This is a genomic window from Shewanella sp. SM73 (assembly GCF_025653795.1).
GTDB classification, from domain to species: Bacteria; Pseudomonadota; Gammaproteobacteria; order Enterobacterales; family Shewanellaceae; genus Shewanella; species Shewanella oncorhynchi.
The window spans coordinates 1-230,686 of record NZ_JAKKRY010000005.1; the positions used below are offsets into that span (position 1 = coordinate 1).

At 45.3% G+C, this 230,686-nt stretch carries 193 protein-coding genes, 3 tRNA genes, 1 rRNA gene and 1 riboswitch (1 of these 198 cut by a window edge); of the genes, 95 read left to right on the forward strand and 102 right to left on the reverse strand.

Going from position 1 to position 230,686, the window contains the following annotated elements; all coding sequences use genetic code 11:
• Positions 1-202 (reverse strand): 16S ribosomal RNA (locus tag L5M51_RS08750); the annotation flags it as partial.
• A 771-nt stretch (positions 203-973) separates the two neighbouring features.
• The gene (gene pssA, locus L5M51_RS08755) at positions 974-1,825 is read right to left on the reverse strand and encodes a CDP-diacylglycerol--serine O-phosphatidyltransferase (RefSeq protein WP_173496968.1); all 852 of its coding nucleotides are present in this window, start codon (positions 1,823-1,825) and stop codon (positions 974-976) included.
• Between the two features lie 94 nt (positions 1,826-1,919).
• On the opposite strand from pssA, the gene L5M51_RS08760 reads away from it, so the two are divergent.
• Positions 1,920-2,387 carry a DUF4124 domain-containing protein gene (locus L5M51_RS08760; RefSeq protein WP_173496967.1) on the forward strand — a complete coding sequence of 156 codons (468 nt, stop codon included), beginning with the start codon at positions 1,920-1,922 and terminating at the stop codon, positions 2,385-2,387.
• A 278-nt stretch (positions 2,388-2,665) separates the two neighbouring features.
• On the opposite strand, the gene clpB is transcribed toward L5M51_RS08760, so the two are convergent.
• The 3 genes from clpB to rluD form a co-directional block, all read right to left on the reverse strand.
• Positions 2,666-5,239 carry an ATP-dependent chaperone ClpB gene (clpB, locus tag L5M51_RS08765; protein ID WP_173246329.1) on the reverse strand — a complete coding sequence of 858 codons (2,574 nt, stop codon included), beginning with the start codon at positions 5,237-5,239 and terminating at the stop codon, positions 2,666-2,668.
• Between the two features lie 199 nt (positions 5,240-5,438).
• Positions 5,439-6,173: a peptidoglycan editing factor PgeF gene (gene pgeF, locus L5M51_RS08770; protein ID WP_263172374.1), complete on the reverse strand. Its 735-nt coding sequence runs from the start codon at positions 6,171-6,173 to the stop codon at positions 5,439-5,441.
• Positions 6,174-7,148: a 23S rRNA pseudouridine(1911/1915/1917) synthase RluD gene (rluD, locus tag L5M51_RS08775; RefSeq protein ID WP_105249966.1), complete on the reverse strand. Its 975-nt coding sequence runs from the start codon at positions 7,146-7,148 to the stop codon at positions 6,174-6,176.
• Positions 7,149-7,270: 122 nt separating this feature from the next.
• On the opposite strand from rluD, the gene L5M51_RS08780 reads away from it, so the two are divergent.
• The 6 genes from L5M51_RS08780 to hmpA all read left to right on the forward strand — a co-directional run bounded on the left by L5M51_RS08780 (position 7,271) and on the right by hmpA (position 11,868).
• On the forward strand, positions 7,271-8,032 hold the full coding sequence (locus tag L5M51_RS08780; RefSeq protein ID WP_263172375.1) for an outer membrane protein assembly factor BamD: 762 nt from the start codon (positions 7,271-7,273) through the stop codon (positions 8,030-8,032).
• 229 nt (positions 8,033-8,261) lie between these two features.
• Positions 8,262-8,337 (forward strand) — tRNA-Phe (locus L5M51_RS08785).
• 54 nt (positions 8,338-8,391) lie between these two features.
• Positions 8,392-8,478 (forward strand) — tRNA-Leu (locus tag L5M51_RS08790).
• A 68-nt stretch (positions 8,479-8,546) separates the two neighbouring features.
• Positions 8,547-8,633 (forward strand) — tRNA-Leu (locus L5M51_RS08795).
• 165 nt (positions 8,634-8,798) lie between these two features.
• Positions 8,799-10,424, forward strand: a complete 1,626-nt coding sequence (locus L5M51_RS08800; protein ID WP_263172376.1) for a methyl-accepting chemotaxis protein — start codon at positions 8,799-8,801, stop codon at positions 10,422-10,424.
• Between the two features lie 250 nt (positions 10,425-10,674).
• Positions 10,675-11,868, forward strand: coding sequence for an NO-inducible flavohemoprotein (hmpA, locus tag L5M51_RS08805; protein ID WP_263172378.1), 1,194 nt, complete (start codon positions 10,675-10,677; stop codon positions 11,866-11,868).
• Positions 11,869-11,964: 96 nt separating this feature from the next.
• Here hmpA and L5M51_RS08810 read toward each other — a convergent pair whose 3' ends face one another.
• Entirely contained in the window at positions 11,965-12,687 is a 723-nt protein-coding gene (locus L5M51_RS08810) for a pseudouridine synthase (protein WP_263172380.1), read from the reverse strand.
• Between the two features lie 160 nt (positions 12,688-12,847).
• Here L5M51_RS08810 and L5M51_RS08815 point away from each other — a divergent pair, with 160 nt between their 5' ends.
• Complete coding sequence (locus tag L5M51_RS08815; RefSeq protein ID WP_028759267.1) at positions 12,848-13,774, forward strand: TPR end-of-group domain-containing protein; 927 nt, start codon at positions 12,848-12,850, stop codon at positions 13,772-13,774.
• A 106-nt stretch (positions 13,775-13,880) separates the two neighbouring features.
• Here L5M51_RS08815 and L5M51_RS08820 read toward each other — a convergent pair whose 3' ends face one another.
• Positions 13,881-14,516, reverse strand: coding sequence for a helix-turn-helix transcriptional regulator (locus L5M51_RS08820; RefSeq protein WP_198573006.1), 636 nt, complete (start codon positions 14,514-14,516; stop codon positions 13,881-13,883).
• 147 nt (positions 14,517-14,663) lie between these two features.
• Here L5M51_RS08820 and L5M51_RS08825 point away from each other — a divergent pair, with 147 nt between their 5' ends.
• Both L5M51_RS08825 and L5M51_RS08830 read left to right on the forward strand, forming a co-directional pair.
• Entirely contained in the window at positions 14,664-15,278 is a 615-nt protein-coding gene (locus L5M51_RS08825) for an NADPH-dependent FMN reductase (protein ID WP_028759265.1), read from the forward strand.
• Between the two features lie 56 nt (positions 15,279-15,334).
• Positions 15,335-15,751, forward strand: a complete 417-nt coding sequence (locus L5M51_RS08830; RefSeq protein WP_105249974.1) for a VOC family protein — start codon at positions 15,335-15,337, stop codon at positions 15,749-15,751.
• Between the two features lie 99 nt (positions 15,752-15,850).
• Here L5M51_RS08830 and L5M51_RS08835 read toward each other — a convergent pair whose 3' ends face one another.
• Positions 15,851-16,189: a DUF1971 domain-containing protein gene (locus L5M51_RS08835; RefSeq protein WP_028759263.1), complete on the reverse strand. Its 339-nt coding sequence runs from the start codon at positions 16,187-16,189 to the stop codon at positions 15,851-15,853.
• Positions 16,190-16,430: 241 nt separating this feature from the next.
• On the opposite strand from L5M51_RS08835, the gene L5M51_RS08840 reads away from it, so the two are divergent.
• The gene (locus L5M51_RS08840) at positions 16,431-16,901 is read left to right on the forward strand and encodes a YcxB family protein (RefSeq protein ID WP_263172572.1); all 471 of its coding nucleotides are present in this window, start codon (positions 16,431-16,433) and stop codon (positions 16,899-16,901) included.
• A 71-nt stretch (positions 16,902-16,972) separates the two neighbouring features.
• On the opposite strand, the gene L5M51_RS08845 is transcribed toward L5M51_RS08840, so the two are convergent.
• Complete coding sequence (locus L5M51_RS08845; RefSeq protein ID WP_113939919.1) at positions 16,973-17,536, reverse strand: acetate uptake transporter; 564 nt, start codon at positions 17,534-17,536, stop codon at positions 16,973-16,975.
• Between the two features lie 833 nt (positions 17,537-18,369).
• Here L5M51_RS08845 and L5M51_RS08850 point away from each other — a divergent pair.
• The 5 genes from L5M51_RS08850 to L5M51_RS08870 all read left to right on the forward strand — a co-directional run bounded on the left by L5M51_RS08850 (position 18,370) and on the right by L5M51_RS08870 (position 22,241).
• Positions 18,370-18,606: a hypothetical protein gene (locus L5M51_RS08850; RefSeq protein ID WP_028759260.1), complete on the forward strand. Its 237-nt coding sequence runs from the start codon at positions 18,370-18,372 to the stop codon at positions 18,604-18,606.
• 362 nt (positions 18,607-18,968) lie between these two features.
• On the forward strand, positions 18,969-19,832 hold the full coding sequence (locus L5M51_RS08855; RefSeq protein ID WP_317629602.1) for a MipA/OmpV family protein: 864 nt from the start codon (positions 18,969-18,971) through the stop codon (positions 19,830-19,832).
• Between the two features lie 5 nt (positions 19,833-19,837).
• Positions 19,838-20,248 carry a DUF3019 domain-containing protein gene (locus L5M51_RS08860; RefSeq protein WP_028759258.1) on the forward strand — a complete coding sequence of 137 codons (411 nt, stop codon included), beginning with the start codon at positions 19,838-19,840 and terminating at the stop codon, positions 20,246-20,248.
• Positions 20,248-20,961: a response regulator gene (locus L5M51_RS08865; protein WP_006080570.1), complete on the forward strand. Its 714-nt coding sequence runs from the start codon at positions 20,248-20,250 to the stop codon at positions 20,959-20,961. The genes L5M51_RS08860 and L5M51_RS08865 overlap by 1 nt, the downstream gene beginning before the upstream one ends.
• 11 nt (positions 20,962-20,972) lie before the next feature.
• A complete protein-coding gene (locus tag L5M51_RS08870) occupies positions 20,973-22,241 on the forward strand; it encodes an ATP-binding protein (RefSeq protein WP_263172383.1) in 1,269 nt (422 codons plus the stop codon).
• Positions 22,242-22,391: 150 nt separating this feature from the next.
• Here L5M51_RS08870 and L5M51_RS08875 read toward each other — a convergent pair whose 3' ends face one another.
• A complete protein-coding gene (locus tag L5M51_RS08875; RefSeq protein WP_219250279.1) occupies positions 22,392-22,697 on the reverse strand; it encodes a DUF1289 domain-containing protein in 306 nt (101 codons plus the stop codon).
• 177 nt (positions 22,698-22,874) lie between these two features.
• Here L5M51_RS08875 and L5M51_RS08880 point away from each other — a divergent pair, with 177 nt between their 5' ends.
• Positions 22,875-23,411, forward strand: coding sequence for a DUF4136 domain-containing protein (locus tag L5M51_RS08880; RefSeq protein ID WP_219250280.1), 537 nt, complete (start codon positions 22,875-22,877; stop codon positions 23,409-23,411).
• Positions 23,412-23,505: 94 nt separating this feature from the next.
• On the opposite strand, the gene cysM is transcribed toward L5M51_RS08880, so the two are convergent.
• Positions 23,506-24,384 (reverse strand): cysteine synthase CysM, encoded by an 879-nt coding sequence (cysM, locus tag L5M51_RS08885; protein WP_105249981.1) that lies wholly within the window; start codon positions 24,382-24,384, stop codon positions 23,506-23,508.
• Positions 24,385-24,596: 212 nt separating this feature from the next.
• Here cysM and cysP point away from each other — a divergent pair, with 212 nt between their 5' ends.
• The 4 genes from cysP to L5M51_RS08905 all read left to right on the forward strand — a co-directional run bounded on the left by cysP (position 24,597) and on the right by L5M51_RS08905 (position 28,640).
• Positions 24,597-25,604 carry a thiosulfate ABC transporter substrate-binding protein CysP gene (gene cysP, locus L5M51_RS08890; protein ID WP_028759253.1) on the forward strand — a complete coding sequence of 336 codons (1,008 nt, stop codon included), beginning with the start codon at positions 24,597-24,599 and terminating at the stop codon, positions 25,602-25,604.
• A 187-nt stretch (positions 25,605-25,791) separates the two neighbouring features.
• The gene (cysT, locus tag L5M51_RS08895) at positions 25,792-26,637 is read left to right on the forward strand and encodes a sulfate/thiosulfate ABC transporter permease CysT (protein WP_105249982.1); all 846 of its coding nucleotides are present in this window, start codon (positions 25,792-25,794) and stop codon (positions 26,635-26,637) included.
• Positions 26,638-26,646: 9 nt separating this feature from the next.
• A complete protein-coding gene (gene cysW / locus L5M51_RS08900) occupies positions 26,647-27,513 on the forward strand; it encodes a sulfate ABC transporter permease subunit CysW (protein WP_028759251.1) in 867 nt (288 codons plus the stop codon).
• Positions 27,510-28,640: a sulfate/molybdate ABC transporter ATP-binding protein gene (locus tag L5M51_RS08905; RefSeq protein WP_131523841.1), complete on the forward strand. Its 1,131-nt coding sequence runs from the start codon at positions 27,510-27,512 to the stop codon at positions 28,638-28,640. The genes cysW and L5M51_RS08905 overlap by 4 nt, the downstream gene beginning before the upstream one ends.
• A gap of 368 nt (positions 28,641-29,008) precedes the next feature.
• On the opposite strand, the gene L5M51_RS08910 is transcribed toward L5M51_RS08905, so the two are convergent.
• The 4 genes from L5M51_RS08910 to L5M51_RS08925 form a co-directional block, all read right to left on the reverse strand.
• The gene (locus tag L5M51_RS08910) at positions 29,009-29,644 is read right to left on the reverse strand and encodes a DUF2625 domain-containing protein (RefSeq protein ID WP_263172386.1); all 636 of its coding nucleotides are present in this window, start codon (positions 29,642-29,644) and stop codon (positions 29,009-29,011) included.
• 135 nt (positions 29,645-29,779) lie between these two features.
• On the reverse strand, positions 29,780-31,291 hold the full coding sequence (locus L5M51_RS08915) for an AAA family ATPase (protein ID WP_263172388.1): 1,512 nt from the start codon (positions 31,289-31,291) through the stop codon (positions 29,780-29,782).
• Positions 31,292-31,386: 95 nt separating this feature from the next.
• Positions 31,387-32,532, reverse strand: a complete 1,146-nt coding sequence (locus L5M51_RS08920) for an HlyD family secretion protein (RefSeq protein WP_105249984.1) — start codon at positions 32,530-32,532, stop codon at positions 31,387-31,389.
• A gap of 1 nt (position 32,533) precedes the next feature.
• Positions 32,534-32,926: a DUF3302 domain-containing protein gene (locus L5M51_RS08925; RefSeq protein ID WP_028759246.1), complete on the reverse strand. Its 393-nt coding sequence runs from the start codon at positions 32,924-32,926 to the stop codon at positions 32,534-32,536.
• A 280-nt stretch (positions 32,927-33,206) separates the two neighbouring features.
• Here L5M51_RS08925 and purT point away from each other — a divergent pair, with 280 nt between their 5' ends.
• From purT to L5M51_RS08945, 4 genes are all read left to right on the forward strand, one after another.
• On the forward strand, positions 33,207-34,382 hold the full coding sequence (gene purT, locus L5M51_RS08930) for a formate-dependent phosphoribosylglycinamide formyltransferase (RefSeq protein WP_263172391.1): 1,176 nt from the start codon (positions 33,207-33,209) through the stop codon (positions 34,380-34,382).
• A 277-nt stretch (positions 34,383-34,659) separates the two neighbouring features.
• Positions 34,660-36,384, forward strand: a complete 1,725-nt coding sequence (locus L5M51_RS08935; protein ID WP_263172392.1) for an RluA family pseudouridine synthase — start codon at positions 34,660-34,662, stop codon at positions 36,382-36,384.
• 143 nt (positions 36,385-36,527) lie between these two features.
• Positions 36,528-37,994 (forward strand): DUF3142 domain-containing protein, encoded by a 1,467-nt coding sequence (locus L5M51_RS08940; RefSeq protein ID WP_263172393.1) that lies wholly within the window; start codon positions 36,528-36,530, stop codon positions 37,992-37,994.
• Positions 37,984-40,266: a hypothetical protein gene (locus L5M51_RS08945; protein WP_263172394.1), complete on the forward strand. Its 2,283-nt coding sequence runs from the start codon at positions 37,984-37,986 to the stop codon at positions 40,264-40,266. The genes L5M51_RS08940 and L5M51_RS08945 overlap by 11 nt, the downstream gene beginning before the upstream one ends.
• Before the next feature lie 67 nt (positions 40,267-40,333).
• On the opposite strand, the gene L5M51_RS08950 is transcribed toward L5M51_RS08945, so the two are convergent.
• The 5 genes from L5M51_RS08950 to L5M51_RS08970 all read right to left on the reverse strand — a co-directional run bounded on the left by L5M51_RS08950 (position 40,334) and on the right by L5M51_RS08970 (position 44,572).
• Positions 40,334-41,287 (reverse strand): D-2-hydroxyacid dehydrogenase, encoded by a 954-nt coding sequence (locus L5M51_RS08950; protein WP_263172396.1) that lies wholly within the window; start codon positions 41,285-41,287, stop codon positions 40,334-40,336.
• A gap of 35 nt (positions 41,288-41,322) precedes the next feature.
• Entirely contained in the window at positions 41,323-41,955 is a 633-nt protein-coding gene (locus L5M51_RS08955; RefSeq protein WP_263172398.1) for a porin family protein, read from the reverse strand.
• Positions 41,956-41,996: 41 nt separating this feature from the next.
• Positions 41,997-42,785: a co-chaperone DjlA gene (djlA, locus tag L5M51_RS08960; protein ID WP_113939902.1), complete on the reverse strand. Its 789-nt coding sequence runs from the start codon at positions 42,783-42,785 to the stop codon at positions 41,997-41,999.
• 69 nt (positions 42,786-42,854) lie between these two features.
• Complete coding sequence (murU, locus tag L5M51_RS08965) at positions 42,855-43,532, reverse strand: N-acetylmuramate alpha-1-phosphate uridylyltransferase MurU (RefSeq protein WP_263172399.1); 678 nt, start codon at positions 43,530-43,532, stop codon at positions 42,855-42,857.
• Complete coding sequence (locus tag L5M51_RS08970) at positions 43,532-44,572, reverse strand: aminoglycoside phosphotransferase family protein (RefSeq protein WP_263172400.1); 1,041 nt, start codon at positions 44,570-44,572, stop codon at positions 43,532-43,534. Before L5M51_RS08970 ends, murU begins: the two co-directional genes overlap by 1 nt.
• Before the next feature lie 159 nt (positions 44,573-44,731).
• Here L5M51_RS08970 and lptD point away from each other — a divergent pair, with 159 nt between their 5' ends.
• From lptD to L5M51_RS09005, 7 genes are all read left to right on the forward strand, one after another.
• The gene (gene lptD / locus L5M51_RS08975; RefSeq protein WP_263172401.1) at positions 44,732-47,029 is read left to right on the forward strand and encodes an LPS assembly protein LptD; all 2,298 of its coding nucleotides are present in this window, start codon (positions 44,732-44,734) and stop codon (positions 47,027-47,029) included.
• A gap of 242 nt (positions 47,030-47,271) precedes the next feature.
• Entirely contained in the window at positions 47,272-48,576 is a 1,305-nt protein-coding gene (surA, locus tag L5M51_RS08980; RefSeq protein ID WP_105249993.1) for a peptidylprolyl isomerase SurA, read from the forward strand.
• 6 nt (positions 48,577-48,582) lie between these two features.
• Positions 48,583-49,569: a 4-hydroxythreonine-4-phosphate dehydrogenase PdxA gene (pdxA, locus tag L5M51_RS08985; RefSeq protein ID WP_105249994.1), complete on the forward strand. Its 987-nt coding sequence runs from the start codon at positions 48,583-48,585 to the stop codon at positions 49,567-49,569.
• 15 nt (positions 49,570-49,584) lie between these two features.
• Positions 49,585-50,391: a 16S rRNA (adenine(1518)-N(6)/adenine(1519)-N(6))-dimethyltransferase RsmA gene (gene rsmA, locus L5M51_RS08990; protein ID WP_263148338.1), complete on the forward strand. Its 807-nt coding sequence runs from the start codon at positions 49,585-49,587 to the stop codon at positions 50,389-50,391.
• 48 nt (positions 50,392-50,439) lie between these two features.
• A complete protein-coding gene (apaG, locus tag L5M51_RS08995) occupies positions 50,440-50,820 on the forward strand; it encodes a Co2+/Mg2+ efflux protein ApaG (RefSeq protein ID WP_028761528.1) in 381 nt (126 codons plus the stop codon).
• A gap of 21 nt (positions 50,821-50,841) precedes the next feature.
• A complete protein-coding gene (locus L5M51_RS09000; protein WP_113939897.1) occupies positions 50,842-51,666 on the forward strand; it encodes a symmetrical bis(5'-nucleosyl)-tetraphosphatase in 825 nt (274 codons plus the stop codon).
• 97 nt (positions 51,667-51,763) lie between these two features.
• On the forward strand, positions 51,764-53,785 hold the full coding sequence (locus L5M51_RS09005; protein WP_263172403.1) for a methyl-accepting chemotaxis protein: 2,022 nt from the start codon (positions 51,764-51,766) through the stop codon (positions 53,783-53,785).
• A gap of 235 nt (positions 53,786-54,020) precedes the next feature.
• Here the strand turns inward: L5M51_RS09005 and L5M51_RS09010 are convergent, their stop codons facing one another.
• The 7 genes from L5M51_RS09010 to rplU all read right to left on the reverse strand — a co-directional run bounded on the left by L5M51_RS09010 (position 54,021) and on the right by rplU (position 58,387).
• Positions 54,021-54,434 (reverse strand): DUF3718 domain-containing protein, encoded by a 414-nt coding sequence (locus L5M51_RS09010; RefSeq protein WP_105249997.1) that lies wholly within the window; start codon positions 54,432-54,434, stop codon positions 54,021-54,023.
• Positions 54,435-54,653: 219 nt separating this feature from the next.
• Entirely contained in the window at positions 54,654-55,136 is a 483-nt protein-coding gene (folA, locus tag L5M51_RS09015; RefSeq protein WP_028761532.1) for a type 3 dihydrofolate reductase, read from the reverse strand.
• Positions 55,137-55,163: 27 nt separating this feature from the next.
• Positions 55,164-55,637, reverse strand: coding sequence for a threonine/serine exporter family protein (locus tag L5M51_RS09020; RefSeq protein ID WP_028761533.1), 474 nt, complete (start codon positions 55,635-55,637; stop codon positions 55,164-55,166).
• The gene (locus L5M51_RS09025; RefSeq protein ID WP_113939893.1) at positions 55,634-56,395 is read right to left on the reverse strand and encodes a threonine/serine exporter family protein; all 762 of its coding nucleotides are present in this window, start codon (positions 56,393-56,395) and stop codon (positions 55,634-55,636) included. Before L5M51_RS09025 ends, L5M51_RS09020 begins: the two co-directional genes overlap by 4 nt.
• Before the next feature lie 27 nt (positions 56,396-56,422).
• On the reverse strand, positions 56,423-57,592 hold the full coding sequence (gene cgtA, locus L5M51_RS09030) for an Obg family GTPase CgtA (RefSeq protein WP_105250000.1): 1,170 nt from the start codon (positions 57,590-57,592) through the stop codon (positions 56,423-56,425).
• Positions 57,593-57,806: 214 nt separating this feature from the next.
• Positions 57,807-58,061 (reverse strand): 50S ribosomal protein L27, encoded by a 255-nt coding sequence (rpmA, locus tag L5M51_RS09035; protein ID WP_006080527.1) that lies wholly within the window; start codon positions 58,059-58,061, stop codon positions 57,807-57,809.
• 14 nt (positions 58,062-58,075) lie between these two features.
• Positions 58,076-58,387, reverse strand: coding sequence for a 50S ribosomal protein L21 (gene rplU, locus L5M51_RS09040; protein WP_006080526.1), 312 nt, complete (start codon positions 58,385-58,387; stop codon positions 58,076-58,078).
• Positions 58,388-58,659: 272 nt separating this feature from the next.
• Between rplU and ispB the strand changes: the two genes are divergently transcribed.
• Positions 58,660-59,631 carry an octaprenyl diphosphate synthase gene (gene ispB, locus L5M51_RS09045; protein WP_049821790.1) on the forward strand — a complete coding sequence of 324 codons (972 nt, stop codon included), beginning with the start codon at positions 58,660-58,662 and terminating at the stop codon, positions 59,629-59,631.
• 82 nt (positions 59,632-59,713) lie between these two features.
• Here ispB and ung read toward each other — a convergent pair whose 3' ends face one another.
• Positions 59,714-60,379, reverse strand: a complete 666-nt coding sequence (ung, locus tag L5M51_RS09050; RefSeq protein ID WP_181800850.1) for a uracil-DNA glycosylase — start codon at positions 60,377-60,379, stop codon at positions 59,714-59,716.
• Positions 60,380-60,566: 187 nt separating this feature from the next.
• Between ung and L5M51_RS09055 the strand changes: the two genes are divergently transcribed.
• On the forward strand, positions 60,567-61,130 hold the full coding sequence (locus L5M51_RS09055) for a Tfp pilus assembly protein FimT/FimU (protein WP_263172405.1): 564 nt from the start codon (positions 60,567-60,569) through the stop codon (positions 61,128-61,130).
• 74 nt (positions 61,131-61,204) lie between these two features.
• A complete protein-coding gene (locus L5M51_RS09060; RefSeq protein WP_105250001.1) occupies positions 61,205-61,525 on the forward strand; it encodes a DUF3144 domain-containing protein in 321 nt (106 codons plus the stop codon).
• 92 nt (positions 61,526-61,617) lie between these two features.
• On the opposite strand, the gene L5M51_RS09065 is transcribed toward L5M51_RS09060, so the two are convergent.
• The gene (locus tag L5M51_RS09065) at positions 61,618-62,232 is read right to left on the reverse strand and encodes a LysE family translocator (RefSeq protein ID WP_105250002.1); all 615 of its coding nucleotides are present in this window, start codon (positions 62,230-62,232) and stop codon (positions 61,618-61,620) included.
• A gap of 277 nt (positions 62,233-62,509) precedes the next feature.
• Here L5M51_RS09065 and L5M51_RS09070 point away from each other — a divergent pair, with 277 nt between their 5' ends.
• Entirely contained in the window at positions 62,510-63,061 is a 552-nt protein-coding gene (locus L5M51_RS09070) for a thioredoxin family protein (protein ID WP_219255264.1), read from the forward strand.
• Between the two features lie 141 nt (positions 63,062-63,202).
• Here the strand turns inward: L5M51_RS09070 and L5M51_RS09075 are convergent, their stop codons facing one another.
• Positions 63,203-65,779 carry a TonB-dependent receptor plug domain-containing protein gene (locus L5M51_RS09075; RefSeq protein WP_263172574.1) on the reverse strand — a complete coding sequence of 859 codons (2,577 nt, stop codon included), beginning with the start codon at positions 65,777-65,779 and terminating at the stop codon, positions 63,203-63,205.
• A gap of 369 nt (positions 65,780-66,148) precedes the next feature.
• On the opposite strand from L5M51_RS09075, the gene L5M51_RS09080 reads away from it, so the two are divergent.
• From L5M51_RS09080 to L5M51_RS09090, 3 genes are all read left to right on the forward strand, one after another.
• A complete protein-coding gene (locus L5M51_RS09080) occupies positions 66,149-67,609 on the forward strand; it encodes a sigma-54 interaction domain-containing protein (RefSeq protein WP_105250005.1) in 1,461 nt (486 codons plus the stop codon).
• Between the two features lie 172 nt (positions 67,610-67,781).
• Complete coding sequence (gene ccoG, locus L5M51_RS09085; protein WP_263172406.1) at positions 67,782-69,254, forward strand: cytochrome c oxidase accessory protein CcoG; 1,473 nt, start codon at positions 67,782-67,784, stop codon at positions 69,252-69,254.
• Positions 69,255-69,776: 522 nt separating this feature from the next.
• Positions 69,777-71,378, forward strand: coding sequence for an AMP-binding protein (locus L5M51_RS09090; RefSeq protein WP_263172408.1), 1,602 nt, complete (start codon positions 69,777-69,779; stop codon positions 71,376-71,378).
• A gap of 138 nt (positions 71,379-71,516) precedes the next feature.
• On the opposite strand, the gene L5M51_RS09095 is transcribed toward L5M51_RS09090, so the two are convergent.
• The 4 genes from L5M51_RS09095 to L5M51_RS09110 all read right to left on the reverse strand — a co-directional run bounded on the left by L5M51_RS09095 (position 71,517) and on the right by L5M51_RS09110 (position 76,941).
• On the reverse strand, positions 71,517-73,421 hold the full coding sequence (locus tag L5M51_RS09095) for an ABC transporter transmembrane domain-containing protein (protein WP_263172410.1): 1,905 nt from the start codon (positions 73,419-73,421) through the stop codon (positions 71,517-71,519).
• Positions 73,422-73,639: 218 nt separating this feature from the next.
• Positions 73,640-74,197, reverse strand: coding sequence for a heme utilization protein HutZ (hutZ, locus tag L5M51_RS09100; protein ID WP_028761546.1), 558 nt, complete (start codon positions 74,195-74,197; stop codon positions 73,640-73,642).
• 36 nt (positions 74,198-74,233) lie between these two features.
• A complete protein-coding gene (gene hutX, locus L5M51_RS09105) occupies positions 74,234-74,815 on the reverse strand; it encodes a heme utilization cystosolic carrier protein HutX (RefSeq protein ID WP_263172411.1) in 582 nt (193 codons plus the stop codon).
• A gap of 35 nt (positions 74,816-74,850) precedes the next feature.
• Positions 74,851-76,941 (reverse strand): TonB-dependent hemoglobin/transferrin/lactoferrin family receptor, encoded by a 2,091-nt coding sequence (locus L5M51_RS09110; RefSeq protein WP_263172412.1) that lies wholly within the window; start codon positions 76,939-76,941, stop codon positions 74,851-74,853.
• A 348-nt stretch (positions 76,942-77,289) separates the two neighbouring features.
• Here L5M51_RS09110 and L5M51_RS09115 point away from each other — a divergent pair, with 348 nt between their 5' ends.
• From L5M51_RS09115 to L5M51_RS09145, 7 genes are all read left to right on the forward strand, one after another.
• Positions 77,290-78,177 (forward strand): energy transducer TonB, encoded by an 888-nt coding sequence (locus L5M51_RS09115; RefSeq protein WP_263172414.1) that lies wholly within the window; start codon positions 77,290-77,292, stop codon positions 78,175-78,177.
• A 136-nt stretch (positions 78,178-78,313) separates the two neighbouring features.
• On the forward strand, positions 78,314-79,069 hold the full coding sequence (locus L5M51_RS09120) for a MotA/TolQ/ExbB proton channel family protein (protein ID WP_113939886.1): 756 nt from the start codon (positions 78,314-78,316) through the stop codon (positions 79,067-79,069).
• Positions 79,066-79,503: an ExbD/TolR family protein gene (locus L5M51_RS09125; RefSeq protein WP_263172415.1), complete on the forward strand. Its 438-nt coding sequence runs from the start codon at positions 79,066-79,068 to the stop codon at positions 79,501-79,503. The genes L5M51_RS09120 and L5M51_RS09125 overlap by 4 nt, the downstream gene beginning before the upstream one ends.
• A 190-nt stretch (positions 79,504-79,693) precedes the next feature.
• Positions 79,694-80,587, forward strand: a complete 894-nt coding sequence (locus L5M51_RS09130; RefSeq protein WP_411569246.1) for an ABC transporter substrate-binding protein — start codon at positions 79,694-79,696, stop codon at positions 80,585-80,587.
• Between the two features lie 50 nt (positions 80,588-80,637).
• Positions 80,638-81,654 carry a FecCD family ABC transporter permease gene (locus L5M51_RS09135; RefSeq protein ID WP_219235177.1) on the forward strand — a complete coding sequence of 339 codons (1,017 nt, stop codon included), beginning with the start codon at positions 80,638-80,640 and terminating at the stop codon, positions 81,652-81,654.
• Between the two features lie 10 nt (positions 81,655-81,664).
• On the forward strand, positions 81,665-82,504 hold the full coding sequence (locus tag L5M51_RS09140) for a heme ABC transporter ATP-binding protein (protein WP_263164224.1): 840 nt from the start codon (positions 81,665-81,667) through the stop codon (positions 82,502-82,504).
• Between the two features lie 114 nt (positions 82,505-82,618).
• Entirely contained in the window at positions 82,619-82,963 is a 345-nt protein-coding gene (locus tag L5M51_RS09145) for a DUF2956 domain-containing protein (protein WP_263164226.1), read from the forward strand.
• Between the two features lie 46 nt (positions 82,964-83,009).
• On the opposite strand, the gene L5M51_RS09150 is transcribed toward L5M51_RS09145, so the two are convergent.
• Positions 83,010-83,399: a hypothetical protein gene (locus L5M51_RS09150; RefSeq protein ID WP_251071146.1), complete on the reverse strand. Its 390-nt coding sequence runs from the start codon at positions 83,397-83,399 to the stop codon at positions 83,010-83,012.
• Positions 83,400-84,142: 743 nt separating this feature from the next.
• Complete coding sequence (locus L5M51_RS09155; protein ID WP_263141643.1) at positions 84,143-85,681, reverse strand: leucyl aminopeptidase family protein; 1,539 nt, start codon at positions 85,679-85,681, stop codon at positions 84,143-84,145.
• Positions 85,682-85,900: 219 nt separating this feature from the next.
• Here L5M51_RS09155 and L5M51_RS09160 point away from each other — a divergent pair, with 219 nt between their 5' ends.
• The 3 genes from L5M51_RS09160 (at position 85,901) to L5M51_RS09170 (ending at position 89,902) form a co-directional block, all read left to right on the forward strand.
• Positions 85,901-87,361 carry an aminoacyl-histidine dipeptidase gene (locus tag L5M51_RS09160; RefSeq protein WP_131523865.1) on the forward strand — a complete coding sequence of 487 codons (1,461 nt, stop codon included), beginning with the start codon at positions 85,901-85,903 and terminating at the stop codon, positions 87,359-87,361.
• A 244-nt stretch (positions 87,362-87,605) separates the two neighbouring features.
• Positions 87,606-88,160, forward strand: a complete 555-nt coding sequence (locus L5M51_RS09165) for a cache domain-containing protein (RefSeq protein ID WP_028761558.1) — start codon at positions 87,606-87,608, stop codon at positions 88,158-88,160.
• A gap of 95 nt (positions 88,161-88,255) precedes the next feature.
• A complete protein-coding gene (locus L5M51_RS09170) occupies positions 88,256-89,902 on the forward strand; it encodes a methyl-accepting chemotaxis protein (RefSeq protein WP_263172419.1) in 1,647 nt (548 codons plus the stop codon).
• Positions 89,903-90,055: 153 nt separating this feature from the next.
• On the opposite strand, the gene L5M51_RS09175 is transcribed toward L5M51_RS09170, so the two are convergent.
• On the reverse strand, positions 90,056-90,988 hold the full coding sequence (locus tag L5M51_RS09175) for a DMT family transporter (RefSeq protein ID WP_263172420.1): 933 nt from the start codon (positions 90,986-90,988) through the stop codon (positions 90,056-90,058).
• A 92-nt stretch (positions 90,989-91,080) separates the two neighbouring features.
• Between L5M51_RS09175 and L5M51_RS09180 the strand changes: the two genes are divergently transcribed.
• A complete protein-coding gene (locus L5M51_RS09180) occupies positions 91,081-91,980 on the forward strand; it encodes a LysR family transcriptional regulator (RefSeq protein ID WP_263172422.1) in 900 nt (299 codons plus the stop codon).
• Positions 91,981-92,024: 44 nt separating this feature from the next.
• On the opposite strand, the gene dinB is transcribed toward L5M51_RS09180, so the two are convergent.
• From dinB to L5M51_RS09260, 16 genes are all read right to left on the reverse strand, one after another.
• Positions 92,025-93,101, reverse strand: a complete 1,077-nt coding sequence (dinB, locus tag L5M51_RS09185) for a DNA polymerase IV (RefSeq protein WP_263172423.1) — start codon at positions 93,099-93,101, stop codon at positions 92,025-92,027.
• 202 nt (positions 93,102-93,303) lie between these two features.
• Entirely contained in the window at positions 93,304-93,771 is a 468-nt protein-coding gene (bfr, locus tag L5M51_RS09190; protein WP_011918791.1) for a bacterioferritin, read from the reverse strand.
• A 9-nt stretch (positions 93,772-93,780) separates the two neighbouring features.
• Positions 93,781-94,254, reverse strand: coding sequence for a bacterioferritin (gene bfr, locus L5M51_RS09195; RefSeq protein ID WP_006080475.1), 474 nt, complete (start codon positions 94,252-94,254; stop codon positions 93,781-93,783).
• Between the two features lie 253 nt (positions 94,255-94,507).
• Positions 94,508-94,732 (reverse strand): (Na+)-NQR maturation NqrM, encoded by a 225-nt coding sequence (nqrM, locus tag L5M51_RS09200; protein ID WP_105250019.1) that lies wholly within the window; start codon positions 94,730-94,732, stop codon positions 94,508-94,510.
• A gap of 15 nt (positions 94,733-94,747) precedes the next feature.
• Complete coding sequence (locus tag L5M51_RS09205; protein WP_105250020.1) at positions 94,748-95,794, reverse strand: FAD:protein FMN transferase; 1,047 nt, start codon at positions 95,792-95,794, stop codon at positions 94,748-94,750.
• A 98-nt stretch (positions 95,795-95,892) separates the two neighbouring features.
• Positions 95,893-97,149 (reverse strand): NADH:ubiquinone reductase (Na(+)-transporting) subunit F, encoded by a 1,257-nt coding sequence (gene nqrF / locus L5M51_RS09210; protein ID WP_028761565.1) that lies wholly within the window; start codon positions 97,147-97,149, stop codon positions 95,893-95,895.
• Positions 97,150-97,195: 46 nt separating this feature from the next.
• Positions 97,196-97,804 carry an NADH:ubiquinone reductase (Na(+)-transporting) subunit E gene (gene nqrE, locus L5M51_RS09215; RefSeq protein ID WP_006080469.1) on the reverse strand — a complete coding sequence of 203 codons (609 nt, stop codon included), beginning with the start codon at positions 97,802-97,804 and terminating at the stop codon, positions 97,196-97,198.
• A gap of 5 nt (positions 97,805-97,809) precedes the next feature.
• A complete protein-coding gene (locus L5M51_RS09220) occupies positions 97,810-98,442 on the reverse strand; it encodes an NADH:ubiquinone reductase (Na(+)-transporting) subunit D (protein WP_006080467.1) in 633 nt (210 codons plus the stop codon).
• Complete coding sequence (locus tag L5M51_RS09225; protein WP_028761566.1) at positions 98,442-99,230, reverse strand: Na(+)-translocating NADH-quinone reductase subunit C; 789 nt, start codon at positions 99,228-99,230, stop codon at positions 98,442-98,444. Before L5M51_RS09225 ends, L5M51_RS09220 begins: the two co-directional genes overlap by 1 nt.
• The gene (locus L5M51_RS09230; RefSeq protein ID WP_105250021.1) at positions 99,223-100,422 is read right to left on the reverse strand and encodes an NADH:ubiquinone reductase (Na(+)-transporting) subunit B; all 1,200 of its coding nucleotides are present in this window, start codon (positions 100,420-100,422) and stop codon (positions 99,223-99,225) included. The genes L5M51_RS09225 and L5M51_RS09230 overlap by 8 nt, the downstream gene beginning before the upstream one ends.
• Positions 100,422-101,756: a Na(+)-translocating NADH-quinone reductase subunit A gene (locus L5M51_RS09235; RefSeq protein ID WP_028761568.1), complete on the reverse strand. Its 1,335-nt coding sequence runs from the start codon at positions 101,754-101,756 to the stop codon at positions 100,422-100,424. The genes L5M51_RS09230 and L5M51_RS09235 overlap by 1 nt, the downstream gene beginning before the upstream one ends.
• A 401-nt stretch (positions 101,757-102,157) precedes the next feature.
• A complete protein-coding gene (locus L5M51_RS09240; protein ID WP_263172425.1) occupies positions 102,158-104,212 on the reverse strand; it encodes a TonB-dependent receptor domain-containing protein in 2,055 nt (684 codons plus the stop codon).
• A 164-nt stretch (positions 104,213-104,376) separates the two neighbouring features.
• A complete protein-coding gene (gene luxS / locus L5M51_RS09245) occupies positions 104,377-104,886 on the reverse strand; it encodes an S-ribosylhomocysteine lyase (RefSeq protein WP_028761570.1) in 510 nt (169 codons plus the stop codon).
• A 165-nt stretch (positions 104,887-105,051) separates the two neighbouring features.
• Positions 105,052-106,170: a TRAP transporter substrate-binding protein gene (locus L5M51_RS09250; RefSeq protein ID WP_263172426.1), complete on the reverse strand. Its 1,119-nt coding sequence runs from the start codon at positions 106,168-106,170 to the stop codon at positions 105,052-105,054.
• Positions 106,171-106,423: 253 nt separating this feature from the next.
• A complete protein-coding gene (locus tag L5M51_RS09255) occupies positions 106,424-106,744 on the reverse strand; it encodes a BolA family protein (RefSeq protein ID WP_028761572.1) in 321 nt (106 codons plus the stop codon).
• A 152-nt stretch (positions 106,745-106,896) separates the two neighbouring features.
• Positions 106,897-107,511 carry an alpha-ketoglutarate-dependent dioxygenase AlkB family protein gene (locus L5M51_RS09260; RefSeq protein ID WP_263172427.1) on the reverse strand — a complete coding sequence of 205 codons (615 nt, stop codon included), beginning with the start codon at positions 107,509-107,511 and terminating at the stop codon, positions 106,897-106,899.
• 83 nt (positions 107,512-107,594) lie between these two features.
• Here L5M51_RS09260 and L5M51_RS09265 point away from each other — a divergent pair, with 83 nt between their 5' ends.
• Positions 107,595-108,731 (forward strand): methyltransferase, encoded by a 1,137-nt coding sequence (locus L5M51_RS09265; RefSeq protein WP_263172576.1) that lies wholly within the window; start codon positions 107,595-107,597, stop codon positions 108,729-108,731.
• A 195-nt stretch (positions 108,732-108,926) separates the two neighbouring features.
• Positions 108,927-112,085, forward strand: a complete 3,159-nt coding sequence (locus L5M51_RS09270; RefSeq protein ID WP_263172428.1) for a DUF2339 domain-containing protein — start codon at positions 108,927-108,929, stop codon at positions 112,083-112,085.
• A gap of 120 nt (positions 112,086-112,205) precedes the next feature.
• Here L5M51_RS09270 and L5M51_RS09275 read toward each other — a convergent pair whose 3' ends face one another.
• A complete protein-coding gene (locus L5M51_RS09275; RefSeq protein ID WP_263168086.1) occupies positions 112,206-113,504 on the reverse strand; it encodes an O-acetylhomoserine aminocarboxypropyltransferase/cysteine synthase family protein in 1,299 nt (432 codons plus the stop codon).
• Positions 113,505-113,627: 123 nt separating this feature from the next.
• Positions 113,628-115,067 carry a PLP-dependent aminotransferase family protein gene (locus L5M51_RS09280; RefSeq protein ID WP_263172429.1) on the reverse strand — a complete coding sequence of 480 codons (1,440 nt, stop codon included), beginning with the start codon at positions 115,065-115,067 and terminating at the stop codon, positions 113,628-113,630.
• 158 nt (positions 115,068-115,225) lie between these two features.
• On the opposite strand from L5M51_RS09280, the gene L5M51_RS09285 reads away from it, so the two are divergent.
• The 4 genes from L5M51_RS09285 to L5M51_RS09300 all read left to right on the forward strand — a co-directional run bounded on the left by L5M51_RS09285 (position 115,226) and on the right by L5M51_RS09300 (position 118,892).
• Positions 115,226-116,560: a cytochrome ubiquinol oxidase subunit I gene (locus L5M51_RS09285; protein ID WP_263172430.1), complete on the forward strand. Its 1,335-nt coding sequence runs from the start codon at positions 115,226-115,228 to the stop codon at positions 116,558-116,560.
• A gap of 60 nt (positions 116,561-116,620) precedes the next feature.
• Positions 116,621-117,628 carry a cytochrome d ubiquinol oxidase subunit II gene (cydB, locus tag L5M51_RS09290; protein ID WP_263172431.1) on the forward strand — a complete coding sequence of 336 codons (1,008 nt, stop codon included), beginning with the start codon at positions 116,621-116,623 and terminating at the stop codon, positions 117,626-117,628.
• A 101-nt stretch (positions 117,629-117,729) separates the two neighbouring features.
• Positions 117,730-117,864 (forward strand): DUF2474 domain-containing protein, encoded by a 135-nt coding sequence (locus tag L5M51_RS09295; protein WP_105250029.1) that lies wholly within the window; start codon positions 117,730-117,732, stop codon positions 117,862-117,864.
• Positions 117,865-118,487: 623 nt separating this feature from the next.
• Positions 118,488-118,892 (forward strand): GreA/GreB family elongation factor, encoded by a 405-nt coding sequence (locus L5M51_RS09300; RefSeq protein ID WP_028759523.1) that lies wholly within the window; start codon positions 118,488-118,490, stop codon positions 118,890-118,892.
• Positions 118,893-119,665: 773 nt separating this feature from the next.
• Here L5M51_RS09300 and L5M51_RS09305 read toward each other — a convergent pair.
• Entirely contained in the window at positions 119,666-120,442 is a 777-nt protein-coding gene (locus L5M51_RS09305; protein ID WP_113939866.1) for an AraC family transcriptional regulator, read from the reverse strand.
• A 213-nt stretch (positions 120,443-120,655) separates the two neighbouring features.
• Between L5M51_RS09305 and L5M51_RS09310 the strand changes: the two genes are divergently transcribed.
• Together L5M51_RS09310 and L5M51_RS09315 are read left to right on the forward strand one after the other, a co-directional pair.
• Positions 120,656-121,546, forward strand: coding sequence for a DMT family transporter (locus tag L5M51_RS09310; protein ID WP_113939865.1), 891 nt, complete (start codon positions 120,656-120,658; stop codon positions 121,544-121,546).
• Between the two features lie 153 nt (positions 121,547-121,699).
• Positions 121,700-123,331 (forward strand): methyl-accepting chemotaxis protein, encoded by a 1,632-nt coding sequence (locus L5M51_RS09315; RefSeq protein WP_263172434.1) that lies wholly within the window; start codon positions 121,700-121,702, stop codon positions 123,329-123,331.
• Positions 123,332-123,612: 281 nt separating this feature from the next.
• Here L5M51_RS09315 and L5M51_RS09320 read toward each other — a convergent pair whose 3' ends face one another.
• Positions 123,613-124,458 (reverse strand): FAD:protein FMN transferase, encoded by an 846-nt coding sequence (locus L5M51_RS09320; protein ID WP_173496924.1) that lies wholly within the window; start codon positions 124,456-124,458, stop codon positions 123,613-123,615.
• Between the two features lie 723 nt (positions 124,459-125,181).
• Between L5M51_RS09320 and L5M51_RS09325 the strand changes: the two genes are divergently transcribed.
• Positions 125,182-126,513 (forward strand): Na+/H+ antiporter NhaC family protein, encoded by a 1,332-nt coding sequence (locus tag L5M51_RS09325; RefSeq protein ID WP_263141709.1) that lies wholly within the window; start codon positions 125,182-125,184, stop codon positions 126,511-126,513.
• A gap of 888 nt (positions 126,514-127,401) precedes the next feature.
• Positions 127,402-128,112, forward strand: a complete 711-nt coding sequence (locus L5M51_RS09330) for a 23S rRNA pseudouridine(2604) synthase RluF (RefSeq protein WP_263172436.1) — start codon at positions 127,402-127,404, stop codon at positions 128,110-128,112.
• 162 nt (positions 128,113-128,274) lie between these two features.
• Here L5M51_RS09330 and L5M51_RS09335 read toward each other — a convergent pair whose 3' ends face one another.
• Positions 128,275-129,732, reverse strand: a complete 1,458-nt coding sequence (locus L5M51_RS09335; protein WP_263172438.1) for an OmpA family protein — start codon at positions 129,730-129,732, stop codon at positions 128,275-128,277.
• Between the two features lie 429 nt (positions 129,733-130,161).
• On the opposite strand from L5M51_RS09335, the gene L5M51_RS09340 reads away from it, so the two are divergent.
• Complete coding sequence (locus L5M51_RS09340) at positions 130,162-130,524, forward strand: hypothetical protein (protein WP_263172440.1); 363 nt, start codon at positions 130,162-130,164, stop codon at positions 130,522-130,524.
• Between the two features lie 165 nt (positions 130,525-130,689).
• Complete coding sequence (locus L5M51_RS09345; RefSeq protein WP_263172442.1) at positions 130,690-130,917, forward strand: hypothetical protein; 228 nt, start codon at positions 130,690-130,692, stop codon at positions 130,915-130,917.
• A gap of 53 nt (positions 130,918-130,970) precedes the next feature.
• Here the strand turns inward: L5M51_RS09345 and L5M51_RS09350 are convergent, their stop codons facing one another.
• From L5M51_RS09350 to gbpA, 3 genes are all read right to left on the reverse strand, one after another.
• Complete coding sequence (locus tag L5M51_RS09350) at positions 130,971-133,127, reverse strand: S46 family peptidase (protein WP_263172444.1); 2,157 nt, start codon at positions 133,125-133,127, stop codon at positions 130,971-130,973.
• Positions 133,128-133,394: 267 nt separating this feature from the next.
• Complete coding sequence (locus L5M51_RS09355) at positions 133,395-134,570, reverse strand: aromatic amino acid transport family protein (protein WP_173248682.1); 1,176 nt, start codon at positions 134,568-134,570, stop codon at positions 133,395-133,397.
• Between the two features lie 562 nt (positions 134,571-135,132).
• Entirely contained in the window at positions 135,133-136,578 is a 1,446-nt protein-coding gene (gene gbpA / locus L5M51_RS09360) for an N-acetylglucosamine-binding protein GbpA (RefSeq protein ID WP_263172446.1), read from the reverse strand.
• A 123-nt stretch (positions 136,579-136,701) separates the two neighbouring features.
• Positions 136,702-136,801: riboswitch (cyclic di-GMP riboswitch) on the reverse strand.
• Between the two features lie 410 nt (positions 136,802-137,211).
• Here gbpA and L5M51_RS09365 point away from each other — a divergent pair.
• Complete coding sequence (locus L5M51_RS09365) at positions 137,212-137,766, forward strand: TMEM165/GDT1 family protein (RefSeq protein ID WP_263172447.1); 555 nt, start codon at positions 137,212-137,214, stop codon at positions 137,764-137,766.
• A 50-nt stretch (positions 137,767-137,816) separates the two neighbouring features.
• Here L5M51_RS09365 and norR read toward each other — a convergent pair whose 3' ends face one another.
• Positions 137,817-139,424, reverse strand: a complete 1,608-nt coding sequence (gene norR, locus L5M51_RS09370) for a nitric oxide reductase transcriptional regulator NorR (RefSeq protein WP_251068822.1) — start codon at positions 139,422-139,424, stop codon at positions 137,817-137,819.
• A gap of 226 nt (positions 139,425-139,650) precedes the next feature.
• Between norR and norV the strand changes: the two genes are divergently transcribed.
• Both norV and norW read left to right on the forward strand, forming a co-directional pair.
• Positions 139,651-141,180: an anaerobic nitric oxide reductase flavorubredoxin gene (norV, locus tag L5M51_RS09375; protein ID WP_263172449.1), complete on the forward strand. Its 1,530-nt coding sequence runs from the start codon at positions 139,651-139,653 to the stop codon at positions 141,178-141,180.
• Positions 141,173-142,339 carry an NADH:flavorubredoxin reductase NorW gene (gene norW / locus L5M51_RS09380; RefSeq protein WP_263172450.1) on the forward strand — a complete coding sequence of 389 codons (1,167 nt, stop codon included), beginning with the start codon at positions 141,173-141,175 and terminating at the stop codon, positions 142,337-142,339. The genes norV and norW overlap by 8 nt, the downstream gene beginning before the upstream one ends.
• A gap of 115 nt (positions 142,340-142,454) precedes the next feature.
• Here norW and katB read toward each other — a convergent pair whose 3' ends face one another.
• The 6 genes from katB to fkpA all read right to left on the reverse strand — a co-directional run bounded on the left by katB (position 142,455) and on the right by fkpA (position 149,690).
• Positions 142,455-143,930, reverse strand: a complete 1,476-nt coding sequence (katB, locus tag L5M51_RS09385; protein ID WP_263172452.1) for a catalase KatB — start codon at positions 143,928-143,930, stop codon at positions 142,455-142,457.
• Positions 143,931-144,257: 327 nt separating this feature from the next.
• Positions 144,258-144,500, reverse strand: a complete 243-nt coding sequence (locus tag L5M51_RS09390) for a YgjV family protein (protein WP_028761593.1) — start codon at positions 144,498-144,500, stop codon at positions 144,258-144,260.
• An 82-nt stretch (positions 144,501-144,582) separates the two neighbouring features.
• A complete protein-coding gene (locus L5M51_RS09395; RefSeq protein ID WP_028761594.1) occupies positions 144,583-145,020 on the reverse strand; it encodes a PaaI family thioesterase in 438 nt (145 codons plus the stop codon).
• Positions 145,021-145,125: 105 nt separating this feature from the next.
• Positions 145,126-145,581 (reverse strand): hypothetical protein, encoded by a 456-nt coding sequence (locus L5M51_RS09400; protein WP_263172453.1) that lies wholly within the window; start codon positions 145,579-145,581, stop codon positions 145,126-145,128.
• Positions 145,582-145,691: 110 nt separating this feature from the next.
• Positions 145,692-148,304: an extracellular exonuclease ExeM gene (exeM, locus tag L5M51_RS09405; RefSeq protein ID WP_263172455.1), complete on the reverse strand. Its 2,613-nt coding sequence runs from the start codon at positions 148,302-148,304 to the stop codon at positions 145,692-145,694.
• A gap of 618 nt (positions 148,305-148,922) precedes the next feature.
• On the reverse strand, positions 148,923-149,690 hold the full coding sequence (gene fkpA / locus L5M51_RS09410) for an FKBP-type peptidyl-prolyl cis-trans isomerase (RefSeq protein ID WP_131524662.1): 768 nt from the start codon (positions 149,688-149,690) through the stop codon (positions 148,923-148,925).
• A 154-nt stretch (positions 149,691-149,844) separates the two neighbouring features.
• On the opposite strand from fkpA, the gene L5M51_RS09415 reads away from it, so the two are divergent.
• The 7 genes from L5M51_RS09415 to L5M51_RS09445 all read left to right on the forward strand — a co-directional run bounded on the left by L5M51_RS09415 (position 149,845) and on the right by L5M51_RS09445 (position 158,985).
• Entirely contained in the window at positions 149,845-150,795 is a 951-nt protein-coding gene (locus L5M51_RS09415) for a WD40 repeat domain-containing protein (RefSeq protein WP_028761597.1), read from the forward strand.
• A gap of 9 nt (positions 150,796-150,804) precedes the next feature.
• A complete protein-coding gene (locus L5M51_RS09420) occupies positions 150,805-151,017 on the forward strand; it encodes a SlyX family protein (protein WP_006080410.1) in 213 nt (70 codons plus the stop codon).
• 64 nt (positions 151,018-151,081) lie between these two features.
• A complete protein-coding gene (gene def / locus L5M51_RS09425) occupies positions 151,082-151,639 on the forward strand; it encodes a peptide deformylase (protein ID WP_168824914.1) in 558 nt (185 codons plus the stop codon).
• Positions 151,639-153,042, forward strand: coding sequence for a COG3014 family protein (locus tag L5M51_RS09430; protein WP_263172457.1), 1,404 nt, complete (start codon positions 151,639-151,641; stop codon positions 153,040-153,042). Before def ends, L5M51_RS09430 begins: the two co-directional genes overlap by 1 nt.
• 69 nt (positions 153,043-153,111) lie before the next feature.
• The gene (gene lpoB / locus L5M51_RS09435) at positions 153,112-153,705 is read left to right on the forward strand and encodes a penicillin-binding protein activator LpoB (RefSeq protein ID WP_173246506.1); all 594 of its coding nucleotides are present in this window, start codon (positions 153,112-153,114) and stop codon (positions 153,703-153,705) included.
• Between the two features lie 256 nt (positions 153,706-153,961).
• Positions 153,962-156,595, forward strand: a complete 2,634-nt coding sequence (gene pepN, locus L5M51_RS09440; protein WP_263172459.1) for an aminopeptidase N — start codon at positions 153,962-153,964, stop codon at positions 156,593-156,595.
• 497 nt (positions 156,596-157,092) lie between these two features.
• Positions 157,093-158,985, forward strand: a complete 1,893-nt coding sequence (locus L5M51_RS09445) for a methyl-accepting chemotaxis protein (RefSeq protein ID WP_173246509.1) — start codon at positions 157,093-157,095, stop codon at positions 158,983-158,985.
• Between the two features lie 134 nt (positions 158,986-159,119).
• Here the strand turns inward: L5M51_RS09445 and L5M51_RS09450 are convergent, their stop codons facing one another.
• Positions 159,120-160,547, reverse strand: a complete 1,428-nt coding sequence (locus L5M51_RS09450) for a GGDEF domain-containing protein (protein ID WP_263145166.1) — start codon at positions 160,545-160,547, stop codon at positions 159,120-159,122.
• A gap of 291 nt (positions 160,548-160,838) precedes the next feature.
• On the opposite strand from L5M51_RS09450, the gene L5M51_RS09455 reads away from it, so the two are divergent.
• Positions 160,839-161,792 (forward strand): DUF72 domain-containing protein, encoded by a 954-nt coding sequence (locus L5M51_RS09455; protein ID WP_263172462.1) that lies wholly within the window; start codon positions 160,839-160,841, stop codon positions 161,790-161,792.
• Positions 161,793-162,129: 337 nt separating this feature from the next.
• Here L5M51_RS09455 and L5M51_RS09460 read toward each other — a convergent pair whose 3' ends face one another.
• The 3 genes from L5M51_RS09460 to L5M51_RS09470 all read right to left on the reverse strand — a co-directional run bounded on the left by L5M51_RS09460 (position 162,130) and on the right by L5M51_RS09470 (position 165,646).
• Positions 162,130-162,978, reverse strand: a complete 849-nt coding sequence (locus tag L5M51_RS09460; RefSeq protein WP_263172464.1) for an isocitrate lyase/phosphoenolpyruvate mutase family protein — start codon at positions 162,976-162,978, stop codon at positions 162,130-162,132.
• Between the two features lie 134 nt (positions 162,979-163,112).
• Complete coding sequence (locus tag L5M51_RS09465) at positions 163,113-164,582, reverse strand: inorganic phosphate transporter (RefSeq protein WP_105252986.1); 1,470 nt, start codon at positions 164,580-164,582, stop codon at positions 163,113-163,115.
• A gap of 248 nt (positions 164,583-164,830) precedes the next feature.
• The gene (locus L5M51_RS09470; RefSeq protein WP_263172466.1) at positions 164,831-165,646 is read right to left on the reverse strand and encodes an AraC family transcriptional regulator; all 816 of its coding nucleotides are present in this window, start codon (positions 165,644-165,646) and stop codon (positions 164,831-164,833) included.
• A gap of 84 nt (positions 165,647-165,730) precedes the next feature.
• Here L5M51_RS09470 and L5M51_RS09475 point away from each other — a divergent pair, with 84 nt between their 5' ends.
• Complete coding sequence (locus L5M51_RS09475) at positions 165,731-166,447, forward strand: type 1 glutamine amidotransferase (protein ID WP_212601307.1); 717 nt, start codon at positions 165,731-165,733, stop codon at positions 166,445-166,447.
• Positions 166,448-166,524: 77 nt separating this feature from the next.
• On the opposite strand, the gene L5M51_RS09480 is transcribed toward L5M51_RS09475, so the two are convergent.
• The 4 genes from L5M51_RS09480 to L5M51_RS09495 all read right to left on the reverse strand — a co-directional run bounded on the left by L5M51_RS09480 (position 166,525) and on the right by L5M51_RS09495 (position 173,138).
• Positions 166,525-168,213: a glucan biosynthesis protein gene (locus tag L5M51_RS09480; RefSeq protein WP_212601306.1), complete on the reverse strand. Its 1,689-nt coding sequence runs from the start codon at positions 168,211-168,213 to the stop codon at positions 166,525-166,527.
• A gap of 370 nt (positions 168,214-168,583) precedes the next feature.
• Complete coding sequence (locus L5M51_RS09485; RefSeq protein WP_028761608.1) at positions 168,584-169,018, reverse strand: PaaI family thioesterase; 435 nt, start codon at positions 169,016-169,018, stop codon at positions 168,584-168,586.
• A gap of 170 nt (positions 169,019-169,188) precedes the next feature.
• Positions 169,189-171,354 carry a catalase/peroxidase HPI gene (katG, locus tag L5M51_RS09490; RefSeq protein ID WP_263172469.1) on the reverse strand — a complete coding sequence of 722 codons (2,166 nt, stop codon included), beginning with the start codon at positions 171,352-171,354 and terminating at the stop codon, positions 169,189-169,191.
• A gap of 311 nt (positions 171,355-171,665) precedes the next feature.
• Complete coding sequence (locus tag L5M51_RS09495) at positions 171,666-173,138, reverse strand: carbon starvation protein A (protein WP_105250058.1); 1,473 nt, start codon at positions 173,136-173,138, stop codon at positions 171,666-171,668.
• 953 nt (positions 173,139-174,091) lie between these two features.
• Here L5M51_RS09495 and L5M51_RS09500 point away from each other — a divergent pair.
• Complete coding sequence (locus L5M51_RS09500; RefSeq protein ID WP_263172470.1) at positions 174,092-174,532, forward strand: DUF2846 domain-containing protein; 441 nt, start codon at positions 174,092-174,094, stop codon at positions 174,530-174,532.
• A gap of 243 nt (positions 174,533-174,775) precedes the next feature.
• Here the strand turns inward: L5M51_RS09500 and lysS are convergent, their stop codons facing one another.
• Both lysS and prfB read right to left on the reverse strand, forming a co-directional pair.
• Positions 174,776-176,278: a lysine--tRNA ligase gene (gene lysS, locus L5M51_RS09505; protein ID WP_006080389.1), complete on the reverse strand. Its 1,503-nt coding sequence runs from the start codon at positions 176,276-176,278 to the stop codon at positions 174,776-174,778.
• Between the two features lie 28 nt (positions 176,279-176,306).
• A protein-coding gene (prfB, locus tag L5M51_RS09510) for a peptide chain release factor 2 (RefSeq protein WP_168824900.1) occupies positions 176,307-177,405 on the reverse strand; the annotation gives its coding sequence in 2 pieces (ribosomal slippage) (positions 176,307-177,329 and positions 177,331-177,405; 1,098 coding nt in all).
• A gap of 537 nt (positions 177,406-177,942) precedes the next feature.
• Between prfB and fdhF the strand changes: the two genes are divergently transcribed.
• Positions 177,943-182,208: a formate dehydrogenase subunit alpha gene (fdhF, locus tag L5M51_RS09515; protein ID WP_263172472.1), complete on the forward strand. Its 4,266-nt coding sequence runs from the start codon at positions 177,943-177,945 to the stop codon at positions 182,206-182,208.
• A gap of 120 nt (positions 182,209-182,328) precedes the next feature.
• On the opposite strand, the gene L5M51_RS09520 is transcribed toward fdhF, so the two are convergent.
• The 5 genes from L5M51_RS09520 to L5M51_RS09540 all read right to left on the reverse strand — a co-directional run bounded on the left by L5M51_RS09520 (position 182,329) and on the right by L5M51_RS09540 (position 188,600).
• Positions 182,329-183,993, reverse strand: coding sequence for a methyl-accepting chemotaxis protein (locus tag L5M51_RS09520; protein ID WP_263172475.1), 1,665 nt, complete (start codon positions 183,991-183,993; stop codon positions 182,329-182,331).
• A gap of 127 nt (positions 183,994-184,120) precedes the next feature.
• Positions 184,121-185,269, reverse strand: a complete 1,149-nt coding sequence (gene chrA / locus L5M51_RS09525) for a chromate efflux transporter (RefSeq protein WP_263172476.1) — start codon at positions 185,267-185,269, stop codon at positions 184,121-184,123.
• A 200-nt stretch (positions 185,270-185,469) separates the two neighbouring features.
• Positions 185,470-186,642 carry a 23S rRNA (uracil(747)-C(5))-methyltransferase RlmC gene (rlmC, locus tag L5M51_RS09530; RefSeq protein ID WP_263172478.1) on the reverse strand — a complete coding sequence of 391 codons (1,173 nt, stop codon included), beginning with the start codon at positions 186,640-186,642 and terminating at the stop codon, positions 185,470-185,472.
• A gap of 109 nt (positions 186,643-186,751) precedes the next feature.
• A complete protein-coding gene (locus L5M51_RS09535) occupies positions 186,752-187,927 on the reverse strand; it encodes a glycerol-3-phosphate dehydrogenase/oxidase (protein WP_263172480.1) in 1,176 nt (391 codons plus the stop codon).
• Positions 187,928-188,102: 175 nt separating this feature from the next.
• Complete coding sequence (locus L5M51_RS09540) at positions 188,103-188,600, reverse strand: MarR family winged helix-turn-helix transcriptional regulator (RefSeq protein ID WP_411569245.1); 498 nt, start codon at positions 188,598-188,600, stop codon at positions 188,103-188,105.
• Positions 188,601-188,739: 139 nt separating this feature from the next.
• Here L5M51_RS09540 and L5M51_RS09545 point away from each other — a divergent pair, with 139 nt between their 5' ends.
• From L5M51_RS09545 to L5M51_RS09555, 3 genes are all read left to right on the forward strand, one after another.
• Positions 188,740-189,165, forward strand: a complete 426-nt coding sequence (locus L5M51_RS09545; RefSeq protein ID WP_131524696.1) for an organic hydroperoxide resistance protein — start codon at positions 188,740-188,742, stop codon at positions 189,163-189,165.
• A 275-nt stretch (positions 189,166-189,440) separates the two neighbouring features.
• Positions 189,441-190,874 carry a cytochrome C biosynthesis protein gene (locus L5M51_RS09550; RefSeq protein WP_173497334.1) on the forward strand — a complete coding sequence of 478 codons (1,434 nt, stop codon included), beginning with the start codon at positions 189,441-189,443 and terminating at the stop codon, positions 190,872-190,874.
• An 86-nt stretch (positions 190,875-190,960) separates the two neighbouring features.
• On the forward strand, positions 190,961-191,146 hold the full coding sequence (locus tag L5M51_RS09555; protein WP_028759392.1) for a hypothetical protein: 186 nt from the start codon (positions 190,961-190,963) through the stop codon (positions 191,144-191,146).
• Positions 191,147-191,229: 83 nt separating this feature from the next.
• On the opposite strand, the gene L5M51_RS09560 is transcribed toward L5M51_RS09555, so the two are convergent.
• Genes L5M51_RS09560 through L5M51_RS09570 form a run of 3 tightly spaced genes read right to left on the reverse strand, consistent with a single transcriptional unit; the run spans position 191,230 to position 192,536 of the window.
• Positions 191,230-191,520, reverse strand: a complete 291-nt coding sequence (locus L5M51_RS09560) for a hypothetical protein (protein ID WP_105250069.1) — start codon at positions 191,518-191,520, stop codon at positions 191,230-191,232.
• A gap of 30 nt (positions 191,521-191,550) precedes the next feature.
• Entirely contained in the window at positions 191,551-192,120 is a 570-nt protein-coding gene (locus L5M51_RS09565; RefSeq protein WP_263172481.1) for a methyltransferase domain-containing protein, read from the reverse strand.
• A gap of 5 nt (positions 192,121-192,125) precedes the next feature.
• Complete coding sequence (locus L5M51_RS09570) at positions 192,126-192,536, reverse strand: hypothetical protein (protein WP_105250071.1); 411 nt, start codon at positions 192,534-192,536, stop codon at positions 192,126-192,128.
• 498 nt (positions 192,537-193,034) lie between these two features.
• Here L5M51_RS09570 and fccA point away from each other — a divergent pair, with 498 nt between their 5' ends.
• The 4 genes from fccA to L5M51_RS09590 all read left to right on the forward strand — a co-directional run bounded on the left by fccA (position 193,035) and on the right by L5M51_RS09590 (position 197,218).
• The gene (gene fccA, locus L5M51_RS09575) at positions 193,035-194,828 is read left to right on the forward strand and encodes a fumarate reductase flavoprotein subunit FccA (protein ID WP_113939829.1); all 1,794 of its coding nucleotides are present in this window, start codon (positions 193,035-193,037) and stop codon (positions 194,826-194,828) included.
• A 257-nt stretch (positions 194,829-195,085) separates the two neighbouring features.
• Positions 195,086-196,075: a 2-hydroxyacid dehydrogenase gene (locus L5M51_RS09580; protein ID WP_105250073.1), complete on the forward strand. Its 990-nt coding sequence runs from the start codon at positions 195,086-195,088 to the stop codon at positions 196,073-196,075.
• A 68-nt stretch (positions 196,076-196,143) separates the two neighbouring features.
• Complete coding sequence (locus L5M51_RS09585) at positions 196,144-196,881, forward strand: dienelactone hydrolase family protein (RefSeq protein WP_173246565.1); 738 nt, start codon at positions 196,144-196,146, stop codon at positions 196,879-196,881.
• A gap of 49 nt (positions 196,882-196,930) precedes the next feature.
• A complete protein-coding gene (locus L5M51_RS09590; protein WP_173246570.1) occupies positions 196,931-197,218 on the forward strand; it encodes a hypothetical protein in 288 nt (95 codons plus the stop codon).
• A gap of 137 nt (positions 197,219-197,355) precedes the next feature.
• Here the strand turns inward: L5M51_RS09590 and L5M51_RS09595 are convergent, their stop codons facing one another.
• The 3 genes from L5M51_RS09595 to L5M51_RS09605 all read right to left on the reverse strand — a co-directional run bounded on the left by L5M51_RS09595 (position 197,356) and on the right by L5M51_RS09605 (position 198,914).
• A complete protein-coding gene (locus L5M51_RS09595) occupies positions 197,356-197,817 on the reverse strand; it encodes a hypothetical protein (RefSeq protein ID WP_263172485.1) in 462 nt (153 codons plus the stop codon).
• Between the two features lie 91 nt (positions 197,818-197,908).
• Positions 197,909-198,352 carry a hypothetical protein gene (locus L5M51_RS09600; RefSeq protein WP_131525118.1) on the reverse strand — a complete coding sequence of 148 codons (444 nt, stop codon included), beginning with the start codon at positions 198,350-198,352 and terminating at the stop codon, positions 197,909-197,911.
• A 16-nt stretch (positions 198,353-198,368) separates the two neighbouring features.
• On the reverse strand, positions 198,369-198,914 hold the full coding sequence (locus L5M51_RS09605; protein ID WP_106651494.1) for a mechanosensitive ion channel family protein: 546 nt from the start codon (positions 198,912-198,914) through the stop codon (positions 198,369-198,371).
• A gap of 106 nt (positions 198,915-199,020) precedes the next feature.
• On the opposite strand from L5M51_RS09605, the gene L5M51_RS09610 reads away from it, so the two are divergent.
• The 4 genes from L5M51_RS09610 to ahpF all read left to right on the forward strand — a co-directional run bounded on the left by L5M51_RS09610 (position 199,021) and on the right by ahpF (position 204,097).
• Positions 199,021-199,764 (forward strand): spermidine synthase, encoded by a 744-nt coding sequence (locus L5M51_RS09610; protein ID WP_263172487.1) that lies wholly within the window; start codon positions 199,021-199,023, stop codon positions 199,762-199,764.
• Between the two features lie 89 nt (positions 199,765-199,853).
• Positions 199,854-201,389: a leucyl aminopeptidase gene (locus L5M51_RS09615; protein WP_263172488.1), complete on the forward strand. Its 1,536-nt coding sequence runs from the start codon at positions 199,854-199,856 to the stop codon at positions 201,387-201,389.
• Between the two features lie 404 nt (positions 201,390-201,793).
• On the forward strand, positions 201,794-202,363 hold the full coding sequence (ahpC, locus tag L5M51_RS09620; protein WP_105250080.1) for an alkyl hydroperoxide reductase subunit C: 570 nt from the start codon (positions 201,794-201,796) through the stop codon (positions 202,361-202,363).
• 162 nt (positions 202,364-202,525) lie between these two features.
• Positions 202,526-204,097, forward strand: coding sequence for an alkyl hydroperoxide reductase subunit F (gene ahpF, locus L5M51_RS09625; RefSeq protein WP_263172489.1), 1,572 nt, complete (start codon positions 202,526-202,528; stop codon positions 204,095-204,097).
• A gap of 72 nt (positions 204,098-204,169) precedes the next feature.
• Here ahpF and L5M51_RS09630 read toward each other — a convergent pair whose 3' ends face one another.
• The 6 genes from L5M51_RS09630 to brnQ form a co-directional block, all read right to left on the reverse strand.
• Positions 204,170-204,610 (reverse strand): GNAT family N-acetyltransferase, encoded by a 441-nt coding sequence (locus L5M51_RS09630; RefSeq protein WP_113939821.1) that lies wholly within the window; start codon positions 204,608-204,610, stop codon positions 204,170-204,172.
• Positions 204,611-204,644: 34 nt separating this feature from the next.
• Positions 204,645-204,974, reverse strand: coding sequence for a hypothetical protein (locus tag L5M51_RS09635; RefSeq protein ID WP_263172490.1), 330 nt, complete (start codon positions 204,972-204,974; stop codon positions 204,645-204,647).
• 17 nt (positions 204,975-204,991) lie between these two features.
• On the reverse strand, positions 204,992-206,716 hold the full coding sequence (recJ, locus tag L5M51_RS09640; RefSeq protein ID WP_263172492.1) for a single-stranded-DNA-specific exonuclease RecJ: 1,725 nt from the start codon (positions 206,714-206,716) through the stop codon (positions 204,992-204,994).
• Positions 206,717-206,810: 94 nt separating this feature from the next.
• A complete protein-coding gene (dsbC, locus tag L5M51_RS09645) occupies positions 206,811-207,536 on the reverse strand; it encodes a bifunctional protein-disulfide isomerase/oxidoreductase DsbC (RefSeq protein ID WP_105250085.1) in 726 nt (241 codons plus the stop codon).
• Between the two features lie 140 nt (positions 207,537-207,676).
• The gene (gene xerD / locus L5M51_RS09650; protein WP_263172494.1) at positions 207,677-208,579 is read right to left on the reverse strand and encodes a site-specific tyrosine recombinase XerD; all 903 of its coding nucleotides are present in this window, start codon (positions 208,577-208,579) and stop codon (positions 207,677-207,679) included.
• Positions 208,580-208,699: 120 nt separating this feature from the next.
• Complete coding sequence (gene brnQ / locus L5M51_RS09655) at positions 208,700-210,112, reverse strand: branched-chain amino acid transport system II carrier protein (RefSeq protein ID WP_263172496.1); 1,413 nt, start codon at positions 210,110-210,112, stop codon at positions 208,700-208,702.
• 528 nt (positions 210,113-210,640) lie between these two features.
• Between brnQ and L5M51_RS09660 the strand changes: the two genes are divergently transcribed.
• The 6 genes from L5M51_RS09660 (at position 210,641) to L5M51_RS09685 (ending at position 220,982) form a co-directional block, all read left to right on the forward strand.
• Positions 210,641-211,357 carry a tRNA1(Val) (adenine(37)-N6)-methyltransferase gene (locus L5M51_RS09660; protein WP_263172497.1) on the forward strand — a complete coding sequence of 239 codons (717 nt, stop codon included), beginning with the start codon at positions 210,641-210,643 and terminating at the stop codon, positions 211,355-211,357.
• Positions 211,358-211,593: 236 nt separating this feature from the next.
• The gene (gene srmB / locus L5M51_RS09665) at positions 211,594-212,853 is read left to right on the forward strand and encodes an ATP-dependent RNA helicase SrmB (protein ID WP_105250089.1); all 1,260 of its coding nucleotides are present in this window, start codon (positions 211,594-211,596) and stop codon (positions 212,851-212,853) included.
• Positions 212,854-213,215: 362 nt separating this feature from the next.
• Entirely contained in the window at positions 213,216-214,427 is a 1,212-nt protein-coding gene (locus L5M51_RS09670; protein ID WP_263172498.1) for an efflux RND transporter periplasmic adaptor subunit, read from the forward strand.
• A complete protein-coding gene (locus L5M51_RS09675; RefSeq protein WP_131525109.1) occupies positions 214,427-217,618 on the forward strand; it encodes an efflux RND transporter permease subunit in 3,192 nt (1,063 codons plus the stop codon). The genes L5M51_RS09670 and L5M51_RS09675 overlap by 1 nt, the downstream gene beginning before the upstream one ends.
• Before the next feature lie 228 nt (positions 217,619-217,846).
• Positions 217,847-218,554 (forward strand): TatD family nuclease-associated radical SAM protein, encoded by a 708-nt coding sequence (locus L5M51_RS09680; RefSeq protein WP_263172500.1) that lies wholly within the window; start codon positions 217,847-217,849, stop codon positions 218,552-218,554.
• Positions 218,555-218,744: 190 nt separating this feature from the next.
• On the forward strand, positions 218,745-220,982 hold the full coding sequence (locus L5M51_RS09685; RefSeq protein ID WP_263139476.1) for a PAS domain-containing protein: 2,238 nt from the start codon (positions 218,745-218,747) through the stop codon (positions 220,980-220,982).
• Here L5M51_RS09685 and L5M51_RS09690 read toward each other — a convergent pair.
• From L5M51_RS09690 to L5M51_RS09700, 3 genes are all read right to left on the reverse strand, one after another.
• Positions 220,963-222,366 (reverse strand): hypothetical protein, encoded by a 1,404-nt coding sequence (locus L5M51_RS09690; protein WP_028761621.1) that lies wholly within the window; start codon positions 222,364-222,366, stop codon positions 220,963-220,965. The two genes, L5M51_RS09685 and L5M51_RS09690, sit on opposite strands and share 20 nt — an antisense overlap.
• A 95-nt stretch (positions 222,367-222,461) precedes the next feature.
• On the reverse strand, positions 222,462-223,016 hold the full coding sequence (locus L5M51_RS09695; RefSeq protein WP_113939813.1) for a hypothetical protein: 555 nt from the start codon (positions 223,014-223,016) through the stop codon (positions 222,462-222,464).
• Positions 223,009-223,758 (reverse strand): transcriptional regulator, encoded by a 750-nt coding sequence (locus L5M51_RS09700; RefSeq protein WP_105250092.1) that lies wholly within the window; start codon positions 223,756-223,758, stop codon positions 223,009-223,011. The genes L5M51_RS09695 and L5M51_RS09700 overlap by 8 nt, the downstream gene beginning before the upstream one ends.
• A 429-nt stretch (positions 223,759-224,187) precedes the next feature.
• On the opposite strand from L5M51_RS09700, the gene L5M51_RS09705 reads away from it, so the two are divergent.
• Together L5M51_RS09705 and L5M51_RS09710 are read left to right on the forward strand one after the other, a co-directional pair.
• On the forward strand, positions 224,188-225,009 hold the full coding sequence (locus L5M51_RS09705) for a cytochrome C (protein ID WP_168824862.1): 822 nt from the start codon (positions 224,188-224,190) through the stop codon (positions 225,007-225,009).
• Between the two features lie 10 nt (positions 225,010-225,019).
• Positions 225,020-225,538: a hypothetical protein gene (locus tag L5M51_RS09710; protein ID WP_105250094.1), complete on the forward strand. Its 519-nt coding sequence runs from the start codon at positions 225,020-225,022 to the stop codon at positions 225,536-225,538.
• Positions 225,539-225,731: 193 nt separating this feature from the next.
• Here the strand turns inward: L5M51_RS09710 and nhaD are convergent, their stop codons facing one another.
• From nhaD to L5M51_RS09730, 4 genes are all read right to left on the reverse strand, one after another.
• Positions 225,732-227,201, reverse strand: a complete 1,470-nt coding sequence (nhaD, locus tag L5M51_RS09715) for a sodium:proton antiporter NhaD (protein WP_173246601.1) — start codon at positions 227,199-227,201, stop codon at positions 225,732-225,734.
• Positions 227,202-227,432: 231 nt separating this feature from the next.
• Positions 227,433-228,170, reverse strand: coding sequence for a YdiY family protein (locus L5M51_RS09720; protein WP_263172503.1), 738 nt, complete (start codon positions 228,168-228,170; stop codon positions 227,433-227,435).
• A gap of 205 nt (positions 228,171-228,375) precedes the next feature.
• A complete protein-coding gene (gene fba, locus L5M51_RS09725; RefSeq protein ID WP_028761627.1) occupies positions 228,376-229,443 on the reverse strand; it encodes a class II fructose-bisphosphate aldolase in 1,068 nt (355 codons plus the stop codon).
• A 222-nt stretch (positions 229,444-229,665) separates the two neighbouring features.
• Positions 229,666-230,686 carry the 3' portion of a phosphoglycerate kinase gene (locus tag L5M51_RS09730; protein ID WP_263172504.1) on the reverse strand. Its footprint extends 155 nt past the window's final position, so the window shows 1,021 of its 1,176 coding nt (coding positions 156-1,176); the start codon falls outside the window, past its right edge; the stop codon is at positions 229,666-229,668.

The window sequence follows — 230,686 nt, forward strand, 5'->3', positions numbered from 1 at the left end:
CCTCCTTTCCCCCGTAGGGCGTATGCGGTATTAGCAGTCGTTTCCAACTGTTATCCCCCTCGACTGGGCAGATCCCTAGGCATTACTCACCCGTCCGCCGCTCGCCGCCTCAGGAGTAAACTCCCTTGCGCTGCCGCTCGACTTGCATGTGTTAGGCCTGCCGCCAGCGTTCAATCTGAGCCATGATCAAACTCTTCAATTAAAGTTTTGTTGCTTCTGTCTTGCGACTTCAGCGGCTCAATGAATTCTACTGTTTTGATTCGCTTTGCTCACTAATAAGCATCGCGTTTCAATTCATACATTACTGTATGTACATATTACTATGAACACTCAATCATGCTTCCCATTAAGGAGAATGACTTGAAAACATTGATTTAAATTTTTGACTGCCAACCCGAAGGCTAAGCAGTTTCGATTAACTCAACACCTGTGAGTGTCCACACAGATTTCTTGTTTTATCTTGTTAAAGAGCAACTCAACCTCATAAGAGAAGGTGAGTACCACACTGAGCGTCGAACGTTTCCAGTTGGCTAGGGCTGCGCATTCTACGCATTTCCCGTTTCGCGTCAAGGAGTTTTTACAAACTTTCTCAACACTCATCAATCAGTAAACTCATCAATGAACTGTCACACCAGGCTGCTTAACGCTGTCTGCCGTGTCAGTGGATGCGCATTATAGGCAGTGAAACTTTTTGTGCAAGGGCTTTTTTAACAATCTGCGCCAAGCGAATAAATAACCACCAAACTGCAGAAATATACTGCAATACTGAGCAATATCGCTGTTTGGGTTGATAAGTTTGGCAGAAGGAATAGCCTATTGCTGGAGTTTTAATAGATTGAATGGGCATAAACAGAAGTTGATAGCTATTTTTCGTAATATCTATCAGCAAACCTCTAAAAGCGTTATGCCCAGTGTGATGTCTTACTCTTGTTTGCACCTAGCTAATGATAAGCACTGATCAAAAGCACGAGCCCTAAGATTTATACTCTTCTTGTTTCTCTTTTTCGATACTTGTAGCGCTTTGTGTTTGTGCTGCAGCTTGGGTTGAGTGATTGATCTCGACATTCGTCACCGTATCATCACCGACAATATGCGCGACTTTGAGTTTCCTTACCGTTCTGATAGTAATGATCGGGCCTGAAATCGCATATAAGTAGAAGCCGACACATAAGATCAATGCAGGTTGAACTGACACCACCACAAATACACCGACGACCAGTAAGATCACGATAAAGTTAACCTTGCCACGCCAGTCAATTTCTTTAAAAGAGTGATAGCGAAAATTACTGACCATCAATAAACCAGTTGCCGCAGTCACAAGGGCTGCAATCCAACTGATATTTTTTCCATCGAGACTGTATTGATTACCAAGCCAAATGCTGCCAGCAATAACAGCTGCAGCGGCCGGACTAGCGAGACCTTGAAAATAACGCTTATCGGCAACGCCAACTTGCGTATTAAATCGAGCGAGCCTGAGTGCCGCACCTGCACAATAAATAAATGCCGCCAACCAACCAATTTTACCTAAGTCGGCTAATGCCCAATTGTAGGCGAGTAGTGCTGGCGCCATTCCGAAGGACACCATATCCGCCATACTGTCGTATTCGGCACCAAAATCACTTTGGGTATTAGTCAGTCTTGCCACTCGACCATCGAGACCATCACAGATCATGGCTATAAAAATGGCTATTGCAGCAGCTTCAAAGTTAGCATTCATGGAAGCAATCACAGCATAAAAGCCAGAAAACAATCCTGCTGTCGTAAAAAGATTAGGCAGTAAATAGATACCTTTATTCTTTACTGTTTGATTTGAAGAATTTTGCATACACTTATTACGCTAGTTCAGTGAAGAGAAGTTAGCTTTCAAGATAACATATTTTATTATCATGTCGATGAGAGACCAGTTAGGGATAATTTCGATGTTAAAAGTGAACATGTTCAGAATAATACTGTATCGATGGCTCTGGCTCGGCCTTTTCATTAGCCCCGTTTCTGCGGGCGTTATCTATACTTGGGTCGACGAAAATGGGGTGACGCATTACAGCCAACAAGCCCCGCAACAAGAAAACATCAAAGCAGAAAAGCTCTACAGTGAAGATTTAGAGCAGGCGAAAGTGGGTTTTATCGCACCGGTAAAGAAAGTTGAGCCAACTTCTAAAGCCAATGAATTAGAAAAGTCAGCGGCGCTGATTAAAGAAAAAGACGCCAAACAGGCTAACTCCATTTGTGAGAGTGCAAAACACAATTTAGAAATACTCACAACGCACACTAAGCTTATCCGCCAAACTTCCGATTCGGGTGAATCTGTCGCTATGACTGAAGAAGATCGCCAAGCCTCGATTGCCCAGCAGCAGGAAAGAATCAAACTCTTCTGTGATAAGAAGTAGCCAAATTTACTATGCCACTACATTAATGAACAACGATTAACGCTGATGCAATAAAAAAGGAGCCGAGTTAAAAACTCGGCTCCTTTCGTTTTAGTGCTTGAAGCGGGAGCGATACTGACTAAAACAGCGCTATCTCTTATTGCAAGATAGTTTATTTCAAGCTCGTTCATTCAAGAACGCTTATTTCAGTTCGCCTATTTCAACATATCCAACTTCAAGCTTGCGATTAACGTATCGCATTCAAACAACACACTAAATGACTAGCTACTGGTCACAGGTTATTGCTCGAACACTAACTCGCCACCCGCACAACTGACCTTGATCGGTTTACCCGGTAACAAGTCACCACGCAGTAATTTCTGCGCCAGCGGGTTTTCGACTTCTTGCTGCAATGCCCGTTTCAACGGTCTTGCACCATACACAGGATCGAAACCAATTTCCGCAATCAGTGATAATGCGTCGTCGGTGATCTCCAATGTATAGTCCTTTTCAGCCAAACGTTGGCGTAAGGAAGCAATCTGTATCGAAGCAATACGCTTGATATTGGCAGCATCCAATGGATGGAACACCACAGATTCATCGATACGGTTTAAAAACTCGGGTCTGAAACTGTGAGTGACCACATTCATTACCGCCGCTTTCATCTCTGCATAGGTCACTTGACCAAATCCTTCTTGGATAATGTCGGAGCCTAAGTTCGAGGTCATGATAATCACTGTATTTCTAAAATCTACAGTACGACCTTGACCATCGGTTAAGCGTCCATCATCAAGCACTTGCAGTAAGATGTTAAACACATCGGGATGCGCTTTCTCGACTTCGTCGAGCAATATCACTGAATAAGGTTTGCGACGAACGGCTTCCGTTAAGTAACCGCCCTCTTCATAACCTACGTATCCAGGAGGCGCCCCCACTAAACGCGATACTGAGTGTTTCTCCATAAACTCAGACATATCAATGCGCACTAAAGCCGATTCGGTATCAAATAAGAACCTCGCCAGTGATTTACACAGCTCAGTTTTACCTACACCCGTTGGGCCTAAGAACAGGAACGAGCCAATCGGGCGATTTGGATCCGCCAGACCCGCGCGGCTACGACGAATCGCATTCGCAACCGCATCGACGGCTTCGTTTTGGCCGATCACTCGTTCATGCAGCGCCACTTCCATTTGCAGTAATTTTTCGCGCTCGCCTTCAAGCATTTTCGATACGGGTATTCCCGTCGCTTTCGACAATACTTCGGCGATTTCGAACTCAGTAACCTTGTTACGCAATAACGTCATGTCCTGCATTTCGGCTTGCGATGCCAAATCGAGCTGTTTTTCAAGCTCAGGAATACGACCGTATTGCAGCTCAGACATCCGAGTTAAATCACCCGCACGACGCGCCACTTCTAAGTCCATTCGAGCCTGTTCGAGATCGGCTTTTATGTGCTGAGTGCCCGCTAATGCGGCTTTTTCAGTACGCCAGATTTCGTTCAACTCTGAAGCTTTCGCTTCAACGTCACGTAATTCCTCTTGCAAATGATCAAGCCTGCGACGACTCGCCTCATCATTTTCTTTGGCTAACGCCTGCTCCTCCAGTTTGAGCTGGATAGCACGACGTTCAAGCCTGTCGAGTGACTCAGGTTTTGAATCCATCTGCATACGGATGCTTGATGCCGCTTCGTCGATCAAATCGATCGCTTTATCGGGCAACTTACGATCCGACACATAACGGTGCGACATGGTCGCTGCCGCCACTATCGCCGGATCGGTAATTTCCACATGGTGATGCAGCTCGTAACGTTCTTTCAGTCCACGCAAAATGGCGATGGTATCTTCAACGCTTGGTTCATCCACCAGCACTTTTTGGAAACGACGTTCAAGCGCCGCATCTTTTTCAATATACTGACGATACTCATCAAGTGTGGTCGCGCCCACACAGTGCAAGTCACCACGCGCTAACGCAGGTTTGAGCATGTTACCCGCATCCATTGCGCCTTCACCTTTACCGGCGCCGACCATAGTATGCAGTTCGTCGATGAAGAGGATCACTTGACCTTCTTCCTGCGCTAACTCATTCAATACCGCTTTTAAACGTTCTTCGAACTCACCGCGATATTTAGCGCCCGCAATCAATGAGCCCATATCGAGGGATAAGACACGCTTATTTTTAATGCCCTCGGGGACTTCACCATTAACGATACGCTGGGCAAGTCCTTCAACAATCGCCGTTTTACCCACACCCGGTTCACCGATAAGGACGGGGTTGTTTTTACTGCGACGTTGTAATACTTGGATCGTGCGGCGAATTTCATCGTCACGGCCGATCACAGGATCTAACTTGCCTTGTTCAGCTCGCTCGGTGAGATCGATAGTAAACTTCTTCAACGCTTGGCGTTGATCTTCAGCGTTCGGATCATCCACTTTTTGGCCGCCACGCATTTGTTCAATGGTTTGCTCCATCAACTCTTTGGTCGCGCCGGCTTTTTTCAACGCTTGCGCAAGAGCATCGACACCTTCTAACGCAGCTAATACAAATAATTCACTAGAGATATATTTGTCTTTACGCTTTTGCGCCAATTTATCGCACAGATTTAATAAACGGATTAAACCTTGGGATAATTGTACATCGCCGCCCGTACCTTCGACTTGAGGTAAGCGTTCCAGCTCTTGACTCAAGAGCGATCGCAGCGCACTCACTCGAATGCCAGCTTGGGTCAATAAGGGATGGATTGAACCTGAATCTTGGTTCAACAATGCCATCATCAAATGCAGCGGTTCAATAAACTGATGATCACGCCCAAGTGCGAGTGACTGGGCATCAGAGATGGCAAGCTGAAATTTATTGGTCATACGATCGAGTCGCATACAGCCTCCTAACACTCATATAGTAGAGATATGCCAATCCACAGGACATCTTGCCAATTTAGTGGCTTTAAAATCAGTACCGCTAATGGAGAGATCTAAATAGGATTGGTATTACATTTCGTTAGTTAAAAGATGGGGGCTATTTAGCCAAATTCAAGCGAATAACGCGCAAATAAATACAAACTGTAGGGGAATTAGCTTAAGACTTAAGCCAGATCAATGAAGCCATGCGTCCCGTCACCTTATCGCGACGATAAGAGAAGTAATCCGTGTCGCTGACTGTGCAGATATCTGCGCTATAAATATGGTTTATACCGAGTAAACTCAAGCGTAATTTAGCCAAGCCAATAATATCGGCAAGATACTTGTTACCACTTGGAATAAAACACACTGCAGACTGCGGATGTAAAGTACAAAAGGCTTGCTGTACTTCAACACCGACTTCAAATTTTTGTGGACCAATAGCCGGGCCGAGGTAGGCAATCAACTCATCCATAGGTGAACTAAACTGCGCCGCGGTGGCCTCAATCACGCCATCACATAAACCACGCCAACCGGCATGGGCTGCAGCCACTTCGGTTCCCGCTTGATTACACAACAACACAGGTAAACAATCGGCAGTCATTATAGCGCAAACTAGGCTCGCGGTTCGGCTGTAACAGGCATCGGCAATCGGTGTATCCACAGCAGGAGCTAAGCTCAGCGCATCTAAATTAAGCACATGAGTACCATGCACTTGCTCGAGCCAGACAGGCTCAGCGGTTAACGCTAATTGTTTGCAGAGTAATTCACGATTAGCCATCACCAACTCAGGCGCATCACCGACGTGCAGTCCAAGATTCAAACTATCATAGGGATGCACGCTCACACCGCCATGACGATTTGTCATAGCGATACCGACATTAGCAGGAACAGGCCAATCGTGATTAAACACTTACAAATACTCGATCGGATGCTCGACCGTGTCTTGACGCAGTGCTTTAGTCAAAATCACCATGTCTTCAGGAATTGGCGCGTGCCAGCTCATGATTTCACAACTCACAGGGTGCGCTAATTCAAGACGCACAGCGTGCAGCGCTTGGCGCTTGAAGTTTTTCAGAATATCAAAAAACTCTGGGCTGGCCCATTTCGGCGGTTTTGGACGACCACCATACACAGGATCGCCCACTAATACGTGGCCTATGTATTCCATGTGCACACGAATTTGGTGAGTACGACCCGATTCAAGGCGCAATCTTAGACGAGTGTGGTTACGGAATTTTTCCGCCACACGATAATGCGTCACAGCAGGTTTACCTGAGTGATGCACCGCCATATGAGTACGTTTCGTTGGATGACGACCAATCGGCTCATCAACAGTACCGCCACCTGTCATAGTCCCCATCACAATCGCTTCGTATTCACGAGTGATTTCACGGGCCTGCAAGGCGGCAACTAAATGGGTTTGCGCTTCAACGGTTTTGGCTACAACCATTAAACCTGTAGTATCCTTGTCCAGACGGTGCACAATACCAGCACGTGGTACATGCTCAATATCGGGACAATGGTGCAACAGTGCATTCATCAAAGTGCCATCGGCATTGCCAGCACCAGGGTGAACCACGAGTCCCGCTTGCTTGTTGATCACAATAATGTCGTCATCTTCATAGACGATATCCAGATCAATGGCCTGTGCCGCTGCGTGAACTTCTTCTTCAAGAGTGGCATCTATGAGTATCTGTTGCAGCTCATAAACTTTCTCTCGGGGCTTATTAACGACAACGCCGTCAACATAAACTGCATCAGATAGGATCCATTCCTTGATGCGCGTGCGCGAGTAATCTGGGAACAACTCTGCTAGGGCCTGATCTAATCTCAGTCCAGTTTGTGTTGCCGAAATCTCGCTTTTTAGATTAATCTCTTGTGTCATAGGAACCGTATCCCCATTTAGGGGTCAAAAAATGTGTGCTATCTGTTACAATCGGATGTTTTCTATTTTATAGTGAAATGGAAAAATTCTTAACTACAACTTAAAAAGAATTGAATTCAAGTATGTATAAATTTTCCAAAGGCGTTACCTTAGTCCTATTTTCACTAGCGTTATCAGCCTGTAGCAGCAGCCCTGATGATAACGATATTGCCGCCAAAACGTCACCTGATGTACTTTATACTCAGGCAAGAACCTCTATGGAGCTTGGCAATTACTCTAAAGCTGTCCGTTCTTTGGAAGCGTTAGACTCACGCTTCCCCTTCGGACCTCACAAAACTCAAGTCCAGTTAGACCTGATATATGCTTACTATAAAATGGACGATGTCGCTTCTGGTATTGCGAACATAGACAGATTTATCCGTCTTAATCCAACTCATCCAGATGTAGACTATGTGTTCTATATGCGCGGTTTAGTGAACATGCAAGCCGACAATTACATGTTCCACGACATGCTTAATATCGACCGAACCGATCGTGACCCTAAAAATGCTCAAGATGCTTTCAAAGATTTTGATCGTCTTATCAAAACCTACCCTAACAGCAAATATGCCGCCGATGCGCAAAAACGCATGTTAGCGTTGAAGAATCGCTTAGCAAAATATTCAATTCAAGTTGCCGAGTATTATCTCAAGATGAATGCATGGAGCGCCGCAGCAATCCGAGCACAATCTGTAATGGAAACATACCCTGGCACCCCTTCAAATGAACGGGCATTAGAGATAATGATAGAAGCTTATGACGAATTAGGTCAGAGCAAGCTGAAGCAAAACGTGCTCATGGTAATGCAAGCTAACTTCCCAAACAATGAAATCTTATCAAACTAACCGAGAATGCCCCTTTAATAGGGGCATTTTTTTGCTTGGTGACCCTAGATAAGCCATAAATAGATAACGCTAAGTTCTCAGTGTGGATAGTGGTTTGGCTATTTTTATATCCTCAATACCAACACAAATGACACTTTCGTGTAAATCTTATCCAACTGAGTCACTTTTTCCGTTATTTAGTAAAAATCTATTGACTCAAAACCCGAAAAGCCTTTAAATTGCGCCCGTCGCCCGAATAGCTCAGTCGGTAGAGCAGAGGATTGAAAATCCTCGTGTCCCTGGTTCGATTCCGGGTTCGGGCACCATCTTTAAATGGGTTGCGATAGCGACTTATGTTAGAGAACTGCGATAGGTACAGTGCAGGTGTGGTGGAATTGGTAGACACGCCAGCTTCAGGTGCTGGTGCTCGCAAGGGCGTGGAGGTTCAAGTCCTCTCACCTGTACCAAATTGCAGTTCAAAAGTTAAGATTCACAGTGTTAAGATTGTCAATTCGATGAAATATCGAATAGCCATGCAGATGTGGTGGAATTGGTAGACACGCCAGCTTCAGGTGCTGGTGCTCGCAAGGGCGTGGAGGTTCAAGTCCTCTCATCTGTACCAACATTTAAACCTCGCCAAGCGAGGCTTTTTTGTATCTGAAGCAAAATAAATTTTCTGTAACTCTCCCCTCTTTCCTCAGATTTGCTATACCTATTGTTACAGACTCATCATAGGGATAGATAGAGTTCTGCCTAAAGGACTCTTTAGTTCACTGAGGCTATCCATATGAACGGTTTACAAATAAAACAAAAAATGTTTATCGGCATTCTGGTTCCCCTTGTAATGCTAATGACGATTGGCTTTCTCGCCATTAATATGATGGGTAAAATTGAATCGGGTGTTGAACGTATCTATGGCGATAGAGTTGTGCCACTAGACGATTTAAAAGTGATTGCTGATAAATACGCGGTCGATGTTATCGATGCGGTCAATAAGGCGAACGCGGGTGGTTTCACCGCCTCTCAAGCAGTTGAAGCGCTAGACAGTGCCAAATCTACCATTACCCAGCATTGGCAAAAATACTTAGCCACTGAACTTACCTCAGAAGAATTCCGACTCGTAAAACAAGCCGAAGTGCTGTTCTCACCCGCGAATCAACAGATTGACACTCTGGTCTCACGCTTAAGAGGATTAAATGGCGATGTATCAAGCCAATTATCGGCCAATATCCTGCCGCTTTACCAAGTAATAGACCCCATCAGTAACCAAATATCTGAACTGATTGCACTGCAAATTCGCGTGGCAGGCGAAGAAAAAGATCGTGTGAATGCCATTTACCAATCTTCAATCACTATTTTTGTAGCATTAGCCTGTGCCGCCATGATTATCAGTATTGTGATTGGGCTCTGGGTCAATCGCAGCGTGATGAATCCTATTAATGACATTCTCAGTAAACTGAAGCTGATCCATCAAGACTCAGATCTTACCGTCAAATTCACTACTTTTAATCACGATGAGCTAGGACAAATATCCACTAGCCTCACCCAAGTTATTGAACACTTGCGGGGCATTCTTCATTCGATTGCCGAAGCGGCAAATACCGTTAATAGTTCAGCAAATGAGTTAAGTAGCTTCACGCAGGCAACCAATAAACGTATGCAACAGCAGCAAGCTGAAACGGAGCAAACTGCAACGGCCATGAATGAGATGACGGCAACGGTTGCAGAAGTCGCCCAAAGCGCATCTGCGGCAGCAGATTCAGCCAAAGATGCCGACACCTATGCAGCCAATGGCAATAATATTGTGATGCAATCGATTAACAGTATGTCGCAATTATCTGATCAAATTCAAAAAACGGCACAAGTCATTGGATTTCTGTCTAATGAGAGCCAAAATATCGGCCGTGTACTCGATGTGATAAAAAGCATTGCTGAGCAAACCAATCTATTGGCATTAAATGCCGCCATTGAAGCGGCCCGCGCGGGGGAACAAGGCCGCGGCTTTGCAGTCGTTGCCGATGAAGTGCGGACCCTTGCGCAGCGCACCCAAAAGTCTACCCAAGAAATTGAGGCCATGATTGCCACACTACAACAAGGCGTTAAAGAAGCTGTTAACGCTATGGAAATAGGTATAAATCAAGTAGATGATGCTAATGATAAAGCCAATCAAGCAGGCCAAGCACTGAAAGAAATCGTCTCCTCAGTAGATAGCATCACAGAACTTAATACTCATATTGCGACCGCTGCCGAAGAACAAAGTAGCGTTGCCGAAAGCATTAATCGCAGTATTATTGCCATCAGCGATATTGCAGAACATTCCACCGCATCGGCGGCTGAATTAAGTGAATCTGTGGTTAATTTAACTAAACTCGCCAACAGTATGCGCAATCAAGTGAGTGCATTTAAACTATAAGTCAAAAAACCACACTATGACTGCAATAAGCTTTGCTGTTGCAGTTAACCTCCCTTAAACCATCTGTAATGTATTGAAATAATAAATTTATTTATCATTCCCCGATCTCATACCCGCTTTGATAAAGCACTTCAAATGACCTTAATCACACTTATCGGTAGCACGAATTGCGATAATCACTATTGATCCAAATCAAATAGATCTTTAAACTTATTTAACATTCATAATATTTGCACGTTAAGGATTTTCTATGTTGGACAGCCGTACAATCCAAGTTATCAAGAGCACTATCCCCTTACTCGAATCCGCAGGCCCTGCGCTGACGGCCCATTTTTATGAACGTATGTTCAAACATAATCCTGAACTAAAAGATGTATTTAACTTGGCACACCAGCATTCTGGTGGCCAGCCTGTTGCCCTGTTCAACGCCGTCGCGGCTTATGCTAAAAATATTGAAAACTTAGCGGTGCTAAGTTCGACTGTCGAGCGCATTGCCCAAAAACATACAGGATTTCTGATCAAGCCTGAGCAATATGCGATCGTCGGCAGCCACTTATTAGCCACCCTTAAAGAGTTAGGCGGTGATGCAGTAACAGAAGAAGTATTAGAAGCTTGGGCGCAGGCCTATGGATTTTTAGCAGATATCTTTATTCAACGAGAAGCTCAAATTTATCAGGCACATGCAGAACAAGATGGCGGTTGGTTGGGTGAGCGTCAGTTTATCATTAGCGCGAAAAAGACTGAGTCCACAGTCATTACCTCCTTCATATTGACACCCGAAGATGGTAAACCAGTTAAAGATTTCATTCCCGGTCAGTACTTAAGTTTGAAGCTAAAACATCCCAATTTAGCATATGAAGAAATCCGCCAATATTCCCTATCCGATGCACCGAATGGCAACAGCTACCGCATCAGTGTGAAACGTGAATTAGGTGGCCAAGTGTCTAATCTGCTACACGATACCATGCATATCGGTGACAAAATTGCAGTTATGCCGCCGGCGGGAAATTTTATCTTAGAAGTTGGGGCGGACATCCCCGTAGTGCTCATTTCGGCAGGAGTGGGTCAAACACCGATGAAAAGCATGTTGAATCAATTGATCAAGTTGCAACATCCAAGTGCTATTACTTGGCTACATGCCTGTGAGCAAGGTGATGTACATGGTTTCAAACAGGCTATTCACACCAAGCGCCAGCAACATCATAATCTGAAGAGCCATGTTTGGTATCGCAAGCCGAGTTCAACCGATGTGGTAGGTACAGATTATGATTTTGAAGGACAAATGGAATTAAGCAAAGTCGCAGACCAACTGCTTCCCCATGCACGTTACTATTTCTGCGGGCCTATTGGATTCATGTCAGCCATCAAGCAACAATTACTCGTTCTGGGTGTCTCAGCTGAAAACATGCACTATGAAGTATTCGGCCCCCACGCCGATCTCTAATCCCATGTCACGGGCTTGGGACACTTGACTCTCAAGTCCATTTTTATATTTAGAATACGCAGAATAATGGCTGATAAATTGAATTGCTATATGTCTCTAAGCTACCGGTTTACAGCGGATGCAAGCCACTTCTGCGGCAGTCAGCACACGACTTTCGCCCGACGCCAGAGCTTCATCCAACACAATATCACCTATTGATAATCTATGTAGACCAACAACTGGGTTTCGAAAGCGGCCAAACATCCGCTTAATTTGATGGTACTTACCTTCCTTTAAAGTCACTTCAGCAACATGGTCAGCAATGATCACCAATTTAGCGGGCTGAGTCATTACTTCTTCAAAGCTGAAATACATGCCTTCGGCAAATGCGGCTATATATTCTTCAGTTAATGGATTAGCTAAGGTGACACGATACACTTTATCGACCTTATGCGTCGGTGACATTAGTGCATCAGACCAGCGGCTGTCATTGGTCAGTAATAACAAACCCGAAGAATTTAAATCTAGCCTACCCGCGATATGTAACTCATCACGGGCTTCGCAATCGAGCAAATCAATCACAGTTTTATGCTGAGTATCTTTAGTCGCGCTCACCACGCCAATCGGCTTATGCAACATCAAGTAAACTGGCGTGTTGGCCTGTAATATTTGCCCATCGAGTTGGATGTGAGAAAACTCATCCACTTGCCTATCCATGTCCTTCACTATCAATCCATCGACACGAACTCGGCCCAAGAGTAACAATTCACGCACCGCTTTACGGTGAGTGTGTAACTGGGTACAAAGATAACGATCGAGTCGGCCGCGCTTAGACTGCATAACACCACAAATGACGAAATATGAATGGGATAGCCATTCTAGCAGGATGCGAGTTCAGGTCATAGCGAGCTAATACTGTAAGCATCACAGAGCTTATTTAGAGCAAAATTAGATCAAACTAGGCAAAATTTGTTAAGCTAGGCGTTCAATTCATCTTATTGTGAGTGGTTACCGCATCAAAAACTTATCTGCAAGTCCCGTTATGATACGTTCGAACCTGCTATTTTTAGCCTTGTTTTTAGTGATACTCGCGAGCTCATTCTTCACTCAAGCGAGCGATGCAGAAAATCCCCCTGAAGCGCCTCAACCTTTCGCCATCCATGATAAACCGCTGATAGAGCGCTACGTCTTCGATGAACTCAAATCTCTCAGATACGATCAACAGGATCTTGAGCGGCGCCTCACCATAGATATCACAGATCGCGAACTGGCCGTTGCCGACAAGTCGATGAATTACGCCAATGTCACTGTCACTTACTTCTTTTATATGATCGCCGGCGTCGCCTCTTTAGTCGCCTTTATCGGCTGGCAATCCCTACGGGAAATCAAGACACATACCGCCAAACTGGCCGCGAATCAGCTACAGAGTATTGCCGAACAATACGAAGAAAAGTTCAAATTACTCGAGCAAGAACTCAAACATAAGAGTCGTACTATCACAGATAATAATCGTGAAATAGAAGTGATTAATGAAATTCATAATCTGTGGCTACGCGCCCAAAGTGCCCAGACACCCGAACAAAAAATTGAAGTCTACGATGAAATCCTCACGATTCGACCTGGAGACTTGGAAGCGCTGACCTACAAGGCCGATGCAGCAATGGAAATGCGCGAATTTAATTGGGCACAAAGCCTATGTAATCGTGTTTTAGAGGTTGACCCGACTAACGCCCATGCTTTTTATCAAAGAGCCTGCGCTTTTGCGTGTTTAGGTGTTGAAGATAGAGCAATTTCTGATTTGGAACGCGCTATCCATAACAGCGCATCCTTCAAAGAGCTAGCGTTGGATGAAGCTGATTTCTCACAACTTAAAGGGCATCCTCGTTTCGAAACCTTATTGGCCTATCACGAACCTGATAAGCCCTAAGCTCCGAGGTTTAAGCCCAGAACGAATGCTTAATATATAGTGTTAGCGTTCAGTAACGTTTTATCCCACAGATAAAACGCCTCAAACGAGCAACTTAAGTACACTACTAGGCTATCGTCGCAACTTTAATTGCCTCAATCTTATATGCACAGCGGCGAGCACCTTCGATGATATGTTCTTCGCGGCTCACCACGGCAATATCAGCGAATAACTGCTGGAAAAGTTGCAACTCTGAGCGGCAAAAGTTTAAACATTTAGTCGCTGCGGCGCAGATTGGACAATGATTTTCGAGTAAAAAATACACGCCATCGATGTGTTCCATGGTCGCCATATAACCTTCGTTCGAGCGTAATTTCGCAAGTATGGCCAAACGTGTCGGAATATCAGTAGCACCTTCCATTGCCGCACGATATTGGACTAACGCACTTTGCTCCCTGTGACCGATAAGCTTATCCAAGCCTTGGTCGCCAAAGATCATTTTTACCGAGTCAATCAGTTGTACCGTCAATTCCTCATGGCGATCGGCAAAGTGAGTACGGCTTTGTTCAGTCAATCCCCAGTAACGTGTTGGGCGACCACGACCTTCAACTCGATCCTCAATATCCACATCACCCATATCTTCCAAAGCTTGCAGATGTTGACGCACCCCCATAGTTGTTAACGCCAATTCCTCCGCTAAGGTTTTTGCGGTAAGCGGGCCATGCAACTTGAGTAATTGAATAATCTTATCAGTAGTTTTCATTGAGTCTCCCCGATTTCAGCCGAAGTATTATCTCCCAATCTCCGCAGCTTTAACAGATTAAATAAACTTTTTTATTTACTTTATCCTTTACAAGATTAAGTAAAGCAATTACCTTACAAATAATTTATAAACAAATAGGTTTACTTAATGAAGTTACTCATCATCAGCACCAGCCAAAGACCCGATTCACAAAGTGCTAAAGTCGGTCGTTATATCGCGGAAAGCAGTTTCTCATCTCCCCACAACATGGGTTACGACACGATACATCACTTAGAACTATGCCTGTTTAATCTGCCCTTTTGGGACGGAGAAGAAGACAACAAAGGTGAACACTGGCCCGAAATAGAGCACAGAGTCGATGAAGCCGATGCGCTAGTGCTGATCACCCCGGAATGGGGCGGCATGGCATCACCATTACTGAAGAACTTTTTGTTGATGTGTACTCGTGAAGAAACCGCCCATAAACCCGCCTTATTAGTCTCAATATCGGACGGTATTAGCGGTACCTATCCTATCGTTGAAGTAAAGATGAATGCCCTTAAAAACAATAAATTAGTGCCCATACCCGATCACTTAATCATCCGCAATGTCAGCCATGTACTCAATGCAATCCCTGAGAGTGCCCGCGATATCGCGCTTAGGGAAAGAGTGCAATACAGCTTATATATGCTGCATCAATACGCCCAAGCATTAGCCCCTATTCGTGAACAACATGCCAATCAAGCGTACCCAAAACAGCAGGAATACTGTTACGGTATGTAAGCGGCTTGAGATTTTAACCACCAGCAACAGACTAAAATCATTACAAGGAACGCATTATGATTCATTTAGAGCATATCAATTTAGTGGTAGACGACATCCCCGCAGCACTGCGCTTTTATCAAGCGGCTTTCCCCCATTGGCGTGTTCGCGGTGGTGATAAAGGCACTTGGTACGGCAAACCGCGTAATTGGATTCATTTTGGCGATGATTATCAATACATTGCTTTTAGTGACAATGGTGAAGGTGAAAACCGCGATTTGGCTGGTCATCAAATTGGACTGGCGCATTTTGCCTTTGTGACCGACAACTTAGATGCTGTGATAGCAAGACTGACCCAAGCAGGTTTTCCTATTGCCAAAGATGGCATGGAAGATCCCTATCGACGCAATATTTACTTCTTCGATGCCCATGGCTTTGAAGTGGAATTTGTGGAGTATTTAACTGATATTCCAAAGGAACGAAATCGCTATTAGTGCCATTTGCTATTAGCGTAAATCGGTTATTAGCGAGAAGTTGCCAGCAGCTGCTAACCGCGCGAATTGGACTGAGTGTTAGGTGCTAGGTGCTAGACACTATTCGCTTCGCTCGGATTGTTGCTGCGCCACTATGGCCGAATCCTTATGGGCATAAAAGTGGAGTCTAAACTGAGTATCTTCAGTCAGTAGCTCCACTTTATGCCAATATTCAGGATGTGATATGGCGGTTTCACCTGCGCGAATAATAACTTCTTTATCTAATTCGCCCCTGCTACCCGTATAGCCATAAAACTTTAAGCTGCCCGTTAACACTTGGATCTGCCCATACACGCCAGCCTTAGTATTGTGCATGTGCAGCAACATTTTAGGGACGTTGTCATGGTTGAAAACCGGCGTTGATTTGTAATTTACAAAATCTTTGGGGACTAAGGCCATGATGTTTTGCACTCCTTGTGTCAAATCACGAAAATCGAGTAATGCTTACGGCAAGACTAATATAGCCGTTGCCGTATTTCTGTCCAACTCATATCTTGACCTGTATTAACGAGCGGGTTTGAACGTCGAATTTGAAAACACCAAAGTGCTCATTCATGCTTGCAATAGCAAGGTTAGTTACTTTCATCACTGTAATCGCTACACTAACCCGCATTAAGTGCCACCTCAATTAGATGACATGATGCCAACGCCCTATTCATATTCCACAACGTATATTTTAGATAAAGCCCATTTCGATGAATGCTATACGCAATCAGTGGTACCAGATCCCACGCTCAAACCTTACTACAAAGCCATTGGATTAACCCTGATAGGTATCGCGCTTATTTTCACCGATATTAGCCTTTATTTAGCTTACTTTTTTGTTGGGTTAGGTGTTATCGAAGCGCTAAATGTGAAGTATCACAAAGCATGGTGGTTGATGCGTCAGATGATGAGTAAAGCGGCCAGCAATGAGGTCACACTCACTATTGATGAGCAAGGGATTCATACTCAATCTATGTCTGTGACCAGCCAAATTTTATGGACCGACATTTACCGGATTAAAGAAACTGAAAAAGGCTTCTTGATCACCCACAAAGCAGGCACGAGTTATGTTTCTCTCCGTAGCTTAGATGAAACAGCTGTGGCCTATATTAAAACTAAAATGTAATACAGCTAAAAACACCCATAAAAAAGGCTGATCTTCATCAGCCTTTTTTACAACTCTGCATTGCTGAATCGTTACTTTTTCAATTCACCAACCGGTAAAATCGTACGGCCATACTCATTATTAAGCACCTGCGCCATCGCAAAATAAATCGCACTCGCACCGCAAAGTATCCCTTCAAAGCCCGCAATAGTGCCAATCAAGGCGCTACCCGTAAAATCACGCGCCGCCAGCAGAAAAAATAAGATAGTTAAAGAAGCAAACACAAACTGTTTGGCTCTTGGATAACGCAAAGAACCCACAAACATAAATGCCGTGAATATGCCCCAAAGCGTTAAATACCAGCCCATAAAATACGTTGGACTCGCCGCAATGCCAGCATTAGGCATTAAAATGAGGCCCACTAGCGTTAACCAAAACAAACCGTATGAGGTAAATGCCGTCGTACCGAAAGTATCGCCGCGCATGAAACACATAATCCCCACAATCACTTGACCAATGCCGCCGTAAAAAATCCCCATGGCTAAGATCATAGAATCAATAGGGAAATATCCCGCATTATGAATGTTTAACAAAATTGTTGTCATACCAAAGCCCATTAAACCTAATGGCGCTGGATTAGCCAGTTTTGTAGACACAGAGTTCCCCTAGAGAAAAATCAATAATTCAATAAAAATCAATAGCATTTGCCATTAATCTTATGCACGCGCACCTGCGAGAGCGGCGCATTCTAGAGGATAGCTATAATCTTAGCAATGTAATCATCAAAAACAAACGAAAACATAAAAATAAACAATAAAAACATAAAGTTAAAATAATAAACCGTATAATAAAATTTAAACTAAAAAACACATAAAAATTAATTCTTTTTAATTCAATATTCTAGAAAAAAACGGCCTACAACATGCGTCATATCTCATTTTATATGACTTCTTATAACTACCGCATAATTCAGTTAACAGCGGCGATTAAACCTTCATTAAAAATCGACCATAAACAGTGATAATAATGCACTTTATCGCAAATAAGCCGTTAAAGTGATGTAAGCGGCACTTTTGAAAGAAATCCAAGTTCTACTGTACGCACAATTAAGCACATAAGTTAAGCACATAAGTTAAGCACATAAGTTAAGCACATAAGTTTATGTGCAGGTTTCATCAATTAATTTCAAACACAAGTTTAGAAGAGCCAACTTAGCACACATGAGTTCAGAGGGAGGGTTGTGAACCTATCTAAAGCAGCCAAAAGGCTGCTAAGAATGAATCAAACTAGAGCAAATAAAGTACACTCAGCCAGCCCATTTACTTGAAGCGAATCAAGGGAAAACAAGGTAAAAAACCTTAATCAAGAAAGGTAAAAATTATTTATATCTAAAACAGAATAGCAGTGATAAATTGCTAATGTTGGCACAGTGGTATTAAGAGAATGCTTCTTAATCTGTGGTTAACAATACATAACTAAAGGAAATAAAATGAATAAGTTATCAGCTGTTTTTACTCTATTGGCATTAGTAAGTTTCACTTCCTTTGCTGACGACTCCTCTTTACCGCCTGCACCAGCTGCCGATCTCGCTCAGTTGAAAGAAGTGTGCCAGCAGATGGCCTCTGAAGATCAAGTCGAAAATGCTGAGCTAAAACAATATGTGCTTGATTGTGTAAACGATCAATTGACAGAAATGGGCTACAAGTCAGTTACTGAGGTCAATTAATCTTCATTCTAATCTCTGTGTTATTACCGCAAAGTAGGTTATTCGGCTTCAGTCTGTGCCATTCACACTTGCGAATGGCATTATTGTTTCCAAGCAACACAGCTATTACCTCATAATTAACATCATTTCAGTTACACTCGAAACTTATAAAACACAAAACTTAACATCCACAATTAACCGTACGAAAGCTGCCAAGATAAGCTTTTAGCATGACTATCAACATATTGTGCAATTCATAAATTTATTATTTAATTGATAGCTGTATCATTTTGCATCTCCGTGAATGAAACCACTGTTGAATTGAGCATAAAATGCTAATCTGTTTTCCTGTATTGTTAACCTCAGCCCTTAATCGTTAAATCATGTATCGCATTCTTTTTGTCCTTATTACAAGTTTAAGTATTTTGCCTGCAATCGGAATGGCGAAAGAAGCCTGTGCACCAGAAAATCAATGTATTGAGATGAACAACTGGGATCTCGGCATCGCCATAGGCTGGGGACAAAAAAGCAATCCACTTAGGGATTTTGACGATATTCCATTGTTCTTTATTCCAACAGTGGCCTATTACGGCGAACACTGGTTCTTCGACAATGGTAATTTAGGTTATACCTTAGCCGAGCAAGAAAGCTTTACAATTAACTTAGTAACAAGTTATAGCTTAGATAGAGCCTACTTCTATCAATGGGACCCATCAAATATCTTTTTGAATCGTGGCACTCAAGTTGAAGCCAAAGCCATAAATAGTATGTATTTATCGACTGAGCCCGAGCCTGAGTTTAATTCCTTAGAGACTCGGAACTTCACCTTACTTGGCGGTGCCGAAGCATTCATCTATACGCGGCTCGGTATTATTAGATTGGCGTACACCCATGATATGTTTAATGTTCATCAAGGTTCAGAAGCACAAATAAAATGGACCTATGGTTGGGATTACGATCGTTTCATTTTTGAATTCGCACTGGTGTTTGATTGGAAGAGCCAAGCCGTAGTGGATTATTATTACAGCGTTAGACCCAGTGAAAACGCCTATTGGAGTGAACAATATCAAGCAAAATCAGGTTGGGATAAAGGTGCGGAAATGACGGCCCGTTACATATTAACTGACAATTGGGATCTACTGTTGGCAGTTCGTTACACTCTAATTGCCGATGAGATTGCCGCCAGTCCCTTGTTAGACCAAGACTATAGCAGCACCTACTTTATCGGCGCAGCCTATAGGTTCTAACGTTAGTGACACTGCCTCAGTTAAGCTTGCTTTGCTTTATAGGTCTAAGCCTCGGCTTAATGGGCCAAAGTTCAGCACAAGCCAAAACTCGTGACTCGGCACTCAAACTCACACCCGAAATTTGCATCACAAGTTCAGAAACTGAGGCCTGTGACGTCTATATAGAACTACAGTGGGAACTCGCTAAAGATGAGCTTATCTGTATCTTGTCCGACAACGCCGCCTATCCCAAATGGTGCAGTGATTCAGTTTCAACCCATACGTTAAGCATGAAAATCCACACTATGACGGATATTCAATTTGTCATGGTGAGTAAAGACAGTAACCAAACTTTGGCTGGTGCCAAACTTAAAATCACTTCTGCATCACAACCTCAGGTTCGCAGACGTTACCGCAACCCTTGGAGTTTATTTTAATGACAAGCCCACAATCGAACCACAGAGTATTATTGGTTGAAGACGACGTTCGCCTAGCAAACTTGATTGTAGATTACCTAAAATCCCATGGTATGCATGTTGAAGTTGAACGCCGTGGCGATACAGTGCTAACACGATTAATCAATTACAAGCCAGATATCATACTGTTAGACATTATGCTGCCCGGCATGGATGGTCTCACTCTGTGTGAGAAACTGCCCGATTATTTCGCAGGTCCAATCCTATTGATGAGTGCACTTGGCTCAAGTGAAGATCAAATCAAAGGACTAGAACTCGGTGCCGATGACTACGTGGTCAAGCCCGTCGATCCTGCTCTGTTAGTTGCGCGGATCAACAACTTACTTCGCCGTCAGAATCAGCCACCACAGGCAGAATCACATTGTCTAACCTTCGGTAAATTGAGTATCGACCCGCATACCCATGCGATTCGTCTTAATGAAACTGAAATCGATCTCACCAGCCATGAATTCGAATTGCTGTGGTTACTGGCCTCGCAAGCGGGCCAAGTGCTCAGCCGTCAGTATATTTATCAGTTGTTACTCAATATTGATTTCGATGGTAAAGATCGAAAAATTGACGTGCGGATCTCTAGATTACGTAAAAAACTCAACGATAATATTGAGACACCTTTCAGAATTAAAACCGTTTGGGGACAAGGTTATCTCTTTGCTCCTGAAGCTTGGAATAACTAAGCACAAATACAGTGAAACGTCTCTTTATCAGTTTATATCTGCTACTCAGTCTCAGCGTGCTTGGGATTGGCTGGACACTCGACAGCCTGTGGCAGAAGAATGTTGATGACAATAATGCCCTCGATGCGCCGTTAGTGGCATTGGCGCAATTATTAGCGGAATTACCTCCCGATGCCCGCCAACGGTATCTGGAGGCGATCCCAGCGAACCCTGTGATGCCACTGCAATTACTCAATGCAGATCAAGTCGCACTGGCAGATAATCAAGCGTTAAGCACAAGCAAGGTGTTCACCACCACGGCCAATGATGATAGCCTGCTGCAATTTATTCGAGTAGACGATCAAGTCTTAATGGCGGGGCCGCTGGACATAGATCCCAGAGCCAACCTTCGCAGCCTGTTCACCCTGTTCTTTTATTTATCGCTCGCCCTCGTTGCGCTAATTTGGGTCGGCCCGCTTTCACGGGATTTGAGCATACTGCGTAAGGCCACCAAAGAATTTGGCGAAGCCAAATGGGACACACGGATTACCCTGTCAAATCGCTCCCAAGTTAAGCCCTTAGCCAATACGTTTAACGAAATGGCGCGACATATCAGCGCCTTGATTGAGAACCAGAAACACCTCTCTAATGCGGTATCCCATGAGATCCGCACGCCACTGGCGAGGCTCAAATTTGCTCTTGCACTTATGCCTATGTATTGTCAGCCAGATTCGGACGAACAGAAGCGACAAGACTTTCTCGATGAAATGCAGCTCGACATCAAAGAAATGGAAGACTTACTTCAAGAACTGCTGACCTACGCCAGCTTAGAGTCACAGCGAGAAGGTATACAGTTGGATGAGTACGATTTAATTAATCTCATCAATCAAAGTATTAAGCGCCTAGAAACCTTAAGTCCAACGCCTATAACGCTCAAGGCCGAAGTCGAAAAACTGCCCTTATTCGGAGAACCCGCATTAATCGAACGGGCACTACAGAATTTACTGACCAATGCACAACGCTTTGCCCGCACTGAAATCATCATTGAGGTTAAGCAGAACCAGCACAGGATCAATTTAAGTGTGACTAACGACGGCGAACCTATCCCCGCAGTGGATTTACCGAAAGTGTTCGAGCCATTTTATCGCAGCCAATCGGTGCAAAATGGCAATAAGGGACACGGTTTGGGACTGGCGATCATTAAACGGATTATGCAGCGGCATCAAGGGAATGTGGGCGTCACCAGCGATGCGCAACATACCCGATTTAATTTAATTTGGCCGAAGAAGCGCAAGCTGTAATAGGGATTGGGATTAAACGACTGCGCATCTGTAATTCATCAACGCGCTAATTCTACAAGCGAGTAGAACAAGTGAGTGAAACAAGCCTATTTAACTGACTTATTTAACATGCTTATTTAACAGGCTTATTTAACAGGCTTATTTAAAATATCAGTCTAGCTCGAAGCCACCAAAATCGAGATCGGCTTCAGGCTCAGGCTCAAAATTCAACTGTGGGTTTAACGCTGCTCTTTCTTGCTCTATTTGTGCTTGCCTTGCTTTCATCATCGCTAACTGGCGACGACGTTTACGTTGAGTACACAGGCGAATGACATCATACTTTTGCGCATCTGAAAACGTTAACCAATTGAATCTTTCGTCACGGCTTCGCAGGCAACCATTACAGTAACCGCGCGCATCGGTAACACACACACCGACACAAGGACTCGGGATATCAAAAAAAGCTAACTGTTCCATAACCCGCCGCTATTCCTATCTAAAAATAAACCATACTCAAAACGATCCGTGCTAAAAAACAAAGCGTGTGGATTGCATTCAAAGCGATTCAAATACAACACACTTATCTAAAATACTTGCAGAAACAACCTTAATCAAGGCACATTGAACAGAGTTTGTACAACTTGGAGCACTATCATGGGATACCGTCACTTTGCCAGTCTGCTCGTCGCTGTTGCCTTATTAAGCGCTTGCAGCAGTAAACCGAAAAACGATTATGATCTCAATTACGACTTCACCGCACTACGCAGCTTTACCCAGTTAACACCACAGCCGACGGATGACCCGTTAAGCGCCCAGCGTATTCAAGTAGAAATTAACAACCAATTGACTCAAAAAGGGTTTGTAGAAAATACAGCGTCGCCCGACTTTAACGTCGCCTACGCCTTACTCACCCAAGATAAGCCCAAAGATTCAGGGCTATCCATTGGATTAGGCACAGGCACATTCGGAAATTCGGGCGGGATTGGAATAGGCACCAGTGTTGGCGTGCCGCTGGGGAGTGATACCGCTAAAATTCAAACCATTCAGATAGATATTGTCGATCCTAAGACCAAAGCTCTTATTTGGCGTGGCAGCGACAGCTATGATTTCGATGCAGGCGGTAACGAGAAAGCCCAAGATACCGCCAAAGCCGTCAACCGAATTTTGGCGCAATTCCCACCGAAAAAATGATCACGTTTTAAAGGGTAAAAATGGGCGTATCTCGCCCATTTTCACCCATCAAATATTCATATCGCTCAATATGCTTAAAGTAAAAATCTAGGACTCAGGAAAAAAGCCCTGACGAAAGGTAACGATCGCCCCTATCACAGACAATCGCCACGACCACAGAACCCGGATATTGTTTAGCAATCTCCAGCGCAGCAAACACGGCACCGCCCGAACTGACTCCTGCACAAATCCCTTCCTCTCGCGCTAAAGTTCTCGCCATGGCTTTTGCATCTTGCTCTTCAATATCCATAACTAAATCAACCCAAGAAGCATCAAAAATCCCAGGCAAATATGCCTGCGGCCAACGCCGAATCCCTGGAATAGCACTGCCATCGGCGGGTTGAAGGCCGACGATAGTGATGTCGGGATTACAACTTTTAAGGTATTTTGACACACCCATTATGGTACCTGTCGTCCCCATACTTGACACAAAGTGGGTAATTTTGCCTAGACTCTGTTGCCAGATCTCAGGGCCTGTCGTGAGGAAATGGGCATTAGCGTTATCTTGGTTATTAAATTGATCCAGCACCTTACCTTTGCCTTCGCTTTGTAACTGCAGCGCCAAATCCCGCGCAGTCTCCATGTTATCCACTAGCATGAGTTCTGCGCCATAGGCTTGCATCGCATCCTTACGCTCCTGAGTCGAATTATTCGGCATAATCAGGATCATCTTGTATCCTTTGATTGCCGCCGCCATCGCCAGCGCAATCCCAGTATTGCCACTCGTTGCCTCAATAAGCGTATCACCAGGGCTTATTTCTTGGCGAAGTTCGGCCTGAATAATCATATTGAGTGCAGGACGATCTTTTACTGAACCCGCGGGGTTATTGCCTTCCAATTTTAATAGTACAGTGGAAGTACCACAGTTAAGCCGCTGCAAGCGAACCAGCGGAGTTTGCCCGATGCAGGCTTCAATTGTCGGAAAGTCAGACACTAGGATTATCCTTTACTTGATAAAAACAACTAAGCGATAGCCTATTCTAAGTCGGTTACCACTGACAAACACGGTGAATACTGCTTATAACATAAAATAAATCGCTCATAGTTATTCAAAAAAGTTCTATTCAACTGGCTTTTTATAAATAATTAATTCTATTACTCTAGGTGCCATAACGCTGACAAAATTGCCAGATTAAGGAGTTAAAAATGTCCGTAAAATTGATAAAGGCCCTGCTAGGAACCCTCATTCTGGGAACCTCACTCAATGTGACTGCCGCAGATCAAACCCTGCTTAATTCCTCTTATGATATCGCACGGGAATTATTCAATGCCTACAACCCCGTTTTTGCCAAACATTGGGAAGAGAAAACAGGTAAAACCGTCGAAATTAAACAATCCCATGCAGGATCATCTGCACAGGCACGCTCTATTCTGCAGGGATTACCCGCAGATGTGGTGACGTTTAACCAAGTAACAGACGTTCAGGTCCTCCATGACCGCGGTAAATTGATCCCTGAAAATTGGCAACAATTACTGCCTAACGCCAGTTCACCTTACTATTCCACCATTGCATTTTTGGTACGCAAAGGTAACCCAAAGCAGATCAGCGACTGGGGCGATTTAGCGAGAGATGACGTTAAACTGGTCTTTCCTAACCCAAAAACCTCTGGTAATGCTCGCTACACTTATTTAGCCGCATTAGGTTATGCTCAGAAAAACTATGGTAAGGATAATCAGGCTAAACTGGATCAATTCCTGAAAAAATTCCTCGGTAATGTCGCAGTATTTGATACTGGCGGCCGCGGTGCGACCACCTCCTTTGTTGAACGTGGGATCGGTGATGTATTAATTACCTTTGAATCGGAAGTGAACAATATCCGCCAGCAGTATGGTACGGACGATTACCAAGTAGTTGTACCAAAAACCTCGATTCTGGCAGAGTTCCCCGTCGCTGTAGTTGAGAAAAATGCTAAGCGTAACGGTACACAGGAACTCGCAACTGAGTATTTGAATTATCTCTACAGCGAAGAAGCACAACGTCTACTGGCAGGATTCAGCTATCGTGTACACAACGAAAAGGTAAAAGCTGAGTTTGCTAAGCAGTTCCCTACCGTTGACCTGCTGACTGTTGAGCAAATCATCGGTGGTTGGGATAATGCCATGAAAACGCAGTTTGCTAACGGTGCAAAACTCGATGAGCTATTAAAGCGCTGATATCGTCCTTAATGTAGTAAGATATCAACATTGAACCCGAGCAAAGTCTCGGGTTTATCGCTAATTGGCATTTATCAATCAGTGTTAGCCGTAAAGATTGCATCCAACAAATGGCTTGAGCCAACAACGAGCGAACCGTATAAATAGTATTGGTTTAACGCAATTAACCTGATCGGGTGATTATTCTGTGATTTTTAATAACGGGCGTTTACGCCATAAGCGGGTTCTTCCCGGTTTTACCATCAGCTTAGGCGTGTCCCTACTGTTTGTCAGCCTAATCCTATTATTGCCGACCACAGGCCTAATCATGCAGACCAGTTCAATGAGCTGGTCCGAATACTGGGGCGTGATTGCCGATCCCAGAGTGGTTGCCAGTTACCGAGTCACCATACTATCGGCGCTCGCGGCATCATTATTTAACTGCCTTTTCGGATTATTACTCGCATGGGTACTCGTGCGTTATGAATTTCCCGGCAAACGCATTTTAGATGCCTTGGTAGATTTACCCTTTGCCTTGCCGACCGCCGTTGCCGGTATCACCTTAGCCACCCTTTATGCGGAAAACGGCCAAATCGGTAGTCTATTAGCTGAATGGGGCATAAAAGTCGCCTACACCCCGCTAGGCATAGTGGTCGCGATGATTTTCACCAGTATTCCCTTTGTGGTTCGTACAGTACAACCCGTTCTCGAAGAGTTATCCCACGAGGAAGAAGAAGCGGGAATGACGCTTGGCGCCTCGGATCGTTCGGTATTCTGGCGGGTTATTTTGCCCTCTCTTTGGCCAGCATTAATGATTGGAACGGCACTGTCTTTTACCCGCAGTCTGGGTGAGTTTGGTGCAGTGATCTTTATCGCTGGCAATATGCCTTATATCAGTGAAATCACTTCGTTAATGATCTTTGTCCGCCTGCAAGAATTTGATTTTGCAGGTGCCAGCGCCATTGCCTCAGTGGTTCTGATGACCTCGTTACTGCTATTACTGCTGATAAACCTGTGGCAGGCGCGTTATCTGCGCCGCATTCATGGACGATAAGGAGCAAATATGAACTCATTTAAACCCTTAAGAGTCGGTGAAGCGCCCCTGATCAAATGGAGCCTTATTACCCTCGCCGTGCTCTTGGGCTTGCTATTGTTGCTATTGCCGTTGGTGAGTATTTTTCAGCAGGCGTTTGTCGGAGGTTGGGAGCGTTATATTGGGCACCTAACTCAACCGGATTCGCTGCATGCGATTGGTTTAACACTGATGGTGGCAGCACTCACAGTACCGATCAATTTAGTGTTCGGAATCATGCTGGCGTGGAGCGTGACTCGTTTTGAATTCCCCGGTCGCAAGTTACTGATCACGCTAATTGATATTCCATTTGCGGTCTCCCCTGTCGTCGCAGGTTTGCTCTATTTGCTGCTCTATGGCAACAGTGGCTGGCTGGGCGAATGGCTATATGAGCACGATCTGCAGATCATGTTTGCTTGGCCAGGAATACTATTAGTGACCATTTTTGTCACTTGCCCCTTTGTGGCCAGAGAACTGATCCCATTGATGCAACAACAGGGCGCATCGGAAGAAGAAGCCGCAGTGATCCTTGGAGCGTCATGGTGGCAACTCTTTCGCCGCGTGACCCTGCCCAACATCAAATGGGCACTGATTTACGGTGTGATCCTCACCAATGCCAGAGCCGTGGGCGAATTTGGTGCCGTTGCTGTCGTGTCTGGCAACATTCGTGGCGAAACCAATACCTTACCTTTACATGTGCAATTATTGTACGAAGATTATCAGGCCGAAGCCGCCTTCGCGAGCGCGTCATTACTGGCCCTGATCGCCCTATTTACCCTAATGTTAAAAGCCGTAGTGGAATGGCGGCAACAACGCAGTTTAACCGCCAATGACAATAAAGAGCAGAGCCAACTATGAGTATTCGTCTTACTAATATTTCCAAGAAATTTGGCCAATTTCAGGCGCTTTCCCCACTTAATCTCGATATTCAAGAAGGGGAAATGATTGGTCTGCTGGGACCATCAGGTTCAGGCAAAACCACACTGCTGCGGATTATTGCCGGTCTTGAAGGAGCCGATAGCGGCCAAATTCAATTCGGCAACCGAGATGTCACCCAAGTGCATGTGCGTGAAAGACGCGTGGGTTTTGTGTTTCAAAACTACGCGCTGTTTCGCCATATGACGGTCGCCGATAACGTCGCCTTTGGACTCGAAGTCATGCCGAAAAAACAAAGACCTTCGGCGGCAGAAATTCATAAGCGAGTGACACAGCTGCTAGAAACAGTACAACTAGGCCACCTCGCACAGCGCTATCCTGAACAACTCTCGGGAGGACAAAAACAGCGAATAGCATTGGCCCGCGCACTGGCGACCCAGCCAGAAGTCTTGCTACTGGATGAACCCTTTGGCGCCTTAGATGCTAAAGTGCGTAAAGAACTACGCCGCTGGCTACGCAGCCTGCATGATGAATTGAAATTCACCAGCGTGTTTGTGACCCACGATCAGGATGAGGCGCTTGAGCTCTCAGATAGAGTGGTAGTGATGAGCAATGGTCATATAGAGCAGATTAATACACCTGCTGAGCTATACTCGCACCCCAATAGTCGCTTTGTGTTTGATTTTCTTGGTAACGTCAATGTCTTTGAAGCCAGTTGGCAACAAAAACGTTGGGAAAATGGTCAAGCATTTTTAACACCTCCAGAACAGCAAACACTGCAGCAAGATGGTGTTCTCTATGTACGCAGTCACGAATTAGCGCTGTCAAATAAGCCCAATAGTCAGGCCAATTTGCCGTTCAATATTGTCGCCATGACCCCCATTGGCGCCGAAGTTAGATTGGAATTAGCCCCACACGGCTGGCATAGCGAAGAGCTGTGGGAAGCCAAATTCACCCACCATAATCTGCAGGAACTCGGGTTGCAAAAAGGCAGTGTAGTTTACGCCACCCCAAGAACAGCTTACTTCTTTGGTGCGCAGGGTGAGAGTTCACCGACGCGTCTAAGTTGGCCATTCCTGACTCCGGGCAGTCTCGCCTTTGATATCTAATGTCATCATGATAGGAATAGCGGTACCACAGGGAGCGGATACCGCTAAGATTCAAACCATTTAGAGAGATATTGTCACGCCAACACTAAAGCACTCATTAGGCATTGCCGCGACAGCTTTTGGTGATAGCGACAGCTTTGATTTTTGATGCAAGCGGTAACGAGAAAGCCCAAGATACCGCCAAAAACGTCAGCTAGATCTTGGTGCTGTCCCCTCCGAAGAAGTGATTAATCATGGATGGCATATACAGCCCATCCATGTTGAATCAATAGAGCTGATAAGCAGATTTACATCTAACAATCAATACATTAGATGTTTATAACAAATAATTATTGCAGAAGTACCCATAAAATCAGCGGGTAAACGAATTAACTAACCGAGGTTAATAATTCCAATTTCAGCCTATACATTTCATCAACTGACACCACTTTCACGCTGCTTATTTCAATAGAACCTTCTTTCGCCCATAAAAATGGATAAAAGCTCAGGCATTTATCTGTAGCTATCTGTGAATAGTTTTTTTGAAAGCGCTCTTTACCTAAACTCGCATAAAACTCATTGATTCTCTTTGTAGCTGACCATTGAAAAAAATCTGTGAACCCGATTTCTAATCCTTCCCAATGAATTGAGTCTGGCGACCAATAGTATATATTCCCAACGTCTGCACCTAAACCGCCGCCGTTGATAGCAAAAAATCCACCAACTACGTCATTCGCCACTAAAAGATAATGTGCACTTCTATTCCAATCAGTAAGGTTTCTAGACAATCTTTCATGTCCAGAGCCGAAAAATCGAATCCATCCATTGTCGATCAAAATCCCACCGGTTTCGTAGGCAATAGCCCCTAATACCGAACGAGTCGATACCTGAAGGGATTCAAGTACTTCAACCCGATCCTTTGAAGGCGGCAGTATCTCTACACAATGCTCAGCACCAGCAACCATTTCATTGACTACTTTTATGCCAGAGTCTTCGATATCAATCAGTTCATATATACTTTTCAATCTTTTATCCTTGTATCACTAATATCCAGTAAAACGACTCATCATTCATAACAGTACCTTGGGAATCTCGAAAATAACTAAGCCAATATAGCGTTTAAAAATGCTAGTTAGCACTCATGGTACTAAGCAAAAATCTTACTCATGGGCATTCACGGTTCGGCCTGCAGCCCATTGTCGTAGCGCATTGATTTTATCGCTCATGACCACAGATAAAGGCCGTGTCTTACTAAGTTCTTCAAGTAATAACACTTGGTCGACACTGCACTCGACACTTCTTGCGGTATACATGGCAGCAATAACTGCTTGTTCGATTTCGGCGCCGGAAAATCCTTGGCTACGCGCCGATAACTGGGCGAGATCTAAGCTCGCTACATCGATTCCACGGCGCTTACAGTGGATTAAGAAGATGGCTTTGCGTATAGCTTCGTCGGGTAAATCGACAAAAAAGATTTCATCCATCCTGCCCTTTCGCATCAACTCTGGCGGCAGAGCTTGAATATCATTAGCGGTAGCCACCACAAACACTTCAGATTTACGCTCCGCCATCCAAGTGAGTAAGGTGCCGAGTATCCGCGTCGAGGTGCCCTCATCGCTGCTACTCCCGCTTAAGCCTTTTTCAATTTCATCTATCCAAAGCACACAGGGCGACATCATGTCAGCCAGATCCAGTGCATTACGCAGGTTCTTCTCGGTTTCGCCTATGTATTTGTTATATAAGGCTGCCATATCGAGCCTAAGCAAAGGTCGTTGCCAAACGCCCGCAACCGCCTTAGCCGCGAGGCTCTTACCACTGCCCTGAACGCCCAGCAGTAAAATCCCCTTGGGCGCATCGAGCGCTTTGACGTGCTGAACTGGAGTCGGCTGGCCGCCTTGGTCAATGGCGCTGACAGCCACTATGGGCGAGCGCTGCTTGAGCCATTTTTTAAGATTATGTAGTCCTGCGACCTGTGAAAAATCACTGGTGTCGTATTCAAATTGCAGCACACCATTAAGATCGAGTAGCTGAAACTTGGCTTTATTGATGGCGTCGATATCTGACAAGGTAATAGCACCGTCATTGACTATGGCTTTGCGTACGAGACGACGGGCATCGTCTAAAGTCACGCCCCGCAGATTATCGGCTAATTTGACCACAGCATCATCATCGACCTGTAGCGGCGTACCTTGGTGACGAATTTTATCAACTTCAAGATAAATCAGATTTTGCAATTGCACTGTACTTGGCAAAGTTAAGTGAAAATAAGCGCAATAACGTTTGATTTCAGGCGGAATTTCAAAGGCATGGCTCACCAGCACTAATGTGTGTTGCAGCGTCTCGTACTCAAGGGCGATTTCTTTAAGCAAACGGACATTCTTAGGTGCATCAATCACAAAGGGATGGAAGTCGCACAGCACATAAATTCCCTGCTGCGAGGTTGATTTAATTTGCCCGAGCAAATCTGTAGGTTCGCTATTAAACTTTTGCGCCGCCAAGGGCTTATCGACCCGTGCCAGACCTTGGGTGATACTCCATGTAAACACAGGTTGATAAAGCACACTGGCGACCCGCTTAAGCAGCTCAACCACGCGATATTCTTCATAGGTTTCAATCACTACAATTGGCGTATTGGAGCGCAGCACTGAGGTTAAATCGTGAATATCTTGCATGCTTTCAAATTCCTTTTTATTCACCCAAAAATGTGTCACAAAAAAGTCCAGCGAACTGGACTTAATACAACAGACAAAAGTTAACCGATTAAGGGTTAATGTCCATCAAAAAACAAGTAATTCAGCCAACCTTGCATCCTCAGCAATACTTTACGCATCACAGCGACATGATGGAAATGTTCAGTATAAATTGCAACCTGCCCAGAAACACCCGCAGGAAATTGCTTACGGATAGCATCATCTTCGATATCAATCAGCACAATCACGCGACCATTTTGAAATAAACGAGCCGATGACTGCAGCGCGCCGCCCATTTGAACTTCACCTTCAGCCATAGCGGGTAATATTTTCGCCACTTTTCCCTTAAAGATTTGTCCTGGAGCGGCATCCAATATCACTTCAGCTTCATCACCTTCCTGCAAACGCATTAACGAGTTTTGCCAGAATGCCCCCGCAAAGTAGCGTTGCTCGTCGGGAATAAAGCTCATTACTGGACGTAATGGTAAAGGCACTGCCATCGCTCCCGCACGAAGTGCCATTTGCGTTACCACACCATCTGCAGGTGCCCGCACGACTGTCTGTTCTAAATCGTAGAGTGCACTGGCTAAATCAGCTTGCAAGCCAGCCACTTTGGTATTAACACCATCAATATTAGATTCATAGGCCAGCCTGACACGCAGTTCTTCAGCATTCGCGACGGTCAGTTGTGCCTCTGAGGCTAAGTACAATTGACGCCTATTATCGAGTTCTAGTTCAGTAAAAGGCGAATTCGCGCCCCCTTTCTTGCGGCCTAACTCATAACGCTCGAAGGCAGATTTATTACGGTCTTTATCGGCCCTAGCGCGCTCTACATTAGCCTTAGCCGACTCCCACGCCGCGGCGAGTTGTGGCACTTGGAGCTCTGCTTCCATCAAAGCAGCGCGTTTACGTTTAACAACGGCCTCGAAGGGAATAGGATCGAGACGAAATAACACATCCCCTTGTTTAACAGGCACATTAGGCTGCACTTCCACCGAAGTCACTAAGCCTTTTACTGCGGGTGTGATAGGGATAGTGACAAAATATTCACGGGCAAAACGAGAATAAGGATGGTTGTAATTCATCACGAGCAATAAGGTACCAATAATGAACACTCCACCCAGCACTGCAGTAGGAACAGTCCATTTATTCATCGGAATTTTAAAGACTTTAAAGATAGCAATACACACGGCCGCATAGGTGAGTATGAGTAATAAATCCATGTTATACCTCAACTTTGTCTGTTTTTATCGCATCCACAGCAGGCGCTATATTCATGGGAGTTATTTGCTCTAACTGTTCAAGCCGAGTCTGAAGCCCTCTGACCGTCTCGCGCAATGAATTCACATCCTCCTCTAAAACTAATTCTCGCTTCATTACAGTATTGAACCCCCAACCGCGATCTTCACGGTATAAAGTCGCCCAGATCCATAAAAATGGCCAAATTGCATGTAGGGTGAATAGACTCACCCACCCGGCAATATGCAATGCATCTTGCTGGGGATGATTACGTTTTTTGGCTATTTCATAGGGGATATCATGAATGGCAATGACGCCATAAAACATAATAATGATGACAAAAAACAAAATACCTAACGCAAAGTAATCTAAGAACATCAGCATCTCCTTGTATTAATAATATGTATTCCATCCCAAAGATTAGTGGATGGTCACAAAACATGCCATCAACAGAACATTAACATTTGAGTTTCATCTCAACCTTATCCCCAATATTAGCCAAAGATATGCGGTTTCGTTTTTGCCCCAGTGATCCGGGACACACTTGTCGATTTACTCCATGACCCTAAAGCCTGTTCAGGCTAAACTAGCCACATCATTGCGACATAGAACGCAAGCATAAAACTCATCATCCCTACAATCTCAAAGGTACCCACACATGATAGGCACTCCCTACACTGAGGGCGCACGACGCGCCATGTTGCTCGGCTGCGGTGAACTTGGCAAAGAAGTGGCCATTGAACTGCAACGCTTAGGCGTTGAAGTGATTGGCGTTGACCGTTACGCCAACGCCCCCGCCATGCAAGTCGCGCATCGCTCCCATGTGATCAATATGCTCGATGCCAACGCCCTGCGTGCGGTTATCGAGTTAGAAAAACCGCACTTAGTCATCCCAGAAATTGAAGCCATCGCCACCCAAACCTTAGTGGACATGGAAGCCGAAGGGGTGAATATTATCCCAACAGCTCGGGCAACAAAGCTCACTATGGACAGGGAAGGTATTCGTCGTCTCGCCGCTGAAACCTTAGGTTTACCGACTTCTCCGTATTTTTTCTGTGATACCGAAACCGAATTTAATCAAGCGATTAGTGAAATTGGCGTTCCCTGTGTGGTGAAGCCAGTCATGAGTTCCTCGGGCAAAGGCCAAAGCGTTATTCGCGATATCGCCCTCAGCCATAAAGCGTGGCAATACGCCCAAGAAGGCGGACGCGCCGGCGGCGGTCGCGTGATAGTCGAAGGCTTTATTCCCTTCGATTATGAAATCACCCTGTTAACCATCAGCGCAGTCAACGGCATTCATTTTTGCGCTCCCATTGGCCACAGGCAAGAAGATGGCGATTATCGCGAGTCATGGCAGCCACAAGTCATGTCCGATGAAGTGTTAGCAAAATCCCAAGCGATTGCGAGCAAAGTCGTCGAAGCCCTTGGCGGTTATGGACTATTTGGCGTAGAACTGTTTGTTAAAGGCAATGAAGTGTATTTCTCTGAAGTCTCGCCAAGACCACATGACACAGGCTTAGTCACACTCATCAGCCAAGATTTATCGGAATTTGCCCTGCATGTTAGAGCGATTCTCGGCCTACCTATTCCCAATATCCATCAGCATGGTCCAAGTGCCTCAGCGGTAATTTTGGCCGAAGGCACCTCAAGCAATATCCGCTACCAAGGGATTGGTGCGGCATTAGAAGCGGTCAACACTCAGCTTAGATTATTCGCCAAACCCGATATTGATGGTCGCCGCCGTTTAGGTGTCGCGCTTGCCCGTGATATCGATATCGACAGCGCAATCAGCAAAGCACTCGATAGCGCCAGTAAAGTGAAAGTCATCTTTTAAGCGGGTTTAACCGTTTAAAATTGGCTTTAAGTACAAGCGACACATCAAAGGGAAATGCGCTTTAATGCCATTTCCCTTTTTCAACACAGAGCCGTATCTAAAATCCGTACCAATAAAAAGTGACAGCCCAAAATCGACAGTCCCAAATCGACAGTCCCAAATCGACAGAGTAAACTAACGCCCTTTCTTGCTTGCCCTCATCCTAAGTAGTGGCTTAACCCAGATAATTAACTCCGATAATTAACCCAGATAAGTAAAACCAACAGTAGATCCCAATATGCATCTTCAGCCTTCTTGCTTTACCTCTTTCACACAAGCCATTGATGCCTATGCCCTGCCGCAACGTTTTACCTTTCCTTTCTATTACGAACCGCATCCATTATGCGTGATCGCCGCCAACGAATTACAACGCCACCTTGAGACTCAAAACGATTGGCAACATAACTTTGGCCTCACAGGGGAGTTAACCGGTGCCATTGGTAAAATGTTTGGTGTACTTTTAGTGCAAGATCCGCAGGGAGATGTGGGCTATTTGTCGGCATTTTCGGGCAAGTTAGCTGAGCAGAACCATTGGCCACGCTTCGTTCCACCTGTGTTTGATATGCTGGCTAAGGACAATTTTTTCCACGCCGAAAATCTGCAAATCAACCAAATTAACGAGCAGCTACTTGCAGTAGAAAATCACCCCGATATTCCTCGGCTATCGAACGAACTCAACGCTGAGCAAGCACAAGCACAAGCCAAGCTTGCCGCCCACAGGCAAGTGATGATCGACGGCCGTCAATCCCGCAAGACGCAGCGCAATCAACTCGCAGTGCAATGGGCTGCCAATCCGACTGATGAGACTTTAGGTGAAAATACTGCAATCGAAGCTAAACTCAGCCAAGAAAGCATTAACGAAAAGAATCAGTTAAGAGATATTAAACGCTATTGGGATGAACGTATCCATGCCATCAGCCAAGCGTTAACTCTGCTCACTGATAAGCGTGACGCGTTAAGACTACAGCGTAAACAGCTCTCGGCGGCGCTGCAGCAAAAGCTGTTTGAGCAGTATCGTTTTTTGAATATTCGCGGCGCAGAAAAAAGCCTTAACGGCATATTTAACGGGACGGTTGAGTTAACACCGCCCGCAGGCTCAGGGGAATGTGCCGCCCCGAAGTTGCTACATTACGCCTTTAAACACGGTCTTAAACCATTGGCGATTGCCGAATTTTGGTGGGGGGCGCCGCCAAAATCAGAAATTCGCCAACATAAGCAGTTTTATCCTGCCTGTCTGCGTAAATGCCAACCTATCTTGGGGCATATGCTCGAAGGGCTTGTTGTCGATGATAATCCGCTGCTGACGAACCCCGCCGAAGGCAAAACCTTAAGCATCCTCTACCAAGACGAGGCGATGGCGATTGTGAACAAACCCGCCGAGTTTTTATCAGTGCCCGGCAAAGAGATTGAAGACTCAGTGTATTCGCGCATGCGGCAAACGTTTCCCAATGCCACTGGGCCACTTATCGTCCACAGGCTCGATATGTCGACCTCGGGATTAATGGTGATCGCATTGACAAAAGACGCCCATAAACAACTGCAAAAACAATTTATCCAGCGCACAGTGACTAAACGTTATGTGGCACTTTTAGCAGGGATCCCTACAGCAATGGCAGATAAGCCGGCAGCGGGACAAATCTCTTTACCCCTACGTGGCGATTTAGACGATAGACCGAGACAACTCGTTTGCCATGAGTTTGGCAAAGCGGCCCAAACCTATTGGGAATTAAGCCATATCGATGAAATGGCACGTACAGCCCGCGTATATCTATCCCCAAAAACGGGCCGAACCCATCAACTCAGAGTTCACTGCGCCCACTCAGAAGGGCTAAATACGCCCATTGTAGGTGATGATCTTTATGGTACTCGCGCCAATCGCCTGCATCTGCATGCCGATTTATTGATGCTTCAACATCCCGTCACCCGTGAACAGATGCGCTTTCAAGTCGATCCTGATTTTTGAGATCTGAGTTCTGATATTGATTAACAAGGCACCAAAAGGAAAACCAAGCTTAGTGGGCATTATCAGAAGTTTGACCGCGATGTATAAGTGGCATTTTTCAGGCATAGTAATGTCTCACTCAAAACGGAATCGACAGCGGTAGTATGGGCATAGGCAATCTGGTTAAAAACATAAGCCAAAATCAATGGTTCTTATTTGCTTTGTTGAGCGCCGCCGTATTTATGAGCGCCTGTCAGCCAGCATCGAACGCTAATGAAACCACGGCTAGCCCAAATACCAGTGTCGCAGTAAAAGCCGCTACAGAAGCAACAACGCTTCGAGCGCCACTCACGCAGGAAGTCTATATCTGGCAGCGCCAATGGCGCCCCGCCAATCAAACGGCATTAGTGCAAAGCCAAGGTGCATTCCAAGGATTACGTATTTTAGCGCTGCAAGCACATCCCAAAACCAATGGCGCAGACATTTGGTTTGAAGTTGCGGTCAATCATGCTTGGTTGCAGGCAGATCCTAGGCCAAAAATTGCCGTGATTCGCTTAGATGGTCAGTTCGTGCATTTAAATGATGAACAAGTTATTAATAAAATCAAAAAAGTACTAGCAAATTGGCAGGCAAAAGGCACGCACATCACAGGTGTTGAAATCGACCACGACAGTGCCAACAGTAAACTGCCAGCCTATCGGGATTTTCTTAAAAAGCTTAAAGCGCAGTTACCCACAGAACTCAAACTCAGCATTACTGCACTGCCCGCTTGGCTCAGTAGCGCCGATTTTCCCGTGTTACTCACCAGTATTGATGAACTCGTGCTACAAATTCACAGCGTAAGCGATCCACGCCTCGGACTATTCGATGCGACTCAAGGTTGGCAGTGGGTGCAGCAACTCTCAAATATCAACACTGTGCCTTACCTTATTGCGCTCCCCGCCTATGGTTCGGCGGTCATCAGTACTGCTTCAGGTTATAAAGTTGAAAGTGAAACACCGCTGCGCGATCAACTCCAATCAGCCAATGTAGTACAGGAACTGATGGCCGATCCTCTAGTATTACAAGCCTTTGTGCAAAAACTACACACTCAAAAAGATGCCAAACTCAGAGGCATTATCTGGTTTCGGCTGCCGCTGGAAGGGGATAAAAGGGTTTGGCCACTCAACACCTTAATCGCCGTTGCACAGCAAGGTGAACTTGCCGCTAAGATTGAATTAGTGATCTCAAGCGATAACAAGGCCACAACCCAAACGATATTAGCCGCTGAAAATAAGCCAAAAAATCTGGAAATCCACAGGCCACAGCTATTTCAACTGAGCTTAATGAATCACGGTAATATTGCAGGTGAAATTCCTCCTATTTTGTCGCTAGCGGGACAAGCTTGCAGCGGGTATGATGCGCAAAATGGCTATAGCGTAATACAAAAAGATGGGCTGGTAACGTGGCAATGGCGAGCTGAGAATACAGCAGCGTTGACACCAACCAAAACAGTTTCACGCACTGCAATCATGCCTATGCCGCAATCAAACAGAGACATTCAAACACACATGCTCAACCCTGGCGGCCAAAAAGTGATAGGCTGGGCACGTTGTGAGTCATTATATTTACAGGGAATTTATGCGCCATAAGCCAAAACTATCGTTTACCATGGCAACACCCAATCGGGCTTTTATGCTTAAAAAGACCACGCTCATTTGTTTAAGCTTATTTTCCCCTATGCTATTGGCCTGCGGCCCCGATTTTCCTTTGCAACTCACTCATGATAGGCAGAGCAATCTCAGTTATTTACCGCAAACCTCTTTCAGCCAGCAGCTCACCGCCCTCGCAAAACCTTTGCCTTGGCAGTATCAAGATGCACCCGCTGCACAGGAATATCTGTGGGATGAAGTGCATAGCCGTTATCTTTCACAAACTCGCGCCTTTGAAAACAGCGAGTTAAGTGACGCCCATTTGGCCTTAGTAAACACCCTGCGGGATGCAACGGGCCCCATTGAAGCCGAGCAAATGGCCGCTAAGTTAGACAAAGATCTACCACAAGCACTAACTTGGTACACCTTAGGTGCCGTAGCGTTTGAAGCAAAAGATTATGAGAGGGCGAGTAACTATTTCAGCAAAATCATTAAATTACCACAAAGTGAACGCGCATCTCGTAGCCTGTGGGCACTCTATTCGCTGTCGCGTATTGAGCTTATCTTAAGCAAGACTTCGGCTGATCCTGAACATTTTAATCGTGCCAATGCTTACCTGACACAATTACAAACCGAAGTCGCACAAGGCGCCGCCGATCCCCTGCGTTTGAGTTTAGCGAGCTTAGGTGAGCAAGCCTATATCCTGCTACGCCAAGGCCAGCCGCTCCCGCAATTGACCAATCAAGGGGCAGGTGAAACTGAGTCAGAGCTGCAAATGACTCTCACCCCTGATGCACTGAATAAAGCTATTGAGCTCTATGCCACGCAATCGGTACAGGGCGATAGCGGCGGTTATGATTCCTTATTGATGTTAAGCCGCACTTTAATGGGTAAAGAGATTGCTGAACTTAAGCCGCTACTGCAACAGGCGAGCGTGCAGCAGTTATTGATTGCCTATTGGCAAAGCAGCACTAATGAATTTGCCTATAATGGCCAGCTTTCAGAAATGGGATTAAAGGTTGCTGAGCTCCTTAAAGTATTTCCAACCGATGGCTTACAGCTCAACCATGGCGATAAATTAGCGGCGATTTATTACCAGTTAGGGGATTATGCCAGTGCTGAGCGCCTATTAACGCTAGCGAAACCGAGCGGCCTCACTTGGTGGCTCAACGCAAAATTAATGCTACAAAAGGGCGATCAAGCAGAAGCGGCCAAGGCCTATGCTCAGGCAGCGCGTCACTTCCCTGAGCAACTCAATAAGATCTCGGCCACAGTTGACGCTAAAGAAACTCAGCAACAAGCCATTAATGCCGATGAAGATACAGCCACTTACTGCCGTATTCGTGCCGAGCAAGGGGTGTTGTCACTAGAGCGTGGCGAATATGTCGATGCGCTCAATCACTTACTCGCCAGCGGTGATGAGTACTGGCAAGACATCGCCTATGTGGCGGAGCGCGTACTCACCACGGCTGAACTTAAGTTATTTGTCGACGAACATGTGCCATTTATCGCCTTTGAATACCCTAAAGACAGCGACTGGTACGATAATATTGAGCCAATTAACAACCGCTTGCGCTACTTGCTAGGTCGCAGGCTATTACGCGAAGGCGCAATAGCTGAAGCACCGGTTTACTTCCCTAATCCTAAACTGAATGCCAGCGCCCTTGCCTACGGCACAGAGCTGAATGCAGCGAAAAAAACAAAAGGCATTGATAGCGCGAAAGCCTATTGGGCTGTTGCCGAACTTGCCCGCCACCAAGGCATGGAACTCTTAGGATTTGAATTAGCCCCGGATTACACTATTTACCAAGGTGTGTTCGATCTAAGTGATTGGAATGAGCCGAGCAAACTGGCTGAGAAAGAACAACTGCGGATCAGCGCCAGCCAAGCAATTCCCGATAAACGCTTCCATTATCGCTACACGGCAGCAGAACTAGCCAACAAGGCATCGGATCATGTACCCCACAACAGCCAAGCCTATGCAGCGCTACTCTGCCAAGCCACAGGTTGGGTATTGTATCGAGATCAAGAACTTGCCCTGCGTTACTACAAAAAATACGTCGCCAACGGCCCCTTTGTGCCTTGGGCCGAGAACTTTGGTTTGCAGTGTGAAGCGCCCGATTTTGACAGTGCAGTAAAACGAGCGCAGGCGAATGAAATGGCAGAATGGAACGCCCTGTACCACAAGCTGAAAAAGCCCGTCGTATTTAGCGTATTAGCCCTCACAGGCTTATTGGGTGTGTGGTGGATACGTAGAAGAAAAACTCAATAATAAATAACCATTTACGTCTTTCTCTCTCAACGTCGATATGATGAAAGAGAGGAAGACGCATACCGCTTTACTTGTTCACGCAGTTAATCACTTCCCCCTTCAAATATCCGTTCAAATTCGCCACTGCGATATTGAGTAGGCTTTGCCTTGCTTCCTTCGTCGCCCACGCATTATGGGGGCTGATGCTGATATTAGGCGCATGCAGCAAGGGATTATCTGCAGTGGGCGGCTCAGTCGATAACACATCAACACCTGCAAATAAGCGGTTTTGCAAAAGCGCTGCAGCAAGCGCGGCTTCATCAATTAATCCACCGCGCGCTGTATTAATCAGCAACGCATTAGGCTTCATCAAGGCGAGGGTTTGTTGATTGATACATTGCTCAGTTTCTGGAGTAAGCGGACAATGGAGCGAAATAATATCTGATTCGCTAAGCACAGTATCACGTTGCGCCCACGTCACACCTTGGGGTAAACCCTTGATGATTGAGCGAGTATTGACAAGAACTTTCATCCCGAATGCGAGGGCGAGCGTTCCCACCTGCTGACCGATATCACCATAACCTATTAAGCCTAAAGTCTTGCCTTTTAAAGATTGCAACGGCATTAAAGTAAAACAAAAATCTTGGCAGTTCACCCACTGGCCATCGACCACAGCTTGATGATGGGCGGCCACGGCTTGGGTGTGATGCAGAATATGGGCAAACACCATTTGCGCAACGGCATCAGGCGCATAAGCGGGCACATTAGTGACCACTATACCTTGCGCTTTAGCTGCCGCGATATCGACAACGTTCGTGCCCGTGGCCAATACGCCTATGTATTTGAGACTAGGAAGTTGCGCTAGCGTCTTTGCATTCAAGGGCGTTTTATTGGTGAGAATGACTTCAGCACCTTGGGCTCGCGCGACAATATCAGCGCCACTTGTGCGGGAAAAACACGCAAACTCGCCTAATTCATTTAAGGATTGCCAGCTGAGATCGCCAGGATTTAAAGTTTCACCATCAAGTACGACTATTTTCATGCCACTAAATCTCCTTTTAAGACGATGCGTTAGATCTAAAAACTGACTTTGAGCCCAAGGTTAGCCTGAGCCTGCCACATCACATCCGACGTAATGTGCCATAGGCAATCATCTTCATTGCAAAACAGCGAAGTGTCACTGTTGATAAACGTCGCATAACCCCGAATATCCGCAAACAGGCCAAAGTGTGGCGTCACTTGATACTCTACCCCGCCACCAATTCCCATGGAGAAACGCGTTTCGCTCGACCAACCGCTAGGCAGCATGCGGGTGATCCCCGCGCTGGCGGTGACATAGGGCTGGATATCGCCACGGGGGAAATATAAAGTGCCACCCAAATGGATATAATCTAAATCTAACGAGGTAAGAAAGTCTGGCGTAAACAAGCCGCCACTTTTCAGTTCAGAGGCTTGATGACTATATAAAAGATAAATATTACCGGGATCATTCGTACCAATACCCACCATCAAACCGTAATGGCTCGACTCCTCGACCTTCACATCGGCCTTATTACCCGTTTGATCTGTGTTGACCTCATATTGATTCACATCAAATTGACCGCCCCCCAGACTATAACCACCAAAAGGAGCGATAAATACCTCGGCCTGCGTAGACATAGCCACAGGTAACAAACTCGCCAACAGCAACAAACGGTAAGTGTTTTTCATAATGAATTCCTTATCTTTTACAAAAACCAATTTAATCAAGGCTAACGCATACCGCGCTCAGACTTGACTCTGTCATAGGCTGCTTGAATATCCTGAGCCTTACGATTAGCTAGCTCCATCATTTCCGGTGGCAACCCTTTCGCCACTAACTTATCGGGATGATGTTCATTCATCAATTTACGGTAAGCCCGTTTAACTTCTTGGTCGCTAGCTTCGTTCGTAATGCCAAGTAAACTGTAGGCATCAGTAATCGATGTTTTATTGCCACTCGATGTTTGATGGAAACGAAACTCCGCCTGCCAGCGTTTAAGTAATTCATCTAACTGCGCTCGGCCATAACCTAACTCTTGAGCAATCGTCATCAAGATAGCGTGCTCAGCAGGATCCAATTCACCATCAGACAGTGCCGTTTGGATCTGGATTTCGATGAACATCTGCACTAACTCTTTGCGTCCCATCGTAATAACACGGAAAGCTTGTAAGCTGCTGCGCAAATCAAAATCCGCCGATTTACCCTCACGAAATGCCTGTTGCGCCTCTTTACGGGCTTCTCCCGTTAAACGCATTTGATCCATTAATAAGGTCGCAATGCGAATATCGGTTTCGGTAACATGTCCTGATGCTTTAGCCACATGCCCCATTACTGCAAATGTGGTATTAAAGAAAATGGCTTGGCGATTCTTAGCCTGCCCTAGAATCTGTCGAAAACCCACGCCCGATGCCGCACGCTTATCGTAAAGATGACCGAGCCACAAACCTAGCAGTGCCCCAAAAATACGGCCGAACATAAAGCCAATGACAAATCCAAAAAACTTACCCCAAAGCCGCATCTTATTTCCTGATTTCTATTATGTATTTGATGCACTAGCTTAATCCTATGGATATGCCAGCACTGAAATTTACTTGTTACTTTGTAACCTTAGTTCAAGCGCTTGCAATCGTGCAATGGTACCGACATCACACCAAAATCCATTAAACAAGGCACCACTAACTCTGTCTTGAGCCATTTGCGATCTCAACAGCGAGCCCAGTGCAAAGGCTCCCTGCGGCGTGTCATGAAATAGCGCAGGGTGATAAATGCCCATGCCCGAAAACGTGTACTTAACATCGCCACGCTCCTGCACTTGATGATCATTCAAAGCAAAATCGCCATTTGGATGCTGCTCAGGATTAGGCACTAACCATAAGTGAGCGAGCCTATCCGCAGCCAGTTGCGTAATTGGCGGTAAATCATCAATAAACACATCACCATTAATCACTAAAAAAGGTTCGTCGCTTCCGTCCTCACACAATAAAGGCAAAGCGCGTTTAATGCCGCCGCCGGTTTCTAACGCGCTCTCTTCTGCGCTATACCGAATGCGCACCCCAAAAGTGCTGCCATCGCCCAGTGCTTCAACTAACTTATGCCCTAGCCAAGCATGGTTGATGACGATATCGACTATGCCTATCGCGGCAAGTTTTTCAATATGATAAAAAATCAATGACTTACCTAACACTGGCACCATAGGTTTAGGCAAACTATCCGTTAACGGCCGTAACCTTTCCCCTCGTCCAGCGGCCAAAATCATGGCTTTCATTACTTAACCTCAGATGAAGACTGACTCACACTAAACGCAGGTAACACACGACGAGTTAACCAGTGTGCAAATGGCACGAGTTCGGGATACTGCAGCGAGATGTCGACAATATACGTTAATGTCAGTGGAATATCCGCCATATACGCAGGTTTACTATCGCGATAGTTTAATCGTGCAAAAATCCCCACCGCCTTAATGTGGCGCTGTAAGCCCATGAGATCAAACCAAGTTTGATATTGCTCAAAAGGAGTCTGTGCGGGAATAAAACCAAGCGCTAATGCTTGCTGATAATGATACCGCATCAAGTCTGCGACTAACGGCTGTGGCCAACGAATATAACAATCGCGTAGTAGTGATACCGCATCGTAAGTCACAGGACCAACGACAGCATCCTGAAAATCAATCACGCACAGCTTGTCTGCTTGCAGCATAAGATTACGGCTATGGAAATCCCTATGCATTCCCACACTAGGCTGAGATAGCGCATTGCCGACGAGGCGATCAAAAGTATCATTCAGCAACTGCAACTCTGCCGCGTCCAAAGACAAATTAAGATGTGTTCCTAACAGCCACTCAGTAAAAATGTGTAATTCACGGCGCACAAAGGCTTCATCGTAGTTAGGTAATGCCTGTACTAAACCGCTATCAAAATTCTTACACTCAATCACAGCGGCCACTAGCGGTAATAAATCGAGCGCCTGACGGTAAAACCGTTCCACATTTTGTACCGTCAATACAGATAAGAGTTGGGTATCGCCCAAATCACTCATCAACATAAAACCCAAATCGGCATCGGCGTGGATTACTTTTGGAACTGTCAGTCCCACGGCTGAATAAGCATTCGACAGGGCAATAAAGGGGGCGATAGGCACTAACTGAGGCGGTGAATCGGCGGCGATAAAGGTAGCATCAGGCATCGAAATCCGAAAGTAACGCCTAAAACTTGCGTCTCCGGAAATCAACACAGGCATCACCTCACAGGAAAAATAAGCATTCAGCCACTGATTAAGGGAAAGAAATCTCGGATCGGATAAAGTCATTTCATGGCTCTTAAAGAAAAATTGCTTTATTATAGCTGGCATAGAATTTGGAAACAGCTAAGAAATTGAGAGATTTATTAAGCGATGTTGCGTTTGTCAATTGCAACTTTCCCCATCCATACTTGTCCAGAATAAGAAATCATAATTACTGACCTAAAGATGCAGATCCGATACCTTCTGGCCCTGAGCCTGTTACCGCAATTAGTCCTGGCAGACGACTCTCTAACCGCTTCGGCATCCCAATGCTTAATCGAACCGCCAGTACCCCGTATCGTATCTCAAACCCAAGGGATGAGTGCGGCTGAACTCAACAAAATTCGTATTGCGTCTGATAACACCAATGCCGAAATGGGGAAGCAGGCGATTTTCCGTGGCGATGTGGTTTTTAGCCAAGGCGATAGGCACATAGCAGCCGATGAGGCGATTTTAGATCAAGCTACTGAACAGTTTGATGCCAATGGTAATTTAGTCTTTCAAGACAGTAACTTCACCGTTACAGCCGAATCCTTACAAGCTCAAATGCGGACAAACCGTGCCACCCTTAAAGGCGCACAATATTGGATCCATGGCCAACAAGTTCACGGTGATGCCGAAAAACTGCAAATTACTATCAATAACAATTTAATTTTAACGAATACCAACTTCACTACTTGCCCTCCTGACAATGTGTCTTGGCTACTCGAGGCCGAAAAGATCAAGATCAACAGTGAAGAAGAATGGGGCGAAATTTGGAATGCCAAACTAAGAATTGGCGGTGTACCTGTATTCTATATTCCCTACATGACAGTCCCCGTTTCAGACAAACGTAAATCTGGCTTTCTCTACCCTAGTTTTAGCACTAGTACTACTGATGGTGTCGAAATTTCCGCACCCTATTATTGGAATATTGCCCCAGAGTACGATTTAACATTTACACCTAGCTATATGTCAAACCGTGGTTTATTCACTAAAACAGAGTTTGGTTATCTGGCGGGTGAGGCCCAAAATGGCCGAGTCAATTTAGAATATCTAGGCAATGACCAATTGATCGATGGTAGCCCGAATCGCTACTTATATAACTGGCAGCATCAAGGGGCGATCGACAAAAATTGGCGTGTATTAGCGAATTTTACCGATGTATCAGATAACAACTATTTCAATGACTTAAAGTCAGATGTTAACCGTGCAACCGATAACCAGTTATCACGCATAGGTGAAATCAGCTACTTCGAAAGTAACTGGGATCTAAGCACCCGAGTACAAGATATTAAAGTACTGGGTGAGGATGAAAAACCATATCAAGTCATGCCTCAGGTTAACTTTAACTATCGCGCTGCTGATTTTTGGAACAATTTAGATTTTGGTTTCAATTCGGAGCTAACGAATTTTGCCCATCAGGACAACAATGTTAATACGGCGACTCGTTTGTACATGTCACCAAGCGTAACTCTGCCAATACATGGGCCTTCAGGCTCGCTCACCAGTCAAGTTAAGTTGATGCAGACCAATTATTGGCAGCATAACGAAGATCCAGACATAGTTGTTGACGACACAGTGAATCGCACCATCCCGCAGGTACGGATTAATGGTCAAATCAACTTCGAACGTTTTACTGAGCTTTTCGATCAAAACTACCGCCAAACGCTCGAGCCACAATTTCAATATCTTTATGTCGGCTACGAAGATCAACGCAACATAGGCATTTATGATACGGCTCAATTACAGGACGACTACTTTGGTCTATTCCGTGATCGTCGCTTCTCGGGTCTGGATAGGATTTCCGATGCAAATCAAGTCACTCTAGGTGTTACTACACGCCTGTTTGATAGTCACAACCAAGAAGCCACTAAATTCAGTCTAGGACAAATTTTTTATCTGCAAGACAGTAAAGTCGGTTACGAAGACAGTATTTTTGAGTCAAATCAATCAACTTCAGTACTTGCTGCAGAGTTAGATACCCGCTTGTCCCATGATTGGTATATGGGGGCTGCGATTCAGTACGATACCAACACCAGTGACAATAAAAAATCTGAAGTCACCTTAGATTTCAGACCTGAAGCGAATAAATTGCTGCAATTTAGCTATCGCTATGTCCCAGATTTATTGAACTCAAATACCAATGATACAGTGAACATCTCCCAAGCGGGCGTTCGTGGCGCTTGGCCAATCAATGACGACCTCTACTTTGTTGGTAATTGGTATTATGACCTTAACGAAAGCCGCAGTATTGAAACTTACACAGGTATCCAGTACGAATCATGCTGTTACGCAGTAAGACTTAGTTATCATTACCGCATTAAAACCAACTATGACGACAACATAGGTTCTGCCACAATTGATCCTCGTGAGCAGTTTGATAGTGGTATCTACCTGAACTTAATCATTAAGGGACTCGGTGGTTCTGGCCCATTAGGCGTATCCGATATGCTCAATGACGGCCTGTTTAACTACAGAAAACCGCTTTATCTGAGGAATTAGCAAAGAATTGTGATAGATTGCTGAACCTCAACAAGGACTCAGAGTCCAAACAGATTAATGAGTGCTTTACCGTTCACCTTTTGCTAAAGCGAATAAAAGCGGATCTTAAGGTCTAACCTTGCACTCAAATGCGTCGCCAAAAAATTACATTAGGGCAACTCACTGTAATTTCGATATAAATGGTAAAGTTATTTCAATTAAGCCGTCGAACCTGACCTTAGAACGTGCCAAGGATTTTGTGGATGAAACCCAGTAAACATCTGATTTTTGCTTTATTTGCACTCGCGATCAGCCAACCTACATTGGCCGCACCCCAGCCGCTAGACCGCGTTGCAGTCCAAATTAACGATGGCATAGTGCTCGAAAGTGAAATCACTAACATGATTGACACTGTTAAAGCGAATGCCAAAGCAGCAAACCAATCGTTACCTTCTGACAGTGCCCTGCGCACTCAGGTGATTGAGCGTTTAATCTTAACTCGCCTACAATTGCAAATGGCCAGTCGTATAGGGCTGAATATTGGAGACTTACAACTAGACCAAGCGATTGAAAACATCGCACGCGAACAAAAAATGTCTGTCGCACAGATGCAACAAAAAATTGAAAGCGAAGGTTTAAGTTTCAGCCAATACCGAGAACAATTGCGCGAAGAAATCACTCTAGGTGAAATTCAACGTATTCAAGTACAACGCCGCATTCAAGTATCACCACAGGAAATTACTAGCCTAGTCAAACTCATCCAAGAACAAGGGATGAAAGATGTGGAATACCAAATTGGCCATATCCTGATTGACGTGCCTAATAACCCCACCAGTGAACAACTCGAAGCATCAAGCAAACGCGCCAATATCGTATTAGAACGTTTGAAGAGTGGTGAGGATTTCCGTCGTACCGCTATCGCTTCTTCTTCAGGTCCTAAGGCACTCGAAGGCGGTATTTGGGATTATATGAACATCAACGAAATGCCAACTCTGTTCGCCGAAGTGATTAACGGTGCGAAAATGGGTGACATTATCGGCCCGATTAAGAGTGGTGCAGGTTTCCATATTATTAAGATCATGGATGCTCGCGGCCTACAAACCAAAGAAATTGAAGAAGTTAGAGCGCGCCACATTTTGCTCAAGCCATCGCCGATCCTGTCAGAAGACCGCGCTAAAGCCATGCTTGAGCAATTCCTGAAACAAATCCGCTCAGGTGAAGCTAAGTTTGAAGACCTAGCGCGTCAGTACTCAGAAGATCCTGGTTCGGCCACAAAAGGTGGTGAATTAGGTTGGGCAGAACCAAGCATTTACGTACCTGAGTTTGCTCAAACGCTCAATAGTTTGAAAAACGACCAAATTAGTGAGCCATTCCGTACGACTCACGGTTGGCATATCACTCAATTAGAAGAACGCAGAAAAACCGACGCCACAGATCAGTTCAATAGCAACCGTGCGCACCAGTTGATCTTCCGTCGCAAATTTAACGAAGAACTGCAAAACTGGCTAGACGAAATGCGTTCAGACGCATACATTGAAATCTTCCAGCCAGAGACCAATCGAGGTTAATTCTAATTGAGCACTAAACGTATTGCCGTTACCCCAGGCGAACCCGCAGGTATTGGCCCCGATTTAGTCGTACAACTCGCTCAGCAGGCTTGGCCTGCTGAGTTAGTCGTTTGTGCGGATCCAGAATTACTTGCGAGCCGCGCGAAACGACTCGGTTTACAAGTGACTTTCCGCCCTTACCAGCCAAATCAAGCTCCTAAACCGCAAGAAGCGGGCACATTAACCATAGCGCCCTTTAAGTTAGTGAGCGAATCGATTTGTGGTCAGCTCGATGAGCAAAACAGCACTTATGTAGTTGAAACCTTGCGTTATGCGGGCGAAAAAAACATGAGCGGCGAGTTTGATGCTGTCGTGACAGGCCCCGTGCATAAAGGCATTATCAATCAAGCAGGTATTTCCTTTAGTGGCCATACTGAGTTTTTTGCCCATCAAGCAAATTGCCCCGATGTAGTGATGATGCTGGCAACGCCGGGTTTGCAAGTGGCACTCGTGACCACCCATATTCCTCTGGCCTATGTTGCAAAAGCCATAACACGCCAACGCTTACAGCATATTATCAAGATTCTACATGCCGATCTCATCAGCAAATTTGGCATAGTTTCACCGAAAATTTATGTCTGTGGTCTCAATCCACACGCAGGTGAAGACGGCCATTTAGGGCGTGAAGAAATCGACGTGATTATTCCTGCACTCAACGAGTTGCGAGAAGAGTTCCAGATGAATATTGTCGGCCCATTACCGGCCGATACTCTGTTCCAACCTAAATATTTACAGGACGCCGATGTCGTCTTGGCCATGTACCATGACCAAGGACTTCCCGTTCTCAAGTCACAAGGATTTGGCAAATCGGTAAACATCACCTTAGGTTTACCTTATATTCGTACCTCGGTTGACCACGGTACGGCGCTCGATCTCGCGGGTACAGGCAAGGCCGATATTGGCAGTTTTGTCTGTGCTCTGAATAAAGCCATTGAGTTATCCTCAAAGAACTAAACGATTACATTATTAATGAGCAACAAAGTACATTTAGGCCACACGGCCAGAAAGCGTTTCGGACAAAACTTCCTTACCGACGGCAATGTGATTGACCGCATTGTGGGTGCAATTGCACCCGATAATCACCATGTGATGGTCGAAATCGGCCCTGGCCTTGGTGCCTTAACTGAACCTGTAGCCGATGCTGTGGATAATCTGACTGTTGTCGAACTCGACCGCGATCTAGTTGAACGCTTACATCATCACCCAGTCCTTAAAGATAAACTGACCATTCACCAAGGTGATGCACTGCAGTTTGATTTTGGCCAACTGAGTGTGCCAGGCAAAAAGATGAAAGTGTTTGGTAACTTACCTTACAACATTTCAACGCCGCTGATGTTCCACCTGTTCGAATTTGCCGAACAGATTGAAACCATGCACTTTATGCTACAAAAAGAAGTAGTCCTGCGTCTATCGGCAAGCCCAGGCTGTAAAGCTTATGGCCGTTTAACGGTCATGGCACAATACTTCTGCCAAGTGGTTCCGGTTCTCGAAGTGCCGCCCCACAGCTTTACCCCTGCGCCTAAAGTAGACTCAGCAGTCGTACGCTTATTGCCATACGCCGTAAAGCCGTTCCCTTGTAAAGATGTGACCGTACTACGCCACCTTTGTACTACCGCATTCAACATGCGTCGTAAGACTCTGCGTAATAACTTAAAGCACATGTTATCTGACGATGAGTTCGAGCAGTTAGGGATTGACTCAAGTCAACGCCCAGAACAGATTAGCGTGCAGCAGTATGTTGCTATGGCTAACATGGTTTGCGATAAGAAAGCATAAATATGTCTGGGCACTTAGGTGCCCTTATACCAGAGCCTAGGAACAAGAATGAGCGCATTGGACACCTCCATTCGGGTCGAAGTCAAAACTGAGTATATAGAGCAGCAGTCCTCGCCCGAGGATGAAAAGTACCTCTTCAGTTACACCATCACTATCATCAATTTAGGTGAGCAAGCGGCTAAACTTGAAACTCGTCACTGGATAATCACTGATGCCAATGGCAACACCAGTGAAGTCCAAGGTGCCGGTGTTGTCGGTGAAACGCCAACCATTGCGCCGAATACTGCCTATCAATACACCAGTGGTACTGTGCTCGATACGCCACTTGGCATAATGCACGGCACTTATGGTATGGTCAGCGAATCGGGTGAGCGTTTCCAGGCGACAATCCGTCCCTTCCGTTTAGCGACCCCAGGCTTACTACATTAATATCGTTAGGAAAGGGGTACTGTGGCGCATTATTTTGTTGGTGATATTCAAGGCTGTTTCGCTGAGTTACAAAAATTACTCGCTAAGGTCGATTTTAATCCTTCCCGCGATGAACTCTGGGCTGTAGGTGATCTTGTTGCACGTGGACCTGACTCCTTAGCTACGCTACGTTTTTTTCGCTCCTTAGGTGATTCCGCTAAAACGGTTTTAGGTAACCACGATCTCCATCTAATGGCATTACACGGTAAGCTCAAGCGCGCTAAACCCAGCGATAATCTCACTGAAATTCTAGAATCCCCCGATATCTCAGCCTCAATTGACTGGCTGAGACAACAACCTCTTATGCGTGAATTACCTGAACACCAACTCATTATGAGTCATGCGGGTGTACCACCTCAGTGGTCGCTGGAGGTATTAAGAGAAGAATCCGCACTCGTCAGTCGCGCCCTCAAGCACGATGATTATCTTGAGACATTAATAAGCCAAATGTATTCAGATACCGCAGAGCAATGGGATCCAAGTGCAATTGGCATAGAACGCTTACGTTATTGCATCAATGCATTAACACGCATGCGCTATCTTTATGTCGATGGCCGACTTGATTTTGATTGCAAACAACCTCCTGAAAACTGTACTAATCCACAACTCAAACCTTGGTTTGAGTTTGCTTCGCCGCTGCGCCAGAGTCATACCTTAGTATTTGGCCATTGGGCTGCGTTGATGGGCAAGGTCGACGATACTAAATTAAAGGCTTTAGATACAGGCTGTTGCTGGGGTGAACACTTAACCTTATGGCATCTTGAAAAAGACCAAAAAATTACGCAAAAAAAGTTAAAAAAGAGTTAAACTAAAACAGCTTAAAGTCGATAACAGACTGAGCCGCCTAACCCTGAATATCACCCTGTTTTCATTTGGAAAAATATAATAAAAATCGGAGTATCCTATGAAATTTAATGTAGCCACCAGAGTGATTGGCGGATTTGGTATTGTCACACTTTTACTCGTGTTGCTAGGATTTACATCTTATTTAACCAACAATAGCCTAAAAGCCAGCTCTGCTATGATGCAAGAATTAAGCTTGCCCGCGCTAAAATCGACAAACCACCTTAGTGAAGCATTGAGTGAGCAACAAAGACAAATCCTGATTGCCTATAACACTCCTAGATCGGCAAATATCCCGAATATTCGTAAAGTGTTTGAAGACCACGGGACTCAGTTCAAAAACGAAATTGCCACCCTCACTCAGTTAGTCAAGAGCCAGCAGAATCTATCTTCTTTAATTGCCCAATTAAGCGGCAGCTTTGCTACCTTTGAGCGAGATAGTATTGCCATGATCGCCGAACGTGAGGCCTCATTGAGCAAGCAAGAACAGCTAGTTGAACTAAAGAAAAAGCTCGAAAATGCCGCCGATGATGCCTCATCAGAACTGCTCGATATTGTTGATTTAGAAAGCAGTCAGAATCCCGATGAGCAGAGTCTTGCTGCATCAGCCAGCGCTATTGATACTAGTCTCGGAAATATCATCACTACTATTGCAGATTTAGTAACGAATGACGAAGACAGTAAGCACGAACTGATCTCAAAGGAACTTGACTACATTATCAGCGAAACCAAGAACAAACTTGAATATGTGAATCGTCACGGTCAAGGTATTGTCGAAGCGGATACCTTAAGCTCGGTCACTAAAGATATCGAAAAAGTATTAGCGCTCGTCACCGGTCCGCAATCTATGTTGCTGCTAAAATCGAGTCAGCTCTCCCACTCCAAAGAAGCTGTGATAAAACTAGGCATTATCGAAAATGATGTGAAAGTCATCAATTCCAACATGAATGATGTCAGCGATAACATCGAACTTGTTGCCGCGAACATGAGCAATGACACTATAGCCAAGATTGACTCTGCCAGCATACAAACCATGATTGTCGTGTTAATAGCAATCGTTGTCGCTGTGATTGTGAGTTTTGCTGTGGTGAATCCACTAAAACGCTCACTCAGCCAAGTGAACAATGCCCTTAACGTCTTAGCCTCAGGCAACCTTACCCATAAACTAGATGATTCTGGACACGATGAATTTGCCGAACTAGCAAAAAACTGTAATCGTCTCGTCGATAGCTTACGCAGTTTAATCATAGGTATTTTAGATAGGTCAAATCAACTTGCCGCGGCAGCCGAACAAACATCGGCAATCACAGCACAAACCACCTCAAGCATACAAGAACAAAAAAGCCAAGTTGACCAAGTGGCTACTGCAACAACTGAACTTAGCTCTAGTGCTCAGCAGGTGTCTTTAAGTGCCAACCAGGCCCTTGAGCAAATCAAACAGGCTGATCAAGAAACTCAGCATATGCGTGCCATTGCGCAAGAGAACAAACTGACTATTTTGGCTTTAGCCGATGAAGTGGCTAAAGCGGGTGTTGTGATCAATAAAGTGCAGTCGGACAGCGCCTCTATTGGCTCAATTTTGGATGTGATCCGTGGTATTGCAGAACAGACTAACCTACTCGCCCTTAACGCCGCTATTGAAGCCGCCCGTGCGGGTGAACAAGGTCGTGGTTTTGCGGTAGTTGCCGATGAAGTGCGTAGTTTAGCCTCACGCACTCAAGTGTCGACCCGAGAGATCCAACAGATGATCGAAGTGTTGCAGCAAGGTGCAGAGCAAGCCGTTGCCGCCATGGATATGGGGCGTGCTCAAGCCAACGCCTGTGTTGAAAAAACGGAGCAAGCCAACATTGCCCTCGAAACCATCAGCCAATCTGTGCATAAGGCCTATGATTCTGGCACCCATATCGCCCATGCTGCGCAGGAACAGAATTTAGTAAGCCAGCAAGTTTCTGAAAAACTAGAGCATATTGCAGCAATTTCAGAAGAAACCGCTATCGGTGCAGATCAAACGGCTCAGTCTAGCCATCAAGTCGCCAAATTAGCCGAAGAACTCCAAGCTTCGGTCGGTGAATTTAGAGTCTAATGTTTATCACCACTAAAACCTAGGGTCGCTTAGCGGCCCTTTCTTTTGAGACGAATTCACTTTCCTATCTTACTGACGACTCGAACTGTCCGGCCTTTGCACAAATTAAGGCCATAAAAAATGCCAAACTTAAGTTTGGCATTTTTATCTAGCTTAATGCTAGATACTTGATATTAGACGTTTAATATAACGTAGCAGCAAATAGGGCTAAAGTGCCGCTAAGTTCAAATCCGCATTACTCTTCTTCACCGCCCGCAGCAGCGCCAAGACGCTCTTTCACTGCAGCGGTAATTGGGCTAGCACCATGACCGTTTGCTTCAGCCCAAGCTTGGATAGTCATCCCATCAGCTTCAGCAACACTCAATTCAGTCGCCGACAAACGCTTAGCCACAAACTCACCGGTATCGTTCGCACTCGCACCGTAAGCGGTGCGCAATAGACTTGCACCATCGCAACTGATACCACTGTAAATCTGACGTAACTTAACGCGGCTTTCTTTTAACTTTTTACGTAAGCGGTTTTTGTCGTTAGCTTTTACATAATCACAAAGACTCGCTACGAGTGGATCTTCCCCCGCAACAGCAGAGGTTGGTACAGCAATAGAACTAAATCCAATTAACGCAGCCAAGGCCACAGGCATAAGACGCATCCGATACTCCTTAATACTTTCTTATAGTTTTATTATCAATTCTGTATGGGCTGCATCTATTGTCTAAATGATATTGACCTCTTGGCTTTAGCTCTCGTTCGAAATCTAGGATAACGAAATAGGCTATCTCTTTCCGTGAAAACTAAATGTCCGATATGATGCAATACGTTAGATAAACTGACGCCCCATACACACAGGGTACACAACAGAAGCTGCAATTTAACATTTTTTTACCAAATTGATAAAGCGATATTCCAAACCAGCCGCATTTATACTCGCCAAAGATTCAGTTTCCTTCCAAGTCCCATCGTCCCAGTGGGGGAAAAATGTATCGCCTTCCACCTCAAGATTGATTTGCGTCAAATATAAGATATCGGCGCAGGGCAATAACTCGGCATAAAGCTGGCCACCACCTATAACCACTAACTCTTCACATTCACCAGCAGCTTGTTTGGCTGCATCAAATGAGGTCACACAGGTCACGCCCTCAATCACAAGATCCGTTTGGCGTGAAATCACTATGTTATGTCGACCAGGAAGAGGCCTACCGATTGACTCAAAGGTCTTACGCCCCATCACAACAGGCTTGCCTAGGGTCATCGCTTTAAAGTGACGTAGATCTTCTGGAAGATGCCATGGCATTTTATTATCTTTTCCGATGACTCGATTGTTTGCCATCGCGGCTATCATAGCAATGCGCATGCTCACTCCTGTTTTATAGAAATAGAATTATTGAATGACGGGGCGGGTCCTGAAATACAGCAAACTCGGCATGGCCAAACCCACAGCTAACGCCCCTAGAATAAAGACAGTTTTGAGGCCATTACTAATCACTTGCCCCGTCAGTTCAGGACTGACTTGAGATTGAGCGGTCAATTGCACTAAGGCAATCACAGTATTAAATGCATAAGTGCCTGGGATCATAGGAATAATCGCGGCGACAGCATACATTAAAGGTGGCGCTAAATGGCGCTTACCAAACCCTATGGTAATAATCCCTACTAATGCCGCTGCGGCGAAGGTTGCCCACTCGATTGGCAGACCAAACTGTAACATTAAAGTACGGGAACTATGGCCAATAGCTCCCGCTAAAGCGCAGTAAGGAAGAAATCGTTTAGGAACATTAAATACCATAGCAAATCCTACGGCGGGAATTGCTGAGAAAAAAGCATCGTGCAAAAGAGCTATCAATAATTCCATCATAGGAAAATTCCGCCGATCTGCATCGCAATCGTAATGCCAATCACAGAAGAAACGGTCAGCAAAGTAGCATGACCCCAGCGGGATATACCGACATTCATGTGCCCTTTTACCATGTCGGAAATCGCATTAATCATCGGAAAACCCGGCACTAACATCAGCACACTCGCGGCCATAGCAGCCTTAGGAGTTTCACTTAACTCAAACAAATAACCCGTTTGAGCCAGCATACTGGTGACGAAAGCAGTGATGGCAAAATTGACTAATAAATTAAAATGCCGCTTAGCAATTGCTAAACGAACCGACATACCCACTGCCGCGGCAAAAAAAGTAATCACGCATGCAGTGAGATCGCCATTAAATAAATGACAGAAGCTAGCGCACGACAGGCCAATCATGAATACCACTAAGCTAGGAGGATAGGTTTTAGGTTCAATCCGCGCCAAGCGTTTACGCACTTCATTTGGGCCATACAACCCCTTTTCAGCGAGTAAACAGATACGTTGTAATTCACAGACGACTGTCATGTTAATGCCATGCTCACGAATACGACGAGTAGTTGTGATACAGCGACCATGAACCAAACTGGTTAACACGAGGGAATTAGAGGAAATAGAGAGTTCTACGCTGGCAAGACCTAAAGCCTGACCTAGACGCTGGCTGATTTCTTCAACTAAATCAGATTCCGCGCCGTAGGCCAGTAGCAATTGTGCAGCACGCACAACTTGCCGAGTAATATCATTTTGAGTATCAGCGTACACAGAACTCTCAAAACTCAAAGATTACTATTATCTTTGGTAAATAACTTCTACGTCGTAGTCGTCATCATCAAAGTCGTCGTCATCATCTTCATCAACATAGTCTTCATTCAATGAATCAAGGTTTGCTTGATGATAATTATCCCACTTGAACTCAACTTCACTATCTGGGTCGACTTCATTGTCTTCAGGTGGAAGACTCGCAATGTAATCGAGGAGTTTTAATGCCAACTCACTGGTACCGTCGCGGTTATAGGCGGAGATAGTATAGACATCACCTTCCCAACCCATTTCTTTAACGATACGATCAACCTTCTCTTGCAGCTCTTCTTCAAGCAGCAGATCGGTTTTGTTAAAGACTAACCAACGTGGCTTACTCGCCAACTTTGGAGAGTATTTTTCAAGCTCACCTACGATAGCGCGCGCAGACTCAACCGGATCGGTTCCGTCAATCGGCTCAATATCTATGATGTGCAGCAGAATACGACAACGCTCAAGATGCTTTAAGAAGCGAATACCTAAACCCGCACCATCGGCAGCGCCTTCGATGAGACCAGGAATATCCGCAATCACAAAGCTTTGTCCAGGACGTGGATTAACCACACCTAAGTTAGGCACCAGTGTTGTAAACGGATAATCAGCCACTTTCGGCGTTGCACGGGAAACCGCACGAATGAATGTCGACTTACCCGCGTTAGGCATGCCAAGCAAACCAACGTCAGCCAGCAGTAACAACTCTAATTTAAGGCTACGAACTTCACCGGGTGTGCCTAACGTCTTTTGACGTGGGGCACGGTTAGTACTGCTCTTAAAACGAGTGTTACCTAAACCATGGAAACCACCTTTGGCAACCAATAGCTTTTGACCGTGGGTTGTTAAATCCCCAAGGACTTCTTCAGTATCATGATCGACCGCGCGAGTACCAACAGGAACTTTTAAGATCAGATCTTTACCGCTATGACCAGTACAATCACGGCCACGACCATTTTCGCCACGTTCAGCCATGTGAAAACGTTCAAAACGGAACTCGATCAAAGTGTTGAAGTTTTCGTCAGCTTGCAGGAAAACACTGCCACCGTCGCCACCATCACCACCATCAGGACCACCATCAGGTACATACTTTTCGCGCCTAAAGCTAACACAACCGCTACCGCCGTCGCCTGCTTCGACCCTAATTACTGCCTCATCGACAAACTTCATACTTACTCCTGGCACCACTGAATGAAGCAATTATACCGTCTAACTTCATTGGTCGCCAAAAAACTCGAGATACTTTGCTCCCAATCTTACCTGTCAATGCTCATTCTTGGTAATCATTTACCAACTCAAGCATCTACACGGCGTAAATAGAAGCACAAAAAACAGAAAGCCCCACCAATGGCGGGGCTTTAACAGTATAAGCTAGGTTCGAAAGTTAAGCTTCGATGCTAATAAACTTACGGTTATTAGCGCCTTTAACTTCGAATTTAACTTTACCGTCAGTCAGAGCAAACAGAGTATGGTCACGACCAATACCTACGTTTACACCAGCGTGGAATTTAGTACCACGTTGACGAACAATAATGTTACCAGCTAGAACTGATTCACCGCCAAAGCGCTTAACACCTAGACGTTTACTTTCTGAATCGCGGCCGTTACGAGTAGAACCGCCAGCTTTTTTATGTGCCATGAGTTAGACTCCTATTATGCGTTGATAGCAGTAATTTTAACTTCAGTGAACCACTGACGGTGGCCCATTTTCTTGTCGTGGTGCTTACGACGACGGAACTTAACGATAGTAACTTTATCGCCACGACCGTGACTTACAACTTCAGCAACGACTTTACCGCCAGCCACTAAAGGAGCACCAACATGCACTGTTTCGCCATCAGCGATCAAAAGAACTTGATCGAACTCGATAGTTTCGCCAGTTGCAACTTCTAACTTTTCTAAACGTACTGTGTGGCCTTCAGCTACACGGTGTTGTTTACCACCACTTTGAAAAACAGCGTACATAGCTATTTTACTCCAATTCCTAACACGCGGGCTCATTCTTGGATGAGGCAGGGTGCTACAAAAACTTTATTGACAATGGGCGCGGAGTTTACGCGAAGAATCTAACTCTGGCAAGCCCTAATTAGGAAAGAATAAAAAAAGACCGGATTAACTCTCACATTAGTTGAGCTAGTGCTGTCATATGTCAGAATTTTAGGTAAAATTCATTTCATTATAACACGTGAGCCTAAACAGGGGCCGGGTACGTAATGACCCCACAACCAGAGTCTATTATGGATTTAAACGCTATTCGTCAACTGGCTGACACTGATATGCAAGCAGTCAATCAGCTGATATATAAACAGCTTGAATCAGATGTCGCCCTAATTAATCAATTAGGTTTTTACATTATTAATGGTGGTGGTAAACGTCTTCGTCCTCTGCTGTCGGTTTTAGCCGCACGTGCGGTGAGCTACGAAGGCGAAGCACATCTTAAGCTAGCGGCGATTATTGAGTTTATCCATACAGCCTCATTGCTCCATGATGATGTCGTTGATGAATCGACGTTACGCCGCGGACGAGAAACCGCCAATGCACTGTTTGGCAATAGTGCCAGTGTGCTAGTCGGGGATTTCCTTTATACCCGCTCATTCCAGATGATGACCGAACTTGACAACATGAAAGTGCTCAGAGTGTTAGCTGATACGACTAACGTGTTGGCCGAGGGTGAAGTCTTACAGCTGATGAATTGTAATGACCCAGACACCACTGAAGAAAGCTATATGCGGGTCATTTATTGCAAAACAGCCAAGTTATTTGAAGCCGCTACGCTACTTGCGGGCGTGCTAGCAGGTGCAACGCCTGAGCAAGAAACCGCCTTAGGCAACTATGGTAAATATCTCGGCACCGCCTTTCAGCTCACCGACGACTTACTCGACTATACCGCCGACAGTGACGAGCTAGGTAAGAATATTGGCGATGACCTTGCCGAAGGTAAACCGACTCTGCCACTCATCTATGCCATTGCCCATGGCACAGACGAAGAGAAACAGCTCATACGTCAAGCAATTGAGCAAGGTGATGGTACTCAGGCCATAGATAAAATCGTAGCAGCACTGCACCATTGCGGCGCGTTAAACTACACCCAACAAAAAGCAATTGAAGAATCAGAGAAAGCGATCGCGGCATTATCTGCTTTACCCGATAGCGACTATAAGCAAGCCTTAGTAACACTAGCTAAGATTTCGGTCGACAGAAACCACTGATTGCTAACTAATGTAGTTTCGCCCCAAAAATAAGGTCTTACTCAGTAAGACCTTTTTTATTGCTTTAACCGCAATCCTAAAATCAAACCTGCCAAAGGATCGGCGTTTCGCCTCGCTCAAGCAATAATTGATTAACTTGAGAGAAATGCCCACAACCAAAAAAACCGCGATAAGCCGATAAAGGTGAAGGATGCGGTCCTGTGAGCACTTGATGTTGCGGTGCGTTAATGACTTGACCCTTTTTAATGGCATGACTGCCCCAAAGCACGAAAATAATCGGCTGAGTCTGCCGATTTAATAATTCCAGCACCGCAGTCGTAAAGACTTCCCACCCGGCTTTGGCATGGGAATGCGCCTTGCCTTGCTCAACGGTCAGCACCGTATTGAGCATCAGTATCCCCTGCTCCGCCCATGCGGATAAATCACCATGGGATGGCACAACAAAACCTTCAATATCCGTCGCTAACTCTTTGTACATATTGGCTAAAGATGGCGGTGGTTTTATCCCGCGTTTAACCGAAAAACATAAACCATGGGCTTGATCTGGGCCGTGATAGGGATCTTGGCCAATCAAAACCACTTTGACTTGTTCAAGGGGCGTCATACTAAAAGCATTGAAAACATCAACTTCGGGGGGATAAACCACTTTCCCAGCCCTGCGTTCATTATCAACAAATGCGCTTAGTTGCTGAAAATAAGGCAAAGCTCTTTGCTCATCAATAAATGTTTGCCATGTCACCTGAGTCACTATTTTACTTCCTCAATTCTATAATCGGGTTAGCTTAAAAGTCCTGTAGTGGTATGGCAAGTTTGCAGACCTTACTTGCCGCTAAGTAATACCCCTAAACCCGCTAGGTCTCACGTTAAGACTTTCAATTTAAAACATTCGAAATTAAGTGATATAGTGCGCCCATTCTCGCACACTTTGATACGTAATGATGATCCAACATTCTGATAAATCAATTCAAAGACATCAAACGGGTTTCACCTTAATTGAACTTGTGGTGGTCATCATAGTGCTCGGTATTTTAGCCGTAGTGGCCCTGCCAAAATTTATCAATGTGCAACAAGATGCGCAAATTGCAACCGTTAAAGCGGCAGGCGGAGGCTTTAAATCAGCTATCAATCTGGCACGTTCCGTATGGGCTGTAAAAGTGGACTCAGGTCCAAAAGAGGATTTACCCGTATTTGGTACGGCACAATCCGAACAAATAGATTTCAACGCCTTCGGTTGGCCAGCACAACACTATATCCATGGTAATGAGGCCTCTCCGGCACTCGATAATGTCGAAGACTGTATATCGGTATGGGAAGTATTATTTCAAAATGCCCAGCCAAGTGTCTCGCGCTTGAATATTGATGCGACTGAAACCGACTATAAAGCCAGTTATACCGATCCTGGCCAGTGCACTTATTTGTATCGAACAAACGATAAACTGTCGATTAATTATGACTCCCATACAGGAGTCGTCATTACCGACACAGATCCCAATAGTTAATGCCTGACGATTCCTTCTTACACCAATTAAGTTAGAATCGAACTTTAATTTGTTACTTTTTTAGAGTGAACGCCATGACCGACACGAGCAGCACCACCATTTACGAACTTGCCGATCAGTTTATTGCCTTAGCCAATCAGCTAAGCCAACAAGAAGCAGATGTAGGTAAAGTTGGCACAGCACTCCGTTTTGCCGCAGCACGTTTTAATGCCTTCGAAGCCGCGATTAAATCAGCGGATCTCGGTGCAGAAAAAGAGAGCGCATTAGAATGGTTTAGCAGTGAATTCAAAGAAATGCTGAGTGACAACTTAGACGACCACATTGCCAATCCACCCATTATCCAAGAAAGTGTGGCAGAAGAAGCTGATAATTCTGTGCAAATGTTTAAAGGCTAATCACGCCTTGATTTAAATGCATAGCCATAAACAAACACGCCATCGATTGATGGCGTGTTTGTTATTTAAAACCAATGATTTTAGATAGATCACTAAAGCGTGTACACCACACGGATCGCCAGCAATATCAATACTACGCCGGACAACTTATCAATTAACCCCGCTTTTTCTCTCAACTTAGGCAACACACTCGAGTGGGATAGCAATAAGGCTATCAAAGTGTACCAAAGACCATCGACTACTAACGGTGTAAAAACAATTAATGCTTTAGCCGTCATGCTGTCGGCGACCATCACAAATTGGCTGAATAACGCAAGAAAAAATAGCATTATCTTAGGGTTGAATAAAGAAATAGCAATACCATCACGGGCTGCGGTTAAGGTATCTGTCGCCTCCCCTGCAGCCAATTTAGCTTGCATACCGCCATTGGAACGCAGCGCTTGAACTCCCATCCAAGCAAGGTATAAGGCACCGAGAATCGCAATGCCATTAAAGACTAAGGGCGCCTTTTTAAGGACTACGGCTAAGCCCAGTAACGTCACCAGCGCATAGATCCCAATCCCTATCGAGTGTGCCCAAGCACAGACGATCCCCTTTCCCCGCCCACCACCTAAAGTATGACGTACTACCATAGTCAAACTTGGGCCCGGCGACATAGCCCCCAAACAACAAATAGCCAATAAACCTAACCAAGTACTCCAACTCATTGATGACACCTTTCGCCGAATAAAAATGCCCACTGCAGGGCCTTAAACTTGCTTGCCATTCTAGCATCGCGCCATCAAGGCGTTAACGCTAATAAATCCATTTTCAATAAATGAACAGTCATTTAAGAGAACCCAAAACGCGATAATCCCATAAATTCACACTGATTTAAGCCGTTAACCGCTAAGATTAGCGCTAACCTAAGTCTTTATAGCCAAACCTTAATACCTAAGCCTTCATCGCTATTATCACAAAGGCGATTCTCAATCAGGAAATTTTATGAACACTATAACGCTGACCAGTATTTTTATTCTTTGCCTATTAATAGGTGCGATCTTATTGCTGCTTTGGCAAAGACAAAAAGGTAAAACCATACCACTGACGGTGATTTTTGTGCTGGGATTTTTCGCCTTAGGACTCAGTGCTATTATTGGATTTGTGCACAAAAGCGAGGATTACCAAGCCTATCAAAAACTACAATGGCACACCTTAGCCCCAGAGAAAATCGCGCCTCTGGTTGCCCAAGGCTATACCGTCTTTGTCGATATTACCTCTGATTGGTGCACCATCTGCCAAACGAATAAAGCGGAAGTCACCCACAGGGAGCAAATTGTAAATGCCTTGATGGCCGACAATATCATTCTGATGCAAGGAAACTGGAGTGAGGCGAATAAAACGATTGAAACCTATATGCGCCACGAAGGAGTCCCCGGCACGCCCTACAATAAAATTTATGGTCCAAGCGCCCCCAATGGAATTCTCTTGCCGTCAAAACTCAGTATGAGTGATGTGTTAAATGGTTTAGTTGCCGCGCAAACGAATCGTAACTAAGCACTAAACCATATTTAGGACGAGTCAAATACGAATAAAAAAGGCTGCATTGCAGCCTTTTTGCTTACTTCACTTCTATTTATAAAAGCCAAATTTCTTGAAAGGTGGGTTAGAAATCGCTTCTATAAATTGGCTTACTCATTAAAAACGGTAATTCACTCGACCATAGTAGAAACCGCCGTTGTAATCGAATGGCCCACTTTCATAATAAACGCCACCGAGTTCACCCAAGGTCCCTTCTTTCAGCTTTTGCGCTTCTTGATCAAATAGATTATTAGCCCCCACCGCCAGCGTTAAACCATCAAGTAATTGATAGCTCATTTCAAGATCGACGGTCACCGCAGCATCAGCCATTTCAGAGCCCCAATCAGAGGTATCGTCAGCATGAGTCGCATAGTACTCGCCAAAATAGTTACCACGCAGTAACAGGGTTAACTTGTCCCATGACTGTGCCCAAGTTAAGGTGGCACGGTGCGCAGGAATACCATCTTCTAAACGGCGAACTTTACCCGCATCGGTCGTTTTAAGATCAAACTTATCAACGCTGGTATCGGTCCAACCATAGGCAAGACTGAATTTAGCATTACCCGATAGGATTTCCGCATCATAGGAGGCGACGATATCGATACCTTGAGTCGTAGTATCAAAGTCATTGGTGTAATAGCTCACGCCTTGGATCAACTCAGGGAACTCAACCCCTGCGGCACGTAAGGCATCATAATCTGTAGCCTCAACATCAATCTTACTCGACTGTGCAATACGGCCCTCTACGGCAATGTTGTAATAATCGACCGTTAAGAGGAAGCTTTCGTACTCATATACAGCCCCAATCGCATAACTAATCGACTCTTCTGGCTTTAACACTTCACCACCGTAAAATGCCGCAAGCGGATCGGTTGGGGGGGCAATAAAGGTCTGGATCAATTCACCATCGATGATCGATGTCTGGGTATTCACCACGTTTTCTTGGCCAACCGTTGGCGCACGAAAGCCAGTGCTGTGTGAGGCGCGGAACGACAATTCATCCGTTGCAGAATACTGCAACGTCAATTTGTAATTTAACGTATCACCAAAGGTTGAGAAGTCTTCGTAACGCAGTGCTAAACCGAGTAACCAGTCATCACTTAAATAAGCTTCTAAATCCGTATAAATACCGATATTGTGGCGAGAGTTTTTACCCGCAGATTCTGGGCCAAAGCCTTTAAAACCGTGCGCACCAATGTTGAAACCTTGGTTAGCATAAGGGCCTGCAATCCACGAGGCTTCATCACCTTGAGAAATCTCAAACGACTCATTTCGCCATTCAAAACCAGAAGCGAAACTAATGTCTTCAATGCCTCCTAAGGTTATGAAGCGCGAGAAATCGAGGTTAACGGTAGTTTCAACTTGCTCGTAAGCTCCCGTATCGAAATCCGTCGGGGTATCTAATCCCAGTGATGGATTCAACGAATTTTTAAGACCAAAACTGGCTTTGTTCGCCCCCGTACCAGCACTGAAATCATAATTCCATTCACCGATATCGCCTTTTACACCTGCGAAGAAGGACATATCTTCAATGGTGCCAGTGAACTGCGGCGTATAACCACCTGGAAATATCTGGTTCATAGCAAAGCAATTTGGGTCGGCAACCATCGCCTTGTATGCATCAGTGTCGAGTACGTTGCCGTCACTTCCATCAGCATTTTTAGGGATAGGTACGAGTCCACATGTTGATGGATCACCATTTACTGCGCCCACAAGTAAATTCTGGCCACCATCATTGGAATACACGTTGCTACGATTTTGTGGGTAACGATAATAGAAGCCCCCCACGGCATCACGGGAAGACAAATTACCAAAGGCATAAGCATGCATGTTGGCATTAATGTCTAAACCTGAGTTGATGAACACTGAATAGTCATCATTAATCTCAGGATTACCCCACACTTGTGCGGGGTCATTAATCGCGGTATTACCCTGCTCGGCTAAGTTAGCCGCATCAGGACGCTGCACACTACGGCTAGTGGAGTCAGCATTTTTATACTGGAAGCTCAAATTGACGAAGCCATTTTCAGTCACAGGTAAACCGACATCACCTTCGACCGTAGTTGTAGCACCATCACCCTCGTAATATTCTCCTTGGGTCACAGTGATGGAACCACCCTCGGAATTATCTTTTAAAACAAAGTTCATGACTCCGGCAATCGCATCCGACCCATACTGCGCAGCAGCACCGTCGCGCAACACTTCAACTTGCTTTAATGCAGAACCAGGAATAACTGAGATATCAGGACCTTGAGCGCCATCGTTAATCCCACCACCTTGGAACGCAATCACAGATGCACGGTGACGACGCTTACCGTTGACTAGCACTAGCGTACTGTCTGATGGCAAACCCCGTAAATTAACGGGACGAACTAAGGTTGCTGCATCACTAATGGGTTGAGCGCGTGAGTTAAACGATGGCACCGAAGTCACTAACATATCAATCATGTCAGTTGAGCCATTTTTTTTAAGGTCGTCACTACTAATAATATCAATAGGAACGGGGGAATCGCCGATTGAGCGTGGTGCCGCACGGGACCCTACAACTGCAATTTTTTCAACGTTCTCATTTTTAACAGCCGTCTCATCTTCTTCTGCTATTACCTGCGGACTGATTAAACTACCAGACAAGGCTAGAGTAATCGCCAGACTCACTGCACTTAATCCAAACTTCTGCTTCTTTGAGGTCATCATATTCATCCCAACTGCTTATTATTTTTAGAATACCTGACCTGCTTTGTGCGATTCTCGTCCCTAAACCTTGCTACCACGGCCAACACAAAATCACATTGCACAAACATTTTTATAACATAAATAAAACAATATCCAATGCTAAATCAGACTTTTGGATGAATATTAGTCATTTATCTTTTATATCAATTTCTTAGATGAAAATATTTTTTAGAGTATGGCACCAAGTAAAATGTACTCGAACGGCAAAAAGTGTGAGCAGAAAAATCACCAAAGAAAAAATGCTTAAAGGGCATAATCAAAAACACGATATATCGCGTCACAGTACTTAAGGTATACTCAGAAAATACCGCCAAAACCAGAGTAAGACAGATGACCAATAAGATTTCAGTCAATAATGAAAAATCGATAGATAAGCATTTCTTACCGGAAAACCAGTTACTGCTCAACGCTGTCGGCGAAGGTATTTATGGATTTGATTTAAGCGGTAATGCGGTGTTTATCAATCCGGCAGCCGAACGCATGACGGGTTGGAAGAATGAAGAGCTACTCGGTAAAAACATCCATAACTGCCATCATCACAGCCATGCAGATGGCAGTCATTATCCCCAAGAGGATTGTCCAATTTACAACACCTTAAAAGATGGGATCACCCGAGAAATCACCCACGATGTATTTTGGCGTAAAGATGGCAGTAGCTTCCCCGTTCATTACAGTTCCACCCCTGTTTACCGTGACAATCAACTGATTGGCGTAGTCGCGATATTTCGCGACATTAGTATTCAAAAACAAACAGAGCAGTCATTACGCCAAGCCCTAGCCCAAGTACAAGCGCTCTCGGAGCGACTCGCCTCTGAAAATCATTATCTACAGGCAGAGTTGGCAGATAAAACGGGTGATGTGGATATTTCGGGAGCCAGTACAGTGATCCGCCATATGATCCAGCAATTGCACATGGTGGCCAATACCGACAGTACTGTGCTCATTTGTGGTGAAAATGGCACAGGAAAAGAACTCGTTGCCCGTAACTTACATCAGCTCAGTCGCCGCAAAGATAAACCCATGATCAGTGTCAACTGTGCCGCGTTTTCGGCATCTTTACTAGAAAGTGAACTCTTTGGTCACGAGAAGGGGGCATTTACTGGTGCCACAAGCCGCCGTAAAGGTCGCTTCGAACTTGCTCATCAAGGCACACTGTTCCTCGACGAAGTCGCTGAACTCAGTTTAGAAGCCCAATCAAAGCTACTGCGAGTCATCCAAGAACAATCCTTCGAACGTCTCGGTGGCAGCGAAACCATTCAAGTGGATATTCGCTTAGTCGCCGCCAGTCACCACGATTTACTCAAGCGAGTCGAACAGGGATTATTTAGGATGGATCTCTATTACCGTTTGAATGTATTCCCTATTCAAGTACCACCACTGCGCGCAAGAATCGAAGATATTCCCGAACTCGTCAGCCATATTCTGCACAACTTGAATCGTAAGCTAGGTAAAAAAATTCGTGGAGTGAGCCAAAAAGGGCTACAAAAACTCATGGCTTATACTTGGCCCGGCAATGTGCGCGAACTGCAAAATATCCTCGAACGCGAAGCCATTCTATCCCAAGGAGATATTCTGCAGATCCACGCTATGCCGAGCAATAATCCCTTAGCTCAAACCCAAGGGCAAACCTTAGCGGAAGCGGAAGCGCTGCATATAGAACAAACCCTTAAGCGCTTAAACTGGCGCATATCCGGCCCACTCGGCGCAGCGAATGTCCTCGGTGTGCCCGCAAGTACACTGAGATCACGAATGAAAAAACTGGGGATCCAGCGTCAATCGAGTGAAATCTAATTCAAAACGAGCACACTAAAAACGCGATATATCGCCAATGTGTGATATATCGTGATCCTCATCTAGTTACAATCACAAAATAATTATAAATATCATGATGTTGAGCCAATTAAAACTTGGCCTAGCGCTTGCTATAGGGAGGCGAATCTTATTTAAGCCGTTAGGACCCTTTATGCCCAAGAGCGAAGTTACCCCAAATTCTCCAAGTGTAAATAAGAGTGTGGGCGCGAAACCTGCCTCAGTAGAGCTACACATTCCGGTTAAAAACCTCTCTACTGAAACCGCAGCAAAGAGTCGTCTCCCCTCTGGCAATATCCATTTCCGTGAGCAAAAAGGTGATTTTCAGCGCCTGCGAACCATGATGAATAGCCTATTGATCGTGATGTTTTTCGCCTTGCCGTTTATCTCTATTGATGGCCGCCAAGCAATACTGTTAGATATCAGCCAACAACAGTTTTTTTTCTTTGGTATCACGCTCTGGCCACAGGACTTTACCTTGCTGGCATGGATTTTTATCGCCGCCGCCTTCGGTCTGTTTTTCATTACCGTATTTTGGGGCCGTGTTTGGTGCGGTTACCTTTGCCCACAAACAGCGTGGACCTTTATCTATGTGTGGATAGAAACGCGCATCGAAGGCAGCAGTAATAAACGTAAGCAGCTCGACAAAGCCCCTTGGTCTAGCAGTAAAATCGGTAAAAGAAGTGCAAAACACTTACTTTGGGGTCTAACAGCTCTGCTCACTGGCTGTGGTTTTATCGGTTATTTTATTCCCGCCCGCGAACTTTATGTGGACATATTGACGGGTAATGCCAGCTTCTGGGTGACAAGCTGGGTGTGGTTTTTCGCCATTTGTACTTATCTCAATGCGGGCTGGATGCGCGAGCAAATGTGCTTACATTGCTGCCCCTATTCACGTTTCCAAGCAGTGATGTTTGATGCCAACACTAAAACCGTGACCTATGATGCACAGCGCGGTGAAGCCCGTGGCCCTCGCAAACGTAAACAAGAGAACAATCAAGATAACCATACTTTAGGTGACTGTGTTGACTGTAATTTGTGTGTCGAAGTTTGCCCGACAGGGATAGATATTCGTAACGGCTTGCAATATGAGTGCATCAACTGCGGCGCCTGTGTCGATGCCTGTAATGAGACTATGTTGAAGTTCGATTACAAGCAGAATCTTATCGGCTATATGAGTGAAAATGATCTTAAGGGAGTGAATTACTCCTATTGGCGCTCGCCGCGTTTCTTAGGCTACGGTGCAGCGGTCATTATCATGTTTATCGTCATAGGGTTAGACTTAAATAGCCGCAGCGAGATCCAACTTAACGTGATCCGTGATCGCCAAAGCTTGTACCGTGAAACCTCAGATAATAAAGTTGAAAATACCTATCAGCTGAAGATCCGCAACAAGACACAAGATACTAAGCAATATCAACTCGCCGTCGACAGTGAAATGCCCTTTAGCTTGATTGCCGATCCTATTATTACCTTGGCAGCGGGTGAACAAGTGGACTATCCCGTCACAGTATTAGCCGATAAGGATGCCATCCCCTCGGGGCGCAAAATGATCCAATTCTCGGTGACGGATGTTAAACAACCAACACAACAAGTGAGCCAAGAAACCGGATTCTTCAGTCCTTAGCACTGGGCTTTTAGCGCTTAATATGAGTTACCGTAACATTGGTCATCATCAAATTAACTACCCAATCGGCGCTTGAGGAATCAACTCAAGCGCCGGTTAAAGGCAGAAATTCATCCCCAAATGACAACCTGATCTTTAACGTCTCATACATCGGAATCAAACCTTAAACGCCTACAAAGCTGAAAATTTCCCCGTTAAACGGCGCATAGACAAAGCAAATTGAGCACATTCAATCTTAATCCTTAGAAACATAACGGTTACAAATTTTAAATTGTCTTTCCTTCAACTCTTATTTAGGTTTTGTGGTTCATTAGATAACTAAGATTCTAAGATAACTAAGCTATAGTTAAGCACTTAGCTTTAGAGTAAAAATACTATTTTTTACATAAAGATACCGTTATTGGCATAAAGATGTTTTTCGCGATAAGCATTGACCTCTAGTGCTAACACCCTCTAATCTAAACACCTGTTTAACTCCAAAATAATAACAACTAATAAACATCATCTTTGAGGTAGTTCAGCATGGCATACGATCAAGACTCTCAACTCAAACTAAACTACTCATCACTGGTCGATCTGATCGAGAAAACCAGCCTGCGTTACGGTGATAAACCCGCCTATGCCTGTCTCGGTAAAACCAGCAGTTTTAACGAGATAGAACGCGATTCTCGTTACTTTGCCGCCTATTTACAGAATAAGACCACACTCAAACCGGGCGATCGCATCGCCATTCAATTGCCTAATATCACCCAATTTGTCATCGCGGCCTACGGCGCAATCAGGGCTGGGCTTATCTTAGTTAACACTAATCCCCTGTATACCGAGCGTGAGCTCATCCATCAGTTCAATGATTCTGGTGCCAAAGCGATCGTGGTTTTATCCGATCTATTACCGACCTTAGCCAAAGTCATCGACAGCACCAAAATAGAATATGTCATTTCAACCCACCCTTTAGATTTGATCGATCCGCACGTACAGCCTAAGACAGGCCTGAAGAATGTGGAGTTTTGCCAAATTTTAAAACAAGGCGCAGAACTCCCCTTTAGCCGATTTATCTCAAATCTCGACGACCTCTCGGCGTTGCAATATACGGGCGGCACCACTGGATTATCTAAAGGTGCTATGTTGACCCACGGCAATATGCTCGCTAATGCGGCGCAGGTAAAATCCCGCATCGCGAGCGTGATCACCGAAGGGGAAGATATCTTCGTTGCACCGCTACCGATTTACCATATTTATGCATTTATGGTGAACTTAGTGCTGTATTTCGAGTGTGGCGGCTGCTCGGTATTAATTCCAAATCCACGGGATATTAGCGGCTTAATTAAGACACTCGCCAAATATCCCTTCACTGGATTTGCGGGACTCAATACTCTGTTTGTCGCCCTATGCCATCAACCCGAGTTTAAAGCACTCGACTTTAGCCATTTAAAAATCACCATCTCGGGCGGCACAGCACTGACGGCCGCGGCAGCCAACATTTGGCAACAGACGACAGGCAACATGATCAGTGAAGGTTATGGGCTATCTGAAACTTCGCCGGTGATTTCACTCAATGCACCCGGTTATCAAAAACTAGGCACTATTGGTAAACCTGTGATTGGCACTGAGGTTAAACTCTTAGATGAAAACGACATTGAAGTGCCCTTAGGTAAGGCCGGAGAATTAGCCGCACGCGGCCCACAAGTCATGCGGGGATATTGGAATAATCCGCAGGAAACCGCTAATGCTATGACTCAAGAGGGTTTCTTTAAAACCGGTGACATTGCCATAGCAACGGCGGAAGGTTTCCATCAAATTGTGGATCGTAAAAAAGATATGATCATAGTCTCAGGTTTTAATGTCTATCCCAACGAAGTGGAAAACATCCTAGCGAGCCACCCTAATGTGATCGAATGCGCCGTGGTGGGAGTAAAAGATGAACACTCGGGCGAAGCGGTTAAAGCCTTTATCGTACTAAAGGATGATAGCCAAGATCATCAACAGGCTAAAGAGGCCATTCTAACCTATTGCCGCGAGCAGTTAACCGCCTATAAATTGCCAAAAGTGATTGAATTTATGGCGCAATTACCTAAGAGTACCGTAGGTAAAATTCTGCGCCGCGAGCTAAAAGATAAAGCTTAGAGACCGCACTTAAAGTGCAGTACTTAAAGTGCCGTACTTAAAGACAAAGCTGAGTAACAGAGCTTAGCAACAAAAGCACAATAAAAGACCCAGTGACCGAGCTTAAGTGTTTAAGCTAGCGACTGGGTTTTATTTTACCTAAATGGTCTCATTCAAGGCGCTGGCATTGGCCTCTTCGGTTAACAATTGCAGACTGGCAAATTCACGATATAACGCATTAGATTGCATCAGCTCTTGGTGGCGACCGCTGGCGACAATCTCGCCCTTATCAAACACAAAAATCCTATCGGCATTGATTACCGTCGATAAACGGTGAGCAATAATCAAAGTCGTTTTACCCGCCATCAATACATCCAGCGCTTGCTTCACTTTCTGCTCGCTTACCGCATCTAAAGCGCTGGTCGCTTCATCGAGTAACAATATCGGTCTGTTGGCTAAAATCGCCCGCGCAATGGCAATACGTTGCTTTTGTCCACCAGAAAGCCGCACACCACGCTCACCTAAATAGGTTTGATAACCTTCAGTAAACTCGCTAATAAACTCGTGGGCACGGGCCGCAATACAAGCATCAATCACTTCTTGCTCGGTCGCATCGACTCGACCATAACGCACGTTTTCAAGTACGCTAGTCGCAAAAATCACCGAGTCCTGCGGCACTAGAGCAAACTGCGACCGCAACTCCTGCGGAAGAAGATTTGCAATATCAATACCTTCCAGTCGAATACTGCCAGCGCTAGGCACATAAAAGCGTTGCAATAACTGGAACAAGGTACTTTTACCCGCGCCACTTGGCCCGACTAAGGCAACCCGCTCACCCGCGGCAATAGCCATATTGAGCTGTTTTAGCACTAAGGCATCATGCTCTGGATAGGCAAAATTGAGCCCTTCAATCATTAACTCGCCACTGACCTTGGCGGGTAAACTCACAGGATGAGTTGCAACGGGAATATCCACTTGTGTTTCAGCCAGTTCGATTAAACGTTCGGCGGCGCCAGAAGCCCGCTGAATTTCGCCTATCACTTCGCTAATGGTCGCCACTGCGCCCGCAACCATCACAGCGTAAAACATAAAGGCAGATAACTCACCGCCCGTCATCTTACCCGCCATCACATCGTGGGCACCGACCCAAGTCACCATAGCAATTGCGGCGATACTTAAAAACATCACGGTTGAGATCAATAAGGCACGGTAACGGATCCGGCCACTGGCCGCAGACATGACATCTTCGACGCGGCGATTGAACAAGCTACGGTCTTTATCTTCATGCCCATAGGCTTGTACCGTATGAATTTCATGAAGTGTTTCATCAACATAAGCGCCGAGATCAGCAACCCTATCTTGGCTTTCTCGCGCCAGCGTACGGACTTTGCGACCAAAAAAGATCACCGGCCCTAACACTAAGGGCACCGCCAACAACACCAGCAATGTCATCTTAACGCTAGTGATACCCATCATGACTAAACCACCAAGAACAGTTACGCTAGAGCGCAGCGCCATGGACAGACTCGAACCCACCACAGTTTGTAGCAAAGTAGAATCGGCGGTAAAACGGGAGATCACTTCACCAGTGCGTACCTTAGCGTAAAAGGCGGGAGAGAGTTTAAGTAGTTGATTGTAAACCGTTAGACGAATATCGGCGCTGACCCGCTCGCCAAGCCAAGTCATCAAGTAGAAGCGGCAAAACACAGCTGTGCCACTGACGGCGGTAATCCCGAGTACTAACAGTATGATTTCATTCAGCCGCTGCGCATTGTCACGCACAAAGCCTTCATCAACCATTAAGCGCACACCTTGGCCTAATGATAGCCAAGCGAGTGACCCTATCATCAAGCAGATAATCGCCGCGACAACTTTCAGTTTGTAGGGTTTAAGAAACCCCATAATCCAAGGCAATACCGATCTTTGCTGCGCCGAGGTCCATTTAGCCTTTGATGTATCAGCGCTTGTTGTAGGCGTGACTGGAATTAACTTTTCGGGCAATGGCTCAGCTCCCTCTTTAATGGGTTCAGATGATTTGGCGAGTTCGTGTGTCGGCTCGGTCACGGGTGGCATCCTTAAGGTAGGTAAGGCAATTCAAATATAACATCAGCATGAATGAGATCATCTGCAGCCGTTAACCGCGCAGCATTGCTTAAAGCATATAAGTGAGATGCTACCTCTTGCAGTGGAATTCAAGGGCTGTGTGGTTTTACTCAAAAGAAAAGCATAAAAGAAACCCGCAGCGAGTGCGGGTTTCTTTTATTGCCATCGCTTAGGGCGACTTAAGCGACTTGCTTGTTTTCCGGCGTTTTTGGCGTGCCGTGGTGGCCATCGCGCTTCCAATCCACATCTAACAACTCTGCGCCGCTCAGGCTAAACGCTTGGCCAAAACCTTTGACGTAAAGACCCTGATGGGGCGCGAGCTTATATAAGTTAAAATCGGTTAACGCCGCAAGGTTATCGGACATTTCGCCAAAACGTGCCGATAACACTCCAACACCTTTACTGAAGGCGGGCGTATCGCGAGGCACTGCCTCGGCAATCGCATCGAAGGTTAAACGCTTGCGGGCAAAAACCGATTTGGCCGCAGTTTCGTCTTCAACTAACATCACAGAGACCTTAGATGAGTGCTTTAAATTATGACCATGACGGGCTAAGTCACTCACCAAAATATAAAAACCATCATCAGCCAGAGCGAAGGGCGCATAGCTCGCATTCGGCTGGCCATCTGTGCCAATGGTGGCCAGTTGCAAGGTCTCGCGCTGCTGTTTAAAGGCTTCGATTTCGGGTAAGAGTTTGTCTCTTAAACGTTGTTCTTGTTCGGTAATTTCAGGTTTCATTTACTGTTTTCCTTAATACTTTTGTTAATGCTCAATTCAGAGGTGTGATTGCACCGAGGCAAAGGCAGTCGCGAGCGCTTTAAATTGGCGAACTTGCTCAGGAAACAGTGCTCTTTGTTTATCACGGCCTAAATACACTTTGAAAACCACCTCACCTTCACTGCCGAAAAAGTTAATCGAATGGCTCTCGCTGCCTCTAAAAGGTCTGCTGATCAAGGCGATGCCACTCATGGCATCTAATTTGAGATGACCATGCAAACCGTCCCCCTTGCTGTAGAGGTTGTAATAACCGTGGGCGTATTTTCCCTCGGGAAAATCCCCTTTAAATTCAAATACGCTGCCAGATAACATCACAATAGTGGTTAATTTTCCCCATTCGGGTAAGGCTTGCAGTAATGTATCGAGCTGAGTTAACGGAACAAACACCACTTGTTCGGGCGGCAATGCAGCAACCACTTCGAGCTCGGCAATGCCTAATTCACTGGCGAGCTGTGCTGGCATTAAATCAGCTTGTTGTTCAAATCGTTGTCGCAATTGCGCCTGTTGCTCACTTAACTGACGTTGCTCAGAGTTTAAATCTGGCGCGACATCGAGCTCGGTATCGAGTGTCATTTTCATTTTACTGTCTCCAGCGGTAGTGACTATTGAGTGGCTTAGAACATATATCGCGCCGATAACTTCATATTACGACCCGGTTGATACAAGGTTTGCCACGCTTGTTGATACTTCTCATCACCGATATTTTCGATTGCGAAATCCACTCTCACACCCGCCATCGCGCCCATAGTCGGCTCCCACGCTACATACACATCCCATAGGGTGTAATCGTCGTATTTCGCCACTTTAAAGCCGTCAGGCGTATTCGACTGAGTCGCCACATAAGTGACGCGAGTGCCGAGTTTCATGTCGCCTTCCATAATGCCTTGGGATAAATCGACATTGAACTTATTGGCGGGTATACCTTCTATGTCATCGCCCGTTTGACGATCTTCGCCATGGGTTTGGCCGTAATTTATCGCTAATCGAGTTTGGCCAATACGGTAACGACCGCTAATTTCAAAACCTGTTAAACGTGCATCTTCAACGTTATTCCATGAGGTCGTTTGCTCGAATCCAGGAATGCCACGCCAAGGATTAGACACTTGCTGCACGATAAAATAGTCCACATCGTTACGGAAAACGTTAAACGTTAGCGCCAGTTCATCATTACCCGCTAACTCACTGAAACGTAAGTCCGCTTTGATTTCTTTATTGCGCGCAGTCTCTGCTTTTAGATCCGAATTCACCGCGAAGGTGTTACATAAACCTTGGGGTAAAAATCCGGGGATTGGCGGGATACAATAATGGGTGCCGCTGGAGAACATTTCCTCTACCGTAGGTGCGCGAAAGGCTTGATCGTAACGGGCGCTTAAGGTCAGCCAAGGCTGAGTCTGCCACACCAAGCCAAGCGATGGTGATAACTCATTGTCATCTGAGGATAAGTTGAGATTATGGCTGTCATTTTTAAAGCTGTCATAACGCAGACCCGCATCAAGATTTAACGTCTTAGTCAACTCAATATCTGCCCGCGTAAAAGCGCCCCATACTGTGGTTTCGCCATCGATATTCTCTGGACGCTGGCCCACTTGGCCCGAATCATCACGCGTCGTTTCTATGGTATCGCGAAAACCATCGACCCCGTAGGTCAACAGAGTATTACCTAAACGCGAACTGTTATTAAGGTTAATCCCCACAGTGCGGAACTCAGTACTGTCTTGCTGACCTTTCGTAATACGGTCTTCATCGTAGTCGGTACTGTTCCAATACACTTGCATCTTAGTATCCAGATACGGGTTATTAGCAGGATTGAGACTGTAGTTTAGGGTGAGGTTTTGATCGTCAGTTTTGCGACGCACCAAAGGCACTGAACTACTCACAGCAGCAGAAGGATTACTCGGTACTAATTCATTGTTTTTGCTGGCTCTTGCAGATAACTCTAACCGTGATGCCTCGTCGGCTTGCCAACCGAATTTAGCTAAACCACTGCTGCCTTGGGATGCACTGTTGTTTAGAGTTTCGTCATTACCAGTTTTTATATTGTTTGAATCGTAATAGGAACCATTGAGTAACCAATCGATGCTGTCTTGTTGACCATAGATAGCGCCACTGGTTTTAGTGCGGGAGCCATTGGTCTCATAACCTTGTTTGAAATAGCCACCAAAGGTCTCATCTGGCGCTAAAAAATCTTGTGCCGACTTAGTATTCTGCGCTACGACACCACCGAGGGCACCACTGCCCCACAAGCTACTCGCAGGGCCGCGCAGCACTTCGATGGATTTGAGCAACTCTGGGTCCATAAAGTAGGTACCTCTGTGACCAGAGCTGGTATTTTGTCTTGCACCGTCAATTGTTTGCAACACACGATCGCCACTTAAACCACGGATTTCAACCCCTTGAGATGAAGCTCTTGGGCCATTAGTCAACGTAATATTCGCCTCATTTTTAAGGGCATTAGCAACTGATGATGCTTGGGCGACCGTAAGTTGCTCTTCATCCACCACTGCCACGCTACGGCTGGTTTCGGAGGCTTTTTCACTGATGCGTGTTGCACTCACCAATACTTCATCAAATTCAGTCGTGACCAGTTTTTTATTCGCATCCTGTTGAACAACGGGCTTAACACTTTCCTCTGCCGCTAACGTAAAACTTAGGGCCGTACCACTCAGTGCTATCGCCATGGCGATCACTAACGGCTTTTTTTTCATCTCTTCATCCTCAAGTGATATTCAGCTGTTTCCGTACAATTTATTACTGAGCCTAGACTCTCTTCCAGACGCCAATACTTTCGAGATTTAGTCTGTTACAGATGTTCCATTCCAGATTTGGCCCTTTCGAGATTGAGCCTCTTCCAGATCGAGCCCAAGGCAATCAGTACCCATAAAGTAGGATAAATTGTCGGTTTAGCTGCTTTTTTAAGCGCTCATTCGAGCTATTGCAGGCACTCTACCTGAGATAATAAAATAGATCAAATGCAAATCATTATCATTTGCGATCTTGTTTATATTGAGATATCTTAATTAGGAAAATGGCTTTCATTGGAAAAAGAGGTTGCTGTGACACCAAAACGATATCTTGCCTTTGGCGCGTTAACGGTTGCCATCCAGACGGGTGTTATCGCCTCGCAACCCGCTATGACTATGCAGCAAAGCGCCCAAACATCGAGCGTAAATCAAGCATCACTCACTCCCAGCGCGAATACTGTCACCCTTAATTTTTCTACCGCGACTAGCGCTGCAAGCAACACGAGTGCAGAGCCCATCAAGCAAACAGACGCCAAAGTAGCAACAGTGAACAGAACAGTGCAAAAAAACAGTACAGCGCAAAAAGTATCAACAGCAGAATCTGTCGATAAGGCGGTTATCCCGAAAACTAAAGCTGATCAACGAATTGACAGCCAACTCGCCAAAAAATCTTCAGCAACAAAACCCACGGCTAACAATCTTCCGAATACGGACCCTTTAGCGACGAACGCTTTAGAACTAAGTGCTTTAAATTCAAGCGCTTTAAACCCAGGTGCTTTAACACATAAGCGACTCGAACAAGTTGAACAACAAACAGAACCCAAAACTGCACAAATGGATTTAATCGCTAACGCAGCCGAAGTTGATGCAAAAGCGACCCCAAATGTAGCCAGTGTAACAACTGACAGTGCCCAAACTAACATAGTGGAATTAGCCAAACCGCTGTTCGCTGCAGCGCCACCGCAACCGACTTATCCAAAAATAGCGCGTAAAAAAGGGCTAGAAGGCACCGCAACCATAGAAGTGATGTTTAACGAACTTGGTGAGCAACTGGCACTGACGTTAGTAAAAAGCTCAGGATTCAGTCTGTTAGATCAAGCCGCGTTAGATGCAGTTGAAAACTGGCAATTTGCGGCGCCAGCGCAAAGGCTAGCGAGTCATTATAAGGTCAGAGTGCCTATTCGCTTCGCGCTCAACTAACAGGCCCAATGTTGCCACTGAAAAGTTAGCCCGTGGAGAGTTAGCTCGTAGGGAATTAGCCACCGCACAACTAGCGTGATTTTTGTTTTACTAACTTACATATAAAACTTATTTTTCAATCGATTGGAGAGGCTTAATGCCCGTAACTGATTTTTCAACCCTACAGACTCAACTCGGCGTGCTCACTTGGCCCTTGTTGTTATGTGCTTTTTTAGCTTTGATGATCTGCCTTGAACGTAGCGCCTTGTTTTTGCATCAAACTCTGCTGTCAATCTGGCCCCAAAAACAGGCCTGGGTAAAAGCATTGCGTCAATCAAGCTCAGCGGCGACCACTGAAAACGTCAGCGCGCTGCTAGCGCAAACCAGCGCACAGCAAGATTTACTCGCCCGTGGCGCGACCTTGTTACTCAAACAAGTCCACCAGCCAAAAGTGCTAAGGGAAGAATTACTCAGTCTGTGGCTCAATAAGCAACAACGCGACTTGCAAGCCGGACTCAAGGTTTTACAAGTGATTGGCATCATTAGTCCACTACTCGGTTTGCTCGGCACAGTATTGGGACTCATCGAAATGTTTGCCCAACTCGGGCAATCACAAGGCCCCGTCACTCCAGCACAACTCAGTGCTGGACTGGGCCTTGCGATGAACACCACAGCTGCCGGACTCATGATCGCCGTGCCCGCCATTACCGCCGCCCATCTTTTTGGGATCTGGGCTCAAGGCCAATGCCTGCGCGCTGGGCATGTGCTCAATCAACTCAATCTCTGGTTAGCGGGTATCGAAGATATTTCAATTGATGCCAATCATTACCAAGCATTCACCCGAGTCAGTAAAACCAGCGTCGAGCAAAAATTGGCATCCAAGCCCCATTCTCAAATTGAGCCACAGACATGATAAGTGCAGATAAATCATTCTTATCGCAGGCTGGCATTGCTTCGCCTGAGCAACTTCCGAGCCTAGATTTAACCGCGTTAATCGACATTATTTTTATCGTGCTGGTGTTTTTACTACTGACGGCAAATAGCCAATTATTGAGTTTGCCGGTAGATGTGCCACAAAGCCCAAGCTCAGCTATCACGGCAATCGACAACAAACAAACAATTGCCATCAATATCATGGCAACAGCGCCTTATTGGGCTATTGATGGCAAAGAGTTTGATGACTTAGCCACTTTTACCACTGAATTTACTGCACATTTTCAGACTATGCCGAAGGCGACGGTTGTCATTGCCGCCGACAAAACCGCGCCAGTGGAACCTTTGATGCAACTGCTTGCACTGTTGCAGACGCAGTCCATCAGTCAGACACAAATTTTGATGGAGCATTAGCGTATCCGAACCCGCCATTTAAATGAGAAAGCAAAAGTCTGATATCAAAAAACGGCATCTAAGCCTGTGGCGAACAAGTTGTATTAGGAGTTTAACCATGTTGTTTCAAGCAACTAAAATACCAGTAAAAAAAGGTTCCAGAGTTCAGCGTTATCAACATAAGCGCACATATAAGACATTAAAAAATTTGATGTTTTTCACATCAGCACTTACGGCCTTACTATCCTCAAGCGTTTTTAGCGCTGAACTGAGTGCCGAGCCAGAGATAAGACTCGTGAGTGCGGGTACAGGAGTCACAGAGCTCGTGCTCGCCCTCGACGCAGGCAATGAACTAGTTGCCATCGACTCCACCAGCTATGTGCCTGAAAGTTTGAGCCATGTGGCTAAGCTTGGTTATCACAGAATGCTCTCCGCCGAAGGCATTATTGCCCTCTCCCCTACGCTGGTTGTCGGTTCAGATGTGATGGGACCTGAAACCACACTAAAGGTATTAAAACAGGCGAATATCCAAGTCGTGCAATTACCCGCAACAAATGATGAACCACAACTGATGAACAATGTGGATACCTTAGGTCACTTACTCAATCGCCAAGAACATGCGGTTAAATTAAAACAAGATTTACATCAACAACTGCAAAGCTTAGCGGGTAAAAAACAACAAGTGCGCGATGCGGGCTCTCAGCCAAAAATTCTCTTCATGCTGTTACAAGAAGGCCGCGGTGCACGGGTTGGCGGTAAAGGCACAGCCGCTGATACTATTATCGAGCTGTCTGGGGCACAAAATATCGCCGAGTTTGATGGCTACAAAAGCATGTCTCAAGAAGGGATTCTGTCCTTGCAGCCCGACATTATTTTGCTGTCAAAGCGTAGCGATAAACCCACAGATCAAACTAATGCACAAATTGCTCAAGAACTGTTGAAAGAGATGCCACTACTCGCCCATACCCCAGCAGGTGAAAACGGCCATATTCAAACACTAGCACCGCAAGCCTTTCTCGGTGGTTTAGGTATCAGTGCCATAGGCGCCGCGGATACGCTCGCCAGCACATTGCTCAAGCAAAACCATTCACAAACGCAGCGATGAGTACAGTTAGCACTAATTAACCCCAGATAAAAATAGAAAGGATATTTGAGATGTTCCTCAACCGCTGGCTCTGGCCGAGTCTAGTCACACTGTTAGCCCTAAGCGGCTTACTCTCGGTCAGCACTGGCCCCGTTAGCATCAGCTTTATCGACGCCCTAAATGCAGTGTTCAATTGGGCTACCCAGCAAAATATCGGCAATATTGCGCCCCACGAGCAACTGGTAATCAACAATGTGCGCTTACCACGGACATTACTGGCGTTAGCAGTAGGCGCTACGCTCGCACAGTGCGGCGCGGTAATGCAGGGGCTTTTTCGCAATCCCTTAGCGGATCCCGGTATTATCGGAGTGTCATCCGGCGCTGCACTTGGCGCAGCCATCTGTATCGTGCTGCTACCCAACGCGAATCCGTTGATGATCCCCATCAGTGCGTTTGCATCGGGATTAGTGACCACCCTTATCGTCTACCGACTCGCCAGCAGCCCAACAGGTACATCGGTCGTATTATTACTTTTGTCGGGTGTTGCCATAGCTGCGCTGGCAGGCGCAGGAATAGGTGTTCTCACATATCTTGCCAACGACATGGCGCTACGTGACTTAACCCTATGGCAAATGGGATCGATTGCAGGTGCGCAGTGGCTATATGTCAGCCTTTGTCTTGTGACCTTAGCGCTACTGAGTTGGCGATTTCACCAAGATGCGGCGGCACTCAATGCCTTGCTGCTTGGCGAATCCGAAGCACGCCACTTAGGGATAGATGTCGATAGGCTCAAACTTAGGCTTATTTTGCTTTGCGCCTTAGGGGTTGGCGTAAGTGTAGCTGCAACAGGAATTATCGGCTTTATCGGCCTCGTCGTGCCGCATTTAGTGCGCATGATGTTAGGGCCAGATCATCGCCAACTGCTGCCCATCAGCGCACTTTTAGGTGCAGCCCTATTGGCATTGGCCGATATCGGCGCGCGCGCTTTTTTACCGCCTGCCGAGTTACCCGTTGGACTCGTCACCGCGCTCATCGGTGCGCCTTTCTTCATCTTTTTACTACTGCAACAGCGCAGTAAGCTAATCTAAGCGAGTTTTTATGGCTGCAACATCCTTTGCAAATCAACCATCACAATCGACAACTTATTCAGCTAAGGCGCAATTTGATCGCACCGAGCTCAGCATTTGTCAGCTCGATGTCAGCATCGGTCCAAAAACCGTGCTCAGTGATATTAATGTACAGTTTCAATCGGGTGCGGTAACCGCCCTACTCGGCCCAAATGGTGCGGGTAAATCCACCCTGCTTAAAGCCCTTTGCCAAGAAATCAGCACACCAAGGCAAAGTATACGACTAGGCCATAGCCAGCTGGCGGATTGGCCTAGGAGCGAGCTGGCAAAATCCTTAGCTGTACTGCCGCAACACGCCAGCCTCACCTTTCCTTTCACTGTGTCAGAAGTCGTAGCAATGGGCTTATATCCCTTAACCATCAGTAAGATAGAAGGTGATGCGTTAGTTACCGAGCAACTGGCGCAAGTGGGCTTAACCCATCTGGCTAAGCGCAGCTATCCAACCCTCTCTGGCGGCGAGAAACAGCGAGTCCAACTCGCCAGAGTCTTAACTCAACTCAGGCAATCGCCGTTTCCGCCCGTACTATTACTGGATGAACCAACATCGGCGTTAGATCTTGCCCAGCAGCACAGAGTACTTGAATTAGCCCAAAACTTAGCTCACCAACAAGGCTACACTGTAATAGTGGTACTGCATGACTTAAACCAAGCCGCGCGCTATAGCGATCAATTAATTGTGTTAAAACAAGGGCGAATCGTCAGTGAAGGCACGCCATCCGATGCTTTGTCGGTTGATACCATTAGGGAAGTATGGGACTACGAGCCTGTATATATCCCCGCCCCACAGGGTGGACATCCACTGATTTTTTAATGGAAAGAAGATATTCATCTTACGTTTTTGAGGTCTAATGTGGGTATAATCGCTGCGTTTACACTTTAGCTATCACCTTTTAGCCACAGCCGCATTAATTTAGGCAGAGCCCAGATGAAACCCACTATCTCGACAGAAACTCAACAAGAAGCACTGGTCGCAGCCAAAGCCACCAAAAAGCCGGGCCAAACCAAAGAGCAAACTAAACTCATTGCCCAAGGGATAGAAAAAGGCATAGCTGAATATAAAAAGCTGCAAAAAGCCAAAGCTCGCGAACGGGATAAAGCACGTAAACAACAGTTGAGAGCAAAATCTCGCACAGTTAATGACACTGATGAACTAGAGGATTCAGACGCATTATTCGAATCTCAACGTCAGTTCACCACCGCGACTTGGATTGCCATAACGCTTTTACTATTAAGTTGGGTAGGGTTTGCCGCATATATCTTTGCAGATTAAAGGCTATGATTTATATATAAAAATTAAAAAATCCATATATCACTTGTTAGGCAATATCCTCTAATACCTTACACACATCATTAATTGAAAAAATATTACCGTTAAGGCTTGCTCGGTCTTTTGATATATTCAGAACGAGCCTAAATACATTGTTCGCATCAGGATAACGGGCAAGCTTTAAAATGATGTCATCACCACTTTCTTCTGCAGACCGAAAATCCCAGCCCTTCCCTGATAAATCAAAAAGCACTTCCGCCGTTTCAGTATTGATTAACACTGGCGCATAAACCCAATGCGACATTCGCATCTCACTGGGGTTGATATCCAGTGTTAACTTACCATTTTGAAAAAACAACTTAGTGTCCATAAACAGTCCCTGAGTAACAAGTATCACAAGCGATAGGCCGATAGCTTGTATATTGAACCCCATATCCATTTATTGTCCATACCACATCACTTCTAACACGAACCGTTTACGCTCATTACATCAGGCAAAACCGTTAAATACTTAAGCGAAAAAAAGACAAAAAAAAGCCTGCTCAATGAGCAGGCAAAGACATATTTCAAGCGTCCCTTTCGGGGAAGTACATTACCGCGCTAGCGGGAAAAACCTGGCATATCCATGCAAAAACATCAATATGCTACTTGAGTCTAAACACGCCAAAAAAGGCGATACAAAGGTTGATGGATGATGGAAACTAAAACTTTAAGGAGGGTTAGGCCTTAAAGCTCATGGCGAATAAACCGCCACGCAAAACATCAGTGTTAAACCAAGTGTTTTGCCAATAAATATGGTTGTTGCCTGTATAAGACATAGTCAATACTCCTAAATTAGTTGTGATTAAGTACTCTAGTGAAGCTTGGCTCGGTTCCTTGGAACTAGAGATTCTCATATCCGTTGAGACGACTTGTCACTCAGGTCCTTGGAGAAAAATATCCATCCTGGATAGACTAGAGAGGAAAGGCGTAGTGCCTAATCCACGAAAGTAATTATATGGATTTGTAGTTTTATTACAACCTTTATTTGTATTTTTTTTGATTAAGGCTTTTTAATGTAATTAAATTACACAATTATAGTGAGGTTAATGGCGATCTGTTTCACAGAAAAACAGAAATAACCCTGTAAATATCTAATAAATAAGATATTACAGAATTATTTCTATTTGTTACCACAAATCGTTAGCGATTGATCAGATATTGATACAAGCCCACCAGCGGACTCGCTGTGGGTTTGCCGTAGAGCGGATCACCTTCTGTTGCACTTCCTGCAATATCTAAGTGTGTGTAAGCCAAGGGAATAGGGGCATTAACCCCATGATCAAATAGCCCCGACGCTTTCAGTAAAAATGCCGCGGGATACTGATGTCCACGGGCGGTAATCGATGATGGCGCATTATTGGAAGATAATATTTCAGCAGCGCCTGACACATCGCGGATCTTAGCGAAGTCTTCAGGGCGTAATGTAGACACTTCAAAGGGCTCACCCCATTGAGTCGCCTGCTGCTGTAAAGTGACAGCGCATTGCTGTGAACTCGCCACAGAGTTTTCCACCGCCGCGGGATAGCTGCCATAACAACGCACGACATGACCTGTGAGTGTTGCTACCGAAAACATCTCAGGCTTCACCGCCGACACGGCTTTGATACGTAAATGGCTCAGTAAATCCGCCAGCACTAAGCGCCCTTCGGCATCCGTATTACCAATCCGCACTCGCACACCCGCATGGCTCGTAATAATTTCATCGGTCACGAAGGCTTCGCTGCCTATGCTGTTACGCACTAAACCTAACTCGGCAATCACTCGAATACCTTTAGGCTTGAGCATTGACAGAGTTTTAAATAAACCCGCCACGGCAGAAGCGCCGCCTTTATCACGACTCATACCCGCCATAGCGCCGCCGACTTTCAGATCGGCGCCGCCGGTATCGTAAATCACGCCCTTACCCGCAAACAGGAAAGTGCGAGTCACTTGACCCTCTGGCAGATACTCTAGTTTCACCACGCGAGGCTGATGACGACCGACAGCAAAAGAAGAACGCGCCACGGCGCTGAGTAGCGGATAATCACGCTCTAAAATATCTCTGTCTTCTACCACTGCGGTTTTGATCACGCTGCCCGCTAAGGATTGCAAACAATAGTCCGCAAAGGCTTTAGCCGACATGCGCTCAGGTTCAGTACCACACAAATCCCGCGCTAATACGCGGCCCGCTTCTAAGGCATTGAGCAAATTGCTGTTATGGGTTGATGAAGATAATAACCCTATGGCCTCAAATGCAGGCGTTAAGCCAGTCGCTTCACGCAGCTCTAAGGTTTGCCACAGTTCTTGACCGCAGGCTAATGCTGCGACTTCAGAGGCAAAACTAAAACGTGAGTCCTTCGATGGCACTACATATAACAATGGACGTTTTGCACCTGCGTCTTTTGCAATGGCAATCGCCGCCCTTGCAGCATTGGCATAGACTCGCACGTCCACATACTCGTCATTCACTTGGGTGACAGGGGCAATGATCAAACGCCCTCCCGCAAGCCCTGGGGCAAACAGTAATATCGGGCTCTTACCCACGCGCTTATCCACGTGGGCACCGTGCTGAGCCAATAAACCTATCTCATCAAAACCGATAGAATCCAGATCGGGCGTCACCACCACAACCGCATCCCAGCCTTCACCATCAAAAATGGCATTTTCTGCTTTTACATCAACGAAGTTAACTTGAAACATGACCCATCCTTTTTCATTATTGTGCCTGCATTATTCCCGCTCTATCGCTTAATTACCAATCTAAAAGTGGTACCGACACTCCCAGAAAAAATCGAACTGGAAACTTTGGCTGCCAGCTCACCAAAAGCCTGTGACGCTGAGATTATTTGGCTGCACAGAATGTGGTAGAATGGCCACAAATTTGCCCTATACTCACAAGACCTTATGAGGGACACTCAAGTGACAGCCTTAAGTCAGTTATACCCGCAGCCATTATGGCAATGGTTCGAACAAATTTGCGCGATTCCCCATCCATCTAAGCATGAGCAAGCCTTAAGCCAGCACATTCAAGCGTGGGCTAAAAGCAAACAACTTGCCGTCGTTGAGGATGCCGTTGGCAACGTGATCATCCGTAAGCCTGCGACGCCGGGTATGGAAGATCGTAAAATCGTGGTTATTCAAGCCCATATCGATATGGTGCCACAAAAAAATGCCGATAAAGTGCATGATTTTACTAAAGATCCTATCGAAGCTTATGTCGATGGCGATTGGGTTAAAGCCAAGGGTACAACCTTAGGTTCAGATAACGGTATTGGCATGGCATCGGCTTTAGCCATTTTAGGCTCTGATGATATCAAGCACGGCCCATTAGAAGTGCTGCTGACGATAGATGAAGAAGCGGGCATGACAGGCGCCTTCGGTTTACAGGCTGGCATGTTAGACGCAGACATTCTGATCAATACTGACTCAGAGCAAGAAGGTGAAATCTACATGGGCTGCGCCGGCGGTGTCGATGCTCAAATCACCCTGCCTATGGTGTGGCAAGCCTCTGAGCAAAGTTACTCAGCCTTTAGCCTGCACTTATCTGGCTTAAAAGGGGGTCACTCTGGGGTGAACATTCACTTAGGTCGTGGCAATGCCAACAAGCTATTGGCGCGTTTCCTCTTTGAAAACGCAGATGATTTAGCGTTGGAGTTGACCCAATTTAGCGGCGGTTCACTGCGTAATGCGATTCCACGGGAAGCCAACATCAGCTTTATGTTGCCAGAAGAAAACGTCAGCGCCTTAAACGAAAAAGTCGCTGAGTTTGAAGCGCTTATCCGCACCGAACTCGCCATTGCCGATCCCGATATGCGTTTAGTGTTAAACACTATCCCAACACCAAAACGTGTGATGAGCGAAAACAGCCAAAATACCCTGATCGATTTGCTGCATGTGTGCCCGAACGGCGTGATCCGCATGAGTGATGAAGTCGAAGGTGTGACTGAAACCTCGCTCAACGTTGGCGTTATCAGCACTAACGATGAAGAAGTCACTATCCTGTGCCTTATCCGCTCGCTGATCGATTCTGGCCGTACTCAAGTCGAAGGCATGTTAACTGCGCTGACCAACTTAGCCGGAGCCGATATCGATTTAAGCGGTGCTTACCCAGGCTGGAAGCCAGATAACAGCTCACCTGTAATGGCGATAGTGCGCGAAACCTATCAAGATATTTACCACAAAGAGCCAGTAATCATGGTGATCCATGCGGGTCTCGAGTGTGGTCTATTCAAGAAACCCTATCCAGACATGGACATGGTCTCGATTGGCCCCACCATTCGCTATCCACACGGTCCAGACGAAATGGTAAACATCACCACAGTCGGCCAATATTGGACATTATTATTAGCCGTACTCGAGCGCATTCCAGTCAAGGCTTAATGTTCTAACCTTACCCTAGCTCACTCAATTCAAGGCCATATCTGCTCAAGTCAGATGTGGCCTTATTTTTTACCGCGGATTCTATTTGTGTAGAAATGCCATCGATAAAATTTTTATGAAAGAACTGAATAACTTGAATTTTCTACTATAGTTGTTCTGTCTGACCCTAACGTATTTTTGCTTATCGCGCTTTTAGAGATAACCGCTTTCCCCTTCAATACTGTGACCTTAAGGAATAGAGAGCATGAAATTTGGTAAAATCTTGTCAGCCGCTGCACTACTGCTCAGCAGTAACCTCAGTTTCGCCGAAGAAGTCCCCAAAGCCGTTATAGACCTAGCCGATTCACTGATGCCATTAGGCAGAGAAGTGGTACTGGTGAATGCTGTTAAAGCGCAAAATGCCCAAGGCAAAAGCTTAGATTCAATCAAAACATTAGATGAAAAATGGATTGCCACCGCAGGTATTGATGACTTTATGTCATCCCTGATGAACAACGAAGCGGCCAAGTTTCTCACGACCTTCGAAGCCAGCAAACCTTACTACCAAGAAATTTTCCTCATGGACAATCAAGGCGCGAACGTCGCCATGATCAGTAAAACTTCAGATTATTGGCAGGGTGATGAGGATAAATGGCAAAAATCCTTCGCCAATGGCAAAGGCGATAAACACATAGGTCCGGTCAAGTTTGACGAGAGCTCCCAAGCCTATCTAGTACAAATTTCTATTCCAGTGATGGATGGCGATGCTGCAATTGGCGCTATCACGATTGGGATCAACCTAGATCAATTTGGACTCTAATTACCAGAGAACGCCAGTGATGGGCTGCATCCTCTTACCACAGAGGTTATTGCGGCTCTCACCTTTTCAGTGCATCAATCAAGGAGGGCGTGACTATGGAATGGTATAAAGATCTATCCGTTAATCAGAAACTGACTTATCCGAGTCTGCTACTCGCTGGCGTAGTCATCTTCGCCTCTTCAACTGGTATTTTAGGACTCAAAGCCTTAAATCACAGCGCGAATACACTCGCGCTTGAATACTTACCTAGCCAATCTGAACTCCTACAGGCCGATAAAGAGCTTTATCAAGCTCAAGTGGCCGAGCGCAGCCTGATGTTTGTTAACGTGGGCACAGACTCTTACAACGACCTTTTAAAGCAGCACACTAATAGTATCTCTCTGGTTAAAGAACATATTGATAAGTTTGCCGATGTGACCACAAGTCCCCTCGCTAAAGATAAGCTCAATGAATTGAATCACAGTTTCGATACTTGGCGAGCTACAACCACAGAAATCAGTAATCAACGCACCCAAAATGGCCGTAACGGTAGAACGACGGCGATTGATCTTAGTTTCGGTCAAGCAGCAACGCAATTCGAGCAACTACACCAGAACATTAATCATTTAATCAATGATTTAAATAGTAATACTACCGCAGCGATAGCCCAAGTAGATGATGATGCCAATCATGGACAACAGATGCAGTTAATTGCCTTAGCCATCAGTCTCTTGATCTGTATACTCTTTATCGTTGCACTGCCTAAACTCATCAGCAAACCGCTGGCGGTTTTACTCGCAAAAATCCACGACATTACCGATGGTGATGGCGATTTGACCGAACGAGTCCACTTAACCTCTAAGGACGAGCTTGGTGATCTTGCCAAGGCATTCAATCATTTTCTCGATAACTTACATGGCATTATCTCGCAATTTAAACAATCTACATCAGAGCTCAACACCGCTGCCGAAGGTCTAGCCAAAACCAGCGCATCAGCAAAACATACCTTGATGGATCAACAAGCTGCAACCCACAGAATCGCCGATGCCAGCGATCATATTGCCGCATCAGTGCAAGATGTATCAGTCAGTGCCAGTCATGCCGCCGATGCCGCTAAACAAGCCGACGTATTTACCGCCGACGGTCAGGCAAGAGTGAAAAAAACCATCAATGTGATTCGTGAACTTGCGGGAGATGTGGGCACGGCAGAAATGCAGATCAATAAACTCGAACAGGAAGGCCAACATATCGGCCGCGTGCTCGAGGTGATTCAAGCCATTGCCGAACAGACGAATCTATTAGCCCTTAACGCCGCAATTGAAGCGGCGCGCGCGGGCGAACAAGGACGCGGCTTTGCAGTGGTTGCCGATGAAGTGCGATCCCTTGCCTCTAAGACTCACCAATCCACCGAAGAAATTAAATTAATGATCGCCAATGTGCAAAATGGCACTCAAAGCGCTGTGGCAGCGATTAATATCGGTAATGAAAAGGCTATCTCAAGCGTAGAAGCCGCCAGTAATGCCGGTGAAGCCTTAGCGCATATTGCAGAAATGGTCAGCCAAATTAGTGAGATGAATAATCAAATCGCCCTAGCAGCTAAAGCGCAAACCACTATGGCCAACGAGAGTCATCAAAATATTCAACACATTGCCGAACAGTCGGAGGAGAGTCTACGAACCACTGATGAAATCTACGCAGCAAGCGTACAACTCTCGTCAATGGCGAGTAATCTCACTGCGCTGGTCAGCCGCTTTAAACTGTAATTTGTTGAGAGTGAAAGCTTTTATATAAGTTACCTTTTGTAAATCAGTGATGTTTGAAAGGTCCCCTCAAACGAATAAGGGAGCATAAACCTGTCGCAGTGATTATCTGAATTCAGGTGCTCCCTTATATTTAAACAGCAAAGCTAGCACCGATTAGCAGCGCTTAACCACTAAGCCTCTTGCCGCGCGTAAGTTGACTAACATAGGTAACATCAACGCAAGGATCACTATCAGCATCCCTACCAATTGAATTTCCGTCACCGCCTGCCCCATGGCTAACGCCGTTAATGCTGCAAAAACGGGCACGAGATTAAAAAAAATCGATGCCTTAGCGGGGCCAAGCGCCTTAACACCGTTAATCCAAAACAGATAACCGAGCACAGTGGCGAACAAACCTATGTAGAGCACGCTAGAAAAAGCCGTTGCCGACAGTTCCATCAACTCCAGCCAAGGGTGAAACTCACCTCGGCCAAGTCCAACCACGGACATAGACACACTGGCAGCTATCATACTCAGCAAGGTAAATGGCAATACAGGCAACCAATGGCCGACCCGTTGCGAACAAATGGTATAACCACTCCACGCCAACATGCCGGCGGCAATCATCACATCACCTTGGTTAAAACTAAAATTGAGCAACTGCTGCACACTGCCGTTAGTGATCACTAGCAGTACGCCCGCCAATCCACCCACTAAGCTAAACACTTGTTGTCTGCTGAGCCATTCACGCTGTAATAGCGCATTGACGATTGAAGTCACCAGCGGGCTGAGCGCCATAATCAAGGCACCATTGGCAGCAGAGGTATGCTGCAGGCCATTAAATAACGCCAGATTTAAGCCGCCCACACCAATCACCCCCACTAACGCTATGACAATATATTGCGCCAAACTCAATTTAGGCCAAGCCTGACGAGTAAAAACGATATATAACGCTAGAGTCACAGCCGCAATGGTAAAACGCCAGAATACGAGAGATTCCCCTGACATCTCCTCCAACACTCGCTTAGCAATCGGAAACACACTGCCCCAGCTAAAAACGCAAATCAGTAGACAAACAATTGTCATGTAAGGTGTATGGGATTTCATATCGGACTCTAGGGAGGTAATTGGGATTGAGCTTAGTTTATAAGTTTCATATATTATTAAAACACTCAAGATTGAGAGCTTAAATTCCAAATATGAAACTTAATTATTCCTTAGACGATATGCGCTTATTTTGGGTAGTGGCACAGCAAGGGAGTTTTAAGCTCGCGGCGCAGCACTTAGGCATTCCACCTTCAACCTTAAGCCGTCGAATCAATCTGTTAGAACAATCCTTAGGTCTGCGTTTACTGCACAGAGACGCCCATAAAGTCAACCTTACCGCCACAGGTCAGCGGTATCTCGAACGCTGCGGCCCGCTGTTTATCGAGTTAAACCAGGTATCTGGTGAGTTGCATGCGGATAAACATCAAGCGGTTGGCAAATTGCGGATCTCGGCGCCCATCAATACAACCTATCGCTGGCTAGGTGAATCACTCAACGCCTTCCAACGGCATTATCCCAATATTGATATCGATTTAAGTCTGTCGAACATGAATATCGATGTCAGTGAAAACGCCATCGATATCGCCTTTCGAGTGGGCGAACCTAAAGATCCCGATTGGATTGCAAGACCACTTACCACAATTAGCTTTGTACTTTGCGCCAGCACATCGGCAACGCAGTGGCATGCGCTGCAATCCATTGAAGAGCTGGATCAGTATCCGGTTATCATCGCCAAGCCCACAAAAACGTGGCGTTTACAGCACAATAGCACAGGGCAAAATGTCGAGTTTGAACCAAGGAGTAATATCAAACTAGCCGTCGATGATATGGCGATTGCCTGTCAGGCCGTGGTGGCGGGGCTTGGGATTGGACTCATACCCATCAGCATGGCGAGTGAACAGATACGAAGTGGCAAGCTCATTCAAATACTGCCCGAGTGGCAAGGTATTCCGCGCACCGCCTACTTGATGTATCGCGATCGAGACAACCTGCCCTTACGGGTCAGACTGTTAATTGATTTTATGTTGGCGAATCCACCCGAGGCTTATTGAGCCAATGCAGGCATGAGTCTGCGGCTTATCGACTCAATAAACGGCTAGAGTGCTAAATCCAGCTGAGTCTGGCCGTTTAAGCTTGTGGCGACGACAAGAGTAGAATCGGTAAGGCCGACCGAAATACCCAATAGACGAATGCCACGGCCTTCTTGCCTTTCCATAGCCTGCGCGAGTAGCTCATAAAACATTACAATCGAGACTTCATCGCTGCGGTGCTCAATTGTAGTCTGCTTGAAATCATTAAACTTAAGTTTGACCACCTGTTTATGTATTTTGCGTTCCTTAGCACTGCGACTTAAACGCAACGACAGTTCTTGGATCAAACTCGACATCACCTGCTGGCAATGCTCTAAGCTATAAATATCCTTTGCTAATGTGGTTTCAACCCCCACTGACTTGCGCTCTCTGTCGGCAGAAATACCCCGTTCATCTATGCCTTGGGAACGCTCAATCAACACACCACCAAACTTACCGAATCGCGCTAAGAGCTCAGGTTTAGAATAAGCTTGCACATCACCACAGGTATTGAGCCCGAGCGAAGAGAGCTTTTCTGCGGTGACTTTACCAACACCGGGAATTTTACGCAGCGATAAGGTCTTAACAAACTCAGAAAGCGTCTCTGGCGTAATGACATATTGGCCGTTTGGCTTGTTCAGATCCGAGGCGACCTTAGCTAAAAATTTTACTGGCGCGATACCCGCCGATGCGGTTAAACCCGTTTCGGCTAAGATATCGCGACGAATCGCTTGGGCAATCAAGGTCGCTGAGCCCTTATATTGCTGGCACTCACTCACATCCAAATAAGCTTCATCTAAGGAAAGCGGCTCAATTAATTGGGTATAGCGAGAAAATATTTCACGAATTTGTAGCGACACTTCTTTGTAAACCTGCATCCGGCCTGGTACTAAAATCAGCTCAGGGCACAACTTAAAGGCATAAGCCGTTGCCATTGCTGAACGTACACCGAATTTACGTGCCTCGTAACTGCAAGTGCTGATAACACCTCGACGATCGCTACTGCCGCCCACGGCTAAAGGCTTGCCACGGTATTCGGGAAAGTCGCGCATTTCCACTGCCGCAAAATAGCAGTCCATATCGATATGAATAATTTTTCGCACGTTGAATTCCTCCAACGCCAAAATACTGTATATAAAAACAGTAATCAAGTATTCCTGATAGATTTGGGGCCAATAAGATGTGGCCTAGCGCTAAAAAAGAGAACAAGACAAGTGTGAGGAACAACAGACATGCTTAATAACTGAGTTCCTAGGCCATTACACTCAATGGCCTAGGTATTTACTCAACCTAACAATCTAAAGCTCACATCTTAGTTTGCAGGTAGTTTTGCAGCCCAACACGGTCGATAAGCCCAAGTTGTTTTTCGAGCCAATACATATGGTCAGACTCTGTATCGTCGAGTAATACTTCAAGGATTTCGCGGGTCTGGTAATCTTGCTTCTGCTCACACAGTGCAATCACTTTGCGCAAATCGTCCGCGACCTTGTATTCGTAGGCGAGATCATTACGTAGCATCTCTTCTACATCTTTACCTATGTTCAATGCCTCACGGGCGGCAACATTGGGTGTACCTTCGAGGAATAAAATGCGCTGCACTAATTTGGCTGCATGGGCTTTCTCATCATCTGACTCATGGGCGATACGCTCATAGAGTTCATTCAGGCCCCAATCTTCATACATATGGGCATGGACAAAATACTGATCCATTGCCGAGAGTTCTCCCGTTAGGAGTCGATTTAACGCATCGATAACGTCTTTATCGCCTTTCATATCTTGCTCCTATTGGTCGCTAATTTGCGATTGTAGATAATTTTGAATACCGGTTAGCGTAATGAGCTCTTGCTGCGACTCGAGCCAATCTAAGTGCTCTTCTTCGTCTTCGAGAATATCTTCCAGCAGATCGCGGCTCACATAGTCCTGTTCGGCTTCACACAAGCTGATCGCATCACGCAGCAATGTAAGCTGCTCTTGCACCATGGCCAGATCGCAGTCGAGCATCTCTTGGCTATGTTCACCAATGCGAAGTTTTTCGAGTTGTTGCAGATTCGGCAGACCTTCCAAAAACAGCACTCGCTCGATGAGCTTATCGGCATGCTTCATATCTTGGATGGATTTTTTGTATTCGACGTGGTTTAACTTCTCTAAGCCCCAATGTTTAAACATGCGGGCATGGAGGAAATATTGATTGATGGCGGTCAACTCACAGGTAAGCACCCGATTCAGTTGCCCAACCACTTTAGGATGACCTTTCATAAGTTACTATCCTTGGTAAGCGTGAAAAGATTGATCTAAATCAAGCTTCTAGCCTAGTACAATTTATCGACCAACTCAAATTATCTTTATATTTCACTCACTTAATGATGAAAAGCATTCTCATTCCAGCTTAGATTAACTTGCTATCCCACTCTAATCCCAAGGATAAATCTCAAATGATTAACCCGTGTAAGAAAATACGAGGCAAAAAAATAGCCCCCTAAATCGGAGGCTATGATCGAATCAAGACTATTTAGATAATGCGGTCTTTCGTTAACTTTTCACGACGCGCTTCTTCAGCGGCCATACGACGTTTACGTTTGTCACAAGGGTCATCACAATCACACGCTTTCTCAATCCCTAGAACACCTAAACCGCCACAACTTCCTTCAACGGCTTTGCGCTTGATGAGATAACCAATCGACATGAGCAAAAAGAAGACTAACAAGATCACAAATGCCGCAATAAAAGAGGTCATGGTTTACTCCAAAAACTAAATAAGGAAAGGCTTGAAGGCGTCGCTGTAATAAACCTTAAATCCGTCGCCTTGCTTTTCGATTAGCATTATCGCCAAGTGTTCCTTCTTGGCAAGCTCCAATGATGCTTCTGTGCCCAAAACCATCATGGCAGTCGCAAAACCGTCGGCCGTCATACAATTTTGATGCAATACAGTCACGGATGCTAACTTATGATTTATCGGCAAACCAGTACGCGGATCAATTATATGCGTAAAACGTTGGCCGTCTTCTTCATAATAATTACGATAATCACCAGAGGTCGCCATCGCCATAGTACCAGGTGCAATAACCTGCTGTACGGCTTCAGAGCCATCATTGGTCGGTTGCTCTATAGCAACACGCCAAGAGCTTCCATCACCTTTGGCACCTTTGATACTCAGTTCGCCACCAATTTCAACTAAATACCCAGTCGCATGGTATTTATCAAGAATAGAAGCGATCTTATCAACCCCAAATCCCTTCGCGATTGATGATAAATCTACATATAAATGGGTGTTGTGCTTACTTAGACGATTGCCTTCAATGGAAAGTTCACTAATCCCTGTTTTGGCTTTAGCCGCATCAATATCAGCCTGTGTCGGAACTTTAGTTGGACGCTTATCAGGTCCAAACCCCCACAGATTAACTAAAGGACCTAAGGTAATATCAAGTGCCTTATCCGTCACTTGATATAAACGTATTCCCTCTTGCACCACTTTTATGGTATCCGGTGAGACTTCAACGCTTTGCTCCAATGGCAATTGGTTGAAACGGGATAATTCTGAATTAGGCCGATAGGTCGACATCTGGTCATTGACTAGCTCAAGGGCTAAATCAATTTCCGCTTGAAGTAACTGCGCCGTCGGCATCTGCTCATTCGGGACGACTTTAATGTGATAAGTCGTGCCCATAGTGCTGCCGGCCAACGAAATGACTTCGTTTTGCTTAGAACAGGCTGAAACAAAAAAGGCCAGTCCCACGAGGACTAGCCAGTTAAATGAATACTTTAACGCTGAGGTATTGATCTTTAAGGTCTGAAACATAGTGACCTACTACTCTTATTTGGGCCCTTAAATGCAAAAGTTGCAGATGAGAGATTATCCTCAACATCTGCAACTTTTCTATCTAGGACTAATGAACATTAGCCGCCGAAGTCATCCAACAGGATGTTTTCGTCTTCGACACCAAGATTTTTCAACATACCAATTACGGCAGCGTTCATCATTGGAGGTCCACACATGTAGAACTCACAATCTTCTGGAGCATCATGGTTTTTCAGATAGTTTTCATACAATACGTTATGAATAAAACCTGTGTAACCATCCCAGTTATCCTCTGGTTGAGGATCTGAAAGTGCCACATGCCATACGAAGTTATCATTCTCAGCCGCTAGGCCGTCGAAATCTTCTACGTAGAACATTTCACGCTTAGAACGTGCACCGTACCAGAAGCTCATCTTACGTTTAGACTGAAGACGCTTCAGCTGGTCGAAGATATGTGAACGCATTGGCGCCATACCCGCACCACCGCCGATAAACACCATTTCTGCATCGGTATCTTTCGCGAAGAATTCACCGAATGGACCAGATATAGTGACTTTATCACCCGCTTTTAAGCTCCAAATGTAAGATGACATCTTACCGCAAGGCAGTGTCAAGTTACGTGGTGGAGGCGTAGCAATACGCACGTTCAGCATAATAATGCCGAACTCTTCTGGGTAGTTAGCCATTGAGTATGCACGGATAGTTTCTTCATCAACCTTAGATTCAAGATTGAAGAAACCGAAGTGTTCCCAGTCGCCACGGTATTGTGCAGGTACATCAAAATCTGCATATTTAATATGATGAGCTGGTGCTTCGATTTGAATATAACCGCCAGCACGGAATGGTACAGACTCGCCATCAGGAATTTGCAGCTTCAGTTCTTTAATGAAAGTGGCTTTGTTATCGTTAGAGATAACTTCACATTCCCATTTCTTGATACCGAAGATTTCTTCGTCAAGCTCGATTTCCATATCGTTCTTAACGTTAACCTGACAAGAAAGACGACAACCTTTACGGGCATCACCTTTGCTGATGTGGTCAAGTTCCGTTGGCAGAATATCGCCGCCGCCAGACTTAATCACCACGCGACATTGGCCACATGAGCCACCGCCACCACACGCACTCGATACGAAGATACCGCTGTTAGCCAAAACGCCTAACAACTTACCGCCCGCACCGGTTGTAATCGCTTTTTCAGGATCGTCATTAATGCCGATCGTGATGTCACCACTAGCCACTAACTTAGACTTAGCGAATAAAATCACTAATACCAAGATGAGGACGATAGCAGTAAACATACTCACACCGAGGTAAACCTCGAGCGGAGTAGATTTAAAAATACCAAGAATATCCATTAACTTATCCTTAGAAGGTCCAATTCAAGAAGCCGTTATGTGTCTCTTACAGAGACACACCTGAAAACGACATGAAACCTAAGGCCATCAAACCAGCGGTGATAAAGGTAATCCCTAAACCACGTAGGCCGTTAGGCACGTCGGCATACTTCAGCTTCTCACGGATACCGGCCATCAATACGATAGCTAATGCCCAACCCACTCCTGAGCCGAAACCAAACACCACACTCTCGCCTAGCTTGTAGTCACGCTCAACCATGAATGATACCGCACCGAAAATCGCGCAGTTCACTGTGATCAAAGGTAAGAAAATACCTAATGCGTTGTACAAAGGTGGAAAGTACTTGTCCAGTGCCATTTCCAGAATTTGAACCAAAGCCGCAATCACACCGATAAAGGTAATGAATTTCAAGAAGCTTAAGTCAGCTTCAGGTGCGCCAGCCCAAGCAAGTGCACCAGGAGCTAGCAGCCCTTGATAGATAACTTGGTTTGCTGGGACAGAGATAGTTAACACTACAACTACCGCAATCCCTAGGCCCATGGCGGTAGTAACTTTCTTAGACACAGCCAAGAAAGTACACATACCTAGGAAGAAGGCCAGTGCCATGTTTTCAATGAAAACAGAGCGAATTAACAGGCTAATATAATGTTCCATCGCACTTACCCTTTTGCTTCAACTTGCTCTGGCTTATAGGTACGAATAATCCAAATCAAAACACCGATCAGGAAGAACGCACTCGGAGGCAGTAGTAGCAGACCGTTTGGTTGGTACCAGCCGCCATCAGAGATCTTGTGCAGGATTTCAACACCGAACAGAGAACCGTTACCAAACAGTTCACGTACGAAGCCAACAGCTAACAGAATCGCACCGTAACCTAAACCGTTACCGATACCATCCATAAAGCTCATCATTGGCGGTGTTTTCATCGCGTAGGCTTCGGCACGACCCATTACGATACAGTTCGTAATAATCAGACCGACGAATACCGACAGCTGCTTAGAGATCTGATAAGCATAAGCCTGCAACAATTGGTCAACCACGATTACCAAAGAGGCAATAATGGTCATCTGTACGATAATACGCACACTGCTTGGAATATGATTACGGATCATTGAGATAAACAGGTTCGAAAACGCAGTTACCGCAGTTAACGCCAACGCCATTACCAATGCAGTTTCGAGCTTGCTCGTTACCGCTAATGCACTACATACACCAAGTACTTGTAAAGCAATCGGGTTGTTGTTGACTATAGGTCCGGTCAGAACCTGTTTCAGTTCTTTAGCGTCAGACATTAGTTGAGACCTCCATTGCGTGCTTTTTCAATGAAACTCGCAAAACCTTCTTTACCCAACCAGAATGTCAGTGAATGTTGTACACCGTTACTCGTTAAGGTTGCGCCAGATAATGCATCTACACCGTACTCAGTGCTAGCAACAGTTGGGTTTTTCGTTACGCTGATAGCGAGTTTACCTTGCTCATCAAATAACTTTTTGCCATGCCATTTCGCTTTCCACTGAGCATTTTGCACTTCGCCACCTAAGCCCGGCGTTTCGCCGTGCTCGTAGTAGACTAAGCTTTGCACTGTGTTTAGGTCAGCATCCATAGCAAGGAAGGCATACATAGTAGACCATAGGCCATAACCATGGATTGGCAGAATGACACTGGTTAATTTACCTTGGCCGTCACGAACAAGATAAACTACAGCCTTATCAGCAACACGTTTCACTGAAGCGATGTCATTCTCAGGTACAAATGAGGTTTTCACATCACGAGACGCTTTACGTTGATCATAAGTGTCAGCATCAACACCCTCAACCCAAGCACCCGTTTTCAAATCGACCAGTTTAGCTTCGATGTGTTTGCCGTATGTATCCAGAATTTGCGCTTTGGTCACTTTGCCAGCTTTAGTATCGATAAGACCAGCGGCTTCCAGAATATACTTTTGCTTATCAAGCAGTTTATTTTCTGCTTGAGTCGGTCTCAGTAACACTGCTGCAGTAGACACAAATATCGCACAAATTAGACACAGGCCAACGACGATAAATAAGGTTCTGCCGAACGAATCTTTATTACTAGCCACGGGCAATCCTCCGCTTGATATTTGCCTGAACCACGAAGTGGTCGAACAATGGCGCGAACAAGTTAGCAAACAAAATTGCCAACATCATGCCTTCAGGGAATGCAGGGTTAATCACGCGGATAAACACAGCCATTGCACCGATCAAGATACCGTATGCCCATTTAGCTTGGTTAGTAAATGACGCTGACACTGGGTCTGTCGCCATGAACATCATGCCAAACGCAAAACCACCTAACACTAAGTGCCAGTACCAAGGCATTGCAAACATTGGATTAGTGTCACTACCGACAACGTTAAGCAGCGTAGAAATGGCAATCATGCCCACCATTACACCGCCAACGATACGCCATGAAGCGATACGCGTGTAGATGATGACCAAACCACCTAACAGAATCGCTAATGTAGACACTTCACCCACTGAACCTGGAATGAAACCGAAGAACGCATCCCACCAGTTTTGGTTAATTGCGTAATCTAAAGTGCCAGACGCCGCTTGGCTCAGTGCAGTTGCACCTGAGTAACCGTCAGCCACAACCCATGAGGTATCACCTGACATATTCAACGGATAAGCGAAGAACAAGAAGGCACGACCCGCTAGTGCTGGGTTTAAGAAGTTACGCCCTGTACCACCGAACACTTCTTTCGCCACGACCACACCGAAGGTGATACCCAGCGCCACCATCCATAATGGGATAGTTGCTGGCAGCGTTAAAGCAAACAGGATAGAGGTAACGAAGAAACCTTCGTTGACTTCATGACCACGGATAGAGGCAAACAGCACTTCCCAGATACCACCGACGGCAAAGGTCACCGCGTAGATAGGTAGGAAGAAACAGGCGCCATACCACATCAGCGCAGGCCAGCCAGAGTTTGCCGTCAGTTCGGTACCGAACATGCTGAACAAGCTCACTTGCCATACGTCAGGAGTAGCAAAACCAGCCACTAAAGCTAATTGAGCTTGTAAACCTACGTTGTACATACCCACGAACATCGCGGGGAAAGCACAAGCCCAAACCGTAATCATCATACGTTTTAGGTCGAGGTTATCGCGAACATGGGTTTTGCCCTTGTTCACTTTACCTGGGGTATAAAAAATCGTGTATGCCGCTTCGAATAGGGCATAAAACTTTTCGTATTTACCGCCTTTTTCAAAGTCGGGTTCAATACGTTCGAAAAAATCTTTCAAGCTCATTAGCCTTCCCTCTCGATCGTATCTAGACAGTCACGCAGATATGAACCGTAGTCATACTTGCCTGGACATACGAACGTACACAGTGCGAGATCTTCTTCATCTAACTCTAACGCGCCTAAAGTAGCAGCACCGTCAAAGTCACCTGAAATCAAGTCACGCAACAACATAGTAGGAAGAATGTCCAATGGCATTACACGCTCATAGTTACCAATTGGCACCATAGCGCGGTCTGAACCACCTGTACTGGTCGTCATGCTGAACAGACGAGAAGGAGCAAGATGTCCTAAGAATGCACGAGTGATAGAATATTTGTCTGAGCCTGGTAATACCCAGCCTAAAAATTCTTTCTCTGTACCTTCTTCTAACAGACTTACTTGAACATGGTAACGACCTAAATACCCTTGTGGGCCAACGGCTGTACGACCATTCAGAACAGAGCCTGAAATCAGACGAACATTGCCATCTAAGGCTTCACCAGCGGTTAATTCAGTCATGCTCGCGCCCACAACAGTGCGTACGAGTCTTGGCTTAGCCGCTTTAGGGCCTGCGATTGCAATAACACGTTCGGTATTGAGTTCACCCGTCGTAAATAGCTGACCAATTGCTATTACATCTTGGTAACCAATATGCCAAACGGTACGTTTTGCAGAGGCAGACAATAAGAAGTGAATGTGAGTACCGACTAATCCTGCAGGGTGCACACCGGCAAATTCTTCAACTTGGGCGTTTGCGGCAGGAATATCAGCGCCAGGCGCTTTACAAAGGTAAACTTTACCGTCAGTAAGTCTTGCTAAGACCTTAAGACCATTAGCAAAATCTTCTTTATGCTCACGGATCACCACAACGGGATCAGCGGCAAGAGGTTGAGTATCTATTGCGGTTACAAAAATACCAGCAGCAGAAGAGTCTACAGCAGGAACTTTGCTAAAAGGACGAGTACGCAAAGCAGTCCATAAACCTGATTCAATCAGATTGTCACGGACTAACTGCGAGTCGAGCGTATCGAGTGCAGTGGCATCATATTTAGCAAAGGCAACGCTGTCGTTTCCTTCCACTTCAATGACAACAGACTGCAGAACACGCTGGGCGCCCCGGTTAATGTCTAATATAGTACCACTGGCTAAAGCCGTATATTTAACGCCTAAATTCTTCTTATCTTCAAAAAGAACTTGGCCTTTTTGTACTTTATCGCCCACTTTGATCTTCATCGTTGGACGTAAGCCAATATACTCTTCACCCAAAGTAGCTACATGTTTAATGGCTGGGCCATTATGGATAACTTGCTCTGGTCCGCCTGCTATAGGCAGTTCCAATCCTTTCTTAATTGTAATCATATCCACAAGCACTACGTTTGAAGGAAAGACAATGCGCCGCGTTCCTGCTAAATACTTAGGTTTTAAACAAAACCTACTGCATTGAGCTAGCGCAGATTTATCACAGAAATGCGATCGCAATCACGCTGGTCGCGCGCATTTTACCCCAATTGACTTGGCATCGCCACGAAAATTATAGGTGATTTCAAACCTAAAATACGGATTGAAAAGAATCATGCGCTACGGCGTTCACCTTCCGACCTAGTGACTGATCAGAAAGAGAGAATATTACGGCCACTGGGTACTATAGCATTAATAATTAAAGATTTAATTTAGCAAAAAGTCGAAACGTCCACTAAACGCAGCCGAAATCGATCTTATTTGTTTCAATTGATTTAAATTCAAACAAAATAAAACTCAATTTAAAAGCGCCATTGATAACCTAAATAGCTAATACGTCCATTTTCCGATCGAATTCCGCTATTTGATGCTGTCGTAACTAATGACTCATCTAAGAGATTTTCTACTCTAAAATAAATCTCATGGTGACGGTTAAAATGATAATTCGCCGCTAAATCTACCCGCCATTGTACTGCGATAGGCTGTAATTCAGTGCCAAATTGGCCCATTTCCCGCTCGGATTGATAAAAGACATTTGCATTCAATTCATATTCGGCATATTTCATTCCAGCACTAAAATGCAATTGCTGCTCAGGTAACCAAGCCACTCTATCACCAGCCACAACGCAACCTTGGATTTCGTTACAGCTATTGGTTTGATACTCAGAATTCGAATATTGATAATTTAAGACTAATGGTAACTGTACACTACCGATATCCCACTGGTAGCCAAGACTCAGCTCAACTCCTTTGGTCAGTACATCCACGACATTGCCTTGAACCCACAAACGACTGTCGGCGCATTGGGTATACGCATCGCAATTGACATGCAGGTTATCAAAATCTTGAACGTAGGTTTTGATGTCAGCACTAAAATGCTCACTGGCATATTGGGCGCTGACTTGATATTGCAGCGATACTTGCGCCTCTTGCTCAAGATTACCTGCACTCGCGGCGGTCCATGAGCGGCGAATATCCGTACTAAAGCGCCAATCTCCAGCATCATATAAAACACCGAGTTGTGGCATCCAATCGCTGTCGGAGAAATCAGCCGCATCCAGTCCTACATAAGCTAAATCGACCTTGCGATTGACGCTCACTTGTTCATAGGCAAGCGCGAGCTTTATCTGTAATTCGTCCCAATTAAACAAAGAATCGATTGCCGAAGTAAATGCTGTTGCATCGTCGGTATAGGCCAATAACGCATTTTGTGCATCACTCACTAAACTCAAGTCCTGCTGCCATAGACTCTGTTGATCGCCAAGGTGCATCTCGGCTTTATCCGTATGATAACGGGCACTATAGATAATTTGATGGGCACCATACTGATTCACTGATTCAGTTTGTGCCCCAAAGGAGCTGAAATCATTGTCTTGTTGTAAAGAAGCCAGTTCGACGCCATCGACTGTCGGCTGACGTTCAAATGCGGCCAATGCAGCAAGACTCTGGGCATCGAACATTTGCCCATCAAATTGATTGAGTTGGTTTAATTGCTGCGAATAGGACTGGTAGTAAAAGTCTGTGGTGACCTTATGCCCACTATTGAGCGTAACTTGGTGAGACAGTTGGTACTTATGATGTCGCCCCTGATGTTTATCCGCCGCAGTGGCCGAATACAAACTCATAGGATCTTGTTGCCAATCGGCCTGTGTTAATCCAAGTTGAGAGCGATAGCTATCATCATCGAGAAACTGGTAAGTAAACTCAGTCACCTGTGGACTTCTGGCACCGAGTAAACTCGCAGCATTGATTTTAAATAAGATGTCTGTCGTTTGATGGTCTGTGTCTTGACCATTGAGCAAGTGATCGGCGCCGCTATTATCTGCATAATTAACCGCGAGTATCATGCCATACTCTTTTTGCTTAACTCCCCAATTCATATCGACACTGTAGTCTGAATCGGTATTGCCCTCGAGAGTCGCCTTACTATTCTCGGTCTGCTCAGCAACAGGTAAGGTTTGATAACTCACCACCCCAAACGCACCTTGCCCACCGACAGCCATATTTGCCATCGGGGTGGCAGTAACACTCTGCTGCTGCAGCAGATTAGGTAAGAGTTGTAATTGCGGTGCAGAATACGGCGCAGGGGAGAAATACACTCTATCTTGTAATACCGCAATACCTTGAGTCGCGCTACGCATGCTGATGCTCGCGGGATTTCCACTCAGATCCGCAGGCAAAACCGTCAAAGCCGTCAATTGACCTAACGCTAAACGATTAGACGTTGAATGAAATGTGTCATTGAGCTTGTTCAATTCAAGCATTTGACTGTGAAGATCATCGGCGAACGTTGTGCTAGAACAGGCAAGAGATACAGAAATTGCACAAAGTGATACAGTGAAGTAACGACTAGGCATACCAAGCTCCCAAAAACTTTGTTAGCGTACGGTGTTTTTGTTATTAACTTGTAAAATAGCTGAGTTTACTTGAAAAAAAAAGCGACTCTCGTCGCTTTCTCTTATTTACTTCAGGAAACTGAATTTACTAAAGAAGCACTCTCATACTATAAGAGTGCGAACAATTACAGATTACCTAGAATTTCATCGCTTAATTTTAGATCGTCATTACGATTAACACTTACGCCTGCAGCAATAATATTACGGGCGATATCTTGTGCTTGCTCTAATGAATGCATCTCATACGTACCACATTGGTATTCGTTCAGCTCAGGGATTTCAGACTGCTCAACCACTTTAAGCACATCTTCCATCGCGGCTAACCACGCATCGGCCACTTGGCGCTCTGTGGGTTCACCAATCAAACTCATATAAAAACCGGTACGACATCCCATTGGCGAAATATCAATGATCTCAACATCGCTGCCATTTAAATGGTCACGCATAAAACCCGCGAACAAATGCTCTAGAGTATGAATACCACGCTCACTGAGGATCTCTTTATTCGGTGCGCAAAAACGTAAATCAAATACAGTAATGGCATCGCCCTTTGGCGTGCTCATATGCTTAGCGATACGAACCGCAGGGGCATTCATCCGAGTATGGTCGACGGTAAAGCTATCAAGTAATGGCATAGGGATCTCCAAATTCTCAGGGCGACATCAACGCCACTGTAACTGTCTATTTATGGCTTGCAAGCATAACACCAAATGAATTACGCCGATAACAAGATAATCTAAGATGAAATCATCTCATATAAATCAGATGCTAATGTGACAGTTTGCAGTAAAAAACATCATTTAGTGTTGACGCTGCTGACTGTAAGTATCCTCAGATATTTTATGGTACTGGCGCACACCCTGCTCATACGCGTGATAAGCATCGTACACCTTTCGCATTAAGGGATCTTGATTCGCTTGATCTTCAATCACTTGTTTGGAGATTTTCTCAAGCTCCAACAACACGTTCGGTGGAAACGCTTTAAGTTCCACACCTTCGTCCTTCACTAACATTTCAAGGGCGGTCACGTTACGGGTCGTGTATTCATCGAGCATATCTTGATTAATGGCTCTCGCAGCAACTCTGACTATGGCCTGTAAATCCTCAGGTAAACTCTCAAAGGCAGCGGTATTAATCAAGAATTCCATATTTGAACCAGGCTCATGCCAACCAGGGTAATAGTAATACTTAGCCACTTTATGTAAACCGAAGGCAAGATCATTCACTGGCCCTACCCACTCTGCGGCATCAATCGCCCCCGTTTGCAATGCACCATAAAGTTCACGCCCCGCCATGTTTACAGGTACAGCACCAACGCGTTTCAACACTTCACCACCTAAGCCCGGCATGCGGACCTTCAATCCCTTAAAATCCGCAATAGTATTGATGGGTTTATTAAACCAGCCGCCCATCTGCATCCCTGTATTGCCTCCCGCGAGGGGGATAATCCCAAAGGGTTGATACACTTCAGTCCACAGCTCCATACCACCACCATAGTGAAGCCAGCCATTTATTTCCTGCGCGGTCATACCAAATGGGATCGATGAAAAAAACTGCGCTGCGGGCGCTTTTCCTCTCCAGTAGAAAGAAGCGGAGTGGGCCATTTGAATTTTACCCTGACTCACACCATCAAATACGGCAAAAGCGGGCATCAACTCACCCGCACCATAAACGCTAATCTTTAACCGACCGTTAGACATTTCATCGACTAAATGCGCAAAACGCTCAGGAGCCATGCCTAAACCGGGGAAGTTTTTCGGCCAAGAGGTCGCAAGACGCCATTCAATAACAGGTAAAGCATGGGGAACATCAGTTGCGGCATGGGAAGCGGCTACGCTTTGCGCATCACTGGAGACGGGGTTACAACCGCTCAGTCCCATCAGCAGCACTGAGATAAACAAACTCCCTAACTTACGCATTTTTAATAGTCTCCCTGATGTCAAACGAGCGCATGGATCCAACTGACATGGAAATACACTCAGGATGGGTATCGACAATCACATCGCCCAACCTCTTAAAATAAAACATATTGTTAACACAGAAACTAAGGTAGGGAAACTAGAAACTAAGGTCGGCAAATCCAAAAACGGTCTTAAGTTGGCCTAAAACAAAAAGCCACTCTATGAAGAGTGGCCTTGAAATCTAAGCTAAACAGTATTATTGAGCGATTAATTAACCGCGACAATTTGGCGTATTAGGTACTTGTGCATTCGCATCCCACTCATTTTGAGTGAAAGTGTGAATAGACAAAGCATGCACGCCATTGGCTAACTCATGGGCTAAGTGAGTGTTGACCAATCGATGACGGGCTAATAAACGTAAGCCATCAAACTGCTCGCTTACCAGCACAACTTTAAAGTGGGTTTCTGAATTCGGTGGTACATGGTGACGATTACTTTCGTTAATCACTTCTAAATGGGTCGGCGAGAAGCATTCGGTTAATTTCTGCGAAATAGTGTTAGCCACAGTGCCCTGCACATGAGTATTGGACATATTCGAGTCTCAGAATGGGAAAATCCAGTTGCCGCAGAGTACTGCTTCAAATTGAAAAGATCAAATTCACGCTTTCAATTTGTTGATGCCCTACCACTTTATATCCAGCCATATTTCGCAGTGCTTCACCATAGGCAGTTAGCGGGAGGCAATTAACCATGGAAATTAACGATGAGTTGTCTAAAGGTATAGTTCCAACGCGGCTCTTTTACTTTCAAACGTTTAGGTAAGCTGTGTAACCAATCACTTTGCATAGGCCAGTGCATGATCAGTAGATCACCACTGTGCAAACTTATGCTGTACTTGGTTTGACTGTGCTTATGCTTAAGCACAAAATCCCGCGTGGCGCCTAAGGTAATAGAAGCAATATGACTCCCTTGAGCTATTTCAGGTTCATCATCACTGTGGGCGCCCATACAATCTTTACCATCGGCGTAGCGATTCACTAATACCCCATTGCTCTCCAAACCATAATCCCGCGCTAACTTATCCCTCAACTTGTGAGCATATTTAGGCCAAGGTAAGGCACGAATAAACAGTCCTGAATATAAATAGTCGCAGCCCAAATCGCCAAACCATACTTGCTGGCGGGGAATCGCGTGAAACTGACCAAAGACTTGGATTTCAGGGCGGCTTAAGGGATAGGTCAGCGCTTCTTTCATTAGCGTCGCTTGCTGCTCAGCATTAAGATAACCCCGCACTAAGGTGATGGGCGGTTTAATTTGAGCCTCACCCTCTGTATCAAACCCTAACTTACCTTGCTGCATTGACGTCCTCCATGCGAGCCGTCGCACTGCGCCATGAAATCTGCGATAATCTGCGCCTTAAATTTATTGGCGCAGTGTGGCACATGACAACACAATTTTCAGTAGCGGGTGTTGAACTCGAACTCTTACGGTATCCGGCTCAGCAGGAATCTAATCTTCAAGCTTGGGATGCCGCCGATGAACACTTACTCAAAAGCCTTATTGAATCAGAGCAAGCCGCCGTGCCAACCGCCATTATCAACGACAGTTTCGGCGCCTTAAGCTGCGGTTTATCTAAATTGAATCCAAGTTGGCCACTGTGTGTTGAAACCGATGCCAGAACCAGCTTTTTAGGCACAGAACAAAACCATGGCCGCAATCAGTTGCCAATGGATAATCTGCAATGGTTTACAAGCCGCGATACCTTGCCAGAAAACTTAGCCTTAGTATTGATGAAGTTGCCTAAGAACTTAAGCTACTTTGCCCACCAGCTAACGCGCTTGTCGCAAGTGTTACCCGCAGGCACTCGTGTATTAGTGGCCGCCAAATCCAAATCGATTAATGGCGCCTTACTCGACATCTTTGCTAAGCATTTAGGCCCCGCAAGCGCTAGCTTAGCGTGGAAAAACACCCGAGTGATCACCTGTGTCAGTGATGGCAAACCAAGACCATTAGCCAAAGAAGTGACTTGGGCCGTACCTGAATATCAACTTGAGATAAGCAATTTAAGTAATGTGTTTGCCGCCAACAAACTCGATATTGGCGCACGCATCATGCTAGAGAATCTGCCCAAAGGGGATTTTAAGTCGATTGTTGATCTCGGCTGTGGCAATGGCGTGCTGGGGTTACGCACCGCCCAGTTATTCCCAGAGGCTGACATTCACTTTATCGACGATTCTGAAATGGCAGTCGCATCAACCAAGGCAAACTGGGCACGCAACCAATTACCCACAGACAAAGGCCACTTCTATTGGGACGATTGCATGACGCATCTGCCAGAAGAAGTCCAACCGGATCTAGTACTGTGTAATCCGCCGTTTCATCAAGGTGAAGCCATTACCGATCATATCGCGTGGCAGATGTTTTTAGACGCTCGCCGCCGCTTAAAAGAGGGGGGGATCTTACATATCGTCGGTAACCGTCATCTGGCTTACCATGTAAAATTACAGCGCTTATTTAAGAACTGCACCACAGTCGCCTCCAACGGTAAATTTGTGATCCTGCAGGCACAGAAAAAATAACCTCATCGAAATTGACACGTTAAATGAGAGCCAGCAATGTTTGGCTCTTTTTATGCTGAGCAATGACATGTTGGAAAAGCAGCAGTCGGAGATTTCCTAAAAATCAACAACAACTAGCCGAAAAATACACATACAAGTACACTTCTTGCCGACAAAGGTTTATGAGTTAAGCACTTAAACACTTAGGAATGAGATATGCCGTTAAAGGATGACGTTGCCCAACTAAAAGCTGAGCTGGCACAGTTACAATCGCTGCATTTATCGCAGCAATCTTCGCTCGGTCGTCAATTAGCAGAATTCTCCACTAAGCTCGAGACCTTAAGTCAGCAAATTGCGGCTGAAGACACGCTCCCATTAACCTATGCGGCACAAACACCAACCCTTGAGCCAGCTTCCGTAGAGCCAGCCCCAGCAGAACCCAACCCATGGCAGCAAGGCCCTATACCAAGTGAACCTTGGCAAGAAGACCCTTGGCAAAGAAAAACGAAAAATACCTCGACAGAACAAACCGCTAAAACCGAACACCTTTCTCAAGCACAAAATCAACAGCTGAGTGATGAAGTCAAATTGCAGGCAAGCGTGCAAGCGGCGAGTCAATTTGATGAGTTGTTATCCCAAGGACTCGCGGCCGTCATGGCACCCTTTACGGCAGTCAACGAGCAAGTCAAATCTTTCTACCATCATTATCAGGCTAAGGGATTAGGACCTGTCTTTTTAATGACTGTCGCAGGGATCATCACCCTGACCTTAGGCTTTGGTTATTTACTGCAATATTCAATCAACCATTGGTTTTCAGAACTTGGCAAAGCGCTACTCGGGTTTGCCAGCGCGAACGCTATCATAGCCGGCGGGATTTTTATTCGCCAAAAAAGCGCGGGTATGGCGGATTTTGGCTCAGGCATTGTCGGACTCGGACTCATACTGAATTATCTCTGCGCGTACTTTATTGGGCCGTATTTTGAGTTAATTCCCAATAGCGCGAGTTTTATCTTACTGTTATTGATCACTTTGGCGGGTTATGGCCTGTCGATGCGCTTAGATGCCAAAGTGATCGCCGTGATCGCCTTAGTCGGTGGCTCGACCGCGCCTATGATGCTGTTATCCCAAAGCTATGCGCCGCTATTGTATCTGCCTTATTTACTGCTTATTGGTGCGGGCGCCCTTGCCCAGAGTCGCAAACTTAAGTGGCCGCTGCTACTGGAAATCACCGCCCTGTTGCACATAGGCTGCATCGAAGCTTTTAGCAATTTCATTGAATTACCACTCAGCGACGTTGGTGGCGTCAGTCTGCTCGCACTTATCAGTATTAATGCGTTCTTTTATCTCTACGGCATCACCGGCCTACTATTTACCAAGCAGTTTACCCATCATGATGAAAAACATAATGCACTGAGCCATCGCATACTCGCCCTACCGATAGCATTGCTCGCCTTTGTGTTATTAGAGTTGACGCAATTTACTGAGTTCGCGGGGGAAATCTTTGCGGCCAACGCACTGATTTGCGCAGCCCTCTATTGGAAGCGCACAGGCAACCTAGAAAAAGCCCGCAACGGCTTATTGTTAGTCTTTGCAGGGAGTTTTGCGGGATTTGCCGCACTGTATTTACTCAGCCACGATTTCCTTGGATTAGTATTACTCCTCGAAGCCTTATTACTCTTGTGGATTGGCACCAAAGAAGAACTGATTTCCGTTCGCGCCGAAGCCTATGTATTGCTGCTGATGGGATTAGGGCTCAATGCGTCTAGTGTACTGACGGGCATGAGCCTTTTAGAATCAAGCTTTATCGATGGGGCGCCAATTTCTCCCTTGTCAGCTTTTGGCTTTCCACTGTTAGCACTGGCCTTAAGTTGCGCCGCCTTAGTCTTAGTGATTCGGCTATTAACACTCCATCATACGTTACTTTCGACCCTAGAAAGTCAGCTAAACAGAGTGTTAAAAGAGCTATTAAGCGGTTTTTATGTGGCGACAATTATCCTCGCGGCTTATCTTCTGAGCAGCGATTACTACCTCGCCATCTTGCCACTGGTCAGCCTATTACTGCTGTATTTGAGCGCAAAGGACAGACTCGTTCTCAGCGAGTTTGCTGCTTGGCTCTTACTATTGCCGCTGCTGTTTAAGGTTGTTGAAGGCATAACGCTCACAGGCAGTTTTAGCTTTAGTGCCCAGCCGCTTATAGCAAAACTGGCACGGTTTGAGTTATTTATCGCCCTACTCTTGGCCCATTATTGGTATCGTCGCCACTATAAAGATGCCTTATTTGCCAAAGCCGCTTATACGATGCAAATCTTCTGCTATTTGCTGCTGCCGCTTATTCTGCTGCCCAAAGTCATCCGCAACCATTGGGAATATACCGCTATTGCACTCTGGCTGAGCACCTTTATGAGCCTAGGTTTAGCCTACTTTGTTAAACATAAGAGTTTGAACATAGAAGCCAAAATCCTCACTTGGCTAGCGGTTCTTATGACAGCCTCGCAATGCCTTATTCACGCTTGGCAAGGACTCGCGGCGCTAGCCGTTGGCGCCCTGTTTATGAGCTTCACCCTGCTCCGCTACCGCCAGTTACCCGAGACATGGCGCCCCTTACTGCAACTACAATGGCAATTGAGCCCTTATTACTTTGCACTGGTATTGGCCGTGATCATTTATGGCTTTAATCATTCTGAGCTAGTAGGAATAGCCATGACAGCATTAGCCTTAAGTGGTTATTTTGCATTGCTAATCCAAAGAGGTTTAAGCCTGAGAGGTGTAAGTCAGGCATCTGTAGGCCAAGCCTCATATAGCGCAAAATTCCCCCTCGCAGCCGAAATCCAAGCCGCAATAAAGGAAAGCTACCATCTCGCCTATGGCCTCGCTTTAGGCTTAGCCCTGTTGCCCATCATGTTCCATTTTGAGCTAACACTCGGGCTTAATCGTGATAATGCCTCGTTTGTGTTAATCGAGTTTTTATCACTGGCACTCCTAGCAAGGCTTATCTTGCAGCACGGTGCAGCAATACGCTTGCATAGACGCATCATACCTTTACAAGGACTTAAGTGGGGTTGGCATCTGTTACTCGCCTTAAGTTACTTCATGTGGAGTTATAGCTTCGATAACATTATTGCCGCCCCACTCAGCGCGATTTTATTGGTTATCCATGGCAGTGTGTTGATGTTTATCAGCTTAAAACCACAAAATGCCGATATGATCCGCCTCGCCGCAGGGCTATTTACCTTATCGACGCTTAAAGTGCTATTACTGGATATGGCTTCATTCGAGCTAGTGCAAAAGGTGATTGCCTTTATGCTGATCGGGGTCATTTTGCTGACTGTTTCTTACTTCTATCAGAAGGCGAGAAATCGACTGCAGCAAGATTAACATCGTTTTTAAAGCACTAAAAAAGCCGCCATCAAATTGAATCGATGGCGGCTTTTTACTGTTAACGATTTAATAAAGCGATGAGGTATCGGCTATTTAATATGGACTATTCGATACGAGCTATTTGCTCGCCAGTGCCTTATCGAGCGCCTGCGCCACATCGTTAATGATGTCGTCGATATGCTCAATCCCAACCGAGATACGGATAAGATCCTCAGACACGCCCGCCCTTGCCAGTTCATCGGCATCGAGCTGTCTGTGCGTAGTGCTCGCAGGGTGGCAGGCCAAGGATTTCGCATCCCCAATGTTCACTAAACGCAGGATCATCTGCAGTGCATCGATAAAACGTCCGCCAGCAAGCTTACCCTCTTCAGCTGTGGCCGCTTTAATCCCAAAGCTGATGATCCCAGAAGCTTTTCCGCCAGTGATCTTGTGGCAATTATCCTGATAAGGGCTGCTCGGCAAGGCGCCGTAGTTCACCCAACTGACCGCCGGATGCAGCACCAGATATTCCGCTAATGCCAAGGCATTCGAGCAATGGCGCTCCATTCGAAGGCTTAAGGTTTCAAGGCCTTGCAACAGTAAAAATGCACTGTGCGGTGACAGTGCAGCGCCGGTATTACGCAGCGGTACCACACGGCAACGACCAATAAATGCCGCAGGACCAAAGGCTTCGGTGTAAACCACGCCGTGGTAGGAAGGATCGGCTTGATTAAGTAAGGCAAATCTTTCCTTATTCGTCACCCAATCGAACTTGCCAGAATCGATAATCACGCCGCCAATCGTCGTGCCATGGCCACCAATGTATTTAGTTAAAGAATGAATAACGATATCGGCGCCATGCTCAAAGGGGCGACATAACACTGGAGTCGCGACCGTATTATCGACAATTAAAGGCACGCCATGCTTATGGGCAATCTCGGCTAAACGTTGTAAATCGACAATATTGCCCGCTGGATTACCAATCGATTCGCAGAATAAGGCCTTAGTTTTGTCATCGATCAGCTCATCGAGGCCTTCAAAATCATCGAAAGCCGCCATACGCACTTCAACGCCTTGGCGCGGCAATGTATGGGCAAACAGATTGTAAGTGCCGCCATAGAGCTGACTGGTGCTGACGATGTTATCACCAACTTGAGTCAGGGCTTGAATCGCATAGGTAATCGCCGCCATACCCGATGCTACGGCCAGCGCACCTATGCCGCCTTCAATGGCCGCCAGACGTTGCTCTAGCACGCTAGTGGTAGGATTCATTATCCGAGTATAAATATTGCCAGCGACTTTTAAGTCAAATAAATCAGCACCATGCTGGGTATCATCGAAGGTATAAGAGGTCGTTTGATAGATAGGTACTGCGGCCGCCTTCGTGGTCGCTTCTGACTCATAACCGTGGTGTAATGCCAGTGACTCTAATTTCATTTTCCCTTCCTTATCCGTAGCAGCCCAGTATTCAATCGACATTGAGAATTGCACAAGATTTGTGCATGTTCAACAAGCTAACAGATAGACATCTAGAAGTCTAAAACTTTTTGACCACAGCCTTTAACTTCGGCGCAAATTGTTGCGGATAAGTTCGGCCAGCACCACGACGGCTGAGACTATCTCTGGCGAGCACTCGTATGAGGCATTCAAACGCATAAAATGGCGGAATTCGACCTGATTACTAAAGAGATTTCCGGGTGCAATACTGATCCCACGCTCAATCGCCTGATAATAAATTTGTGTAGCGTCCATGTGTGATGGCAGCGCTAACCAGAGAAAATAGCCGCCCTGCGCGAAGTTGACCCCCACAGATTCGGGCAGATGCGCGTACAATAATTGATACATGGCCAATTTACGGCTGGCTAACTTTTTACGTAACTGTTTCAAATGCCGTTCATATTGCGCCGACTGAATAAAATCGGCGATGGCGAGCTGCATCGGCGCACTAGTCGATAACGTCGACATGACTTGTAAGCGTTGTAACTGCGGTGCATGGCATCCCGCCGCCACCCAGCCGACACGATAACCAGCAATCAAAGACTTAGAAAATGAGCCACAGTGCAACACCCGTCCTTCGGTATCGAAGGCTTTTACTGGCCTTGGCGCGCTGGAGTCGACATAGAGTTCTTGATAAACATCATCCTCAATCAGACTGACCTTATGCTCGTTTAGTAACTGATAAAGCGCCTGTTTTTTAGCATCCGATAAGCTGCAACCTAAGGGATTTTGATGTTGGCTCATCAACCAGCAGGCTTTCACTGGATAGGTTTTTAACACTTCGGCCAGCGCCTCGAGATCAATCCCCTGTTGTGGGTCGGTCGCGACCGCAATCGCCCTGAGTTTAAGTCGTTCAATGGCTTGCATCGCGCCATAAAAGGTCGGTGATTCAATGACAACCCAATCCCCCGCTTGAGTCAGGGTCGCTAAACTTAAATTGAGCGCCTCCATGGCACCCGAGGTAATGATGATTTCGTCGGGCGAAATGCTCATGCCCAATTTGGCATAACGTTGGGAGATAGCCTTACGCAATCCCGAATTTCCTGGCGGTAAATTATCGGCGGCAAAAGAAGGTGACATGTACCGAGTCACCTTAACCAAAGATCGCGCCAGTGCTTGTTGCGGGAATAAACTAGGATCGGGAAATCCTGAGCCAAAGGGCACTATGTCCGCCTGCTTTGAAGCCTGCAGCACATTGAATACAAACTCATTAATATCCACGCTATCGGAAAGATAAATCGGCTTTTGTCGCTCGGGATAACGAAAGGCTTCTCCCTGCCGCGCGATTAATTCCGGCTTTGGCGCCACTAAATAGCCAGACTTAGCCTGCGCCGAGATCACGCCTTGGCTTTCCAATAGCTGATAGGCATTGAGCACTGTCATCAGACTCAAGCCTGAATCGGCCACAGTTTGACGCAGCGACGGCAACTTGTCCCCCGCCTGCCAAACACCTTGGGCTATTCGTGTCTTTAATTCCTGCGCTAACTGCTCGTACTTCGTCATCTGTTATAGCCAAGTCAAGATATTCTGTGCCTGTTATAGCCAGCATATCCCATGGTCTAATAGCACACAAGCGTTCGCCGTCGAGCCTATATAGGGCTCAATGAACGCGACTAGAACAATGCCTTTGTAACGAGAAATGCCTATCGCTCGAGGAAATTATGTTTGATTTTGATGCCACAGTACTCGCTAGGATCCAATTTGCTTTTACCATCTCTTTTCACATTATTTTCCCTGCCATCACTATCGGCCTCGCCACCTATCTGGCTGTATTAGAAGGCTTATGGCTGAAAACGGCGAATCAGGTGTACCAACAACTCTATCAATTTTGGTCGAAGATTTTTGCCATTAACTTCGGCATGGGCGTGGTCTCAGGCATAGTGATGGCCTATCAATTTGGTACCCATTGGAGTGCTTTTTCCGCCTTCGCGGGCAGCGTAACTGGGCCGCTACTCACCTATGAAGTCCTCACCGCCTTCTTCCTCGAAGCGGGTTTTCTGGGGGTCATGCTATTTGGTCAGCAGAAGGTAGGCAAAAACTTGCATTTCTTCGCCACTTGTATGGTCGCCACGGGTACGATTATCTCAACTTTCTGGATCTTAGCTTCAAACAGCTGGATGCAGACGCCCCAAGGTTTTGAAATTGTGAATAATCGCGTCATTCCTGTGGATTGGTTTCAGATAGTGTTTAACCCTTCATTTCCCTATCGTTTAGCCCATATGACAGTAGCGGCGTTTATTTCGTCGGCTTTCTTTGTGGGCGCATCGGCGGCTTGGCATTTACTCAAAGGTAACGATACACCCACGATCCGTAAGATGTTGTCTATGGCGATGTGGATGGTGTTAATCGTCGCGCCGTTGCAAGCTGTGATTGGTGATTTTCATGGTTTAAATACCCTTGAATATCAACCTGTAAAAGTGGCGGCGATGGAAGGCCATTGGCGTAATGAGGGTGACAAACCCACACCGCTTATCTTGTTTGCGATTCCCGATATGGACGCAGAGAAAAACCACTTCAGTCTCGAAATCCCAGGGCTCGCGAGCCTGATCTTAAAGCATGATTTAAGCAAACAAGTGCCAGCCTTGACTGAGTATCCCGCCGAGGACAGACCCAATGTGTTGTTAGTGTTCTGGAGTTTTAGGCTCATGGTCGGCTTAGGCTTATTGATGATTTTTGCTGGACTGTGGAGCGCTTATCTCAGGCGCAAAGGCAGCCTCTACAGCAACAAACACTTTCTGCGATTTGTACTCGTGCTCGGCCCCGCCGGATTGCTCGCCACACTAGCGGGTTGGTTTACCACCGAACTTGGCCGTCAACCTTGGGTGATCCAAGGGTTGATGCGCACTCAGGATGCCGTGTCTTCCCACAGCGTTACCCACCTGAGTATCAGCCTAGGGATTTTCATCGTCAGTTACTGTGGCATCTTCGGCGTTGGTTATCGCTATATGATGCGACTCATCCGCAAAGGGCCAGATATCGCGGCAACAAGCCATTAATTTTAAAGTAAATGAATCTAGTTTAACTTATTCAATCTTAAACATATTTAAGGGCTCACCATGGAATTCGATCTACCCTTGATTTGGTTCGGGATCATCATTTTTGCCACCTTAATGTATATCGTGATGGATGGCTTCGATCTCGGCATCGGCATACTGTTTCCCTTCATTCACGACGAGGACGACAGGGATATTATGGTCAATACCGTCGCCCCCGTTTGGGATGGAAACGAAACTTGGTTAGTGCTCGGCGGCGCCAGCCTGCTCGGTGCCTTTCCCCTCGCCTATGCCATAGTGCTCGAAGCGCTAACCATACCGCTGCTCATCATGCTGCTGGCATTGATTTTTCGCGGCGTGGCATTTGAGTTTAGATTTAAGTCGGGCGCAGAAGCTAAACCATTCTGGGATAAAGCGTTTATGTTCGGTTCTATCACGGCCACCTTTTCACAGGGCGTAGTGCTGGGGGCGTTTATCTCTGGCATTTCGGTGAGTAACCAACAATTTAGCGGCAGTAGTTTCGATTGGTTAACGCCCTTCTCACTTTTCTGCGGTTTTGGTCTTATGCTGGCCTATGCTCTGCTCGGCGCGACTTGGCTGGTGAAAAAATGCCAAGGCGAGCTTAAAACGACCATGCAACAACTCGGCAAAGCACTGACCTTATGCCTGTTGATGACCATAGGTTTAGTCAGTTTATGGACCCCCTTCGTGCAACCCAATATTGCCCTGCGCTGGTTTAGCTTGCCGAATTTATTCTACTTCGCCCCAGTGCCAATACTGGTATTAGCCTGCGGTTGGGCCTTGATAAAATCCCTAAATCGTGATGATAACTATCAGCCATTCCTACTCACTCTAGGGCTGATTTTCTTAGGATTTAGTGGCTTAGGGATCAGTATCTGGCCGCACATTATTCCACCCAACATCAGCCTTTGGCAGGCAGCAGCCCCCGACAGCAGCCTAAGCTTTATGCTCGTCGGCGCCCTGATGATCATCCCGCTGATTTTGGTTTATACCTTTTGGAGCTACTACGTGTTCCGCGGCAAAGTAACCAAGGATGCAGGCTATCACTAGCCATGACTCAGGTAAAAGAGGCTCCCCAAAACGCGACCTAAGCTAACTTGGCTTAGGTCGCTGATTCACCTTAGATAACTTTACATATGCAGGAGATCAACATGACGACCCAAACGAAATCCCTCGCCTATCGACTCGGCTGGTTAGTGCTGATTTGGTGTACAAGCGTAAGCTGTCTGTTCCTCGTCTCTATGTGTATCAAAATACTTTTAAAAGGTGCGGGCTTAACAACCTAAGTAAATATTGACTTTAGAAGCTTATATTAAGGCTTAATTCAGTTAGTGCCCATAGCATCTAGCGACAATGCACTAGAACATTCAATGGTTGAATTAATTTGGCTTTCAGTTCCGCCAAATTAACAAGTGCTCAGTTTACTTTACGAGTGCTAGCATTAAATTGACGAAGACTAGCCTCAATGTAGCAAAGTTAAAACCATGTTAAATCTAGCTTTGCTGTTATCAGTATATTCAGCAAGATTAGCTTAGTTAGGCTTGCTTTATATTTTTACTTGACCTATGGTATCAGCCAAGCAATTACTTATTTAGTTAATGGCAAGATTTAGTTAACAGCAAGGCCGATATACTAAATCGATATACAAAAAATAAATAATCAATCGAATATCAACTTTTGACTGGAGATGTAACACTATGTTTAGCACTGCATTTTCATCACTATTTTCCCATGTGTTAGCTAACACATCTAGTTCCGTAAGCTCAATCCGCCTCTCGCTCAAATTCCCAGTCTAAGCCGAGCGTCACTCGCGCTCGGCAGAATTATAACTTCTTGTGAAATAAGCACAGAGTAATACTCATTTTAATTTCTATGCTTATATTTTAACTTTGTTATTTCAGAGGCGGCAATGGCATATTCTTTTTTTAGTGGTCTTTTCCAGAATTTTATTCTAAAAACTGAAACCTATTATTTACAAAACAGTTTTAATGCCTCTCTACGCCCAACGGCTTTGGCAGGCGTGATTAGTAAGCTTGAGCAGCTAAAGCATGATACGACGAGTGATAAAGTGACTGTGGGACGGGAAATTCACTTAGTTAATCTGCAGGATCAGCAAGAGTACCAAATTGAACTCGTGTATCCACCAAGGCATAAACCCAGTGCAGGACGTTTCTCTGTCATATCAGATTTAGGCGTCAGCTTACTTGGGTTATCAAAGGGCGAACTGGCAGAGGTGAGCATTTTAGGCAAACCAGTTCTGTTTATGATTAAAGATGTTAGTTTAACAAAAAAACAACCTAAAAAGTCTGTATAGAAAAAATCATTTGGCATACTTTTTGTAAATGGCTATTGAGTATTGCTACTTGACAACATTTCATAAAATTTTAAAGATATGATTATAAGGTTGTAAGCATTTTAAAATAAAGCATGTTCAATTCAGTGGCAACATGCTTTGAACTCGCTATTAGCGGCGGCTTATAGCGGCATTTTCAACATAATATCATAAGAGGGAATGTTATTTTGAAGTCATTAACTGGCCGCGATATTTATTAAAGAGACACTTTAGATGAATTTAACACTGCAATTAACGACTCTTTGCAACTATTTACGTATAAGTCATGGCAGCGCTTTAGAGTAAACAGCAAAGGGGTTAAGAGGTTTAGCACGGCGCCTCAATCGTTAAATTTATTTTTATACTCTTTATAAATAAACCATCTCAATTAAAGCCTGAAATAAAAATTGAGCCCAACTATCGAAACCGATTTGCGGCGCGGGTTCGGATAGTAACCTTCACTTTGGAGTTTATATCTATGAGTAAAGAAAAAAACAAAAAACCGCCAATGAAAACCTTAAAAGAGAAGCGTCAAGATAAACGGAACCGCCAAAAGGCTTCCGACTAACTTATCTAACTCTGTAAAAAACCTTAAATCCTCTCTTTAAATAGGCCGAAAATAGGGTGTTAATACTTTAGCACCCTATCTTATTTCACAGTTTTCCCCCAATATTTTTAGTGCATCATCTAGCGCGACTTTCGCATAAGATCTCATCATCTCGCCTTTATTAAGCCTTGCTCCATCAGCCACTCAATCACAATCGGCGGCGATACTGCTCAGGTGAGCACTGAGCATATTTTTTAAACATCACGATATAAGGCGAAGTTTGGTTATAGCCGAGCGTTAATGCCACTTCTTTGATCGCAAGTCCCTGACGTAATAGATGTAATGAATAGATAAACTTATGCCTTTGTCTTAGCTCAGTAAAACTCATCCCCAGAACCTCTTGGCAGCGACGAGCTAAAGTACGCTCAGTGGTATGTAATTCACTGGCCCAAGATTTAAAGGTTTTCGAACTCGCAGGGTCGGCTTCAAGTGCCAACAACAACGGCTGTAACAGTTTATCTGAAACGGTGGGCAGAAATTGCGGTAGAGCTTTACCCAAGGTCAGCTGATCGAGCAAAACCTCAACCAGTCGCTTATCCGCCGCAGTTTCTGCCACAGTGACTTGCCGTTCCCGCAGATCGTTAACGATCGATTGGGCAATGGATGTCACGGCTAAAAGACAAGTCTCTATGGGAAAAGCCGCAGCTCGCTCGGCAACTATATTCATCGAGCAATAATGAATACTACGCCGAGTATAACTTTCATGTTCTATCCCCGCAGGAACCCAAATCGCATATTGTGACGGCGATAAAAACCGTTGCCCTGCAGCATGTAACTCCATAATTCCACCGCTGATTAACTGCAGTTGTCCCCAAATATGTTGATGTTTTGGCGTTACCGTATTTGGCAAGAAAGCTTCATAGTTGAAGAAGATATCTGCAGCAGGCTCTTGCTCTGCCGTGAGCGGATGGTAAACCGTGCGCATTTTGATGCCCTCAAAGCTATGATGGTCCAAAAAACTCAAACGAAATCGCTAACCCAGATTACGCTTGTCCGTAGAGGAACTGACCTTGTCTGATAAGCGATATTTATATCATAACCGACCATGGATAATAGCCACTAATCTATTATCTGGATGCTTAAGTGATAAGCCATAAGCTATGGCCAGTCACTTTAGCCAGTACCTAAAGGCAAGACCATGCTGTATTTGTTTCCCCTGTTGGCCGTATTAATTTGGGCAGGCAATTCGATAGTCAACAAGCTCTCATTTGGGATTATCGATCCTGAAGCCATAGCATTTTACCGTTGGTTTTTCGCTATGTTATTGTTAACCCCCTTTGTCGCAAGTCGCGTCTGGCAAAAACGCCAAGTGATACTACCTTTGTTACCTAAGTTCGCTACTTTGGCTTTGTTAGGTATGGTGCTAAACCAAAGTCTGGCCTATTTTGCGGCGGCTACCACCACGGCAACAAATATGGCATTAATCACCTCTCTCGTGCCTATGATCAGTCTGTTTTTAGCCGTGCCATTACTCAAGCAAAAATTATCACCGTTAGCCTTTGGTGGCACCTTAATCTCGCTATTTGGATTGATTTTTATGCTCAGTCACGGCGATATGATGAACCTTGCCATCGGCGTGACCCAAGGTGATTTACTGTTGCTCTTTAGCGCCTTTGTGTATGCACTCTATGGCGTATTACTGAAACGCTGGCAACTGCCACTGCCAACTTGGGAGTCGGTTTATATTCAAGGACTCATAGCCGTATTCATGCTGACGCCACTGCTGTTTACGAGTCCCAGCATAGCGATCAGTGCCCAATCAGCACCACTGATACTTTACGCTGCTATCGCTGCCTCACTTTTAGCGCCGTGGGCTTGGATCAATGGCATAAGCAAACTCGGCGCCGATCGCACCAGCGTATTCTTTAATTTAATGCCTATTATTGCGGCGATACTGGCGGCCATCATCCTAGATGAAACCTTAGCTATTTATCATTATATTGGCGGTTCTATGGTCATTATTGGCGTCATGCTAGTACAGATAAAACCTAAGCCTAAAGTCATCCCTACCCTAGCTTGTCCTGAATAATCCAAAGTAATGCGTCAACGCCTTGGTAATAGTGACCAAGGCGGTTTCGCTTATTTCAATGTGTACAAAATCCCATCGCAATCTGCTGCACGCAAAGGCAATTCTATAAATAACGGCTAAGCTATTTATTAAGTTATTAATGGAGATCGTCCTATGTTTAACAGTATTCGCGTTAAGTTTTCACTGATGTTTGCCATTATGGCGACAGCCCTCATTGTCATGGCGGTCACCGACGCTATGCAAAGCCGTGCCACTGTGAAACAGATGCAGGAATTTAGTCAGTTATTTAATCCCGCAATTTCGGCAATTCTCAATGCAGATCGCGACCTTTATCAAGCGCAGCTAAGTGAAGAAGTGTTACTCAGGGAAGAATTATCAGCCGAGAATCGCAAGAGTGAGATTGATAACTGGCAAGAGAATGTCGATCAAGCCCGTGACAGAATGGGAGAATTTAAAAAAATCCTTACAGATCACCTGCAAGTACTGCAATCAACCAATGGCTTTGAGGCGCAGTTTTCGCTCTGGTATCAAGCCTCATCAGAGGTCATTAATGCCGTTAAAAGTAATGATTTTGAACGCGCGAAACAACTCCACGAAACCAAATCCAAGCAAGAATTTAAGGCATTAAGAGATATCTACAATGCCGCGGGCGAAGCCGCCGATAACAGAGTAAAAGAGCTAGATTTACAAGCAACTGAACAGGCAACCACCCAAACCCAAATATCCTTAACGATAGCGAGCTTAGTCGCCATTGTGGCGCTGTTGATTGCCTACTTCGGCCCTAAAATTATAGTCAATGCAATTGAAGATATCACTAGCAGGATCAATGACATTGTCGATGGTGACGGTAACTTAACCCAAAGGATCCCTATCACACGTCAGGATGAAATCGGCGAGCTCGCCCATGCATTTAACTTATTTGTAGAGCAGCTACAGCAAATGGTCATCTCGATTATTGGTCAAACTAAAGATGTGAGCCAAACCGTTGAAAGTCTTGCAACTAAGTCAGCCACCACAATCAATATCAGCCATGAGCAAGAGCAGTTTGTCGATACCATTGTCACAGCAGTGAATGAAATGAGTGCAGCCGTAAGAGAAGTCGCCAGTAACGCTCTTCATACAGCCACCGAAATCACTAAGGTGAATGACCAAACAGTAGAGGGTAAGAATATCCTCGCCCAGTCCGTTAATCATATTCAGCAACTGTCTGAATCAGTTAAAAATGCCGTGACTGTTATTGAAAAACTTTCAGTCAATTCTGCCAATATTGCCTCAGTGCTTGATGTGATCCGCTCAATCGCTGAGCAAACTAACCTCCTTGCCCTTAACGCAGCCATTGAAGCGGCGCGTGCTGGCGAACAGGGCCGTGGCTTTGCCGTAGTTGCAGATGAAGTACGTACACTGGCGAGTCGTACCGAAACCTCAACCCAAGATATTCAGCGCATGATTGAAGAGTTGCAACGCGGAGTAAATGATGCGGTTAAAAGCATTGAATCGGGAGCTAGCCTGACCACATCAACCGTGACCCTCGCCAGCCAGACCCAAGATGCATTAGATGAAATTCTAAACTCCACCTCTAAGGTCAGTGAGATGTCCACTCAAACGGCGACTGCGACCGAAGAGCAAACCCATGTGACCGAAGAAATTAATCGTAACTTGACCGAATTATCCGATAAAACAAGATACTGCAACTTAGTCATTCAAGAGACTCAGCAAATCGTCGTCAACACTAAGGCTATTTGCAGCAATCTACAAAAAGAAGTGGCGCGATTTAAAGTCGCTTAAGATAAATGACTAACGATAAATGGTTAGCGATAAGCTATTGAAACGAAAAGAGTGCCCAATGTAGGCACTCTTTTTAATGGAAATAATACCAAGCAAAGCTTGAAGACAATAAAAGCCCACAACCGTATGCAAGTTGTAAATAACGGTAACGAAACCCAAGTTGTATCGATTCACCCGTTAAAGTGCGAATAACAGTACTAACTGCTTAATGTTAACTCACAGTAATGATTGAATTTCTAATTCAATCATCTGCAAAAGCTGTAAAACAGCCAAAAGATACATCAATCAAAACTGACTAATTGACCACCCAAGTGAGCAATTTTTTCAGCGGCCAAGTCGGGATTAAGATAGCCTGCGACTTTCGTTAACGCATCGGCGCGCCAAGCAAAAGAGGCTCTCACACTAACAATACGCTCGCTTTCAGCATCGACGTTCGTATCGGCAACATTGCCAGTTGGCAGTAATAGTGCAGGATAATCATGACTTAAGGTTTGTGAGACCCTTGAGCTAGCGAGCGCCATATTGCTAACGCAGAGCTTTTGGCTCGCTCCTAATGGACCGCGGCACACTACATTTAAAGATGCACTGCCAAAAACTTTTAAATCGCCACCCGCATTGACCCAACCTCCGCTCACGCCAGCGCGACGCAGCTCACTCACTGCCATATCAACCGCATAACCTTTAGCTATACCATCTAAGGTTAAAATTAGCGGTCTAGCTAATCGCGCTTGATTACCTTTTATTTCAATATCTTGCCAGTCACCTTGCAATAACAATGGCATACCAAGGTAAGCAGGCAAAGCGCCGCGAGACATCATTTCGCCGCCAACGGTACAATTGAATAAGTTGTTGCTCGCCTTACCCAGCCCCTTAGCCAACTTGAGCACTCGTAAACTATCTTGGCTTAACGTTACCCATATTCCCGGCTGCCGATTTAACTGATTTAACTCGCTGTCCTGTTGATGGAAGCTCAGCAACCGCCCAATATGGGTCACACGCGAAAAAGCCGCGCTAATAGCCGCTTCCAATGCTTTATCTTTAAGTTGTACCTCACCGCTTTGATTTGGCAGTGACTCGGCAGCGATTTCCACCAGCGTTCCGAGTAATGGCTTAGCGCGACGTATCATGATAATACCCACTGTGGTAGGAAGATTTGAGGGATCAGCAATAAACGCTTCATCCAGTTAAATTTAAACAAAGCACTAAGAGTAATTAACATAATTTGTGCGGATTCTATTAAAGTCTCTACTTCAATACAAATTGTTGCCATTAGTTTTTATGGGGATTTTAGATGCTTGAAACTGTTTTACATTTAAAAACAATAGATTGCTTATTAAGGTTTTATTAAAGTTATTTGACTTATCATTGCTATCACAACGCTGCACAAGCGAACTAAGTCAATACGTCCCCAAATGAGCCCTATTGATTAATGCCACTCATCATTTACGCTATTTATGCTGTCTTACCCACCAACAACTCAAACTAAATGGAGCAATAAATAGCCGGCTTACTCCATCACACCAGTCATCCGCTTAAATTTTACGCTATTCCATTCAGTTGAAATACACGCTAAATCAGATATAAACCCTCTAAGCCAACCTGAACAAAAACTATTAAAGTATTGATTAATAATTAAAATAAAGACTAATTCTCATCTTATACAACCTATTAATAACCTATCGATCACAACGGAAGTAAAAACATCTAGACGTCTAAATTGACAGGTTATCAGGGATCAAATATGCTTTGCCTCAAGTTGCTAGGATACGATGCCGCGGCAACACTGAATTTAAGCGAGTTTGACTGCCAAGGATCCTGCGGAAAAACCCTAAGCGAAAGAGAGATAACATTTGAGCAATCCAACAGCAACACAGCACAGCCCGGCATCTTTTATTGCCCTGTTGCCATTATTTGTTTTCCTTGGTCTTTTCATTGGCGCGGGTGTGTATTTCCAAAGCCAAGGTGTCGACTTTGCCTTCTATCAATTACCCAGCGTTATCGCTATTTTACCTGCAATCATTCTGGCGTTGATTTTATCAAAACAGAAATTAAATCAATCGATTGATACCTTTATTGGCGGTATTGGTCACAGCAATATTATTGCTATGTGTTTAATTTACTTACTTGCAGGCGCCTTCGCTGCAGTCGCTAAAGCCACTGGCGGCGTCGATGCTACTGTTGCTCTTGGTTTATCGTTAATCCCATCGAACCTGTTACTACCTGGTTTCTTCGTGATTGCCGCTTTTATCGCAACGGCCATGGGAACCTCTATGGGGACAATCGCTGCTGTCGCTCCCATCGCCCTAGGCGTAGCCGACCAAGCGCAAATCGACTATGCACTGATGGCAGGAGCCGTGATGTCTGGCGCTCTATTTGGTGACAACTTGTCGATTATTTCCGATACCACAATTGCAGCTACGCGCACCCAAGGCTGTGATATGAAAGATAAATTTCGTGAAAATTTGATTTTCGCTATTCCCGCATCACTGCTAACTTTAATCGCCTTTGTATTTGCCGGACAAGGCCAAGCAGAATTAGCAACGCAGAATATCGATCTTATTAAGGTCATTCCTTATCTGACCATTTTGATCTTAGCTGTGGCAGGTCTGAACGTATTTGTGGTCTTAACCTTAGGTATCTTATTAGCGGGCGCAACCGGCCTGTTTACTATGGATTACGGCATGATCCAATTCGGTAAAGATATTTATGCTGGCTTTAGCAATATGCAGGAGATTTTCATTCTGTCTATGCTAGTGGGTGGTTTAGCCGCACTCATGCAGCAGCAAGGTGGCCTTGCCTTTGTGAGTAAACAGATTGAAAAGCTGATCACTCGTTTCTCCAAGGCGCAAGGTGAAGCTTCATGCCGCGCTGCTGAGCTAGGCATGGCAGGTATAGTCGCAGTGACTAACTCTTGTGTGGCTAACAATACAGTTTCTATCGTGGTGACGGGTGATATTGCAAAAGACTTAGCAGAGAAGCATGGCGTGAGTCCAAAACGTGCCGCCAGCATACTCGATATTTTCGCCTGTATTATCCAAGGTTTAATCCCGTATGGTGCACAGGCACTCTTAATTGCTTCGACCTTTAGCATCACGCCATTAGCAGCGGTATCACACGCTTGGTACTGTATGATTTTAGCCGTAGTGGCTGTTGCGATTGTAATTTTCCGCAAACGACACTAAATGATATTTGAATCGCATGAGTAAAATCTAACGTTTATGACAAGGAACGCACTAGGCGCTCCTTGTCATTTTAAAGCCCTCTTTTGACGAAAAAGCATCAACTCGCTTGCCTTCATTAAACAATTCAGGCAAGTTACCGCATTCAATGTGGTCATCTCCCGTCAGTATATTTTTAGTCTCCATGAATCCTCTTTATCACCAAGAACCAAGTTATTACGATCTACATCGTCTTATTACATGGTTGATTGTAGGCGCAGCCTTTATTAGCGCTTCTGGAGTTTTAATTGCTATTTATGCTGAATATCAAAACGTTGGAGTTCAAGTCTTACAAATACGAGCTGATTTTTTAGGTAACTATATCAACTCACCCCTCGCTTATGTGTTTAATTTAAGCTTATTGGCTGCAGGGCTCTGCATACTCATTTCAATGACTGGGCTCTACTTACTAAAACTGGATACGTTTAGCCAATGCATAGCACTTACAGGTGCTTGGGTAGGAGTCTCTGTGATTTTGATGGGAATATTCCCCATTAATTTTTTGAGCATACACAGAATAGTTTCAACGAGTTATCTATTAAGCACCCTCATCTTACACAGCCTTGTGATTATAGCGGGGATAGTGCCTCGGTTTATTTGCCCAAAGCCACTGTTCTATTTGAGCCTGATCAGCTTTTGTAGTGCAGTGAGTTTAACCCTGCAATTAGATTGGACCATATTGGATTTCCCTCCCTGTGTGCCCCAAACACGCTTTTGTACTGTTTCAGCCAATATGTGGCTCCAAACTAACTTGAGTATTATTTGGTGTTTAAGCCTAGCCTTTGCAATGCGGCGCCTATCAAAAATACTGTATCATCGCGCCCAAGAACGCCAAATACTTTAGGGTAATCCATGCGCTTAGCAAAATACCTCGCCCAGTGTGGCATAGGCTCACGCCGTGAAGCCTGCCGTTTGATTGAGGCTGGGCGCATCACACTCAATGGCGGTATCGCCCGCCACACAGGTCCCATCTGTTTGGACGAGTCATTACACTGCCTCGACCGTATTGAGTTTGATGGCAAACCTATCACTAAAGCCGAAACACTCGCCTATTGGGTATTTAACAAAGCTGTGGGCACAGATTGCCGTCTGCTTGAGCAGGATGAAACGAGCCTCATACACCTGCTTCCCAAAGCGCCAAGACTCTACCCCGTCGGCAGGCTCGATAAAGATTCCCGCGGCCTGTTGCTGTTAACTAACGATGGCGAGCTGACCCATAAACTGATGCACCCCAGTTTTGCCCACAGCAAAACCTACCATGTGCGTCTCGATAGGCCATTCGCAGATGATTTTGTTGAGCAAATGGCCAATGGAGTGAATTATAAAGATGTGCAAACCCTGCCCTGCCAAGTTCGCCGCCTCAGTTCGGACAGCTTTGAAATCGTGCTGACGCAAGGCTTAAATAGGCAAATTCGGCGTATGGCCAGCGCCTTACGCTATAAGGTAATTGACTTACAGCGCGTCGCATTAATGACATTAACGCTAGAATCCTTAGCCGAAGGAGCGATGCGGCCACTCACCCCACAGGAAGTTGCAGTGCTTAAAGCCGCAGTGACAATTTAGAGAAAGACAAGTGGCGAATACACTCAAGCTACTAACCTCAATTTTAGACAAATGCCCGCGCGAACAATATCTTCCAATGAACTCCAATGAAGATAGAAACGCCTGAGATGACTCAGGCGTTTCTATAAAACGAAGCTCCCCTTTCAAGCTTATTAATATGAGCTACTTTTTATCGGAACGAAGTACTAACTCCACTCTGCGATTCAGTTTTTGTCCGGCGTCATTAGTATTGCTGGCGACAGGGCTATATTCCCCGTTACCGTGGGCGGTTAATTGGGCCGACGGAATTTGAAACCCGTCACTCAACTGCTTAATCACAGCTGCGGCGCGGCGCTCCGACAGGCTTTGATTGTAACTCCGCTCGCCCTTGTCATCGGTATGTCCAACCACATAGAAACTCAGTGTCGGATGCTGCTTAAGATAGCTTGCCAGCACCTCCAGTACAGGTTTGGACTCAGGCAACATGCGCTCACTGTCATAATCAAACAGCAATCCCTCCAACGTCGCCTTGCCAGTTTGGCTAATCGCATCGGTCAAAGCATTGAGGTCAATCGCCACTCGATCATCCTTCAGAGTAGAGAGTTCCATTACCCTGAGGGCAGTATCGGCAGGTGTGCCATCGAAATATCCTTGGGAATAGATATCGAAGTAAACATCGCCCTTTGCGTGACTAAGCTTAAACAGCTGATACTCCTGCCATTCGTCCTCTTTATCGTCCTTGATTAATTTGATGGCATTAATCAGGCTATCATCGTCGCCGCAAGCCGTGCCTTTGCAATGGAATACCCGCTCTGCTGCAAGCTTTTGTGCGGCTGCGGCATAATTGCTGTTAATTTCAAACAGGGAATAGCTTTCAGGCATCTGATAACTTATTTGGGTAAGCTTGGCGTTCAGCGATTTGGTTTGATAATTTGCGCCCGAGATCCCCACTAATACAGGCACTTGGGTAAAGTTAGTTTGTTTGTAACTTGTAATATAACTGCCGGGCATACGTCCCAGCAAAGGATGGTCTGTCGAGCCTTGAGCATCGTCACTACGCCTATCTTTAATCTCAATGTTCTTCGGCGCCTGCTGTAAAAAGTCACTATTCGCTTGGATTAAGTCCAGCGGCTCAGGGATAGCGTCGAGAATATCGACTTGCAGATAGGTATATCTGTCCTCGCGATTGACGACATAGATACTGGTGTAAACCTCACCGCGAGTACCTTTCAGTTTTGCCGCCACGTAAGCACTGTGATAGTCGGCATTCACGCTTTTAAGCGGCTTTAGCTGAGTTTGCATGGCTTGACCATCACCGCAGGTGACGGCCTGACAACTAAATAACACTTCAGCATTCAGCTTTTTTAGCTGTGCCAAATAGTTATTGATAACATGCTCAGGACTATACCCCTCTGGTAACTCAACGCTTTGTCGAGTCAATTTCCCCGATACAGGCAACAGAGTGAACTTGTCACCATTCACTGCGGTGATAAGTTCAAAGGGCGTAAAGTGGATACGCTTTTCTTCAGGCGATTTGGCGTCAGGAAAGGGAGTAAACAGCGATTCAGCATTCACCGCAAAAGTGGCGACACCGCAGGTCGCGGTTAAAAGTACAGCACTCAATAATGTCTTATGTCCCATAAATAATCCTTTTCTGTGGGGAATCTAGCTCTCGCGAATCAACTAGATAAAGAAATAGTGATGGGATAATACGATAAAAATTTTTATCTAGGTATAAACGGCATAAAAGTAATACTTTTTATTGAAAAGGAAATACACAGAAGAAATAAAGAGAGAATATAAAGCCCTCCATCTTTAAATAGCACACAGAAGTGGAGATGCCGCGAACATACGAATATGAAGAGCAGCCATGTCCGCCGTCAACGGTCACAGTTGCAACAATGCCAATCCTCACTAACCCACTAGCTTTTCATTCAGCTAAAAAAGCTATTGCCCCAAAATGATTTTTGTGCCACATCAGCACTTTGCAAGTAATCCGCTAGTTGAACAAATTTTAGTAATGCTTCAAAGTGACCAAAGTAACGGTGGTAATTCAATTTTGGATAAATTATGACTCGTAGATACCTCACTATTGAAGAAGCGAATTCCGCGCTGCATCGCGGAAAATTAGTTGAGATATTCATCGGAGGGTTTACTCTCAATGATGAAAGGTGCATTCGTTGGGCTTCCTTTGCAAAGACGGAGAAAGGTATTAGCGGTAGTCTTTGGGAAGTTTATGACCAAGGTTCAGAAGATTACCTAGATATCTATACCTTTGACTCTCCAACAGGTGAGTACTATGAGCCGGTCAAAGTGGTACATTCTGAAAATATCGAGAATGCGACTAAAGAGTTGGGTATAAGTTCGCTCAATTTTGTAAACCAAGGCGTTGTTCAAGATGAATATGGTTCTTACCTTCTATCACACACATAACAAAGCCAAGCATCTTTGCGCGCTGGACCTCGCTGCGCTAGGCTGCTGTGGGCGGCATTAATCCATAGAAATATTAATCCCAAACCAATGGGTTAGAGTAAAAAATCTAACAAGGTTATGTCCCAAAGTATGTTACGTAATCTTTTAAATCTACAGGTTCCGCTAATGCTAAAAAGGCGAGCTATGGTGATTTGCGAGACGACCGTCCGCCCCATGGACGGGGCGGTCGAGCATCCACGGATGGACTTGCTGCGAGTCGGTAATACCATAGCGAAGCTATCTCAACAGCTATCAGCAGTCATTGCACAAAAAAAAAGCGATAAACCCAATGAGTTTATCGCTATTTTATTATCTTGTTATGGCTGCATTCAAAGAGCGCTAAATTGCGCTTAAATGCTAGTAATCCGAATAATGCTAGGCCGCACCATTGCTGATGCGGCAATGGATTACTTAACGATTTCCATCTCAGCTAATAAATTGTCGGCATGATCTAAATACTTCATTACCCACAGCATATAACGGCTGTCGACATGAATAGAACGGTTAATCTCATTATCAAATGCCCAACCGCCAATAATGCTTTCATACACACCGTCGAACAATAGGCCGACGAGTTCAGCGCGGCCGTTTAAGGTCGGTGAGCCAGAATTTCCGCCAGTAGTATCTAAAGTTGATAAAAAGTTTACTGGTACAGAATCTATTGATTTCATATAGAAATCACCATATTGCTTCTGCTTAATCAGCTCTAACTCTTTCTTCGGTGCATCGAATGGGTCAACACCCGTGTCCTTTTGCACTATGCCTTCAAGGCGAGTGAATGGCACGGCCACTAAGCCGTCTTTTGGCGAATAACCTTTCACATGGCCAACTGTGACACGCAGGCTAGAGTTAGCATCGGCATACACTGGCTTACCTTGCTCTAGGTTGTAAGCAATAATGGCATCCATATATTGCGGACGCACCTTCATTAGTTCACCCGCTAATTCTTTTTCTTTCTTTTCTTCAGCCATATCTGTGTCATACATAGCGACAGCGAATTGAATGAAAGGATCTTTAGAGGCTTTAAAATCGGCAACGGATTTGTCCATCCACGCCAGACGAACATCTTTCTTACCTAACTCAGTTTTGGCGTACATTTTATCTAAGGTTTTCGAAAGCTTAGCTTCACTAAACTTTTTATCGATACCAAAGGCTTTATCCAATGCGGGTAGGCGCTGATCTTCTGGCAGTGCGGCGTAGCGTTTTAGCATGTCGTGCAATACCGCTTTATCAACGCTTGGCGCATAACGGCGGTCAATACGCTCCATGCTGGCTTTTAGACGTGTCATATCACGATCTTGGAAGCCCGGTTCACGCTGCATATCTGGCAGTTGTTTCTCGTTCGCGAGGCGATATAAGCTACGCGCCGTCGGCAACATAGTCGTGCTGCCTATGTAGCTTAAGATCATGTCACGCTCTTGATGCGTTTTGCCTTTGGCAATCAAGGCATCTAATTCCGCTAAGGTTTTACCGTATTTCGCTTCACGACTGCTGTCTTTGGCAATCCACGCCGCAAGCTTAGCTTCGAGGGCTTTACGGTCAGCCAACATGGTTGATTTACCGTAAAACTCGATCATAGAAGTGAAGTTTTTCGCGTAATTTGCAAGGCCAGCAATTTGACTCTCGTACTTAATACGCTCGTCGCTGCCCTCTGGCGCGGTTTCTTTAATGATATCTATAAAGCGTTCACGCAGCATTTTGCCTTCGGGATAAGCCCACTCAAACTCATTTTGAACTTCAGTGGCTGTGCGATATCTGTTGGTGCGACCTGGGTAGCCTGCCACCATCACAAAATCCCCCTCACTCACGCCTTTAGCCGAGACTTTTAAGAAACTTTTTGGCTCGTATGGCACGTTGTCACTGCTAAATTCTGCTGGTTTACCCGCTTTAGATACATAAGCACGGTAGAAAGAAAAATCGCCTGTGTGACGTGGCCACATCCAGTTGTCTACGTCGCCGCCGTATTTACCCACGCTCGCGGCTGGGTTATAGACTAAACGCACATCACGGATTTCCAATTGTTTAACCAGATAATATTCGAGACCACCGTGAAAGCTATACACTTGGCAACGGTAACCATCTTCTTTTTCACATTCAGCAACTAACGCTTTTTCTTGGCTTTCAACGCCTTGATAGAAGGCGCTGCCCACTTTACCTTCAAGTCCGTTTTTAACTCGCTCAGTGACATTAGTGACATCTTCAGTCACATAGACACGTGAGCCAGGGGTCGCAGGTAATTCATCGGCGAAGGTCTTAGCTAAAAAACCATCCTGCAGCAGATTTTTCTCAGGAGTGGAGTTGTATTGAATCGCCCCATAGGCACAGTGATGGTTAGTCACGACTAGGCCCTTTGGCGATACAAATGATGCAGTGCAACCGCCGAGGCTTATCACGGCATTCATCGGGAATTCGGTGAGTTTAGAAATCGATTTTGCATCAATTTCAAGGCCTTTTGCTTTTAGCTCATCAGCCATAGCAGGCAGTTGATGGGGCTGCCACATACCTTCGTCAGCCTGTGCGCCAAAACTAGCGGCCACGGCAACTGTGAGTAACCATTTTTTCATTGTGTTAAGTCCGTTTTATGTGAATGAAGCCACGCGCAAGCTGGGCCATTTTCTCGTTTTAATAGCATTGTTTTAATTTTAAATAACTGTGCTAAAACCCAGCATCACTCGCTTTAAAACCTAAAAAACAAAAAGTCAGGCCGGGGCCTGACTTTATCACATGCGACACTCTCTATAACAGACTCTGAAAAACTCGCTTACAAAGCAAATACATTTAATCAAAGTTACTCAGCCGCGTTCGCTAAAAAGCCCACCTATTGCAATGAATTAGATCCCAACAAATAGCTGGGCACCCACAATCACGGCACCTAACAAGCCTGCAATAACTAACGCAACAGATCCACCAGACACTTGATAACCCCCAAGCTGCGACTGACGTTGACGCAGTGCCATAACAATGGGCAAGAAGATAATCATCACGACCAATGGTACGGCCGCAAATCCCAGTACCGCCACAAAGCCTTCAGGCAAATACAAGGCACACAAAACAGGCGGAATAAAGGTCAGTAACCAAGTTTGAATACGGCCGGCAAACGTTTCTTTGGCGCGAGTTAATTCGGCGATAAAGTCATATAAACTTAAGGTCACACCGAGGAATGAGGTCACTAAGGCTAAGTCAGCGAATAATGAAATACATTTGCTGATCCAAGGTGTATGAGCAATATCCTGTAATGCCGTGACGAGTGAAGGTAGTGAACCTTCAAAACTATTCACCTCATATCCGCCTACTGTGCCTAAAGTCACCAATAACCACAGAACATAACAAGCAAGTGGGATCGTCGAGCCGATTAACAACACTTTACGCAGTGATACCGCATCGCCATCGAGATAACGCACTAAAGTGGCGATACAGACGTGGAAACCAAACGAAGTAAACACCACGGGAATTGCCGCCATCCAATTGCTGGTCATAGACTCGGCAATCGCGCCAGTTGCCATGCTAGCAATACTGACTTCGGGCAATAAAAATAATACCACCACCACGAGCAATAGAATCATTAACGAAAATAGGAAACGTGAAACTTTATCGACCCAAGCAACACCTAGCGCCGCAAAGCCACCGAGCACGAGTGTAAATAACAACACTGCGACTTGATTATCGAGCACGATATCGAACATGTTCTTCGCTTTAAGCACTAATAACGAAGAACCGCCGGTGAGATAAGCCGCGGTCAAGGCAAATAATAAACTCAGGAAAGAAGCACCTTGAATTATTTGACCTTTTTTACCCAGTAACTTACCCGTAATAGCATGCACGTTATCCCCCACGCCAGTGCGTAAGTTAATTTCGAGCATAAGTAATGAGGTATAGGCGGACACGCCCCAAATAACGACGAGTAACACTAAAGCAGGGATAATACCTAAAGCCGCTGTGGCTAAAGGTAACGCTAACATACCTGCGCCAATGGCCGTCCCGGCAACGATGGCGATCGAGCCTAACATTTTTGAATTCACACAATAGTCCTGTTCAATAATTAATTATTATTTTATTTGAGTAAGATTTGAACCGATAAAGCCTTGCGTCTTAAATCGAAATAAGCGACACATCACTTAAAGCATCCAATCAGATCTCGACCTAGCAGATCAATTGGCCCCAATAGCTTTTGAATGTTTCAACCCAGTAGCCATTGAGGCTAACTAAATCGATTATTGAAAAATGGCATGACTTTCAATTGTGATAGCCCAAATTAATGTACCGATATAAGCATCGATTAAATAGATAGTTTGGGACATTAACAGAGCCAAACCCAGTGGGCAAGCCAGTTGTGAACAAAGAAGGGTAGCAAACGGTACGGTAACAACTTAATAGCGCTGTGATAAACGAAAATATACAAGCCAACAAAATCGCTACCTTTGTTGAGAATACCTGTAATCTTGTATTAGGCTCGAATCAAAATAAAGCCGGTCTTTTTCCATCCGATGCAGACAAAAAGGGCTTAAACACAGCGAATATGTTTAAGCTCAATCACATCATGTTGAGAATTGATTAACTCAAAAAGTTAATTTACAGCTCAGTCCACGCCATAGCCCAAGAAGCGCCAACACCTGGCTCAAATCCTGTGGCAGAAGCCGACCACTGCACGCAATAGCCGCTATAAGGGAATGGCTTACATTGATACACTTTGCCATTTTTAGGCTGTAACACTGTAGTACCTGCAACGTAACCTTTCACGCCTGCTGGGAATACAAAATCAGCTTCTGGTGCAGGAGCTTGATCCTTTAAGAAGAGATCAAAGTTCTGCTGAATAACATCACCTTGTTTAGGCTCAGCTTTTACCTGCAAATGATAATGTCCAGCTTTAGGCTCAACGACGTCTAACACTAAGCTAGCACTGGTATTGTTAACAGTTTGGCTCACAAAACCTGCCGCGGTGCCATCATGGCTAAACAAATACGCTGACACTAGCATCTCAGCGTTACTGGTTACATCAAAGCTGACCTTCGCCGCACCATCGATAATTTGATAATCGTCGGCAAGTGAAGTGACTTCTAAGCTGTTGCCCGGAGCAGGAGCTAAATCAAATCCTACTTCGACACGCTCAATACCTGAGTTTTTCGCTGTAAAAATGTCATTTTTGCCATACACAGGCTCAATCACACCCGATGCATTTTTTTGTCCCGCTTTTAACTGGGACTGCTGGGCATTAATCGCGCTCGCTAATAGGAAAGGCCAATTTTGTTTATCACCTTGAGTCGCATCGGTAATGGTAATGACTGTTTGCTTAGCCGCTTGCTCACCATTGGCGTCAAACACCCGGGTCATCACTTTATCGCCTGCTTTTAGATCGAGTGACGGATTGATATCCCCCACATCTTGCCATTCACTCGGCACAACAGGACCCGAGCCCAAGTTCACATCGATAGCATTGTAGAAACTATTCGTCGTATCTCCCACTTCCCACACGGCCAAGATCACTTGATAACCACTGCGACCTTCTGGCACATAGCAGTCATGGGTCACTAACTTAGGCGGCTGTTCCATACCACCATCAACTACGCAAAAGGGGGCTAAGTCAAAGCTCGCTCGGCTCAAAGCTTGGTTTGGGTTCCAATCTTGGCGAGTTAAATAGTAACGCCAATTACGGGTGACATGATTTGCTGTGAACTGCCAACTGAACTTATTCCAGCCCGCTTTAATATCCGTCTTTGCCCAACGGCTCGGACTTTGTTCATCCAAAGGTGAAAAAGCACCATTGCCAGCACTCGCCAGTTTGCCATCAGCAGGACCTGATTCAGGAAAACCCGATGGCCCCTCAACACTTTGCGGCTCCCATTGCACCGCGCCACAATTGGCATTTTTACCTGTTTTACAGGCATATGAACGCGATTCAGGTGCCACAACATAACCGTGCGCCTGCGCAGAGATACTCACAAACGCATTCGTCGCCATTACTGCCGCGGCCAATAAACTCAATTTAGAAATAGGGGAAAAAACAGTAGGATTTGCCACTTTAATGCACTCCATTGATTGCCTATCATCCTAAACATAATGATAGGCTTAGATATAAAAGTGGTATTTGGGCAAACAACAGCATTAAACAGCAGTCGTTTATCTTTCACAGAAATCGAATTCTGCGGCAACTCCGCTATCTTAGTTCACTAAAAAATCCATTTACAACCTTAGACCGGAAGCTTTGCGTCCTAACTTTTCAATTAGTTTGCCAAATACAGTCGTTATCATTGAGTCACTACGAGTTAACAGTATGTAACCAAGTAGAAATGACTTGGCTAAATTAGCAACAAAAGACAACGTTGTCAAAAAATAATTCATTTATATTCATTAAGTTACAGAATGTGAATCGGTATTTTTCTGACACCTGTCAAACATTTATCAGCACCTACTGTTATAAACTCGTGCTTGAAACTAAATCTTACCTAGGTATAATGCCCACCTCGCTTCGGGGGAGTAGCTAACTGGATTTCGAGCCATCGTCATCTAGGGTGAACATCAACATACTTGGCAACATGCCATGGTGTTCACAGCAAATCATAGATTTGCCCAGCAAGACCTGAGCACAATGACCGCACCTAGGGGTGGACGGTTTATTGTGCTTATGTCATAACCACCCCTAAAGGATCACACTTGGAAGTCCTACTTGCCTCAACCTTTACGGTTGCTATCGCCGAAATTGGTGATAAAACTCAATTGCTTGCACTAATCCTCGCCGCAAGATTTAAAAATAAAACCGCCATTATTTTAGGTATTTTGCTGTCGACATTATTTAACCATTTTGCCGCCGCTTGGATTGGTCAATGGGCCATTAACTGGGTAAGCCCAGATCTTGCACGTTATTTAGTGGCTGCGTCATTCTTTGCGATCGCTCTTTGGGTGTTAATCCCCGATAAAGTCGATGCAGAAGAGAGCCGTTTCTATAAAATGGGCCCCTTTCTCGCCACCTTTATTCTGTTTTTTATCGCCGAAATGGGGGATAAAACACAAATCGCAACTGTGGTATTAGCCGCAAAATACGATTCATTAACTATGGTGGTTGCAGGCACAACCTTAGGCATGCTGCTTGCTAACGTACCCGTAGTGATCGCAGGCCACTTCAGCGCCGAAAAATTGCCTATGTTGTGGATACACCGTGGCTGCGCCGTATTGTTCGCACTCTTAGGCGTAGCAACACTGTTCTTCTAAGAATCGAGGCAGGGGTTTTGCTGCAGAATAAAATCTCTTCACGCAATATTTTATTCTTTTAAACCTAACCGTTTTGCAAGTCGGTGCAAATTACCTGTATCGATTTGCAATATTCTTGCACACGCAGCCCAATTTTGTTGATTCGCGGCTAAAACTTGACGAATAAGTTGACGCTGATATCTCTCAGTCGCAGCCTTAAGCCCCAGCATAACACTAGAATTATCTTGCGACTGTCCCTCACGACAGGCCGACTCAGACCTAAATGCTAATTCACTGGCTGGCGTTGCGGCATCTGATGGTCTATCTTCGTCGACTGTTCTGTGTGCTTGATTCATCAAAGAATCGAGCTGAAAATGTTTATCACTTAAGCTGATATAAGCCGTTTTTAGCTCGGCTTTCGCCAACACCGCAGCCCTGTGTATCGCATGCTCTAGCTCACGCACATTACCCGGCCATGTGTATTGCTCTAATAACTGCTGCGCTGCGGGTGTGATATTGATATGGGTGAGTCCTAACTTCGCTTTACAACGTTCAAGAAAAAAACCTGTCAGCATGACAATATCTTGCCCACGCTCTCTTAATGGTGCTACGTGGATAGGAAATACGCTCAACCTATGGTAAAGATCGAAACGAAAGCGCCCTTCCGTTGCCTCTTGGTGCAAAATTCGATTAGTGGCAGCAATAATCCGAGTATTAACTTTTAGGCTCTTATCACTGCCCACTCGCTGTAATTCACCGTATTGTAAAACCCTCAATAACTTAGCTTGCAGCCCCAAGGGAAGCTCCCCGATTTCATCTAAAAACAAGGTCCCCTTGTCAGCGAGTTCAAACTTGCCTTGCCTATGACTGATTGCCCCCGTAAATGCCCCTTTTACATGCCCAAATAACTCGCTTTCGGCGACGGACTCAGGCAATGCAGCGCAGTTCAAATAGATAAGTGATTTATCGGCTCTGGTCGATTGATTATGTATCGCCGCGGCCACTAACTCCTTACCCACGCCAGTTTCGCCGGTAATTAATACCGATAAATCAGTGCCTGCCACGGCACTTATCTGCTGCTTTAGCGATTGGATCTGTGTGGATTGCCCTATGATCTCCTGCTGACTAGCAGGACGATTGAGCACCTCAGTTCCATTGGAAACTTCAACAACTTGGGATTCTAGCTGTTGCATCAATAACGCAGTATTAAGACTGGCTGCGGCCAGTGCGCTGATCACACGCAACTCGCTATCACTAAAACCATCAAACTGATGAGGGTTGAAACCATCAATGGTGAGCGCCCCAATTAAGCGATCGTTCGCGATTAGTGGTAAACCAATGCAAGCATGTACATGTAAGTTCGCACTATGATGTGGAATTAAACCATCATACGGATCGGGAAGTTCACTGTCGGCAGGGAAACGAACCACATCGCCAGCACGGGCGATAGCCTCTAATCTCGGATGCTCACTAATTTGAAAGCGCCGCCCTAACACTTCGGCAAAGAGCCCATCTATCGCCAAGGGGACAAATTGCTGCTCCCGAAATGCCAATAATGCCGCAGCATCACAATTGACACGCCGCCTGACCACTGCCAACAAACGCTCAAATCTGTCTTGCGTCGACACGCCGACAGTTAAATCTAAGGCTAACTGAGTTAAATCAGCATGGGCACTCATAGCACATCCACAGTCAAATAAAGTCATATTGACAACAGTGTAATGTCAATTTGACCAATATCAAATTGTCATTATGACACCACCAAGTGATTTCAAATGTTGAAATACGTTAATACCAATAAAAATCAACGCCTTACAATGTTGGCATAGTGAGTGCAATAAGAGATTTAACTAAATAAGCAAGATTTACGTAGCGCATTCATTATTAATTATCACAGGTGTATTTATGACTATTCATGTAAAAAACAATATCCACTGGGTGGGTCAACGCGATTGGGAAGTGCAAGATTTTCATGGTACTGAGTACAAAATAACTAAAGGCACAAGCTACAATAGCTACCTTATCCGTGAAGAAAAAACCGTGTTAATTGATACAGTTGATCATCGTTTTAGCCAGCAATTCTTACAAAATCTTGAAGCTGAAATTAATTTAACCGACATAGACTATATTGTGATGAACCATGCAGAGGAAGACCACTCAGGCGCCCTGACTGCATTAATGGCCAAAATTCCTAACACTCCAATTTACTGCAGTGAAAATGCGGTCGACTCCATTGTAGGACATCACCACCACCCAGAATGGAATTTCATTACCGTAAAGACAGGGGATAGTTTAGCGATAGGCAATGGTAAGCAACTGATATTTATCGAAGCACCTATGTTGCATTGGCCAGATAGCATGATGACATACCTCACCGAAGATGCGGTTTTATTCAGTAACGATGCCTTTGGCCAACACTATTGCGACGAACATTTATTCAATGATGAGGTTGATCAAAATGAATTAATGGAACAATGCCTACGGTACTACTCAAACATTTTAACGCCCTTTAGCAGCCTAGTGACGGCTAAAATTCACGAAGTATTAAGCTTTAATTTACCTGTAGATATGATCGCAACTTCACATGGCATTGTGTGGCGTGATAATCCAGCCCAAATTATTCACCAATATTTAGCTTGGGCCGACGCTTATCAAGAAGACCGCATCACGATTTTCTACGACTCTATGTCCAATAATACTCGCATGATGGCCGACGGTATTGCTCAAGGTATCCATGATGTTGACCCCAATGTAGCGGTAAAAGTGTATAACGTCGCACGTCATGATAAAAACGAAATCCTTGCACAGGCATTTAGGTCAAAAGGTATTTTAGTCGGCTCATCCACCATGAATAATGTGATGATGCCTAAAATTGCCGCCATGCTTGAAGAAATCACGGGCCTGCGTTTTCGCAATAAAAAGGCGGCAGCTTTTGGTAGTTATGGCTGGAATGGCGGCGCAGTCGATAGAATTCACACTCGTTTGATGGATGCTGGTTTTGAAACCTCGGTGGGATTAAAAGTCAAATGGCGTCCCGATCGAGATGCGATGCAAGAATGCCGTCAGCACGGCCAGCGAATCGCGCGAGAATGGGCATTGCGTCCCCTCGATAGCGCGAATAGTCGCTCTATCATTAATCAAGTCATGTCAAAACCTAACCAAGCCACCACAGCCAGTCAAATAGCTGAAAATACTGCTACTAATAACGTCCCTGTGACGGCACCGATTGCAACAAAAGCGTGCGAATTAAATGATACACAATCAATGATTTGCACCGTTTGCCAATGGGTTTACGACCCTGAAAAAGGAGAACCTAATCAAGATGTCATTGCTGGCACACCTTGGACTCAAGTGGCCGAAGACTTCCTCTGTCCCGAATGTGGCCTAGGTAAAAGCGTTTTCGCTGTCATAAAAAATGAGGTGACTAATGTCTAAGCCAATCGTCATTATCGGCAGTGGATTCGCGGCATATCAGCTAGTCAAAACACTGCGACGTTTAAACCGCGAACAACCGATTACAGTTATCACAGCCGACTCTGGTGACGAATACCATAAACCAGATTTAAGCCATGTGTTTAGCCTTAAAAAAATGGCGTCAGACCTCATAAAATTGACCGCGACTGAATTTGCACATGAGCAACAAATTGATGTAATAAATCACTGTGAAGTCATAAAAATAGATAAAGTTCGTCAGGTAGTCTGTTGCCATCAAGGACGCGAAATTGCGTACAAAAAATTAGTGCTTGCCACGGGTGCACGACCCTTTATTCCACCTATAGAGGGGGATGGCGTCGATATCATCCACACAGTTAACAGCTTAATGGAGTATCAGGCCTGCGAAGCAGACATCCATGGCGCGAGGAGAGTACTGGTTATCGGTGCTGGTTTGGTCGGAGTTGAACTGGCAATGGACTTAGCAACTGCAGGTAAGCAAGTGTTTTTGGTCGATCCACAAGCGAGCTTAATGCCGAATATGCTACCCGAAATGTTAAGCCACAAACTGACCGCTGTACTAAAGCAGTATAACGTCACAGTGCAATTGCAAACCCGAGTCAGCCAACTGCAACACCAAGATGGCAGTATCTCTGTGTGCCTAGATAATGACCAGCGGTTTATTTGTGATGCGGTTATCTGTGCAGCCGGACTGATCCCTAACAGTCAACTTGCCCAGCATGCGGGGCTAGAGGTCAATAAAGGTATCGTCGTTAACGAATGCTTACAAACCAACGATGCCCATATTTATGCGCTAGGTGATTGCGCCCAAATCAACGGCCAAAATAGGGCCTATTTGCAACCTGCGTTACTGAGCGCCAATGCGCTAGCGAACACATTACTGAACCAACCGACAGCAGTGAATTTTCCCGCCATGCTAATTAAAGTGAAAACGCCACTGTTACCTATGCAGCTCAGCGGTATAACAGTGAATGGCGTCCATCGCTGGCAAGTCGATATTGATGCTCAAGGAAGCTGTATTAAAGCATTCGACGTGGATGAAACATTTATAGGATTTATCGTAACCGAGGATAAAATGCAGCAAGCATTTGGATTGTTAAAGCAACTAAATAGCCCTAACGCAGCACTCATTGCAGCCTAAGAGCACATTAACGAGAATGTTAATATTGTTGTCGCTGATAATAAAAACTGAGTAGAGGCTTCCTACTCAGTTTTATCGTTTCTACTATTATTCAAACATTCGCAACAGCAACAGTTTAAAGACCTAATGCCAGTTTAATACGTTGTCCGTAATCCGCATCGGCTTGAGTAAAATGCGCCACCATACGTTGCTGCACATCTAAACTCGCTTGACTTAATGAACCCGAAATTGTTGCCACTAGGCGCGCTTTCTCCGCTTCAGAGAAGATGCGATACAAATTACCCGCTTGGGTGTAATCGTCTTGGTTATAACGGCTATAACGCGCCGCTTCACCTTCTAAACGCAATGGTGGTTCGCTAAAGTTTACTGGCTCAACCAAGGCATCAGCAGTGCTGTTCGGGCCATAGTTTGCCGAAGCATCAGCACCGGTTTGACTGCCATGATAAGGGCATTGTGTGCCCGCCATCGCACCTGCACGTTGATGGTGATTTGCCTTAGCGGCATGCGGGCAGTTTACTGGCAATTGGTTGTAGTTTGCACCAATGCGGTAACGCTGCGCATCGGCATAGGCAAATAAACGCGCTTGTAACATCTTGTCTGGTGAAGCCCCAACCCCTGGGACCAAATTACTCGGTGCTAATGCCACTTGCTCAACTTCAGCAAAGTAGTTTTGTGGCAGACGATTCAGTTCTAATACACCAATCTCAAGTAATGGATAGTCGCTATGCGGCCAAACCTTAGTTAAATCAAATGGATTGATATGGTAAGTATTGGCATCTGCCTCAGGCATAATCTGCACATTAACCGTCCAACGCGGGAAGTTACCATCAGTAATAGCAACCACCATATCGCGCTGCGATGAATCGGGATCAATCCCTTTTAATTTATCAGCCTGTTCATTGGTTAAGTTGACCACACCTTGCTGCGATTTAAAGTGGAACTTCACCCAGAAACGCTCGCCCTTGGCATTCCACAGCGAGAAAGTGTGTGAACCATAACCGTGCATTTGACGGTAGTTCGCAGGAATACCACGATCCGACATCAAAATGGTCACTTGATGCATAGCTTCAGGATTCAATGACCAAAAGTCCCACATAGCCTGCGGATCTTTTAAGTTTGTCTTAGGATTACGCTTTTGCGTATGGATAAAGTCTGGAAACTTAATCCCATCTCGTAAGAAAAAGGTCGGCGTATTGTTACCCACGATATCGTGATTACCACGGGTAGTATAAAAACGTAAACCAAAGCCGCGTGGATCGCGCTCTGCGTCGGCAGAACCCATTTCTCCACCTACGGTTGAGAAACGAATAAAGGTTTCGGTTTGCTTACCAACACCATTGAAATGGTCAGCAATGGTGTAATCGCTTAAATCTTTAGTCAGCGTAAATGTGCCGTAAACCCCAGTACCTTTAGCATGCACGATACGCTCAGGAATACGCTCACGGTTGAAATGGGCTAACTTTTCAATTAAATGCCAATCTTGTAATAGCAGAGGACCACGCTCACCCGCCGACAGTGAGTTTTGATCGTCGGCCACTGGGGCGCCGTTTTGGCTCGTTAAGTACTGACTTATTTGATGTTGTTGACTCATGCCCTGCTCCTTAGTCTTGATTGCTGGTTAACCAGGTTTCAATTAAATCGTAAATGGTGGCCATGGTTTATCTCCTTGGCTGGCGACGTGTTGTCGATAGAGCAAGAATAGAGAATTACCACTTGAGAACAAAACGATTAAACTAGATTTATATAATCTAAAAAAAAGATTAAGAATGAGTTTGGCAAGACAGTTAATGAATTACACGGACTCACAGCCAATGGTCCGCTCACATCACTTAAGATGCTGTTGAAAAACCAAATAGCTGCTCAGGACAATGGAGCGAAGTGCGGTGCGAGAAAGCGGAGTTAAGCTGATACACTGCCATTAACTGCTGGATAAGTCGGCTTCACGATAAAGCTTAACCAAATAATAAGTGTCAATCAGCACGATAAAAAAGTTAACTAAGGCAACAGGATAAGCCCCAATTGCCACACCGTAGGCCACAAATAAAGCCGCACCAATGAGATTCCACCAGCGCAGTTTCTTAATGTTTGACATCATCAGTGATATTGCAACGACCACTGAAGCTAAATAACCAACCCATTCCCAAATTGTAGCGTTATCCATATCCAATCCTTATCTATATATTATTTAAATCAAACGATTGATACGCCATTCACACCACAGGTAATAAGCTGGCTCATTGCATTTAGCGTTTAACGACAGCCGCAGTCATCCGTGAAATACAAGTCAGTTCACCCGCGCTGTTGTGGATTAAAATCTCCCATACAGAGCTGCGCTTCCCTAAGTGGATAGGCTTAGCCGTGGCGGTTAATACCCCATTACGGGAAGCCCGTAAGTGGTTAGCGTTAATTTCTTGACCGACACAATAGTACTGCTCAAAATCCACCGCGAAATTTGCCGCATAGCTGGCAACGGTTTCAGCAAGCGCGACATTCGCGCCACCATGCACTATGCCCAAAGGGTTATGCACCGCCGGACTGGCTGGCATAGTGGCCTTCATGTAATCGTCGCCAATCTCACTGATCTCAATTCCTAAAGTCTGCATCAAGGTGCCTTTGCCACCCATACCGGCGTCTAAACGCGCGCAATCCTCTAACGTTACAGCTCTAAACCAAATACTCATTGCAACTTCCTAGTCAATAAAACCAATCAGCAGTTTACTGTGAAGTGGATGAAGTTCAACTAGTTTACTCTCAGCTGGTCACATCAATATCAGCAAAAATAAGGCTCAAACTAACCAAGATTTAACGGTACTTAGCTGACTAAACCAGACAAGAAATAATCCCCACACCACGACTACACTTGGCATAATTAACGCGTCGGCTCCTAGCACCACAGCCGCTTGCTGAATGCAAAATACATAGGTCATTTGCAACAAAATAGCGATAAGCGAGGCGGCCAGCACTTTATAAGCAATTAATTTTCTGAATAACAATAATAAACATCCTAGAACCCCTGAAACCACGGCAAAGCCAAACACAGCATCAATCCAAATTGGCGTTGTTTCATAGAGTTTAATTTGATCTGGGCTCATCTGTGCGAGTGCATCTGGCGTCATAGTCATTTGCATCACAAAAGCCATCAGCCCCATGATATTCCACAACAAACTGAGCGTTGCGACAAAGTAAAACCACAGTGGCGCCTTGATATTCATGGTTTTCAGCGGATTTGAGGTGGTATCCATACTCACTCCTAATAAAAACTGAAAAAAAGAGATAAAAAAGGGATGGTTAACCATCCCTTTGTTTCAGTCTAGCTCACAAATTGCACTTGTGAGTTAACCCCATATACAGGTTAACGGCGACGACGCTGCAAACCAAACAAGGACATCAGTGCTAAACCTAAATAACCTAAAGCACCGCCATCATCTTTAGGCTTTGGCTCAGGTTTTGGCGGCACTACTGGCGCAGGATAACTTAAAGCAACAATCACAGGATCATGATCCGATGCAGAAAAAGCATTTTCAGATTTAGCCAGATCACCAGAGAACTTCTTACCGTATTCAAACAGGCTAGATTCCACTGAGTTGATATGCCAATCTTCAATATCCACTAAACGTTTGGCTAAGCTAGCATTGGCTAAAGCATGATCTAAGTTACCTAACTCGCCGTTATAGCTATAAGAGAAAGTGCTTGCACCGTGGGCTTTCGTGTTCAAGTTGATAAAGCCATAACCTTTTTCAATCTTGCTGCCTTGGCGCTCAAACACTTTGCCGTCGAGCGTCGTCCACGAAGCGGTCAGGATGTCACGCTCTGACTTGCTCGCATCGAAGTCGGTTAGTACACGGATAGGATCCTCCATACCATAGGCATTCATATCACCGATGATCAGTAAGTCGCCTTTCACGTCTTTTAGCGTTTCACCCAAGACTTTGGCTGCAGATACGCGGAAAGCATTACACTTGCCCTGTTGATCGGCAGGATCAACTGACTCTTCGAAGTTAACCCAATCTTCTAAACAACCTGAGCCTTTAGATTTCAAATGGTTAACGACTACGGTCAGAGACTCATCATGGATTTTAAAGGTTTGCGCTAAGCTGTGACGTTGATAAGCATCATTGCCAGGGTTAGTCTCAGTTTTGCCATCTTTTGTGCGAGTCACGCTGCCAGCACTGGCGTGCTGTTCTGGAGTACCGATAACTTGTGCGGCCCCCGCTAAAGTCACTTTACCACCACGGTATAACATGCCGACAGTGATCGCATCTGTGCCAAAGTACTTGCCGTCATACTTATCAACATCGGTGATTTCAACAAAGCTATAGGCGTTTTCAGGCGTCTGCTTGTCATTTAGTGCATCGACTAAATCCTTAATCGCACTCTTCTCACCAAAACCGTTGTTAGCAATTTCCATCAAACCGACGATATCGGCGTTCATGGCGGTAATAGCGCTAACGATTTTAGTACGTTGTAGCACCATTTCTTCCAGCGTTAGAGCGCCACGGTTACTGCCTGATGGGTTGGTATCGCCACCATCAACATCGTTAAAGAAGTTCAGCACGTTAAAGCTAGCCACGCGCAGATCACCCTTAGTTGCAACACTTGGGGCTTCGGTTCTATCGTCACCACGGATAAAATCACCCGCTGTAATAGTATTAGTAGCCACTAAACGATAAGCGCCGTAGCTATAACCAATCACACCTTGCAGGTTAGTCAGTTGGTCGCCAACACGGATGTAACCCGTTTCCACATTGAAATCAGGGAAGTATGGAATAACACCATTGGCAGGCTTGTAATCGGATTCGATAAAGAGTTGATTTTCGCGGTTAGATTTAACTAATGCAGTTGCTTCAGCAGAAAGCGCTGGATACAGCTGTGTCGGCTTCATCAAAGGTGCTTGATATGACACTAGCATGTTATTGCGACTACCCGCATAGTCGAAGCTGAAGGTGCGGCTGATTTTAAGATCGCTGCCCACATCTAAGGCCACATTCATGCCTTCATAGCGCTCTAATGCTTGCGCTAAGGTTTCGCCATCGGCCACATAGAAAGGTGCGGCAACAGGGACTTCACCCTTAGCGCCAACATCAAATTTCTTATCGGCTTTAATATCGATTTGAGTTAAGCCAAAGTATTCTTTCACTTTACCCTGCACACACACTTCAACCCCAGGTTGAATCGCTTCAGGTGCAGCTTCACCTAAGAATACAAATACACCATCAGAGGTATACGGTGAGTTATCACCCTTAACTTCTTGTAAGTAAAAACCTTTAAACAAGCTTTCACCACGGGCAGTCACGACGCCACGCACAGTCACTTCGGCTTCAGATTCGAATGCCCCTGCTGGTACAAATGGGCTCGACTCGCCCGCACCTTGTACTTGATAAATAGGCACAATTTTAGCGCCAGTACAGCTAAAGAGCGGCACTTCTGGCTCAGCAGGCGTTTCTAGTGAACCTAAACCAGAGAAGGTATCTTTAGGTAATTGTTCCCACTGGGCGGCATTAAATACTGTATTCGCCACTAACGCATCTAATTTACGTTTTAAGGTAACGTCTAATCTCCAACCCGTTGGCGTCGGCACATCACCAATAATATCGATGACTGCATCATCTTTCATTAAGGCAACCGCATCACCGCCATTAAAACTTAAACTACCAGAGTAACTATCAACTCCTTGAGCAACAGTAATAGTACCGCTAGTATTTAAAATAACTTTTGTCGATTTTGCCGCAATAGTTTGACCACCTAAAGCCACCATATCCGACGCAACAGTAGCACCATCTTTATAACGAACCAGTTTATAACCCGCGAGATCAATTGCCGTATCGCCGCTGTTATACAGTTCAATCGCTTTATTATTTGAGCTACCTTCAACATATTCGGTGATCATCACATCTGCGCTTGCCATCATAGGCAAAGCCGCTGCAACAGCTAAAGAAATAGCCGTTAATTTATTAACATTATCCATATCATCAACCCCATTATTATAATATTGCCGCTAACTTCTATTAACGTGCGAGCGGATTATTTCAGAGTTGAATGCGTAAAAAAAGAGGGCAAGATCGCACATTGCCAATGTAACACATTGATGATTAACTAATTATAGACATCTCACTGTTCACCTAACAGAACAGGATGGTAAATCAAAAGTATTAGCCATGTAAAAACAAACAGTAAGAGCAATACACATAAGCTCAAAGCATTTGGCATCCTGCTTAAATAACAATCAATATTTTAATGTGATATTTTGATGATATTATTCAGTATGCAATACCCAATAAAATATAAGGAACACGGGTCCTTAAAAGGTAATGGATATAATTAAAACTTAATTTAGCATTCATTATTTTGAAATAAACATAACAGTCAAACTGCTAGAATGGATGATTTATACCCTTGGTTATTGCAGCAGATTAATGTTGATGATGGGTATAAAAATGAAACATAGAGCCAGCCTGAGAACCAACGGCTGTAAGATAGTGAGCTCAATATTAAAACAATAATGCGAATTTTACAGACAAAAAAATACCGCTCATTTAGGAGCGGTATTTTCAATAGCGGCGTATTACACGTCGCAGCTAATCAATTACTTTTTAGCAGGTTCAGCTACTGGCGCCGCAGAAGCTTTCTCGATTGATTTCAACTCAACTTCGAAAATCAACGTAGAGTTTGGTGGAATAGTACCAGTATCACGTACGCCATAGGCTAATTCCGATGGGATCACAAACTTGAACTTAGCGCCAACAGGCATTAATTGCACGCCTTCAGTCCAACCTGGAATAACGCGATTCAAAGGGAACTTAGCCGCTTCGCCGCGTTTATAAGAACTATCAAACTCAGTACCATCAAGTAAAGTACCGACATAATCCACTTCTACAGTGTCTTCTGCGGCAGGCTTTTCACCCGTGCCTGGAGTTAATACTTCATATTGTAAGCCAGACTCAGTTGTCACTACACCAGGCTTAACCTTGTTTTCTTCAAGGAATTTTTTACCATCTTCGATATTTTTCGCAGAAATCGCTGTTGCTTGTTCCTGACGTTTATCGTTTAACTTTTTATCTAGACCTTGAAGAATGGTTTGCATTTCTTCTTCGGTTAAACTTAATTGGTCATTCAGACCATTAGTGAAACCAGTGACGATCAGAGTGCGATCAACTGGCAGGCCTAATTCTTCTTGCTCTTTGATATGGCCAGACATATAACGACCGATTGAAGCGCCTACACTGTAAGCTTCTTTTTGAGCTTCAGTCGTTAATTCAACATTTGTACTCGTAGCTGCTTTTTCTTCTTGATTACAAGCAGATAGGCCAATAATAGCCAATGCAACTAACGATAATTTATAAATCGATTTCATTAAAGCTTCCTCAGCATCCTCAAGCGGTTACAATAACCTAAGCGTGACAACTTTATACTAGTTATCTCGGTTATACCAACTAGATTCTTTATGGGTTAACAGTGATTAATGTCACTTGATCAAGTCTAAAGACAACAACTTAGGGAGCAAGTTCATGAAGAAAAATCTACTGCTGGTAATTTGCACAGTTTTTCTAATCGCTTGCCACCCAAAAGCAGAAGATATCAGTGTTCTCACGACAGAACCCAGCTATAGCGCGAGCCTATCAAGTAATGGGCAATTCGCCTTAGTTGCAACTCAAAGTAGTGGAGTTCAATGCTGGGATCTCAGTACCCACACCCTCAAATACCAATGGATACATGGCGATATTAATACTGGCGTCACAGGTACAGCGATTTCTCCCAACGGGATATTTGCAGCATCGTTAAGCCGAGATTCAGTTGCTATGTGGAAAATAGCCGACGGTAAGCCTTTGGGCTGGTGGTCCTTACCTTCATCCGGTGAAAGTGTCGCGGTAGCAGATAATGGCGCACTACTTATTGGTTTAAATGATGGTTCAGTCATGTCGCTTAATGCCGAAAAATCTGCCTTAATCAAGTTTCTTGGACATAAAGAGCGCGTCAATAGTGTAGCCCTCTCTGCTGATGGCCGATTAGCATTAACGGGGTCAAATGATATGCAGGCGATTCTCTGGCAGGCACAAACTGGCCAACCGCTTCATACGTGGACACTCGGCAGCCGTATAACCAAAGTGGCACTCAACGACAGTGGTAGTTTAAGTTTTACCAATGGCAGCACAGATGAAGCAAAAATCTGGGATAACACAAGCGGTAAGCTATTAAACAAGCTGGATATTACCCGTCGTCAAATGAACTTTTCAGCGGTGAGGTTTATCAAACAAGACAGCCAGATATTAACAGGTACGCCAGCGCGGGAAGTTATACTCTGGCAACGTGACTCGGGTAAACAAATTGAAAAATGGCAGGTTGCACTCACTAAAAACAGCCAAAATCGAGGAGCCGTTGTATACTCTGTGGCAATTCGAGATACCAATAAAGTCGTTAGTATCAGTAGCCAAGGCTTAGTTGAAACTTGGCAGAAATAGAGGTTAGCCATGCAAGGCGTACAAGCACAGATTGAAGATCTAGAAACCAAATTGGCTTTTCAAGAGCTCACAGTCGAAGAATTAAACCAAGAGGTCATCAAATTAAATCGACTGGTGGCTCACCAGCAACACCAAATTCACATGTTAATTGGTAAGTTGCAGGACATGGAACCGAGTAATATGGCGACTCAGGCTGAAGAAACGCCACCACCACATTATTAACACTGACGCTTTAGATGTTAACTTTGATTAAAAAACAGTTACTGCAAAATATCCAGGGAATGCGATGTTTAAACATTTAATGCCAAAAGAAACCCCAACTCTATTACCCATAGCGTTAGTGGGTGAACCCATTCTAAGGCAGACTGCAATCACAGTGCACCATTTCGATGCCGAGCTCGTGCATCTTGCCGAGCAAATGTCTGCCAGCATGGACGCTGCCAATGGAGTTGGTATCGCAGCCCCCCAAGTTCACAGCCCTTTAGCCTTATTTATTATGGCTTCTCGCCCTAATGAGCGTTATCCCGACGCGCCTAATATGGCGCCTGTGGTCGTGGTTAATCCGCAAATCATTAATGCATCAAGCGAGTTGGTCAGCGGAGAAGAAGGCTGCTTATCTGTACCGGGGCAAAGATTTACGATACAAAGACATCAAGCCATTGAAGTACGCTATCAAAATTTACAAGGCGAGTGGCAACAAACCGAATTAACGGGCTTTATTGCACGGATTTTTCAACATGAATTTGATCACCTTCAAGGGATCACATTACTCGAGCGTTCACTTATGCCAGAACAGACTCAGGCGATTTCAGCCCAATCCATCAAAAAAGGTGAAGCGCAATAATGAAACTGTCCTTCGTTACACCTTTTTCTCGCGCATTTATTGCACCAACCTTGGCAATGGGATTGGTTTTAAACTTATCGGGCTGCGCTTATAACAGTATTTTCATTAATTATCCTGCGCAGATCGAACCACTCAAACAAGAGCTTAATAGTGCGACTCCCATGGCCGATATCGACAAACTTGCCAGCAATATCAATGGCAATGACGGCTTACTCTATGCCCAAGAAGCGGGACGAATTGCTCAAGTCGCCGGCGATTTTGCTGCCAGTAAAAAATATTATCAGCAAGCAGTAGATGCTTATACCGCCTTTGATGATAAGGCCAAAGTCAGCGTTAGTGACATTGGCGCAACAGCCAGCAGCTTAGTGTTAAACGACAATGCGATTCCGTACAGAGGCCCTGGGTATGAACGCATTATGCTGCACCAATACCAAGCTCTTAACTATTTGTTTAGTGGCGACTATCAGGGGGCTCTAGTCGAAGTTCGTCGCAGTAACGAACTACAGAGCAGCGAGCAAGAACGCTATCAAAAATCACAAAAGTCAGTTCAAGCCATGGCGAACGGCACCATAGATGCCGAGGTTAACAAACTAGGACAAGCTGCGGGCACAGTCACCAGTTCTTTCTTAAACGCTTACAGTTATTACACCACTGGCGTACTGCACGAAGTGCTGGGTGAGCCGAACGATGCCTATATCGATTATCGTAAAGCAGCACAAATCACTCCAGATAACACCTATTTACAGCAAGATCTGGTCCGCCTCGCCAAGCAACTCGGCATGCCACAGTATGATGAGTTTAAGCGCCGTTGGGGCGATGCTAAATTGCCCCACCCCAAAGATGGCCAAGTAATTTTGATGGTCGAGCGCGGCTTTGTGCCAGCAAAACAAGCTCTCACGGTACCTTTTACTATCCATGGTAACTGGCAGACAGTGTCACTCGCTACCTACATGCCAAACAATACTTTTGTGCCAGAGACGCAAGTGCAAGGTTTAGGTACAGTGCTGAAAACTGAACCTATTGCCAATATCGATGCCTTAGCCATCACAGCACTCAAGGAAGATCTGCCCGCGACGCTAGTTCGTCAAGTCGCTAGGGTCTATGCTAAATCTGAGATGGCCTATCAGATTGAGAAGAGTGGTAAACCAGGGAACAATGCTGCCGATATTGGCAGCATAGCTATGCAGATTTTTAACGTAGTAACAGAACAAGCGGATCGTCGTAGTTGGCTGACGCTCCCTAAACAAGCACAGATCGGGCGGCGTTATTTGAGTGCAGGTGAATACACTTTGCAGTTAGACAAAGCGCCACCGGCTAAAATTGATGTTGCAGCAGGCAAAACCACCTTAGTCTGGGCAATTGATACTGGTAATTACACCCGAATTTATTCAATAATCATTTAGCCTAGCGGTTGTGGTATTTGAATAAGACGTGTGTCATTAAGTTTATACAATCACAAAATGGAACTGACTATGAAACAATTTAAACTGATTTTTGTACTGGCTGCCGTTATGGGTCTAGCTGCATGTCAATCTAAAGTCGAATATGGCGATGCCACAGAAGTTGAAACCGTCAATGAGAACTTTGGCTCGACGGATCTACAAGCTATTGCAGCCAAGATGGTGGATAGCATGATGACTTTCCCTCCTATCGTGGCAATAACAGCCAATGACCGCCCGATTTTATTTGTTGATAGCATCAAAAACAAAACCTCAGAACATATCGACACTGAGTCTGTCACTGACTCTATCAGTAACAAATTATTGCGCTCAGGCAAGTTCCGTTTTATCGACATGACTAAAGTAGATTCAGTCCGTAAACAACTGGATTACCAAAACAACACTGGCATGGTTGACCCATCAACCGCCATCAAGTTTGGTCGTCAAATTGGCGCTCAATACATGTTATATGGCAATTTATCTAGCATAGTGAAGCAAGACGGTAGCACTAAAGACGTCTACTATAAGATGACAATGCGTTTAATGGATTTAGAAACAGGCCTTATCGAATGGTCTGATGAAAAAGAAATCCGTAAGATGAAGTCTAAGTCTTTCTTAGGCATGTAATTGTCCTATTGGCACTTAATTCTGCCAAACAGTAATCTCAAGAAGCCAGCGTTAACGCTGGCTTTTTTTTACATTTTTAACATTGGTAATCCAAGGTAAATAAGGTAGTGTACTCGGCCAAAATACACTGCGATGATGATGCTCAAAATTGGCGCTGGCGCGAGGGATAATTTGCCACAAAGGCAAACCTACACACACGATATTGAATGCAAACATCCAAGCAGAAAACAAAACAAATCGTTGAAGGATTTAAGTTGTGAACTTGTTTAAAGCCAGTCTCGTTGCCCTTACCTGCGGCACATTAATGTCGTGTGCAACCCAAAGTACACTCAATACGGGTCCACGTGATGCTAGCGCTTATATTAGCCAATATCAGGCTGCGCTTCGCTCGCAGGTCATCTCCGATATTCACTATGACTTGGATTTTCAGCTCACAGGGGATGCCGAGTTTTCCGCCACCTCCAAAGTGACATTTCAATTAAGTGAAGTGCCAAAACAACTGAGCTTAGATTTAAACAAGGCGCAGATAAAACGCTTTATCATCAACGGTACCGCCGTATACCCCAATTACAATGGCGCTTACATCAGCTTAAATACGCGTTTGCTCACCTCAGGTGAAAATACCATTGAAGTGCAATTTAGCCGTGCCCACAGCACCAATGGTGAAGGCTTACACCGTTTTAAAGATCCAATCGATGGCAAGGTCTACCTCTACTCTCATTTTGAACCCGCTGCAGCTCAACAGATGTTCGCAGTGTTCGACCAACCGGATCTCAAGGCTAACTATCAAATTACGGTAACAGCGCCCAAAGACTGGCAAGTCATTAGCTCGATGCGTGAAAGCCAAATCACCCCAGCGGGTGCTTACAATCGTTGGACTTTCCCACAAACACCTAAGCTAAGCCCATATAACTTTTCGATGCACGCGGGCCCTTATCACATGTGGCAAGACAACTCAGGCCGCTATCCTATGCGCCTGTTCGCCCGTCAATCCGTTGCTAACCAAGTCACGGAGCAGGATTGGTTTACCTATACAAAACAAGGGTTAACTTTTTTCGATAATTACTTTGGTATTCCTTACCCCTTTAAGAAATACGATCAAATTCTAGTGCCAGACTTCCTTTATGGCGCGATGGAAAACGCAGGCGCAGTGACCTTTTCTGAAGATATCTTCCTTCATAAAGCGGCGATGACAGCAGATCAAAAGCAAAATCTTGCGGGCGTGATCATGCACGAAATGGCGCACCAGTGGTTTGGCGATCTCGTCACCATGAAATGGTGGAACGGCTTGTGGTTAAATGAAAGTTTTGCTTCATTTATGGGCACACTTGCGACTCAAGAAGCCACAGAGTTCACTAATGCTTGGCGTACCTTCTACGCTAAAGGCAAGCAAAAAGCCTATGAGCAAGACAGCTTAGTCACCACGCACCCCATTGAAGTACCCGTAGCAACGACTCAGAACGCCTTCGACAATATCGATGCTATCACTTACCAAAAAGGCGCATCAACACTGAAACAATTACGCCATTTACTCGGGGACATGGTGTTTCGTCGTGGCGTCAGTAACTATTTAAAACAATACAGTTATCAAAACGCTGAGTTAGACGATTTTATCAATAGCCTAGGGAAAGCCGCTGGCCGCGATTTAAGTGCATGGACTCAAGAATGGCTCTACAGCGCGGGCGTTAACACCATCAAGGCGGAATATCGTTGTGAGGGCAACCGAATCAGCGAATTTAGCCTACGACAGCTCCCTGCAAGCGCAGAGCTACCCACATTACGTGAACAAAAAGTCCAAGTGGCTTTATTTACCCAAGGTCGCTTTGATCTGCGAAATGACATTACAGTGCCAGTGACTTACAAAGGCGAGCGTACTGAAGTTAAACAACTGATTGGTGAGCGCTGCCCAGACCTAATCTATCCAAACTTTGATGATTGGGGCTTTGTGAAAGTCGAGCTTGATGACAAGTCATTTAATACCGCAAAACAACAACTGAGTAATATTTCCGATCCACTACTGCGATCTATGCTGTGGCAAAGTCTGTGGGACAGCGTCCGCGAAGGTAAATTGAGCTTAGATCAATACCTAAGCACAGTGTTTGTTAACGCGCCTGCTGAGACGGACTACACAATTGTTGGTCAGATCATCGATAGCATGTTGCGCTCGAAGGAATATCTCGCGCAGATCGCCCCTATTCAGCAAAACTACGCTGAAAATGCAATTAAAGGCTTAAGCCAAATGAGTCTGAGAAAAGCAATGGAAAATAAAGGCGATAATGACTTCCAACGGATCTGGTTCAATGCGTATGTCAGTTTAGCAAGCGACAGAGATTCACTGCGTCATTTAGCACAACTCATTGACGGGGAAACAAAAATCAAGGGATTAACCTTAGATCAAGATTTACGATGGGCAATCATCACCCAGCTTAATCGCTATGATTTTCCTAACGCGCTGCAGCGCTTAACCAAAGAAGCTGCCAAGGATAATTCAGACTCTGGTGAAAAAGCGGCACTTGCGGCACAAGTGATCCGCCCTGAAGCGGCCGCAAAACGTCGTTGGTTAAGTAAAGTACATCTAGACAGCCTACCTTTCTCCAAACAGCGGATTATTATGCAAAATCTTTATCCTGCTGAGCAAAAACTATTAAGCGCGGCTACAGCGGAAGAGCGTCTGGCGAGCTTAATGGATATGGACAAAAAAGGGCCTGTATTTATGCGTAATTATAGCCATTTCCTCATCCCAACCGATTGTAATTACACTAGCATAGCGGCATTGGACAAAGTACTTGATCGCCAAACTGGGCTATCTAACCTTACCCGCCGTAATCTACTGGAAACCCGTCAAATAGAGCAGCGTTGTGTGCTGATCAAAAATAAGATGACCCACTAATATTTAGGTCATTTTAAAATTAACAAGGGGCTCCTAGGAGTCCCTTTTTTATGTTCTATTACAGATGAGTCTTAAACTTGAACCAGCACACAAGATGCTACCTGCGCAAAATTAAGCTCACTAACCTTTGATATAAACAAGCCAGCATTCTGAATAATGAATTAATCACACTCACAACCAGTGACATATTTAATTAAATTGTTAGCTTGAGCTTATGTATTTTAACGGCTTACTGACGATAACTAATGTTATTTATCACCTGTAAAATATTATTCATCTCTTCAGTTTAGTCTGCTAAGTTCCATCAGCTCATCAAATAAACAACCGCTGACGCAATCGTTATTGATATAAAAATCATGTAATTATTAAATTCATAAATTATGGGCGTCACTTCTAAATTTATTACTATAATTCTTCAATGATTTAATGTTTTGCCCCGTACTGCCGCTATACTAAAACAACGTTAGAGAGCTAACGGAATATAAAGGATATAGATTATGCGATCGACACTCAAAACGCGGCTGCTGTTTAGCAGTCTTTCCGCTGTACTGATCACTATTGCTGTACTCGTGAGTATCTCTAGTTATTTCATTAGAAATAATGCGTTAGAAAACACCCAACATGAAATTGACCAACTGGCGAAGACTTTTTCATCCGGCATAGGTCAGTGGATACAAGACAGAAAAATGGCCATTACGAGCCTAAAGCAAACCATTGAAGCCGATCCTAGTACCAACGTTACCCCTCATTTGTTGCAAGCGCATACTGCGGTTGACTTTGCCCTCACCTACTATGGTGACGAGCAAGGCAACATGTATCGTCAAGATCCGTCGCTGAATACCGCAAATTATGATCCCCGCGTTCGCCCTTGGTATATGGATGCTAAAACGGCGGGTAAAATGATCATGACGGCGCCCTACGTCAGCGCCACATTGAAAAAACAAGTCGTAACTATAGCAGAACCTGTGATGAGCTCAGGCCAGCTCATAGGCGTAGCGGCTGCGAACTTAACCATAGATCAGTTAACAGATGCAGTGCAGCGCCTCCAAGTACCAGGCAAAGGTTACACTCTGATGGTCGATAATGCAGGGCTCATTATTAGTCATCCCAATAGCCAGCTAAATACTCAACAACTCACTAAAATCGATAGTAATTTTAGTAATAACTGGTTATCACAGCGCACTAATGCCAATACGATGGAAGAGCGAAACCTCGATGGTGCCACTAAGTTAGTCTATGTTGCGGCAATACCCTCAACTGACTGGGCACTGATTTTCGTGATGGATAAGCAAGAAATCATGTCACAGGCAACCGATCTCGCTTGGTGGATGTCTGCCGTAGGTGTTGCACTATTGGTGCTGTTTGGTTTGATTTTAATCGCCATCTTTAAAATTCAATTCAAAGATCTCGAACGCGTTGCCCAAGCACTCAATGATATTGCCGAAGGCGATGGCGATCTCACTGTGCGCATTCATACTGCCAACAGCCACGATGAAATTGGTATGTTAGCTTCGGGTTTTAACCGCTTTGTAGAACGTCTACACGGTATGATTTCCCGCATGCACAAGATTGCGGGTCAATTGGAATATCAAGCCAAAGGAAGTAGTGCATCGGCAACGGATAACAGTCAGCGCATTGAAGTACAGCAAGATGAAGTGACTATGGTTGCCACTGCGGTGACCGAAATGGCCAGCGCCACCGAGGAAATTGCCAGTAATGCTGAGCATACAGCGCAGACAGCTCAAAATGCGGTCGGACTTTCAAACCATGGCCATAAACAGGTAATGCAAAGCCAGCAATCTATCCGTAATTTAGCCAGTGAAGTCGAAACTGCAGGGCGAATTATCGGTGAACTGAACGAGCACTCACAAAAGATCAACAGCATTTTGTTGACCATTAGTGGCATCGCAGAGCAAACCAACTTACTTGCACTCAATGCAGCCATTGAGGCGGCACGTGCAGGAGAACAAGGTCGTGGCTTCGCTGTAGTTGCTGATGAGGTGCGTGTACTGTCACAACGTACGCATTCATCGACACAAGAAATTCAAGCGATGATCGAAACCCTACAACAAACCGCAGGCAAAGCCGTTAAGTCTATGACTCAAAGTCATGAAATGGCAGAAACCAGTGTGGCCGATGCTAATTCAGCCAGCGAAAGTCTGTTGCAAATCAGCAAAGCCATTAATGATATTTCAGATATGGCGAGCCAAATTGCCACAGCAGCCGAGGAGCAAACCTCAGTCACCAGCGAAATCAACCGTAACACAGAGTCGATTCGTGAAGTGTCAGAGAATCTCTCGATTGAGGCACAAACGTCTATGGTCCAAGCTCAAGAGCTCGCCCATTTGGCCGCATCATTGCAGCAGGAAGTTAATCGCTTCAAACTGTAATCAAAAGCCTTATTTTATATAAAGATTACATCAACAATTCCATACAATAATGCCCGCAAGTGTCAGTGACATTTGCGGGCATTTCTTTACATATTATTTCTTCAAAGACTTACAATGGCTTACCTAAAGCAAGCTTAAATAATCTTCATCGCTTTATTTTCAGGAATATTGGCCTCAGGCCGAAGCTCAGCATGTAAGTTTCTTAATCCTTGATAACCCATTTCAATTCGATTTCCGCCATTCTTTTTAGCTTTATACATAGCAGTATCGGCACAGGAAATAAGCTGTTTCTCATCTTCACCGTGCTCTGGATACAGAGCAATACCGATACTCGGCAGAATATGGATCTGCTGTTCGGCAAGCTCGAAGGGTTGCTCGAATACTTGCAATATTTTTTGCGCAGCCAGCAGGGTATTATGTGCTGAATCGACTCGTTCAAGTAAGATGACAAACTCATCCCCCCCAAAACGCGCAACGGTATCTGAGCCCCTCACACAACTGACTATTCGCTGCGCTGTCACTTGCAGTAATAAATCGCCCACGCTATGACCAAAAGTATCGTTAACCCACTTAAATTTATCTAAGTCTAAATAAAGCAAAGAGAAATAACTTGATTCCCTATGGGCTCGAGATAGCGCCTTTTGAAATCTATCGTAAAAAAGCTCACGATTGGGTAACAAGGTTAACTGATCATAAAGTGCAATATGCTCTAATCGCGCGAGCATTTGTCGGCGCTCAATCGCAAAGGCTATTTGCGTAGAAACAAACTCCAATAACTCACGGTCTTGGTGTGTATATGAAGCCGAAGTGGGCAAGCTATGCATAATCAAAGCGCCGATAACGCCTTTCTGTAGCTTTAGCGGCACACCCAGCCAACTTAAACTACCATTACCCAAATCTTCACGAATCGCTTGGGGATAATCAGTTAAGGTCACGGGACACAGGAGTAAAGACTCAGCACTGCGGATCACTTGGTCAGTGAACACACTGAAACTTGCAATATCGATAAGTGAATCCTCGCCAGTAGCGGCTTTATAAGGAAAACTTAATTCATTTAAATCTTGATCGTACAATGCAATAGCAAAGTTTGCTGCAGGCAATAATTTAGCAATAATTTCATGAATTCGACGATATAGGGCTAGCAAGTCCTCAGCGACATGCACAGCCTCTGAAATCTCATATAAGGCTGCTTGTCTACGTTCGGCATTTTTGCTCTTAGAAATATCTCTAGCGACTGCGACACGCTGTTGATAAGCATCGGACCAACGTGCAGACCAAAGAATATCGACGATAACACCATCTTTACGCACATAACGGTTTTCAAAATCGACTTTAAAGCGACCTGCCATAATTTCATTGGCCGTTGCGAGAGTGCGTTCCCTATCCTCTGGAATGACAAGATCTAGCATCTGCATACCCATCATTTCTTCTGGGGTATAGCCAAAAATACGTTCTGCCCCAGCACTGACAAATTCAAACCTCCCCGCTTTATCGACGACACAAATAGCATCCAAGAGAAGGTCGATAAAATTGCTTAAGGAAGTGTAGCCATCATTATTCACGTAATTCTCCAATAAACGTCCGTCTTTGGCTAAGTCCTAAGTTTGATCATAAGCATAAAAATAATAATAACGCACTATTAGAGTAGGTTAATTTTCAATGTCATTCCAGAGTTGGCTCAGTTAAGTCCGACTTTTGCAGAGTTAAATTCAAACAAAATCAAACACAATACTTAAGGCCATCGGTGGCACTATTTGACTCTGGACGACAGATATCGGCACAATGCCCTAAAATGTTGGTCAACATCAGGGCGCTGCTTTGGTACGCGCAAATCGCATTAAAGGAATTTATTTTTGGACCGATTGTGCTCTCCGTTACATCGACCCAAGCATTTTCGCCTTGGGCTTGCCATGTGGTCGCACTCGAATTGGCAAGAAAGTGTGTATGGTCACGGAACTAAACGAGCGGAGCGACTCGCCCGTTACGCGACAATATTCAATACTGTCGAAGGGAACACCAGCTTCTACGCAACGCCTGCACAGCAAACGGTAATGAATTGGCACAGTGCCACGCCCGATAGCTTTCGTTTTACCTTCAAACTACCGCAAACCATCACTCACCAAAGATTATTGCAACACTGCGGCCAAGAATTGAAAGATTTTTTCCAGATAATGGCACCATTAATCGATAAAACAGGGATCTGGAAAATTCAACTGCCCGCCCATTTCGGCCCAGAAAACTTGCCTGCGTTAGCGCAATTTCTAGATCAAATCCCCCAAGGGTTAACCTATGGCGTCGAAGTCAGGCATGCAGCGTTTTTTGCTAAAGGAGATGCCGAGCGTGCGCTTAATCGATTACTCATCGATAAAAAAGTGAATCGCATCATCATGGACAGTAGGCCCTTGTTTGCACTGCCGCCCTGCAATGTCGCGATTATCGACGCTCACAAGAAAAAACCTCGAGTGCCAGTGCATGCAATTGCCACCGCCAATAATCCAGTGGTGCGCTTTATCGGCCAACCAGACGATGCCGTCGCACAACTCGCACAGCAAGGCGTTGCTGTTTTACCTAAGGATAACGATACCTTTTTTGATAATTGGCTCACCCAACTCCCGCAGTGGCTCGCAGAAGGTCGAGAACCCTATCTGTTTATCCATACTCCCGACAATGAAGCCGCGCCTGAACTAGCCATCCGTCTCTATCAAAAATTGCGCAGCCAAATTGCAGCGCACATTCAACTCGCCGAGCTACGCCTGCTTGATAAGAAACCTGAGGAGACAAGCACGCAGATGGGACTTTCTTGGTAAAACGGGCGCTAAGTAAAACGGACGTAAGAAGAAACCCACGGCAAACTCGCCGTGGGTATATACCCAAACAACCTGAAGATGCAGGATTCAGCGGGAATTTAACGCACTTTAGGCAAGGCGGCTATTTGCAGACCTAGTGGACTAAGTTAAAAATAGCCAACACGGCATAGAGTGCGTTAAAACCCGCCGGGACGGAGCGCTTAGGGCACTCCACTTCCGTGTTGCATCAATTCAGAAGGTGGCCGACATTCTGTCATTGATGCGCCTTGAATTGAAGCACCCTAAGCGCTCTGAAACTCGTATCTTCAGGTAGCTTGGGTATAGATGAAAAACAGCTTTAACTCGGGATAAATAAGTTATTCATTTGCTCAAAACCAAGGGAAATGGCTTTAGGTATTGAATCCTTATCAACGGCAATAACCGCATCATTTGACTCTCGCTGAAACGGTTTTGCCTTAATTGAATTTAACAAAATTGGATTAAGCAAAGTGCTATAGGCCTGTAAAAATGAAGCTGGGCCAGTGGAAAAACGCTGCACACCTGCGGCAAATAACTCGCCGATATCCATCTGCTCATTCAATAGCATAAAATTCAGTGGCATATCCACAGCGGCAGACAAGCGCTTAGCGGTCTCGACCTGATTCGCGCCAGGGATAAAGCCACCATCCGCACCCGCAGCCTGATATTGAGTTAACCTATCGATAGTCATAACAACAGCGGCCTCACCACTGGCTAAACCCAGTAAATACACATCAGTTCGCGCATTAATAAATAATCCTTGGCAACGAGGATGGGCGCGAATAGCTTTAATTTTTGCCACCATCTCAGCAACACCTGCACTGCCATCCTCAATATTAATTCCTGCTACGCCAAGCTCAGCGAGCTTCGCAACAAAAGCAGCAACCTCATCGGGATCTTGGCTATAACCAGATTCAATATCTATCGTCACGGGCACTCGGCTCAGCCGTAGGATATTGTTCACTACGTCCAATAAAGCCGCTTTAGGTAGCACTTGCCCATCGGGATAACCGAGCGACCAAGCCAATGCCGCGCTACTGGTCGCAATCGCACGGGCGCCCGATGCTTGGATGATGGCCGCACTGGCGGCATCCCAAGCGTTAGTTAATATCAGCGGCTCTGATTGTTGATGTAGTGCTTTGAAAAGTATTCTAGATTGCTCAGCCATCTTATGTCCTTGTTGGTGTTAAAGGCTCAACTCTAACAAGATGGCTTAGGTAATTATCGCGGGAAACGGCACTGAACCGAAAAACCAAGCCCTCAAGGCTTGGCTATGTGAGCATTCAACTTGAGTATTCTTGGCTAACCCCAAAGTGCATTGGCAAGGATAAACACACTCGCGGAGAGCAACATAGTAATAGGTAGTGTCAGCAGCCAAGCAAGCATGATCTGCTTAATGGTTTGGATCTGAAGCCCTGAACGATTAGCCACCATAGTACCCGCAACAGCGGAAGACAAAATATGAGTCGTCGATACCGGCATCCCTGTCATACTGGCAATCCCAATAGAGACGGCAGCGGTGACCTGCGCGGCAATGCCTTGGCTGTAAGTCATACTCGATGAACCAATTTTTTCCCCCACGGTATATACAATCCGCCGCCACCCCACCAACGTGCCGCAACCCAGCGCAGTAGCAATGGCAATAATCACCCAAATGGGCGCATACTCAGTAGTTCTAGTGAGATCTTTTCGCCATTTAGCCAATGAACTCAAATCCTTAGCAGGAAGATCCAATTTAGCCACTTGGCGAGCAGTATCATCGATGCACAACAATAAACGTCGCACCTCGCGTCGCTCTTCTACATCCATATCTTTGTAAGTTGAGACTTTTGCTAAGCGACGGTCAAGCAACGACATCGCCGGTAATACATTGGCAGATGAGCAATGGGCCAGCATATATTCGGGAACGTTGACTAAGGCTTTAAAGTCGATAACATCCGCGATAACGGCTTGGTTACGGTCATAAATCGCCATAATGCGACGATTAGCATCTTGAGTTCTTTCTAAATCATAGGGTTGACTGCCCATGTCCAAGGCAAAATAAGCCGGTGCCATACAAATCAGCACTAGCATCACTAAACCTATCCCCTTCTGTCCATCGTTAGAACCATGGGCGAAACTCACCCCCATAGCGGAGATAATTAAACTCGCCCTTGCCCAAAATGGAGGGTGTTTTTTACCATTAATCTGCATCTGCTCATCTGGGGTACGGTGAATTTTATGTTTCTGCCAAACGTATTTCATGATGAGCAAAAAAATCCCTGCCATCACAAACCCTAAGGTCGGCGAAATAATCAAGGACAGCATGATCTGCGTTGCTTTAGAGACATTAATGCCCTGTAGGATAGGCTGATGATTTATCCAAGCGAACGCGCCACCCACGCCCATTATCGAACCAATCAAGGTATGGGAACTCGATGCCGGAATACCAAAATACCAAGTACCTAAGTTCCAGATAATTGCCGAAAATAGCAGGGAAAACACCATCAGCAAGCCTTGGATTGAGTCCATACCGAGCAAGGAGTCTACGGGTAATAAATGCACTATCGCATAGGCCACCCCTAACCCCCCTAACAACACACCCGCAAAATTAAATAGTGCAGAGGTAACGACCGCCAGATTTGCCGGCATTGCCTTGGTATAGATCACCGTCGCCACCGCATTTGCCGTGTCGTGGAAGCCATTAATAAATTCGTATGCCAGTACAAAAAGTACGGCAAGGACTAAACCCACCGACCACGCAAAGCCTAACGTTGTGAACATTTCAAACATAAAATACTTACCCATGGCGAGAACGCCCACAGGTTACGCCCAAGTTTGGGGTCTTTTACAGTGAAAAATTGTTTAGATTGTCAAAAAGTGAATTAGCCCCCAATAACTCAGTAGCATGCTTGCAATTACAACTGGCTTGATTTTATTTGGCCAAATGAATATTTGTGCCGCGAAAAGGTGCAATATATTGATTCAATATTAAATAAGCCAACTAAAAATAGTGTTCATGACCATACGTCGTAACAGGGTTATATCCCATGATCACCTAACCGAAATCGCTGTGGCGTCATCCCAAAACGCTCCTTGAAGGCTTTGATATAGGATGAATCATTTTGATAACCAATTTGGTGGGCCACATTCTGTATTGATAGGTCAGTGGCCAATAACGACAGCGAATAGATCAGCCGCAAATGTTGACGCCATAATACGAATGAAGAACCAAACTCCCTCACAAATAGCCTCGACAATGTTCGTTCCGATGCCCCAACCATCTCACCCCATTTCACTAAAGAGAAATCTAAAGCTGGCGTTTGGGTTAAATGCTCAAAAATCAATTTTAGGCGCCTATCTTGCGGTATCAGTAACTTAAATGTCTGTCCTTCCGCACTATTAATTTGATCATATAACACCTCAAGCAAACGCAGTATTGGCGCCTGAACCATTGGCTCAACATTCGTTGGGGTATTAAAAGCACATTGTTTTCTGAGCGTTAACACTAACTCCCTTATAAAAGCACTCATAGCGACAGGCTTAACCATGGCACCATAATCTCGACCATACATAGGATTCAAATAGACACCAATAAAGCAGGTATCTGTAATCGCAACAGACTCATGCATGACACCTGCAGGCACAAAAAGCGCTGTGGTATGGGGGACCAAAAAAAGTGCCTCATTTGCCTCTGTCTGTAACAGGCCTTGAAGCGGAAAAATAAGCTGATGCCAACAGTGCTGGTGTAAAACATCCACATAACCCTTCTGCATCTCAATCGTTTTGACAAAAGAAGGCATATTAGGCGCTTGCTCAATAATGGCGTTAATCGAATCGAGTTGGCGACTTAGCATTATTACTTGTCCATATGACGTTATTCAGCCAAATAAAAAGGATTGTAGCATAGCGTTATCCCATAAAAGACACAGGAAAACTCGATGCGCATTCATTGCATTATCCATGAAAGCTATGAAGGTCCAGGCTATTTTAGCGATTGGGCTGCAAGCAAAAACTACAGTATGAGCTTTAGCAGAATCTATCTAGATGAAGCTTTACCCGACAATAGTGATGGTTTTGATCTATTAATTATCCTCGGTGGCCCTCAGTCTCCCGCGACATGCAAAAACGATTGTCCATATTTTGATAGCCAAGCAGAACAAAGGTTTATCAGACAAGCTATCCAAAAAAATAAAGCCGTTGTGGGGGTTTGTCTTGGGGCACAGTTAATCGGTGAGGCATTAGGTGCCCGTTATCAAAAGAGTCCACATGCCGAGATTGGTTACTTTCCTATTGAACTGACTGCGGCAGGAAAAAGTGATATTAACCTTAAGACATTTTCGACCACTGAAGTGGTCGGCCACTGGCATAACGACATGCCTGGCCTCACTCCCGATTGCGAAGTGCTCGCCACAAGTGCAGCCTGCCCGCGGCAAATTGTACGTTACACAAATTTAGTTTTTGGATTTCAATGCCATCTTGAATTTATTAGTAGCCAATTAGCGCCATTAATTGCTCAAGAAAATGCTTTTTCTAGCATACAGAAAATGCCATATATTCAAAGCCCTGAATTCATACTGGGGCAATCAACGGCTAGGATGAATCAGTTACTGGGGCATTTTTTAGATAATCTAGTCCTAACCTATCAAGCCGTATAAAGTAAAAAGTGGCTCAAGCTAAAACAAAAACGCCAGCTAAGTTAGCTGGCGTTTTAGATTAATGAATCACGAATCGCTTATTGCAGATGACCTGCATTGTGCAATTCACGATCATCCTTTGCAGGCGGATTCCACTGATACATCCAAGTCTCAGACAATGGCTGACCATCGACCTCCAAATAGACTCTCAGGTTAATCGGCTCAGTACCATCTCCCGGGGGCACTACGTCAAACATAGCGCGGTAACCATTAATCGAGGCTAGAGGACGGGCAGATTCAATTTCCACTTTGCCTTCAGATGCTGTGATCACGGCTTTAACTTGGGTGTCTTTACCTATCATAGGTAAAGTTCCGCCCGCGAAATCAACCACAAAACGCTTACTGTAGTATTTGCGTTTCTGGCCAACTACGCCGCCAATCCCGGTGAAGGTATCGACAACCCGAGCACGGGGTGATTGAACCGGTGGAATGCCACCCCAGTACATATTGTAGCTGTACAGCAGCTCTTGACCAGGAACAATCGGCTCAGCAGGATTCCAGAAAGCCACTATGTTATCAAAGGTTTCATCCAGTGTTGGAATTTCAACCAACTGCACTGAACCTTTACCCCAACTGCTGGTTGGTTCAATCCATAGGCTTGGGCGTTTATCATAAAACACGCCGTCGTCCTGATAATGATCAAAGTTACGATCACGTTGCAGTAAGCCAAAACCTTTTGGATTTTCATCGCTATAGGCGTTGAATCGCAGGTTTTCAGGGTTACCTAGCGGACGCCAAATCCATTCACCATTCCCCGTGTGCATGGCTAAACCATCGGTATCATGGATTTCTGGACGCCAGTCATAACCGGTGCGGCGATCGTTCTCACCCACCATAAACATACTGGTCAGTGGCGCAACGCCTAAACGTTCAATCGCTTTACGTGGATAAACAGCCACATCCACCTTCATTTTTAAACGTTCACCCGGTTCGATATCAAAACGATAAGCCCCCGTGACACTCGGAGAGTCTAGCAAGGCATACACAGTGGTGATATTCGATCCTGGTTTAGGTTTTTCTAACCAGAAATTGGTGAACATTGGAAACTCTTCGGGTTTTGGCAGTGCAGTATCAACCGCTAAGCCGCGAGCCGACAAACCGTACTGCATTTCTTGACCCACTGCGCGGAAATAACTAGCGCCAAGGAAGGCAACAATGTCACGCTGCCAATCGGTATTAAATTGCATACGGAAACCCGCAAAACCAAGATCCTTAGGCAACTGACTACCTTTGACCTTTGACTTGCCGTAATCGAACATTGAAGGTGAATATTCGATTAACTTAGCCTTACCCTCATTTAGCTCATAAATATGGATAGGGGTATCAAAAAACAGCCCAAGATGGAACAGTTCGGCACGAAACTCCGAATCTTGATCACGCCATAGCGCGGCTTTCTTCTTGAAGTGGAATTGTTGGTAATCATCCCAACTCATGCCCTGAAGGCTTTTAGGTAATTCGCCTTTATGACTCTCATAGGGTTGTGCAGCCATAGTACGGGCATAACCCTTAAGCCAAGCGTAACTAAACTCTTCACCTTCTTGTGGTGACGCCTGCTTACCTGCCGCACATGCTGAAAGACTCAGCAATACGCTACAGGTTAACAATACGCCACCGACCATACGCTGCAAACGGCCGCGACGAGAGGAAGATTGGGCTTCAATCGAGGGTTGTGTCGCCCTCGATTCTTGATAAACGTTTCTTTGTTCGGGAAATAAATTGGGTTGCATAAGCAGACTCTGAATTGGTGTAACTTCCTGACACTTCCCTGCAAATCTGACTCAATTGCAGCGATGGCCCTGTGGAGAACTGTTGATGACAGAGGTAACAATACAGCGATCAGCAACAATTCGCCAGAATCTAGCATACTTTCTGTCGAATGGAATATGGCATGCTAGCTATTTTCAATCTTGAGGCCTATTTATGAAAATATGATTAAAAAATTCCGTTATTTACTGAATTCACGCCCATAAAAACTTCACTGCCAGCAAGAAGGCCGTCGACTTAATATCTGAAGATAAAGTGCACCTTCGGCATAGGTTAATTATCTGCTCAGCGTGTTAACTCGAAGAGATAATATCGCCAGCCCGCAAAATCGGTTTATGGCCTTAAAATCATACAAGTCGCCGTAGCAGTGGCGAGCAGTTTTCCATCTTGCGTTTTTAGCGTACCTTCCGAAATACCTAAAGACTTAGATAAATTGATCACCTTACCCTCAGCCACTAACACTTGATGTTTAGGCACAGGTCGAATCATTTTAATATTCAAGTCGATAGTGCCGTAACCGACACCCGCTTCAAGCAATGTATGCACGGCGCAACCTGTAACAGAATCCAATACAGTCGCGGCAAAACCACCATGAACGCCGCCCAATGGGTTGAGGTGCTTATCATCGGCAGTCGCATGGAATGTCACCGTTCCTTCGTCGGCTTGAACCAGCGACATTGGCATAGTGAGAGAGATAGAAGGTGCGGGTAATTCACCCCTTGCCATCGCCTGTAAAATGGCTAAACCCGACATTTGCTGAATATTCATATTCCACCTAAATTGATGAGCGTCAAAGCACATGAATAAAAATGACCGCTTAACCACTTTGGATTAGGCGATCATTTAACTGAAAATCAACTTAAACGCTCAGTCTGCATTAACCCCATCGGCGTCTAAATTGGATCCATCTACTACTAAAAAGACTAATAAATATAAGCTCAGCGAAGATCGAATCTATCTAAGTTCATCACCTTAGTCCAAGCGTCGATAAAATCATCGACAAATCGTAGCTGTGCATCACTGCTCGCGTACACTTCTGCGAGTGCACGCAGCTGCGAATTAGAGCCAAAGATCAAATCAACACGACTTGCTGTCCACTTTTGCTGGCCGCTGACACGATCAACACCCACAAACATATCCTCCGCTTTAGAAGTGGGTTTCCACGTCGTCCCCATATCGAGCAAGTTAACAAAAAAGTCATTGGTCAAAAACTCAGGACGCGCAGTCAATACACCCGTTTTTGACTGATCAGAGTTCGTATCTAACACCCGCAGACCACCAATAAGCACTGTCATTTCCGGCGCAGTTAAGGTCAGCAATTGTGCCCTATCGACCAATAACTCCTCCGCCGAAACAGAAAACGGAGTGGGATGATAATTTCTAAAGCCATCTGCGACAGGTTCAAGTACCGCAAAAGATTCCACATCAGTTTGTGCTTGCGTGGCATCCATACGACCCGGCGTAAATGGAATCGTCACTTCAACCCCCGCATTTCTAGCCGCTTGATCAATACCGACGCAGCCTGCCAGCACAATCAAGTCAGCAAGGGAGATTTTCTTACCTCCTTGATTGAACTCAGACTGAATACTCTCAAGCACTTTGAGCACCTTAGCGAGCTGCTCAGGCTGATTCACTGGCCAATCTTTTTGCGGTGCGAGTCGAATTCGAGCACCGTTCGCACCACCGCGCATATCAGAACCCCGGAAGGTCGATGCCGAGGCCCAAGCAGTGGCAACGACTTCTGAAATCGTTAATCCAGAACCAATAATCTTCAGTTTGAGATCAGTAACATCCTGCTCATTAACCAGGGGATGATCAACCGCAGGAATTGGGTCTTGCCAAAGAAACGTTTCTGTAGGCACTTCAGGACCCAAATAACGCGTGCATGGCCCCATATCTCTGTGTGTCAGCTTGTACCAAGCTTTTGCAAATACATCGGCAAACTCATCGGGATTTTCAAAGAATCGACGTGATATTTTCTCGTAATCAGGATCGAAGATCAGTGCAAGGTCGGTAGTCAACATGGTTGGCACATGACGTTTTGAGGCATCATGCGCATCGGGGATCACCCCTTTACCCGCGCCATTTTTAGGTATCCACTGATGGGCACCCGCTGGGCTCTTAGTCAGTTCCCATTCATATCCGAATAGATTTTCAAAAAAATTGTTACTCCATTGGGTTGGCGTTGAGGTCCAAGTCACTTCGAGGCCACTGGAAATAGTATCGCCACCTTTACCGCTTTTATAGCGACTCTGCCAACCTAGCCCTTGCTGCTCAATACCTGCGGCTTCTGGCTCAGGTCCGACTAATGCTGCGTCACCTGCACCATGGGTTTTACCAAAAGTATGACCCCCAGCAATCAAGGCTACGGTTTCTTCATCATTCATCGCCATGCGGGCAAAGGTTTCGCGGATATCAACGGCGGCAGCGAAAGGATCAGGGTCGCCATTGGGTCCCTCAGGGTTAACATAAATCAACCCCATTTGGACTGCGGCGAGGGGATCTTCAAGATCTCGCTCTCCCGAGTAACGCTTATCATCTAACCATTTATTTTCCGCACCCCAGTAAATATCAGCTTCGGGTTCCCAAATATCGACTCGCCCACCAGCGAAACCTAAGGTTTTGAATCCCATAGATTCCAGCGCAACATTACCCGTAAGGATCATCAAATCGGCCCAAGAGATTTTATTGCCATATTTTTGTTTAATCGGCCAAAGGAGCCGGCGTGCTTTATCGAGGTTTACGTTATCTGGCCAGCTGTTTAACGGTGCAAAACGTTGATTACCGCTCCCCGCTCCGCCACGTCCATCACCGGTACGATAGGTGCCAGCACTGTGCCATGCCATACGAATAAATAGCGGCCCATAGTGGCCAAAATCTGCTGGCCACCAGTCCTGTGAATCCGTCATTAATGCGAGGAGATCTTGCTTTACAGCAGCTAAATTGAGGGATTTAAAGGCTTCAGCATAATTGAAGTCATCACCCAAAGGATTAGATAAGGAAGAGTGTTGGTGCAGAATATCGAGCCGGAGCTGTTTAGGCCACCAATCTCGATTCGAGGTGCCACCAGCAGAATGGTGCATAGGACATTTGTTCTCAGACATAACGTGCTCTCCTTCTGTTCGCAAAAAATATTCAAGTAAATAAAATCTAAATGACTTTTGCCGCAAGTTTGTACTGCTTAACGCTCTCTACCACAGACTAATCGTTTCAATAGAGAAATAAAAACCAGTCTAACGACCTTACCTTACCTCTAGATGAAACGCGATGAATCTGCTCATTAAAAAATATTCAGCAAAAATTACCCTTTCTAAAATAAGCCATTAAAGGATAGTAGAATGATACCAATCATAAAAAACAAGGGCTGCAAAATGCAGCCCTTGTTTTTTATTGGGTAAAACTATGGGATAACTGACTATTTGACTTCTGCCACAGGTTTACGTCTATTGTGCGCAATGATCAGGGCAACTAAACAGATAACCCCGACAGCGATACCTACTGGCTGGCTCAAAGGTTGCGGTAAACCTAGGCCAATGCCCGCAGTCATAATATAAGACACAGTAACGCTGGTGCCGCCAATCGCTGGTAAGCTAACAATCCAATGGAAGGTCCCACGATCGAACAAATACTTAGTCGCTAACCACAATACACTGGTTGATAGCAGCATATTTGAGAAGGCAAAGTAACGCCAAATCAAAGAGAAATCGATCTTCGTCATAAAGTACGCAATGGTCAGAATAGGCACTGCAACCAATAAGCGATTACGCATACTTTGCGGAATATGGAAGGCATCGATAATCGTCAAACGCAGCGAACGAAATGCGGTATCGCCAGAGGTGATAGGGAAGATAGCCACGGCCACAATCGCCATAATACCGCCCGCAACACCTAAATACGTAGTTGCCACTTGGTTAACCACTAAACCTGGGCCACCTTGGTCGAGCAAACTCTTAAGCTCAACATAACCGCCAGGGAAAGCTGCAATACCCGCCGTTGCCCATACACAAGCAACGATACCTTCAGCAACCATAGCGCCATAATACACAGGGCGAACATATTTCTCATTCGTCAAGCAACGAGCCATGATAGGCGCTTGAGTTGAATGGAAACCGCTAATCGCACCACAGGTAATAGTCACAAATAACAGTGGCCAAACAGGTAGCCCATCAGGGTTTGGTTCGAGTAACTCATTGTTGTAATGGCTGTGGTCGAAATAGGCAAACACATCACCCATTTCAGGTAACTGCGGCGCATTGATCATTAGAGCAACGGCGATAGAAACTGTCATGACTATCATCAACAAACCAAATGCGGGATATAATTTAGTGATGATTTTATCAATCGGCAGCATAGTCGCTAAAAAGTAATAGACTAAAATCACTAACACCCAGAAGGTATTATTGCCAAAGATGGTGTCTTTAAAATAATCGAGATTACTCAGCAAACCTGCGGGGCTCATGATGAAGACCACGCCCACAAAAAACAGCAGCATAGCCGTAAACAGCAACATCACGCCTTTAAAGTAAATATTAAAGTAGTGGCCCGCAATCTCTGGCAGACTCTTACCGTCTTCTTTTATGCTGAGCACGCCAGAAAAATAATCATGTACTGCGCCGCCAATAATATTCCCCAGTACAATCCACACTAAGGCTATTGGGCCGTAAAGTGCACCGAGGATCGGGCCAAATATCGGCCCCACACCCGCGACATTGAGGAACTGGATCAAAAACGCTTTAGCCGGATGAACCGGAACGTAATCGACGCCATCTTCGAATCTCGCCTGTGGTGTTATCGCTTTAGGATCTATACCCGCTTGCCGCTCAACAAAGGGACTATAGAACTTGTATGCAAGCACTAAGAGTGCGATACAAATAAAGAAAATTAACATTATTTAATTATCCATACTTTAGTAGGAGGTGATTTAATGGAGAGTTTCATTGAGTTAGCGACTGAGGTCAAGCAACACACTATTAGACTAATGTCGGGTTGATTATCTGAAACAGCCGTACGAGTGGGTATAGATGAACAAACGCGTTTAAAAATAATCCCTATGAAGTATTCAATTTATCTGCAACAGTACTTCTCATACTAAAACTGAGTTCCTCTCATCGTCCTTATTCCATTCCACGATTTAGTAGTACTAAGCTAGTCAGTCAACACCTACTAAGTTAACCATGGACATACAAGTAACCTTAAGTAGAATACTTAAATCATTGCTGATTTAAAACTTCTTTATAAATTGAGCTAAATATCAGACCACTTAACCCCTACCCAAGTAATAAACCTAATCCATTCTATAACTTCATATTGCAATAGAGTCTAATTTAGTTAATCAGCAACATAAACAAAACTACCTTAAGCGCTAGCGACTTATTACTTAATCATTTTACAATTTATAAAAACCGTAAAACTGCAAGAAAAAATCAAAGACCAAAAATAAAATACTCACTAGCTTTCAAAAATAACAACAAACAAAGAAAACTACTATTTGACATCACAAAATTCAAAATAAATCATTAGCAAACCAATAAAACTTAAGTTATATTTAGAAAAAATAAAAACACCATTAATCTGCCTCTTAATGACTTTATAATAACTTATTTTTGGCCGAGTGCTCTTGCGCAAAAATGATAATAGCTGACTTTACCAACATGACATTCCATACATTCTGCCAAGTTATGGCATTCATGTTGAATGTTCAAACGATCCCAAAGGAGATAACACATTTAAAAACTTTAAAAGCTCAATAAACTAAAACGTTATAAATCAAGATAAATTTATATAAATAACAAAAGCTTGTATTTTTACAATTAAAATAAGACACTTATTTAAGGACAAATTATGTTAAAAAAACTTCTAACGCCTATGCTGGCCATTTTCCTTCTACTCTCAGGTTGTGCCACAGTACCAATGGCTTCACAAGAGGAAGATGCAAAGCTTAAAACATTCCAGAAGCCAGTTGACAATAAAACAGGGATTTATATATACCGCAATAGTTTTGCGGGTCAGGCTCTAAAGAAAAATATCTATATTAATGGTGAGATGATTGGTGAATCTGCTAATAAAGTCTACTTCTACAAGGAAGTAGAACCAGGTGAGCAAACACTTTCTACCGAATCAGAATTCAGTGAAAATAATTTAAAACTATCGACAGAAGGTGGTAAAAACTACTTTATCGAGCAATATATAAAAATAGGTGTTTTTGTTGGCGGTGCGGGGTTGCAGTCAGTAACTGACGGTGAAGGCATGAAGAATGTTAAAGAATGTAAACTTGCCAAATAGTTTATAGCTAATTTGTGCTTTTATAAAAATTCAGCTGTAACAATATAGCTTATGCAGTTGTATCTTTAATAATCACAACTTTTAAAAAGTTCTAGAAAACAAAAAACCAGCCAAATGGCTGGTTTTTATGGTGCATTTTATCACTATGATTGTCAGCTAATGAGTAAACCTTTTACTGTTTAGCCAATTCCCACTCATTCATCGTCGATAAAATGACTAACCGAAATATCTTGTTCGACTGTATTACGCCTGTGGGCGCATGGCAGGGAACAGGATCACGTCACGGATAGTATGAGTGTTAGTGAACAACATCACTAAACGGTCGATACCGATACCTTGACCTGCCGTTGGTGGCAAACCGTGTTCCAGTGCAGTGATATAGTCTGCATCGTAGAACATAGCTTCATCGTCACCTGCATCTTTCGCGTCAACCTGTGCTTTAAAGCGGTTGTCTTGATCTTCAGCATCGTTCAGCTCGCTAAAGCCGTTAGCCACTTCGCGGCCACCGATGAAGAATTCGAAACGGTCAGTGATGAAATGGTTGTCATCATTACGACGTGCCAATGGTGAAATATCCGCTGGGTAGCCAGTGATGAACGTTGGTTGCATCAATTGCCATTCAGCAGTTTCACCGAAGATTTCTTCAAGCAGCTGACCACAAGTCCAGAACTTCTCAATCTTCATGCCTAAGCTTTTCGCTAAATCGCGCATGAATTCAACATCTTTCACTTGCTCATAGGTCATAGCTTGGATAGTGGCGTTATCAGGATTGTACTTCTGAATCGCTTCTAACATGCTTAAACGTGCGTATGGGCCACCGAAATCGACTGTGTGCTCGCCGTAGGGCATTTGCGCACTGCCGAGCAGTTCGATAGCAATCGAGCTGAGCATTTCTTCGGTGAGGTCCATCAGATCTTTGTAGTCTGCATAAGCCATATAGAATTCCATCATAGTGAATTCTGGGTTATGACGTGGCGACAGACCTTCGTTACGGAAGTTACGGTTGATTTCGAACACACGCTCAAAACCACCGACCACTAAACGCTTCAGATATAATTCTGGCGCGATACGTAGATACATGGGCATGTCTAAGGCGTTGTGATGAGTGATAAAAGGACGCGCCGAAGCACCACCTGGGATCACATGCATCATAGGGGTTTCAACTTCCATGAACTCTTTTTTGATCATGAAGTTACGAATTGCAGAAACCACTTTAGAACGCATGATAAAGGCATTGCGCGAATCTTCGTTAACGATGAGATCCACGTAACGTTGACGGTAACGCATTTCTTGATCGGCTAGACCATAATAGTCCGCAGGCAATGGACGCAGCGCCTTGGTCAGTAACTCGTACTGTTCCATGTTGACGTATAAATCGCCTTTGCCAGACAAATGCAGCTGACCGGTTACACCTATGATGTCACCGATATCCAGACCTTGAAAACGCTCTTTCAAATCAGCTTGTACGCTTTTTTCAGCATAGGCTTGAATACGGCCAGACACGTCTTGGATCACTAAGAAAGGACCACGTTTTGCCATGATGCGGCCAGCAATGCTGGTCTTAAAACCTAAGGCTTCGAGTTCTTCTTTAGTGTTTTGACCATACTGTGCTTGCAGTTCAGCCGCTTTATGGGTGCGACGGAAGGTATTTGGATGCGCATTAGCACTACAGTTTGGGCGGATGCTTTCTAGCTTGGCACGGCGCTCGGCGATCAGTTTGTTCTCATCAATTACTTGTTCAGTCATCTTATTTCTCGTCTATACCTTGAATTAATTACAGCCCAGATTTCAAACTGGCTTCGATAAACTTATCCAGATCGCCATCGAGTACCGCTTGAGTATTGCGGGTTTCAACGCCTGTGCGTAAGTCTTTAATGCGGGCATCGTCTAATACATAAGAGCGAATTTGACTGCCCCAGCCGATATCAGACTTAGCGTCTTCTGCGGCCTGTTTGTCGGCATTTTGCTTGAGCATTTCTAACTCAAACAGTTTTGCTTTCAGCTGCTTCATCGCAGCATCTTTATTTTTATGCTGTGAACGGTCGTTCTGGCACTGCACAACGGTATTCGTCGGTAAGTGGGTAATACGAATCGCCGATTCCGTTTTGTTAACGTGCTGACCACCCGCGCCCGATGCGCGATAAGTGTCGATACGCAGATCCGATGGATTGATATCGATAGTGATATCGTCGTCGATTTCTGGATAAACGAACACAGAGCAGAATGACGTATGACGACGACCCGATGAGTCGAATGGCGACTTACGCACTAAGCGATGCACGCCCGTTTCGGTACGTAACCAACCGAACGCATATTCGCCAGTGAACTTAATAGTCGCGCCTTTAATACCGGCCACGTCACCATCGGTCACTTCCATCAACTCTGGGCTAAAACCATGGGCTTCGCCCCAACGCAGGTACATACGCAGCACCATGTTGGCCCAATCTTGGGCTTCGGTACCACCACTGCCAGACTGAATATCTAAATAACAGTTTGACGCATCTTGCGGGCCGGAGAACATACGGCGGAATTCGAGATCGGCAAGGCGGCTTTCGAGATAATCCAGCTCTTTACTGGTTTCGTTGAACGTGTCTTCGTCTTCCTCTTCAATAGCTAGCTCGAGTAAGCCTTCAACATCTTCAAGACCTGAGTCCATATCGTCTATGGTTTTGACCACAGCTTCTAGGCTGGCGCGCTCTTTGCCTAAGGCTTGGGCGCGCTCTGGGTCGTTCCACACTTCTGAACTTTCAAGCTCACGGGTAACTTCTTCTAGACGCTCATTTTTGGCATCGTAGTCAAAGATACCCCCTAAGAAGCTCCGTGCGCTCGGCAAGCTCCTTAATTTTGAATTTTACTGGATTAACTTCAAACATGAGTTTTCAACTTTCTTTATTTGGCCGCTTTAATTGATCTTCCACTAAAAGGGGCGGTGATTAACAGTATTTGCAACCGCGCATTTTAACCTAACCAGACTGGTAAACCTAGGGGTGCACTGTTCATTAAATGGGATAACAAGGATTATTTTCCAAGCTAAAAGACCACAGCACTAAAGCCGAGACTAACAAAAAGCAATGAGTTAAGACTGTGATCTTACTTAAATTTAGCCAAGATAGTGCTATGCGCGAGGCCAATGGCTGACACACAAGCGCTCTCCTGCCTAAAAAATCCACATAATATCAAAGGAAACACAACTAAAAAGGCCTGATAACGCCAACCCTATCACGACTAAATCAGAACAAACATTCACCAGCGCACAGTCTGGGCGGGTTTGTGATTCAAGCTGCAATTTTGCAGTAAACTTCACTCGCCCATAAGCGTCTTCTAAAGCTGTCTAGGTATACTCGAAACAACCTAAGCCTGCAGCCCCGCGCTATAGCAGCTAAGCACCCTACATATAAAAAGGCCATGGGATGATAGAACTTCAAATTGATAACCAAGTGTTGTCGGTTAATCCGACCGATAACCTACTGCAAGTGGCGCATGCTGCTGGCATAGCAATACCCAGCTTATGTGATCCCAGCGCAGCCTCGCAGCAATTAGGCGTTCACGAACATGCAGACAAGCAAGCCTGCAATTTGTGTGTCGTCCAGATTGAGAATTCCGACGCCAGTTTGCGCTGCGTACGCGCCTGTGAAACGTCCGCCACCGTCGGCATGCGAGTCATAACTCAGTCTGAATTCTTAAGTCAAAAACGCAAACAAGTGCTGACTGAAATCTTGAGCGATCATTTTGCCGATTGCGAAGCCCCCTGCCAACAAGCATGCCCTGCGGGCGTGGATGTGCAGAGTTACCTGTATCACATCGCCCAAGGCAACCATACTGAAGCCGTTAAAGTCATTAAACAAACTTTGCCGCTGCCACTCTCCATTGGCCGTGTCTGCCCTGCTTTTTGTGAAGCACAATGTCGCCGCGGACTCGTCGATGAGCCCATTGCCATACGCCAATTAAAACGTCACGCTGCAGATCTCGACTTAGCTGATGGCGAAAGTGGGGGCATGAGTTATGTGCCACCACGCCAAGCCGACACGGGCAAAAAAGTCGCCATTATCGGTGCGGGTCCAGCAGGGTTAAGTGCTGGATATTACTTATCAAACCAAGGCCATAGCGTTGAGATATTCGAATCTATGCCACAGGCGGGTGGCTGGCTGCGCTATGGCATTCCTGAATATCGCTTACCTAAGGCGATACTCGATAAAGAAATCGAACTCTTGTGCCATAACGGGTTAACCATCCACACAGAAACACGTCTCGGTCACGAGATACATTTAAATCAATTAGTTGAAGATTTTGATGCCGTCTGTCTCGCCATTGGCGCCCAAAAAGCTGTGCCTATGGATTATCCCGGCAGCACACTCGCGGGTTGCTACTTAGGTGTCGATTACTTAAAAGATCATTGTCTCGAAAAGACACTTGTTTTAGGTAAGAAAGTCGCCGTCATTGGCGGTGGCAATACCGCTATTGATTGCGCCCGCACAGCAGTGCGTGAAGGTTGCGATGTCACCCTAATTTACCGTCGTACCCGCGCAGAAATGCCCGCCGAAGCTTACGAGGTACATGAGGCCGAAGTCGAAGGGGTGAAGTTTCATTTTTTAACCAATCCGCTTGAAAACTATAGCGATGCGCAAGGTAGAGTCCATTCAGTCACCTTCGCTAAGATGGCACTCGGCGAAGCCGATGCCTCTGGCAGACGCGCTCCCGTTGATACCGGTGAAACCTTTACTCAAGATTTCGACACTGTGATAGCCGCAGTATCACAAACTCCCGATATGAGTTTTATGCAAGATCCCGCGAGCCACTTAAGTAATGGTGAACTCGCTCTCAGCCGCTGGAATACCTTTATTGGCTGCGAGCACACTATGTCATCAGGGGTTGAAAAACTCTTCGTGGTGGGGGATGCGCGCCGCGGTCCTGCCACCGCAGTCGCCGCCATAGGCGATGGCCATAAAGCCGCCATCGCCATAGATAAATTACTCAAACAAGGCCTAAGCTGTGAGCTGCATGCCACTGAATTTAATTCATCAAAAGCAGTCGGTAACACAATAAAACAAGGCTTGCCAACTACCGAGCTCTACCCCTCTGTCGCACGTAAAGCCCGTTTAACCATGCCCGAATTGAACGCGGTGCAACGTTTACTCAATTACGGCGAAGTCGAGCTAGGCTTTGCTCCCGATGCCGCCATGCAAGAAGCGGCTCGCTGCCTCGAATGCGCCTGCCAAGCTAATACGGATTGTAAATTAAGGGACTATGCGACCGACTACCATGTCGAACCTAAGTCACTCAGCACTCAAAGCGTGCGTAAGTTTTCGGTCGATAAATCGAGTCCGTTCATTCAATTTGATGCAAATCGTTGTATTAGCTGTGGTAAGTGCGTCGATGTGTGCCAGTTGCAGAGTGGCCATTGTGCGATTCAATTTGCCCATGATTCCTATCAAGCACTGCCGCAAGATATAAGCGAAACCGCCACGCGCCGCGCACCGAGAGTCGGCTTTAGCGCTAGCATGGCCGACAGCAAATGTGTGCAATGCGGCAACTGTGTGCAGGTTTGCCCAACGGGTGCACTCGTCGATGCGCGGGATAAACGCCAAGGCGATGAAACGCCACTCAAAACCGCCTCAACGATTTGTACCTATTGCGGCGTAGGCTGTCGGCTTGACCTTAAAATCGATACCAACACGAATCAGATCCGTCATATTGAGGGCAATAAAGAGTCTGTGGTTAACCAAGGCATGCTCTGCGTCAAAGGGCGATTTGGTTTCGATTTTATTCACAGTGAAAAACGCCTCACCACGCCACTCATTCGTAAACATGGCCAGCTCACGCCAAGTAGTTGGCCTGAAGCCATCGCCTATGTGGCCGAACATTTACAGCAAATAAAACAGCAACATGGCAGCAATGCACTGGCAAGCTTGGCCTCGGCAAAAGCCACCAATGAAGAAAACTTCCTCCTGCAAAAATTTGTCAGAAGCATACTCGGCACCAATAACATCGACCATTGCGCCCGTCTGTGCCATTCATCCACAGTCACTGGGCTACAGCAAAGTATCGGCAGTGGTGCCATGACCAATGACATTCCGAGCATTCAAGCATCGGATGTGATTTTTATCATAGGCTCAGACACCAGCAGTGCTCACCCGATCATCGCCTCGAAAATTAAGCAAGCCGTGGCTTTGCATGGCGCAAGATTAATGGTGGCCGATCCTAAACGTGTCGCCATTGCCGACAGTGCACAGCTTTATGTCGCCCACAGACCCGGCACTGACGTCATGCTACTCAATGCGATTATGGCGGAAATTATCCGCAACGACTGGCAGGATAAAAGCTACATTGCCGCGCGCACCGAAGGCGTGGATGCTCTCTATGCTGAACTCAAAAAAGTAGATTACAGCCTAGAAAACGCAGCCTTGATAACAGGTGTTAAAGCCGAAGATATCGCCCGCATCGCCCAAACCATAGGCACTGCCGACAAAACCGCAGTCTACTATGCCATGGGCATTACCCAGCACACGACGGGACACGACAATGTTACCGCCATATCTAATCTACAACTTCTGTGCGGCAATATTGGGGTTGAAGGAGCGGGGATTAATCCACTGCGGGGACAAAGTAATGTGCAAGGTGCCTGTGACATGGGCGCACTGCCTAACTTCTTCAGTGGTTATCAAAAAGTCACCGACATTCACGCCAGAATGCGTTTCGAGGCACATTGGCAAACGCCGTTATCGGGAGAAATTGGCGTAACCGCCACCCATATGATGCATGATATTTCCAAAGGGAAAATCAAGGCGTTGTATGTGATGGGCGAAAACCCCGTATTAAGCGACCCAGATCAAGCCCATGTGCTTAGGGCGCTTAATGCAATCGACTTTTTAGTGGTGCAGGACATCTTCCTCACCGAAACCGCCGAGCTTGCCGATGTGGTTCTGCCCGCCGCAGCCTTTGTCGAAAAACGCGGTCATTTCACTAATACTGAACGACGAGTGCAGCGACTCGAACAAGCCCTGCTACCGCCAGGTGAAGCCCTGCCCGATTGGCAAATTGTCCAAGCCATTGCCAATGCGATGGGTGCCGCTTGGGATTACCCTAATGAAGAAGCGATTTGGCAGGAAATCAATGAGCTGACACCACAATATCGCGGCATTACTTGGCAACGATTAAGCACTGGAGTTGACGGTAAAATTCCCCAAGGTATTCAATGGCCTTGCCCAGATGAAACCCATCCGGGAACGCCCATCATGCACCAAGGTCAATTCACCCGCGGCTTAGGTAAGTTTACGCCAGTGAGTTATCGCTTACCCGCAGAAATGCCCTGCAGTGAGTACCCGCTCACTCTGTCGACCGGACGTTTACTGGAACAGTTCCACACAGGCACCTTAACCCGTAAAACGGCTGGACTCGACTTACTCGGCTCGCCTAAGGTAATGATTTCAGTCTATGACGCCGAGCAACTCGGCATAGGCAATGGCGATAAAATCAAACTTACTACCCGTCGCGGCGAAATTGAAATCGACGCCTTTGTGACGAAAAGAGCCCAAGCTGGCGTACTATTCCTGCCCTTCCACTTTGTGGAAGCTGCGGCGAATAAACTCACCATCAATGCACTCGATCCTGTCGCTTTTATCCCAGAATATAAGGTCTGCTCGGTAAGGGTTGAGCGGGTTGCCGAGAAAATTGATTAGAATGAACTGACTAGGCTGGATTGACTAAAGTAGATGGATTAAGTGCTCTTCAAAAAGGTAAATAAGCCAAATAAAAACGGGAGACTTTAAGTCTCCCGTTTTTAATCAAGATTGCTGCAATTAAATCTTAAACTGGCCCACTAACTTGCCCAAGTTAATGCCTTCTTCCGAGACTGTCATACTGATCCTAGCGGCATCTTCGCTGGAATGAAGCAGCTCGTTTACAATCTCTTGGATGGCATACACGTTACGGTTAATTTCTTCGGTTACTGAGCTTTGCTCTGTCGCCGCGGCCGCAATTTGGGTACTCATATCATTAATCGCCGTTACCGCTGAAGTGACTGAACCTAAACTATCGGAAATCGTGCGAGAAGAATCCACCGAACGTACACAGCTTTGCTGACTCTCTTCCATGGCTTTCACGGCTTGGGTCACTAGCTTATGCAGTGCCGATAACATCTCGTTGATTTCTAACGTGCTGGCTTGAGTTCGACTGGCTAAATTACGCACCTCGTCGGCGACCACAGCAAATCCACGACCCTGTTCACCAGCACGGGCCGCTTCGATGGCGGCGTTCAATGCCAATAGATTTGTTTGCTCGGCAATACCGCCAATGACAGAAAGCACGCTGTTGATCTTCTGTGATTGCTCGCTGAGTGATTTTATACTGCCTGCCGCATTGTTGATTTGCGACATTAAAGACGCAATCTCCTCAAGCGAAGCATCAACACAGCGCTGAGCATTTGCCACATCACCAGTAGCAGCGTGAGTCGCTTCGGCTACTTGAGTGGTATTCTTAGCCACTTCGTTCGCAGTGGAGGACATCTCAGTGATTGCAGTCACCACCTGATCGGTTTCATTGTTATGACTCACCAACTGGCTCGACATGACTTTAGTTTGATCATGAATCGCATTGGCTGCCGTTTTTACTTTAGCCGTCGCAGTCGCAACATCGCCGATAATATGCTGAAGTTTATCGACAAAGAGGTTAAAGGAGCGCCCAAGTTGGGCAATTTCGTCTTCACCTTTTACGGTAAGTCGTTTGGTTAAATCCCCTTCGCCCTTAGCAATATCATTTAAGTTATCGGCCATATTCTTGATTGGCACGACCATACGGTGGGCGGCAATCATAATGATAAAGCCAGTAATACCCGTAAGGAAAAGCGCTATCAGCAAAATCGCGAAGGATTTTTCTGCCATTTGCTCAGTCACTGTCTGGCGATAATCTTCAACAACAGCTTCAATATCATCGATATATGCCCCAGTACCTAACATCCAGTCAGTACCTGGGATCATCATGGCGTAACTGATTTTTTCAATCTGTTCATTAGTATTAGGTTTTTGATAGTAATAGGAGAAACTACCATCGCCACGTTTAGCGGCATCGAGCAGACCGACGATAATTTTAGTGCCGCGAGGATCTGTCATATCCATTTTATTTTGCCCTTCTAAACTCGGTATGAGGGCATGGAAAATATTTTTCCCTTGAGAGTCATACATGAAGAAATAACCCGCACTGCCAAAACGTATGTCTCTTAGCGCTTGATTCACATTCCCTTGTTCTTTTAACGATAATTGGTAATTCACTATACCAGCGGCAATTTCGGTAGCTTCTTTGATTTGTTGTTTACGTTCACCGACGAGCTTAGATCTAAAGGTAACCACCTCATCGGCAAGCGCATCTTGCTCAACATAATAAGAAACCGACATCAACACCAATAATGCGAGGATCAAAGGAAACAGCGATAGCAATAATAATTTATTGCGCAAACTCAACTTAGACATACTTGAATGCTCCAAAGGATTACAACTTGTATCTTCGGAGTATAGCTAAGATTGTTGTATTTCTATGCGCTTAAAGTAACAAAATCTTAATCTTGCTCAATAAACATTCGATTAATAACGACTCAGTTCAAAGCATATTAAGCAGCACACCACATACACTAAAACCTAATACCAGTTGTAGCATGGGTGGTTTAAATAACTTTAATGCACCAAAACCAAGCAATACCAAGGCCATATCTTTACCTGAGAATACCGCCTGAGAAAACACGGGTTGATAAAGTGCTGCGGCAAGTAAGCCAACAACACAGGCATTGACGCCCGCTATCGCACCAGCAATTTTTGGTCTTGCAGCAATCGCATGCCAGCTTTTCAACCCCACCAGCATGAGTAAAAAACCGGGTAAAAAAATGGCTGCGGTTGCGATGCAAGCCCCCATGAAGGGCTTATCTAACATCACTTCAGCGCCTAAAAAGGTCGCAAAGGTAAACATAGGTCCTGGCACTGCTTGGGCAAAGGCATAACCTGTCAGAAAACGATCGCCACCTATAGTATCACCCACCGCAGTTTCTAGCAGAGGCAGCACAACATGACCACCACCAAATACTAAGCTCCCTACGCGATAAAACTCACCGAAGATCCAAGCTTCAGAGCCTAAATCCACGATAAAAAAACTGCCGATGAGCAACACGAAAAAGAGCAACAAATAGAAGTAATTCAATCGAATCTGTGCCAGCGGTACTGTGTCATCTTGGATCGCACTCAATTTATAGATGCCGATAGTGGCGGCGCCAAGTAACAAAAGGATTTGCGTCCACATAGATGGCGCAATCAAAATTGCAGCAGTACTGACTAACATTAATAGGCGTGCGGATTTGCGTTGGCAGAACTGTTTAAACATGGCGAGAACAGCATCGGCAACCACAACGACGGCCATTAATTTAAGCCCATAAATCATCCCTTGAACATAATGATTGGCGAGCCAAGCCGACGTTGTTACCGCCAGTAAGTACATCAAAATAAAGGAAGGTAGTGTAAAACCGGCAAAAGCAGCAAGCGCGCCAACAAGCCCGCCTCTTTGATAACCAATGGCAAAACCCACTTGGCTCGACCCTGGCCCCGGCATAAATTGGCTTAAGGCAACCAGACTGGCGTAACGCTTATCATCGAGCCAACCGAGTTCATTTACGAAGGTCTGGCGAAAATAACCAATGTGCGCCGCAGGCCCGCCAAAACTCATCAAGCCCAAGGTAAAAAAGCGTAGGAAAATCTGTAGCATAAATCGCCGTCCATCAATGCATAAAGTGCTGAAGATTATGCCACTAAAAAGACACTTTGATGAAGTTTCACGGGAGCAGCACAGATAAAAGTATTGCAAAGACTCCACATGGTAGAGTCCTTATGATTGTTTGAGCGGACTTCAAGAGTCGTAAAGCGAGTGAACACAAATGCTTAGTGATAAATTGATGAGCTAAAAAATTAATCCTTCACCAACATGACTAGTACTTCGAAGTGATCCGTGTGGGGGAATAAATCAAATAGCTGCACTTTGGTTAAGTGATAGCCTTGAATATGTTCGAGATCTTTCGCTAAGGTTTGCGGATTACAGCTTGAATAGAGAATGGCCTTAGGGGCAAACTCGCTTAAAGACTGACATAGCGCCTCGCCAATACCGCGCCTCGGCGGATTAACTATGATCAAATCCGGCTTATCGGCAGCGCTTTTACCCTTAGCAAAGTCGGTGGAATCAAGCGCCATAAATTGCACGTTTTCGAGCCCCATCATCTGCGCTGACATTTGCGCGCAGGCAATCGCTTCAGCTTCAATTTCAATCCCTGTGAGGGTAATGTCTTTGGATGCACAGTGCAGTCCGAAACCGCCTACACCACAGAAGAGATCCCATAACGAATGAGGTGAAAACTCGGCAACCCATTCACGGGCCGTTTGATATAACTGAGCCGCAACGTGTGGATTGGTTTGGAAAAAGCTTTTAGGCCGAATGAACAAAGGCACATGATTAAAACGTTCTTCAAGCCTAGTATTCTCAGTTAAGAAAATCTCTTCATCCCCCTCAAGTATTGCCATATGAACCGGTTGGATATTGACTGACACCACTTTTATTTGCGGATATTCAGCTAATAATGCAGGTAATTCACGTTCGATACGTTCGATACTATTGGTGGACCGCAGTACAAACCGCAGTAGATATTCACCACGCACTTGACTGCGGGTCAGCAGAATAAATTTAAGTTCACCCTTGGCTCTATCTACCCGATAAGGAGGAAGTCCAGCCTGCTGCACAAAGCGTGTTAAGCGATGTAATAAATCTTGCATATCTGATGGATATAAAAGGCAGTCGCAAAGATCTACCGCCTCGCCACTTGGGCCCACAATCCCCAACACAGGCGCATGGGCGGCGCCTAAGGCCACCATTTTAGCTTTATTACGAAAGCCGCTGTCCTCGCCAATTACCGGCGGCTGAAAAATATCGGGCAAATTAGCAGGGATAAAAGGCGCGAGTAGTTGCTGTAAAATTTGAGTCTTAACCGCCACTTGCTGCACCATAGGTTGTTGTATATGCCGGCAAGAAAGGCACTGACCTTGGTTAAAATAACCACATTGCTTGGCGGTATTTACAATAGCAGCATTCACGGCAGATCCTAGATATCAGTAAAAAAGCGCCACACTGTAGCGGTTTTACAGGTAAAAATCACCTTGAAGCATATTCAAATCAGCATCAAGTGCATAATTCACGGCGCACTCAAGATAGGGTGAGTTTATCAACATCAGCAATAGACTGCCGCTTACCTATGGCCTTTTCAATCCATTCAAGCACTTCGGCCGAGGTACTGCGAAACGTCGTTAACTTACCGCCATATAAACTGAGTATTCGCGGATGGGAAATTGATGTTTTCATCAACGTATCCCGCGGTCGCTCAAAGGCTTGGCTATTTTGCTTAGGTAAAACCCGAATACCGCAGAAGGTTTGGGTAATTAAAGCCTTAAGCCCATCAATCTCCGGCGTTAGCGGGAAGTAATGCTTATAAATACCAAGCAGATAATTAATTTCAGACTCGGTCGCTTGGGGCGGCTTATCTAAAGAGGTTAATTCAGTTTCTGTGGTGCCGACTAAGGTTTGACCATACCAAGGCATCACAAATATTACCCGTTTATCGAAGCATGACTCTAAGTACAAGATGCCATCGGGCGCAGGAATATCCAGTAACACATGGGCGCCTTGCACCCAATCGAGTTCAACACCCGCAAGTGGGGGCAACACTTTACTCAACACCTCATTCACCCAAGGACCAGCGGCATTGATAACTAGACGCGCCTCGGCACTATGGGCCTCGCCCCTGTGGCTAAAACTCAGCTCACAGGTCTCGCGCTTGTGTTCCAACTCAAGAAATTCAGCCTCGGCATAGACTTCAGCGCCCAGTGCCTGCGCGCTGCGCGCCACCGCTTGAGTGAGCAATTTATCGTCGGTCTGCGCATCCCAATACTGAAATACGGCTTTTAATCCAGAGAGTTTTAATCCCTTGAAACGATGCCAATGCACAGCAGGTACTGACACAAATTGGCCTAAAGGATCAAATTCACTCAGCAGTGCATACATACTCAGTCCAGCGCGAATGGTCCAAGGACTGCGCTGACTGTTGTCGTACACGGGAATATAAAAGGGCACAGCTTTAACAAGTGATGGCGCAAGATTGAGTAAATGTCGCCTTTCAAGCAATGATTTGCGGACTAAATTAATTTGTCCAGTTTCTAAATAGCGTAAACCACCGTGGATAAGCTTGCTGGAATTAGCCGAGGTTTGGCCGCCAATTTCCCCCTTTTCAATCAGCAAGGTGGAATAGCCCGCCGCTGCCGCATATTGAGCAATGCCGACACCGCTGATCCCACCGCCAATAATGGCTATATCGAAACTGGCCATAACTCACTCTCGCTAACCTTCAATAGACGACTGACCCGCTAATAGACGACTGACCCGCTAATAGACGACTGACCCGCTGAGCCTCAAGCATACAACTCATTACGCTCAGTCGAACCGCTAATAAGCGTTAATATGTCAATAAGTTAATCTTAGATCAAATCTCGACGATAAGAGTTTAATCAATACTGGCATGTAATTGCTTAAGTGCTTGATCGCACATAGTCTTTAAGGCTTTTAGTTCGCTCGCCTCGCCGCCGACTTTGCAACGCATCAAATGGGGAATTTCACTTGCCTGTGTTTTGAGGGAAAGTCCTGCAGGCGTTAAGGCCAGCACTCTCACGCGTTCATCCTGCTCGCTACGCCCGCGAGTCACTAATCCTTTAGATTCTAGCCGCTTCAGCAATGGCGTTAACGTGCCTGAATCGAGGAAAAGTTTATCGCCTAAGGTTTTGACACTAATCCCCTGCTCTTCCCATAGCACTAGCATGACTAAGTACTGCGGATAGGTTAGATCTAATTTGTCCAACAAAGGGCGATAGGCGCGCACCATAGCATTCGCGGCACTATAAAGTGAGAAGCACACTTGATTCTCAAGACATAAGGCATTCTCTTTGCTGGCATTTTCGGCCATATCAACAGGATTAATACGGGTATTGGGTTGAAGCGTTGCCATAGGAAGATCCGACAAATTAAATATATTGCGCACAATATACTTGCATTCACACCAAAGATCGAATTATAGTTTATCACAATTGAATTGCGCACAATTTAAATTGATTTACTTAATCATTAACCTCAGAAGGTCTAATACTATGAAAACACTTTATGAAACACGTGCCACAGCAAAAGCGGGTCGTCAAGGTCAAGTCAGCACTGATGATGGTTTACTGGATGTCGCTTTAGCCTATCCAAAAGCCATGGGCGGTAGCGGTCTCGCCACTAATCCTGAACAACTGTTTGCCGCAGGTTATGCCGCCTGTTTCTCAAACGCCGTTCTGCACGTCGCAAAAATCGGCAAAGTGGATATTACCGAAGCGCCAGTCAGTGCGGTTGTTGGCATAGGTGCCAATGACGCCGGTGGTTTTGCATTAGCGGTTGCCTTAGAAGTCAGCTTAGATTTACCGCAAGAAGCCGCAGAAGCCCTCGTGCGTCATGCACATCAAGTTTGTCCATACTCGAACGCCACGCGCAATAATATCGACGTGAAACTTAGCGTAAATGGCGTAACGCTAGGCTAACCATAACCCATCATCGACAACTGTTGATAACGTCAGAAATAGAGCACCCTCGGGTGCTTTATTCTTTATAAGCCAATAACAGCTCAAACTGAGAGTGAGTGTGCATCACCCCATTTCACAGGGAGATAAACTGGTTTCAGTTCCCAAAAAATTATTATTCGCGAGTTAACTAACACTTCTTAATATCTAATTTAATCAAAATGATTGATTTAAGTAGAGTAAGAGATAATCGAACCGTTTGACGATACTTAAACCCACTCTCTGTGGGAGGCGCTATGACAAAATATCTATCGAAATTATCTCTCTTTTGCTCGCTATTATTCCTCTTTGCCTTTTCTATCCCGAGCTGGGCCGAGACAACACCCTCAAGCTCAGCGGATCGAACGTGGCATTATGTGAATGATCAGGGTGAACTCAAAATTAAGCTGTATTTCTTTTGGTCAAAAACCTGTCCGCACTGTGCAGAGGCCCATCCGTTCATTGATTCATTACCGCAAAAATACCCTTGGATAGAACTCGAATCCCATAGGGTGTCAGATCCCGGCGTACAGGATATTTGGCAAAATATCGCCTCCAAAACCAGTACTGAAGCACGCTCAGTACCCTATATGGCAAGTTGTGAAAAGGCCATTGTGGGATATTCAAGTGAAGCGGTAACGGGTGAGTTTTTAGTCAATCGACTGAAGAATTGTTATTTATCCCTTGGCGGTAAACTGAGCGACGCTGACCTCCCCACCAAAGGAGCCACCAGCACAACCACAAGCGCTCAAACAGATGCACCGCTCTTTGGCACTTGTGGCACAGATACTGGCGAAGGTACCTGTGATGCCACCAGCTTAAGCGAGCCCGTTGCAGAGCCAGAAGTTCAACCCGTTGAATTACCTTTAGTGGGAGTAGTGACACCTGAGACTATGTCTCTGCCGTTACTCACCTTAGTGCTCGCAGGTGTCGATGCTTTTAACCCTTGTGCCTTCTTTGTGTTGCTATTTTTACTGTCGATAATGGTTAATGCCAAGAGTCGCAGCCGCATGTTACTCGTCGGCGGGATTTTCGTATTCTTCTCCGGTTTTATCTATTTCCTGTTTATGACGGCATGGCTAAACATCTTCCAACTGCTGGGGGCAGGCAGTGATGGCGGTATGATCATTTTAGCAGCGGGTTGTTTAGCTTTGATCGCAGGAGTCATCAATATCAAAGACTACTTCTTTACTAAGGGAGAAGTGACACTATCGATGTCGGCAGAAAATCGTACGAGTCTAATAAAACGCATGGGGAAACTATCCAATTCCAGTAACTTAGGCGCGTTACTCATAGGTTCTACCGTATTAGCTATCCTTGCCAACGCCTATGAATTACTTTGCACCGCAGGCTTCCCAATGATCTACACCAGTGTGCTATCTATGCACAATCTGCCAGACATTGAACGCTATATGTATCTGGTTTTATACAATATTGTATATGTGATCCCGCTAGCTATTATTGTTATCGTTTTCAGTGCGACCTTAGGCAAACGTAAGTTAACCGAAAAAGAAGGCCAAACCCTGAAACTTATGTCAGGCGTGATGATGTTAGGTATGGGTATCGCACTGGTTATTGACCCAACAGCACTGCAAAATGTGAGCCTGGCACTCGGATTGATTTTAGGCTCGCTAGGCGTTACAGCAATAATTGTTATCGGCCGCAAACTGCTCACGGCCAAGGCAAAATAATTGCAAATTGGCAAATTCATGTGTAACGACTAAAGTTAACCGTGGGTTTGCCGATAAAGGGATCCAGCTTACAATCGAGGTTAGTTATGTCAATTTCACTGAATACCCAAGCTATCGCACCGAATCTAGAAAATGGTGCAATTGGCGTTAAGGTTGCTCAGTTAGCAAAAGAGCAGCAAAAAGCCGAAGGTAAAATCGCGGTAGATTTAATTGCAGCTGCGGCGCCAAAACCCGTAGGCAATGCAGGCCACAACATCAACACCACGGCCTAATTGTTAGCAATACAAAATCAAAAAAAGCGCTCTGATTATCAGGGCGCTTTTTTTTGTTATTTTCTCTAAAACGTCAGGCGAATTTAAGAAAAAGCGTTACCATTCACGTGCATAATAGTGAATGTCCACACCACAAACGCCAGTGGGATATGCACTAAGGCATAGAAACACTGATCGAGTCGCCCCATTCCTTTTGCTAACAAAATCAAATATAAGTGTAATCCAATCACCAAAGGAAATAGCGCTAACAGCGGATAGAGTGCGACAGGATTTGCATCGGAAAATAAGCTGTGACTGAATAAAGCCCACGCCACCATAAAGGCGGTCGTCAACGGCGGCGTTGCAATGCGATATTGCTCTGGATAGGGAAACATCCTACGACCTCTGAGTCTCAATCAATAAATTTACGTTGTAGGTTTTCGCGCAATCAACTGGGCTTTATAACTGCTTTGAGTGGACTGCGGATCACATAATCGACCTTCAAAGTAATGTAAAGATTGCCAGTTAGCAAACACTGATTTGAGTTCATTTTCAGTAAGTAAGAAATCTGGGTTGCGTGGCAGACCTATCTGCGCCTGTTGCATTGTAAAGGTTTCATAGACAATAAGGCCTGTGCTCTTAACCGCCTTAGCAATTTGTGGCAGTAATGGGCGATGCAGATAATTAAATACTAAGACAATATCGTACTCTTGAACCGGTAATAATGGTCCTGCCTCTGCTTCTAAATCCCTTTGTAATTTGTAAGCATTAGCCTGATCAATGTGTGACATGGCTGACAAATCTCGATCGATAAAAGTCACTTCAGCCCCTTGCGCTAAAAACCACAAACCATTACGCCCAGAACCGCAAGCGAGATCGAGCACCTTAAGTCCATCGAAGCAACTCAAGTCTAAGTTAGACACAGATGGATTAGGCCAAGCGAACTCTGTGATTAACGCAGCAGGCGTTAAAGTTGACGTATGGGTTACAGACATATCAATTAGCCCTTAATTTCTTTTTTCGAGTCAATTTGCCGACGATGCACAATAGAATAATGCCTGAGCCCTGCAGGGCCATGGGACACGATAACTGACAAAAAAAGTATCACGATTAACAGCTCAGGTTTGTAATGAGCCAGCGGCACAAACAGGCCAAGCAAGCCTATTTTTACTAAAGTTAACACTCCCTTAAGCTGGATCAGCCAGCGCCAATCCCGTGCGATTTCCCACAACATTAATATGCTGCCCGTCGTCATCGCGAGATACCAATAACTCAACCATTGCACTTTATTTACATCTAATAAAATACCACCACCGACACCAACGATCCCTAAAATATGTAATGCCCTTAAACTGGTTTTACTCAAACGTTGAAACCAAAAACGTTTTTCTGATATGCCTTGTTTGTGCATTACAACCCCTTAAGAATCAATTGCGTAACATTTAATTAAAATGATAATATAATTTTATACAATAAAGGCTTTTGAAATAACATTATTTATAGAATATATAAAAATAAATAAGCCATCTCCTCAATATACAAGATTAAATTATAATATCTATAAAATACAAATAGATAAAACACACCACCAAAGCCATAATTCATGCCATTTTTATTTTATAAAGTTAAAATCAATCCATTCAATATGTTAACTAACGCATGTTATACCGTATTGAAGCAGTGATTAGTCTCAACTTCATTAATATTTCCCATCCGATTGCACATTTTAAATATGTTATTTTCGCTGTAACAAAGGTTATGTGATCTGAACACACATATACCTCTTTAGATAGTGCTAAATTTGCAAATGGAGAATGCTCTAACAGTGCGTGAGCTGCGTAAAAAATAAATATCACGCCACGATGAATAACCCTTATTAAGTAGATGAATATACGGCGGAGGAACTATCATGTTCACAAGAAAGATTCAAAAAACAGCACTAGCCATGCTGATCTCTGGCGCTATGGCAGGTACTGCCTATGCAGCACCAGAAGTGCTAGCCGATTTTCACGGTGAAATGGGTAGCTGCGACAGCTGCCACGTATCAGACAAAGGTGGCGTCACCAACGACAACCTTACCCATGAAAATGCTCAGTGTGTTAGCTGCCACGGTGATTTAAAAGAACTGGCCGCCGCTGCACCTAAAGATAAAGTATCACCCCATAAATCTCACCTAATTGGCGAAATTGCTTGTACTAGCTGCCATAAAGGTCATGAAAAATCAGTCACCTATTGCGATGCTTGTCACAGCTTCGGCTTCGATATGCCTTACGGTGGTAAGTGGGAACGTAAGTTTGTGCCTGTTGATGCAGACAAAGCTGCTCAAGATAAAGCCATTGCCGCTGGCGCAAAAGAAACCACTGATGTCGTGATCATAGGTTCAGGTGGTGCAGGTCTTGCTGCAGCCGTTTCAGCCCGTGATGCAGGCGCTAAAGTTATCCTGCTTGAAAAAGAACCTATCCCAGGCGGAAACACTAAACTTGCTGCTGGCGGTATGAACGCTGCAGAAACTAAGCCACAGGCTAAACTAGGTATCGCAGACAAGAAACAAATCATGATCGACGACACCATGAAAGGTGGTCGCAATATTAACGATCCTGAATTAGTCAAAACCTTAGCCAACAACTCATCAGACTCTATCGATTGGTTAACCTCTATGGGTGCCGATATGACTGACGTAGGTCGTATGGGTGGCGCAAGTGTTAACCGTAGTCACCGTCCAACAGGCGGCGCTGGCGTGGGTGCACACGTAGCACAAGTTCTATGGGACAATGCAGTGAAACGTGGTACTGACATCCGCTTAAACAGCCGTGTAGTACGTATTCTTGAAGATGCGAGCGGTAAAATTACCGGCGTATTGGTGAAGGGTGAATACACAGGTTATTACGTTGTCAAAGCTGACGCTGTCGTTATCGCAGCGGGTGGTTTTGCGAAAAATAACGATCGTGTAGCTAAGTACGATCCTAAGTTAAAAGGCTTTAAAGCGACTAACCACCCAGGTGCTACAGGTGATGGCTTAGACGTGGCATTACAAGCGGGTGCAGCAACTCGCGACTTAGAGTTTATTCAAGCTCACCCAACTTATTCACCTGCTGGTGGCGTGATGATCACCGAAGCGGTACGTGGTAACGGTGCGATCGTGGTTAACCGTGAAGGTAACCGCTTTATGAACGAAATCACCACCCGTGACAAAGCGTCTGCCGCGATTCTGCAACAAAAAGGCGAAAGTGCTTATTTGGTATTCGATGACTCTATCCGTAAGAGCTTAAAAGCTATCGAAGGCTATGTGCACCTGAACATTGTTAAAGAAGGCAAAACAATTGAAGATCTGGCTAAACAGTTAGATATTCCAGCGGCCGAACTCGCTAAAACAGTGAAAGCTTATAATGGCTTTGTGAAATCAGGTAAAGATGCTCAATTTGAACGTCCTGATTTACCACGTGAATTAGTTGTTGCACCTTTCTACGCTCTCGAAATCGCGCCAGCAGTTCACCACACTATGGGTGGTGTTGTGATCGATACTAAAGCCGAAGTGAAGAGTGAAAAAACGGGCAAGCCTATTGATGGTTTATATGCAGCAGGTGAAGTCACAGGTGGCGTTCACGGTGCTAACCGCTTAGGTGGTAATGCTATCTCCGATATCGTTACTTATGGCCGTATCGCGGGTGCATCTGCAGCTAAATACGCTAAAGACAAAAAGTAAAATGCAATAACGGAGGGTTAAAGGACTAGCCCTCAGCTCATATAGTACGACTTTCAATATGAGAGCTCTAGCTTGAACACTTCAAGTAAAAGCAGTCAATCAATAAGCGAGCCGTCAGGGGCTCGCTTTTTTATTCCCAATTGATGATAAAGCTCACTCTTTTAAAGGGGAATTTTCTAAGGCTAAGGACAAAAAGCCCTAACTCACTTACACTCTTTGCCAGATAATGACATCAGCAAACCCGTTAGGTGACTGAAATGAGAATTGGATTTTTTAGCGCAAAACATTACGACATGCAGCACTTTAACCGCACAAATGCTGCGTTTGGTGCACAAATTGAGTATTTCGATTATCGCCTCTGCATGCAAACAGTGAAGCTTGCCGAAGGTTTTGAAATTGTTTGTGCCTTTGTCAACGATTCACTCTGTGAAGAAGTTCTGGTCGAACTCGCTAAGGGTGGCACAAAAATTATCGCCATGCGCTGCGCTGGCTTTAACAACGTCGATTTAGTTGCCGCTAAACGCTTAGGCATGCAAGTCGTTAACGTACCAGCTTATTCTCCTGAATCCGTGGCCGAACATACAGTCGCACTGATGTTGACACTGAATCGAAAAATCCACAAAGCTTACCAACGCACCCGCGATGCCAACTTCTCCCTCGAAGGCTTAGTCGGCTTTAACATGTTCGGCAAAACCGTCGGCGTGATTGGTACAGGTAAAATCGGCGTAGCAACCATCAAGGTATTGCTCGGTTTTGGCTGTAAAGTCATAGCCTTCGATCCCTTTATCAATCCGGCTGTCATAGCGCTGAATGTTGAATATCAAGATCTCGACTCTATTTATGCCAACAGCGATATCATCAGCTTGCATTGCCCGTTGACCGCGGATAACCGTCACTTACTAAACCAAGCCAGCTTCGCCAAGATGAAACCCGGTGTCATGGTGATCAACACCAGCCGCGGTGGTTTACTCAATGCTTTCGACGCAATGGAAGCATTAAAACTGGGACAAATCGGCTCGCTTGGGCTCGATGTATACGAAAACGAAAAAGGGCTGTTCTTCGAAGACAAATCGAATGAAATTATTCAAGACGATGTATTCCGTCGTTTATCAGCCTGCCATAACGTGATTTTCACGGGTCACCAAGCCTTCCTCACCGAAGAAGCCCTAGGCGCCATTGCCAAAACGACCTTGAGCAATATAAAAGCACTATGTGCCGGTGAACTCTCTGGTAACGAATTGTTTTAACTGACAGATAAAATCCTGACTGCTAAAGTGAGGCTTCAACGTTTGAAGCCTCATAGAGGAATATAAATATGTTAGTGACTCAGGAAATTCAGGATATCTCCACGCCTTCAGGGCTAATGCGCACCTATATCTATCGCCCAGAAGCACAGGGAATATTCCCAAGTATCATCTTTTATTCCGAGATATTTCAGCAAACTGCGCCCATCGCCCGCACCGCCACTATTCTTGCTGGCCACGGTTTTGTGGTGTTAGTACCCGAAGTGTTCCATGAACTCAATCCTTTAGGCACAGTGCTCGCCTACGATGAACCGGGTAAAGATAAAGGTAACGCCGATAAATTTGCCAAACCCTTAGAACACCACGATAGCGATACCCAAGCACTGATCGATTTTGCCACTCAACAAACTTACTGCAATGGCAAAGTTGGCTCTATGGGCGTGTGTATCGGCGGCCACTTAGCCTACCGTGCCGCACTCAATCCCGCTATTTTAGGTGCATTTTGCCTCTATCCAACCGACATTCATTCCAACACCCTACCCTGCGCTTACGGTAATGACTCACTGAGCCGCAGCGGTGATATTCAAGGGGAATTAGTGTTAGTGTTCGGCAAGCAAGATCCCCACGTATCCGCGGAGGGACGAGTACTAATCCACCAGCAATTAATGGCGCTGAACCGTAACTTCACTTGGCTTGAAGTCAACGCCCAACACGCCTTTATGCGTGATGAAGGCGAACGCTATGATCCCGCACTCGCACTGCAAATGTACCTGCAAGCGGTAGCTTTTTTTCAAAGAGTGCTTCACTAGTTTATAAATTAAACATACAAGATATAAAATACTTAAGGAAAGAGTAAAAATGAAACCCTATAAAAATTTATCCTCAAAAAACTTAGCATTACTATTAATGATTACCCGAGTAACAACCGTTGTTTCGTTATTAGCCGTCGTGCTTTCATTAATTGGCCTAGCGAGTCAGTTTTGGATGACACGTGGATTTAGCCTTAACTTTTGGTCGACAGTGGGCATAGCTACTCTTATCCCCTCTCTACAAGTGCTTTTGGGCTCTGGTATCATAGCTGCTATCATTGCATTTGAAGAATCCTACCGCCAAAAGTCTGAAGCCTTTATCGCCTCGTTAAAATAGCGTTCAGTAATTATCAAAAATACACCTAACGATCTAACTTTTTAAAATCAAATGAATCACTAAAACCTTAACTAATATTATGGTTTTAGTGATTCATCCTTTCATATATTAAACTGCTAGTAAAAAGCAGATAATCACTATTCAGAATATATTTCATCGATAAAGCCATCTAAAACACCTATCTGCAAAAGGGGAAAACCTTCACCCCAAGAAATATCATATCCAATGGAAATGGCATTTGAACCTAGCTTACCAACACCAAGGCTGTATTCATTATTTGCATTAACTTCGATCAAGCATGGCAACAAAAATGTCCAAACATTGGATGAGGAGAGCTCAATATCTGCAGGAACAATGTCAGAAGAGGTAAGGAAATGAATAATCCTAGCAGTTGCATCTTTTCTAATCTGATCGGCATTATTGATGAGTTTATCGAATGCCTCACATTGGGATACTGTTGGTCCCTCTTTTGTCCCCCAAATACGTATGAGAAAGCCATCCCCTAAATAAGGTATATCTAATTTCCTTTCCCAGATTTTTGATTGACCTTTTCCTGAAATATCACCAAAAGGAAAAATGGTTATTGACTTTGCAAACATGCGAACTCCAAATAACTAAGGTTGCCAACCATGGTCAGATCTATCAAGTTTTTTCAAAATTATATACACGTATTACTCTGACTGTTCTCAATTACAAAGCAGTCATTATCTCCTTTAATTTTCGTGAATATTTTTTGCTGCCTGGTACTCTTATTTTTTTAAGATAACGTTCTAGTTCATCTTGCTTTTCAATTAAGAGGCAGAACTCAATAATGTATATCACCAAGAAATTTTTATAAAAAGGCAGTGTTGCGATAACATCATCATTGCTCTCTTGCTCATCTGGTGCATCAATAAAAGTATCTATTTTTTTATCGAAGAAACGAGTAAATAGTGGCATGTTCGATGACACTATCTTCTCCATCTCTAAAATAGAAAACTCGGCGGCGTTTATTTTTTGTGCATCATAGGCTAATAACACTTTAGGTAGATCACATTCATTCACATTTACTTTGCTATTCTTTTTTGCATAGACGAGTAATGAACTATAAAGTTCAGTATCAATCAATTTGCCAACATCTTCTTCAATGACCATGTATCTATATCCTTTGTTACTCAGGATCAAACTTCTTTTTGCCTTCGAGTAAGGCCTGACGTTCGGCTAAGGGAGTTTGATCGGCGAGCTTTAACACTGCCTTTTGCAGCATGAGGTTATTAGGATAAGTGATGGTATCGCCGTTATCGCGGTGAATAAGCACATGGAATAAAGCGATTTCGATGATCACGCCGCTAATATCTTCATCCTTATCAACCACTCTAATACGTTCACCGATACGGTAGGGAAACACGAAAAAGATCAGCACGCCAGCGGTTAAATTACTCAATATCGACCATTGAGCAACCAATGCTACGCCCATTACTGCAAAGGCGGATGACACAAATAGCGACACATCCTGATAGCCCAGTCCGAGCGAGACCGCCATCAAGGACAGAGTAATAAAAAACATCACATAGGAAATAAAACGGGTCACTAAACTGGTCCGTGCAACACTCACTTGCTTCATTTGCGCGAGTTTTCTAACCCAATGGGTTAAGGCGCGCTGTAAAAAGATAAACACTGCAAGATAAATACAGGCAAGCAGGATTTGATTTGTCATAATAGCGGCTCAATTAACTAAAACTGTCTGAATTCTAACTTTTTTGCGCGAGCAGTTATAGCCCGTGCAAACAAGCCAAACAGCTAAACCGAGTAATTAATCCAATATGGCCGATTCGACCCTCTTACATGAAACCCAAGACGCACTAGGCCCGATTCGTATAATCGATTATGACGACTCACGGATCTTGTCCTTTGGGGATAACGATGAGCAGAGTAAGATCCTCAAGGCGGCGCCCCATATTCCCCAGCACACTTATGTGCAAGCCATGCTGTTGGTTTTACTGTTTTGTAAGCCCAAGAGCGCTATTGTTTTAGGTTTAGGCGGCGGCTCGATTATTCACTCACTGCGCAATTTCGACGCGGCAATAAAGTTAACAGCGGTGGAATTACGCCCCGCGGTGATTGAGTTAGCTAAGCGCTATTTTCAGCTGCCGATAGGTAAAAAGCTCAATCTTATCAATGATGATGCTATTGCTTTTTTAGCTGCTGGCGATCATAAAAAAGTGGATGTAATTTTTGCCGATATTTACACAGCCAAAGGCGTTGAAACAGGGCAGCTTTCGCCAATATTCCTTGAACAGTGCACTAACCTCATCAAACCCAACGGTTATTTAGTGCTGAACTGCTGGAAAGAACATAGCCAAAATCGCGAGTTGTTAGCCAACTTACAACAACACTTTGCCCATGTGAACGCTTGTCTCACAGGCGGCGGTAATTGGGTGATTTTTGCGAGCCAATCGCCACAGCTTTTAGGCACCTCGGCCCTTAAAAGTAGTGCTCAATCTTTATCGCAACAATTGGGTTTTGCCCTTGATCGATCATTGACACGCTTTGGGCCTTGGATTTAATACTAATATCAGCAAAATAGCGTAAATTAGTTAACCCTAAGGCTGAGCTTTGATATTCTTCTCACACTTCCATGATATGAGCTGTCACCATGAAAAATAAGCACAAATTTATGTTAAGCGTTATGGCTCTGGCGTGCCTTAACTCTCTCAATGCTAACGCCGAAAGTTTTAGTTTTGACACTCGTAGCTCACTGAATTCAGATACATTAGTGCTATTCCAAAGCGCTGATTCTACTACCTATGGGATCGACTTTTTACCTCAGTCGACCCAAGACCAATTAAACCTAGCAACGGCGGATAATATTTTTTCCGGCAAACGGGGGGAAATCCTCGAGATTTTGGTACCCAGCGAAATTGATGCTAAACGGGTCTTACTGGTCGGCATTGGCGATGCAAAAAACTTAACGCCCGATGACATTAATACCATTGGTGGCAATGTTGCGGCCAAACTCGATACGGTTCCCCAAGCTACAGTGCGTGTACTCACCCAAGGCTTAACTGCCGCGCCGCTATTTGCCTCTGAGCTTGCACACGGAATTGAACTACGCAGTTATCGCTACACTCAGTTCAAAGCGAGCCCCCGTGCCGAGAAGAATTACCAAATCGCTGTCGATGATTTAAGTCGCAACCAAAAACACCATAAAAATCTGCAAGCGGTTGAAGCGGGTGTGTTTTTAGCGCGCGATCTGACAAACGCACCTGCAGACATTATGTATCCCGACAGCTTTGCTAACGAAGCCAGAAAACTCAAATCCCTCGGTGTTAAAGTCACGGTATTAGAAGCCAAAGATATCGAACGTCTACAACTGGGCGCCTTAGCTGCTGTAGGTAAAGGCAGCGAGCGCCCACCTAAGTTAGTGGTCGCCCATTGGCCTGGTAGCAAAGACGCGCCAATCGCACTGGTCGGTAAAGGCATCACCTTCGACTCGGGTGGTTACAATATTAAGGCGACAGGTACTTCAATCGCGCGGATGAAGTCAGATATGGCAGGTGCAGCCACAGTGCTTGGCACTATAAAAGCTATGGCGATTCAAAAAGCGCCTGTCAACGTAGTGGCGATTATGCCCATGGCGGAGAACATGGTATCGGGTCATGCAATGATCCCAGGTGATGTGATTAAAACCGCCCAAGGTCTCACCGTTGAAGTGCTCAACACCGATGCCGAAGGTCGCCTAGTGCTGGCCGATGGCCTCTGGTATGCCAGAGAAAATTATAAGCCATCTGTGATTATCGATGTTGCAACACTGACAGGCTCAAAAGTGAGTGCATTAGGCAATGTTTACGCAGGCTTGTTTACCGATTCTGAGCCTTTAGTGCAGCAGCTAACTTATGCAGGTCAACAGGTTGGCGAAAAAGTCTGGCGCTTACCGTTAGATCAAGCCTATGCGGATGAGCTTAAATCCACTATCGCGGATCTCACAAACACAGGTAAAGAAGGCAGCGCGGGTGCTTCCTCTGCGGCCATGTTCTTAAAACGCTTTGCGGGCGAACAGCCTTGGGCACATTTGGATATCGCGGGCAATGCCTTAACCGCCACTGATACCGCTGTTGTGCCTGCGGGTGCAACAGGTTACGGCGTGCGCTTACTCAGCACTTGGTTAACTCAACCCAAAGCACAGAACTAGAACCTAGAACCTAGAACCTAGAACCTAGAACCTCAGTATCTTGTTTTAATTGTATTTACACTTTAAGGGATATCATTGATATCCCTTTTTTATGCTCGAAATTTATCTTATCTCAATCACCAAAGACCAAAGACCAGCCGACTAAACCCAGACTACACCCAATCACGCCAAACCCGCAGCAGTCGTAGAAAAACCGATTGAGTCCGACCTAATCGCATCACCATTCGACTAAACCGATTGAGTCCGACCTAATCGCATCATCATTCTGCTAAACCGATTAAGATAATAGTTTTTATCCGTTATCTTAATTTTAATCGAGTCGGTAATATGCTTCACATCGACAGGACGCAAGCAAATGTCCTCGTTATGAACTTAAGCCATCATCAACTAAATGGAAGCATAAAATGACTCAATCAATTATCAACAGCACAATCAAACCATTCAAAGCCACTGCATTCCACAATGGTGAGTTCGTTCCTGTAACTGAACAAGACCTGTTAGGTAAGTGGTCAGTCGTATTCTTCTACCCAGCAGATTTTACCTTTGTTTGCCCAACTGAATTAGGCGACATGGCGGATCACTACGAAAAACTGCAAGGTATGGGCGTTGAAGTTTACTCAGTATCAACTGACACACACTTCACTCACAAAGCATGGCATGACACGTCAGACACCATCAAGAAGATCAACTTCCCAATGCTGGCTGACCCAACAGGCACTATCAGCCGTAACTTCGGCGTGATGATTGAAGAAGACGGTTTAGCACTGCGTGGTACTTTCGTGATTAACCCAGAAGGCCAAATCAAGGTCAGCGAAGTTCACGATTTAGGCATCGGCCGTAGCGCTCAAGAGCTAGTTCGTAAAATTCAAGCAGCTCAATATGTTGCTACTCACGATGGCGAAGTTTGCCCAGCTAAATGGCAACCAGGTGACGAAACATTAGCACCGTCTTTAGACCTCGTTGGCAAAATCTAATTTAGCCTGCAAAGCGTCAACCCCGCCAGTCTAGCGTCCCAAGCTGATTGGCGTTACAGCCAACACAGTTGTAGCGCCACGCAGCAAAGGATTAAGCCCGCCCCTGCAAGGGCCTAGACTGGCCCCCTTTTTCTCCCTTTTAAGCTATTTTGGAGTCATCACATGTTAGATGCGAATTTAAAAAATCAACTGCAAACCTATCTGCAAAACCTCAAGAGACCAGTTGAACTTGTCGTGTCTGCAGATGAGAGTAGAAAGTCTCAAGAATTAAAAAGCTTAGCGCAAGACATTGTCAGCCTATCTTCTCTGGTGAGCCTGAAAGAAGTTCAGGGCGAACGCATCCCGGCGATGACAGTGATTAACCCAGAACTTAATACGCAAATCAGCTTTGCTGGTCTGCCTATGGGTCACGAATTTACCTCACTCGTGCTGGCATTACTGCACACGGGTGGACACCCAATCAAACTCAGCGATGATATTATTGAGCAGATCCGCAATCTGCCAGGCAAATATGCCTTTGAAACTTACGTCTCACTGACCTGCCAAAACTGCCCAGACGTAGTACAGGCACTGAACATGATGGCGGCCATTAACCCGAATATCACCAACGTGATGATCGACGGTGCCCTGTTCCAAGAAGAAGTGACCAGCAAAAACATTATGGCTGTGCCTTCTGTCTACTTAAATGGCGAAGTGTTTGCCGCCGGCCGTATCAGCATTGGCGAGATCCTCAATAAACTGGATACCAATGCCGCAAGCCGTAAGGCCGATGAAATTAATGAAAAAGCGCCATTCGAAGTCTTAGTCGTTGGCGGCGGCCCAGCCGGCGCAGCGGCAGCTATTTATGCAGCACGTAAAGGACTTCGCACCGGTATTGTTGCCGACAAGTTTGGCGGACAAGTGGCTGAAACCGTCGGTATCGAGAACTTTATTTCGGTCAAAGCGACCGAAGGTCCAAAACTAGTGGCAAACCTTGAAGCCCATGTACGAGACTACGAAGTTGACATCATGGACAACCAAAAAGCTTTGTCATTGACGACTGACGGTTTGTTCGAGCTTGAACTGGCAAGCGGCGCTAAATTACGTAGCCGTACCGTATTGTTAGCCACAGGTGCACGCTGGCGTGAAATGAACGTCCCCGGCGAGAAAGAATACCGCGGCAAAGGTGTTGCTTACTGCCCACATTGCGATGGTCCGTTATTTAAGGGCAAACGTGTTGCAGTGATCGGCGGCGGTAACTCAGGTATCGAAGCGGCTATCGATCTTGCGAACATAGTAGAACATGTCACTGTGCTGGAATTTGATAAAACCCTGCGCGCCGACGATGTACTGCAACGTAAAGCGGCTTCTATGGGTAACATTAAAATCATTACCCAAGCCATGACCACTGAAGTGACTGGCGATGGTACTCGGGTTAATGGCCTGAACTACACAGACAGAGCCACTGGCGAGAGTCACCATGTCGCACTTGCAGGTATCTTCGTGCAGATAGGGCTAGTACCGAATGCGGAATGGTTAAAGGGCACTATCGATTTAACCCCAAGGGGCGAAATCATAGTCGATGAGCGCGGCCAAACCTCAGTCCCAGGTATTTTTGCCGCAGGTGATGTCACTAACTCACCTTTCAAGCAAATTATCATTGCCATGGGCAGCGGCGCGACCGCATCACTGGGCGCATTTGATTACTTAATTCGCCACAGCGATGAAGAAACCACCGCGACCAAAGCCGCTTAAAGCTTAACTAGTCAACAGACATCAAAGCTAACGCAAAAAAATAGCCAGCATTTGCTGGCTATTTTTTTGATGTTAACTAAGGCATTGATAAGGCTTAGCAGGCCTAATTTGCATGAGCATTTCAGGGGTGTCGACCGCTTTAAATCCAAACTGGGCGTAGAGTCCATGGGCATCGCGGGTGGCTAACATTATCCGTCTTAAACCTTGTAATTCAGGATGTTCAAGAATTGCTGTTATCATCAACTTGCTTAAACCTAAGCCGCGGTGCGACTCAAGTACAAACACATCGGCAAGATAGGCAAAAGTGGCTTTATCTGTGATTAAGCGACCAAAAGCCACTTGTTGATTGTCCTTATCAAATACCCCAAAACACAGGCTATTGGCTAACGCTTTTTGTAGCAGTGCCTTTGGCATGCCCTGCGCCCAATAGCTATTACTAATAAAGCCATGGATAACCTCAAGATTCATTTCAGCTTGATCTGTACTGACTCTGTATCCTGTTTCCTGCTGCATTTTCCTTTCTCCGAAATTTTCCGTTAACGTCAGTTCAGGTGTTATTGGCACTCATAAATATAATAAATGCCATCGCTAATAACACCACTTTAGCTAACGAATACAAAGCCCCCGCTAAAGTGCCACCGCCATGATAACTAAAAGCTAAGTGGCGATTGATTTCATACTTAAAGGATTTAGCTAAATAACGGTAAGCGAGAAAGTAAAACAAGGAGGCTGTGGGCCAAATCCCCATAAGTAGCATTTGCCCCTGAGCCTTAGTGGTGAGTAAAGTTGAGATAAACGGAATGCTTAAGCAGACAACATATATCCAAGCAAAACGCTTAAGTAGCTGGCGGATTTTTTTATCGGATAATGATTTCAACTTCACTCCTTGTCATCTTACATAGCTTCGATTTGCTCAACCATAAGTTGCAGCGAAAAATTGCCGCGATACTCATTCACATCGAGTTTATACACAACACGAGCATGATTAATCGTCGCATCTGGCCAAGTGTGCAAATCCACATTAAAGGCAATGGCATCGAGCATCACAGTGCCGCATTGGGTTTCGAGTACGAGCTTAAGGTGGCGCTCACCGACAAGACGTTGTTGCACTATCGTAAAGTAACCATCGAATAACGGCTCTTCGAAAGCTTGTCCCCAAGGTCCCGCATTACGCAGTAACTGAGCCATTTCAAGATTCAACTCTGCTGGAGTGAGTTCGCCATCGGACCAAAGCTCGCCCGTTAACAACTCAGGTTTAAGCTGCTCACGCACCGCATTATCATAGGCTTTAGCAAATGTAGCAAAACTGCCCGCTTTGAGCGATAAACCCGCCGCCATTGCATGACCACCAAATTTGATAATCAGTCCCGGATGGCGAGTGTTCACTAACTCCAATAAGTCGCGCATATGCAAGCCTTTGATCGAACGCGCCGAGCCTTTAATTTCACCATTGCCCGCATCGGCAAAGGCAATCACGGGTCTATGGTATTTGTCTTTAATGCGCGAGGCCAAAATCCCGATCACGCCTTGATGCCAATCCTCTTGAAATAAAGCAATCCCCCAAGGTAACTCGGCTTCGTTAAGCTTTAAGTGCTCTAGGCTTTTTAAGGCTTCCTGCTGCATGCCGACTTCCAGCTCACGACGTTCTTGATTCAATCCGTCAAGCTCTGCCGCCATGCGCCGTGCATACATCATGTCTTCGCAGAGTAAGGTTTCAACCCCAAGTGCCATTTCATCTAGTCGCCCTGCGGCATTCAGTCTTGGGCCCACGGCAAAACCAAAGTCAGATGCGACAATGCGCGCCGGATTTCGCTTCGCCACTTCAAGCAACGCAGTAATCCCCACACGGCAACGCCCGGCTCGCACGCGCTGCAAACCTGCTTCAACCAAAATACGATTATTGGCATCGAGTGACACCACATCGGCAACGGTGCCAAGGGCAACGATATCGAGTAGTGTGCCTAAATTAGGCTCAGCAATACCATGGGTTTGATACCAGTTTCGCGTCCGTAATTCAGCCCTTAATGCCGTCATCAAATAAAAGGCCACGCCGACACCCGCTATCGATTTGCTGGCAAATGGACAGCCCGGTTGGTTAGGGTTCACTATCGCATCGGCAGCGGGTAACTCATGGCCGGGTAAATGATGGTCGGTAATCACCACTTGCATACCAAAGGCTTTGGCCGCCGCAACACCGTCAATTGATGAAATACCATTATCAACTGTGATGAGTAGCTCAGCCTGTTTGGAAGCCGCAACTGCAACAATTTCAGGGCTTAAGCCGTAGCCGTAATCGAAGCGATTGGGGATCAAATAATCCACTTTCACCGCGCCCATCATCCGCAGCGCCAACATACACACACTGGTCGATGTGGCGCCGTCGGCGTCAAAGTCACCCACGATCAAAATCGACTTATTCGCCTGCATGGCATCGGCAATAAGCGCCGCAGCTTCAGGCAGGCCCTTCATGGTTTCAGGTCTTAATAGACCCTTAAGGACAAGTTCGCATTCGTGGGTGAGCGCACCACGGCGAGCGTAAAGCTGCTTCAATAGCGGCGAAAGATGAGCAGGTAAATGGCTATCATCAACGGTTGGGCGACGGACTATCTTATGGATCAAGGGACTCAAACTCTCATGAAATCGTGGCAATAAGATAACAAAAAGGTGAGCCTTAAGCTCACCTTTCGTGGGATAAATTTTACATTTTAGGCTGTTACTGACGTGCCTCTAAGGTGCGTAATAAGTCTTCAGGCGGTTGATAACCAGGGATCATATTGCCATCTTCTAATACGATTGCAGGCGTACCATTAACACCAAAGGTTGTGCCTAACGCATATTGCTCAGCAATTTTAGCATCACATGTTGCCGCGGCAACTTTGCTGCCCGCTTTAGCATCAGTCATGGCTTTTAATGGATCTTTAGCACACCAGATAGCTTGCATCTCGTCGGCATTAGCTGACGGCACACCCGCGCGCGGGAAGGCTAAGTAACGCACTGTAATACCAAGTTTATTGTAGTCAGACATTTGGCTATGCAGTTTACGGCAATAACCACAGCTAACATCGGTAAATACAGTGACCACATGTTTTTCGTTTTTCGCTTTATATACAAGCATATTCTCTTCAAGCGGCTTCATCATTTCTAAACGCGGACCCGCTAATGCGGCTTCGGTTAAGTTTTTCATGCCCTTATCGATATCATACACACTACCGTGGAATAGTTTTGAACCATCACGGCTAATATAGAGCACGCCGCGGTTGGTCATGGCTTGATACAAGCCCTCAATTGGTGAGTCCTGCATAGAAATGACTTCAACATCTAACATCTCACCGAGTTTTTGCTTAATCGCAGCGGTATCGGGAGACGTCGCAGTTGCAGCGCTGGCAAGTGGTGCAACTAGGAGGGCAAAAACTAAGGATAATGCTGGGGTCAACTTCATGGGACATCCTATAAATTATGTCACTACAACGAGATATTGGGGCCGTTCTAACTCGAGATATTCAATAGACCCTGTATAGGGGCAAAAAGTTACAGACAAGCCGCGCGGAAAGCAAATTTATGCTGTAACTAAATCCTTTTTTAGCCTCTAGGATGATGCTGTTGATGCAATTCCTGCAATCTTGCCCGTGCGACATGGGTATAAATCTGCGTGGTCGACAAGTCGCTGTGACCTAATAACAGTTGGACAACCCGCAGATCGGCACCGTGATTGAGCAAATGAGTGGCAAAAGCATGGCGTAAAGTGTGCGGTGATAATGCAGTTTCAATCCCCGCACGCAGAGCATAAAGTTTAATCCGATGCCAAAAAGTTTGCCGTGTCATCATCTGCCCGCGTTTCGACGGAAATACCACATCGGATTGTTTATTACCGAGCAACTCTTGGCGAGCAAATTTCATGTAGCCCTCCACTTCGGTAATAGCCAATTCCCCCAGCGGCACAAGACGCTCTTTGCCACCCTTGCCCACAATACGTACTAAGCCTTGGCGCAAACTCATTTGTTCCATGGTCAAGCCGACAAGTTCACTCACCCTGAGGCCAGTTGCATACAAAAGCTCTAGCATTGCCTTGTCACGGCATTCGACAGCATCATCTACATTGGGCTCAGACAGTAAACGGTCAACCTGCGACTCACTCAGAGAATCCGGCAAATGGCGCGTTAACTTAGGTGACTCTACTAAGGCCATAGGATCGGCTGAAATCTGCTTGGTCTGCACCAGATAAGTATAGAAACGCCGTAAGCTGCTGAGCAACCGAGCGCTACTGGTACGCGCAAAATCCTGCTCAACTCTAAAGGCCAGATATGCCCTAACATCGGTCTGAGAAACCGCGAGTAACGTCACGCCTTGCTGACCTTGATAACGATCAAAATGGCGTAGATCGGTACGATAGGCCGATAGCGTGTTATCACTCAGTCCTTTGCTTGACCAAAGATCATCAAGAAAAGCATCGATAAGTGGATCTGGCATATAGGTTTTAGGCACAAATACTCCATAAAAAAACGGCGTAATCAAATGATACGCCGTTGATATTAATTTAAATATGTCTAAGCCTGCATAAGCTTAACTGAGTTAAGCATAAAGACGAGAACTAGAATGCAAAGCCTAGGCTGCAGCCGTTTGACCACGGCCACGACCGAATACTAAACACAGTGCAATCGTCGCAATGGTCGGCAATAACCAAGCCATACCTTCTTCATAGAGTGGCAGCTTAGATAACACTGGAGACATAACATTCACTATATGGATAAAAACCTGTGCTAAGCCATTCATGGCTTGACCATCAGCGTCAGTCAAACTTTTCGCTGCCACTTTAAGACCATCGAAGATGCCGAAAAACAGTGCCACGCTCAGTACTGCACGATGTGCAAACTGTGGATTCGCAAAATAAGCGGTCAGGAAAGTCACAACCACAAGAGCAATAGCCACAGGATAAATCGTCATTAATACGGGAATACTAATAGCAATCAACTGACTTAGGCCCACGTTCGCAATCACAGCGCATATCAAGCTTAAAAAGACCACGAGGAAACGGTAAGACAGTTTAGGCATCAGCTCATTAAAGAACTCAGAACACGCACTCACTAGCCCAACCGCAGTGGTCAAACAAGCTAAAGTCACGACTGATGACAACAAGACTGAGCCTAGTTCACCAAACTCGCGGGTCACGTAATTTGTTAATATTTCGCCACCATTTTTAGTGCCGATAGCGATATCGCCAGCGGTTGCACCTAAAAAGAACAAGGACACATACACAAAAGTTAAACCAGCGGCGGCAATAAAGGCTGCACGGATTAGATACTTAGTTTGATCACTGGGTTGGTCAATGCCCTTTTTACGCAGGATATCAATAATCAACATACCAAACATCAAGGATGCTAACGTATCCATAGTGTTATAGCCTTCCAAAATACCTTTGGTCAGCGGATGCTGTTGGTAATCCCCCACTGCTTGGCCCACTTCGGATGCAGGTAAAAACAGCACTGAAACGGCTAATCCGACCAACAAAATCAATAAAATAGGCGTTAATACTTTACCTACGCTATCGAGCAACTTACCAGGGAAAAGCGCCAGCAACATAGTGACAGCGAAGAAACCTAATGTGTATAGCAGTTGCGTCAGGTTTAATTCCAAACTGCCCAGCAAAAACGTTGCCGTAGTGTCATCGATAAATGGCTTAGCGCCAATCTCGTAAGCCACTAATCCCGTACGCGGCGCAGCAAAAGCAGGGCCGATAATAATGTAAATCGCGACGGCCAATGTCGTTGCTGCAAATACTGGCAGCATAGCCATAACCTTACCTTGAGCCTTAGCGACAGCAATCAGTCCAACTAAAGGTAAACCTACGGCGGTAATCAAAAAACCCAACATGGCGAGGGGCATATTTTCGCCCGCTAACATACCCGCGAATGGTGGAAAAATTAGGTTTCCCGCACCTAAAAAGAACGCAAAGGTCATAAAACCTAAGCCTAATGTATCTCCGATACTCATCTGATTGTCTTGCACTGGAAGCCCCATCTTGTCTTATTGTTTTTTTACAAACTTAAGTGATTATGTGTCGATTAGCCATAGCTAAAACAAAGCCCATCCGGAGTGCAAATCTATGTTTACACAATTCCGTGGTAAATATGTTCGATATCTGCCGAGTTTATAAACGATGGCGAACGTTTATGTAGCCTAACTGACGACTAATTCACCAACAAACTCGTTTACCTATCCGTTAATCTTAAAAGTGATTAAAAATGGGGGCAAAACTAATACCAGACTTAAAGCATCAATACAAGACAACAAGTCCGTTCAGGCAAAAAAAACGAAATAATGCTAATTAACTGCTAATAAAAGGTTTCTAAGGCAATAAATTAAAGCGTTAATTAAGTGAAATCAGTATCACCACGTAAAATAGTAAATGATTTGGCGACACAAATTCATACAGCTAGGACAGATGCGACTGTTTAAAAACATTAGCTAAAAATGAGGGCTAGAATTAGAATATTGCGCGCCCAATATTGGGCCTAAATCACTTTAGAACGGCAAAATTAACTCCCCATGGCATTCACTTTTAAACAATTTCATATCGATGACATGAATTGCGGCATGGCCGTAGGCACAGACAGCGTCGTCCTTGGGGCATGGGCACAACTGACCACCGCGAAATCAATCTTAGATATAGGCGCAGGCAGCGGCTTACTCAGTTTAATGGCCGCTCAGCGCAGTCAAGCACATATCACCAGTGTCGAATTAGACACCAATGCCGCCCATGCTTGCCAACATAACTTCCACAATAGTCCTTGGGCCAATCGACTGACCTTAGTTAATTGCAGCATCCAAAACTTTTGCCAACAAACTGAGTATCAAGGGTATTTTGATCATATAATTTGTAATCCCCCCTATTTTGAGCAAGGCACGCAAGCGATACAATCCCAGCGCGCTATGGCCCGCCACACAGATAGCTTAAGCTTTACCGCACTACTCGATGCCATTCATGTGTGCCTAGCACCGCAAGGAAAGGCAAGTCTCATATTACCAATGCAGAGTATGGCCCGTTTCGACGAAATATTAACGCACTCTCAGCTCAATTTGATTGAAATAACCAACCTTATCAGCATTGTAGGGAAAAGCGCTAATCGAGTACTCTGCGTACTCGCCCACAAGACTCATCCACAAATGGCTCCAAAGCTCAGTGATATCACTATTCGTGAAAGTTCAGGCCAATACACACAAACCATGGTGCAATTGATCCGAGATTTTTACCTTAAATACTGATATCGAGTCCAATCCTGACACATTAAGTAAAGCTAGCTAAGTTTGGCAAATTTAACGAAAGCTCCAATTTCCCACAAATTAAATGCTAATACATTGACCTAAAAGTAATTAACTTATGCCAATTACCATAAAACTTTACTGACACAGAAGATAAACACAGGAGATCTAGATAAGTTATTTAAGTTAACCGCCATAACCTTTATAATGCTTCGCTATTATCCGTCGAGACGCTGCGCATGCAATTTGAAGATTTCCAGCTTGACCCTAGCTTATTAGAGTCGCTTAATGCCATGGGGCATCATTCACCCACTACGATTCAGCAAGAAACGATTCCTTACGCCCTAGAGCAAAGAGATATTCTTGCGCGCGCCCCGACAGGAACAGGTAAAACAGCGAGCTTTTTACTGCCATCGCTACAACATTTGATCGACTTTCCCCGTCGTTTTGCTGGACAAGCAAGAGTGCTAATCCTCACGCCAACCCGTGAGTTAGCCAGCCAAATCCACCGCTATGCGAGTCACCTAGCCACGGGCCAAGGTTTAGATATTGCTATCGTTACTGGCGGCGTTCCTTATGGACCACAGGAAGAAGCCTTAGCAGGCAACGTCGATATTCTGGTCGCGACCCCAGGCCGCCTGATGGAATATTTAGACAAAGGCAATTTCAACGCCCAAGAAGTCGATATCTTAATTATCGACGAAGCCGATCGCATGTTAGACATGGGCTTCTCTTCTGTGGTGCAAGCCATTGCTATTGAGGCCCAAGGCCGCAAACAGAACATGCTGTTTTCTGCCACCTTAGAAGGCGGCGGTGTACAACGTTTTGCCCGTGAAGTGTTAAACGACCCGATTGAAATCGATGTTGAAGCCCCTCGCAGTGAAAAAGCCAAGATCCACCAATGGATCCACTTAGCCGATGATAAAGAGCATAAATTTGCGCTGTTGTGTCATCTGCTACGCCAAGAAGATGTCAAACGGACTATCGTATTTGTGAAAACCCGCGACATCGTTTCTAGCCTAGAAGGCCAGTTACTTAAAGTCGGTATTCCCTGCGCCTTTATGCGTGGCGATATGGAACAGAAGAAACGCTTCCAAGCCTTGAGTCGCTTTACTAAAGGTGAAGTCAATGTCCTGTTGGCGACCGATGTGGCTGCACGCGGTATCGATATCGACGATATCACTCATGTGATCAACTTCGATATGCCACGTTCTGCCGACACTTATATCCACCGCATTGGCCGTACTGGCCGCGCTGGCGCAAAAGGTACCGCGATTTCGCTTGCCGAAGCCCACGACATGCGTATCGTTGGTAAAATCGAGCGTTATATCGAGCAACCGTTGAAACGCCGCGTGATCGAAGAGCTGCGTCCAAAGAATAAAGAAGCGCGCACACCGGGTAAGAAAAAAGCCAAAGTGAAAGCGAAAGAAGCTGCGAAGAAAACGAGCAAGAAAGAAGCGGCAAAGAAAGCGAGTAAAATCGCCCGTAAGAAAAAGTAACACCCGCTTAAATTCACCAAACTAAAGCCGCTATATGCGGCTTTTTTATTACCAAAATATAACTTACATGGGTGATTTTACTAAAAATATCCTGCTATGTTTAATTATATAGAATGAAATGCGGCGGATTTAGAGCCGTTAACCCCAATACGTATTCATTCTTATTTCAATATATTCCAATTACCTAACTGAACCTTTCATCACCTTTCTGCTCTAATTTTCGCCCAAATATCGATGCATGATGAGCATATCTGTCGCGGCATCACTTTTAGAAACATTTAATTTACAAAAATAAATTTATTGGCGTGGCCGACTCTGCTACTTTAACCCCATTACGCGATTAGCATGGATTTAACCATTATATGATGAAGACCCTACTGAGGAGACTGTCTCCTTTTCTTATTCTGCTGCTGTTTGTCTTTGGCGCAGCCTTATTAATGCAAACGAAGGAGGCGCCAGAACAAAAACCTGAAGAGATGCCCATTCCTATCGTTGATGTCACGCAAGTGACTCAGCAAACAGTATCGCTAAACTTACCTTCCTACGGCGTGGTTACCCCAAAGTATAAAACCCAACTCGTGACCGAAGTTCAAGGCAGAATGCTCACTATCTCCCCTCATTTTGTTGCAGGTGGCATAGTCAAGAAAGGCGACCAATTAGCACAAATCGAGCCCTCAGATTACGAGGCTGACTTAATGCAAGCCGAAGCGACGCTGGCCCAAGCCACCGCCGCACTGAACGAAGAAATAGCCCGTGGTGAAGTCGCTAAAATCGAATTCAAAGGCTACGACAAGGGCTTGCCCCCTGAGTTAGGTCTACGTATCCCGCAACTCAAAAAAGAACAAGCTAACGTAAAATATGCGCAGGCAGCACTGGCGCGAGCCCAACGTAACCTTGAGCGCACGGTTATTCGCGCGCCCTTTGATGGCATAATCAAAGTTAGAAATGTCGATTTAGGTCAATACGTTAGCTTAGGCACTAATCTAGGTGAGCTCTACGACACTCGCGTTGCCGAAATCCGCTTACCCATTTCTAATGATGATTTAGCCTATCTAGAGTCCGTCGATAATCCCGATACCCAAGTCACGCTTAGCGCCTCTTTGGCGGGCAAAGAAAATACTTGGGAAGGCAATATTATCCGCAGTGAAGGTGTTATCGATGCCGAAAATCGCATGGTGTATTTAGTCGCAGAAATCAAAGATCCCTATCTGCGCGCGAATAAAGAGCCAGGTAGCTTACCGCTTAAATACGGCAGCTTCGTCAATGCAGTCATCAAGGGCCGCACTGTCGATGGCATAGTCAAATTGCCCCGCCATGTGGTTCCTAACGACCAAGTCGCCCTAGTCAACGACAAAAATATCATTGAAATGCGCCAAGTAAATGTGGTTCGTAGTGATTTAGAAAATGTGTTCATCAAAGACAGTCTAAAAACGGGCGAACGCGTCGCTACGACCCACTTCAACAGTATGGCAAATGGACAAATGGTCAAAATATTAGGCGAAGCGGCATTACCCACTGAGACACCAAAAGAAAATACTCCTGAATCGAGTCTTGCGGCCGCTGGAGTCAAATAATGGACACTCAAAAAGGGATCTTAGCTTGGTTCGCCCGCAACAGTGTAGCCGCGAACTTATTAATGTGTGTTCTGCTCATCGGCGGCCTGTTCAGCAGTATTTTGATTAATAAAGAGGTTTTTCCTTCTTTCGAACTCAATTTATTAAATATTTCCGTCGCCTATCCAGGTGCGGCGCCACAGGAAATCGAAGAAGGCATCAACATCAAGATTGAAGAAGCCATCCAAGATATCAACGGCATCAAGAAAGTGACTTCTGTGGCTAGCGAAGGCGTTGGCTCGATTACCGTTGAAGTTGAAGACGGTTACGAAGTGCAGACCATTCTCGATGAAGCCAAACTGCGGTTAGATGCAATTTCAACCTTCCCAGTGAACATCGAAAAACCGAATATCTCTCAAATCAAACCTGAGAATAACGTCATTTGGGTTTCTGTTTATGGCGATATGACACTCCACGATATGAAAGAATTGGCTAAATCGGTTCGTGACGATTTAACCCAACTCCCCGCTGTAACCCGTGCGAAAGTCACAGGGGTGCGCGATTATGAAATCGGTATTGAAGTTTCTGAGAATAAGTTACGAGAGTACGGCTTGACCTTCTCACAAGTCGCATTAGCAGTGCAAAACTCCTCCTTAGACTTACCAGGTGGCTCTATTCGTGCTCAAGATGGCGATATTCTATTGCGCACCAAAGGCCAAGCCTACACGGGCGATGACTTTGCCAATATAGTCGTCACAACTCGCGCAGACGGTAGCCGTGTGATGCTGCCACAAGTGGCGACCATCAAAGATGATTTTGAAGAACGTTTGGAATATACCCGCTTTAACGGCAAACCCGCTGCGATTATTGAAGTCACCAGCATTGATGATCAAAACGCCTTAGACATTGCAGACCAAGTTAAACAGTACGTAGAGCAGCGCCGCGCCACACTGCCAGCTAACGCTCAACTCGATACTTGGGGTGATATGACCCACTATCTCCAGGGCCGCTTAGACATGATGATGTCGAACATGTTTTACGGTGCCTTGTTGGTGTTTATCATCTTAGCCATGTTCCTCGATCTGAAGTTAGCATTTTGGGTCATGATGGGGATACCCGTGTGTTTCCTCGGCACTATGTTGGTCATGCCGCTCGAACCTTTCTCCATGACGATCAACATGTTGACCCTATTCGCTTTTATCTTGGTGCTCGGAATAGTGGTGGATGATGCCATTGTCATCGGCGAGAGTGCCTACACAGAGGTCGAACGCCACGGTCACTCGGTTGAGAACGTGATCCGCGGTGCGCAAAAAGTGGCGATGCCCGCAACCTTCGGGGTCTTAACCACAATTGCAGCCTTTATTCCCATGTTAATGGTTTCTGGCCCTATGGGGATTATCTGGAAATCCATCGGTATGGTGGTCATCCTCTGTTTAGCCTTCTCACTGGTAGAGTCTAAATTCATTCTGCCAGCGCATTTAGCGCACATGAAGTTTAAAAAACCTGGCGCACCAAAGGGATTCTTTGGTCACCTAAAAGCCAATTTTAACGACAGAGTGCAATACTTTATTCACCACAGTTATCGCAACTTCCTCGAGCGCTGTATCAAACACAGATACAACGTGGTCGCGGCCTTTATCGGTGTATTAATTCTGTCTATTGCCTTAGTCGCCAGTGGCAAAGTGCGCTGGGTATTTTTCCCAGACATTCCCTCAGACTTTATTCAAGTTGAACTTGAGATGGATGAAGGCAGCTCCGAAGGAAACACCTTAAAAGTAGTACAGAGCATAGAAGAAGCCCTGTACAAGATGAACGAAAAAATGGAGAAAGATAACGGTTATCAAGTGGTGAAGCACAGCTTTATCAATATGAGCTCCCGTACCTCTGCCTTTATTTTTGCCGAACTGACGAAAGGGGAAGACCGTGAAGTCGATGGCGTGACGATTGCTGCCGCGTGGCGTGAACAATTGCCTGAGCTTTTGTCGGTTAAAAAACTCAGTTTTAACGCGAGCACCAACGATGCCGGCGGCGATATTTCCTTCAGATTGACCTCGAGTGACCTCGATGAGCTGTCCGCAGCCTCTAAAGAGTTGAAGCAAAAACTCGCCAGCTATGAAGGCGTGTACGATATTGCCGACAACTTCTCCTCGGGCAGTCATGAAATTCGCCTGAAGATACGTCCAGAGGCTGAAGCCCTTGGCCTGACCCTTTCCGATTTAGCTCGCCAAGTGCGTTACGGTTTCTATGGTTATGAAGCCCAACGTATTTTACGTAATAAAGAAGAAATCAAGGTGATGGTGCGCTACCCATTAGAGCAACGTCGTACTGTGGGTTATCTTGAAAATATGCTGATCCGCACGCCAACGGGCACTTCGGTTCCCTTCTCGACTGTGGCACAAATTGAAAAAGGTGAATCCTACGCCTCAATTACCCGTGTTGACGGCAAGCGAGCGATTACCATCACGGCAAATGCCAACAAAAACATCGTTGAACCTTCAAAAGTAGTGCAAGAAATCCAAAAAGATTACCTGCCACAATTGCAGGCCAAGTACCCTAAAATCCAAACTGCACTGGACGGTGGCAGTTTGGATGAACAGAATGCCATGGTCGGTTTGATGCAAGGCTTCTTCTTTGCGCTGTTCACCATTTATGCTTTGATGGCCGTGCCACTTAAATCCTACAGTCAGCCGTTAATCATCATGTCTGTGATCCCCTTCGGGATTATCGGCGCTCTGTTTGGTCACTTAATTCAGGGACTCGCGATGAGCGTGTTAAGTCTCTGCGGCATAGTGGCATTAGCGGGAGTGGTGGTGAACGACTCCTTGATTTTGGTGGACTTTGTGAACCGTGCGCGGGAGCAAGGGCAGTCGGTCAGACAGGCGGCGGTCGATTCAGGCTGTTATCGTTTTAGGGCGATCATCCTGACGTCACTCACCACCTTCGTCGGCTTAGTGCCTATTATTCTCGAGCGTAGTTTGCAGGCGCAAATAGTGATCCCTATGGCGACATCCCTCGCCTTCGGTATCCTGTTCTCGACCGTTGTGACGCTAATTTTAGTGCCCTTGCTGTACATCATACTCGACGACATTAAGCGCACTAGCAGCCGCTTCTTCCATTGGTGGTGGCAGCCTAAAAAAGACCATGAAGTGGACTTTACACCTGAGCATTTAGAGCCGCCGGTCCCCACTGACTATAAAAAAGACTATCTATAGGAAGTTAACTAGAAGCAGTTAATCAATGTCTTGAACCTTAAAAAGAGAGCTTAGGCTCTCTTTTTAATCCTCAGTGCGAGTCAATAACCTCTCAATCATCTATGTCATTTTGAGTCTGCCGCGAGTGGCTTGAGCTTTCAAGTTGCGATCTAGTTGACAGTTATCGCATCAGGCTTTCGCTACACTGTGTTTAAGTCGTCAGCTATCGTTAGAATGAAACCCATCATTATGTCTGAGCATCTGCACAAGCAAAATATTGATAAACCACAAGTTGTCACCACAGAAACCCTAGCGAACGGTCTCATAACAGATGAAGTTTGCACAAATGAAACCTGTGCGACTGAAACGCTTGTCTATGATATTCGTCGCAGTCGCTACCTTAATATTACGGGTCGCTGCACCCTGCGCTGCGCGTTTTGTCCAAAACATAATGGCAGTAAACAGATCCACGAATATCAACTGGCACTGTGTCACCAACCTAAGCCCGAAGAAATTATTCCACTGCTTGGCGATGTTAAAGACTTCGAAGAATATGTGTTTTGTGGCTATGGCGAACCGACCTTAAATCTTCCAACCTTGCTGGCGGTGGCGAAAGAAATTAAGCAAAGAGGCGGACGAGTACGTATTAATACCGATGGTTTAGGTAATTTAGTCCATAGGCGCAATATTTTGCCGGAACTAGCCAATTGCGTTGATAGTTTATCCATTTCCCTTAATGCGGATAATGAAGCCGCCTATATGGAACATTGTCGCCCCAAACTCGCCGGTTCTTATGCCGCCGTACATGCTTTCATCGCATTAGCGCCACACTATATTGAAACGGTACAAGTTTCGGCCATCGAAGGATTAGCGGGTGTTGATATCGACATCTGTCGTGAACAAGTTGAGTCCTACGGCTGCGAATTCAAGCATCGCATATTAGGCGCCTTAGGCTAAACGGCATTCTAATACAGCCAAAATCGACTGAAATACCCAAGCAGATAACACTGTCGATTACCTGAGTGGTACATGTGTGAATCGTCTTAACTTTTACTCAAGAAATCTTGCTGAGTAACTTGGCACTGTCGTAACAATTCTTTCGTGTTAACATAGCGAAATTAACAGTTCACCCACTCATAATCGGTTCATGCTGAAGAATAACCCAAGCACGTATCCCCTTGCGCCACTGCTCTCTTTAACTCAAGGGATCTATTGGTCGCATCAACGCTTACTCGCTATTGCAAGCCAGCTTTCTATGCTGGTGATTGGCATGATTATTTTAACTCACTTAATCATTACGTTAGGTGAACGACGCCTGCAAGAAGAGTGGGCAACGCAAAGATACAGTGAACTGCAAACCATAGGCTCATTGATCGCAGATAAAGTGTCTTTTCAGCAATTTCGAACCCAAATTTTCGCCAATGGGGAACTGCTAAAACAATACTTAAGCAATCCTACCGCAAAGCAACAACTTAAATTGCAGGAAAACTGGCAAGATCTAGTAAAACATATTCCTGAGTTACTCGGCATTGCACTGTACGATCCCCAAGGTAACTATAAATTCTCAACTCCCCCTAATTTCAATAAAGATGCCTTACCACCGACCTTACTTGGAGCGAGTCGGAGCATGGGTGGCAAGGAGGTCTATACCTCGCCACTGGAATTTGTTCCGATAGACGGCATGCTTGAACCTTATATGTATCAAATGGCGTGGCTCGAGAAGCCCGATCAGAGTTCTATCGGTTATCTGGTGACGTACAACTCTATGGTAAAAATGCTGGAGGCCATAAAACCAGCCTTTTCGAGCAATAAATCCCCTATGTTAGTGCTGGATACTCAGGGATTACTCTATGCTGGCGCGAGCGATCTCGCCCCTCTAAGCAATATGCCAGAGACCTTAGGAGCAAGTTTAAGACAGAGCTATCCGGCCCTGTGGCGCGATATGTCCATGAGCAACTTTGGACAATTCCACGGTGAAGAAGCCACTTTTGTTTACCTTAAAATCGAACTCACAGCCCAACCTGAGACTCACAGAGAATATTTTTTACTCTCCTATGTGCGCAACTCAGACATAGCAGCTCGTTTCTCACAATGGCAAAACATTGTCATTGTGGCATCGTTAATATTAACGGTTTTAGCCGCTTGGGTTGTACTACTCAGCCACATGTATCGCTTACAACAGCGTTCACGCCAATACAGTATTGATGTTGCTAATGGCTTATTTAATAGTGACATCGGTTTTATGATGGTCAACGAAAATGCCAGAGTCATCAGCGCCAATACTAAAGCGGCACAAGCGACCTTAGTACCATTAGATGAACTGACAGACCGAAGCCTACAACGTACCTTATGCCTCGATGATAAAACCTACACGGAGTTAATGGAGCAGGTACATAAAACCGGTCAATGGTCTGGTGAAATCAGTCTAGAGAGTATCGATGGCCCCACGCTGCGGGTTCATATCCGCCAAGCACCAAGGGCGAGCCGAGGCTCACCACATCTATTAATCACCCTTGAGGACATCAGTGAGTTAATCAGCAGCAAACAAAATGCTTTTCTCAGTGAGCTTTTATGCGATAACACAGTCGCGACAGCCCTCACAGATGCTAACGGTAAACTGATTAAAATCAATCCTGTATTCGATGCGCTAATGCAACTCAATGGCGATCTAAATCAAGATTTAGCGTCATTACTCGCGAATGATTTAGGCAATCAATGGCAGAGGATCAGCGCCCAAATTGCCATGCAAGGTCAGTGGCAAGGGCAAATTCTATGCTCACCTAAACAGGCGCATTCCAATTGTTTGCAAGCCACCTTGAAGGGCCATGTGGCCGCCGATGGTGAGATTGATTATATCGTCTGTACTTTAGAGCAAGCCGCCGAGCGTGGTCGAGGCACAGAGAAGCGTAACCTTGTGCCCCATCGCAGTACTATTCTGCTGAATTTGGCAGATTTAGAACGTTACTTTAACTCTCTGCCGCCACCAAGCCGTCTCAGTTCAAGCTTACTGTTAATGGATATCAATCCAGAGGGCATGCTAAGCCACATGAGTGATATCGACCAACTGGCAAATCGTCAGCAAGAAATAGAAGTGCAATTATTGCTTGAAATTCCAGCTAATTATCAAATTCTGCATTGGCAGCTAGGGAAGCTCATTGTGATGTTACCTGACACAGACGCCACCCATGCGCACAACTTTGCCCTCAATATGATGGAAAAGCTCAATGGTAATGGCTTAGGGGAAGGTATTAGTATTGGTATTGCGGGTTATCAAGAAGGCCAGACATTAGAGCAATATTTGAATAATGCCGAAGTCGCCCTAAAACGGGCGAAGCAAAATAACGATCAGAATATCGGTCAAGCCTTTACTCGTCATCAATCGTAGATTCGGGTGCATTAACTGAGTCAGGCAACTGACTCTGGGTAATTTCTATGATTGCCGAGCGGTTCATGGTGATTTTATAGCGAATATACTGCGGAGCTTCGCGCCCATCACGCAACACTAAAATCAGGTTGACTTGATAGCGCCGCTCAACCGATTCATAACTAATTTTGCCTTCAACTTCCTTATAAATCTTCGCTTTACCCCGTTCTAAATAACGGGCGAAAGGCACTAAGCTAAAGCTCACTTGCTCTTGAATAGTCGAATATCCCGCTTGGAATTCACTCTGATTCACCTTAGTGGCGATTTTATAGTGCAGAATTTCCGCATCGACCTTATTTTGGCTATGTCTGTGCTTTAGAATGTCACTGACTTTTTCGGGTAGATCTTGCTGACGCATAAACTCAAGCCATACCAACTGCTTAGCGATAACCGCCTGACTCGTAGTATCCCGTAAAATGCGGCTCCAACGTGGTCGACCCCGCTGAATAAATCGCCACATGGCATTGCGCACATCGTCCTTAAAGATTTCCCTGAAACCGTAGATCACGGCCAAGGTCAGCACTAGCGCAATAGTAAAACCACTAAAGGCGCCCTGCGCTTGAATTATCAACGCAGACACCACCAACATCACTAACGCGGTCGCCAGTCCTGTCGTAAACTTTTTAAGGCCAATCCCTAAAGGCTTTAACTCTTCTTTGAGTACCACACCTTGTTGGATTAAACGGCGCAACAACAACATCTTGTTAGAGATACGGTTAGGATCTTGCTTAGTTTGCGCTGAGTTGTACTTATGCTCATCACGATAGGCACATTCATTACGGCAGAGTGTGAGTACCCGCTCTAAAATATCGTTGAAATCACTGGTACGAGTGGCATAAGCGAGCACTTTGAGTAACTGCTGCTCACAAAACCAAGACAAGTAGTTATCAGCATTTTCAAAGTAAGATTTCCATTTGGGATCACCCGGTTCGTTACGACGGAACTTTTTCAGCAACTGGGCAATTTGTTCGCGTAATTCGTCGAGGGCAAAATAAAAATGGGTTACATCTGTGATTTGATTGAGTTCTTTAACATCGTTTTCAACCGCAACCGCAAACTGATAGGCGAAGAGATTTAGGTACAACCTGAACTCTTCAACAGTACGTCGATTTAAACTGGCAAAACGCCCCTGCACCAGAGGTAAGTGCAAGCCTTCTGAATAGTATGAGCGACGTCCAACTATTGAGCTGTAGTAGTATTCTTCTTCATTGAGCGTGCGCGAGCCTATGCCCATTTCCTTAGGTAAAAAGAAATAGAGATCAAGCTGACGATTATCGCCCTTTTCCATCTGATGGCTGAACTTAATCGACAGGGATTCTTCTTGCTTTACACGTATCTTAGACACAACACCCTTTTCATGAATCCCTCACTGGAGACTCACCACAGTAATCACAAATCAATGAGCACTAATCTTAACTGAAATAAACTCAAATTCACTGATTAAATTCGACTATTTACGATTCTGCATCCACAAATGGTATTGCTAGGCTGAAAAAGGACCACGGCATAATCTTTGGTGTCATCCATATCTAACACCTCGATACTGAGATTGTGCATTTCTGAATCATTAAAATGTAAGCTGCTGATATAGGATAGATATTTCATATGTTCTGGCCAATTTTTTTGCTTTTCAATTTCAGATTCCGTTTTCGTTTTAACGGTAACTTTATAGGTCATGCTATTGGCCTCAATACTGTCGACTTTGCCTTGCATTAAAATATTGCCCGCACTCGTACCGTCAATATTAAAGTAACGATAATTGATCTGCGTATTGTCAGCGGCAATCAAAACATCCACGAGTAGGTAAAATTTACCGTCACTGCTAACACTCGAGCTGCCGCTAGGATTGGCACTAGAATGGCGGTCGAATAATTCAGAGCTGCAATTTAAAATCATCGTCTGATTGGTAGCCGACTGTTTGTATATCACACCGCAGGCCATAATCAATGCCGACAAGATAACAATATTAATCGTCCACTTTAGCCATTTAGCCACAGATGTTAACCTCCTGCAGCCAAGCAGCATCGATGAAGGTTTTCGGTCGAGTGAAATCACTGATTTTAATATTACGGATCACTGACTGACCGAGTTTTTCGCCTCGAAAAGTAATATTAAGCACTTGTTTATCATGGGACAAAGAAGCATAAACATCAGCCCAATCACTTTGACCGCAGGCGATTAATCCTGCACTTAAGCGCTCACCTAATTCGAAGAGTAAAGTGTTATTAGTATTGGAATCAGCAAATAAGTGTAATCGTACTTGCTGGCCTGAAGCCAAAGGTAATATTGAGGTCATAAGTGCTTGGGTTGGCTTGCTGTGATCCGTATGATTCAAATAAAACACCGAAAACGCTAACATAAACCCGAATAACACTAAGGCACTCCACAAAGGCACTGTGTGCAATCTGAGGTAATTAACACCTCTAAACTCAGTCCCATTAGATGGTTGGAGTAAATAACCTTGGCCTTTCACGGTTTCAATCAAGCCCTCATATTGAGGTCCAAGAAAGCTGCGAAGCATAAAAACAGCACGGGCCACAGAGGTATCAGTTAGCGGCGGATGCTTTCCATCCCCCGTCTTCAGCATGTGCTTAGAAACCAACTTACCTTGATGCTCAACAAGCAAATTAAGTACTTGTAACTCGGCTCGAGGAAGATGCCAAGATTCATCGCGAGACAACTCAATCAGTATGCCTCGTTCCCGATCAAACCTGCAGTCTCCCAATTGCATCAACATCCACTCAACTCCATAAAAACACAAAGTTAAGTCTATGCAAACTAACTAATGATTAATGTGATCTTGCTAACCCAAGTCAGCAAATAGTTAATTTTCGTGAGACGACCTCCAAGTTCAGCGCTATTAGGTAAAAACATGCGTTAACTCACAGGAATAAATGCCATTTAGCACATGGGAAATTCGGCATAAATTTACATAAATATAACAAATATCGGGACAATGAGCACCTTGCAATCTATTTAGCTAATTAAAATGCAGAATTTAAGTCGATTAATTCTATTGTGGTGACGCTATTTACCGCTCATGTAAAAGGCAAATATCCTCCGGCATAAATCACAATATTTATCTCAAGCATGCTTAGAATTTACGCCATCAATTTATCTTTAGCATTTGATAAATAGAAGTAATCCTACATAGAGGAAATACATAATGAGCATAAATAGACGTCAAGCATTAACCCGTATTATTGGTATTAGCACCGCTGCTGCAGGTGCAACACTCATGGGGACATCGGTTCTCGCGGCAACGAATGCCGATGGTCAATATCAATTAGCGATAGGTGAGAAACTTAAATACGTTCCACTTGATGCAATGGCAACAGCAAAACTGGCCTATGAAACGGGTGGTGGTTGTATGCACCAAGTTTTTCATGCCGTTGTGACTATGCTAGCCCAATCTAATAGTGCCGATGCAGACAAGTTCAAAACAATTCCAACGGCATTAGCCGCCTATGGTTTTGCAGGGGTAACGGGTCAAGGCACGCTCTGCGGTAATCTTAATGCAATAGGGATGTTAGTGAATATTTTAGATGACATTAATGGTCACAATAACGCCGTAATAGCCAATACCTTCCGCTACTACGAAAATACAACGCTCCCTTTATCTTCACCTGAATTTGTTACTGGTATTGGCTCGACAGCAGAAAAAACGGCTCTTGTGGGCAGTTCATCAAAAGCCAAGAGCGTGTTATGCCACTCATCTATCAGTAACTGGTCAAAGGCTTCTGGCTTACCATTCGCGAAAAAAGGTGAACGCTGTTACCGCTTATCCGCGTCTATGGCTTATTACTTAGTCGATGTATTAAATCGTGCCTATCAAGGGGAGAATATCGGCGCCCTTGTTGGTAGTAAACCAACACCAGATGCACAAGATTGCCAAACTTGTCACGGTAGTACTAGCACACTAGGCTCAGCGGCAAGTGTAAAAACAGACATGGAATGCACCACTTGCCATACAGGGCATTTCAATTAAGGAGACTGTGATGAAATACCCATTACTCACATTGACCCTCGCAACATTAATGCTCGTAGGATGTGGCAGTGACAGCAATAACACTGAGCCTGAAACGCCGCAGCCACCTCCCGTCGAAAATGCAGTAAACATTGATGAAGCAACGCAAATAAATCTCAAGCTTGAGCAATTTGACTCGAGTACAGGGACAATTCAATTTTCACTGACGGATGCGCAACAAGAGGCGATCACTGCGGCTAAAACCTATGATATTTACTATTTTGGGTTCCCCGACAAAGCCAAGGAATCCTCGAATCCGAAGGCATGGAAACACTGGCATGTTACCCAAAATTATCGTTGCCAAAGTCTTGGAGAATGCAGCGGTAAATTAACCGAAGTCACAAGCGGTCAATACCAATTTGAGATAGCAGGCTTAGATTGGGCTCAGCAGGATCCAAGTGGTTCAGTGGCACAAATTAAAGTCGCGATTCAGATCTACGGCGCAAAAGCCAATAACGAGCTGGATTTAATCCAAGTGCTACCGCAATAATCCTTCCAATGACATATCCAAACAAATAGAGGCATCCATCGGATGCCTCTATTTTATTCATTGATATTTAGACGTTATGCGATTGAATTTTGTTAGCTCGATGTTGTTCGCTAAATAATTCGCGATATTATCCGCTACAAAACGACTCACAAACGTCAATACAGCACAAAAGATGAATGAGCAGTACTTTTATTTAGAACATCGCAGCATTGAGCCACATATGTACTAAAATGCTCGCGATATAACCCAGCGCAATGACAGGTGTCCAACGCAAATGGGCACCAAAGGTGTAAATCCCCCTAGCTTGTCCCATTAACGCGACCCCTGCAGCACTGCCAATTGACAATAAACTGCCCCCAACTCCTGCGGTTAACGTTACCAGTAACCATTGGCCTAAGGCCATCTCAGGGTTCATCGTCAACACAGCAAACATCACCGGAATATTATCAACAACAGAAGACAACAGACCGATAGCCACGTTGGCATAAGTCGTATCCCAATTGGAATACAAAGCCTCAGATACTAAGCTCAAGTACCCCATAAAGCCAAGGCCACCCACACATAGCACTACACCATAAAAGAACAACAGGGTATCCCATTCAGCGCGGGAGATTCTGCTAAACACATCGAAGGGCACCACACTACCAAGCTGCTGAAGACGCTGCTCGTCCTGACGCAATTCAGCCTTTGCACGTTCGCGGGCAACAGAACGATTGAAGGTTTTACGCAGATAAAAACCAAAGAATTGTAAGAAACCTAATCCCGTCATCATACCCAATACAGGCGGCATACCTAAGAAGGAATGAGCACACACTGCCGTAGCGATTGTAAGTAAAAACAACGCAACAATTCGCTTAGCACCCGGCTTAGTATAAACATGCTCTTTTTCTGGCTCTGGCACGAAATGTGGGATAAACACACTCATAATGGCAGCGGGTAATGCAAAGTTCACTAAAGCAGGAATAAACAGATGGAAGAAATCGCTAAAGTGCACTAATCCTTTTTGCCACACCATTAAGGTCGTGATATCACCAAACGGGCTAAACGCGCCACCCGCATTAGCCGCAACAACAATGTTGATACAGGCTAGGGTGATAAACTTGCGTTGCCCTGCCCCCACTTTCATCACCACGGCACACATCAATAGCGCAGTCGTTAAATTATCTGCCACGGGTGAGATAAAGAACGCCATAAACCCCGTCAACCAAAATACGGTTCTTAGACTAAACCCACGGCCGACAAGCCAACCACGAATGGCATCAAACAAATTTCGCTCTTCCATAGCATTGATATAAGTCATCGCCACGAGTAAGAAGAGTAGAAGCTCAGCATATTCAAGCAAGTTATGTTTGAATGCCGCTTCCGACACTTCAGACATACCATTTTGTACATACACAAAACCTATCATGCCCCAGATAATCCCTGCTGCGACCAGCACAGGTTTCGACTTGCGTAAATGTAACGACTCCTCAGCCATCACCATTATGTATGCAAGTACAAACACAAAGACGGCAACATAACCCACACTCGATGCGGTTAAATTAAGCCGTTCTATCCCTTCTGTCATAGCCCATGCTGCAGGTGAGAATCCGCTCAATATTGCAACGCAGAATAGACTCCATAACGCCATTCCACTGCCTTTAAACAACCGCTGTAATTTCATTAAAGTTCATCTCTACGTAGGAAATTAGTCGAAAATTACCATAGCTTCGGCATAGTAAATGTTGATAAAACGCAACTTTCTATGCATTACCCTATAACCAAAGGCGTTTAAAACATTAATTTTTGTATAACTACAGCGATAACTAATAAAGAAACATTTAACTTAGTCTAAAAAGAGCCAATAAAAAAGCACCTCAAAGGTGCTTTTTAGTTTCTAATCAGTGTCACAGCATTAGAAGGAATATAACAAGGTCATATTGGTTTCTGTATCTGTACTTTTCTTATTATCCAACGGCTCGCTGTTGTAACGCACAATAATGGCAAACTTCATTGCTAATGCGCCGATAATATTCGCCGTTAACGAAGTTTCAGAACGGGCATCGAGCTTATCACCGTAATCGGCAACGAAACGTTGTTGGAATTTAGAGGTGTCAGTGATTTCGGTTTCAAAGTTGATCACACCGTGAGCAACGACGCTGTCATTGGTGCCATGGCCTTCGATAAGTGCTTGCTCTGTATCAAGACGCTGATAGATATAACCTGGACCGACTTCGACATCTAAAAAGGTCTTACTAGTATCATAGAATCTATAACCATAACCCGCTGCGCCAGATAGCGTGTAATCATAACCGGTGAACGGATCAACTTCATAATTACCGTTAGCAAACAAGTAGCTACGATCTGTCATCTTGTAGTTACCTTGTGCGCCCGCTAAATAGCGTTTCGCGGTAACAGAACCTGTATCCTCTTTATATAAACCTTCGAGTAAGTACTGATTCTCCCAATCGCCAAGCTCATGCTTAAGATTTAAGCGCCCTTTGAATGATGAGGTTTCAGTGTTACCTGTGGTTAAGGTCGCACCAAGCTCAGCTTCACCTGCGAATGTCTCATCGCCTTTTACAAAATCGGCCCCAGCTGTCGCCATAAAAGGTGCAGTCATTAATAGTGCTGCGGTCAGTACTTTCTTCATGTTTATCCGTTCCTGTTCCGTTAAATCCAATCCCTATAAATATCTGTTCGTCCCAGCGATGCTGAATAAGCACATATTAATAAGGGTTAGTATTTTCCCCTGAAAATCTGCGCGATATTAACATTTACGATTAAAAAATGAAAATTGCAGCTATTTTAAGTATAAAAAAACCCGCTTTAGCGGGTTTTTATCTCAGCGACAACGCTTACATATTGATCTTAGGATCTAACGCGCCAGACTGATACGCTTTATACATTGCTTGTAAAGACAATGGCTTAATCTTAGATGCTTGACCTGCACAGCCGAAAGCTTCATAGCGAACCGTACAGATATCGGCCATGGCTTCCATTGATGCTTTCAGGAATTTACGTGGATCAAATTCACTTGGGTGTTCAGCTAGGAATTTACGAACGGCACCCGTTGATGCTAAACGTAAGTCGGTATCAATGTTGACTTTACGTACACCGTGTTTGATACCTTCTACGATTTCTTCTAATGGTACGCCGTAGGTTTCTGGGATCTGACCACCATATTGATTGATGATCTTTAGCCACTCTTGTGGCACAGAAGATGACCCGTGCATCACTAAGTGAGTGTTAGGAATACGCGCATGAATTTCTTTGATGCGGTCGATACGCAGTACATCGCCCGTCGGTTTACGACTGAACTTATATGCACCATGGCTAGTACCGATAGCAATCGCGAGTGCATCAACATGGGTATCGGCAACGAAACGCGCCGCTTCTTCAGGGCTAGTCAACATTTGATCGTGACTTAAAATACCTGATGCACCAACACCATCTTCTTCGCCAGCTTGGCCAGTTTCTAAGCTGCCTAAACAGCCGATTTCACCTTCAACTGACACACCACACGCATGGGCAAATGCCACTGTACGACGGGTAACATCAACGTTGTACTCGTACGATGCAGGCGTTTTGCCGTCAGCCATCAAAGAGCCGTCCATCATGACTGATGACATGCCTAATTGGATAGAACGCTGACAAATATCAGGATCGGTACCGTGGTCTTGGTGAATACACACAGGGATATCTGGGTACTGCTCAAGAGCCGCTGCCATCAAATATTTTAAGAACTGTGGGCGAGCGTATTTACGCGCGCCAGCAGAAGCTTGCACTATCACAGGGCTGTCTGTTGCTTCAGCGGCCTGCATGATGGCACGCATCTGCTCTAAGTTGTTAACGTTAAACGCAGGCACACCGTATCCATGTTCTGCTGCGTGATCAAGTAGTTGTCGTAGGGAAATTAACGCCATTTTTTAACTCCAATAATAGGGTGATATCTATCACCGAGGTCGCTATCGTTTGGATGGATTTTTATACCCGCATTCAACTCTGTACCTTAAATAAACAACTTAAATTAAGTACCTTAGATGAATACGGGCGGTTTTTTATAATTTTTTACTTTTTATCAAAGCTTTGATGTTATCAGAGCTTATCGCGGCGTCTTATGCGCCGCGTATTTTAAAACTTAATGATTAAGCGCCGCGCTTTTCTAACATAGCCACAGCCGGTAATTCTTTACCTTCGAGGAACTCGAGGAAAGCACCGCCACCAGTCGAAATATAAGACACTTTATCGGCAATACCGTACTTATCAACCGCAGCCAAAGTGTCACCACCGCCTGCGATAGAGAACGCTTTTGAATCAGCAATCGCTTGGGCAATACGCTTAGTACCTTCACCGAATTGGTCGAATTCAAACACGCCCACAGGGCCGTTCCACACGATAGTGCCAGCAGATTCGATGATTTTAGCCAGTGCTTCAGCGCTATCTGGACCAATATCGAAAATCATTTCGCCATCAGCGACTTCGCTAACCGATTTTAACGTCGCAGTCGCAGTTGGGCTAAACTCGCCTGCCACTACTACATCGGTCGGCACAGGAATATCGGCGCCACGGCTCTTAGCATTAGCCACTAAACGCTTAGCTTCGTCGATCAAATCCGCTTCATACAACGATTTACCGACATTGTAGCCCGCCGCCGCAATGAAAGTATTGGCAATACCGCCGCCAACCACTAACTGATCAACGATACCCGAAAGACTTTCTAGCACGGTCAGCTTAGTCGACACTTTAGAGCCACCGACAATCGCCACCATAGGACGCGCAGGATTATCTAATGCCTTGCCTAAGGCATCTAATTCTTGTGCCAGTAATGGACCGGCACAGGCGATTGGGGCAAACATGCCCACGCCATGAGTCGATGCTTGGGCACGATGTGCAGTACCGAAGGCGTCCATCACATAGACATCACACAGCGCCGCCATTTTTTTCGATAAGGCTTCGTTGTTCTTACCTTCACCCACGTTGAAACGCACGTTTTCGAACACAACCACTTCACCCACGGCAACGTCAACGCCATCTAAATAGTCGGTCGCTAAACGCACAGGACAAGACAGGGCTTTTGCCAAATAATCGACCACAGGTTGCATAGAATATTCGGGATTGTATTCGCCTTCGGTCGGACGACCTAAATGCGACATCACCATCACAGCC

What these genes read in the sequence shown, in the direction of transcription:
- rplU (WP_006080526.1), bottom strand. Translation starts at nt 58,387, where the DNA reads ATGTACGCTGTTTTTCAAAGTGGTGGTAAACAACACCGTGTAGCTGAA.
- L5M51_RS09500 (WP_263172470.1), top strand. Translation starts at nt 174,092, where the DNA reads ATGTTAAAAAAACTTCTAACGCCTATGCTGGCCATTTTCCTTCTACTC.
- L5M51_RS09255 (WP_028761572.1), bottom strand. Translation starts at nt 106,744, where the DNA reads ATGTCCAATACTCATGTGCAGGGCACTGTGGCTAACACTATTTCGCAG.
- L5M51_RS08950 (WP_263172396.1), bottom strand. Translation starts at nt 41,287, where the DNA reads ATGAAAATAGTCGTACTTGATGGTGAAACTTTAAATCCTGGCGATCTC.
- L5M51_RS09110 (WP_263172412.1), bottom strand. Translation starts at nt 76,941, where the DNA reads ATGAAAAAAAAGCCGTTAGTGATCGCCATGGCGATAGCACTGAGTGGT.
- L5M51_RS09445 (WP_173246509.1), top strand. Translation starts at nt 157,093, where the DNA reads ATGCGATCGACACTCAAAACGCGGCTGCTGTTTAGCAGTCTTTCCGCT.
- L5M51_RS08880 (WP_219250280.1), top strand. Translation starts at nt 22,875, where the DNA reads ATGGGATACCGTCACTTTGCCAGTCTGCTCGTCGCTGTTGCCTTATTA.
- norW (WP_263172450.1), top strand. Translation starts at nt 141,173, where the DNA reads ATGTCTAAGCCAATCGTCATTATCGGCAGTGGATTCGCGGCATATCAG.
- L5M51_RS09020 (WP_028761533.1), bottom strand. Translation starts at nt 55,637, where the DNA reads ATGATGGAATTATTGATAGCTCTTTTGCACGATGCTTTTTTCTCAGCA.
- L5M51_RS09335 (WP_263172438.1), bottom strand. Translation starts at nt 129,732, where the DNA reads ATGGGACATAAGACATTATTGAGTGCTGTACTTTTAACCGCGACCTGC.
- murU (WP_263172399.1), bottom strand. Translation starts at nt 43,532, where the DNA reads ATGAAAGCCATGATTTTGGCCGCTGGACGAGGGGAAAGGTTACGGCCG.
- bfr (WP_006080475.1), bottom strand. Translation starts at nt 94,254, where the DNA reads ATGAAAGGTCATCCTAAAGTGGTTGGGCAACTGAATCGGGTGCTTACC.
- cgtA (WP_105250000.1), bottom strand. Translation starts at nt 57,592, where the DNA reads ATGAAGTTTGTCGATGAGGCAGTAATTAGGGTCGAAGCAGGCGACGGC.
- L5M51_RS09270 (WP_263172428.1), top strand. Translation starts at nt 108,927, where the DNA reads ATGCCGTTAAAGGATGACGTTGCCCAACTAAAAGCTGAGCTGGCACAG.
- L5M51_RS09615 (WP_263172488.1), top strand. Translation starts at nt 199,854, where the DNA reads ATGAAAAATAAGCACAAATTTATGTTAAGCGTTATGGCTCTGGCGTGC.
- L5M51_RS09310 (WP_113939865.1), top strand. Translation starts at nt 120,656, where the DNA reads ATGCTGTATTTGTTTCCCCTGTTGGCCGTATTAATTTGGGCAGGCAAT.
- L5M51_RS08850 (WP_028759260.1), top strand. Translation starts at nt 18,370, where the DNA reads ATGAATAAGTTATCAGCTGTTTTTACTCTATTGGCATTAGTAAGTTTC.
- L5M51_RS09485 (WP_028761608.1), bottom strand. Translation starts at nt 169,018, where the DNA reads ATGAATATTCAGCAAATGTCGGGTTTAGCCATTTTACAGGCGATGGCA.
- L5M51_RS09535 (WP_263172480.1), bottom strand. Translation starts at nt 187,927, where the DNA reads ATGGCCAGTTTCGATATAGCCATTATTGGCGGTGGGATCAGCGGTGTC.
- L5M51_RS09060 (WP_105250001.1), top strand. Translation starts at nt 61,205, where the DNA reads ATGACCGACACGAGCAGCACCACCATTTACGAACTTGCCGATCAGTTT.
- norR (WP_251068822.1), bottom strand. Translation starts at nt 139,424, where the DNA reads ATGAGTGCCCATGCTGATTTAACTCAGTTAGCCTTAGATTTAACTGTC.
- L5M51_RS09705 (WP_168824862.1), top strand. Translation starts at nt 224,188, where the DNA reads ATGAGCATAAATAGACGTCAAGCATTAACCCGTATTATTGGTATTAGC.
- L5M51_RS09250 (WP_263172426.1), bottom strand. Translation starts at nt 106,170, where the DNA reads ATGCGTAAGTTAGGGAGTTTGTTTATCTCAGTGCTGCTGATGGGACTG.
- chrA (WP_263172476.1), bottom strand. Translation starts at nt 185,269, where the DNA reads ATGCTACAGATTTTCCTACGCTTTTTTACCTTGGGCTTGATGAGTTTT.
- L5M51_RS09545 (WP_131524696.1), top strand. Translation starts at nt 188,740, where the DNA reads ATGAAAACACTTTATGAAACACGTGCCACAGCAAAAGCGGGTCGTCAA.
- hmpA (WP_263172378.1), top strand. Translation starts at nt 10,675, where the DNA reads ATGTTGGACAGCCGTACAATCCAAGTTATCAAGAGCACTATCCCCTTA.
- L5M51_RS09475 (WP_212601307.1), top strand. Translation starts at nt 165,731, where the DNA reads ATGCGCATTCATTGCATTATCCATGAAAGCTATGAAGGTCCAGGCTAT.
- L5M51_RS09660 (WP_263172497.1), top strand. Translation starts at nt 210,641, where the DNA reads ATGGCATTCACTTTTAAACAATTTCATATCGATGACATGAATTGCGGC.
- L5M51_RS08935 (WP_263172392.1), top strand. Translation starts at nt 34,660, where the DNA reads ATGCATCTTCAGCCTTCTTGCTTTACCTCTTTCACACAAGCCATTGAT.
- ahpC (WP_105250080.1), top strand. Translation starts at nt 201,794, where the DNA reads ATGACTCAATCAATTATCAACAGCACAATCAAACCATTCAAAGCCACT.
- L5M51_RS09550 (WP_173497334.1), top strand. Translation starts at nt 189,441, where the DNA reads ATGACAAAATATCTATCGAAATTATCTCTCTTTTGCTCGCTATTATTC.
- cysP (WP_028759253.1), top strand. Translation starts at nt 24,597, where the DNA reads ATGTCCGTAAAATTGATAAAGGCCCTGCTAGGAACCCTCATTCTGGGA.
- L5M51_RS09065 (WP_105250002.1), bottom strand. Translation starts at nt 62,232, where the DNA reads ATGAGTTGGAGTACTTGGTTAGGTTTATTGGCTATTTGTTGTTTGGGG.
- L5M51_RS09175 (WP_263172420.1), bottom strand. Translation starts at nt 90,988, where the DNA reads ATGAAATCCCATACACCTTACATGACAATTGTTTGTCTACTGATTTGC.
- L5M51_RS09570 (WP_105250071.1), bottom strand. Translation starts at nt 192,536, where the DNA reads ATGCACAAACAAGGCATATCAGAAAAACGTTTTTGGTTTCAACGTTTG.
- L5M51_RS09610 (WP_263172487.1), top strand. Translation starts at nt 199,021, where the DNA reads ATGGCCGATTCGACCCTCTTACATGAAACCCAAGACGCACTAGGCCCG.
- L5M51_RS09145 (WP_263164226.1), top strand. Translation starts at nt 82,619, where the DNA reads ATGAAACCCACTATCTCGACAGAAACTCAACAAGAAGCACTGGTCGCA.
- L5M51_RS08760 (WP_173496967.1), top strand. Translation starts at nt 1,920, where the DNA reads ATGTTAAAAGTGAACATGTTCAGAATAATACTGTATCGATGGCTCTGG.
- L5M51_RS08830 (WP_105249974.1), top strand. Translation starts at nt 15,335, where the DNA reads ATGATTCATTTAGAGCATATCAATTTAGTGGTAGACGACATCCCCGCA.
- L5M51_RS09675 (WP_131525109.1), top strand. Translation starts at nt 214,427, where the DNA reads ATGGACACTCAAAAAGGGATCTTAGCTTGGTTCGCCCGCAACAGTGTA.
- L5M51_RS09305 (WP_113939866.1), bottom strand. Translation starts at nt 120,442, where the DNA reads ATGCGCACGGTTTACCATCCGCTCACGGCAGAGCAAGAGCCTGCTGCA.
- L5M51_RS09180 (WP_263172422.1), top strand. Translation starts at nt 91,081, where the DNA reads ATGAAACTTAATTATTCCTTAGACGATATGCGCTTATTTTGGGTAGTG.
- L5M51_RS09090 (WP_263172408.1), top strand. Translation starts at nt 69,777, where the DNA reads ATGGCATACGATCAAGACTCTCAACTCAAACTAAACTACTCATCACTG.
- L5M51_RS09340 (WP_263172440.1), top strand. Translation starts at nt 130,162, where the DNA reads ATGACTCGTAGATACCTCACTATTGAAGAAGCGAATTCCGCGCTGCAT.
- ahpF (WP_263172489.1), top strand. Translation starts at nt 202,526, where the DNA reads ATGTTAGATGCGAATTTAAAAAATCAACTGCAAACCTATCTGCAAAAC.
- L5M51_RS08905 (WP_131523841.1), top strand. Translation starts at nt 27,510, where the DNA reads ATGAGTATTCGTCTTACTAATATTTCCAAGAAATTTGGCCAATTTCAG.
- djlA (WP_113939902.1), bottom strand. Translation starts at nt 42,785, where the DNA reads ATGCGGCTTTGGGGTAAGTTTTTTGGATTTGTCATTGGCTTTATGTTC.
- L5M51_RS09470 (WP_263172466.1), bottom strand. Translation starts at nt 165,646, where the DNA reads ATGCTAAGTCGCCAACTCGATTCGATTAACGCCATTATTGAGCAAGCG.
- L5M51_RS09285 (WP_263172430.1), top strand. Translation starts at nt 115,226, where the DNA reads ATGTTTGATTTTGATGCCACAGTACTCGCTAGGATCCAATTTGCTTTT.
- L5M51_RS09010 (WP_105249997.1), bottom strand. Translation starts at nt 54,434, where the DNA reads ATGCGTCTTATGCCTGTGGCCTTGGCTGCGTTAATTGGATTTAGTTCT.
- L5M51_RS09585 (WP_173246565.1), top strand. Translation starts at nt 196,144, where the DNA reads ATGTTAGTGACTCAGGAAATTCAGGATATCTCCACGCCTTCAGGGCTA.
- pssA (WP_173496968.1), bottom strand. Translation starts at nt 1,825, where the DNA reads ATGCAAAATTCTTCAAATCAAACAGTAAAGAATAAAGGTATCTATTTA.
- L5M51_RS08800 (WP_263172376.1), top strand. Translation starts at nt 8,799, where the DNA reads ATGAACGGTTTACAAATAAAACAAAAAATGTTTATCGGCATTCTGGTT.
- clpB (WP_173246329.1), bottom strand. Translation starts at nt 5,239, where the DNA reads ATGCGACTCGATCGTATGACCAATAAATTTCAGCTTGCCATCTCTGAT.
- L5M51_RS09685 (WP_263139476.1), top strand. Translation starts at nt 218,745, where the DNA reads ATGCTGAAGAATAACCCAAGCACGTATCCCCTTGCGCCACTGCTCTCT.
- L5M51_RS09415 (WP_028761597.1), top strand. Translation starts at nt 149,845, where the DNA reads ATGAAGAAAAATCTACTGCTGGTAATTTGCACAGTTTTTCTAATCGCT.
- purT (WP_263172391.1), top strand. Translation starts at nt 33,207, where the DNA reads ATGATAGGCACTCCCTACACTGAGGGCGCACGACGCGCCATGTTGCTC.
- L5M51_RS09720 (WP_263172503.1), bottom strand. Translation starts at nt 228,170, where the DNA reads ATGAAGAAAGTACTGACCGCAGCACTATTAATGACTGCACCTTTTATG.
- hutZ (WP_028761546.1), bottom strand. Translation starts at nt 74,197, where the DNA reads ATGAAACCTGAAATTACCGAACAAGAACAACGTTTAAGAGACAAACTC.
- hutX (WP_263172411.1), bottom strand. Translation starts at nt 74,815, where the DNA reads ATGAAAATGACACTCGATACCGAGCTCGATGTCGCGCCAGATTTAAAC.
- L5M51_RS09345 (WP_263172442.1), top strand. Translation starts at nt 130,690, where the DNA reads ATGCTAAAAAGGCGAGCTATGGTGATTTGCGAGACGACCGTCCGCCCC.
- L5M51_RS09135 (WP_219235177.1), top strand. Translation starts at nt 80,638, where the DNA reads ATGTTCCTCAACCGCTGGCTCTGGCCGAGTCTAGTCACACTGTTAGCC.
- dsbC (WP_105250085.1), bottom strand. Translation starts at nt 207,536, where the DNA reads ATGAAGTTGACCCCAGCATTATCCTTAGTTTTTGCCCTCCTAGTTGCA.
- L5M51_RS09125 (WP_263172415.1), top strand. Translation starts at nt 79,066, where the DNA reads ATGATAAGTGCAGATAAATCATTCTTATCGCAGGCTGGCATTGCTTCG.
- L5M51_RS09430 (WP_263172457.1), top strand. Translation starts at nt 151,639, where the DNA reads ATGAAACTGTCCTTCGTTACACCTTTTTCTCGCGCATTTATTGCACCA.
- rpmA (WP_006080527.1), bottom strand. Translation starts at nt 58,061, where the DNA reads ATGGCACATAAAAAAGCTGGCGGTTCTACTCGTAACGGCCGCGATTCA.
- L5M51_RS09565 (WP_263172481.1), bottom strand. Translation starts at nt 192,120, where the DNA reads ATGTCTGTAACCCATACGTCAACTTTAACGCCTGCTGCGTTAATCACA.
- fdhF (WP_263172472.1), top strand. Translation starts at nt 177,943, where the DNA reads ATGATAGAACTTCAAATTGATAACCAAGTGTTGTCGGTTAATCCGACC.
- L5M51_RS08825 (WP_028759265.1), top strand. Translation starts at nt 14,664, where the DNA reads ATGAAGTTACTCATCATCAGCACCAGCCAAAGACCCGATTCACAAAGT.
- L5M51_RS09395 (WP_028761594.1), bottom strand. Translation starts at nt 145,020, where the DNA reads ATGAGTATTTGGTTTAGAGCTGTAACGTTAGAGGATTGCGCGCGTTTA.
- rsmA (WP_263148338.1), top strand. Translation starts at nt 49,585, where the DNA reads ATGAGCAACAAAGTACATTTAGGCCACACGGCCAGAAAGCGTTTCGGA.
- rluD (WP_105249966.1), bottom strand. Translation starts at nt 7,148, where the DNA reads ATGACACAAGAGATTAATCTAAAAAGCGAGATTTCGGCAACACAAACT.
- L5M51_RS08835 (WP_028759263.1), bottom strand. Translation starts at nt 16,189, where the DNA reads ATGGCCTTAGTCCCCAAAGATTTTGTAAATTACAAATCAACGCCGGTT.
- L5M51_RS09560 (WP_105250069.1), bottom strand. Translation starts at nt 191,520, where the DNA reads ATGTTTCCCTATCCAGAGCAATATCGCATTGCAACGCCGCCGTTGACG.
- L5M51_RS09595 (WP_263172485.1), bottom strand. Translation starts at nt 197,817, where the DNA reads ATGTTTGCAAAGTCAATAACCATTTTTCCTTTTGGTGATATTTCAGGA.
- L5M51_RS09460 (WP_263172464.1), bottom strand. Translation starts at nt 162,978, where the DNA reads ATGGCTGAGCAATCTAGAATACTTTTCAAAGCACTACATCAACAATCA.
- L5M51_RS09275 (WP_263168086.1), bottom strand. Translation starts at nt 113,504, where the DNA reads ATGAAATTAGAGTCACTGGCATTACACCACGGTTATGAGTCAGAAGCG.
- L5M51_RS09055 (WP_263172405.1), top strand. Translation starts at nt 60,567, where the DNA reads ATGATGATCCAACATTCTGATAAATCAATTCAAAGACATCAAACGGGT.
- def (WP_168824914.1), top strand. Translation starts at nt 151,082, where the DNA reads ATGTTTAAACATTTAATGCCAAAAGAAACCCCAACTCTATTACCCATA.
- L5M51_RS08925 (WP_028759246.1), bottom strand. Translation starts at nt 32,926, where the DNA reads ATGTTCTTAGATTACTTTGCGTTAGGTATTTTGTTTTTTGTCATCATT.
- brnQ (WP_263172496.1), bottom strand. Translation starts at nt 210,112, where the DNA reads ATGGGGCTTCCAGTGCAAGACAATCAGATGAGTATCGGAGATACATTA.
- L5M51_RS09465 (WP_105252986.1), bottom strand. Translation starts at nt 164,582, where the DNA reads ATGTTTGAAATGTTCACAACGTTAGGCTTTGCGTGGTCGGTGGGTTTA.
- L5M51_RS08840 (WP_263172572.1), top strand. Translation starts at nt 16,431, where the DNA reads ATGCCAACGCCCTATTCATATTCCACAACGTATATTTTAGATAAAGCC.
- L5M51_RS09400 (WP_263172453.1), bottom strand. Translation starts at nt 145,581, where the DNA reads ATGGATACCACCTCAAATCCGCTGAAAACCATGAATATCAAGGCGCCA.
- L5M51_RS09330 (WP_263172436.1), top strand. Translation starts at nt 127,402, where the DNA reads ATGCGCTTAGCAAAATACCTCGCCCAGTGTGGCATAGGCTCACGCCGT.
- cysW (WP_028759251.1), top strand. Translation starts at nt 26,647, where the DNA reads ATGAACTCATTTAAACCCTTAAGAGTCGGTGAAGCGCCCCTGATCAAA.
- L5M51_RS09355 (WP_173248682.1), bottom strand. Translation starts at nt 134,570, where the DNA reads ATGTTAGGCTCGATCGCCATCGTTGCCGGGACGGCCATTGGCGCAGGT.
- cydB (WP_263172431.1), top strand. Translation starts at nt 116,621, where the DNA reads ATGGAATTCGATCTACCCTTGATTTGGTTCGGGATCATCATTTTTGCC.
- srmB (WP_105250089.1), top strand. Translation starts at nt 211,594, where the DNA reads ATGCAATTTGAAGATTTCCAGCTTGACCCTAGCTTATTAGAGTCGCTT.
- L5M51_RS08855 (WP_317629602.1), top strand. Translation starts at nt 18,969, where the DNA reads ATGTATCGCATTCTTTTTGTCCTTATTACAAGTTTAAGTATTTTGCCT.
- L5M51_RS09295 (WP_105250029.1), top strand. Translation starts at nt 117,730, where the DNA reads ATGACGACCCAAACGAAATCCCTCGCCTATCGACTCGGCTGGTTAGTG.
- surA (WP_105249993.1), top strand. Translation starts at nt 47,272, where the DNA reads ATGAAACCCAGTAAACATCTGATTTTTGCTTTATTTGCACTCGCGATC.
- ispB (WP_049821790.1), top strand. Translation starts at nt 58,660, where the DNA reads ATGGATTTAAACGCTATTCGTCAACTGGCTGACACTGATATGCAAGCA.
- L5M51_RS09070 (WP_219255264.1), top strand. Translation starts at nt 62,510, where the DNA reads ATGAACACTATAACGCTGACCAGTATTTTTATTCTTTGCCTATTAATA.
- L5M51_RS09155 (WP_263141643.1), bottom strand. Translation starts at nt 85,681, where the DNA reads ATGTTTCAAGTTAACTTCGTTGATGTAAAAGCAGAAAATGCCATTTTT.
- L5M51_RS09630 (WP_113939821.1), bottom strand. Translation starts at nt 204,610, where the DNA reads ATGCAGCAGGAAACAGGATACAGAGTCAGTACAGATCAAGCTGAAATG.
- L5M51_RS08875 (WP_219250279.1), bottom strand. Translation starts at nt 22,697, where the DNA reads ATGGAACAGTTAGCTTTTTTTGATATCCCGAGTCCTTGTGTCGGTGTG.
- lysS (WP_006080389.1), bottom strand. Translation starts at nt 176,278, where the DNA reads ATGACTGAACAAGTAATTGATGAGAACAAACTGATCGCCGAGCGCCGT.
- L5M51_RS09700 (WP_105250092.1), bottom strand. Translation starts at nt 223,758, where the DNA reads ATGTTGATGCAATTGGGAGACTGCAGGTTTGATCGGGAACGAGGCATA.
- L5M51_RS08865 (WP_006080570.1), top strand. Translation starts at nt 20,248, where the DNA reads ATGACAAGCCCACAATCGAACCACAGAGTATTATTGGTTGAAGACGAC.
- exeM (WP_263172455.1), bottom strand. Translation starts at nt 148,304, where the DNA reads ATGGATAATGTTAATAAATTAACGGCTATTTCTTTAGCTGTTGCAGCG.
- norV (WP_263172449.1), top strand. Translation starts at nt 139,651, where the DNA reads ATGACTATTCATGTAAAAAACAATATCCACTGGGTGGGTCAACGCGAT.
- L5M51_RS09555 (WP_028759392.1), top strand. Translation starts at nt 190,961, where the DNA reads ATGTCAATTTCACTGAATACCCAAGCTATCGCACCGAATCTAGAAAAT.
- L5M51_RS09605 (WP_106651494.1), bottom strand. Translation starts at nt 198,914, where the DNA reads ATGACAAATCAAATCCTGCTTGCCTGTATTTATCTTGCAGTGTTTATC.
- L5M51_RS09260 (WP_263172427.1), bottom strand. Translation starts at nt 107,511, where the DNA reads ATGCAGCAAGGTAAGTTAGGGTTTGATACAGAGGGTGAGGCTCAAATT.
- nqrF (WP_028761565.1), bottom strand. Translation starts at nt 97,149, where the DNA reads ATGGATATTCTTGGTATTTTTAAATCTACTCCGCTCGAGGTTTACCTC.
- L5M51_RS08810 (WP_263172380.1), bottom strand. Translation starts at nt 12,687, where the DNA reads ATGCAGTCTAAGCGCGGCCGACTCGATCGTTATCTTTGTACCCAGTTA.
- L5M51_RS09680 (WP_263172500.1), top strand. Translation starts at nt 217,847, where the DNA reads ATGTCTGAGCATCTGCACAAGCAAAATATTGATAAACCACAAGTTGTC.
- nhaD (WP_173246601.1), bottom strand. Translation starts at nt 227,201, where the DNA reads ATGAAATTACAGCGGTTGTTTAAAGGCAGTGGAATGGCGTTATGGAGT.
- L5M51_RS09235 (WP_028761568.1), bottom strand. Translation starts at nt 101,756, where the DNA reads ATGATTACAATTAAGAAAGGATTGGAACTGCCTATAGCAGGCGGACCA.
- L5M51_RS09140 (WP_263164224.1), top strand. Translation starts at nt 81,665, where the DNA reads ATGGCTGCAACATCCTTTGCAAATCAACCATCACAATCGACAACTTAT.
- L5M51_RS09120 (WP_113939886.1), top strand. Translation starts at nt 78,314, where the DNA reads ATGCCCGTAACTGATTTTTCAACCCTACAGACTCAACTCGGCGTGCTC.
- L5M51_RS09670 (WP_263172498.1), top strand. Translation starts at nt 213,216, where the DNA reads ATGATGAAGACCCTACTGAGGAGACTGTCTCCTTTTCTTATTCTGCTG.
- apaG (WP_028761528.1), top strand. Translation starts at nt 50,440, where the DNA reads ATGAGCGCATTGGACACCTCCATTCGGGTCGAAGTCAAAACTGAGTAT.
- L5M51_RS08970 (WP_263172400.1), bottom strand. Translation starts at nt 44,572, where the DNA reads ATGACTTTATCCGATCCGAGATTTCTTTCCCTTAATCAGTGGCTGAAT.
- L5M51_RS09300 (WP_028759523.1), top strand. Translation starts at nt 118,488, where the DNA reads ATGGCATATTCTTTTTTTAGTGGTCTTTTCCAGAATTTTATTCTAAAA.
- L5M51_RS09315 (WP_263172434.1), top strand. Translation starts at nt 121,700, where the DNA reads ATGTTTAACAGTATTCGCGTTAAGTTTTCACTGATGTTTGCCATTATG.
- L5M51_RS09390 (WP_028761593.1), bottom strand. Translation starts at nt 144,500, where the DNA reads ATGGATAACGCTACAATTTGGGAATGGGTTGGTTATTTAGCTTCAGTG.
- L5M51_RS09520 (WP_263172475.1), bottom strand. Translation starts at nt 183,993, where the DNA reads ATGTCTAAGTTGAGTTTGCGCAATAAATTATTATTGCTATCGCTGTTT.
- L5M51_RS09165 (WP_028761558.1), top strand. Translation starts at nt 87,606, where the DNA reads ATGAAATTTGGTAAAATCTTGTCAGCCGCTGCACTACTGCTCAGCAGT.
- L5M51_RS08945 (WP_263172394.1), top strand. Translation starts at nt 37,984, where the DNA reads ATGCGCCATAAGCCAAAACTATCGTTTACCATGGCAACACCCAATCGG.
- L5M51_RS08820 (WP_198573006.1), bottom strand. Translation starts at nt 14,516, where the DNA reads ATGAAAACTACTGATAAGATTATTCAATTACTCAAGTTGCATGGCCCG.
- L5M51_RS09240 (WP_263172425.1), bottom strand. Translation starts at nt 104,212, where the DNA reads ATGCCTAGTCGTTACTTCACTGTATCACTTTGTGCAATTTCTGTATCT.
- L5M51_RS09710 (WP_105250094.1), top strand. Translation starts at nt 225,020, where the DNA reads ATGAAATACCCATTACTCACATTGACCCTCGCAACATTAATGCTCGTA.
- luxS (WP_028761570.1), bottom strand. Translation starts at nt 104,886, where the DNA reads ATGCCATTACTTGATAGCTTTACCGTCGACCATACTCGGATGAATGCC.
- folA (WP_028761532.1), bottom strand. Translation starts at nt 55,136, where the DNA reads ATGCGCATTGCTATGATAGCCGCGATGGCAAACAATCGAGTCATCGGA.
- nqrE (WP_006080469.1), bottom strand. Translation starts at nt 97,804, where the DNA reads ATGGAACATTATATTAGCCTGTTAATTCGCTCTGTTTTCATTGAAAAC.
- L5M51_RS08915 (WP_263172388.1), bottom strand. Translation starts at nt 31,291, where the DNA reads ATGCAAGATATTCACGATTTAACCTCAGTGCTGCGCTCCAATACGCCA.
- L5M51_RS08920 (WP_105249984.1), bottom strand. Translation starts at nt 32,532, where the DNA reads ATGGATTTATTACTCATACTCACCTATGCGGCCGTGTGTATTGCTATC.
- L5M51_RS09590 (WP_173246570.1), top strand. Translation starts at nt 196,931, where the DNA reads ATGAAACCCTATAAAAATTTATCCTCAAAAAACTTAGCATTACTATTA.
- L5M51_RS09320 (WP_173496924.1), bottom strand. Translation starts at nt 124,458, where the DNA reads ATGATACGTCGCGCTAAGCCATTACTCGGAACGCTGGTGGAAATCGCT.
- L5M51_RS09080 (WP_105250005.1), top strand. Translation starts at nt 66,149, where the DNA reads ATGACCAATAAGATTTCAGTCAATAATGAAAAATCGATAGATAAGCAT.
- L5M51_RS08780 (WP_263172375.1), top strand. Translation starts at nt 7,271, where the DNA reads ATGTATAAATTTTCCAAAGGCGTTACCTTAGTCCTATTTTCACTAGCG.
- L5M51_RS09205 (WP_105250020.1), bottom strand. Translation starts at nt 95,794, where the DNA reads ATGTTTCAGACCTTAAAGATCAATACCTCAGCGTTAAAGTATTCATTT.
- L5M51_RS09480 (WP_212601306.1), bottom strand. Translation starts at nt 168,213, where the DNA reads ATGCAACCCAATTTATTTCCCGAACAAAGAAACGTTTATCAAGAATCG.
- katB (WP_263172452.1), bottom strand. Translation starts at nt 143,930, where the DNA reads ATGAGTCAACAACATCAAATAAGTCAGTACTTAACGAGCCAAAACGGC.
- lpoB (WP_173246506.1), top strand. Translation starts at nt 153,112, where the DNA reads ATGAAACAATTTAAACTGATTTTTGTACTGGCTGCCGTTATGGGTCTA.
- fkpA (WP_131524662.1), bottom strand. Translation starts at nt 149,690, where the DNA reads ATGAAATCGATTTATAAATTATCGTTAGTTGCATTGGCTATTATTGGC.
- L5M51_RS09580 (WP_105250073.1), top strand. Translation starts at nt 195,086, where the DNA reads ATGAGAATTGGATTTTTTAGCGCAAAACATTACGACATGCAGCACTTT.
- L5M51_RS09265 (WP_263172576.1), top strand. Translation starts at nt 107,595, where the DNA reads ATGACAACACAATTTTCAGTAGCGGGTGTTGAACTCGAACTCTTACGG.
- L5M51_RS09350 (WP_263172444.1), bottom strand. Translation starts at nt 133,127, where the DNA reads ATGAAAAAATGGTTACTCACAGTTGCCGTGGCCGCTAGTTTTGGCGCA.
- nqrM (WP_105250019.1), bottom strand. Translation starts at nt 94,732, where the DNA reads ATGACCTCTTTTATTGCGGCATTTGTGATCTTGTTAGTCTTCTTTTTG.
- L5M51_RS09230 (WP_105250021.1), bottom strand. Translation starts at nt 100,422, where the DNA reads ATGAGCTTGAAAGATTTTTTCGAACGTATTGAACCCGACTTTGAAAAA.
- L5M51_RS09075 (WP_263172574.1), bottom strand. Translation starts at nt 65,779, where the DNA reads ATGATGACCTCAAAGAAGCAGAAGTTTGGATTAAGTGCAGTGAGTCTG.
- L5M51_RS09495 (WP_105250058.1), bottom strand. Translation starts at nt 173,138, where the DNA reads ATGTTAATTTTCTTTATTTGTATCGCACTCTTAGTGCTTGCATACAAG.
- bfr (WP_011918791.1), bottom strand. Translation starts at nt 93,771, where the DNA reads ATGAAAGGCGATAAAGACGTTATCGATGCGTTAAATCGACTCCTAACG.
- L5M51_RS09600 (WP_131525118.1), bottom strand. Translation starts at nt 198,352, where the DNA reads ATGGTCATTGAAGAAGATGTTGGCAAATTGATTGATACTGAACTTTAT.
- fba (WP_028761627.1), bottom strand. Translation starts at nt 229,443, where the DNA reads ATGGCGTTAATTTCCCTACGACAACTACTTGATCACGCAGCAGAACAT.
- ccoG (WP_263172406.1), top strand. Translation starts at nt 67,782, where the DNA reads ATGCCCAAGAGCGAAGTTACCCCAAATTCTCCAAGTGTAAATAAGAGT.
- lptD (WP_263172401.1), top strand. Translation starts at nt 44,732, where the DNA reads ATGCAGATCCGATACCTTCTGGCCCTGAGCCTGTTACCGCAATTAGTC.
- L5M51_RS09540 (WP_411569245.1), bottom strand. Translation starts at nt 188,600, where the DNA reads ATGGCAACGCTTCAACCCAATACCCGTATTAATCCTGTTGATATGGCC.
- L5M51_RS09280 (WP_263172429.1), bottom strand. Translation starts at nt 115,067, where the DNA reads ATGACGAAGTACGAGCAGTTAGCGCAGGAATTAAAGACACGAATAGCC.
- L5M51_RS09220 (WP_006080467.1), bottom strand. Translation starts at nt 98,442, where the DNA reads ATGTCTGACGCTAAAGAACTGAAACAGGTTCTGACCGGACCTATAGTC.
- L5M51_RS09005 (WP_263172403.1), top strand. Translation starts at nt 51,764, where the DNA reads ATGAAATTTAATGTAGCCACCAGAGTGATTGGCGGATTTGGTATTGTC.
- L5M51_RS09170 (WP_263172419.1), top strand. Translation starts at nt 88,256, where the DNA reads ATGGAATGGTATAAAGATCTATCCGTTAATCAGAAACTGACTTATCCG.
- L5M51_RS08940 (WP_263172393.1), top strand. Translation starts at nt 36,528, where the DNA reads ATGGGCATAGGCAATCTGGTTAAAAACATAAGCCAAAATCAATGGTTC.
- L5M51_RS09150 (WP_251071146.1), bottom strand. Translation starts at nt 83,399, where the DNA reads ATGGATATGGGGTTCAATATACAAGCTATCGGCCTATCGCTTGTGATA.
- L5M51_RS08955 (WP_263172398.1), bottom strand. Translation starts at nt 41,955, where the DNA reads ATGAAAAACACTTACCGTTTGTTGCTGTTGGCGAGTTTGTTACCTGTG.
- L5M51_RS09420 (WP_006080410.1), top strand. Translation starts at nt 150,805, where the DNA reads ATGCAAGGCGTACAAGCACAGATTGAAGATCTAGAAACCAAATTGGCT.
- fccA (WP_113939829.1), top strand. Translation starts at nt 193,035, where the DNA reads ATGTTCACAAGAAAGATTCAAAAAACAGCACTAGCCATGCTGATCTCT.
- L5M51_RS09130 (WP_411569246.1), top strand. Translation starts at nt 79,694, where the DNA reads ATGTTTTTCACATCAGCACTTACGGCCTTACTATCCTCAAGCGTTTTT.
- katG (WP_263172469.1), bottom strand. Translation starts at nt 171,354, where the DNA reads ATGTCTGAGAACAAATGTCCTATGCACCATTCTGCTGGTGGCACCTCG.